General features: G+C 65.9%; 206 protein-coding genes, 1 tRNA gene and 2 pseudogenes (1 of these 209 running past the window's edge). 132 read left to right on the top strand and 77 right to left on the bottom strand.

Annotated elements, in window-relative coordinates:
* From ACAG21_RS16750 to ACAG21_RS16740, 3 genes are all read left to right on the top strand, one after another.
* A partial coding sequence (locus ACAG21_RS16750; RefSeq protein ID WP_370497326.1) for an SDR family NAD(P)-dependent oxidoreductase occupies positions 1 to 1,265 on the top strand: 1,265 nt, incomplete at its 5' end.
* Positions 1,265 to 4,342 (top strand): type I polyketide synthase, encoded by a 3,078-nt coding sequence (locus ACAG21_RS16745; RefSeq protein WP_370497324.1) that lies wholly within the window; start codon positions 1,265 to 1,267, stop codon positions 4,340 to 4,342. The genes ACAG21_RS16750 and ACAG21_RS16745, both read left to right, overlap by 1 nt.
* Positions 4,343 to 4,487: 145 nt before the next feature.
* Positions 4,488 to 5,558, top strand: a complete 1,071-nt coding sequence (locus ACAG21_RS16740; protein ID WP_370497322.1) for a type III polyketide synthase — start codon at positions 4,488 to 4,490, stop codon at positions 5,556 to 5,558.
* On the opposite strand, the gene ACAG21_RS16735 is transcribed toward ACAG21_RS16740, so the two are convergent.
* From ACAG21_RS16735 to ACAG21_RS16725, 3 genes are all read right to left on the bottom strand, one after another.
* Positions 5,541 to 6,848 carry a cytochrome P450 gene (locus ACAG21_RS16735; RefSeq protein ID WP_370497320.1) on the bottom strand — a complete coding sequence of 436 codons (1,308 nt, stop codon included), beginning with the start codon at positions 6,846 to 6,848 and terminating at the stop codon, positions 5,541 to 5,543. The two genes, ACAG21_RS16740 and ACAG21_RS16735, sit on opposite strands and share 18 nt — an antisense overlap.
* A gap of 114 nt (positions 6,849 to 6,962) precedes the next feature.
* On the bottom strand, positions 6,963 to 8,744 hold the full coding sequence (locus tag ACAG21_RS16730; protein ID WP_370497319.1) for an ABC-F family ATP-binding cassette domain-containing protein: 1,782 nt from the start codon (positions 8,742 to 8,744) through the stop codon (positions 6,963 to 6,965).
* Between the two features lie 37 nt (positions 8,745 to 8,781).
* Complete coding sequence (locus tag ACAG21_RS16725; protein WP_370497318.1) at positions 8,782 to 9,141, bottom strand: YbaB/EbfC family nucleoid-associated protein; 360 nt, start codon at positions 9,139 to 9,141, stop codon at positions 8,782 to 8,784.
* Between the two features lie 237 nt (positions 9,142 to 9,378).
* Between ACAG21_RS16725 and ACAG21_RS16720 the strand changes: the two genes are divergently transcribed.
* Genes ACAG21_RS16720 through ACAG21_RS16705 form a run of 4 tightly spaced genes read left to right on the top strand, consistent with a single transcriptional unit; the run spans position 9,379 to position 11,977 of the window.
* A complete protein-coding gene (locus tag ACAG21_RS16720; RefSeq protein WP_370497316.1) occupies positions 9,379 to 10,629 on the top strand; it encodes an EspA/EspE family type VII secretion system effector in 1,251 nt (416 codons plus the stop codon).
* Between the two features lie 24 nt (positions 10,630 to 10,653).
* A complete protein-coding gene (locus ACAG21_RS16715; RefSeq protein ID WP_370497314.1) occupies positions 10,654 to 11,013 on the top strand; it encodes a type VII secretion target in 360 nt (119 codons plus the stop codon).
* Positions 11,014 to 11,045: 32 nt separating this feature from the next.
* A complete protein-coding gene (locus tag ACAG21_RS16710) occupies positions 11,046 to 11,597 on the top strand; it encodes a YbaB/EbfC family DNA-binding protein (RefSeq protein ID WP_370497313.1) in 552 nt (183 codons plus the stop codon).
* Positions 11,598 to 11,656: 59 nt separating this feature from the next.
* Complete coding sequence (locus ACAG21_RS16705; protein ID WP_370497311.1) at positions 11,657 to 11,977, top strand: hypothetical protein; 321 nt, start codon at positions 11,657 to 11,659, stop codon at positions 11,975 to 11,977.
* A 6-nt stretch (positions 11,978 to 11,983) separates the two neighbouring features.
* Here ACAG21_RS16705 and ACAG21_RS16700 read toward each other — a convergent pair whose 3' ends face one another.
* Both ACAG21_RS16700 and ACAG21_RS16695 read right to left on the bottom strand, forming a co-directional pair.
* Complete coding sequence (locus tag ACAG21_RS16700; protein ID WP_370497309.1) at positions 11,984 to 13,879, bottom strand: hypothetical protein; 1,896 nt, start codon at positions 13,877 to 13,879, stop codon at positions 11,984 to 11,986.
* Between the two features lie 223 nt (positions 13,880 to 14,102).
* Positions 14,103 to 16,412, bottom strand: coding sequence for a hypothetical protein (locus tag ACAG21_RS16695; protein WP_370497308.1), 2,310 nt, complete (start codon positions 16,410 to 16,412; stop codon positions 14,103 to 14,105).
* A gap of 319 nt (positions 16,413 to 16,731) precedes the next feature.
* Between ACAG21_RS16695 and ACAG21_RS16690 the strand changes: the two genes are divergently transcribed.
* Positions 16,732 to 19,698: an acyl-CoA synthetase gene (locus ACAG21_RS16690; RefSeq protein WP_370497368.1), complete on the top strand. Its 2,967-nt coding sequence runs from the start codon at positions 16,732 to 16,734 to the stop codon at positions 19,696 to 19,698.
* Positions 19,691 to 19,918: a Trm112 family protein gene (locus ACAG21_RS16685; protein ID WP_370497307.1), complete on the top strand. Its 228-nt coding sequence runs from the start codon at positions 19,691 to 19,693 to the stop codon at positions 19,916 to 19,918. Before ACAG21_RS16690 ends, ACAG21_RS16685 begins: the two co-directional genes overlap by 8 nt.
* Here ACAG21_RS16685 and ACAG21_RS16680 read toward each other — a convergent pair.
* The 4 genes from ACAG21_RS16680 to ACAG21_RS16665 form a co-directional block, all read right to left on the bottom strand.
* Positions 19,884 to 20,507, bottom strand: a complete 624-nt coding sequence (locus tag ACAG21_RS16680) for a TetR family transcriptional regulator (RefSeq protein WP_370497305.1) — start codon at positions 20,505 to 20,507, stop codon at positions 19,884 to 19,886. The genes ACAG21_RS16685 and ACAG21_RS16680 overlap by 35 nt on opposite strands.
* Before the next feature lies 1 nt (position 20,508).
* A complete protein-coding gene (locus tag ACAG21_RS16675; RefSeq protein ID WP_370497303.1) occupies positions 20,509 to 21,327 on the bottom strand; it encodes an ABC transporter permease in 819 nt (272 codons plus the stop codon).
* Positions 21,261 to 22,025, bottom strand: a complete 765-nt coding sequence (locus ACAG21_RS16670) for an ABC transporter ATP-binding protein (RefSeq protein ID WP_370497301.1) — start codon at positions 22,023 to 22,025, stop codon at positions 21,261 to 21,263. Before ACAG21_RS16670 ends, ACAG21_RS16675 begins: the two co-directional genes overlap by 67 nt.
* Before the next feature lie 117 nt (positions 22,026 to 22,142).
* Positions 22,143 to 23,411 (bottom strand): ammonium transporter, encoded by a 1,269-nt coding sequence (locus ACAG21_RS16665; protein ID WP_370497299.1) that lies wholly within the window; start codon positions 23,409 to 23,411, stop codon positions 22,143 to 22,145.
* 68 nt (positions 23,412 to 23,479) lie between these two features.
* Here ACAG21_RS16665 and ACAG21_RS16660 point away from each other — a divergent pair, with 68 nt between their 5' ends.
* The 14 genes from ACAG21_RS16660 to xerD all read left to right on the top strand — a co-directional run bounded on the left by ACAG21_RS16660 (position 23,480) and on the right by xerD (position 38,437).
* On the top strand, positions 23,480 to 24,091 hold the full coding sequence (locus tag ACAG21_RS16660) for a DNA-3-methyladenine glycosylase (protein WP_370497298.1): 612 nt from the start codon (positions 23,480 to 23,482) through the stop codon (positions 24,089 to 24,091).
* An 802-nt stretch (positions 24,092 to 24,893) separates the two neighbouring features.
* Entirely contained in the window at positions 24,894 to 26,174 is a 1,281-nt protein-coding gene (gene tyrS / locus ACAG21_RS16655) for a tyrosine--tRNA ligase (RefSeq protein WP_370497366.1), read from the top strand.
* 454 nt (positions 26,175 to 26,628) lie between these two features.
* Positions 26,629 to 27,003 carry a DUF732 domain-containing protein gene (locus tag ACAG21_RS16650; protein ID WP_370497296.1) on the top strand — a complete coding sequence of 125 codons (375 nt, stop codon included), beginning with the start codon at positions 26,629 to 26,631 and terminating at the stop codon, positions 27,001 to 27,003.
* A 68-nt stretch (positions 27,004 to 27,071) separates the two neighbouring features.
* Positions 27,072 to 27,896 (top strand): tetratricopeptide repeat protein, encoded by an 825-nt coding sequence (locus tag ACAG21_RS16645; RefSeq protein ID WP_370497295.1) that lies wholly within the window; start codon positions 27,072 to 27,074, stop codon positions 27,894 to 27,896.
* Between the two features lie 19 nt (positions 27,897 to 27,915).
* Entirely contained in the window at positions 27,916 to 28,941 is a 1,026-nt protein-coding gene (locus ACAG21_RS16640; protein ID WP_370497293.1) for an HAD-IIA family hydrolase, read from the top strand.
* A 23-nt stretch (positions 28,942 to 28,964) separates the two neighbouring features.
* A complete protein-coding gene (locus ACAG21_RS16635) occupies positions 28,965 to 29,150 on the top strand; it encodes a hypothetical protein (protein ID WP_096287257.1) in 186 nt (61 codons plus the stop codon).
* 9 nt (positions 29,151 to 29,159) lie between these two features.
* Positions 29,160 to 29,969, top strand: a complete 810-nt coding sequence (locus ACAG21_RS16630; RefSeq protein WP_370497292.1) for a TlyA family RNA methyltransferase — start codon at positions 29,160 to 29,162, stop codon at positions 29,967 to 29,969.
* Positions 29,966 to 30,889, top strand: a complete 924-nt coding sequence (locus ACAG21_RS16625; RefSeq protein ID WP_370497290.1) for an NAD kinase — start codon at positions 29,966 to 29,968, stop codon at positions 30,887 to 30,889. Before ACAG21_RS16630 ends, ACAG21_RS16625 begins: the two co-directional genes overlap by 4 nt.
* 24 nt (positions 30,890 to 30,913) lie before the next feature.
* Complete coding sequence (gene recN / locus ACAG21_RS16620) at positions 30,914 to 32,659, top strand: DNA repair protein RecN (protein WP_370497289.1); 1,746 nt, start codon at positions 30,914 to 30,916, stop codon at positions 32,657 to 32,659.
* Between the two features lie 181 nt (positions 32,660 to 32,840).
* Positions 32,841 to 34,022 carry a putative cytokinetic ring protein SteA gene (gene steA, locus ACAG21_RS16615; RefSeq protein WP_370497288.1) on the top strand — a complete coding sequence of 394 codons (1,182 nt, stop codon included), beginning with the start codon at positions 32,841 to 32,843 and terminating at the stop codon, positions 34,020 to 34,022.
* Between the two features lie 22 nt (positions 34,023 to 34,044).
* Positions 34,045 to 34,989 (top strand): copper transporter, encoded by a 945-nt coding sequence (locus ACAG21_RS16610; RefSeq protein WP_370497286.1) that lies wholly within the window; start codon positions 34,045 to 34,047, stop codon positions 34,987 to 34,989.
* A 136-nt stretch (positions 34,990 to 35,125) separates the two neighbouring features.
* Entirely contained in the window at positions 35,126 to 36,877 is a 1,752-nt protein-coding gene (locus tag ACAG21_RS16605) for a CTP synthase (protein WP_370497283.1), read from the top strand.
* Positions 36,870 to 37,496, top strand: a complete 627-nt coding sequence (locus tag ACAG21_RS16600; RefSeq protein WP_370497281.1) for an NUDIX domain-containing protein — start codon at positions 36,870 to 36,872, stop codon at positions 37,494 to 37,496. Before ACAG21_RS16605 ends, ACAG21_RS16600 begins: the two co-directional genes overlap by 8 nt.
* A complete protein-coding gene (xerD, locus tag ACAG21_RS16595; protein ID WP_370497279.1) occupies positions 37,493 to 38,437 on the top strand; it encodes a site-specific tyrosine recombinase XerD in 945 nt (314 codons plus the stop codon). The genes ACAG21_RS16600 and xerD overlap by 4 nt, the downstream gene beginning before the upstream one ends.
* An 8-nt stretch (positions 38,438 to 38,445) precedes the next feature.
* On the opposite strand, the gene ACAG21_RS16590 is transcribed toward xerD, so the two are convergent.
* A complete protein-coding gene (locus ACAG21_RS16590) occupies positions 38,446 to 39,198 on the bottom strand; it encodes an O-methyltransferase (RefSeq protein ID WP_370497278.1) in 753 nt (250 codons plus the stop codon).
* 106 nt (positions 39,199 to 39,304) lie between these two features.
* On the opposite strand from ACAG21_RS16590, the gene ACAG21_RS16585 reads away from it, so the two are divergent.
* From ACAG21_RS16585 to der, 7 genes are all read left to right on the top strand, one after another.
* Entirely contained in the window at positions 39,305 to 41,209 is a 1,905-nt protein-coding gene (locus ACAG21_RS16585) for an AMP-binding protein (protein WP_370497276.1), read from the top strand.
* A gap of 199 nt (positions 41,210 to 41,408) precedes the next feature.
* Positions 41,409 to 42,272: a ParA family protein gene (locus tag ACAG21_RS16580; protein WP_370497274.1), complete on the top strand. Its 864-nt coding sequence runs from the start codon at positions 41,409 to 41,411 to the stop codon at positions 42,270 to 42,272.
* Positions 42,269 to 43,084: a segregation/condensation protein A gene (locus tag ACAG21_RS16575; RefSeq protein ID WP_370497273.1), complete on the top strand. Its 816-nt coding sequence runs from the start codon at positions 42,269 to 42,271 to the stop codon at positions 43,082 to 43,084. The genes ACAG21_RS16580 and ACAG21_RS16575 overlap by 4 nt, the downstream gene beginning before the upstream one ends.
* 2 nt (positions 43,085 to 43,086) lie before the next feature.
* A complete protein-coding gene (gene scpB, locus ACAG21_RS16570) occupies positions 43,087 to 43,791 on the top strand; it encodes an SMC-Scp complex subunit ScpB (protein WP_370497271.1) in 705 nt (234 codons plus the stop codon).
* Positions 43,791 to 44,534 (top strand): pseudouridine synthase, encoded by a 744-nt coding sequence (locus ACAG21_RS16565; RefSeq protein ID WP_370497269.1) that lies wholly within the window; start codon positions 43,791 to 43,793, stop codon positions 44,532 to 44,534. Before scpB ends, ACAG21_RS16565 begins: the two co-directional genes overlap by 1 nt.
* Positions 44,535 to 44,581: 47 nt before the next feature.
* A complete protein-coding gene (gene cmk / locus ACAG21_RS16560; protein WP_370497268.1) occupies positions 44,582 to 45,268 on the top strand; it encodes a (d)CMP kinase in 687 nt (228 codons plus the stop codon).
* Entirely contained in the window at positions 45,265 to 46,665 is a 1,401-nt protein-coding gene (gene der, locus ACAG21_RS16555; protein WP_370497267.1) for a ribosome biogenesis GTPase Der, read from the top strand. Before cmk ends, der begins: the two co-directional genes overlap by 4 nt.
* Before the next feature lie 35 nt (positions 46,666 to 46,700).
* Here der and ACAG21_RS16550 read toward each other — a convergent pair whose 3' ends face one another.
* Entirely contained in the window at positions 46,701 to 47,636 is a 936-nt protein-coding gene (locus tag ACAG21_RS16550; protein WP_370497265.1) for an SDR family NAD(P)-dependent oxidoreductase, read from the bottom strand.
* 113 nt (positions 47,637 to 47,749) lie between these two features.
* Between ACAG21_RS16550 and ACAG21_RS16545 the strand changes: the two genes are divergently transcribed.
* From ACAG21_RS16545 to ACAG21_RS16525, 5 genes are all read left to right on the top strand, one after another.
* A complete protein-coding gene (locus ACAG21_RS16545) occupies positions 47,750 to 48,595 on the top strand; it encodes a helix-turn-helix transcriptional regulator (RefSeq protein WP_370497264.1) in 846 nt (281 codons plus the stop codon).
* Between the two features lie 129 nt (positions 48,596 to 48,724).
* A complete protein-coding gene (locus ACAG21_RS16540; protein WP_370497262.1) occupies positions 48,725 to 49,504 on the top strand; it encodes an SDR family NAD(P)-dependent oxidoreductase in 780 nt (259 codons plus the stop codon).
* 16 nt (positions 49,505 to 49,520) lie between these two features.
* Positions 49,521 to 50,345 (top strand): cyclase family protein, encoded by an 825-nt coding sequence (locus ACAG21_RS16535; protein ID WP_370497260.1) that lies wholly within the window; start codon positions 49,521 to 49,523, stop codon positions 50,343 to 50,345.
* Between the two features lies 1 nt (position 50,346).
* Positions 50,347 to 51,147 carry an IclR family transcriptional regulator gene (locus tag ACAG21_RS16530; RefSeq protein WP_370497258.1) on the top strand — a complete coding sequence of 267 codons (801 nt, stop codon included), beginning with the start codon at positions 50,347 to 50,349 and terminating at the stop codon, positions 51,145 to 51,147.
* Between the two features lie 60 nt (positions 51,148 to 51,207).
* A tRNA-Pro gene (locus ACAG21_RS16525) sits at positions 51,208 to 51,281 on the top strand.
* Between the two features lie 83 nt (positions 51,282 to 51,364).
* Here the strand turns inward: ACAG21_RS16525 and ACAG21_RS16520 are convergent.
* On the bottom strand, positions 51,365 to 52,564 hold the full coding sequence (locus ACAG21_RS16520; RefSeq protein ID WP_370497256.1) for a tyrosine-type recombinase/integrase: 1,200 nt from the start codon (positions 52,562 to 52,564) through the stop codon (positions 51,365 to 51,367).
* Between the two features lie 158 nt (positions 52,565 to 52,722).
* On the opposite strand from ACAG21_RS16520, the gene ACAG21_RS16515 reads away from it, so the two are divergent.
* From ACAG21_RS16515 to ACAG21_RS16465, 11 genes are all read left to right on the top strand, one after another.
* On the top strand, positions 52,723 to 52,920 hold the full coding sequence (locus ACAG21_RS16515; RefSeq protein ID WP_370497254.1) for a helix-turn-helix transcriptional regulator: 198 nt from the start codon (positions 52,723 to 52,725) through the stop codon (positions 52,918 to 52,920).
* Between the two features lie 1,133 nt (positions 52,921 to 54,053).
* On the top strand, positions 54,054 to 54,245 hold the full coding sequence (locus tag ACAG21_RS16510; RefSeq protein WP_370497252.1) for a hypothetical protein: 192 nt from the start codon (positions 54,054 to 54,056) through the stop codon (positions 54,243 to 54,245).
* On the top strand, positions 54,242 to 54,610 hold the full coding sequence (locus ACAG21_RS16505; RefSeq protein WP_370497250.1) for a hypothetical protein: 369 nt from the start codon (positions 54,242 to 54,244) through the stop codon (positions 54,608 to 54,610). The genes ACAG21_RS16510 and ACAG21_RS16505 overlap by 4 nt, the downstream gene beginning before the upstream one ends.
* Entirely contained in the window at positions 54,610 to 54,996 is a 387-nt protein-coding gene (locus tag ACAG21_RS16500) for a helix-turn-helix domain-containing protein (RefSeq protein WP_370497248.1), read from the top strand. Before ACAG21_RS16505 ends, ACAG21_RS16500 begins: the two co-directional genes overlap by 1 nt.
* A gap of 11 nt (positions 54,997 to 55,007) precedes the next feature.
* Positions 55,008 to 55,628 carry a hypothetical protein gene (locus tag ACAG21_RS16495; protein WP_370497247.1) on the top strand — a complete coding sequence of 207 codons (621 nt, stop codon included), beginning with the start codon at positions 55,008 to 55,010 and terminating at the stop codon, positions 55,626 to 55,628.
* Complete coding sequence (locus ACAG21_RS16490) at positions 55,594 to 55,977, top strand: capsid cement protein (RefSeq protein ID WP_370497245.1); 384 nt, start codon at positions 55,594 to 55,596, stop codon at positions 55,975 to 55,977. Before ACAG21_RS16495 ends, ACAG21_RS16490 begins: the two co-directional genes overlap by 35 nt.
* A gap of 13 nt (positions 55,978 to 55,990) precedes the next feature.
* The gene (locus ACAG21_RS16485) at positions 55,991 to 56,869 is read left to right on the top strand and encodes a major capsid protein (protein ID WP_370497243.1); all 879 of its coding nucleotides are present in this window, start codon (positions 55,991 to 55,993) and stop codon (positions 56,867 to 56,869) included.
* A 19-nt stretch (positions 56,870 to 56,888) separates the two neighbouring features.
* The gene (locus tag ACAG21_RS16480; RefSeq protein WP_370497241.1) at positions 56,889 to 57,368 is read left to right on the top strand and encodes a hypothetical protein; all 480 of its coding nucleotides are present in this window, start codon (positions 56,889 to 56,891) and stop codon (positions 57,366 to 57,368) included.
* A 164-nt stretch (positions 57,369 to 57,532) separates the two neighbouring features.
* Positions 57,533 to 58,195 (top strand): hypothetical protein, encoded by a 663-nt coding sequence (locus tag ACAG21_RS16475; protein ID WP_370497239.1) that lies wholly within the window; start codon positions 57,533 to 57,535, stop codon positions 58,193 to 58,195.
* Positions 58,192 to 58,419, top strand: coding sequence for a hypothetical protein (locus ACAG21_RS16470; RefSeq protein WP_370497238.1), 228 nt, complete (start codon positions 58,192 to 58,194; stop codon positions 58,417 to 58,419). The genes ACAG21_RS16475 and ACAG21_RS16470 overlap by 4 nt, the downstream gene beginning before the upstream one ends.
* On the top strand, positions 58,420 to 58,803 hold the full coding sequence (locus ACAG21_RS16465) for a hypothetical protein (protein ID WP_370497236.1): 384 nt from the start codon (positions 58,420 to 58,422) through the stop codon (positions 58,801 to 58,803).
* 233 nt (positions 58,804 to 59,036) lie between these two features.
* Here the strand turns inward: ACAG21_RS16465 and ACAG21_RS16460 are convergent, their stop codons facing one another.
* From ACAG21_RS16460 to ACAG21_RS16445, 4 genes are all read right to left on the bottom strand, one after another.
* Complete coding sequence (locus tag ACAG21_RS16460) at positions 59,037 to 59,978, bottom strand: hypothetical protein (RefSeq protein ID WP_370497234.1); 942 nt, start codon at positions 59,976 to 59,978, stop codon at positions 59,037 to 59,039.
* 114 nt (positions 59,979 to 60,092) lie between these two features.
* The gene (locus ACAG21_RS16455; RefSeq protein ID WP_370497364.1) at positions 60,093 to 61,151 is read right to left on the bottom strand and encodes a serine protease; all 1,059 of its coding nucleotides are present in this window, start codon (positions 61,149 to 61,151) and stop codon (positions 60,093 to 60,095) included.
* 536 nt (positions 61,152 to 61,687) lie between these two features.
* Positions 61,688 to 62,041, bottom strand: a complete 354-nt coding sequence (locus ACAG21_RS16450) for a DoxX family protein (protein ID WP_370497232.1) — start codon at positions 62,039 to 62,041, stop codon at positions 61,688 to 61,690.
* Between the two features lie 147 nt (positions 62,042 to 62,188).
* Complete coding sequence (locus ACAG21_RS16445; RefSeq protein WP_370497230.1) at positions 62,189 to 63,808, bottom strand: APC family permease; 1,620 nt, start codon at positions 63,806 to 63,808, stop codon at positions 62,189 to 62,191.
* A 211-nt stretch (positions 63,809 to 64,019) separates the two neighbouring features.
* Here ACAG21_RS16445 and ACAG21_RS16440 point away from each other — a divergent pair, with 211 nt between their 5' ends.
* Positions 64,020 to 65,036, top strand: a complete 1,017-nt coding sequence (locus tag ACAG21_RS16440; RefSeq protein WP_370497228.1) for an acyl-ACP desaturase — start codon at positions 64,020 to 64,022, stop codon at positions 65,034 to 65,036.
* A gap of 139 nt (positions 65,037 to 65,175) precedes the next feature.
* Positions 65,176 to 65,475: a protein UsfY gene (usfY, locus tag ACAG21_RS16435; RefSeq protein ID WP_370497227.1), complete on the top strand. Its 300-nt coding sequence runs from the start codon at positions 65,176 to 65,178 to the stop codon at positions 65,473 to 65,475.
* Here usfY and hypB read toward each other — a convergent pair.
* Both hypB and ACAG21_RS16425 read right to left on the bottom strand, forming a co-directional pair.
* Entirely contained in the window at positions 65,469 to 66,284 is an 816-nt protein-coding gene (hypB, locus tag ACAG21_RS16430; RefSeq protein ID WP_370497225.1) for a hydrogenase nickel incorporation protein HypB, read from the bottom strand. The two genes, usfY and hypB, sit on opposite strands and share 7 nt — an antisense overlap.
* Before the next feature lie 12 nt (positions 66,285 to 66,296).
* Positions 66,297 to 66,638, bottom strand: coding sequence for a hydrogenase maturation nickel metallochaperone HypA (locus ACAG21_RS16425; RefSeq protein WP_370497223.1), 342 nt, complete (start codon positions 66,636 to 66,638; stop codon positions 66,297 to 66,299).
* Between the two features lie 206 nt (positions 66,639 to 66,844).
* Here ACAG21_RS16425 and hypF point away from each other — a divergent pair, with 206 nt between their 5' ends.
* Genes hypF through hypE form a run of 4 tightly spaced genes read left to right on the top strand, consistent with a single transcriptional unit; the run spans position 66,845 to position 71,532 of the window.
* Positions 66,845 to 69,094: a carbamoyltransferase HypF gene (gene hypF / locus ACAG21_RS16420; RefSeq protein ID WP_370497221.1), complete on the top strand. Its 2,250-nt coding sequence runs from the start codon at positions 66,845 to 66,847 to the stop codon at positions 69,092 to 69,094.
* Positions 69,095 to 69,096: 2 nt separating this feature from the next.
* Entirely contained in the window at positions 69,097 to 69,372 is a 276-nt protein-coding gene (locus ACAG21_RS16415; RefSeq protein ID WP_370497219.1) for a HypC/HybG/HupF family hydrogenase formation chaperone, read from the top strand.
* Positions 69,369 to 70,472 carry a hydrogenase formation protein HypD gene (gene hypD / locus ACAG21_RS16410; protein WP_370497218.1) on the top strand — a complete coding sequence of 368 codons (1,104 nt, stop codon included), beginning with the start codon at positions 69,369 to 69,371 and terminating at the stop codon, positions 70,470 to 70,472. The genes ACAG21_RS16415 and hypD overlap by 4 nt, the downstream gene beginning before the upstream one ends.
* Positions 70,465 to 71,532, top strand: a complete 1,068-nt coding sequence (hypE, locus tag ACAG21_RS16405) for a hydrogenase expression/formation protein HypE (protein ID WP_370497216.1) — start codon at positions 70,465 to 70,467, stop codon at positions 71,530 to 71,532. Before hypD ends, hypE begins: the two co-directional genes overlap by 8 nt.
* Positions 71,533 to 71,587: 55 nt before the next feature.
* Here the strand turns inward: hypE and tkt are convergent, their stop codons facing one another.
* Positions 71,588 to 73,654, bottom strand: coding sequence for a transketolase (tkt, locus tag ACAG21_RS16400; protein WP_370497214.1), 2,067 nt, complete (start codon positions 73,652 to 73,654; stop codon positions 71,588 to 71,590).
* Complete coding sequence (gene rpe, locus ACAG21_RS16395) at positions 73,651 to 74,337, bottom strand: ribulose-phosphate 3-epimerase (RefSeq protein WP_370497213.1); 687 nt, start codon at positions 74,335 to 74,337, stop codon at positions 73,651 to 73,653. Before rpe ends, tkt begins: the two co-directional genes overlap by 4 nt.
* A 157-nt stretch (positions 74,338 to 74,494) precedes the next feature.
* On the opposite strand from rpe, the gene ACAG21_RS16390 reads away from it, so the two are divergent.
* A complete protein-coding gene (locus ACAG21_RS16390; RefSeq protein WP_370497212.1) occupies positions 74,495 to 75,175 on the top strand; it encodes a response regulator in 681 nt (226 codons plus the stop codon).
* Entirely contained in the window at positions 75,172 to 76,386 is a 1,215-nt protein-coding gene (locus tag ACAG21_RS16385) for a GAF domain-containing protein (protein WP_370497211.1), read from the top strand. Before ACAG21_RS16390 ends, ACAG21_RS16385 begins: the two co-directional genes overlap by 4 nt.
* On the opposite strand, the gene ACAG21_RS16380 is transcribed toward ACAG21_RS16385, so the two are convergent.
* Positions 76,374 to 77,372, bottom strand: coding sequence for a class I fructose-bisphosphate aldolase (locus ACAG21_RS16380; protein WP_370497209.1), 999 nt, complete (start codon positions 77,370 to 77,372; stop codon positions 76,374 to 76,376). The two genes, ACAG21_RS16385 and ACAG21_RS16380, sit on opposite strands and share 13 nt — an antisense overlap.
* Positions 77,373 to 77,541: 169 nt before the next feature.
* Here ACAG21_RS16380 and ACAG21_RS16375 point away from each other — a divergent pair, with 169 nt between their 5' ends.
* From ACAG21_RS16375 to ACAG21_RS16360, 4 genes are read left to right on the top strand one after another with little or no spacing between them, the layout of a single operon-like run.
* A complete protein-coding gene (locus tag ACAG21_RS16375) occupies positions 77,542 to 78,972 on the top strand; it encodes a form I ribulose bisphosphate carboxylase large subunit (protein WP_370497208.1) in 1,431 nt (476 codons plus the stop codon).
* A gap of 10 nt (positions 78,973 to 78,982) precedes the next feature.
* The gene (locus tag ACAG21_RS16370) at positions 78,983 to 79,408 is read left to right on the top strand and encodes a ribulose bisphosphate carboxylase small subunit (RefSeq protein WP_370497206.1); all 426 of its coding nucleotides are present in this window, start codon (positions 78,983 to 78,985) and stop codon (positions 79,406 to 79,408) included.
* A complete protein-coding gene (gene cbbX, locus ACAG21_RS16365; RefSeq protein ID WP_370497204.1) occupies positions 79,405 to 80,355 on the top strand; it encodes a CbbX protein in 951 nt (316 codons plus the stop codon). The genes ACAG21_RS16370 and cbbX overlap by 4 nt, the downstream gene beginning before the upstream one ends.
* Entirely contained in the window at positions 80,352 to 81,254 is a 903-nt protein-coding gene (locus ACAG21_RS16360; RefSeq protein ID WP_370497203.1) for a LysR family transcriptional regulator, read from the top strand. Before cbbX ends, ACAG21_RS16360 begins: the two co-directional genes overlap by 4 nt.
* An 18-nt stretch (positions 81,255 to 81,272) precedes the next feature.
* On the opposite strand, the gene ACAG21_RS16355 is transcribed toward ACAG21_RS16360, so the two are convergent.
* Positions 81,273 to 82,334 (bottom strand): AraC family transcriptional regulator, encoded by a 1,062-nt coding sequence (locus tag ACAG21_RS16355; protein ID WP_370497201.1) that lies wholly within the window; start codon positions 82,332 to 82,334, stop codon positions 81,273 to 81,275.
* Positions 82,335 to 82,590: 256 nt separating this feature from the next.
* Here ACAG21_RS16355 and ACAG21_RS16350 point away from each other — a divergent pair, with 256 nt between their 5' ends.
* From ACAG21_RS16350 to ACAG21_RS16295, 12 genes are all read left to right on the top strand, one after another.
* Positions 82,591 to 83,157 carry a DUF1641 domain-containing protein gene (locus ACAG21_RS16350; RefSeq protein ID WP_370497199.1) on the top strand — a complete coding sequence of 189 codons (567 nt, stop codon included), beginning with the start codon at positions 82,591 to 82,593 and terminating at the stop codon, positions 83,155 to 83,157.
* A 68-nt stretch (positions 83,158 to 83,225) separates the two neighbouring features.
* The gene (locus tag ACAG21_RS16345) at positions 83,226 to 84,197 is read left to right on the top strand and encodes a hydrogenase (RefSeq protein WP_370497198.1); all 972 of its coding nucleotides are present in this window, start codon (positions 83,226 to 83,228) and stop codon (positions 84,195 to 84,197) included.
* Positions 84,198 to 84,251: 54 nt separating this feature from the next.
* A complete protein-coding gene (locus tag ACAG21_RS16340; RefSeq protein WP_370497196.1) occupies positions 84,252 to 85,859 on the top strand; it encodes a nickel-dependent hydrogenase large subunit in 1,608 nt (535 codons plus the stop codon).
* A gap of 77 nt (positions 85,860 to 85,936) precedes the next feature.
* On the top strand, positions 85,937 to 86,710 hold the full coding sequence (locus ACAG21_RS16335) for a hydrogenase maturation protease (protein ID WP_370497362.1): 774 nt from the start codon (positions 85,937 to 85,939) through the stop codon (positions 86,708 to 86,710).
* 5 nt (positions 86,711 to 86,715) lie between these two features.
* Entirely contained in the window at positions 86,716 to 86,982 is a 267-nt protein-coding gene (locus ACAG21_RS16330; protein WP_342927545.1) for a hypothetical protein, read from the top strand.
* Positions 86,983 to 86,987: 5 nt separating this feature from the next.
* On the top strand, positions 86,988 to 88,247 hold the full coding sequence (locus tag ACAG21_RS16325) for a hypothetical protein (protein WP_370497194.1): 1,260 nt from the start codon (positions 86,988 to 86,990) through the stop codon (positions 88,245 to 88,247).
* 2 nt (positions 88,248 to 88,249) lie between these two features.
* The gene (locus ACAG21_RS16320; RefSeq protein ID WP_370497360.1) at positions 88,250 to 89,128 is read left to right on the top strand and encodes a NifU family protein; all 879 of its coding nucleotides are present in this window, start codon (positions 88,250 to 88,252) and stop codon (positions 89,126 to 89,128) included.
* Positions 89,125 to 90,303: an NHL repeat-containing protein gene (locus ACAG21_RS16315; protein WP_370497192.1), complete on the top strand. Its 1,179-nt coding sequence runs from the start codon at positions 89,125 to 89,127 to the stop codon at positions 90,301 to 90,303. Before ACAG21_RS16320 ends, ACAG21_RS16315 begins: the two co-directional genes overlap by 4 nt.
* Positions 90,300 to 91,145, top strand: a complete 846-nt coding sequence (locus ACAG21_RS16310) for a hypothetical protein (RefSeq protein ID WP_370497190.1) — start codon at positions 90,300 to 90,302, stop codon at positions 91,143 to 91,145. The genes ACAG21_RS16315 and ACAG21_RS16310 overlap by 4 nt, the downstream gene beginning before the upstream one ends.
* Before the next feature lie 98 nt (positions 91,146 to 91,243).
* Positions 91,244 to 91,381 carry a hypothetical protein gene (locus tag ACAG21_RS16305; protein ID WP_370497189.1) on the top strand — a complete coding sequence of 46 codons (138 nt, stop codon included), beginning with the start codon at positions 91,244 to 91,246 and terminating at the stop codon, positions 91,379 to 91,381.
* 3 nt (positions 91,382 to 91,384) lie between these two features.
* A complete protein-coding gene (gene nuoL / locus ACAG21_RS16300) occupies positions 91,385 to 93,277 on the top strand; it encodes an NADH-quinone oxidoreductase subunit L (protein WP_370497187.1) in 1,893 nt (630 codons plus the stop codon).
* Positions 93,274 to 94,773 (top strand): NADH-quinone oxidoreductase subunit M, encoded by a 1,500-nt coding sequence (locus ACAG21_RS16295; RefSeq protein WP_370497186.1) that lies wholly within the window; start codon positions 93,274 to 93,276, stop codon positions 94,771 to 94,773. The genes nuoL and ACAG21_RS16295 overlap by 4 nt, the downstream gene beginning before the upstream one ends.
* Here the strand turns inward: ACAG21_RS16295 and ACAG21_RS16290 are convergent.
* The 4 genes and pseudogenes from ACAG21_RS16290 to ACAG21_RS16275 all read right to left on the bottom strand — a co-directional run bounded on the left by ACAG21_RS16290 (position 94,770) and on the right by ACAG21_RS16275 (position 99,013).
* The gene (locus ACAG21_RS16290) at positions 94,770 to 95,657 is read right to left on the bottom strand and encodes a phosphoribulokinase (protein WP_370497184.1); all 888 of its coding nucleotides are present in this window, start codon (positions 95,655 to 95,657) and stop codon (positions 94,770 to 94,772) included. The two genes, ACAG21_RS16295 and ACAG21_RS16290, sit on opposite strands and share 4 nt — an antisense overlap.
* 32 nt (positions 95,658 to 95,689) lie before the next feature.
* Positions 95,690 to 96,763: a class 1 fructose-bisphosphatase gene (locus tag ACAG21_RS16285; RefSeq protein ID WP_370497183.1), complete on the bottom strand. Its 1,074-nt coding sequence runs from the start codon at positions 96,761 to 96,763 to the stop codon at positions 95,690 to 95,692.
* Between the two features lie 146 nt (positions 96,764 to 96,909).
* Positions 96,910 to 97,689, bottom strand: a pseudogene (locus ACAG21_RS16280) (HAD-IIA family hydrolase); the annotation flags it as partial.
* Between the two features lie 193 nt (positions 97,690 to 97,882).
* On the bottom strand, positions 97,883 to 99,013 hold the full coding sequence (locus ACAG21_RS16275; protein WP_370497181.1) for a HoxN/HupN/NixA family nickel/cobalt transporter: 1,131 nt from the start codon (positions 99,011 to 99,013) through the stop codon (positions 97,883 to 97,885).
* 270 nt (positions 99,014 to 99,283) lie between these two features.
* Here ACAG21_RS16275 and ACAG21_RS16270 point away from each other — a divergent pair, with 270 nt between their 5' ends.
* A complete protein-coding gene (locus tag ACAG21_RS16270; protein WP_370497180.1) occupies positions 99,284 to 99,703 on the top strand; it encodes a BlaI/MecI/CopY family transcriptional regulator in 420 nt (139 codons plus the stop codon).
* Between the two features lie 47 nt (positions 99,704 to 99,750).
* Here ACAG21_RS16270 and ACAG21_RS16265 read toward each other — a convergent pair whose 3' ends face one another.
* Both ACAG21_RS16265 and phoU read right to left on the bottom strand, forming a co-directional pair.
* Positions 99,751 to 100,959: a glycoside hydrolase family 76 protein gene (locus tag ACAG21_RS16265; RefSeq protein WP_370497178.1), complete on the bottom strand. Its 1,209-nt coding sequence runs from the start codon at positions 100,957 to 100,959 to the stop codon at positions 99,751 to 99,753.
* 266 nt (positions 100,960 to 101,225) lie between these two features.
* Positions 101,226 to 101,873 (bottom strand): phosphate signaling complex protein PhoU, encoded by a 648-nt coding sequence (gene phoU / locus ACAG21_RS16260; protein ID WP_370497176.1) that lies wholly within the window; start codon positions 101,871 to 101,873, stop codon positions 101,226 to 101,228.
* Positions 101,874 to 102,025: 152 nt separating this feature from the next.
* On the opposite strand from phoU, the gene ACAG21_RS16255 reads away from it, so the two are divergent.
* On the top strand, positions 102,026 to 102,322 hold the full coding sequence (locus tag ACAG21_RS16255) for a DUF3349 domain-containing protein (protein WP_370497358.1): 297 nt from the start codon (positions 102,026 to 102,028) through the stop codon (positions 102,320 to 102,322).
* Positions 102,323 to 102,377: 55 nt separating this feature from the next.
* On the opposite strand, the gene ACAG21_RS16250 is transcribed toward ACAG21_RS16255, so the two are convergent.
* Both ACAG21_RS16250 and ACAG21_RS16245 read right to left on the bottom strand, forming a co-directional pair.
* Positions 102,378 to 102,518 carry a hypothetical protein gene (locus ACAG21_RS16250; RefSeq protein WP_370497174.1) on the bottom strand — a complete coding sequence of 47 codons (141 nt, stop codon included), beginning with the start codon at positions 102,516 to 102,518 and terminating at the stop codon, positions 102,378 to 102,380.
* 333 nt (positions 102,519 to 102,851) lie between these two features.
* Positions 102,852 to 103,220, bottom strand: coding sequence for a DUF732 domain-containing protein (locus tag ACAG21_RS16245; RefSeq protein WP_370497172.1), 369 nt, complete (start codon positions 103,218 to 103,220; stop codon positions 102,852 to 102,854).
* 814 nt (positions 103,221 to 104,034) lie between these two features.
* On the opposite strand from ACAG21_RS16245, the gene ACAG21_RS16240 reads away from it, so the two are divergent.
* Positions 104,035 to 105,507, top strand: coding sequence for a biotin carboxylase (locus ACAG21_RS16240; RefSeq protein WP_370497171.1), 1,473 nt, complete (start codon positions 104,035 to 104,037; stop codon positions 105,505 to 105,507).
* Complete coding sequence (locus ACAG21_RS16235) at positions 105,504 to 106,685, top strand: serine hydrolase domain-containing protein (protein WP_370497170.1); 1,182 nt, start codon at positions 105,504 to 105,506, stop codon at positions 106,683 to 106,685. The genes ACAG21_RS16240 and ACAG21_RS16235 overlap by 4 nt, the downstream gene beginning before the upstream one ends.
* Positions 106,686 to 106,696: 11 nt before the next feature.
* On the opposite strand, the gene ACAG21_RS16230 is transcribed toward ACAG21_RS16235, so the two are convergent.
* The 3 genes from ACAG21_RS16230 to ACAG21_RS16220 all read right to left on the bottom strand — a co-directional run bounded on the left by ACAG21_RS16230 (position 106,697) and on the right by ACAG21_RS16220 (position 108,785).
* A complete protein-coding gene (locus ACAG21_RS16230; RefSeq protein ID WP_370497169.1) occupies positions 106,697 to 107,098 on the bottom strand; it encodes a hypothetical protein in 402 nt (133 codons plus the stop codon).
* A 392-nt stretch (positions 107,099 to 107,490) separates the two neighbouring features.
* Complete coding sequence (locus ACAG21_RS16225) at positions 107,491 to 108,150, bottom strand: enoyl-CoA hydratase/isomerase family protein (protein WP_370497167.1); 660 nt, start codon at positions 108,148 to 108,150, stop codon at positions 107,491 to 107,493.
* On the bottom strand, positions 108,147 to 108,785 hold the full coding sequence (locus ACAG21_RS16220; RefSeq protein WP_370497357.1) for a TetR/AcrR family transcriptional regulator: 639 nt from the start codon (positions 108,783 to 108,785) through the stop codon (positions 108,147 to 108,149). The genes ACAG21_RS16225 and ACAG21_RS16220 overlap by 4 nt, the downstream gene beginning before the upstream one ends.
* A 154-nt stretch (positions 108,786 to 108,939) precedes the next feature.
* On the opposite strand from ACAG21_RS16220, the gene ACAG21_RS16215 reads away from it, so the two are divergent.
* The 3 genes from ACAG21_RS16215 to ACAG21_RS16205 all read left to right on the top strand — a co-directional run bounded on the left by ACAG21_RS16215 (position 108,940) and on the right by ACAG21_RS16205 (position 112,515).
* Positions 108,940 to 109,239, top strand: a complete 300-nt coding sequence (locus ACAG21_RS16215; protein ID WP_370497165.1) for a hypothetical protein — start codon at positions 108,940 to 108,942, stop codon at positions 109,237 to 109,239.
* Positions 109,240 to 109,317: 78 nt separating this feature from the next.
* Entirely contained in the window at positions 109,318 to 110,079 is a 762-nt protein-coding gene (locus ACAG21_RS16210) for an SDR family NAD(P)-dependent oxidoreductase (RefSeq protein ID WP_370497164.1), read from the top strand.
* Between the two features lie 159 nt (positions 110,080 to 110,238).
* On the top strand, positions 110,239 to 112,515 hold the full coding sequence (locus ACAG21_RS16205) for a SpoIIE family protein phosphatase (protein ID WP_370497162.1): 2,277 nt from the start codon (positions 110,239 to 110,241) through the stop codon (positions 112,513 to 112,515).
* A gap of 13 nt (positions 112,516 to 112,528) precedes the next feature.
* Here ACAG21_RS16205 and ACAG21_RS16200 read toward each other — a convergent pair whose 3' ends face one another.
* Positions 112,529 to 113,179: a heme oxygenase (biliverdin-producing) gene (locus ACAG21_RS16200; protein ID WP_370497160.1), complete on the bottom strand. Its 651-nt coding sequence runs from the start codon at positions 113,177 to 113,179 to the stop codon at positions 112,529 to 112,531.
* A 145-nt stretch (positions 113,180 to 113,324) separates the two neighbouring features.
* On the opposite strand from ACAG21_RS16200, the gene ACAG21_RS16195 reads away from it, so the two are divergent.
* Together ACAG21_RS16195 and ACAG21_RS16190 are read left to right on the top strand one after the other, a co-directional pair.
* Positions 113,325 to 113,600 carry a hypothetical protein gene (locus ACAG21_RS16195; protein ID WP_370497159.1) on the top strand — a complete coding sequence of 92 codons (276 nt, stop codon included), beginning with the start codon at positions 113,325 to 113,327 and terminating at the stop codon, positions 113,598 to 113,600.
* Between the two features lie 57 nt (positions 113,601 to 113,657).
* Positions 113,658 to 114,398, top strand: a complete 741-nt coding sequence (locus ACAG21_RS16190; protein ID WP_370497157.1) for an SDR family NAD(P)-dependent oxidoreductase — start codon at positions 113,658 to 113,660, stop codon at positions 114,396 to 114,398.
* Between the two features lie 32 nt (positions 114,399 to 114,430).
* On the opposite strand, the gene ACAG21_RS16185 is transcribed toward ACAG21_RS16190, so the two are convergent.
* Positions 114,431 to 115,474, bottom strand: coding sequence for a GGDEF domain-containing protein (locus tag ACAG21_RS16185; RefSeq protein ID WP_370497355.1), 1,044 nt, complete (start codon positions 115,472 to 115,474; stop codon positions 114,431 to 114,433).
* Positions 115,475 to 115,775: 301 nt separating this feature from the next.
* On the opposite strand from ACAG21_RS16185, the gene ACAG21_RS16180 reads away from it, so the two are divergent.
* From ACAG21_RS16180 to ACAG21_RS16165, 4 genes are all read left to right on the top strand, one after another.
* Positions 115,776 to 115,997: a hypothetical protein gene (locus ACAG21_RS16180; protein ID WP_370497155.1), complete on the top strand. Its 222-nt coding sequence runs from the start codon at positions 115,776 to 115,778 to the stop codon at positions 115,995 to 115,997.
* A gap of 212 nt (positions 115,998 to 116,209) precedes the next feature.
* Positions 116,210 to 117,670, top strand: coding sequence for an MFS transporter (locus ACAG21_RS16175; RefSeq protein ID WP_370497154.1), 1,461 nt, complete (start codon positions 116,210 to 116,212; stop codon positions 117,668 to 117,670).
* A gap of 34 nt (positions 117,671 to 117,704) precedes the next feature.
* Positions 117,705 to 119,390: a hypothetical protein gene (locus tag ACAG21_RS16170; protein ID WP_370497153.1), complete on the top strand. Its 1,686-nt coding sequence runs from the start codon at positions 117,705 to 117,707 to the stop codon at positions 119,388 to 119,390.
* Between the two features lie 21 nt (positions 119,391 to 119,411).
* On the top strand, positions 119,412 to 120,440 hold the full coding sequence (locus tag ACAG21_RS16165; protein WP_370497151.1) for an epoxyqueuosine reductase: 1,029 nt from the start codon (positions 119,412 to 119,414) through the stop codon (positions 120,438 to 120,440).
* On the opposite strand, the gene ACAG21_RS16160 is transcribed toward ACAG21_RS16165, so the two are convergent.
* Positions 120,437 to 121,126: a DUF899 domain-containing protein gene (locus tag ACAG21_RS16160; RefSeq protein WP_370497149.1), complete on the bottom strand. Its 690-nt coding sequence runs from the start codon at positions 121,124 to 121,126 to the stop codon at positions 120,437 to 120,439. The two genes, ACAG21_RS16165 and ACAG21_RS16160, sit on opposite strands and share 4 nt — an antisense overlap.
* Before the next feature lie 211 nt (positions 121,127 to 121,337).
* Between ACAG21_RS16160 and ACAG21_RS16155 the strand changes: the two genes are divergently transcribed.
* On the top strand, positions 121,338 to 122,105 hold the full coding sequence (locus ACAG21_RS16155; protein WP_370497147.1) for a class I SAM-dependent methyltransferase: 768 nt from the start codon (positions 121,338 to 121,340) through the stop codon (positions 122,103 to 122,105).
* A gap of 101 nt (positions 122,106 to 122,206) precedes the next feature.
* Positions 122,207 to 122,473 (top strand): hypothetical protein, encoded by a 267-nt coding sequence (locus tag ACAG21_RS16150; protein WP_370497146.1) that lies wholly within the window; start codon positions 122,207 to 122,209, stop codon positions 122,471 to 122,473.
* A gap of 30 nt (positions 122,474 to 122,503) precedes the next feature.
* Here the strand turns inward: ACAG21_RS16150 and ACAG21_RS16145 are convergent, their stop codons facing one another.
* Entirely contained in the window at positions 122,504 to 123,160 is a 657-nt protein-coding gene (locus ACAG21_RS16145) for a C39 family peptidase (RefSeq protein WP_370497144.1), read from the bottom strand.
* A gap of 160 nt (positions 123,161 to 123,320) precedes the next feature.
* Here ACAG21_RS16145 and ACAG21_RS16140 point away from each other — a divergent pair.
* From ACAG21_RS16140 to ACAG21_RS16125, 4 genes and pseudogenes are all read left to right on the top strand, one after another.
* A pseudogene (locus ACAG21_RS16140) lies at positions 123,321 to 123,503 on the top strand (molybdate ABC transporter permease subunit); the annotation flags it as partial.
* Positions 123,500 to 124,315 carry a sulfate ABC transporter permease subunit CysW gene (cysW, locus tag ACAG21_RS16135; protein ID WP_370497142.1) on the top strand — a complete coding sequence of 272 codons (816 nt, stop codon included), beginning with the start codon at positions 123,500 to 123,502 and terminating at the stop codon, positions 124,313 to 124,315. The pseudogene ACAG21_RS16140 and the gene cysW, both read left to right, overlap by 4 nt.
* Before the next feature lie 173 nt (positions 124,316 to 124,488).
* Positions 124,489 to 126,666, top strand: a complete 2,178-nt coding sequence (locus tag ACAG21_RS16130; RefSeq protein WP_370497141.1) for a glutamine synthetase III — start codon at positions 124,489 to 124,491, stop codon at positions 126,664 to 126,666.
* A 161-nt stretch (positions 126,667 to 126,827) separates the two neighbouring features.
* A complete protein-coding gene (locus tag ACAG21_RS16125; RefSeq protein ID WP_370497139.1) occupies positions 126,828 to 127,952 on the top strand; it encodes a hypothetical protein in 1,125 nt (374 codons plus the stop codon).
* Here ACAG21_RS16125 and ACAG21_RS16120 read toward each other — a convergent pair whose 3' ends face one another.
* The 3 genes from ACAG21_RS16120 to ACAG21_RS16110 all read right to left on the bottom strand — a co-directional run bounded on the left by ACAG21_RS16120 (position 127,953) and on the right by ACAG21_RS16110 (position 134,224).
* Positions 127,953 to 129,635, bottom strand: a complete 1,683-nt coding sequence (locus ACAG21_RS16120) for a serine/threonine-protein kinase (protein ID WP_370497138.1) — start codon at positions 129,633 to 129,635, stop codon at positions 127,953 to 127,955.
* Positions 129,636 to 129,878: 243 nt separating this feature from the next.
* Positions 129,879 to 133,121: an MFS transporter gene (locus ACAG21_RS16115; protein WP_370497137.1), complete on the bottom strand. Its 3,243-nt coding sequence runs from the start codon at positions 133,119 to 133,121 to the stop codon at positions 129,879 to 129,881.
* Positions 133,122 to 133,153: 32 nt separating this feature from the next.
* Entirely contained in the window at positions 133,154 to 134,224 is a 1,071-nt protein-coding gene (locus ACAG21_RS16110; RefSeq protein ID WP_370497136.1) for an FHA domain-containing protein, read from the bottom strand.
* Between the two features lie 654 nt (positions 134,225 to 134,878).
* On the opposite strand from ACAG21_RS16110, the gene ACAG21_RS16105 reads away from it, so the two are divergent.
* The gene (locus tag ACAG21_RS16105) at positions 134,879 to 136,651 is read left to right on the top strand and encodes a cyclic nucleotide-binding and patatin-like phospholipase domain-containing protein (RefSeq protein ID WP_370497135.1); all 1,773 of its coding nucleotides are present in this window, start codon (positions 134,879 to 134,881) and stop codon (positions 136,649 to 136,651) included.
* On the opposite strand, the gene ACAG21_RS16100 is transcribed toward ACAG21_RS16105, so the two are convergent.
* Positions 136,630 to 137,031, bottom strand: coding sequence for a response regulator transcription factor (locus ACAG21_RS16100; protein WP_370497133.1), 402 nt, complete (start codon positions 137,029 to 137,031; stop codon positions 136,630 to 136,632). The two genes, ACAG21_RS16105 and ACAG21_RS16100, sit on opposite strands and share 22 nt — an antisense overlap.
* 44 nt (positions 137,032 to 137,075) lie before the next feature.
* The gene (locus ACAG21_RS16095; RefSeq protein ID WP_370497132.1) at positions 137,076 to 138,296 is read right to left on the bottom strand and encodes a sensor histidine kinase; all 1,221 of its coding nucleotides are present in this window, start codon (positions 138,294 to 138,296) and stop codon (positions 137,076 to 137,078) included.
* A gap of 359 nt (positions 138,297 to 138,655) precedes the next feature.
* Between ACAG21_RS16095 and ACAG21_RS16090 the strand changes: the two genes are divergently transcribed.
* Positions 138,656 to 140,077, top strand: a complete 1,422-nt coding sequence (locus tag ACAG21_RS16090; protein ID WP_370497131.1) for an adenylate/guanylate cyclase domain-containing protein — start codon at positions 138,656 to 138,658, stop codon at positions 140,075 to 140,077.
* Positions 140,078 to 140,080: 3 nt separating this feature from the next.
* Here ACAG21_RS16090 and ACAG21_RS16085 read toward each other — a convergent pair whose 3' ends face one another.
* Positions 140,081 to 141,874 carry a protein kinase gene (locus ACAG21_RS16085; RefSeq protein WP_370497353.1) on the bottom strand — a complete coding sequence of 598 codons (1,794 nt, stop codon included), beginning with the start codon at positions 141,872 to 141,874 and terminating at the stop codon, positions 140,081 to 140,083.
* A 129-nt stretch (positions 141,875 to 142,003) separates the two neighbouring features.
* Positions 142,004 to 142,345, bottom strand: a complete 342-nt coding sequence (locus tag ACAG21_RS16080; RefSeq protein ID WP_370497130.1) for a hypothetical protein — start codon at positions 142,343 to 142,345, stop codon at positions 142,004 to 142,006.
* 358 nt (positions 142,346 to 142,703) lie between these two features.
* Here ACAG21_RS16080 and ACAG21_RS16075 point away from each other — a divergent pair, with 358 nt between their 5' ends.
* A complete protein-coding gene (locus ACAG21_RS16075; protein WP_370497128.1) occupies positions 142,704 to 143,189 on the top strand; it encodes a polyketide cyclase in 486 nt (161 codons plus the stop codon).
* A 16-nt stretch (positions 143,190 to 143,205) separates the two neighbouring features.
* On the opposite strand, the gene ACAG21_RS16070 is transcribed toward ACAG21_RS16075, so the two are convergent.
* The 4 genes from ACAG21_RS16070 to ACAG21_RS16055 form a co-directional block, all read right to left on the bottom strand.
* A complete protein-coding gene (locus tag ACAG21_RS16070; RefSeq protein WP_370497352.1) occupies positions 143,206 to 143,925 on the bottom strand; it encodes a pyrimidine reductase family protein in 720 nt (239 codons plus the stop codon).
* Positions 143,926 to 143,960: 35 nt separating this feature from the next.
* Positions 143,961 to 144,401 carry a flavin reductase family protein gene (locus ACAG21_RS16065; protein ID WP_370497350.1) on the bottom strand — a complete coding sequence of 147 codons (441 nt, stop codon included), beginning with the start codon at positions 144,399 to 144,401 and terminating at the stop codon, positions 143,961 to 143,963.
* Between the two features lie 145 nt (positions 144,402 to 144,546).
* Entirely contained in the window at positions 144,547 to 145,635 is a 1,089-nt protein-coding gene (locus tag ACAG21_RS16060) for a putative zinc-binding metallopeptidase (protein WP_370497126.1), read from the bottom strand.
* A gap of 69 nt (positions 145,636 to 145,704) precedes the next feature.
* The gene (locus ACAG21_RS16055) at positions 145,705 to 146,829 is read right to left on the bottom strand and encodes an FAD-dependent oxidoreductase (RefSeq protein ID WP_370497125.1); all 1,125 of its coding nucleotides are present in this window, start codon (positions 146,827 to 146,829) and stop codon (positions 145,705 to 145,707) included.
* A gap of 351 nt (positions 146,830 to 147,180) precedes the next feature.
* Here ACAG21_RS16055 and ACAG21_RS16050 point away from each other — a divergent pair, with 351 nt between their 5' ends.
* Together ACAG21_RS16050 and ACAG21_RS16045 are read left to right on the top strand one after the other, a co-directional pair.
* Positions 147,181 to 147,630 (top strand): DUF1003 domain-containing protein, encoded by a 450-nt coding sequence (locus tag ACAG21_RS16050; RefSeq protein WP_370497124.1) that lies wholly within the window; start codon positions 147,181 to 147,183, stop codon positions 147,628 to 147,630.
* 78 nt (positions 147,631 to 147,708) lie between these two features.
* Entirely contained in the window at positions 147,709 to 148,539 is an 831-nt protein-coding gene (locus ACAG21_RS16045; RefSeq protein WP_370497348.1) for a hypothetical protein, read from the top strand.
* Positions 148,540 to 148,586: 47 nt separating this feature from the next.
* On the opposite strand, the gene car is transcribed toward ACAG21_RS16045, so the two are convergent.
* The 3 genes from car to ACAG21_RS16030 all read right to left on the bottom strand — a co-directional run bounded on the left by car (position 148,587) and on the right by ACAG21_RS16030 (position 154,460).
* Positions 148,587 to 152,096 carry a carboxylic acid reductase gene (gene car / locus ACAG21_RS16040; protein WP_370497346.1) on the bottom strand — a complete coding sequence of 1,170 codons (3,510 nt, stop codon included), beginning with the start codon at positions 152,094 to 152,096 and terminating at the stop codon, positions 148,587 to 148,589.
* A 131-nt stretch (positions 152,097 to 152,227) separates the two neighbouring features.
* Positions 152,228 to 153,373, bottom strand: coding sequence for an alkene reductase (locus ACAG21_RS16035; protein ID WP_370497122.1), 1,146 nt, complete (start codon positions 153,371 to 153,373; stop codon positions 152,228 to 152,230).
* A 166-nt stretch (positions 153,374 to 153,539) separates the two neighbouring features.
* Positions 153,540 to 154,460, bottom strand: coding sequence for a TIGR03619 family F420-dependent LLM class oxidoreductase (locus tag ACAG21_RS16030; protein ID WP_370497121.1), 921 nt, complete (start codon positions 154,458 to 154,460; stop codon positions 153,540 to 153,542).
* A 209-nt stretch (positions 154,461 to 154,669) separates the two neighbouring features.
* On the opposite strand from ACAG21_RS16030, the gene ACAG21_RS16025 reads away from it, so the two are divergent.
* The gene (locus ACAG21_RS16025; protein WP_370497344.1) at positions 154,670 to 155,281 is read left to right on the top strand and encodes a PadR family transcriptional regulator; all 612 of its coding nucleotides are present in this window, start codon (positions 154,670 to 154,672) and stop codon (positions 155,279 to 155,281) included.
* Here the strand turns inward: ACAG21_RS16025 and ACAG21_RS16020 are convergent.
* Entirely contained in the window at positions 155,278 to 156,981 is a 1,704-nt protein-coding gene (locus ACAG21_RS16020; protein WP_370497120.1) for a 3-ketosteroid-delta-1-dehydrogenase, read from the bottom strand. The genes ACAG21_RS16025 and ACAG21_RS16020 overlap by 4 nt on opposite strands.
* A gap of 101 nt (positions 156,982 to 157,082) precedes the next feature.
* On the opposite strand from ACAG21_RS16020, the gene ACAG21_RS16015 reads away from it, so the two are divergent.
* Entirely contained in the window at positions 157,083 to 158,204 is a 1,122-nt protein-coding gene (locus tag ACAG21_RS16015) for a Rieske 2Fe-2S domain-containing protein (RefSeq protein ID WP_370497119.1), read from the top strand.
* On the top strand, positions 158,204 to 158,557 hold the full coding sequence (locus tag ACAG21_RS16010; RefSeq protein ID WP_370497118.1) for a ferredoxin: 354 nt from the start codon (positions 158,204 to 158,206) through the stop codon (positions 158,555 to 158,557). The genes ACAG21_RS16015 and ACAG21_RS16010 overlap by 1 nt, the downstream gene beginning before the upstream one ends.
* On the opposite strand, the gene ACAG21_RS16005 is transcribed toward ACAG21_RS16010, so the two are convergent.
* The 5 genes from ACAG21_RS16005 to ACAG21_RS15985 all read right to left on the bottom strand — a co-directional run bounded on the left by ACAG21_RS16005 (position 158,472) and on the right by ACAG21_RS15985 (position 164,114).
* The gene (locus ACAG21_RS16005) at positions 158,472 to 159,302 is read right to left on the bottom strand and encodes an SDR family NAD(P)-dependent oxidoreductase (protein WP_370497116.1); all 831 of its coding nucleotides are present in this window, start codon (positions 159,300 to 159,302) and stop codon (positions 158,472 to 158,474) included. The two genes, ACAG21_RS16010 and ACAG21_RS16005, sit on opposite strands and share 86 nt — an antisense overlap.
* Positions 159,299 to 160,144 (bottom strand): IclR family transcriptional regulator, encoded by an 846-nt coding sequence (locus tag ACAG21_RS16000; RefSeq protein WP_370497114.1) that lies wholly within the window; start codon positions 160,142 to 160,144, stop codon positions 159,299 to 159,301. Before ACAG21_RS16000 ends, ACAG21_RS16005 begins: the two co-directional genes overlap by 4 nt.
* A 215-nt stretch (positions 160,145 to 160,359) precedes the next feature.
* Positions 160,360 to 161,823, bottom strand: coding sequence for an FAD-dependent oxidoreductase (locus ACAG21_RS15995; protein ID WP_370497112.1), 1,464 nt, complete (start codon positions 161,821 to 161,823; stop codon positions 160,360 to 160,362).
* A gap of 187 nt (positions 161,824 to 162,010) precedes the next feature.
* Positions 162,011 to 162,919 (bottom strand): biphenyl-2,3-diol 1,2-dioxygenase, encoded by a 909-nt coding sequence (gene bphC, locus ACAG21_RS15990; RefSeq protein WP_370497111.1) that lies wholly within the window; start codon positions 162,917 to 162,919, stop codon positions 162,011 to 162,013.
* Between the two features lie 10 nt (positions 162,920 to 162,929).
* Positions 162,930 to 164,114 (bottom strand): acyl-CoA dehydrogenase family protein, encoded by a 1,185-nt coding sequence (locus ACAG21_RS15985; protein ID WP_370497110.1) that lies wholly within the window; start codon positions 164,112 to 164,114, stop codon positions 162,930 to 162,932.
* A 139-nt stretch (positions 164,115 to 164,253) separates the two neighbouring features.
* Between ACAG21_RS15985 and ACAG21_RS15980 the strand changes: the two genes are divergently transcribed.
* The 4 genes from ACAG21_RS15980 to ACAG21_RS15965 are packed head-to-tail and all read left to right on the top strand — an operon-like array spanning position 164,254 to position 167,804.
* Positions 164,254 to 165,861 (top strand): flavin-containing monooxygenase, encoded by a 1,608-nt coding sequence (locus ACAG21_RS15980; RefSeq protein ID WP_370497109.1) that lies wholly within the window; start codon positions 164,254 to 164,256, stop codon positions 165,859 to 165,861.
* Entirely contained in the window at positions 165,858 to 166,661 is an 804-nt protein-coding gene (locus tag ACAG21_RS15975; protein ID WP_370497108.1) for a mycofactocin-coupled SDR family oxidoreductase, read from the top strand. Before ACAG21_RS15980 ends, ACAG21_RS15975 begins: the two co-directional genes overlap by 4 nt.
* The gene (locus ACAG21_RS15970) at positions 166,658 to 167,308 is read left to right on the top strand and encodes an SDR family oxidoreductase (protein ID WP_370497107.1); all 651 of its coding nucleotides are present in this window, start codon (positions 166,658 to 166,660) and stop codon (positions 167,306 to 167,308) included. Before ACAG21_RS15975 ends, ACAG21_RS15970 begins: the two co-directional genes overlap by 4 nt.
* A 10-nt stretch (positions 167,309 to 167,318) precedes the next feature.
* Positions 167,319 to 167,804 carry a nuclear transport factor 2 family protein gene (locus ACAG21_RS15965; protein WP_370497105.1) on the top strand — a complete coding sequence of 162 codons (486 nt, stop codon included), beginning with the start codon at positions 167,319 to 167,321 and terminating at the stop codon, positions 167,802 to 167,804.
* Positions 167,805 to 167,831: 27 nt separating this feature from the next.
* Here ACAG21_RS15965 and ACAG21_RS15960 read toward each other — a convergent pair whose 3' ends face one another.
* From ACAG21_RS15960 to ACAG21_RS15950, 3 genes are all read right to left on the bottom strand, one after another.
* The gene (locus tag ACAG21_RS15960; protein ID WP_370497101.1) at positions 167,832 to 168,692 is read right to left on the bottom strand and encodes an alpha/beta fold hydrolase; all 861 of its coding nucleotides are present in this window, start codon (positions 168,690 to 168,692) and stop codon (positions 167,832 to 167,834) included.
* A 149-nt stretch (positions 168,693 to 168,841) separates the two neighbouring features.
* A complete protein-coding gene (locus ACAG21_RS15955) occupies positions 168,842 to 169,282 on the bottom strand; it encodes a nuclear transport factor 2 family protein (RefSeq protein WP_370497100.1) in 441 nt (146 codons plus the stop codon).
* Positions 169,283 to 169,336: 54 nt separating this feature from the next.
* Entirely contained in the window at positions 169,337 to 169,519 is a 183-nt protein-coding gene (locus ACAG21_RS15950) for a hypothetical protein (RefSeq protein ID WP_370497099.1), read from the bottom strand.
* Between the two features lie 185 nt (positions 169,520 to 169,704).
* Here ACAG21_RS15950 and ACAG21_RS15945 point away from each other — a divergent pair, with 185 nt between their 5' ends.
* The 3 genes from ACAG21_RS15945 to ACAG21_RS15935 all read left to right on the top strand — a co-directional run bounded on the left by ACAG21_RS15945 (position 169,705) and on the right by ACAG21_RS15935 (position 173,040).
* Complete coding sequence (locus tag ACAG21_RS15945; RefSeq protein ID WP_370497097.1) at positions 169,705 to 170,130, top strand: PPOX class F420-dependent oxidoreductase; 426 nt, start codon at positions 169,705 to 169,707, stop codon at positions 170,128 to 170,130.
* Between the two features lie 50 nt (positions 170,131 to 170,180).
* A complete protein-coding gene (locus ACAG21_RS15940) occupies positions 170,181 to 172,415 on the top strand; it encodes a molybdopterin-dependent oxidoreductase (protein ID WP_370497096.1) in 2,235 nt (744 codons plus the stop codon).
* A 118-nt stretch (positions 172,416 to 172,533) separates the two neighbouring features.
* The gene (locus tag ACAG21_RS15935) at positions 172,534 to 173,040 is read left to right on the top strand and encodes an isoprenylcysteine carboxyl methyltransferase family protein (protein ID WP_370497095.1); all 507 of its coding nucleotides are present in this window, start codon (positions 172,534 to 172,536) and stop codon (positions 173,038 to 173,040) included.
* A 4-nt stretch (positions 173,041 to 173,044) separates the two neighbouring features.
* Here the strand turns inward: ACAG21_RS15935 and ACAG21_RS15930 are convergent, their stop codons facing one another.
* Positions 173,045 to 173,890: an SDR family NAD(P)-dependent oxidoreductase gene (locus ACAG21_RS15930; protein ID WP_370497094.1), complete on the bottom strand. Its 846-nt coding sequence runs from the start codon at positions 173,888 to 173,890 to the stop codon at positions 173,045 to 173,047.
* Between the two features lie 185 nt (positions 173,891 to 174,075).
* On the opposite strand from ACAG21_RS15930, the gene ACAG21_RS15925 reads away from it, so the two are divergent.
* Entirely contained in the window at positions 174,076 to 175,083 is a 1,008-nt protein-coding gene (locus ACAG21_RS15925) for an alpha/beta hydrolase (RefSeq protein WP_370497093.1), read from the top strand.
* Positions 175,084 to 175,117: 34 nt separating this feature from the next.
* On the opposite strand, the gene ACAG21_RS15920 is transcribed toward ACAG21_RS15925, so the two are convergent.
* The gene (locus ACAG21_RS15920) at positions 175,118 to 175,357 is read right to left on the bottom strand and encodes a hypothetical protein (RefSeq protein WP_370497342.1); all 240 of its coding nucleotides are present in this window, start codon (positions 175,355 to 175,357) and stop codon (positions 175,118 to 175,120) included.
* Between the two features lie 84 nt (positions 175,358 to 175,441).
* On the opposite strand from ACAG21_RS15920, the gene ACAG21_RS15915 reads away from it, so the two are divergent.
* Positions 175,442 to 178,150: an FHA domain-containing protein gene (locus tag ACAG21_RS15915; RefSeq protein WP_370497092.1), complete on the top strand. Its 2,709-nt coding sequence runs from the start codon at positions 175,442 to 175,444 to the stop codon at positions 178,148 to 178,150.
* A 31-nt stretch (positions 178,151 to 178,181) separates the two neighbouring features.
* On the opposite strand, the gene ACAG21_RS15910 is transcribed toward ACAG21_RS15915, so the two are convergent.
* Positions 178,182 to 178,346, bottom strand: a complete 165-nt coding sequence (locus ACAG21_RS15910; protein WP_342927614.1) for a hypothetical protein — start codon at positions 178,344 to 178,346, stop codon at positions 178,182 to 178,184.
* Between the two features lie 231 nt (positions 178,347 to 178,577).
* On the opposite strand from ACAG21_RS15910, the gene ACAG21_RS15905 reads away from it, so the two are divergent.
* The 9 genes from ACAG21_RS15905 to fadD1 are packed head-to-tail and all read left to right on the top strand — an operon-like array spanning position 178,578 to position 186,871.
* On the top strand, positions 178,578 to 179,756 hold the full coding sequence (locus ACAG21_RS15905; RefSeq protein ID WP_370497091.1) for an acyl-CoA dehydrogenase family protein: 1,179 nt from the start codon (positions 178,578 to 178,580) through the stop codon (positions 179,754 to 179,756).
* 3 nt (positions 179,757 to 179,759) lie between these two features.
* The gene (locus ACAG21_RS15900; RefSeq protein ID WP_370497089.1) at positions 179,760 to 180,881 is read left to right on the top strand and encodes an acyl-CoA dehydrogenase family protein; all 1,122 of its coding nucleotides are present in this window, start codon (positions 179,760 to 179,762) and stop codon (positions 180,879 to 180,881) included.
* Positions 180,874 to 181,374, top strand: a complete 501-nt coding sequence (locus tag ACAG21_RS15895; RefSeq protein WP_370497088.1) for a MaoC family dehydratase — start codon at positions 180,874 to 180,876, stop codon at positions 181,372 to 181,374. The genes ACAG21_RS15900 and ACAG21_RS15895 overlap by 8 nt, the downstream gene beginning before the upstream one ends.
* Positions 181,375 to 181,381: 7 nt before the next feature.
* Positions 181,382 to 181,822: an acyl dehydratase gene (locus tag ACAG21_RS15890; RefSeq protein ID WP_370497087.1), complete on the top strand. Its 441-nt coding sequence runs from the start codon at positions 181,382 to 181,384 to the stop codon at positions 181,820 to 181,822.
* Positions 181,819 to 183,021, top strand: a complete 1,203-nt coding sequence (locus tag ACAG21_RS15885) for a thiolase family protein (protein WP_370497086.1) — start codon at positions 181,819 to 181,821, stop codon at positions 183,019 to 183,021. The genes ACAG21_RS15890 and ACAG21_RS15885 overlap by 4 nt, the downstream gene beginning before the upstream one ends.
* Before the next feature lie 49 nt (positions 183,022 to 183,070).
* Positions 183,071 to 183,436, top strand: coding sequence for a Zn-ribbon domain-containing OB-fold protein (locus ACAG21_RS15880; RefSeq protein WP_370497340.1), 366 nt, complete (start codon positions 183,071 to 183,073; stop codon positions 183,434 to 183,436).
* A gap of 26 nt (positions 183,437 to 183,462) precedes the next feature.
* Positions 183,463 to 183,663 (top strand): hypothetical protein, encoded by a 201-nt coding sequence (locus tag ACAG21_RS15875; protein WP_370497085.1) that lies wholly within the window; start codon positions 183,463 to 183,465, stop codon positions 183,661 to 183,663.
* Positions 183,660 to 185,264, top strand: coding sequence for a flavin-containing monooxygenase (locus tag ACAG21_RS15870; protein WP_370497084.1), 1,605 nt, complete (start codon positions 183,660 to 183,662; stop codon positions 185,262 to 185,264). The genes ACAG21_RS15875 and ACAG21_RS15870 overlap by 4 nt, the downstream gene beginning before the upstream one ends.
* 2 nt (positions 185,265 to 185,266) lie before the next feature.
* On the top strand, positions 185,267 to 186,871 hold the full coding sequence (gene fadD1, locus ACAG21_RS15865; RefSeq protein ID WP_370497083.1) for a fatty-acid--CoA ligase FadD1: 1,605 nt from the start codon (positions 185,267 to 185,269) through the stop codon (positions 186,869 to 186,871).
* A gap of 1 nt (position 186,872) precedes the next feature.
* Here fadD1 and ACAG21_RS15860 read toward each other — a convergent pair whose 3' ends face one another.
* Entirely contained in the window at positions 186,873 to 187,718 is an 846-nt protein-coding gene (locus ACAG21_RS15860; protein ID WP_370497082.1) for a DMT family transporter, read from the bottom strand.
* 96 nt (positions 187,719 to 187,814) lie between these two features.
* Between ACAG21_RS15860 and ACAG21_RS15855 the strand changes: the two genes are divergently transcribed.
* The gene (locus ACAG21_RS15855; protein ID WP_370497081.1) at positions 187,815 to 188,555 is read left to right on the top strand and encodes an SDR family oxidoreductase; all 741 of its coding nucleotides are present in this window, start codon (positions 187,815 to 187,817) and stop codon (positions 188,553 to 188,555) included.
* On the opposite strand, the gene ACAG21_RS15850 is transcribed toward ACAG21_RS15855, so the two are convergent.
* A complete protein-coding gene (locus tag ACAG21_RS15850) occupies positions 188,552 to 189,451 on the bottom strand; it encodes an alpha/beta fold hydrolase (RefSeq protein WP_370497080.1) in 900 nt (299 codons plus the stop codon). The two genes, ACAG21_RS15855 and ACAG21_RS15850, sit on opposite strands and share 4 nt — an antisense overlap.
* A gap of 40 nt (positions 189,452 to 189,491) precedes the next feature.
* Entirely contained in the window at positions 189,492 to 190,016 is a 525-nt protein-coding gene (locus ACAG21_RS15845) for a hypothetical protein (protein ID WP_370497078.1), read from the bottom strand.
* A 383-nt stretch (positions 190,017 to 190,399) separates the two neighbouring features.
* On the opposite strand from ACAG21_RS15845, the gene ACAG21_RS15840 reads away from it, so the two are divergent.
* Genes ACAG21_RS15840 through ACAG21_RS15825 form a run of 4 tightly spaced genes read left to right on the top strand, consistent with a single transcriptional unit; the run spans position 190,400 to position 194,458 of the window.
* Positions 190,400 to 190,711, top strand: a complete 312-nt coding sequence (locus ACAG21_RS15840; RefSeq protein WP_370497077.1) for a hypothetical protein — start codon at positions 190,400 to 190,402, stop codon at positions 190,709 to 190,711.
* Between the two features lie 48 nt (positions 190,712 to 190,759).
* Entirely contained in the window at positions 190,760 to 192,382 is a 1,623-nt protein-coding gene (locus ACAG21_RS15835) for a class I adenylate-forming enzyme family protein (protein WP_370497076.1), read from the top strand.
* Positions 192,369 to 193,142: a class II aldolase/adducin family protein gene (locus ACAG21_RS15830; protein ID WP_370497075.1), complete on the top strand. Its 774-nt coding sequence runs from the start codon at positions 192,369 to 192,371 to the stop codon at positions 193,140 to 193,142. Before ACAG21_RS15835 ends, ACAG21_RS15830 begins: the two co-directional genes overlap by 14 nt.
* Before the next feature lie 47 nt (positions 193,143 to 193,189).
* A complete protein-coding gene (locus tag ACAG21_RS15825) occupies positions 193,190 to 194,458 on the top strand; it encodes an amidohydrolase family protein (protein ID WP_370497074.1) in 1,269 nt (422 codons plus the stop codon).
* Between the two features lie 4 nt (positions 194,459 to 194,462).
* Here ACAG21_RS15825 and ACAG21_RS15820 read toward each other — a convergent pair whose 3' ends face one another.
* Positions 194,463 to 194,813 carry a hypothetical protein gene (locus ACAG21_RS15820; protein WP_370497073.1) on the bottom strand — a complete coding sequence of 117 codons (351 nt, stop codon included), beginning with the start codon at positions 194,811 to 194,813 and terminating at the stop codon, positions 194,463 to 194,465.
* A 210-nt stretch (positions 194,814 to 195,023) separates the two neighbouring features.
* On the opposite strand from ACAG21_RS15820, the gene ACAG21_RS15815 reads away from it, so the two are divergent.
* Together ACAG21_RS15815 and ACAG21_RS15810 are read left to right on the top strand one after the other, a co-directional pair.
* Positions 195,024 to 195,842, top strand: coding sequence for a class I SAM-dependent methyltransferase (locus tag ACAG21_RS15815; protein ID WP_370497072.1), 819 nt, complete (start codon positions 195,024 to 195,026; stop codon positions 195,840 to 195,842).
* Between the two features lie 181 nt (positions 195,843 to 196,023).
* Complete coding sequence (locus ACAG21_RS15810; RefSeq protein WP_370497071.1) at positions 196,024 to 196,248, top strand: hypothetical protein; 225 nt, start codon at positions 196,024 to 196,026, stop codon at positions 196,246 to 196,248.
* A gap of 12 nt (positions 196,249 to 196,260) precedes the next feature.
* On the opposite strand, the gene ACAG21_RS15805 is transcribed toward ACAG21_RS15810, so the two are convergent.
* Entirely contained in the window at positions 196,261 to 197,280 is a 1,020-nt protein-coding gene (locus ACAG21_RS15805; RefSeq protein WP_370497070.1) for a nitronate monooxygenase, read from the bottom strand.
* 94 nt (positions 197,281 to 197,374) lie between these two features.
* Between ACAG21_RS15805 and ACAG21_RS15800 the strand changes: the two genes are divergently transcribed.
* The 3 genes from ACAG21_RS15800 to ACAG21_RS15790 are packed head-to-tail and all read left to right on the top strand — an operon-like array spanning position 197,375 to position 201,233.
* Positions 197,375 to 198,988, top strand: coding sequence for an arylsulfatase (locus ACAG21_RS15800; RefSeq protein ID WP_370497069.1), 1,614 nt, complete (start codon positions 197,375 to 197,377; stop codon positions 198,986 to 198,988).
* Positions 198,989 to 199,021: 33 nt separating this feature from the next.
* Positions 199,022 to 200,233, top strand: coding sequence for an FAD-dependent oxidoreductase (locus ACAG21_RS15795; protein WP_370497068.1), 1,212 nt, complete (start codon positions 199,022 to 199,024; stop codon positions 200,231 to 200,233).
* A 10-nt stretch (positions 200,234 to 200,243) separates the two neighbouring features.
* On the top strand, positions 200,244 to 201,233 hold the full coding sequence (locus tag ACAG21_RS15790) for a Gfo/Idh/MocA family protein (protein WP_370497067.1): 990 nt from the start codon (positions 200,244 to 200,246) through the stop codon (positions 201,231 to 201,233).
* A gap of 3 nt (positions 201,234 to 201,236) precedes the next feature.
* On the opposite strand, the gene ACAG21_RS15785 is transcribed toward ACAG21_RS15790, so the two are convergent.
* Complete coding sequence (locus ACAG21_RS15785) at positions 201,237 to 202,061, bottom strand: sugar phosphate isomerase/epimerase family protein (protein WP_370497066.1); 825 nt, start codon at positions 202,059 to 202,061, stop codon at positions 201,237 to 201,239.
* Entirely contained in the window at positions 202,058 to 202,633 is a 576-nt protein-coding gene (locus tag ACAG21_RS15780; RefSeq protein WP_370497065.1) for a preprotein translocase subunit SecD, read from the bottom strand. Before ACAG21_RS15780 ends, ACAG21_RS15785 begins: the two co-directional genes overlap by 4 nt.
* 180 nt (positions 202,634 to 202,813) lie before the next feature.
* Here ACAG21_RS15780 and ACAG21_RS15775 point away from each other — a divergent pair, with 180 nt between their 5' ends.
* The 7 genes from ACAG21_RS15775 to ACAG21_RS15745 all read left to right on the top strand — a co-directional run bounded on the left by ACAG21_RS15775 (position 202,814) and on the right by ACAG21_RS15745 (position 211,225).
* On the top strand, positions 202,814 to 203,521 hold the full coding sequence (locus ACAG21_RS15775; RefSeq protein WP_370497064.1) for a TetR/AcrR family transcriptional regulator: 708 nt from the start codon (positions 202,814 to 202,816) through the stop codon (positions 203,519 to 203,521).
* Between the two features lie 268 nt (positions 203,522 to 203,789).
* Positions 203,790 to 204,992, top strand: a complete 1,203-nt coding sequence (locus tag ACAG21_RS15770; protein WP_370497063.1) for a cytochrome P450 — start codon at positions 203,790 to 203,792, stop codon at positions 204,990 to 204,992.
* Positions 204,992 to 205,828, top strand: coding sequence for a mycofactocin-coupled SDR family oxidoreductase (locus ACAG21_RS15765; protein WP_370497061.1), 837 nt, complete (start codon positions 204,992 to 204,994; stop codon positions 205,826 to 205,828). Before ACAG21_RS15770 ends, ACAG21_RS15765 begins: the two co-directional genes overlap by 1 nt.
* Before the next feature lie 38 nt (positions 205,829 to 205,866).
* On the top strand, positions 205,867 to 206,835 hold the full coding sequence (locus ACAG21_RS15760) for an enoyl-CoA hydratase/isomerase family protein (protein ID WP_370497060.1): 969 nt from the start codon (positions 205,867 to 205,869) through the stop codon (positions 206,833 to 206,835).
* Between the two features lie 19 nt (positions 206,836 to 206,854).
* Positions 206,855 to 209,200 (top strand): CaiB/BaiF CoA transferase family protein, encoded by a 2,346-nt coding sequence (locus tag ACAG21_RS15755; RefSeq protein WP_370497059.1) that lies wholly within the window; start codon positions 206,855 to 206,857, stop codon positions 209,198 to 209,200.
* Positions 209,197 to 209,961: an SDR family NAD(P)-dependent oxidoreductase gene (locus ACAG21_RS15750; protein WP_370497058.1), complete on the top strand. Its 765-nt coding sequence runs from the start codon at positions 209,197 to 209,199 to the stop codon at positions 209,959 to 209,961. The genes ACAG21_RS15755 and ACAG21_RS15750 overlap by 4 nt, the downstream gene beginning before the upstream one ends.
* 4 nt (positions 209,962 to 209,965) lie before the next feature.
* The gene (locus tag ACAG21_RS15745; RefSeq protein WP_370497057.1) at positions 209,966 to 211,225 is read left to right on the top strand and encodes a hypothetical protein; all 1,260 of its coding nucleotides are present in this window, start codon (positions 209,966 to 209,968) and stop codon (positions 211,223 to 211,225) included.
* Here the strand turns inward: ACAG21_RS15745 and ACAG21_RS15740 are convergent.
* From ACAG21_RS15740 to ACAG21_RS15710, 7 genes are all read right to left on the bottom strand, one after another.
* Positions 211,222 to 212,583, bottom strand: coding sequence for an HNH endonuclease signature motif containing protein (locus tag ACAG21_RS15740; RefSeq protein WP_370497056.1), 1,362 nt, complete (start codon positions 212,581 to 212,583; stop codon positions 211,222 to 211,224). The genes ACAG21_RS15745 and ACAG21_RS15740 overlap by 4 nt on opposite strands.
* Before the next feature lie 186 nt (positions 212,584 to 212,769).
* Entirely contained in the window at positions 212,770 to 213,876 is a 1,107-nt protein-coding gene (locus ACAG21_RS15735; RefSeq protein WP_370497055.1) for a M24 family metallopeptidase, read from the bottom strand.
* Positions 213,866 to 215,101: a M24 family metallopeptidase gene (locus ACAG21_RS15730; protein WP_370497054.1), complete on the bottom strand. Its 1,236-nt coding sequence runs from the start codon at positions 215,099 to 215,101 to the stop codon at positions 213,866 to 213,868. The genes ACAG21_RS15735 and ACAG21_RS15730 overlap by 11 nt, the downstream gene beginning before the upstream one ends.
* Positions 215,098 to 216,270 (bottom strand): amidohydrolase family protein, encoded by a 1,173-nt coding sequence (locus ACAG21_RS15725; RefSeq protein ID WP_370497339.1) that lies wholly within the window; start codon positions 216,268 to 216,270, stop codon positions 215,098 to 215,100. The genes ACAG21_RS15730 and ACAG21_RS15725 overlap by 4 nt, the downstream gene beginning before the upstream one ends.
* A gap of 36 nt (positions 216,271 to 216,306) precedes the next feature.
* A complete protein-coding gene (locus ACAG21_RS15720) occupies positions 216,307 to 217,254 on the bottom strand; it encodes an SDR family oxidoreductase (protein ID WP_370497053.1) in 948 nt (315 codons plus the stop codon).
* Entirely contained in the window at positions 217,248 to 218,477 is a 1,230-nt protein-coding gene (locus ACAG21_RS15715) for a cytochrome P450 (protein WP_370497052.1), read from the bottom strand. Before ACAG21_RS15715 ends, ACAG21_RS15720 begins: the two co-directional genes overlap by 7 nt.
* A 25-nt stretch (positions 218,478 to 218,502) precedes the next feature.
* Positions 218,503 to 219,109, bottom strand: the 3' portion of a protein-coding gene (locus ACAG21_RS15710; RefSeq protein ID WP_370497050.1) for a TetR/AcrR family transcriptional regulator. It continues 71 nt past the right edge of the window; the window shows 607 of its 678 coding nt (coding positions 72-678); the start codon falls outside the window, past its right edge; the stop codon is at positions 218,503 to 218,505.

Genomic DNA, 219,109 nt, shown 5'->3' with positions numbered 1-219,109 from the left:
ACGGGGTGGCCCATGTCGTGTTGGCCAGCCGCACCGGGGCCGATGGCCAGGGCGTGCCGGAGTTGGTGGATCGACTCACAGCAGCCGGGGCACAGGTGTCGGTGGTCGCCTGTGACGTCGCGGATCGGGATGCGTTGTCCGGGCTGCTTGCTGGACTGCCCACCGAATATCCGCTCAAGGGCGTGTTCCATGCTGCCGGGGTGCTCGATGACGGGCTGATCGCGTCGCTGACACCGGGTCGAGTGGACACGGTGTTGCGGGCCAAGGTGGACGGCGCGTGGAACTTGCACGAGCTCACCCGCGACATGGATCTGTCGGCGTTTGTGATGTTCTCCTCGATGGCCGGCATCGTGGGCTCCCCGGGCCAGGGCAACTACGCCGCGGCCAACAGCTTCCTCGACGAATTGGCGACCTACCGGCGAGCGCACGGTCTGGCGGGATTGTCGATCGCCTGGGGACTATGGGAGCAGGCCAGCGGCATGACCCAACACCTCAGCGAGCGCGACAAAGCACGGATGAGCCGGGCCGGGTTGGCGCCGCTGTCCACCCCGCATGCGCTGCAGCTGTTTGACGAGGCCATGCTCGCCGACCGTCCGCTGCTGGTGGCCGCCCGCATCGACTCTGCCGGGTTGGGCGCGGGCGGTGCCGTCCCGCCGGTGCTGCGTGACCTGGTCAGGCGGCCGGGTCGACGACTGATCAGCGATGCCGACGCAGCGGTGTCGACGTCGGGTCTGGCCGCCCGTTTGCAGGGACTCAGTCCCGAGCAGCGTCACCATCAGTTGGTGGAACTGGTGTGCACCAACGCCGCCACCGTGCTGGGCAGGTCCAACGCCGACATCGAGGCTCAGCTGCCGTTCCAGGACCTCGGGTTCGACTCGCTGACGGCGGTGGAACTGCGTAACCGCATCAAAATGGCTACCGGACTTACCCTTTCACCGAGCCTGATCTTCGACTACCCCACACCCGCGGCGCTCGCCGAACACATCGACGAACAACTCAGTTCGGTGACCACGAGCGCGCCCGCGGCCGCCCCGGACCAACTGGCGCGTTTCAACGACATCGCCCGCGAACTGCAAACACTGGTCAACCAACCCAATTGGACGCCGGACGAAAAAACCCGCTTGGCCGCCCGCATCCAGGCGATCGCGAGCGAGCTGGCATCCCCACCACCGCTGACCAGCGAATCACACGTCATCGACGATGACATCACCACCGCCACCGAACGTGAACTCTTCGCGATCCTCGATGACGATCTCAGCCCCTGATGTCACCCACTGACGTCGCAGTCATCGGCCTCGCCTGCAGGTTGCCCGGTGCCACCACCCCGCGGGACCTGTGGCAGCTCGTTCGCGACGGGTTGGAGGAGAACCGGCTTCCCGGCGACATCGCCGAATTCGACGCCGACTTCTTCAGTCTGTCGCCCCGCGAGGCCAGCGCGATGGATCCGCGTCAGCGGGTCGCCCTCGAGCTGGCCTGGGAACTGTTCGAAGACGCCTTCCTGGTACCGGAAACCCTGCGCGGCGAACAGGTTTCCATCTACCTCGGGGCGATGACCGACGACTACGCCGTGCTGACGCTTCGCGACGGCGCGGACAACCTCGACCATTACTCGTTCGGCGGGGTCGCGCGGGCGATGATCGCCAACCGGATCTCCTATGCGCTCGGCTTGCAGGGGACCAGCATGATCGTCGATTCCGGTCAGTCGTCCTCGCTGGTCGCGGTGCACCTGGCCTGCGAAAGCCTGCGCGCGGGTGAGTCAGCGCTGGCGATAGCCGGCGGCATCCACCTCAACCTGGCCGACGAAACCGCAATGCTCGAAACGGAATTCGGCGCGATGTCGACATCCGGCCACACCTACGCCTTCGACGGACGCGCGGATGGCTACGTGCGGTCCCAGGGTGCCGGCATGGTCCTGTTGAAGCCGCTGGCCGCCGCGCTCCGGGACGGAAACAGAATTCGCGCTGTCATCCGCGCCAGTGCGGTCGGTAATGCCGGCCATCGCTCCGCCGGCCAGACCGTGCCGTCGGTTGCCGGGCAATCCGACGTCATTCGGCGGGCGCTCGTCCGGGCCGGCCTGAGCTCCGACGACATCGACTATGTCGAGGCGCACGGCACCGGAACGGAAGTCGGTGATCCGGTCGAGGTGCGGGCACTGGGTGAGATCTTCGCCGAGCGTCACCAGAACCCGGTTCGTGTCGGCTCGGTGAAGACCAACATCGGCCACACCGGCAGTGCCGCCGGAATCGCGGGCCTGCTCAAAGCAGTTCTGGCCGTCGAAAACGCGGTGATTCCGCCAAGTCTCAACTACGACCCAACCGCTGTCGGCAACGACCTGAAAGGCTATGGGCTGCAGGTTAATACCGGGTTGACACCGTGGCCGATCGGGGACCGGCCGCGGCGGGCCGGTGTGTCGTCGTTCGGAATGGGCGGGACGAATGCGCATGTGATCGTCGAGCAGGCGCCCGCGCAGCCGGAAAGTGTTGTCGCCGAACCGCAACAAGTGACCCCGTCGCCCTGGGTCCTGTCGGCGCGTTCGGAGCAAGCCTTGATCAACCAGGCCGGACGGTTGGCCGCCCACCTCGCCTCCGACGACGCCGCGACCGTGACGGATGTGGCGTGGTCGCTGGCCACCACGCGGTCGGTCTTCGAACACCGGGCGGTGCTGGTGGGCAGCGATCGGACAGCGCTCACCGCGGGCTTGACACGGTTGGCCACCGGAGCCCCGGCCGCGGTCACCGGCCGTGCTCGACCAGCCGTCAAGAACGCGTTCGTGTTTCCCGGCCAAGGTTCGCAATGGTTGGGGATGGGCCAGCAGCTCTACGACCGCTTTCCGGTCTTCGCCCGGGCATTCGACGAGGCCCTCGACGCGTTAAATGTCCGGCTGCGTTCGGGTTTGCGCGACGTGATCTGGGGGGTCGACGCAGAGTTGCTGGCGAATACCGAATATGCGCAGCCGGCACTGTTCGCCATCGAGGTGGCCGTGGCGAAATTGCTGCAAAGTTGGGGAATCGAGCCCGATCTGGTGATGGGTCATTCGGTGGGGGAGATCACCGCTGCGCACATCGCCGGCGTGCTCACGCTCGACGACGCCGCACGCCTCGTCGCGGCCCGGGGCCGCTTAATGTCGGCGTTGCCGGCCGGCGGCGTGATGATCGCAGTGGCCGCCGGCGAGGACATCGTAAGCCCGTTGCTCGCCGACGGCGTGGCGATCGCGGCCGTCAATGCGCAGAACTCCGTTGTGCTTTCGGGCGCCGAAGCCCCCGTGGCCGCCATGGCCGACCGGTTGGCACAGCAGGGGGCACGGGTGCATCGCCTCGCGGTGTCGCATGCCTTTCATTCGGCGCTGATGGAGCCCATGATCGACGAATTCTCTCGGCTGATAGCTGACGTCAAAGCCGACGAACCACGGATTGACCTGGTGTCCAACGTGACTGGTGAGTTGGCCGGCGCCGACTACGGAACGGCAGAATACTGGGTCGAACACGTACGCCGTCCGGTACGCTTCGTCGACGGCGTCCGGTTGGCGGAAGCGCTGGGGGCCAACGCTTTTGTCGAGGTGGGCCCTGCCGCCGGCCTCAGTGCGGCGGTCGAGCAGTCGCTGAACACCGAGCATGCCGCCGCGGTTGCCACGCTGGTCAAGGAGCGGCCCGAAATCGACGCGCTCATGAGCGCGGCCGGGCAACTCTTCGTCAACGGCGCGGCGGTCGACTGGCCGTCGATCGTGGCCGGACTGGGTGGCCGGCGTATCGAGTTACCGACGTACGGCTTTGCCCGGCAACGGTTTTGGTTGGGATCGAACCGGGACGCACCGGCGCCGCTGATCGACCGGGCGGCGGGTCTGGCCGAGGAGTTGCGAGCAATGGCCCCCGAGGACCAGCACCGGCAGCTGGTGGAACTGGTACGCGCGCACGCGGCAACGGTGCTGGGGCACTCGAGCGGTCGCGACATCGACGCCGAACGCGCTTTTTCCGACATAGGCTTTGAATCGCTGTCCGGCGTCGAACTCCGCAACCGTCTGAAAGCCGCAACCGGGTTGGCTTTGTCGCGCACGCTGATCTTCGATTTCCCCACCCCGTCGGCGTTGGCCGATCAGCTGCGTCGGCAACTGCTGCACGACGAATGCGAAACGTCCGACGACGAGAAGACGTGGGCGGCGCTGAGAAAAATTCCGCTGGGCGAACTTCGGCGAACCGGATTGCTCGACAAGCTCTTGCTGCTCGCGGGCGACTCGGAAACGCCGCGTGCCGATCTCGAAGTCGACGATGGCGTCATCGACTCGTTGAGCGCCGATGCGTTGATCGCTATGGCTTTGGAGTCCAATAAAGTCGATGATGTGGAATGACGAAATCCCTGCTGGCGAGCCTGATTCCGGGCGACCCCCTGCGGTTGTATCCGACACATGTTGAATAGCCGTATCTTTGCGGCCCTGAACCAGACCGCATAAGCTTTCGTGCAATGGGGGGAATCGTTTTAGGTAGAGGTTAGGTATGAGCGTCATCGCAGGTGTGTTCGGTGCAGTGCCACCGCACAGCTACAGCCAGGGCGAGATTACCGACCAATTCGTCAAATTCCCGGTCTTGCAGGAACACGAAGCGATCGTCCGGCGTCTGCATGCCGGCGCGAAGGTCAACAGCCGCCACCTCGTACTGCCTCTCGAGCAATATCTGTCCTTGACCGATTTCACCGAAACGAACGAAATCTTCATCGAAAACGCCGTCGACCTCGGCTGCGAGGCGCTGCTGGGTGCTCTCGACGAGGCGGGACTGCAACCCCAAGACGTCGACATGATCGCCACCACGACCGTCACCGGCGTCGCGGTGCCGTCACTGGACGCTCGCATCGCCGGGCGGATCGGCCTGCGCCCGGATGTGCGCCGGATTCCGCTGTTCGGCCTGGGTTGCGCCGGCGGCGCGGCAGGGGTGGCGTTCCTGCACAACTACCTGAAGGGTGCGCCGGACGGCGTCGCGGTCCTGGTGTCCGTCGAGCTCTGCTCGCTGACGTTTCCGACGGTCAAGCCGACCGTATCGGGGCTGGTCTCGACCGCGATGTTCGGCGACGGCGCGGCAGCCGTCGTGGCGGTCGGCGATCGTCGCGCCGACCAAGACCGGCAACTACGTGCCAGCGGCCCCGACATCGTCGATTCCCGCAGTCGCCTGTACCCGGAATCACTGCACATCATGGCGTGGAACGTCGGCCCCGCTGGGCTGCAGCCCGTGTTCTCCCCAGAGCTCGCCACGATCATCGAGCGCCACCTGGCCGGCGACGTCGACCGATTCCTCAGCCGGCACAGCCTGACCCGGGCCGAAATCGAGGCGTGGGTGGCCCATCCCGGTGGCCCCAAGGTGATCGACGCGATCGGCAAGAGCCTTGAGCTGCCCCCCGAGGCACTCGAGTTGACCTGGCGCTCACTGGGCGAGATCGCCAACCTTTCGTCGGCGTCGGTGCTGCACGTCCTGCGCGACACCATCGCCAAGCCGCCGACCAGCGGCAGCCCGGGCCTGATCGTCGCGATGGGACCCGGATTCTCCTCCGAGCTCGTGCTACTGCGCTGGCACTGAATCGGCGATTTCGACGACCAGCCCCGGGGTAGGACTGAGCGCGGCGAGGTTGGCCGCACGAATTCGCTGAGCGGGCAGCCGCAGCGTCGTTCGGGTCACTAGCCGGGCCAGCATCACCGTCATCTCGGTCGTCGCCATCACGGCGCCGATGCAGCGGTGCAGCCCGCCGCTGAACGGAATGAACTCATGCGGCGCGGGCTTGCGGTAATCCGGCGCGTCCGGGTCCCAGCGGCCCGGGCGAAACGCGCGCGGCTCCGGCCACACCTCGGGCAGCCGGTGGGTGACATAGGCGCTGAAGATCAGCAATCGGCCGGCGCGGATGCGGTGTCCGTCGAAGCTGAGGTCGCGCATCACCCGGCGGGCGGAGATCACGCCGGGGGAGTACAGCCGAAGCGTCTCCTGCACGACGCCGTGCAGATAGGTCAGCGCGTCGAGGTTGGCAGCGGTGGGCGGCTCGTCGCCGAGCACCCGCCGGGCCTCGGCGGCGGCGGTATCCCAGGCGCCCGGCAGAGTCAGCAGCGTGTAGATCGCCCAGGCCAGCGCACCGCTCGTGGTCTCGTAACCGGCGGTGATCAGCGAAATGATCGAGTCGCGAATCTCGTTGTTGCTCAACGCATATCCCTCGTCACCGCGACCGTTGATCAACATGGTCAACATGTGGTCGTCGGGTCTGGGCGTGGTGCGGGCGTCGGCGATCAGGCTGTCGATGAAGTCGTTGAGGCGCTCGCGGGCAGCCATCGCGCGGCGCCATCCGCGGGAGTTGAGACGCCGCTGCAGCACCACGACTTGCGGCAGTTGGTGCGTCAGATCCAGAAGCGGCTGGAGTTGATCACCGAGGAAGTCGGAGTGCGCCGCCAGGCGTGCGCCGAACAGGCTCTCGGCGGTGCTGCGCCGCACCGCGGAGCGGCACCGCTGGTAGATGTCCAGCCGTTGCCCCGGCCGCCAGCCGTCGATCACCGCGTCGATATTGGAGACCATGGTCTGCACGTAATCCTGGATCTGCCGGTGGCGCAGCCCCGGGGCCACAACGCTGCGGCGACGGCGGTGATCGTCACCGTCGCTGACGATCAGCGCGGTGGGCCCGTCGACCCAAGCGAGGCTCTCGAACGTCTGCGCCCAGCTGAACGCGTCGGCGTTGGCAAACACGAACTTGTTCGCCTCGGGGCCGAGCAGATAGGTGTAGCCGTGCCCGCCGACGCCGGAATTGATCACCGGGCCCCGCAGCCGGTACAGCGCGAGCAAGCCTTCGCCGGGAGGGTAGCGAACCGGTCCGTGCGGTTGCTTCGTCATGGTTTTCTCCCGACCCGGCTTGCGGCCGAACATCCGATTGTAGTGCCTCCAGACGCGGATTGACTTGGGCTGCTGGATACGCTGCGCAAGCGGCAACGGCCTACGGCCAGTTGATCATTCGAGCACTTCCGAGAGTTCGAGCCAGCGGCTCTCCAACGTGGTGACCTCGTCTTCCAGGCCGCGCAGCTCGCCGGTTAGCCGGGAGATCCCGACGTGGTCGGACTGGTCGTGGTTGGCGAGTTCGACGTGTTTGGCCGCGATCCGCTCGGCCAGCCGGGCGAGCTGGCGATCCAGCGAGGCGAGCTCCTTCTCGGCGGCGCGACGCTGCGCGCCGGACATCGCCTCGGATTCGGGTGTCGCGGGCGCCGGTGGCGCACCACCGGTCGACCGGGCGGCCAGGCGCAGGTACTCGTCGACGCCGCCCGGCAGGTGCCGCAGGCGGCCGTCGAGAATCGCGTACTGCTGGTCGGTGATGCGCTCCAGCAGATAGCGGTCGTGCGAGACGACGATCAGGGTGCCCGGCCAGGAGTCGAGCAGATCCTCGGTGGCGGTCAGCATGTCGGTGTCGACGTCGTTGGTCGGCTCGTCGAGTAGCAGGACATTCGGCTCGGACAGCAACGTGAGCATCAGTTGCAGTCGACGCCGCTGTCCGCCGGACAGCTCGCCGACGCGCGCCGAGAGCTGGCCGCGCCCGAACCCGAGCCGCTCCAGCAGCTGGGTGGGGGTTACCTCGCGGCCCTCGACCTCGTAGCCACCGCGCAGACCGGTCAAGACGTCGGCGATCCGGTCGTCGGCGTACTGGTTCAGCAGGTCGCCCTGTTGGTCGAGCACCGAGAGCGCAACGGTCTTGCCGCGCTTGACCCGCCCGGTGTCCGGCGTGACCGTGCCGGCGATCAACCCCAACAGCGTCGACTTGCCCGCGCCGTTGGCGCCGATGATGCCGGTCCGTTCACCCGGGCCGATGCGCCATTCGACGTCACGCAGCACCGGACGCCCTTGAAAGGGCGGGAACGAGACCGACACGTCCAGCAGATCGATCACGTCCTTGCCGAGCCGGGCGGTCGCGAGCTTGGCCAACTCGACGGTGTTGCGCAGCGGCGGTACGTCGGCGATCAGCTGGTTGGCGGCATCGATGCGGAATTTCGGCTTGGAGGTCCGTGCCGGCGGACCGCGGCGCAGCCAGGCCAGCTCCTTGCGCATCAGGTTCTGCCGCTTGGCCTCCACCGCGGCGGCCTGCCGGTCCCGTTCGACGCGCTGCAGCACGTACGCCGCGTAGCCGCCCTCGAAGGGTTCGACGATTCCGTCGTGCACCTCCCAGGTCGTGGTGGCGACCTCGTCGAGAAACCAGCGGTCGTGCGTCACGAGCAGCAGCCCGCCGGTGTTGCGCGCCCAGCGCTGTTGGAGGTGGCCGGCCAGCCAGGTGATGCCCTCGATGTCGAGGTGATTGGTGGGCTCGTCGAGGGCGATGACGTCCCACTCACCGATCAGCAGCTCGGCCAGCTGCACTCGCCGCCGCTGTCCACCGCTGAGCGTGGAAATCGTTGCATCCCAATCGATATCGGCGACCAGCCCACCGACCACGTCGCGGATGCGCGGATCGCCGGCCCACTGGTGTTCGGGCGTCTCGCCCACCAGCGCCCAGCCGACGGTGTGTTCGGGGTCCAGCGCGTCGGCCTGGCTCAGCGCGCCGACGCGCAATCCGCTGCGCTGGGTGACCCGCCCGGAATTGGGCGTCAGCTGACCGCTCAGCAGGCGAAGCAGGCTGGACTTGCCGTCGCCGTTGCGACCGACGATGCCGATGCGCGCGCCGTCATTGACTCCGAGCGAGATCGAATCGAAGACCACTTGAGTCGGGTATTCCAGGTGAACGGCCTCGGCCCCCAGTAGGTGCGCCACCGGGCCGACGCTAGCAAGGCGGGCCTGGACGCCGCGGCTAAGGCTGCTGCTGAAGATCCCCGAGCTGCTGCTGGAGCGCACCGACGACCGCCGCGACGGTGTCCTGGAGCTGCTGCTCTTCGTCGTCGGCGGTCACGACGGTGGCCGCCTGCGCCTTATGCAGGGCCTCGTTGAGGCGCTGCTGAACCGCTTCGGCGCCCATGCGCAGCAGCCCGGGTTCGATCTGCAGGCCAGTGAGCCAGCGATCCCCGTTGACGGTCACCGTTACGGTCTCGGTTTCGTCTGTGGCAGTGAAGGTTCCGGTGCTCGTGCGAAACGCATCATCCTCGAAGGCCGAGACGAACCGCTGCAAATGCTGCAGCGCTTCGGTCACCTGCGGGTCGGTCTGGCCGGTCATCGGAAGTCCTTACTCGCGGCACGCTTTTGCGGAGCATACCGATTGTGTTCTCGGCCGGGCCGATCGTCGGTGTACAACGCTTTAATGCTGGGTGACCGAACAACGTTTCGCGCCCGGACCGCAGCGGCGGCGCTGTTAAGCTGACGCCCCACATGCCGTCACGCAATCGGCACCGAGCGTATGCCGACCAGAACGTGCTCGTTGACAGATCCGGCTGGTGTAAAGGGGCTGTGTCGAATGGTGAACTGGGCTAGCTTAACCAGTCTGGTTTTGAAGCTCACGGCTAACTCCGCGGGCGCCTGGAAGAGTTACGCCCTGGATGGCGATATCGCCAATATGAGCATCAGTGTCGGCACGACATTTCAGTTGGTTCTCCAGGAGGGATTGAAGGCGCTCCCCGGTGACAGCATCAAAGATATGCTCGAACTGAAGCCGACCCTCTACCTCGAGAACGCCGTCGCGCTGGTCAGCCTGTTGGAATGGTTCAACGGGTTCGGTAAACCCGACAAGGGGACAGTGCTGACGGACGCGGCGAAACCGAATTTCGATGCGGCACTGGCTAACTTGAAACTCGCGGCGCCTGATGAACTGCGCTGGTCCGGGAAGGCATCGCTCGCGTACGGGCAGTTGATCCACGAGTTGCAAGAGTGCATAAAAGCGGTGCAGTCGACCGACAAGGACTTCCAAAGCTATGTGAAATCCGAGGCCGAGCTGGTTTTCAATGTGCGACAGCAATTCGGATATACAAAAGCTGCACTCGCCGCTTGTATTCCGGTGGCCTGGGCGATCTATTTTTATGCCTTGGCGGCAGCCTCCGCTGAAAACATCCTTTGGATTCCCCCGCTTACTCCTCAGATCGTTGCTCTGCAAACTACCAAGAGGTGGCAGATTGCGTTCATCGTGGCCGCCCTCGGCGCCCTCGGGGTCGAGACGGGAATCCACATTGACAAGGTCGCGTCGAACGCTGCCGCCATGCAGGCCGCCGTGCCGGCGAAGTATGACGCGGCTCGCGGCGCCTTGACCATGCCGAATCCGTCGAATGCCGCCGGAGTCCGTCACGCGGTGCCGGCATCCGGCGGGGGATCGATCGCTCCCGAGTTCCGCGCTGCCGGCGGCACCATCGCGGGCACCCCGTCGGGGCGACACTCCGTGGCGACCGACACGAGGGCCCACGGAGATCTCCCGGCAAGGGAGCATGCGCTACCGGAAGCGCCGGCCGCAGTGTCGAGCCAGGCCGCTGCGGCCGGTACCGCGCCGGCGTTCACGTCGCCCGTCGTCTCCCACCCGGCACCAACCGCGGTGTCACGGCCCACCAGCCACCGCAAAGAGACTGGGGCCGCGCCGGTCACCGGCACGGAGTCCGGGCTCGGGGTTGAGGTCGCCGATGTGGGAGCGGCTGCGGGTACAGCGGGTGCCGAGCGCGCGCCGATCGACCCCGCGGCGGACACCGCCGTGCAGGCACCGGATGCAAGCGCGGCCAGTCGTTAGAGAACTAAACCTATTGTGAGACAGGTGTTTTCGTTCGAGGAGACCAGCGCTGTGGAAAATGTGATAGTCGATCCGGCCTACATCGACAAGCTGCGCGACTCCCTGGCCGCCGTCCGTACCAGCGTTGACGCGGCCTTCGGGGCACCGCGATCTGTGACAGGCGGATACCCCGACAAACTCCTGGACAGCCACGGGCTTACCGCCCGCGCGGGCGCCAACGCCATGATGGCAGCGCTGGATGGGAACCGCGCAGCCGTGCAGGCGCGCTTCGCCGAATGCCTGACGGCGTGCGACCAAGCGCTGCAGGCGGCCAAGGCGATGTACGCGGGCACCGATGGGGCGCAGCGTGATGTCCTCGACCATCAGCTGGATGCCGGCAACTGACCGAGGTACCCGACTTCAAGAAAGAGAATGCGATGCCCCGAGACGACGACGGCCAGGACGACGTTTCCGCTCTTGTTTTCTTCGATACCCACCAGTCCGGTGCTGACGACGACAGGACCGCGGACAGGCAGGCCCTGACTTTCGCCGCCGGCGGCGATGTCGATGCGCCCTCGGCGGTCGATGCATTGCGATCTCAGGGGACGACGAGTCAACCCGTGGACGCGGCGCAGGAAGACGACGAAGGGTCCGGCTTCCTGGCCAAGGTGACCAACCCCCCCGGAACGGTCTCGATCACCGCACTGCCGGACGGCAGCGTCGTCCAGATCGAACTTTCTCCGAAGGTGACGAGCATGACCGAAGCAGCGCTCGTCGACGAAATACTCGCCATGGCCGAGCTGGCCCGGCAAAAGGGACTGGCCGGCCAGCAGGCGTTTCTCGTCGACGCCGTGCGGTCACTGGGATTGGGTCCTGGCGACGGAGTGGACGACGAACTCATCGTAGGGGCCGCGGAATTGCCGACACCGGAACAGGCCGAGGCGGCACAGGCGCACGTCTTCGCGAGCCGCTACGCCACTACCGACTGATCGTTGGACACGGCGTTTCAGCCCCTCCGCGCTGTCAACACTGCAGACGAGGAGAGGACATGACGATGGTCTATCCCGGCGACGGCCACGAGGCCGAATCCGTCCCCCAGCCATGGCCCGCCGAACAAGCATTCCGCGCCGGTGCACGCGCGGAGCAAGCGTTCCTACGGGCCAGAGCGGCGCAGCGGTCCGCGGCCATCAGCTTGGATGACTCAGCAGCCAGCCAGGACCGAACGGCCAAGGCCTTCGAAGCCGTGGCCGAACGCGAGCGCTGCGACCGCCAGCGTGACCGATATCTGGCCTACGCGGCCCGACACCGCGAGTTCGCGCAGGAGGATCGCGAGATGGCCTACCGGCTGCGCCGGAGTGCTGCCGACTGACGTGACTTACTTCGTGCCGTCGGAGGCCGGCGGCACCGGTGGAGGTGCGACGGGTTCGGCCTTGCGCGGGCGACGTCCGATGACACCTTCGGTCCACGGTCGTTCCTCGGTGTAGATGGCCGGATCGTCAGGCTGCACGCGCTTGGCTTTGGCGCCGCCTTGGTCCTGCGGGGGCATCGCGGGCATCGGCGGCGTGCCACCGATCTTGGCGCCATGAGCTCCCGCGCCGGAGTCCGACGCCGAGCCGGGCACGCGAGGCGCGACCTCCGAGACGGGCGCGGGCCGCGGGCCTCCCTGAGGTAGGCCCGGCCCCTGCACCGGAGCATGCACCGGGGGCGCCAGCGGATGTTCCACTCGCGTCGGCGGGGCGGCGCTGGCGCCGGCAACCGGGATGTTGATCCCGCCGCCCATCGTTCCGCCTGCCCCGTGTGTCACGTTGGGTACATGCCCGCCCGCGGGCAGCGGTGGCACCCACGGCACACCCGGCTTGGTGCCACCTGGGGGTACCGGGGGCGTCTTGGCGGCCATCCCTTTTGCCATGTTCGCGAATTGGCTTACCGTGCCCATCAGTTTCGACGCCGACGGGACCTTCGGCGTGCCGGCGCCCACCGACTTGGCCAGGGCAGCTTGCTGGGCGCCGATGGATTTGGCGAACGCCTGCTGCTGCTCCTTGGCCTTCTCCTGCGCCTCGTCCGCCATGTCGTGCGCGTGTTGTCGTGCCTTGCGCGCCTCTTCCAGTGCTTCTTGTCGCGCCTTGCGGGCCTCTTCTTCTGAATCCTGCCGTGCTTTACGCGCCTCTTCTCGAGCCTTCTCCGCCTCTTCCTTCTGCGCTTTCAGCATCGCTTGCATCGGCTGCATCGCCCGTTGCTGTTGCTTCTCCGCTAGTTCTTCCGCCTTCTGCTCGGGCGTCTTGAAGAGGTCCGCGTCGGCGCGGTCCGGTGGCATCGAAAGGTTGATGAGCGACCACGGCAATCCGGCCTGTTTGCGGTATTCGGCCCGCACGTCCTCGGACATTTTCTGCAGCCGCTTATAGGCCTCGTAGTCCCGGCTGGAGATCCTTTTCGCCAGCAGTTTGTTGTGTAGCGGTTCTACCTGTGCAGAAGTGGGGTGTTGAACGACGGCGACACAATGTGCTGACGCGAGCGCCCGCGCCTGTTGGCCGAGTAACGCGCAGTTTGCTGCCATCTGGTTCAGCCAGATCCGGTGCTGCTCGAACTGCTTCTCGACCTGGGTAACGGCCGTGCCGCGCCATGATTCGAACGGTCGGAACCGAATCGCGGCGTCGCGCAATTTCCCTTCGTACATGCTCCAGCTGTCGGCAAATCGGAACAATGCCGTCGCGCGCGCATCGCCGGCGTTGATTTGTTGCGCCGCGTCCCGTACCCGAAGAAATACGTTATCCGACTGCGCCACCAACGATTTCGATCCGTCGCCGATCCATGACGGGCTGGCGGGCGGCGGGACGAACGAGCCGACAGCGTCGGGTTGGAGTTGATACGTGGACGGGTGTCTCAGCGCGGCCGAGAAAGCCGGCACGGCGGACGCCACTTTGTTCGCGGCGTCCGCGTCGACCCCTTCGTATTTCTTGGCGGCTTCGACCAGCAACTGGGCCAGACGCCGCCACCGCTCTTCGCCCGCCTTGAGGGCCATCGCCACGTTGTCGGCGGATCGCTGCAGCACCGTGGCTGCATTCCGGACCATCGCCAGCTCGCACGGAGCCTTGGGCTGTTCATCGGGCCATTGCGGCATGGCTTCGGCCAGCTCCTTGGCCCTGGTGATCAACTCTTGCGGCTCGACACTCAGCGTCGATTGTGGACGTTCCGGCGGCTTGACAACACTCGGGACGCGCGGTTGCTGGACGCTGATCGGCGGCAGTCCGCGTGACGGGGGTGGGAGTTTCACCATCGCAATCCTGTTCTGCTGCTACCCATCCGGTAAGCACACGGGGGCGTCGCTATGAGCCGATCCGCATTACGGCCGGGCTGATTTGTCTGCCCGAGACAAACCCAACCTCTGGGAGCCTAAACGACAATTGGCTTTTCGTCGTGAGATCACCGCACTTTCGGCGATGAGTCAATCCTGTAGTCGCACTGGCGAATTGATTGAACAGGCGATGTAGAGAAAGTTAATCACGGGCAGCCGAGGATTCGTCATAAAGGCCGGCGGTGCGGCGGCGATAAGCCGGGTCGTTGAGTGCGGCGTCGTGGAGCGAGGCGAGGTGTTTCCAATACAGCCAGTCCGCTATCGCGCTGCGCCGGGTGTCCGGGTCGACCCGGCGGTGCGCCACCTGAAGCGCAAGCTGCTCGGCCTGAGATGCGTAGGCGTGAAACGCCCGCAGGTGTGCGTCCTCTCGGCCGGTGTAGGTGCTGAACATCGGTTCCATCACTTCGAACCACAGCATTCCTTCGTCTTCGGCCGGCGGGGTGACGTCCGCGGGCGCGGGCGGCAACCGGTCGCGCAAGCTCTCGTCGGGGACCGCCGCCAGCCATTCGGCCGCCTGCGGATCGACCACCTCCAACCGGGAGCGGCCGATCATCACCCCGCTGTCCGGGATGTCGTCGGGCTGCAGCGCGAACTTCTCCACGCCGGGTGCGGAATCGGCTAACTGCTCCTCGGTGGCGATGACCGCCCGCAGCTCGTATCCGTGGTGCTGGGCCCAGCCCTGCACCGCGATCACCGGGTAGGTCGCCCAGCTCGCCCGGTCGGCGACCGGAACCCCGTCGTCAGCACTGGCCAGGTAAACCGGATCGGGCAATCGCACCCCGTCGGGGATGTAGGCGATGCCATAACTATTGGCCAACACAATCGCGCCTTCGGTCGTCACCGCGGTCACCCAGAAGAAGCCGAAATCGCCCTCGTCGTCGCTGCCCGGCACGTTCAGCGCGGCGGCGATGCGCCGGGCCAGCAGCAAGGGATCGACTCCGTCACGGCGCGATGCGTCCGCGGTGGCTGCCTCGGCGACGGCATCGCGTTCGGCCCGCGCCGGTGATACCGGGATCGAGGCCATTACGGCGTCCCGCGTGCGGGGCGCTGGTGGCGTGGCGGCTGACGCGCTTGCCGGCTTGGATCCCGAGTCCGAGGCCGGGTCGGTGGCGACGGGGGAGGTGCCGGGCGATGCCGGTGGCGACGGCACGGTCGTCGGCGGGGTGGGGGCCGGGGGGCCGGTTGCACCGCCACCGGGATCCGGGGCCGCCGACGTTGGTGGGGTATGCGGGATCGCCGGTGCCGGTGGACCGTGCGGGGTTGCGGGAGTCAGCGGAGACGCCGGCGCCGCCGGACTCAATGGGGTGTGCGCGGCGGGCGGCGCGACCGGCATCGGGCGGGCCGGTTGGTCGTGGGCCGGCGGGGGCGCCAGCGGCGGGTGGTGCGCCGGCGCCGAGTGCGCCGTCGCAGGTCGCAGGGGTGCGATCGGCGGCTTGGGTGACCCCGCGAGTGACTGCGGGATTCCGCGGCCCCCTGCGCCGGCACCTGCTTGCGAAACCGAAAACAGGCCTCGACCACTCCCGCCTCGGGGCGGGCTCGACGCCGGCCGATCCTTTTGCGCTGCCGGATCCGGCGCGGTACGCGGATCGCCCGGTGGTTTGGAACCATCGGCTGTTGCCGGGCCCGGGCCGTTTTGGATGCCCGGTTCCGACTCGTCCGGTGTGCCGGGAGCATTACCTGTTCCCGGTCCATCCACCGTTTCTGGACCATCGTCGGCGCCCGGGCCTTCGTCGGCGCCCGGGCCGCCCGGAATCGCCTGATCACCCGGGTTTTGCGGGTCGCCGGACGCGTCCTGATCGGCGGATACGTCGCCCGCATCGGTCGACGTATCCACCGATGCGGGTTTTATCGCACCGGCTGCCGCGTCCGGGTCGGCGGGAGCGTCCCACGCCCCGGAGTCGAGGCCATTGCCCGGCTCCGGATCGGCCGGGCCTGCCCACGGTCCCGGACTGAAGGCATCCTCCGGCGCTTCCGAAGTCGGCGGCGCTGCGCCGCCGGCGAAGCCTGGGTCCGGCACACTGCTACCGGAGGCCGCGGAGTGCGGAAGCTGCTCCGGCGCTGGAGGTGGTGCCGACGACAATTGCGGACCGCCGCCCGGCTCCGGTGCCCGGGCTGCCGAATACGCGGAGCTGGGCGGCGGCGTCGCGGACTTGTCCTTCGCGCCGGTGAATTGGGACCGGTTCAGCTGGTCGCCCAGTTTCTGGTCAGTTTCGGCGTACCTGCGAGCGGCGGCAGCGATTTTGGATCCCGTCGCCGTGATGGCGGCTTGGGCGGCGGGTAACCCTTCAGTCACCGGGGCCTCGATCATCGGCATGGTCACGTTGATCGCTTCCGACACCGCATCCGACCCGGTCGCGGCCAACGGCGGCGGCGGCTCCGGCAGGGTCTGACTTCGCAATGTGGCGCCGGCGAGCTCGAGATGGAAGGGGTCGACGATCAGGTGTTCAGGCATCGCCCAAACTCCTTGCGTGGCGACGCATTCGATACCCCCGGACGCACTACATCGGTTGCAACACGATCGCGAACCGGCCCACGACAACGAGCAAACACAACGCCGGGCCGTCGGGAGCCTAACAGTTACCCGACCTGCGGCTTGAGATGTTTCGACGGCGTTGGCCTGGCGGGCGTACACCCGTAACCATGCACCCTCGCGCGCGGCCGCTGACATGGCCGCGAGAGCAAACAGCCTGACCAGAACCGCTAAGGACAGCGATGTGCCATGATGTCTCAGCTGTCGAGAGTGGGGAGCAGCGGTGGATCTGAACTTGTCGATGATCACGCGGCCGGTGGAACGACTGGTCGCGACGGCCCAGAACGGCCTGGAGGTCTTGCGGCTGGGGGGCCTCGAGACCGGCACCGTTGCGTCGCCGTCGCAGATCGTCGAGAGCGTGCCGATGTACAAGCTCCGGCGCTACTTTCCGCCCGACAACCGCCCCGGCCAGCGTCCGGTCGGCCCGCCGGTGCTGATGGTGCACCCGATGATGATGTCGGCGGACATGTGGGACGTGACCCGCGAAGACGGTGCGGTCGGAATCCTGCACTCGCACGGGCTGGACTGCTGGGTCATCGACTTCGGTTCACCCGACAAGGTCGAGGGCGGCATGCGCCGCAATCTGGCCGACCACATCGTCGCGCTCAGCCAGGCGATCGACACGGTCCGCGAGGCGACCGGCGCCGATGTGCATCTGGTCGGGTATTCGCAGGGCGGGATGTGGTGCTATCAGGTCGCCGCCTACCGTCGTTCGAAAGCGCTGGCCAGCATCGTCACCTTCGGCTCGCCGGTGGACACCCTGGCCGCGTTGCCGATGGGCATCCCGGCAAACTTCGCCCCACCCGTCGCCAACTTCATGGCCGACCACGTCTTCAGCCGCCTGGCCATCCCGGGCTGGATGGCCCGCGCCGGCTTCCAGATGCTGGATCCGCTGAAGACGGCCAAGGCTCGCGTCGACTTCGTGCGTCAGCTGCACGACCGCGAGGCGCTACTGCCTCGCGAACAACAGCGCCGGTTCCTCGAGCGCGAGGGTTGGATCGCCTGGTCCGGTCCGGCGATCTCCGAGCTGCTCAAACAATTCATCGCACACAACCGAATGATGACCGGCGGGTTCGCCGTCAACGGGCAGATGGTCACGCTCACCGACATCACCTGCCCGGTGCTGGCCTTCGTCGGCGAGGTCGATGACATCGGCCAGCCGGCGTCGGTGCGCGGCATCCGACGCGCCGCGCCCGACGCCGAGGTCTACGAAGCCCGCATCCGCACCGGTCATTTCGGCCTGGTCGTCGGATCCAAAGCGGCAGAACAGGGTTGGCCCACCGTCGCCGCGTGGATCGAGTGGCTCACCACCGGCGGCGACAAGCCCGACAACATCGACTTGATGGCCGATCAGCCCGAAGAGCACACCGACAGCGGCGTCGCGCTGAGTTCGCGGCTCACCCATGGCATCGGCGAGGCGTCGGAAGCGGCGATCGAGCTGGTGCGCGGCGCCACCGGTGCGGTGGTCGCGGCCAACAAATCCATGCGGACACTGGCCGTCGAGACCGCGCGTACGCTGCCCCGGCTGGCCCGCCTAGGGCAGATCAACGACCACACCCGAATCTCGTTGGGCCGCATCATCACCGAGCAGGCCCGCAACGCGCCGCGGGGCGAGTTCCTGCTGTTCGACGGTCGTGTGCACACCTACGAGGCGGTCGACCGCCGCATCAACAATGTTGTCCGCGGCCTCATTCGGGTCGGCGTCCGGCAGGGCGACCGGGTCGGCGTGCTGATGGAGACACGTCCCAGTGCGTTGGTCGCGATCGCCGCATTGTCCCGGCTCGGCGCCGTCGCGGTGGTGATGCGCCCCGACGCCGACCTGACCGCATCCGTGCGGCTCGGGCGGGTCAGCGAGATCATGACCGACCCCACCAACCTCGAGGCCTTACGCGATTGGCCGGGCCAGGTGTTGGTGCTCGGCGGTGGTGAGGCGCGCGACCTGCATCTGCCCGAGGACGGCAACGTCATTGACATGGAGCAGATCGACCCGGATGCGGTCGAGCTCCCCGCCTGGTATCGGCCCAACCCGGGATTGGCCCGGGATCTGGCGTTCATCGCATTCAGCGCGGTCGGCGGCGAGTTGGTGGCCAAGCAGATCACCAACTACCGGTGGGCGGTGTCGGCGTTCGGAACCGCTTCGGCGGCGGGCCTGGACCGCCGCGACACCGTGTACTGCCTGACGCCGCTGCACCACGAGTCCGCCCTGCTGGTTGCCCTGGGCGGCGCGGTCGTCGGCGGCACCCGCATCGCGTTGTCGCGCGGGCTGAACTCCGACCGGTTCGTCCATGAGATACGGCAGTATGGGGTCACCGTCGTGTCCTACACCTGGGCGATGCTGCGTGACATCGTCGACGACCCCGCCTTCGTGCTGCACGGCAATCATCCCGTCCGGCTGTTCATCGGCTCGGGTATGCCGACCGGACTATGGGAACGGGTCGTCGACGCATTCGCGCCCGCGCACGTCGTCGAGTTCTTCGCCACCACCGACGGACAGGCGGTGCTGGCCAACGTGTCCGGCGCCAAGGTCGGCTGTAAGGGTCGGCCGCTGCCCGGTGCCGGGCGCGCAGAACTCGCAGCCTACGACGCCGAACACGACCTGATCCTGGAAGACGAGCGAGGCTTCGTCCAGGTTGCCGACGTCAACCAGGTCGGGGTGCTGCTCGCGGCTTCCAACGGGCCGATCGATCCGACGGCGTCGGTCAAGCGCGGGGTTTTCGCGCCCGCCGACACGTGGATCTCCACCGAGTACCTGTTCCGCCGCGACGAGGACGGTGACTTCTGGCTGATGGGCCGGCGCGGCTCGGTGGTGCACACCGCGCGCGGGCTCGTCTATCCCGAGCCGGTCACCGACGCGCTCGGCCAGATCAACGGCGTGGACCTCGCGGTGACCTACAACGTGCCGTTCGGCAACCTGGAGGTGGCGGTGTCGGCGCTGACATTGTTGCCCGGAGCCACCATCACCGCGGCGGATCTAACCGAAGCTTTCGCCGACATGCCGGTCGGCCTGGGACCCGACATCGTTTGTGTGGTGCCGGAGATGACGCTGAGCGCGACCTACCGTCCCACCGTCAGCGCCCTGCGGGCGGCCGGGATTCCCAAATCCGGGCGACATGCCTGGTATTTCGACACCGCCAGCTCGCAGTACCGCCGGTTGACTCCGGCGATACGGGCCGAATTGGCCGCGACGTATCGAGGTGACGATGCTTGACCAGACCCTGCTGAGCATTCTGGTGTGCCCGCAGGACCGCGGCCCGCTGCAGCTTGTGTCCCAAGAAGACGGCGACGAGCTGCTCTACAACCCGCGGCTGCGCCGTGCCTACCGCATCGAGGACGGCATCCCGGTGCTGTTGATCGACGAGGCGCGCGACGTCGACGAGGACGAGCACGCCCGTCTCATGGCGCGGAGTAGTCCGGCAAGTCCCCAGTGAGGTAACGCTGCAGGTTGGGCGCGATCGTGCGGGCGATCTGTTCGGCCGGCAGCGATGCGAACGGCTCGAGTTGAAATATGTAGCGCGCCATTACCACTCCCACCAGCTGAGACGCGACGAACTGGACGCGGATGACGCCGCTGCCCGGCGGATCGTCGACGCGCGAACCCACTTCGACCGCGATGATGTCCTGGATGAAGGTGCGGAACAGGTTGACCTCCGCGCCGGCCAGGATCGACCGCAGCACCGCGATGAACCCGGTGCCCAGCTCGGAATCCCACAGCGGCAACAACATCGACGGCAGCCGGTAGCCGATCTCCTCGATCGGCACCTCGCGCAACGGGCCGATGATGTCCATCGGGTCGATCGGCATGTGGACGGCCGCGGCGAACAGCTTTTCCTTGGTGCCAAAATAGTGATGCACGAGTGCCGAATCGACACCCGCCGCAGCGGCCACCGCGCGAATCGACGTGTTGCGAATACCCTTGCTGGCAAACAACTCTCGGGCGCTGGCCAGGATGCGATCGCGGGTATCGGAATTGCCGGCCGGACGCCCGGGTCGTCTGCGCCCGGTCTTGGCAGCCGTCACGTTATGGCGTCCGTCGCCGCAGTGTCGCCGCGGCCAGGCACAGCGCCGCGAACGCCGAACCCGCCACCACGACGATGTCGCGCAGCGCGATGCCGGTCAGTTCGGTATGCGAATTGACCTGTTGCAGAGCTTCCAGCGCGTAGCTGGCCGGCATGACATTGCTGATCCATTGCAGCCAGTCTGGCATCAGCGCTCGCGGGACGATGATGCCGGCCAGCAGCAGCTGCGGCACCATCACCAGCGGGATGAACTGCACGGCCTGAAACTCGGTGCGGGCGAACGCACTACACAGCAAGCCCAGGCCGACACCCAGCACAGCGTTGACGATCGCGATCACGAACACCCACACCCAGCTGCCCAAGGTGTCAAAGCCGAGGAACCAGAACGACACGGTGCACGCCACCGTCGCCTGCGCCGCCGCGGCGATCGAGAAGGCGGTTCCGTAGGCGATCAGCAGGTCCAGCCGGCGCAGGGGAGTGGTCAGGATGCGCTCCAGCGTCCCCGAGGCCCGTTCGCGTTGCATGGTGATCGCGGTGATGATGAACATCACGAACAACGGGAAAAGGCCCAGCAGGATCAGACAGGCATTGTTGAACGGCGCCGGCGTGCCGGGCGGGTGGTGGGCATTGCGAAACATGAAGTACATCAACGTGATAACCAGAACCGGCACTGCGAGGATCATCGCGACACTGCGGTGATCGGCGGCCAGCTGACGCAGTATCCGTGTCGTGGTGGCGGTGTATCCCTTGAGCCCTATCCGGCTTCGCGCATGATGTTGCGCTTGATGATGGACAGAAACGCGTCCTCCAGTGACGTGCATCCGGTGTCCTCTCGTAGTTGGGTCGGCGTGGTGTGGGCGAGCAAGTTCCCGTCGCGCATCAGCAATAGGTCTTTGCAGCGATCGGCCTCGTCCATCACGTGACTCGAGACCAGCAGGGTGGTGCCCGCACGAGCGAGGTCGTTGAACTGCTCCCAGAGGTCGGCGCGCAGCACCGGGTCGAGGCCGACCGTGGGCTCATCGAGCACCAGCAGCTCGGGCTGGCACACCAGGGCGCAGGCCAGCGACACCCGGGTGCGCTGGCCACCGGAGAGGTTGGCGCAAAACGCGCTCCGGTGATCGGTCAGCCCGACCCGCTCGATCGCGCCGTCGGCGGCCTGGCCGTCGAAGCCGTAGAGCGACGCGAAGTAGCGAACGTTGTCGGCCACGCGCAGGTCGTTGTAGATGGTCGGGTCTTGTGGCAGATAGCCGACGCGGCGGCGCAACTCGGCGGAGCCGGCGGGTTTGCCGAGCACGGTCACCGTTCCCGCCGTCACGATCTGCGTGCCGACGATGCTTCGGATCAGCGTGGTCTTGCCGCAGCCGGACGGGCCGAGTAGGCCGGTGATGCTGCCCTTCCCGATCTGCACCGAAAAGTCGTGCAGAGCTGGGCGTTTGCCGCGGATCACGCGGAGATGGTCAATGTCGACCGCGACATCGCTGCCGGCGGAGATTAATTCATCACGAGATGAAATCATCATGTGATGAATATCGTCCTCGCGGTGAGGCTTGTCAAGGGGTGGTCGGACACCGCGAGACTGCACCTACCGACGGACGTACCCGCTAGATGCGTCGGTAGGTGCAGTCTCGACGAGGAGTCAGCTGGGGGCGCCGGGGCGGCGCAACGGCAGATGACCGTGCACGCCTTCGGCGTAGGCGGTCTCGGCGTGCTGGGTGAAGTCGACGCCGGTCGTCTCTTCCTCGGGGCTGAGCCGGAAGCCCATCAGCCGCTCGATCACCTTCGCGAGGACGAACGTCACCGCGAACGCATAGACCGCGACGACGACGATCGCCAGCGTCTGCTTGCCGAGCTGGCCGAAGCCACCCCCGTAGAACAGGCCCTGCGGGCCTGACGTCATGACGGCCGTGGCCAGCAGCCCGATCAGGAAGACCCCGACTACGCCGCCGACGAAGTGCACACCGACGACGTCGAGCGAATCGTCATAGTTGAAGCGCAGTTTCGCCGTCACCGCGAACGCGCAGACGACGCCGGCGGCCAGGCCGACGGCCGTGGCGCCGAGCGTGTTGACGGTGCCGCACGACGGGGTGATCGCGACGAGGCCCGCCACCACACCGGACGCCGCGCCGAACGTCGTAGGCCTGCCGTCGCGGATCTGCTCGACCGTCAGCCAGCCCAGCATGCCGAGGCAGCCCGCGACGAGCGTGTTGAGGAAGATGGCTGCTGCGGTCCCGTTGGCGGCCAACGCGGAACCGGCGTTGAACCCGAACCAGCCGAACCACAGCAGTCCGACACCGACGAAGAGCAGCGGTAGATTGTGCGGCCGCATGGCGTCTTTCTTGAAGCCGATGCGGGGCCCGAGCACCAGCGCCAGGGCCAGCGCCGAGGAACCCGAGACGATCTCGACGACCAGGCCACCCGCATAGTCCAGCACGCCGAGCTTGCCCAGCCAGCCGCCGGGTCCCCATACCCAGTGCGCGACAACCGAATACACGACAATCGCCCAGATCGGGACGAAGACCATCCAGGCGGCGAAGCGGGCGCGGTCGGCGATCGCGCCACTGACCAAGGCCGCCGTGATGATCGCGAAGGTCAGTTGGAACGTCGCATAGAGCAATTCGGGAACCGTGCCGTGCAGGCTGTCGGGCGTGATGCCGAGCATCCCGAGATGACTGAGGTTGCCGAGGAACCCGCCGGCGCCGTCCTCGGAGAACGCGAGCGTGTAGCCGACCAGCAGCCAGGCGACCGTGACAAGCGGAATCGAGACGAAGCTCATCATCATCATGTTGAGCACCCCGGTGGTGCGGACCATCCCGCCGTAGAAGATCGCCAGGCCGGGGGTCATCAACAGAACCAGTGCGGTACTGGCCAGCAGCCACGCGGTGGCAGCGGGGTCGATTGCATGCATTGTTTGGGCTCCTTCGCCACGCGGCAACCGGGAGTTTGCCATGTTCTGGCTCTCGGTAGGTTCGGTGGGTGGGTGCACGCAAGCTGGTAGTCGACCCGGTCGCGGCCGCGCACCGGCTACTCGGCGCCACCCTCACCGGCCGGGGCGTGCGCGCGATCGTCGTCGAGGTGGAGGCCTATGGCGGGGTTCCCGACGGCCCGTGGCCGGACGCGGCGGCGCACTCCTACCGGGGGCCCAGCGGCCGCAATGCCGTGATGTTCGGGCCGCCGGGACGGCTGTACACCTACCTCAGTCACGGGATCCACACCTGCGCCAACGTCTCGTGCGGACCCGACGGCACGGCCGCCGCGGTGCTGCTGCGCGCCGCCGTGATCGAGGACGGTATCGACATCGCCCAGGGCCGCCGCGGCGAGGCGATCCGTACCACCGCGCTGGCCCGGGGCCCCGGTAATCTGTGCGCGGCGCTGGGAATTACAATGTCCGACAACGGAATTGACCTTTTCGATCCGGGCAGCCCGGTATCGCTGGCGTTGAACCCGACCGATGGTGCGGTGGCCGGCCCCCGGGTGGGCGTCAGCCAGGCCGCCGACCGGCCGTGGCGGCTGTGGCTTGCCGGTCGACCGGAAGTCTCCGCGTACCGGCGAAGTCCGCGGGCACCTGCCCCGGGCGCCAGCGACTAGCCCAGGCATGCGGTAGCTCTCATCAGCAGCTGAGAAGTTGTCGGCTGCAACAAGCCGATCGCTCAGAATTACATCCGTGCCCGAGCTGTACGCCGGTCGAAACCGAAATTACAGGTTAAATCCCCCGAAGAGTCGCGGCCACGATACGGTAGGGCACTGTGAAGTGTGAGGTGTATGGGTGCGAGAGCGACGCCTTTTGGCCTCCGCATCGTTTGACCGAACCTCGCGGGTGGGAGTTGCCGACTGAGGTCGGGATCTGCAACGTTCACCGCGACCAGCTTTTGCAGCCGGACACTAGATGGCGTTTCCATCACGACATCAACGGCGGTCGCGAGTTGCGAGTGGGGTTTTACCAGAGCGATCTAAATGAGTTCGAGGTGCTAGACGGCCCCACGGAAGCGATCGGGTACGGCGTCGGCCATGAGGTAAGTCACCCTGAGGACGATGGAATATATTTTCCTGTCACGGTGCGTCGCCGCGGCCGAGAAACTCAAGAGACGATCACTCTCGTCATGACACCAGAGCGGCTAAGAATCTTCGCTGAATTTCTTGGAGCGGTGGCTGGGCTTGGAGACCAGTCGACCAGCCCTGACCAGGCGTAGCAAACAGTTGCGTCGTTGAATCGGATAGCGCCTCTACCTGTGCTTCTGCGGAACTGACATAGAACATCTATCGAGTAGTCTTCGCCTCGCGAAGACAGTGACGTCTTTGCAAGTCAAGGGACCGGCCATGTCGAAAGTTTCGGGGACCTCTCGCGCGCGAAGCGGAGCCACACGTCAAGGCGCGTGGGTGCACTGCGAAAATCAACCATATGATTCTTCACGAGCTGAGTTGGCGCGAGCTGATCGCCCAGGCCACTGACCTTGATGCGCTGGCCGGTGAAATGCGGCGCGGGCCATTGACGGTGTATGCAGGGTTCGACCCCACAGCGCCCAGCTTGCATGCGGGCCATCTGGTGCCGCTTCTAACACTGCGCCGGTTTCAGCGGGCAGGAAACCGGCCCATCGTCCTCGCGGGTGGCGCTACCGGGATGATCGGGGACCCGCGTGATGTGGGTGAACGCGGCCTCAACGATGCCGACGTTGTCGCCGATTGGACGGAGCGGATTCGGGGTCAGTTGGAACGTTTCGTCGACTTTGACGACTCAGCCACAGGCGCGATCGTGGAAGACAATCTTAAGTGGACAAGCAAGATGTCGGCGATCGAGTTCCTGCGGGACCTCGGCAGGCATTTCTCAGTCAACGTGATGCTGGATCGCGACACCATCCGGCGGCGGCTCGAGGGCGACGGGATCTCTTACACCGAGTTCAGTTATATGCTGCTGCAGGCCAACGACTATGCCGAATTAAATGCGCGCCATGGCTGCGCACTGCAGATCGGCGGTTCCGATCAGTGGGGCAACATCATCGCAGGCGTTCGTCTCGTCCGCCAGAAGTTCAGTAGGACGGTGCATGCGCTGACGGTTCCCTTGGTGACGTCAACCGATGGTACTAAGTTTGGAAAATCGACCGGCGGCGGCAACCTGTGGTTGGACCCACACCTGACTAGTCCATATGCCTGGTATCAGTACTTCGTCAACACTGCCGATGCGGACGTGATTCGCTACCTGCAGTGGTTCACTTTCGTGTCCGCGGAAGAGCTAAAAGAGCTTAGAAACGCCACGGCCCACCAGCCGGAGAAGCGTCTCGCTCAACGGCGATTGGCGAGAGAGATTACAACTCTGGTGCATGGAAACGGCGCAACCGTGGCGGTCGAACACGCTAGCCGTGCCCTCTTCGGACAGGGGGACTTAGACCGCCTTGACGAGGCAACATTGACGGCGGCGCTGCGTGAGGCTCCGCACGCCAGCCTTGCCGAGGTCAAGCCGGACGGCGTTTACACGATCGTCGACCTGCTGGTGGCCAGCGGCCTGTCGGCCAGCAAGGGCGCCGCACGACGCACGATCGGTGAGGGCGGCGTTTCGGTCAACAACGTTCGGATCGACAGCGACGAATGGTCGCCGCAGGACTCGGATTTCCTCCACGGCCGGTGGCTGGTGCTGCGTCGGGGAAAGCGCAACATCGCCGGCATCGAGAAGGTCTAGAAGAAAGTATTCAGCGGAGATCTCGTCAATCGGAGGGGAAGCCGATATGAGAGGAGGGGAGCCTCGTTTGAAAGGAGCGACGAGATCCCCGCTGTGAGAACTAGTTTTCCTGCAGTGAGCGATCCCGGGTATCCCTCAACCGGTTGAATCGCGGGTGGAAATACCGTGTCCACCATTCGGGGGACACCAGCGTCTGGCGCGGCGGCGCTGACGATCTCAAATCGCTTGGGCGACAACGGATTCGGTGTATTGATCTGACCGTCCGTCGGTGGTGGGCGATCGGCGGCGCAACATATTGCACCCGAGGTTGTCAAGACGTCCGGAGCAAAACGCGGTGGTATACAAACCTTTACCTGGCCGTGCCCTAAACGTGACACTCGTTGGCCACTGTAGTCACAGTGAATTTGCGCAGCCACCACACCATCGACGAGAGCGAGAGATGACGGCGCAATCAATGACGTACCAGTGGACCTTGCGGGCCGGCGCAGAAATCAAGGCCTTCGCGTTTATGGTCTTGACCGCGGCTTTGATTGTCGCGGCGGCATCGATGGCTGCCCCCATTCGCGCTGACATCGCGGGCAACGCCTTCCTGTCCAGGCTGACCAATGCCGGTATTGCCGTCACCGCGCCGGCCGCCGCACTGGCACAGGGGCAGTCGGTCTGCCCGATGCTGGTCGAGCCGGGCCGGTCGTTCGATTCGGTCGTCTCGGAAGTGTCCAGCGGCAACGGCATGACCGAGAAAAATGCGGGCATCTTCACGATCATCGCGATCGCGACCTTCTGTCCTTCGATGATCGCGCCGTTGGTTCCGGACCGATTCAAGGCGTAGCAAGACCCACACCGGGGTGCCCGTATCCTTTTCGAGGAGACCGGGAGCAATCGAGGTGAACGACACGAGTGGGCGACGACAGACAGCGTCACAACGGCGAACGACGCCCGCGCACGGGGTCTGGCGGCGCACCGAAGCCGCGCACGGCGCGTGATGTTCCGTGGTCCGGACCGGGCCGCGCTCGCGCAGCCCAGCCGCGGAACACTCCGGAGGACCGCGATCGCCCGGCGGACAACGGGCCTCCGATACCGCCCGACGTGGACCCCAAACAACTGGCTCCCGAAATCCGCGGCGAACTGAGCACCTTGGACCGCGCCACCGCCGATGCGGTGGCACGCCACCTGGTCGCCGCCGGTGAGCTGATGGACGAAGACCCCGAAGCCGCCCTGAACCATGCCCGTGCCGCGCGCGCCAGGTCCAGCAGGATCGCCGCCATCCGCGAAGCGGTCGGCATCGCCGCATACCGCAACGGCGACTGGGCCCAGGCGCTGTCCGAACTGCGTGCCGCCCGCCGAATGGGCAGTAAGTCCTCGTTGTTGGCGTTGATCGCGGATTGTGAACGCGGCCTTGGCCGTCCGGAGCGGGCGATCGAACTGGCCCGCGGGGACGAGGCGGCCCAGCTGTCCGGCGACGACGCCGACGAGTTGCGCATCGTGATCGCAGGCGCCCGTTCCGATCTCGGCCAACTCGAACAGGCGCTGACCCTGTTGTCCACGCCGCAACTGGACCCGAGCCGTTCCGGCACGACGGCCGCCCGGCTGTTCTACGCCTACGCCGACACCCTGCTGGCACTCGGCCGCAATGACGAAGCCCTGCAATGGTTTTTGCACTCCGCAGCCGCCGACGTCGACGGCGTGACCGACGCCGAAGACCGGGTCAGCGAGCTGGGCTGACGATGCTGGGTTCGATCAAATGAAAAGCATTGCGCAGGAATATGATTGCCTGCTCATCGATCTGGATGGAACCGTGTTCCGTGGCCACAGCGCCACCGAAGGTGCGGTGCAGACGCTCGACGAGGTAACCAGCCGCAAGCTGTTCGTCACCAACAACGCATCCCGTAGCGCCGACGAAGTAGCGACCCACCTGCGTGACCTCGGGTTCACCGCCAGCGGCGACGACGTCGTCACCAGCGCCCAGAGTGCCGCACGCCTGCTTTCCGGTGAGCTGCCGCCGGATTCGCCCGTGCTGATCGTCGGTACCGACTCGCTGGCCAACGAGATCTCCGCGGTCGGGCTGCGTCCGGTGCGCCGCTTCGACGACAACCCGGTCGCGGTCGTCCAAGGACTGTCGATGACGATCGGCTGGCCCGACCTGGCCGAGGCCGCACTCGCCATTCGGGCCGGCGCGCTGTGGGTGGCGGCCAATATCGACGCCACGCTGCCCACCGAGCGCGGGCTGCTGCCCGGCAACGGATCTCTGGTGGCCGCGCTGCGGGCGGCGACCGGGGCCGAACCCAAGGTGGCCGGAAAGCCCGCCCCGACACTGCTCGACGATGCTGTCGCCCGCGGCGACTACCGCGCGCCGTTGGTGATCGGCGACCGCCTCGACACCGACATCGAGGGCGCCAATGCCGCGAGGTTGCCCAGCCTGATGGTGCTGACCGGGGTGAGCAGCGCGCGCGACGCGGTGTACGCAAGCGCCGAGCAGCGCCCCACCTACATCGGCCACGACCTGCGGGCCCTGCACCAGGACAGCGACCTGCTGGCGGTCGGGCCGCAGCCCGGCTGGGCGATCGACGTCGCCGACGGTGCGGTGACGGTCACCGGCACGGACGCGGTGGACGACGACGGGGACGGGCTGTCGATCGTGCGGGCCGTCGCCAGCGCGGTGTGGGGCGGCGATTACTCCGATTTCCAGGGGCGGCCGGCGCGCATCCGGCCCGGCGACGACCGGGCCCGCGACGCGCTCGAGCGCTGGTCTCTCGTGCATGGGGACTAGCGGATGACTACCGTAGAACCGCAATGAATATCGATCCCGAACAGATTCGCGCCGACATCGACAACCTGCTGGCGCAGCTGCCCGACCTGGCCGACCCGGAAAACCGGGAGACCGGGCCGTCCCTCGCCGAGCTCGAAGACATCGCACGCCGGCTATCGCAGGCCCATGACGTGCTGCTGGCCGCGCTGGAGTCGGCGGAGAAGGGCTGAGGTGCGGGCATGGCACGCCGCGCCCGCGTTGACGCCGAGCTGGTGCGTCGCGGACTTGCGCGATCTCGTCAGCAGGCCGCCGAGTTGATCGGCGCCGGCAAGGTCAGCATCGACGGCATGCCCGCGGTCAAGCCCGGCACCGCCGTCGCGGCGACCGCGGCCCTGACCGTCGCCGACGACGGCGAGCGCCGATGGGTGTCGCGCGGCGCACACAAGCTGATCGGTGCGCTCGACGCGTTCGAGATCCCGGTCGCGGGCCGTCGCTGCCTGGACGCCGGCGCCTCGACCGGCGGCTTCACCGAGGTCCTGCTGGATCGTGGCGCCGCCGAGGTGGTGGCCGCCGATGTGGGTTACGGCCAGCTGGCCTGGTCGCTGCGCTCTGACTCGCGGGTGATCGTCGTCGAGCGGACCAATGTGCGCGACCTGTCGCCCGAGGCGATCGGCGGGCGTGTCGACCTCGTGGTGGCTGACCTGTCGTTTATCTCGCTGTCCACCGTGTTGCCCGCGCTGGCTGGTTGCACCAACCCCGGCGCGGATATCGTTCCCATGGTGAAGCCGCAGTTTGAGGTCGGGAAGGGCCAGGTCGGTGCCGGCGGGGTCGTCCATGACCCCGCGATGCGCGCCGACTCGGTGCTGGCCGTCGCGGGACGTGCCGGCCAGCTGGGCTGGCACACCGTCGACGTCACGGCCAGTCCGCTACCGGGACCATCGGGCAATGTCGAATATTTCCTGTGGTTGCGCGCCGACACCGAGCGGGCGCTGACCGCCGACGGGCTTGTCGACGCGGTGCGGCGCGCGGTAGCGCAGGGCCCGCAATGACCGCCGAACGCACCATCCTGCTGGTCGTGCACACCGGACGCGAGGAAGCCACCGAGACCGCGCAGCGCGTTCAGAAAGTGTTGAGCGACAACGGAATTGCGCTTCGCGTATTGTCGGCCGAGGCCGTCGATCGGGGGCCGCTGCCACTGTCTCCCGACGACGTACGGGCGATGGGCGTCGAAATCGAGGTGGTCGACGCCGAGCCCGACGCAGCCGAGGGCTGCGAGTTGGTGCTGGTGCTCGGCGGCGACGGAACCTTCCTGCGCGCGGCGGAATTCGCGCGAAACGCGGGCATTCCGGTGCTGGGCGTCAACCTCGGGCGGATCGGCTTTCTCGCCGAGGCCGAAGCCGAAGCCATCGACCGGGTGCTCGAACATGTGGTCGCGCAGGACTACCGGGTGGAGGAGCGCCTGACGCTCGACATCGCGGTACGGCATCGCGGGAAGGTGATCGACCAGGGCTGGGCGCTCAACGAGGCCAGCCTGGAGAAGGGTCCGCGGTTGGGCGTACTCGGCGTGGTCGTCGAAATCGAGGGCCGGCCGGTGTCGACCTTCGGTTGCGACGGCGTCCTGGTGTCGACGCCGACCGGGTCGACCGCCTACGCCTTCTCCGCCGGCGGCCCGGTGCTGTGGCCGGACCTCGAGGCAATCCTGGTGGTGCCCAACAACGCTCACGCACTGTTCGGGCGGCCGATGGTCACCAGCCCGGAGGCCACGATCGCGATCGAGATCGAGGCAAGCGGCAACGACGCCCTGGTGTTCTGCGACGGCCGTCGCGAAATGGTGCTCCCCGCAGGAGGCCGGCTCGAGGTGAAACGCTGTGGCACCGCGGTGAAATGGGCGCGGTTGGACAGCGCGCCGTTCACCGACCGACTGGTGCGCAAATTCCGCCTGCCCGTGACCGGTTGGCGCGGAAAGTAACGGCGCCGTAGCGGTGCTGATGCAATGCTGACCGAAATCCGCATCGAGTCATTGGGTGCGATCAGCTCTGCCGTCGGGGAGTTCGACCGCGGCCTGACCGTACTGACCGGTGAGACCGGCACCGGCAAGACCATGGTGGTGACGGGACTCCACCTGCTCGGCGGCGCCCGTGCCGACGCCAACCGGGTGCGTTCGGGTGCCGAACGCGCGGTCGTCGAAGGACGGTTCACCACAACCGATCTCGATGACACTGTGATCGCGCAGCTGGACGAGATGCTGGATGCGTCCGGCGGGGAGCGCGACGAGGACGGCAGCGTGATCGCGTTGCGCTCGGTCAGCCGTGACGGGCCATCGCGTGCATACCTCGGCGGTCGCAGCGTGCCGGCGAAATCGTTGGGGGACTTCACGACCGGGCTGCTGACCCTGCACGGCCAGAACGACCAGCTGCGGTTGATGCGGCCCGAGGAGCAACGCGGCGCGCTGGACCGGTTCGCGAAGGCCGGCACCGCGCTGGAGCGTTACCGCAAAGTGCGCGACGCCTGGCTCACGGCGCGGCGCGACCTGTTCGACCGGCGCAACCGCATGCGCGAGCTTGCGCTGGAGGCCGACCGGCTGAGCTTCGCGCTCAACGAGATCGATGCCGTGGACCCGCAGCCCGGCGAGGACGACGCCCTGGTTGCCGACATCGTGCGACTGTCCGAGCTGGACACTTTGCGCGAGGCCGCGGCCACCGCCCGCGAAGCGCTCTCGACCGAGGAGCTGTCGGGCGCCAGCGCGGCCGACACTCTCGGACGGGCAAGGGCCGCACTGGAATCCACCGACGACGCCAAGCTGCACGCGTTGGCCGAGCAGGTGCGCGAGGCGCAGACCGTGGTCGCCGACGCGGCCCAGGAACTCGGCGGCTACCTGGAAGAGCTGCCGGTCGATGCCAGCGCCCTGGAATCCAAGCTGGCCCGCCAAGCCGAGTTGCGCACATTGACCCGCAAGTACGCCGCGGACGTCGACGGCGTGCTGGCCTGGGCGGCCGAATCCCGCGACCGGCTGGCCCAACTCGACGTGTCCGAGGAAGGGCTGGCGGCGCTGGAACGCCGAGCCGACGAGCTCGCGGGCGAATTGGCAGAGGCCGCAATCGATCTCAGTAAGGCCCGGCGCAAGGCGGCGAAGAAGCTGGCCAAGGAGGTGACCGCCGAGCTGTCCGGGCTGGCGATGGCCGATGCCGAATTCACCATCGAGGTGTGCACCGACATCGCTACCGAGAAGGACGACCCGGCCGCCCTGATGCTCCCGTCCGGCGAGCTGGCCCGCGCCGGTGGCGACGGCATCGACCAGGTCGAGTTCGGCTTCGCCGCGCACCGCGGCATGACGGTGCTGCCGCTGGCCAAGAGCGCCTCGGGCGGTGAGCTGTCCCGGGTGATGTTGGCGTTGGAAGTGGTGCTGGCCGCATCGGCGGCGGGCACCACGATGGTGTTCGACGAGGTCGACGCCGGGGTCGGTGGCCGGGCGGCTGTCCAGATCGGGCGGCGGCTGGCACGGCTGGCACGTACTCACCAGGTCATCGTGGTGACCCACCTGCCGCAGGTCGCGGCCTACGCCGACGTGCACCTGGTGGTGCATCCGGCCGGGCCGCGGGGGACCAGTGTGGTGCGGCGGGTCACCGACGACGAGCGGGTCGCCGAGCTGGCGCGGATGCTGGCCGGTCTCGGCGAATCCGACAGCGGCCGCGCGCACGCCCGGGAGCTGCTCGCCGGCGCCCAAAACGACGAGATCTGACCGTCGTCGCCCCGCGCACGTCGACTCGGGGTGGGAATTGGCACCCATTCATCCCGACTAGTCGACGGCCGAGACCAGACCGAAATCCGCCTGTTACGGATGTGACTCTAGATAACTTCTGGGGCTAATGTTACGGCGCGCCTCCACCCCTGGGCCGCCGATCGCGGACAGAATCGCCCCCATGAAGATGTCAGGGCTGCTAACACGTAATGCTTCCCGGCCGGGTCTGACCGGCACCGCACGGGTGGACCGCAACATCGACCGCCTGCTGCGCCGGGTCTGCCCGGGAGACATCGTGGTTCTCGACGTCCTGGACCTGGACCGCATCACCGCCGAGGCGCTGGTCGAGGCCGACATTGCCGCCGTCGTCAACGCCTCGCCGTCGGTCTCCGGCCGCTACCCGAACATGGGGCCGGAGGTGCTGGTCAACAACGGCGTCACGCTGATCGACGAGACCGGGCCGGACATCTTCAAGAAGGTCAAGGACGGCGCCAAGATCCGGCTGTATGAAGGCGGGGTGTACGCCGGCGAGCGTCGGCTGATCCGCGGCACCGAGCGCACCGACCACGACATCGCCGACCTGATGCGCGAGGCCAAGAGTGGCCTGGCCGCCCACCTGGAGGCGTTCGCCGGCAACACAATTGAGTTCATCAAGAGCGAGAGTCCGCTGCTGATCGACGGCATCGGTATTCCCGACGTCGACATCGACCTGCGCCGCCGCCACGTGGTGATCGTCGCCGATGAGGACAGTGCCGCCGACGACCTACGCTCGCTGAAGCCGTTCATCAAGGAGTACCAGCCGGTCCTGATCGGCGTGGGCAGCGGCGCCGACGTGCTGCGCAAGGCGGGCTATCGGCCGCAGCTGATCGTCGGCGACCCGGAGCAGATCAGCACCGAAGCACTCAAGTGCGGCGCCCACGTCGTGCTGCCGGCCGATGCCGACGGCCACGCGCCCGGGCTGGAGCGCATCCAGGACCTCGGCGTCGGGGCGATGACCTTCCCCGCCGCGGGTTCGGCCGTCGACCTGGCCCTGCTGCTGGCCGACCACCACGGCGCGGCGCTGCTGGTGACGGCCGGCCACACCGCCAACATCGAGACGTTCTTCGACCGGACGCGCACCCAGAGCAACCCGTCGACGTTTTTGACCAGGCTTCGGGTCGGGGAAAAGGTGGTCGACGCGAAGGCCGTCGCCACCCTTTACCGCAACCACATCTCGGGCGGCGCCATCGCGCTGCTGGCGCTGACGATGCTGATCGCCGTCATCGTCGCGCTGTGGGTATCGCGCACCGACGGCGTGGTGTTGCACTGGGCCACCGACTACTGGAATCACTTCTCCCTGTGGATTCAGCACCTGATCACGTAGTCCGATCTAAGGGAGTGCGCTCATGATCTCGCTACGCCAACATGCCTTGTCGCTGGCCGCGGTCTTCCTCGCGTTGGCCGTCGGCGTCGTCCTGGGCTCGGGCTTTTTGTCCGACAGCCTGCTCTCCAGCCTGCGTAACGAGAAGCGCGACCTCTACTCGCAGATCAACGGTCTCAACGACCAGAAGAATGTCCTCAATGAAAAGCTCAGCGCGGCAAACAATTTCGACAACCAGCTGATGGGCCGGATCGTACACGACGGGCTGGCCGGCAAATCCGTCGTCGTCTTCCGAACTCCGGACGCCAAGGACGACGACGTTGCCGCGGTCGCGAAGGTCGTCGGCCAGGCCGGCGGCACCGTCACGGGGACAGTGGCACTGACCCAAGAGTTCGTCGACGCCAACTCGGCCGAGAAACTGCGGACCGTGGTGAACTCGTCGGTGCTGCCCGCCGGCCAGCAACTCAGCACCAAACTCGTCGACCAGGGATCCCAAGCCGGTGACCTGTTGGGTATCGCCCTGCTGATCAACGCCAACCCGGCGGTCCCGCCGGTAGATGACACGCAGCGCGACACCGTGCTGGCGGCGCTGCGCGAGACCGGGTTCGTCACGTATCAGCCCAGCGACCACATGGCAGCGGCCAACGCCGCGCTGATCGTCACCGGTGGCGCGCTGCCGCAAGACGCCGGGAACCAGGGAGTCAGCGTGGCCCGCTTCGCCGCGGCGCTGGCGCCGCACGGCTCGGGCACGCTGCTGGCCGGGCGGGACGGATCGTCGACGGGCGGTGCCGCGGTCGCGGTGGCACGCGCCGACACCGGCATCAACTCCGCGATCAGCACCGTCGACGATGTCGAGGCCGCGCCGGGTCGGATCACCGCGATCCTCGGGCTGCACGACCTGCTCAATGGTGGCCATGTCGGCCAGTACGGCACCGGCCACGGCGCCACCTCGATCACCGTCGCGCAGTAGCTGCTGTCCGGTTGCCGGGCGTGTTAGCCGCGAGCTGGGGTCGCTGGTGTTAGGGTGGATTTCCGTGGGTCGGCAGGCCCAGCTTCTTAAAAGCTAGACGAAAACGACGCCCTGCCCGTCTTCACGGAGGTCGCCTGTGCGTAAGCACCCGCAAACCGCCACCAAGCATCTCTTCGTCAGCGGTGGGGTTGCTTCCTCGCTCGGCAAGGGGTTGACCGCGAGTAGCCTTGGCCAGCTACTGACCGCTCGCGGACTGCATGTGACGATGCAAAAGCTCGACCCGTATCTCAATGTGGACCCGGGCACGATGAACCCGTTCCAGCACGGCGAGGTCTTCGTCACCGAGGACGGAGCCGAGACCGACCTCGACGTCGGCCACTATGAGCGGTTCCTCGATCGCAACCTGTCCGGATCGGCGAATGTCACTACCGGGCAAGTGTATTCAACCGTCATCGCCAAGGAGCGGCGCGGCGAATACCTCGGCGACACCGTCCAGGTGATCCCGCACATCACCGACGAGATCAAACGGCGCATCCTGGCGATGGCCGAACCCGACGACAACGGGCGCCGCCCGGATGTCGTCATCACCGAGATCGGCGGCACGGTCGGCGACATCGAATCGCAGCCCTTCCTCGAGGCGGCCCGTCAGGTCCGCCATGACGTCGGCCGCGAGAACGTCTTCTTCCTACACGTGTCGCTGGTGCCCTACCTGGCGCCGTCCGGCGAACTCAAGACCAAGCCGACGCAGCACTCGGTGGCCGCGCTGCGCAGCATCGGTATCACCCCGGACGCGCTGATCCTGCGCAGCGACCGTCCCGTTCCCGAACCGCTGAAGAACAAGATCGCGCTGATGTGTGACGTCGACATCGACGGCGTCATCTCCACCCCCGACGCGCCATCGATCTACGACATCCCCAAGGTGCTGCACCGCGAGGAGCTCGACGCCTACGTGGTGCGCCGGCTCAACCTGCCGTTCCGCGACGTCGACTGGACCGAATGGGACGACCTGCTCCGCCGGGTGCACGAGCCGCATGAAACCGTCCGAATTGCCTTGGTGGGCAAGTACGTTGACCTCTCCGATGCGTACCTCTCGGTGGCCGAGGCGTTGCGGGCCGGCGGCTTCAAACATCACGCCAAGGTCGAGATGGTCTGGGTGCCCTCCGACGACTGCGAGAGCGCCGCGGGGGCGGCCTCCGCGCTGGCCGATGTGCACGGCGTGCTGATCCCCGGCGGATTCGGCATCCGCGGCATCGAGGGCAAGATCGGCGCCATCCGGCATGCGCGGGCGCGCGGTTTGCCGGTTTTCGGGCTGTGCCTCGGGTTGCAGTGCATCGTGATCGAAGCCGCCCGCTCGGTCGGCCTGACCGAGGCCAACTCGGCCGAATTCGAACCGTCCACACCGGATCCCGTGATTTCGACGATGGCCGATCAGGAGCACATCGTGGCGGGCGAAGCCGACCTCGGCGGCACCATGCGCTTGGGGGCATACCCCGCGGTGCTCGAGGCGGATTCGATTGTGGCGCAGGCATATGGGTCTACCCACGTGTCCGAGCGGCACCGGCACCGCTACGAGGTGAACAATGCCTACCGCGACAAGATCGCCGAAAGCGGTCTGCGATTCTCCGGCACCTCGCCCGACGGCCACCTGGTGGAGTTCGTCGAATACCCGTCGGACATTCACCCGTTCGTCGTCGGCACTCAGGCCCATCCCGAACTGAAGAGCCGGCCCACCCGGCCGCACCCGCTGTTCGTCGCATTCGTCGGCGCGGCCATCGACTACAAAGAAGGTGAGCTGCTTCCGGTGGAGATCCCCGAGCACACGTCCAACGGCAACCAGCATCGAGACAGCGCCGAGCGGTCGATACCCGAACCCGCCACCCGTGGCTGACCACGTCTTCGAGACGGCGTCGAGCGAAACGCTCTACACCGGAAAGATTTTCACGCTGCGCCGCGACGAGGTGCGGATGCCCGGCGGCAACACCGCGGCGCGCGAGGTCGTGGAGCACTACGGCGCCGTCGCCGTCGTGCCGATGCGCGACGACCACAGCATCGCGATGGTGTATCAGTACCGGCACACCTTCGGCCGGCGCCTGTGGGAGCTGCCGGCGGGCCTGCTCGACGCCGAGGGTGAAGCACCGCACCTCACCGCCGCACGCGAACTCGAGGAGGAAGTCGGTCTGCACGCCGACTCCTGGCACGTTCTCGTCGACATCGACACCGCGCCCGGATACAGCGACGAATCGGTGCGGGTCTTCCTGGCCACCGGCCTCAGCGAAATCGGCCGTCCCGAAGCGCACGACGAAGAAGCCGACATGCAGATGCGCTGGGTCCCGATCGACGAGGCGCTGCGGCTGGTCTTCAGCGGTGAGATCGTCAATTCCATTGCCGTGGCCGGGATTCTGGCCGCACACGCCGTGACGACCGGGCTGGCCCAGCCGCGTGGGGTGGACGTCCCGTGGCCGGACAAGCCCACGACATTCGCCGCCCGAAAAGCGGCCGCGCAATGACGACCGCGCTGATGCTCGAGTCGCAAATGCAGGGCTACCTCGACCACCTGACGATCGAGCGGGGAGTAGCGGCCAATACGCTCAGCTCTTACCGGCGCGACCTGCGCCGCTATTCAAAGCACTTGGAAGACCGTGGAATTCACGATCTGGCCAAGGTCGGTGAGGACGACGTCAGCGAATTCCTGGTCGCACTGCGCCGCGGTGACCCCGATTCCGGGGCGGTGGGCTTGTCGGCGGTGTCGGCCGCGCGGGCATTGATCGCGGTGCGCGGATTGCATCGCTTCGCCGCCGCCGAGGGGCTGGCCGAACTGGACGTGGCGCGCGCGGTGCGACCCCCGACCCCGGGCCGTCGGCTGCCCAAAAGCCTGACCATCGACGAGGTGCTGGCGCTGCTGGAAGGCGCGGGCGGGGAGAGCCCGTCCGACGGTCCGCTCACGCTGCGCAACCGGGCGCTGCTGGAGCTGTTGTACTCCACCGGATCACGCATCTCCGAAGCCGTCGGACTCGACGTCGACGACATCGACACCCAGGCCAGATCGGTGCTGTTGCACGGTAAGGGCGGTAAGCAGCGGCTGGTGCCGATCGGGCGGCCCGCCGTGCAGGCGCTGGATGCTTACCTGGTGCGTGGCCGCTCGGAGCTGGCCCGCCGGGGCCGCGGCACGGCCGCGATATTCCTCAACGCCCGCGGCGGACGGCTGTCGCGGCAAAGCGCCTGGCAGGTGTTGCAGGACGCCGCCGAGCGCGCCGGGATCACCTCGGGGGTGTCGCCGCACATGCTGCGGCACTCGTTCGCCACGCATCTGCTGGAGGGCGGGGCCGACGTGCGCGTCGTGCAGGAGCTGCTCGGCCACGCCTCGGTGACGACCACGCAGATCTACACGTTGGTCACCGTGCACGCGCTGCGCGAAGTGTGGGCCGGAGCCCACCCGCGCGCGACGTAATCGTCATTTCAGCGCAGGTACTCGGACTCCAGCACCAGGTCGGACACCATCGACTGGTATTCCAGGTGGGCCTTGTGCTCGACGGTGTTCCACAACTTGCCCTGCTGCTGCCGCATGTACTCGCGATACTTCGGTGCGCCGGGCACCCGGACGTTGTCGGCGACCGCGATCGAGCCCTTATGCAGCCAGCCCCGGTCCATGATGCTCAGCAGATCAGCAAGGTAGGCGTTCTTGTCGTGGTCGAGGAACAGGAAATCGAGTGCGCCAGAAGCGAATCCGTGCTCACCGGCAAGTGCGTCGAGCGTGCGCCCGCCGTCACCGATGGTGCCGACGACGCACGTCACCCGATCGGCGACACCGGCGTGCGCCCAGATCCGCCGGGCGTTGGCGGCGTTAGCCTCGGCGAGCTCGACGGAAAACACTCTGGCGTTCGGCGCGGCCCGGGCGATTCGCAGCGCGCCGTAGCCGCAGTAGGTGCCCAACTCCAGCGCGAGCGCGGGGCTGGCCCGGCGCACGGCCGCGTCGAGCAGCAGGCCCTTCTCGTCGCCGACATTGATCAGCATCGACTTCTCGTAGGCGAATTTGTCGATGGTGGCCAGCACGTCGTCGATATCGCCGGCGCGGGCGTTGGCGACGACGTAGTCGACCGCGGCCGCCTCGCGTCCGTCGCCGATCTGGCCCGTCGTCGTGATGTTGCGAGCTCCGGCGGCCATCCGCCATACCGACCACCGCAGCAGCGGTATCCGTCGTTTGAGGTCCATAGTGCCCACCATAGGCATGGTGACCCAGCGGTGGTGGTCAACAGTTGCGTCCCCGCGGTCCCGGCTATACCGTCCGGCCATCGATGGCGGTCGGCAGAGGAGCCAGATGAACGGTTATCGCGAGCTTCACCAGTTCAGCCTCGACGAGCCGAGGGCATTCTGGGCGCAGGCCGCGCAGGCGGTGACATGGACCCAAGCGCCGCGCCAGATCCTCGACGACAGCCGACCGCCTTTTTATCGCTGGTTTCCCGACGCGGAACTCAACACCTGCGTCAACGCACTCGACCGACACGTCGATGCCGGCCGCGGCGGCACGCCGGCGCTGATTTACGACTCACCCGTGACAGCGACGAAGCGCTCCCTCTCCTATGCCGAATTACTCGATCTCACAGCGCGTTTCGCTGGCGTGCTGCGCAACTTGGGGGTGACCAAAGGCGACCGCGTGGTCATCTACATGCCGATGATCCCGGAAACGGTGGTCGCTATGCTGGCGTGCGCCCGAATCGGTGCGGTGCATTCCGTGGTGTTCGGTGGATTCGCCGCCCACGAGTTGGCCACTCGCATCGATGACGCTCGTCCTGTCGTGATCGTCTCGGCGTCGTGCGGCATCGAACCGACCCGGCTCGTCGAGTACAAGCCCATGCTCGACGCCGCGATCGCCGCCAGCGCGCATCCGCCGCAGCACTGCGTGATCGTGCAGCGCGACCGGCTGCGCTGCAGCATCGTCGACGGACGTGACAAAGACTGGCAGGACCTGATGCGCACCGCCGAGCCGGTGCTGGCAGTCGCGGTGGCCGCAACGGATCCGCTGTACATCCTTTACACCTCGGGTACGACCGGCAGGCCCAAAGGTGTGGTGCGGGACAACGGTGGTCACGCGGTCGCGCTGCTGTGGAGCATGCGCCACATTTACGACGTCAACCCCGGCGACGTCTTCTGGGCGGCGTCGGACGTCGGCTGGGTGGTCGGGCACTCCTACATCGTGTACGGACCACTGTTCGCGGGCGCCACCACGGTGCTCTACGAGGGAAAGCCGGTGGGCACGCCCGACCCGGGTGCTTTCTGGCGTGTGATCACCGAGCATGAGGTGAAGGTTTTCTTCACCGCGCCGACCGCGATGCGCGCGATCCGCAGGGACGATCCCGACGGCACCTGGCTGCAGCTCTATGACCGCGCGCATCTGGAATCGGTGTTCCTCGCCGGTGAGCGGCTCGACCCCGACACTTACTCATGGGTGTCCGACAAAGTCGGCGTTCGAGTTATCGACCACTGGTGGCAGACCGAGACTGGTTGGGCGATCGCAGCCAATCCGATTGGCGCACAACCATTGCCGATCAAACCTGGTTCGCCGGGCGTGCCGATGCCGGGTTACGAAGTCGCGATCCTCAATCCCGACGGGGCGGCCTGCTCGCCTGGTGAGGAGGGCGCCATATGCCTGGGTCTGCCGCTGCCGCCCGGTACCTTCCCGACGCTTTGGGAGGATGACGCGCGCTACGAAGCCTCGTACTTGTGCGAGCATCCCGGCTATTACCTGACCGGCGACGGCGGATATGTCGACCAGGACGGTTATCTGTTCGTCATGGGCCGCATCGACGATGTCATCAACGTGGCCGGTCACCGACTTTCCACCGGCGCAATAGAAGCGGTGCTGGCGTCACACCCCGCCGTGGCCGAAGTGGCGGTTATCGCCGTCGCCGACGACATCAAGGGCCAGATCCCGCCCGGGTTCGTCGTCCTGCAGGCCGGGGCGGCGGGGGACGGGCTCGCCGACGAGCTGGTGGCGCTGGTTCGCGACGAGATCGGGGCGCTGGCGTGTCTGAAGCGGGTCGACATCGTTTCGGCGTTGCCGAAGACGCGCTCCGGCAAGATTCTCCGCAAGGCGATGCGCCGCATCGCGCACGGCCACGACGATGAGATGCCGTCCACCATCGAGGACCCCGAGGTGCTGCATGCTCTGCGGCCCGTGTTGACACTGGAGCCAGGTGCGCGGGAGTCGCTGGAACCGGCGTGACCACCCGGACCGGCCGCCGGTGATGCGCATCGCACTTCGACTGGTGCTCGTGTGACTGGTGTTAAGCATGCGAATTCAACGGTGCCGCGCCCGCGATATCCGCGCATATTCGCTGGTAAAACACCCTGCGGGTCGCCGGGTTTACCGGGGCCTACCCGTTAGACTTTCCGACGATGTTCACCTTCGCAACACCCCGGGCATGACCGACCAGCCTGACGGCGGCGTCGAGCTTGGCCTCACTGGGCGCCCGCCGCGGGCGATCCCGGAACCGCAGCCGCGCACCTCGCACGGCCCGGCCAAGGTGATTGCGATGTGCAACCAGAAGGGTGGCGTCGGGAAAACCACGTCGACGATCAACCTGGGCGCCGCGCTCGCGGAGTATGGCCGCCGGGTGTTGCTGGTGGACATGGATCCGCAGGGCGCGCTGTCCGCGGGCCTCGGTGTCCCGCATTACGAGCTGGAAAAGACCATTCACAACGTGCTGGTCGAGCCGCGGGTGTCGATCGAAGACGTGCTGCTGTCCACCCGGGTCAAGTACCTGGACCTGGTGCCCAGCAACATCGACCTGTCGGCCGCCGAGATTCAGCTGGTCAACGAGGTGGGTCGGGAGCAGACACTGGGCCGGGCGCTGCATCCGGTGCTGGACCGCTACGACTATGTCCTGATCGACTGCCAGCCGTCGCTGGGCCTGCTCACCGTCAACGCGCTGGCCTGCTCCGACGGCGTCGTCATTCCGACCGAATGCGAGTACTTCTCGCTGCGCGGCCTGGCGCTGCTCACCGATACCGTGGACAAGGTGCGCGACCGGCTCAACCCGAAGCTCGAGATCAGCGGCATCCTGCTGACCCGCTACGACCCGCGCACGGTCAACGCCCGCGAGGTGATGGCCCGTGTCGTCGAGCGCTTCGGTGATCTGGTGTTCGACACCGTGATCACCCGGACCGTGCGTTTCCCGGAGACCAGTGTGGCGGGCGAACCGATCACCACCTGGGCGCCGAAGTCGGCGGGCGCGATCGCATATCGCGCATTGGCCCGCGAGTTCATTGACCGATTCGGCGCGTGAACGACACAGCCAATGGTGAGGCGGCAGCGCAGAACGGCTCCTCCACCGGTTTCCAAGTCCGCCTCACCAACTTCGAGGGACCGTTCGATCTGCTGCTGCAGCTGATCTTCGCGCATCGTCTCGACGTGACCGAGGTGGCGCTGCATCAGGTCACCGACGACTTCATTGCCTACACCCGCGAGATCGGTGCCCAGCTGGACCTGGAGGAGACCACCGCGTTCCTCGTGGTCGCCGCGACCCTGCTGGATCTCAAGGCCGCGCGGCTGCTGCCGGCCGGGCAGATCGACGACGAGGAAGACCTCGCCCTGCTCGAGGTGCGCGACCTGCTGTTCGCCCGGTTGCTGCAGTACCGCGCGTTCAAGCACGTCGCGGAGATGTTCGCCGAGCTGGAAGCCACCGCGCTGCGCAGCTACCCGCGCGCGGTGTCGCTGGAGGACCGGTTCACCGAACTGCTGCCGGAAGTGATGATCGGGGTCGACGCCGAGCGTTTCGCCCAGATCGCCGCGGTCGCGTTCAGCCCGCGGCCGGCGCCGACGGTCGCGATCGGCCACCTGCACGAGGTCAAGGTCTCGGTGCCCGAGCAGGCCCAGAAACTACTGTCGATGCTCGAAGCCCGGGGCGCTGACCAATGGGCGACGTTCTCCGAGTTGGTCGCCGACTGTGAGGTGCCGATCGAGGTGGTCGGACGCTTCCTGGCGCTGCTCGAGCTGTATCGGTCCCGGGCGGTAGCATTCGAGCAGTCGGAGCCGCTTGGCGTGCTCCAGATTTCGTGGACCGGGGAGCGCCCGACCACCGAAATACGGGACGAATAACTATGACTGAAAACTTGCCCGACCTCGATCTCGGCCCGGGTATCGAAGGCATCCCCGACATCGCCGAAGCAGCGCCGCTGGACGACGAGGAGCTGCGCGGCGTGCTGGAGGCACTGTTGCTGGTGGTGGACACCCCGGTAGCCGAGGAGGCGCTGGGCGCCGCCACCGGGCAACCCGTCTATCGGATAGCCGCGAAGCTGCAGCTCATGGCCGAGGAGCTCGCACACCGCGACAGCGGCATCGATCTGCGTAAGACCGGCGAGGGGTGGCGGATGTACACCCGCGCCAAGTACGCGCCCTACGTCGAGAAGCTGCTGCTGGACGGCGCGCGCTCGAAGCTCACCCGGGCCGCGCTGGAGACCCTGGCCGTCGTGGCCTACCGCCAGCCTGTGACGCGTGCGCGGGTCAGCGCGGTGCGCGGTGTCAACGTCGACGCCGTCATCCGAACCCTGTTGGCGCGCGGCCTGATCACCGAAGCCGGCGTTGACGAGGACAGCGGCGCGGCCACCTTCGCGACCACCGAGCTGTTCCTGGAGCGCCTCGGGCTGGAGTCGCTGACCGACCTGCCCGATATCGCACCGCTGCTTCCCGACGTCGACACGATCGAGGACTTGAGCGAATCCCTGGACAGCGAGCCACGTTTCATCAAACTGTCGGGTGGTCAGACGCCCGAACAATCGCTGTCGTTCGACGTGGACCAGGATTGATGGCCGAAGACCAGGGGATCCGGCTGCAAAAAGTGTTGTCCCAGGCCGGAATTGCGTCGCGCCGGGCCGCCGAGAAGTTGATCATCGACGGCCGCGTCGAAGTGGACGGGCAGGTGGTGACCGAGCTGGGCACCCGCGTCGATCCCGATGCCTCGGTGATCCGCGTGGACGGTGCGAGGATCGCCCTGGACGAATCGCAGGTGTATCTGGCGCTGAACAAGCCGCGCGGGATGCACTCGACGATGTCCGACGATCGTGGCCGGCCGTGCATCGGTGACCTGGTCGAGCGGCGAGTGCGCGGCAACAAGAAGCTCTTTCACGTGGGACGGCTGGACGCCGACACCGAGGGCCTGATCCTGCTGACCAACGACGGCGAGCTGGCGCACCGATTGATGCACCCTTCCCATGAAGTCCCGAAGACGTATCTGGCGACCGTCGCCGGAACGGTACCGCGCGGGCTGGGCAAGCAATTGCGGGCCGGTATCGAGTTGGAGGACGGCCCGGCGCGTGTCGATGACTTCGCGGTGGTGGACGCCATTCCGGGAAAGACATTGGTGCGCTTGACCTTGCACGAAGGGCGGAATCGGATTGTGCGCCGGATGCTGGCGGCGGTGGGTTTCCCGGTGGAGGCGCTGGTACGCACCGAGATCGGTGGGATCGCGCTCGGCAAGCAGCGCCCGGGCAGCATCCGGGCATTGAGCCAGAGCGAGATCGGCCAACTGTATAAAGCGGTGGGGCTGTGAGCGGAACGAACGCAGTGAGCGACGGGAGTGAAGCGAACCATCGATCTGTGACGGGCGGCTTCGTGGTGGCGATCGACGGCCCGGCCGGAACCGGAAAGTCCTCGGTCTCAAAGGGATTGGCGGAAGCGCTGAAGGCGCGTTACCTGGACACCGGCGGGATGTACCGGATGGTGACGCTGGCCGTGTTGCGCGCCGGGATCGACCCGGCTGACGCCGACGCGGTTGCACGGGCCGCAGAGACGGTGCGAATGTCAGTCGACTACCACCCCGAGGGCGATCGTTATTTCCTTGACGGAGAGGATGTCTCGGCCGAGATCCGTGGTGACCTGGTGACCGGTGCGGTGTCGGCCGTGTCGTCGGTTGCCGCCGTTCGGGCCCGGCTGGTCGCCCTGCAGCGCGAAATGGCCCAGGGGCCGGGCAATGTCGTCGTCGAGGGGCGCGACATCGGGACGGTGGTGTTGCCGGACGCGCCGGTGAAGATCTTTTTGACCGCATCGGCCGAGACCCGCGCCCGTCGGCGCAATGACCAGAACGTCGCCGCGGGTTTGGCCGACGATTACGACGGGGTCCTGGCCGATGTGCGCCGCCGGGATCATTTGGACTCTACCCGCGCGCTGTCGCCGTTGCGACCGGCGGCGGACGCGGTGATCGTCGACACCAGCGACATGACCGAAGCGCAAGTGATCGATCATCTGCTGGAGTTGGTCAAACAGCGAAGCGAGGCAGTGCGGTGAGCCAGGACGGCACGTGGTCCGACGAAAGTGATTGGGAAGTCGTCGATTCCGATTCGGGAGACTTCGACGAGCCCGGTCCCGCGCCGGTGGTGGCCATCGTCGGGCGGCCCAACGTCGGCAAGTCGACGTTGGTCAACCGGATCCTGGGCCGGCGCGAAGCGGTGGTGCAGGACATTCCCGGCGTGACCCGCGATCGGGTCTCCTATGACGCGTTGTGGACCGGTCGCCGGTTCGTCGTGCAGGACACCGGCGGGTGGGAGCCCGACGCCAAGGGCCTGCAGCAACTGGTGGCCGAACAGGCGTCGGTGGCGATGCGTACCGCCGATGCGATCATCCTGGTGGTCGACGCCACGGTCGGGGCCACCAGCGCCGACGAGGCCGCCGCCCGAATCCTGCAGCGGTCCGGCAAGCCGGTTTTCCTGGCCGCCAACAAGGTTGACAGCGAGAAGGTCGAATCCGACGCGGCCGCATTGTGGTCGCTGGGTCTCGGCGAGCCGCACGCGGTCAGCGCAATCCACGGCCGTGGTGTGGCCGATCTGCTCGACGAGGTGCTGGCGAAGCTGCCCCAGGTCTCCGAGGCGGCACCCGCGCCCGGCGGCCCGCGGCGGGTGGCGCTGGTCGGCAAGCCCAATGTCGGCAAGAGCTCGCTGCTGAACAAGCTGGCCGGCGACGAGCGCTCGGTCGTGCACGATGTCGCGGGCACCACGGTCGATCCGGTGGACTCACTGATCGAATTGGGCGGCAAGCTCTGGCGTTTCGTCGACACCGCGGGGTTGCGTCGCAAGGTTGGTCAGGCCAGTGGGCACGAGTTCTACGCGTCGGTGCGCACTCACTCGGCCATCGATTCCGCCGAGGTGGTGCTCGTGCTGATCGATGCGTCGCAGCCGCTGACCGAGCAGGACCAGCGCGTGCTGAGCATGGTGATCGAGGCCGGCCGGGCGCTGGTGCTGGCCTTCAACAAATGGGATCTGGTCGACGAGGATCGCCGCGAGCTGCTGGACCGCGAGATCGACCGTGAGCTGGCGCAGCTGCAGTGGGCGGAGCGGGTCAACATCTCCGCCAAGACGGGACGGGCCGTGCAGAAGCTGGTGCCGGCGATGGAGACCGCGCTGGCGTCGTGGGACGCCCGGATCGCGACCGGGCCGCTGAACACCTGGCTCAAGGAAGTCGTCGCGGCCACGCCGCCGCCGGTGCGCGGCGGCAAGCAGCCCCGCATCCTGTTCGCCACCCAGGCCGCCGCCCGGCCGCCGACGTTCGTCCTGTTCACCACGGGTTTTCTGGAAGCCGGCTACCGGCGCTTTCTGGAGCGGCGGCTGCGTGAGGCGTTCGGGTTCGCCGGCAGCCCGATCCGCATCAATGTGCGGGTCCGCGAAAAGCGATCCGCCAAGCGCCGCTGACTTTCCTCTTCGTCGGGTGTGCGTCCAGGGCGCACTCAGCGAGCCGCAGCGAGAAGCTCGGCCGTCGCCTCCCAGAGCCGTGCCTCGCGAAGCGGATCAATCGCAATCGGCTTCACCTCTCGCTCTTCGTCTTTCAGGACGAAGGCGCCGTCGCGCAGATGCGCCCAGCGCTGATCGAGGACGATCGACGCGAGCAAGGGCCCGGAGCGCACCGGTGACGAGACACCGGGAATTTTCTCCAGCAGACGCCCGATTCGTTGCAGGGCGGGACCGTTCGCTCTGCTCAGACCGGTGCCCGGCATGAATCCCGGTTCGAAGACGATCACGTTGACGCCATGGGGGGCGCGGCGCTGCAATTCGTGTGCGTAGTACATCAGCGCCAGCTTGGAATCGGAGTAGGCGGTCCAGGACAGCTCGGACGTCGCCGGCGCGCTCCTGGCGGTGGGCTGGGCCAGCTCGATCGGATCACGCCAACGCGCCGGGGGCACGTGGAGGATCCGGCGAAAGATGTTCTGGTGGTAGGTGTTCGAGCCCAGGAGCACGACGCGGGCTGGAGCCGTCAATGAGCCGAGCAGATCGCCGATCAGTTGCGCGTGCGCGAGGTAATTCACCGCGAAGGTGAGTTCATAGCCATCCGCCGAAGCGGTATGCGTGTCGGCGACGGTGAGGCCCGCGTTGGCGACCAGTGCGTGCAGCGGGCGCACCGCGCCGGCATCCAGCAGCTCCTTGGCCTGCTGACCCGCGGCGCGCACGTCGGCCAACCTAGAGAGGTCGCAACCGATTTCGTACACCGTTGCGCCGGCCGCCCGGGCCTCGTCGGCCACCTCGGCCAAGGCCTGGCCCGGCCTGCCGAGCAGCAGCAGGTCGGGGCGTTGGGATGCAGGCCGATTCGCGAGCGCCAGCGTCGTGGACCTGCCCAGTCCGCCGGTCGGCCCGGTGATCAATACGGTTCCGGAAGCGATCGAAGTCATGGCCCGAGTGTTGGTCGATGTCGCAGTCTTAGGGAGCAGTCTGGCTGTCGTAGGACTGCCAGTGCCACCACAAAACCTTTCCCCGGCTAACCCCTGTCGCGCACAGTAGAGGAGTGCAGACGTGGGAATTCGGCCGCCGGGTGCGCCAGTGGCGCGACCGCGTCACACCCGCGGCCGTGGGTGTGCCCGTCGGCGGGCGCCGTCGCGCCGCGGGGCTGCGTCGCGAAGAGCTTGCCGGGCTTGCCGGAATCTCAGTCGACTACCTGACCAGGTTGGAACAGGGTCGGGCAACCTCGCCCTCGGTCCAGGTCGTCGAGGCACTGGTCCGTGCGTTGCGCGTCTCGGACGCCGAGCGTGATCTGCTGTTCCGGCTGGCGGGGCATGTTGCTCCAGGACGCGACGTCGTCTCGTCGCGCATTTCGCCGAGCGTCCAACGCATGCTCGACCGGTTGGCGAACAATCCGGTGGCCGTCTACGACGCCACCTGGACCCTGCTGATCGCCAACGCACCGTATGACGCGCTGATGGGCCCGACAACCAATTTGCGGGGGCTCGAGCGCAATGGTCTGTGGCGCAACCTGATTGGCCCCGGTACCCGCGCTGTGCAGACGTCTGAAGAGCGTGCCGCATTGCAGGCCGGGCTGGTCGCCGACCTACGTGTGACGGCGTCGCGCTATCCCGCCGATCAACGGTTGAAGCAGTTGATCCGCGAGCTGGCCGCCCAAAGCCCCCGGTTCGTCGAGCTCTGGGACGCGGAATCCCCGGAACTCCATCACGACGTCGGGCGTCGAAAAGTCATCGACCACCCCGACATCGGGCGCATCGTCCTGGACTGCGACACGCTCGTCGTCGCAGGAGATGACCTGCGCATCATGATCTTTACCGCCGAACCCGACACCGAGGACGCCGAGCGCCTCGGTCTGGCCATCGTGCTGGGCATGCAGACATTCGCGGAGTAAGGCACCGTTTCCCGCAATGCAGGCGATGTGAGCTATATCTTGGGAGTTCTGTGTTGACTTTCATCGCGGCGCGTCCCTAATCTCTCGTATAACGGGTGGATAATCCCGTACTGCAGGAGTTGAGGTGAGATGAAAAGCGCGGCGCGGTTCAGCGTGCAGGACAAGTCGATACTCATCACCGGCGCGACCGGCTCCTTAGGCAGCGCGGCGACCCGGGCCCTGGCCGACGCGGGGGCGCGGCTGACGCTGACCGGAGGCAACACCGATCGCCTGGCCGAGCTCGCTGCTGAGACGGGCCGGCACGACCTGGCGGTGGTGATCCGACGCCCGGACACTCCGGCCGACGCGCAGGCCATGGTCGACGCGGCCGTCGCCAAGCATGGCCGGCTCGACGGCGTCCTGGTGGCCTCGGGCATGAACCACGTCGAGCCCATCACCGAGATGGACGTCGACGACTTCGACGCCGTGATGAAGGCCAATGCGCGCGGCGCCTGGCTGGTGTGCCAGGCGGCGGGACGGGTGCTGCTGCGCCAGGGCGGGGGAGGCAGCGTCGTGTTGGTCTCGTCGGTGCGTGGCAGCCTCGGTCATCCGGCCGGCTACAGCGCCTACTGCCCCTCCAAAGCAGCGACCGATCTGCTGGCCAAGTCGTTGGCCGCGGAGTGGGGCCCACAAGGGATTCGGGTAAACGCCTTGGCGCCAACGGTGTTTCGCTCTGAGTTGACCGAGTGGATGTATGCCGACGACGAGAAGGGGCGCCAGACCCGTGAGGCGATGTTCGCCCGAATCCCGTTGCGCCGCTTCGCCGAACCGGAAGACTTCGTCGGCGCGCTGATCTATCTGCTCAGCGACGCGTCGAGCTTCTACACCGGCCAGGTGATGTACCTGGACGGCGGCTACACCGCATGCTGATACGAAAGGAACCGTCGTGACCATGACCTGGCCGCTTGGCGAAGCCGAATCGAAGCTGGAGTTCTACGATCTGTCGCACCCGTGGGGGCATGGTGTGCCGGCGTGGCCGTACTTCGAGGACGTCAAGATCGAACGATTGCACAACATGGCCAGAAGCCGCGTCGTCACCCAAAAGATCACCACGGTAATGCATTCCGGCACGCACATCGACGCGCCGGGCCACGTGATCGAAGGCACGCCGCTGCTCGACGAGATCCCGCTGAGCGCGTTCTTCGGTACGGGCGTCGTCGTGTCGATCCCCAAGAAGAAGTGGGAGGTCGTCACCGCCGAGGACCTGGAGAAGGCCACGCCGGAGATCCGGCCCGGTGACATCGTCATCGTCAACACCGGCTGGCACCATACCTACGCCGACAGCGCCGAGTACTACGCCTACTCGCCGGGGTTTTACAAGGAAGCCGGGGAGTGGTTCGCGGCCAGGGGTGTCAAGGCCGTCGGCACGGACACCCAAGCGCTCGACCATCCGATGGCCACCGCGATCGCCCCGCACGGACCCGCCGAGCACACCGGTGGCCTATTGCCTTGGGCGGTAAAGGAATACGAACAACACACCGGCCGCAAGGTGCTCGACGACTTCCCGGAATGGGAGCCCTGCCATCGCGCGATTCTGTCCAAGGGCATCTACGGCTTCGAGAACGTGGGCGGCGACCTGGACAAGGTCACCGGAAAACGCGTCACCTTCGCGGCGTTCCCGTGGCGCTGGGTCGGCGGCGACGGCTGTATCGTGCGGCTGGTGGCGATCATCGACCCCACCGGTAGCTACCGCATCGAGACCGGAGCCTGACATGAGCGTCGACGCAGAAGAGGCCCGCGGCAGCGGAATTCAGGTTATCGCGCGCGCTGCTGAGATGCTGCGGCTGCTGCAGGCACATCCCGGCGGGCTGAACCAGGCCGAGATCGGCGAGCGGCTGGGCATGGCGCGCTCGACCGTGAGCCGGATCCTCAATGCGCTCGACGACGAAGGTCTGGTGGCCGCGCCTGCGGCGCGGGGTCGTTATCGGCTGGGGCCCGAGATCGCCCGCATGGCCACCACCGTGCGCCGCAGCGTCGTGTTCGACGTGCATCCATTCATCGAGGAGCTGTCCCGGGAACTGGAGGAGACCGTCGACCTGTCGATCCTGGACGGCGACCGTGCGACGTTCGTCGATCAGGTGGTCTCGCCGCACCGGCTGCGCGCGATCAGCGCGGTGGGCGAGTCGTTTCCGCTGCACTGCTGCGCCAACGGCAAGGCGCTGCTGGCCAATCTGTCGGCCGAGGAGCAAGCCCGTGCGCTGCCGAGTCGGCTCGCCAAGCTGACCGCGAACACGATCACGACGCCGGCGGCGTTGCGCAAGGAGCTGGAACGCGTCAAAACCGAAGGCGTGGCGTATGACCGCGAAGAGCAGAGCGAAGGGATCTGCGCGGTGGGCGCGGTATTGAAGAACGTGGGCGACGAAATGGTCGCGGTGAGCGTGCCCGTACCGTCGCAGCGGTTCTACCGCCGCGAATCCGAGCTCGCCCAGGCGCTGCGGGACTGGGTCGAAAAGGTCGACGCCTGGTTCGCCAAAACCGGCGACCACGAGACTCGCAGGTCAGCCGGGCAATAGCGGTCTGGCGCCTCGGCTGCGGTAGGCTTTCGACCTGCTGCCGGTGGACTCATCGGCACACGGGCTGTGGCGCAGTTTGGTAGCGCACTTGACTGGGGGTCAAGTGGTCGCAGGTTCAAATCCTGTCAGCCCGACGCAGGTCAGAGGCGCTTTCCGACTTTTCGGGAGGTGCCTCTTTCCGTCTCGTACCCCAACCCGTACCCCAACCACGTCGCGTTCACGACTGTTCGCCCACGTTCGCGAGCCCGAGGCGGCCAGCCAGCGCGTCGACAGCGGCTCGCGCGGTGTCGTCGCTTGTATGGCCGTAGACATCACCGGTGATTGCGATCGACGAGTGCCCGAGCAGATCGGCAACCGCCTTGATGTGCACACCGGACTCGAGCCACGCAACCGCTGCCGAGTGGCGCAACGTGTGTACGCCGACGTCTGCCACCCCTGCTGTCCGGGCGGCGACCTCGATCACCCGTAGCAGGTTGCGCGGGTCGACGGGCCCGCCGAACTCGGTGGTGAACACTAGACCGCTGTCCTGCCATTGGTTCGCCGCGCGAAGGCGATCGGCGGCCTGGGCCGCCTTGTGCTTACGCAGCATGGCAATCACCGCGGGAGATAGCGGCACCGTCCGACGTGATCGCGCGGTCTTGGGCTCGCTGATGACCAGCCGTCCGGCGACCCGGCTGATCGTTGCCGCGACGCGTAGGACGCCGGCGTCGAGGTCAACCTTGTCCCATCGCAAGGCCAGTGCCTCGCCCTTGCGTAGTCCTGTCGAGGCGATGAGCACGAGCGCAGCGTGATAGCGCGACTCTGCGGCCGCCTTGAGGACAAGCGTTACCGCTTCGGCGTCGAGGTGGCGCGCCTCCTGCCGTTCCACGCCCGGTCGACGCACCTGCGCCGCTGGGTTGCGCGCCAGAAGCCCATCGCGCACGGCGCCGTCGAGTGCGGAGCGCAGCACGGTGTACGTCTGTCGGATCGTTGAATCGGACAACGCTCGCACCGGCTCGGCGTTCTCGCCCCGGCCTGGCTTGGTCTTGGTGCGCATCTTCAGTACCAACGACTCGATGTCCGACGGCCTCAGCTTGTCCAGAGTGATCGCACCGAACGGTCCGGGCTCGAGGTGCCGCCGGGACAGCATCTCGTACAGCGTCCGTGTCGAGGCCGCGCGGTCGGATGCTGCCAGCGTGGTCTGACGCCAGTGTGCGAGCCAGTCGCCGACCGACCGACTCGCGTCCTTCACTGGTGCCCCGGCGTCGAGGCGCTCGCGCGCCTTTTTCATCTCGGCGCGTGCGGCCTTGGCGGTCGCTCCGTACAGTGAAACCCTTTTGACTTGGCCGGTGCCGGTGTCGGTGTAGGTGAGGCGGGCCTCCCATCGCCCGTTTGTCCGCTGCCGTACGGTGCCTTCGCCATTCGCTCGCTTGGCCATTCTGCTACGCCTCCCAAATTCGTTGGTAGACAACGCAACAAAGGAATGATTGAGCGTGCAACTTTGCCGTGCAATTTGTCTTTTCGCGTGTCTATAGTGCGCCACAGTACCGCGCGGCTATGTGCGTACATGAACAAACGAGGAGCTTGAGGGACAAAATGAACACCGACTCAGACCGACTGCTGCTGCCCTACCCCGAGGCGATGGCCGCGCTCGGCGGGATCAGCCGCACAACGCTATGGGAGCTGGTCAGTAGCGGCGAGCTAGTGCGGGTCAAGATCGGGGCACGGGGTTTTATCACGGCGAAATCCATTGCGGGATACGTCGATCGGCTCACCGCAGCCGCCACGGCATGACTGCCGAGCGAGGCCGAGGCAAAGGGCCGCCCAATGAAAACCGGGCCCCCACACAGGGAGACCCGGCCGACGTCAGCGATACCACCACCAACGCCGCAAATCCTATCGATGCCCGCCGACAGCGCAGGCACGGCTGCGGCGCCGAGCTTCTCGAGCAACTGCGTCGCCGGTACGAGGCCGCGCGCCGCTTGCCGCCGCTCGCCTGTGGCCGACGCGATCCGGTGCGGGCGGCTGAGCTCGCACAGCGCGGAGGCCGGCAATGACATGGACCAAGCTCTCCGACGACTATTCCGACGATTGTTGGGAGCTTTCCGACGCTGCCTATCGGCTTCACACAGAGGGGCTCACGTGGTCTAACCGGAAGCTCCTCGACGGCAGGTTGCCCAAGGATGACGTTCGGCGGTGGGCGAAGCGGCCCGAGGCTGCCGATGAATTGGTGGCGTGTGGGTGGTGGGAGGACCACGGCGATGAGTACCAGATCGTCCATCACGCGTGCTATCAGCGGACCCGCGAGCAGGTGCTCGCGCAGCAGGAGCGGAGCCGTGGAAACGGGCAGAGAGGCGGTCGGCCAGCGGGACCGCCTCGCGAGCGATCACCCCGAAAACCCAGACAGGTAACCCAGAAGGAAACCCAGACGGGAACCCAGGTGGGTTGTCAGACCGGGAAAGCGTCGAACGGAAAACCCAGACAGGAACCCACGCAGGTAACCCAGTTGCCAACCCAGAGGGACGGGACAGGTCACCTAAGTAACCACTCACCAAACGCAAGGCTTAGGACCAGGGGTGAGTTACCTAAGTCGGGTACGTCACTAGCGGCGACGGCCAAGAGTGGCTACGACGGCAACGGCTGGCCGGAGTGGCATGGGCAGGGGTCGGACCCGTTCGAGGAGCACGCGTGAGCGCCCGGCACGCCCACGTCATCGTTCGGGCCTACGGCGACACCGGGGCGCTCGATTGCCCGTGCCCGACGTGCGGAGCCGCTGCCGGCGAGTACTGCACCCGCACCGACGACACCGGCTCGCGCCGCTTCCGCCGCGTGCCGTGCTGCCGGCGATGTCCACCCTCGAGCCACGCAGACGACGAGGAGCCGCCCCCGCCGGCTCGGTCGTTCTCTGAGCCGCTGCGAGGCGAGACATGAGGCTCAACGCGCTACCCGGTGTGCGGGCCACCGTCGCGCCACTGCCCGGGCAGGCCCGCCCAATCCGGCTCACCCTCGGCCCGTTCGTTTTCGGCCTCGAGCAGACCGAGGCGCTCGAGCTCGCCGACCGGCTCGTCGATGCCGTCGAGGCAATCCGCAACCACCCCAACGGAAGGACCACACGATGACCGATGAGACCGCCGGCCGGCTCGCGGAGGCGCGCCGCGACTACTGCGCGGCGATGTACGTCGTTGCGCAGATCACCGGTGACCGCGAGCTCGTGAACGAGGCGGTTCGCCGGCTGGCTGCCTACGGCGGGCCCGGCTGCGTGACAGAGATGCTCACCCGCGCCCTGCATCTGATCGTCGAGAAAACCGATCTTGTCGACCTCGAGCCGGTCGTCGTCGCGATGCGGGATTACATGGGCCGCTTGCTGACCCAGGTCGGCGCGGAGCGGCTCAACCCCGGCGACGCTGGCCAACTTGACCCCGCGAAGCTCGACGTCGCGCTGCGGCGGCTCCTCGGCGGCGACGAGGGCGACGGTGCACTGTGATGCGCCGCGGTGTGGTGCTCGACGTGTCGGAGGCGGCGGTGCTGGCCGACACGATCGAGGATTTGTGCCGGCGGACGGGTCGCCAGCCGTCGGGCCGGCTTGGTCCGATCGTGGCGAAATTGCGCAAAGTTGTTGCAAACACTGACGGTTTACCCCCCAAAAGCGTCAGTTTTGTTGGTATTGAGGCGGATTCAAGTTCACACTGCGCCTATGACCTGTGCACCAGCGCCGAGGCAGCGCGAATCTTGCGCATCTCGGCTCACGGTGTGCGCGACCTCCGCCGGCGCGGCGTCCTGGCCGGGCACTACACCGGCACCCGCTGGCTCTACCCGCTCCGCGTCGTCGAGGCCCGCGCCGAACGCCAGGCCGCCCGCCGAGCTGGCTAAGGCTGGCCGCCGTGGCTGACGTGCGGACGGTGCGCGACGTCGAGATCCTCAAGGTCGGCACGTGGGACGGCGCTAACGGCACGTTCACGATCACCCGCGAGGACCTCGAGTCGGCAGTCGAGTTCGCACGCGCCGGCGTTCTGCGCCCCGCGCCGTTGAAGATCGGCCACGATGACCCGCGGTTCGACGGCGGGCCGGCACTCGGGCATCTTGACAATCTCCGCATCACTGGCGATACGCTGCTCGCTGAATTCGTGAATGTGCCTGTCGGCCTGGCGAACCTGCTCCCGCACGCATACCGAGACCGCAGCATCGAGGGCGTTTTCGACTACCGCGACGGCACCGGCCGCACCTGGCGATTCATCGTGACGGCGTGCGCCCTGCTTGGCGAGCGCGCGCCGGCCGTGCACACGCTCAAGCAACTCGGCGAGCTCTACGGCGTCGACGTCGCCGCGGCCGCATCGGGCCGCCGCGTGGTCGTGGCCGCAGCCACGTTTCGCCCCGAGGACCTCGAGGCGCGCCGCCGGCGCGCTCCGGCAGGTGGCCGCCGCCCGACGGCAGCGAGCCACCCGAATGACGACGTTAGGAGTTTGACGAATGTCGACAACCATCGCCAACCCGTCGGTGTATGACCCCGGCGCCGATATCACCGCCGAGGCGACGGCTGCGGTGACTGCTCGCCGGTTTCTCGCCGTGTCCGGTAATCGCACCGGCGGCGGCAACATCGCGGTTGCGCCGGCCGCCGCTGGTGTCCGCGCGTGCGGGGTGGCCGGCAATGACGCAGCGATCGGCGAGCTTGTTCGCTTGGTGCGGGGCAACTCGCGCGTCGTGAAGGTGACCGCCTCGGGTGCGATCGCCGCCGGCGCCGAGGTCCAAGTCGGCGCCGGCGGCACGGCGACCACGCTCGCCGCCGGTGTCGCGGTCGGCTACGCGATGACCGGCGCGGCCGACGCCACCGACGCTGAAATAAGCCTGTACTGAGAGGACTTGACCGATGGTTAACGCGCTTATCCCCGAACTGAATGGCCGCCGGCTCACCGTCGACGTCGCCCTCAAGGAGCCGTCACGCATCCGCGATCAGATCGCGAAACTCGCCGACGACCAGATATTGCTACCCAAGGTGTTTCGCCCGTTCGGCGCCCAAATCCAGGGCGGCGGCCTGCTCTACAGCGTGATCGCGGCGAGCGACTTTTTCACCAGCGACGTCGAACGCAGGTCACCTGGCAGCGAATACCGCGTCGTCGAAGGAGTTTCGCCAACCCCCGAGCTCGCCCTCGTCGAGGACTGGGGCGGCAAGTTCCAAGTCGAGGACGAGCGGCGCACCCGCAACGACATCTCCTACATCGACCAGCAGACGACGCAACTGGCGAATACGATCGCGCGCAAGTTGGACACCCGCGCCGTCGCCGCGCTCGAGGCAGCCAACGTTGCCACCGTCGCGGTGTCGAGCCCTTGGGACAGCTTGACGTTCGTTGGGCCGGATGCCAACTTGACGCCGGGACCCGACCGGCCGACGAGCCACTTCGCCCAGGCCCAGGAGCTCGCCGACCTCGAGGAGCTCGGCGTCGTGCATGACACGCTGCTCGTGCACCCGAGCCAGGCTCGGGCGCTGCGTGAGGCATACGCCGAGAACCTCGGCGCCATGCTCGATTCCGTGGGGCTCAAGATGTTCTCCAACCCGCGCATCCCGGCTGGCACCGCCTACGTGTGTCAGGGCGCGATGGTGGGGAGCGTCGGATTTGAGGCCCCGCTCACCGTCGACGTGTACGACGACCGCTCCACCCGCTCGACGTGGGTGCAGGCTTACGCCGTGCCCGCGTTCGCCGTCGACCGCCCCTACGCGGCCAAGAGAATCACCGGTCTGGCCGCCTAACCCCGAGGGAGACAACGCGATGGCACTCACACTGGAATTTGACGACGCCGAAGCCGCGGTGCTGCTCGACCGCCTCGGCCTACCCGAGGACACCTCCGACACCGGGTTGGTCCTCGACACCCTCAAGGATGCGCTGCGCGGCGCTCCGCTGATGGCTGACACGCCGCCGTCTCAGATCGCCGCCGCTGCAAAGAAACACGATCTCGAGGTGATGGACACCCAGACACTCGCCGCGCTGCGCCACGACGCCGCCGAGGGCCGGAAGATCGCTGCCGCCGCCAAGCAGCAGAAGATCGAGGCCGCCGTCGACGACGCCGTGAGCAAGGGCAAGATCACCGCGGCCCGCAAAGGTCACTGGGTCACCCTGGCGACGCACGACGAGAAGATGCTCGAGGTGCTCGCAGCGGTGCCCAACGAGACCGCGGTTCCGATGACCGAGCTCGGCCACAGCCTCGAGCCTGTCGATGCCGGCGCCGACAAGCCGGCTTGGTTCTACTGATCGTCGTCGCTCGCGGTTCCCTGGTAGGCCGCACAAGCGCGACCGCGGCGCCGGCCACAATTGCCTCCTGCGGCCGGCGCCGCACCACAGAACCCGCGGACGTCACCACGACCCTTTTTACTGGCAGCAGTAGAAAGGATGCGGACGGCTGGCGCATCTGGCACGTGAACCTCGGCGATGACCCGCCGACACTGCGGGCACCGTACGGCGAGGCACCAATCGTCACCGGCCCCACCGTGGACGCGGAGTGCTGTATGCACGCCGGCCACCAACCACCCGAACCCGACTGCGCCTGCGGCATTTACGCTATCGCCAACGTCATCGACGCCCTCTACCGGCTTCGTGTCATCACCGCCAATATCGCGACCGGAACCACAAGCCTGTTCCGCCCTACCCGCGTCGCGGCCGGCACCATTCCCGTACTCGCCCGCGTCCACCTGACCCGTGTGCGCTGGACAGACCGCGCGGTGGCCTGGTCCGAGCTGCGGTGCACCTCACCCGAGATGCGCGCCGCCACAGCGCGTATCGAGCGGCTGTACGTCGCCGACGAGCTCATCGCCTACGACCACGCCCGCCGCCTGGCCGACCGGCTCAGCGCAACGCTTGGCGTGCCCGCCGTCGTCGGCTACCCCACGTACACGCTCGACGATTGGGAGCAACGCCCCGACTGGTACCGCCGCGGCGGCCCCGAGGGGCTGCTCGACGGCGAATACGAGCCCCTTGTCGGCGGCGACCGGCCGCACCCGCCCGTCCCGTTCCGCGCAGCGGTACCAGCGCGCGGGGAAACCGTGCCGGGCCGATACGCCGGGCAGTGGGACGGCCGATGACCGCCGATTACGAGGCATACAGACGAACCCGCGAGGAGCGCCACCGCCAGGTCGTAACGCAGCAACTCGGGCAGATTCCCCGCGAACTCGGCCGGTGCACCTGCAACACACCGTCATTCGATGCCGCCGACCACGCGACCGGGTGCGCGCTGTCACTGTCGCCGCCGCTATCGAGCAACCCCACCCGACCGGCGACGCGCCGCCTACCCGAGGAGATGTTCTGATTGCCCAACACTTCACACCGCAAACCGCGGCCCGGCAGCACCGCCCGCGGCCTCGGCCACGACCACCAACAACACCGCTCCCGACTGCTGCTGCGCCACGTCGACGGCACAGCCTGCTACTGGTGCGCCGCCAAGATGTACCGCGACCCGAAACGCAACTGGGACGGCCGGCCACTGCACGCCGACCACAGCCGCAGCCGCTCGGTCTACGGCGTCGGCAACACCACCGCTGACCGACTGCTCCACGCCACATGCAACGAGCGACGCGGGGACGGCAGCCGAGACGACCAACGGCCAGCATTGACGGGCCAAAGCCCTGACAACGGCCGCGACCCCGACCTCGGTGAACTCACTTACTTCGACTGGCCTGACCTGGCACGATAACCCCGATTTTCTTAAGGGGGCGGGTACCCCAGACCGCCGCGGTGGTCAGAATTATTTTTTTGAGTCGGTCAGATTTATTGACCAGACGGCGCCAGGCCCATCGAAAGCGGTACTGCGGGCAATCGCCGGAGCGAGCTTGGGCAAGCTCCTGCTCCGGCGACCATATAAGGCATTTCGCGATCGAGATCGGTGCCGCAAGCCGGGGCTAGGGGGCAAAGCCGCTTGGCCGAAGGCTAACGCGTTGGCGTCTGAGCTGGTGCGGGTGATTGCCCTGGTGTCGGGGTGGTTGGCTTCGTGGGCGTCTTGTTGCTGCTCAGCCACTGATGCAGGACTTCGTTCGGGGTCTTCTGCCAAGGCGACCTTGGGACATCGACGACCACCCTCCCGGTGATTTCTTTGGTCCGCAGGATGTGCATCTTGTGCTCACCGTCCATGTACTTTGTCCATTCACCGTCGGACGATAGGACATACGCGGGTTGAACGTTTGCTGCACCCATGCTGATCCGCTCTTGCGGCATCCAAACGCCAAGAAAGCCGATCATGATGAATAGCGGTGCGAATAACAAGATTACGGCGAACCCTATAGCACTTCCTTGGACTAACTTCTGGCGGGCTTCAACCGGTGGCCGAAAGACCGCGAACGCGATCGCGAGCAATATTGCGAGCACGACTATGGCAAGAAAAATAGCTCCAATGATTACAAAATGGAGAAGCGGCATTGCGTAAAAGTCGATTAACAAAACGAGAGTAATCCCTATAAACGCATTCACGACACGTTGGCGCGTACGGGGTTTTAGCCCATTCGTGAATACGCGGAGAAAGGCGAGGATAGATATCAGCGTGATTACTGCGCACGCGAGTGGCAGGAGAGTGCCAAGCACAAGCGCGGTGACATTCAGGGTCTGCACGAGGGATCGAAGCGTTTCCGTGTCCCCGTGCGCCACGATCATCAGCTGCAAACACGCGAAAAGGATGGGGATTACGCCGAGGAACCAATAGAGGGCGGTGCGATCTTGTTTCTGGCTGGTTGTGGGATCGGTTTGGGCGCGGGCGGCGCGCTCCTGCTGGGCCTTCTGGAGCGCGCCGCCGATCGCGGTCAAGATATTTTCGACTCCCCGCACGATTTCGGGGTTGGGCTGATTGGGCCGCTGCGGGGGCGGTGGAACGTTCGCCACGAGCATCTAACGTAACGGCTGGTTCACGGCGGATCTGCCAAACACGCCGAGAACGCATAGTCCAATGTGGGGCTGTCGCGTTGCGCTCGCGCTACTCCATTGCGGTGATACCTGTTACTGCTGTTCCGGCGGCGGCGGATCTTCGCTTTCCTGGCCGGGGTCTTCGGGGACCGCTCTGATTTCGAGCTGTTTAGGCTCACGCTCGGTCTTGATGATTCCTCCGAACCCCATGTCATCGAGGGCGCGGATCACTTCGCTCGACGGAATGCCGCGGTAGAAGGGCGGGCTCTCGGGGCCCGAGTCAGTTGATATGGCTTCGGCTGAATCCTCGACCACCAGCCCAATCACGCGCCCGTCGCCGGCGACGATTGGGCCGCCGCTGTTTCCGGGTCGCGTTATCGCAGAGAACAGAAATATCCTGTCGCGATTGGGAATTGTCTCGGTTTCCGGGTTAACGACTTCGCCGCGCTGCACTGCGTATTCGGTGGACCGAGTCACATTGACGACCTGGCCCTGTTGCACGCTGATTGCCATCTCGGCCGTCATAGGAACTCTCGGGTAGCCGAACACAAAGACATCGTCAGCCCAGCGCGGCTCGCGGAACACCATGCCGGGCAGCCGGGGGAACGCCGGTGCATTGTCCGGTAAGCGCGCCTCAATAACCGCGACGTCGAGCGTTCGGTGTGCGCGCATCTGGACCGGCTGGCTGATCATCTGAGCCCCGGCCGGGGCCGTAGCCGGATGCACCTCGATGTCGCCGCCTGCGGATGTCAGTCCCATCACGACATGTCTATTAGTTATGATGTGGCGCTCGTCGATGATGAGGCCGGTTCCCCAATGCTCGCCGGGGTTGCCTTCGGCGTCGGTGCCGGCGATGAGCACCGTAACCGCGTTGTAGCTCGGGATGATGATCTCGGCGCCGAGCACTTCAGATAGCCATAAATTGCCCTCACTCTGTGGTGAATCGAACCCCTGAGACACATACTGCTGACCCATGAGAGGGAGGCGTGGGTGCCAACCAGCTGCCATGAGGAGACCTGCCCGCTCCATTGCTCCAAGGATGCGATTGAGCTCAGTGGCGTTGCCCGACAAACCACGCTTGCTTAAGTAGTTGGAGAAGTCAGCGACGCACCAAAGCTCGATTGTGTTCGGCCGCAGCGTCTTGCCGATGATTCTTGCAGTCTGGGGATCGTGGAACGGGTGGAAGAACCCGTAGGCCCACTGCGCGACGAGTAGCCGCCACTCGGTCGAATTCGCGGTTACCCTGACGGTCTCCGGCGCGGCCTCCTCTGGGATGCTGCCCTGACCATCGCCCACGCGGCCGACGCTATTCCTATACGGACACCGGGCAATCGTCGACACGCCGAATCGGCGAGTTGCCCTACCCCAACGCGTACCCCAACCGTCGAGGAATTGCTCAGGTTCGCGGATGTTCACCCATGTACCGAAAACGCGCTGAACTGCACAATCTGGCAGCCGACAAACATCCGCTGACACCCTTCGGGTATCTGGGGGTCAAGTGGTCGCAGGTTCAAATCCTGTCAGCCCGACCAGGAACATAGGCCCTGAGCTGGCCTTTTTCATTTGGCCGATTGCACAGACGTTCGGCAGCATCGAAAATTCAGCGGCGGTGTGTCAGTCCCGTTGCTAGACATGTGAGGTCAAGCAAATCCTCTCTCACGCGAGCTGGGTTGCGTCCCGTGTGAGTCTCACGAATGCGTCGTAAGTCGCAGCCCCAACTCGACGGCGGCCAGAACGCCGAGCAAGGCCGCCGGCGCTACGTTCTTGACGTCCTGGACGCGGAGATGGGCGATCACTGCGCCGACGAAGTAGAGGACGACACCGACTGCGGCGGCCACACCGATGGGCCACCACAAGAATCCGACGATTAAGCCGACAGCGCCTGCGATCTCCGCAGCCGCCAACAGCGGCAGCGCTCGTGGCGGCACGCCCACGGTGGACATCTGCTCCATGATGGGGGCGGCTTTCGCAAGCTTGGCGCCCGCTGAGCCGACCAGGGCGATGACGAGCAGGATGGCAAGGACGATGAGGGCGATGTGCATAAGATCTCCGATTCGCATCAAGCCGCGGTCGACGGCGAGTCAGTAATCGGACCGTAGTCCACTTAGGTCGTGATGTCTAACTGAGGTGCGCTCGATCATGATTTGTTCCTTGAGGCACTGTCTCGCCATCCCAGTGAGTGGCCCGGATCAGGGGCCGGCCGATTGAGCGACGTCCGCGCCGGCATCGGCCGCGCTGCTGCCATACGTCATGGTCCGGCCGCGGAAGAAGTCCGGGGCTATCGCCCACCAGATCACCATCAGGATCGATCCCAGCACCAGCGCGCCGATGCCGACCGCCGCGACGGCGCCCACTCCGAGGATCGTGATGTTGTGGCCGTTGTCGTCGGTCAGCCACTCGGGTCTGGCGTACTGGTTGAGCCCGTAGATCAGCACGATCAGTAGGGTCATGCCGCCCAGCAACGGGACGATGCCGCGCGTTACGAGATTTCGCACCGACCTGGTAAGGGTGCGGCGGTAGTACCACGCGCACGCAAAACCGGTGAGCCCGTAATAGAACGCGATCATCAACCCCACCGAGCCGATCAGCGCGGCAAGCAGATTCGTGCTGATGAGCGTGAAAAGAACGTAGAAGACGACCGACACCACGCCGACCGCGACGGTGGAGGTGGTCGGCGTGAGGTAACGATCGTGCGTCTTCGCGAACGACGCCGGTAGCGCCTTGAACACCCCCATCGACAGGGTGGTGCGCGCAGTCTTCAAGATCGTCGTCTGCGTCGACGCCAGGGCAGACGTCAGGATCGACGTCCCCAGCGCCAACATTGCGATCTTTCCTGGGATGCCGTTGCCGAACAGTACTGGACCGATGGACGCGAAGGCGTCCTTCGAGTTGCGGGGATTACCCAGCCCGATGCCCTGGGTCCCGACACCAGCGAACGCGATGGCCGACACGGTCACCACCGTGTAGGTCCCCAGCAGCAGGAGAGCCGAGATGATGGCGGCACGGCCAGGCGTGCGGCTGGGGTCGTCAGATTCCTCGTTGCATGCCACCGCGGTGTCCCAGCCCCAGTACATGAAGATGGCCATCAGGGCTGCTGGGGCGATGGTGTTCCCGAAATCAAGACCACCCGGCCAGAACCAGGACAGCGACGGATGCAGCGAAAACCCTTGGATGTCAAGGGTATACGTCTTGACCAGTGCGACCATCGAGAAGACGAGCAGCACCACGATTTGAAAGGCCAGCAGCGCGTTGAGCAATCTGGCCGAGACCTGGATTCCGCGGTAGCAGACATAGGTCATCGCCACGATCCAGAAGACACCGACGACCGTCGGCCACAACCTGCTGCTGGACACGTCCGCGAGCGAAACCCAGCCCAGGTCCGCGGCGAATCTGAACGAATAAGCCGCGGAGATCTCGGCCAGATTGGCCATCACAATCACTTCTGCGGCGATGATGCCCCAGCCGCCCAGCCATCCGACGATGGGACCGAATGCCCGCGTCGCCCAGGTGAACGTGGTACCGCAATCCGGCTCGGCTTTGTTGAGTTCCTGGTAGGCGATGGCGATCAAGTACATCGGGATGAATGAAATGAGAACGACGGCTGGGGCTTTGACGCCACAGAGCTGCGCGCCGCCACTGGCCACGATCAGACCCAGTGTCGCGGCGAGGCTGTAGGCCGGCGCCATGGACGCCAACCCCACCACCACGCTGGAAAGCAGGCCGAGTGCACCGCCCCTGAGGCCCTTGCCCTCGACGGTCGCGGCTGCGGTGCCGCTCTCCGGACCGGTCATGACCTCACCTTTGCTCATCGCACCGCTCTGCGCCCATCTTGCCCCGGCGCGGCCATGAGTCTGAACTCGGCGCCGAAAGTGACTGCGCCAGTGGCCGTCTGGTCACTCGTTACGCCGGCTCGGGTCGTAAAAGGACTTTGGACCCTATTTCCCTCCATCCCGCGTGTGCCATCTTAATGTAACCGCACGACACATATACATCATGTAGACAGATAACTGAGGGGATTCCGTGTCCAAGGACCTGACTAACGTGCAGCTACTCCGCGAACTCGAACCGGTGGTTGAGCAGCTATTCAACCGCCACCTGTCGATGTTCAAGGAATGGAATCCGCACGACTACGTGCCCTGGTCGGATGGCAGAAATTTCTATGCGCTGGACGGCCAAGATTGGGAGCCTGGACAGACCCGGCTCCCCGACGTAGCCCAGGTGGCGATTGTCCAAAACCTGCTGACCGAGGACAATTTACCGTCCTATCACCGTGAAATCGCGATGAACTTCAGCATGGACGGCCCCTGGGGGCAATGGGTGAATCGGTGGACCGCGGAAGAGGCCCGGCACAGCACGGCGCTGCGCGATTACCTGGTGGTCACCCGCGCGGTCGACCCGGTAGAGCTGGAAAAGCTCCGCCTCGAGCAAATGACGCGAGGTTTCAGCCCCGGCCAGAATCGGCAGGGCGATATGTTTGCTGAGAGCCTGTTTGATTCCGTCATGTATGTCTCGTTTCAAGAATTGGCCACCCGCGTCTCGCACCGCAACACGGGCAAAGTCAGCAATGACCCGATCGCAGAGCAGCTGATGGCCAGGGTGTCGCACGACGAGAACCTGCACATGATCTTCTACCGGGATGTCAGCGCCGCGGGTCTAGACATCGCGCCCAATCAAGCGATGAAATCGGTGCACCGAATCCTGCGCAACTTCAAGATGCCCGGGTTCACGGTCCCGGAGTTTCGGCGCAAGGCGGTAATTATCGCCGTCGGCGGTGTCTACGACCCGCGCATCCATCTCAATGAAGTGGTCATGCCCGTGCTCAAGAAGTGGCGCATCTTCGAACGGGAAGACTTCTCCGGTGAGGCCGCATGGATGCGCGACGACCTCGCCGCGCTGGTCAAGGAACTCGAAGAAGCCTCCGACAAATTCGACGAATCCAAGCAGCGCTATCTGGAGCGCGAGGCGCGTAAGACCGAGAAGATCACCGCCAGCAAAGTGCTCCAAACGAAGGGAACGCTGACGCTCAGCGGGCACTGAGAATGCGCGCTGGTCGCGTGCCGACGGGCTCTGGGTTAACTGACGCCATAAGCAGAATCACGTCGCCGACCACCCGAATGGGGGACGGCCGATCGAGCCATCGCTACTAGCTTCGTCTCAGCTCTACCGAGGAGAAGCCATGAGCGACACCGCAGATCCGACCGATCATTTCCGCACGACGTGTCCGCATGCCGGCGAATTCTTCATCGACCGACTGTGTTGGCCGGGACTGATCGCGATCGTGCTGGGAGTCGCTTCGCTGGTTGGTGGCGTGGCCGCCGCAGCGTATGGGCACCAGGATTGGACGCTGACGCTGGTCACGGTCGCAGTACCGGTGATCGTCGCCGGCCTGGTTTGGCTTGCGCTGGAACATCGTCGGGTGTTGAAGATTGAAAGTCGTTGGCTCTCCCTGTATTCCGTTGGGCGCCCGAGCTACTGATCCGCCGTCTCACGGATAGGACGGTCAGCCGTGACGGCGTCATTCGCGGAGCAGAACTGCCGCAACCAGTTAAACCACGTCGTCATGCCGTCGCCGGCGCGCGCACTGATCGGAAGTATCTCCGCGGTCGGATTAACTTGCCGAATGTGGTCGACGTAGGTCGCGATGTCGACGTCGAGGTGGGGGGCCAGGTCGATCTTGTTGAGCAGCACGACATCCACCGACCGAAACATCACCGGGTATTTCAGTGGTTTGTCTTCACCCTCGGTGATCGAGTAGACCATTGCCTTGGCGTGCTCGCCGACGTCGAATTCGGCCGGGCAGACGAGATTGCCGACGTTTTCGATGATGACCAGGTCCAGTGCCGGCAGCTCGAGCCCCTGCAGTGCTCGGCTGACCATTGGGGCGTCCAGATGGCACTCACCGCCAAAGCCATTGCTGGTGTTGAGCAGTGATATCTGGGCACCCCGGCCGTCGAGCTTCGCGGCGTCGAGGTCGGTGGCGATGTCGCCTTCGATCACCCCGAGGGACAATTCGGCGGCGAGTGCGTCCAGGGTGGCGGCCAGCACCGTGGTCTTTCCCGATCCAGGCGAACTCATCAAGTTCAAGGCGCGGATGCCGTTGGTCTCGAAGGCGTGGCGGTTGATGGCGGCGCGGCTGTCGTTTTCGGCGAAGATGGACTCGAGTACCTCGATGCGCTGTGAGCCGGACGCATATCCGCTGTGGTCGCCGTGCTCGTGCTGGTGGCCCTCGCGATCGTGGTCATGGCTGTGTACCGTGCCGTCGTCGTGACGGTGAAATCTACCCACGCACTTGCCCTTTCATGACAGTTCGACCGACGTGACCAGAAACTCGTTGCCACTGAGCACGTCAACGTCCGTGCTCGCGCAACTGGGACAGCAGACCGAGAACCGAGACTGGATCCGCGACTGTTGTGTGCAGGTGTGGCACAGTACCTCGGCGGGAACGAGGTCGAGTTCCAGTTCGGCATCGACCATGTTGTCATCGAGGTGCTGACACACCAACGACCAACAGAATTCCAGCGAATCGGGCACCACCTGACGTAGCGCACCGACTTGGACTCGGACGATATCGACGTGACGACCCGCCGCATGGGGCTTGACCACACCAGCGATGGCCCTACACAACGACAGTTCGTGCACTACACCATGCTGCCTTGCAGGGGACAACGCTGTCGCGAAAATAAACTGCGGAAAAACGCAGACTTTGTGTGCGAAATTGTGATTGTCGACACATCGGGGCCCGGTCTAGCCTGGGCGTGACCGCCCGTGCCGCCAGCCCATAGGCGCGGGGGTCCTTGCTGCTCAGGAGGTTGGTGGTGGGCAGTCAGCGTGGCGCGCTAGCGAGCGTGCGATTGCGCCTCCATATTGCCGGCGTCGTTCAAGGCGTGGGATTCCGCCCCGCGGTCGCGCGTATCGCCGCACGTCACGGCCTGGCGGGGTGTGTGTACAACGATTCCGGCTCGGTGCACTGCGAGTTCGAGGGCACACCCGATGCCGTCCAGGCAGCCGTCTCGGCGATCAGCGTCGACCGCCCGCCGATGTCTCGCATCGATTCCATCGAGACCATCGCACTGCCTCCGAATGGCGAATCCGAGTTCCGCATCGTCGACAGCCGGACCGTCGCTGACCGACGCACGCTGGTGCCTCCGGACATCGCCGTTTGCGCCGACTGCCTGCGCGAACTCCGCGACCCCGCCGACCGTCGTTACGGCCACCCGTTCATCACGTGCACCAACTGCGGCCCGCGCTACACGGTGATCACCGACCTGCCCTACGACCGGCCCGCGACCACCATGGCGCATTTTCCGATGTGCGCCACCTGTTCGGCCGAGTACCGAGATCCCGCCGACCGACGGTTCCACGCGCAAACTATCGCCTGCCCCGACTGCGGACCGACGCTGTCTTGGCGCGGTCCCGGTGGCGGCCTCGAACCGCTAGCCGCCGCCGCGCACGCGCTCGAGAACGGCCTGATCGTCGCCATCAAGGGCATCGGCGGGTTCCATCTGGCCTGCCGAGCCGACAATGCCGCGACGGTCGCAGATCTGCGGCGCCGAAAAGGCAGGCCTGCCAAGCCGTTCGCGGTGATGGTAGCGGATATTAGTGCAGCGCAACGCATTTGCAACATTAAGGCCGCGTCGGCTGAACTGCTGCAGTCGCATGCGGCGCCGATAGTCTTGCTGGCCGCCCGTGACGACTCGATGCTCGCCGGCGTGGCGCCTGGCCTGTCCGAACTCGGCGTGATGCTGGCCTACTCGCCCGTTCACCATCTGCTCTTCGATCGTCTGGGGCCGGTGCCGCTGGTGATGACGTCGGCCAACGACGGGGGCTCTCCGATCGTCTTCCGCGATGGCGACCTGACTTGGATCGACGGGCTGGCGGATGCCGTGCTCACCCACGACCGGCCCATCCATGTGCCGTGCGAGGATTCGGTTCTCACGGTCGACGACGACGGCGCCGTGGTGCCGATCCGACGATCCCGCGGCTACGCGCCGCTTCCCGTATCGGTACCCGCTGCGGCCGATGCTCCCGTCGTCCTGGCAACCGGGGGGGACCTCAAGACGACGTTTTGTCTGTTGTCCTCCGACGGAAACGCGCACTTGTCATCGCACCTGGGCGACATGGCCGACCCGCGGACCCAGACATGTTTCGAGTCGGCATTCGACCACCTGGCGTTCATGACCGACCGGCATGCCACGCTCATCGCGTGTGATCTGCATCCGTCGTATGCCACCACAAGATGGGCGCAACGGCAGGACCAGCCGGTCGTGCAGGTGCAACATCACCACGCCCACGCGGTATCTCTGCTGGCCGAGCACGGCCGGCTCGACTCCCCGATGCTCGCGGTCGCATTCGACGGCACCGGCTACGGCACCGACGGCACCATCTGGGGCGGTGAACTCCTGATGGTCAGCGACCCGGCCGCCTGCACCCGGGTCGGACACCTCAAGGCCTTCACTTTGCCCGGCGGCGACGGGGCCGTGCGTCAGCCGGCCCGCATCGCGCTGGACCTGCTGTACCGAGCCGGGATCGAGTGGGCGCCGGACCTCCCGGCGGTCGCGAGTCTCAGTGCGCAGGCACGTTACGTCCTCGCCCAACAGCTTCCGCTTGGCGTCGGATGCGTCGAGACCAGCAGCATGGGCCGCCTGTTCGACGCGGTCGCCAGCCTGCTCGGCGTGTGCCAGGAGGTGAGCTATGAGGGGCAGGCGGCTGTCGAACTCGAGCACCTGGCGCGCCGCGGCCGACCGGCACCGTTGGACTTCGAGGTGACCGACGGTGTGTTGGACCCGATGCCGTTGATCACCGAGTTGGTGCGGGGTTGGCGCGCCGGCATGCCGCCGGCCGATCTCGCCGCCGGGTTCCACGCCGCCGTCATCCGAGCCACGGCGAAGGCGGTCGGTCAGACGGCCGGCGCCCTCGGCACCGTCGGGTTGACCGGCGGTGTATTCGTCAACCGTGTGCTGCGCGACGGTCTGCGTAATGAATTGGCCGGCAACGGTTTCGAGGTACTGACTCATGCGGTATTGCCGTGCAACGACGGCGGACTTGCGCTAGGTCAGGCCGTGATCGCGGCACGGCAGCAAGAAAGGGCGGCATAGTTATGTGTCTCGGAATTCCCGGAAAGGTCATCGACACCTGGGACGAGGCGGGGACGCGGATGTGCACCGTCGACTTCGGCGGCACCACCAAAACCGTGTGCCTCGCCTACCTTCCGGACATGCAGATCGGGGAATACACAATCGTCCATGCCGGATTCGCCATCACCCGACTCGACGAGGCGTCGGCAAATGAAACGCTGCGAATGTTCCAGGACCTCGGCGTGCTGGATGAGGAACTGGCCGGGGACGAAGGCCAGGGTAGGAGGGAGCCGGCATGAAATACCTCGATGAATTCCGTGATCCAGCGGCCGCGCGCACTTTGGTCGCCAACATCAAGAGGCGCGTCACCAAGACCTGGACCATCATGGAAGTCTGTGGCGGGCAGACGCATTCGATCATTCGCAACGGCATTGACCAATTGTTGGACGGTGCGGTGGAATTCATTCATGGACCGGGATGCCCGGTCTGTGTCACGCCGCTGGAGATGATCGACCGTGCCCTGGAGATCGCGGCCCGCGATGACGTGATCTTCTGCTCCTTCGGCGACATGCTGCGGGTACCGGGCAGCAGTCAGGATCTGTTCGGTGTACGTGCTCGGGGTGGCGACGTCCGAATCGTGTACTCGCCCTTGGACGCCACTCGGGTGGCGGCGGACAATCCCGACAAGCAGGTGGTGTTCTTCGGTGTCGGCTTCGAGACCACCGCGCCGGCCAACGCGATGGCAGTTGTGCACGCCAAGCGACTCGGCCTGACGAACTTCTCCATGCTGGTCTCACATGTGCTGGTGCCCCCGGCCATGACGGCGATCTTGAGCTCGCCGACCAACCGGGTCGAGGCCTTTCTGGCGGCCGGACACGTCTGCACGGTGATGGGCACCGGCGAATATGGGCCGCTGGTCGATGATTTCCGGGTTCCCATCGTGGTGACCGGTTTCGAGCCGCTCGACTTGCTCGAAGGCGTTCGGCAAGCTGTCGACCTGCTCGAGGCGGGCACCCCGCAGCTGCGCAACGCCTATCCGCGCGCGGTGACCGCCGCCGGAAACGCGGTCGCGCAACAGACCCTCGCGGATGTGTTCGCGGTGACGGATCGACAATGGCGCGGCATTGGCCTGATCCCGAAGTCCGGGTGGACGCTGTCGTCACGCTACGCGGAGTTCGACGCCGAATTGAAGTTCGGTGTCGGGCATCTGCGGGTGGCCGAATCGGCGGAATGTCACAGTGGGGAAGTGTTGCAGGGCCTGTTAAAACCCAACGAATGTCCGGCTTTTGGAACGTCGTGCACGCCGCGCACGCCGCTGGGTGCGACCATGGTGTCCAGCGAAGGCGCCTGCGCCGCCTACTACCAATTCCGGCGGTTGGAAGCCACTGCTCATGCCTGAGTCGCACGTCGCCACCGATCCGGCCGACTGGGTGTGTCCGCTGCCGTTGCGCGAGACGAAACGTATTGTGTTGGGCCACGGTGGTGGCGGTGTGCTGTCCGAGGAATTGATCGAGAATCTATTTCTGCCCGCGTTCGGCGCCGCGGCCGGTGCGGCCCGTGATTCCGCACTGGTTGACGTCGCGGGTGGACGGATCGCGCTGACCACCGATTCATATGTGGTGCAACCGCTTTTCTTTCCGGGTGGCAACATCGGCGACCTGGCGGTCAACGGCACCGTCAACGACTTGGCTTGCAGTGGAGCCCAGCCGCTCGCGCTGACCGCCGGGTTCATCCTCGAGGAGGGGCTCGAGCTGGACGTGCTCGGCGCGGTCGCCGAAACCATGGGCAGGGCGGCCGCCAGCGCCGGGGTCGGCATCGTCACCGGCGACACCAAAGTGGTTGCCCGGGGCGGTGCGGACCAGCTTTTCGTCAACACCGCAGGGGTAGGTGTCGTGCCGGCGGGGGTCCATGTCGGGCCGGAGAGGGCCCGCGTCGGCGACCACATCATCGTGTCGGGCAACGTGGGCGAACACGGCGTCGCCATCATGAGCGTGCGGGAGGGCATCGACTTCGGCACCGTCGTCACGACCGACAGCGCACCGCTGCACCGACTGGTTGCGGCCATGCTCGCCACCGCCGGTGCCGGTGTGCACGCGCTACGCGACCCTACCCGTGGTGGCCTCGTTGCTGCGGTCGTCGAGATCGCTCGCGCTGCCTCGGTCGGTATCGAACTCGATCAGGCGGCAATCCCGGTCCCCGATACGGTTTCGTCGGCATGCTCGTTCCTCGGACTGGACCCGCTACAGGTGGCCAACGAGGGAAAGATGGTGGCGTTCATCGACCCTGCGCACAGTGAGGCAGTGCTGGATGCCATCCGGTCGCGTCCCGAGGGCGCCAACGCCGCGATCATCGGCCGAGTTGTCGCCGAACATCCCGGCATGGTGGTGGGCAGGACGCCATTTGGCACCACTCAGGTCATCGAACGTCAACTGGGCGAGCAACTTCCACGCATCTGTTAGGACCGGGCCGCCCGGAGATCTCGACGTCGAAGATGACCGCCACCAGTGCCACGAGTCATCCGGATGCCGCGGCGATGCTGCGCAGCGCGGCGTCGAAGACCGCCGCCGGGGTCAGGCCCAGATGCGCTGCCACCTCGGGACCCGGCCCGCTCTCGCCGAAGCGGTCGATGCCGATCACCGTGTCCGCCGGCCGCGCCAGAGCTCGCCAGCCGCTGCTCACGCCGGCTTCGATCCACACGACCGGCAGATCGGGCAGTGCGGTGCCGTCGGCCTGCAGCGCGGCGGCGATGCGTTCGCGCCACATCACCGAGATGACGATCGCCGATATCCCGTGCTCGCTGAGCAATTCGGCGGCATCGAGTGCCAAGGCGACCTCCGAGCCGCTGGCCGCCAAGATCACATGAGCGGTATCGGCTACCGGCCGCACCACCCGCATGCCGTAGTGGCGGATGTCGTCCAGCCCGGCAGCGCCGAGGACCGGCAGATCCTGCCGGCTCAACACCAAAGCGGTAGGGCCGTCGGTGTTATCCGCCGCCAGTTGCCACGCCAACGCCGTCTCGGCTGCGTCGGCCGGACGCAGCACCGTCAGCCCCGGAATCAGTCGAAGCGACTCCAGCTGTTCAACCGGCTGATGGGTGGGACCATCCTCGCCGACATGCACTGAATCATGCGTAAACACATACACCACAGGCAATTTCATCAATGCCGAGAGCCGCAGAGCCGGACGCAGATAGTCGGCGAACACCAGAAAGGTGCTGCCGAAGGGGCGCAGCCCACCGTGCAGGGCGATGCCGTTCATCACCGCCGCCATCGCGTGCTCGCGAATACCGAAATGAATCGTGCGGCCGCTGTAGTCCTCCGGTGTGATGTCACCACCGGGGATCGCGGTGTTGGTCGAGGCGGCCAGATCGGCGGATCCGCCGACCAACCCCGGGTAGACGGCGGCCAATGCTGCCAGTGCCGCACCGGATGCCTTGCGCGTGGCTGACTTTCCACCGGAGGCCAGGCCGTCGGCCAGCGACGTGAGCACCGACAGGTCTTCGGCGGCGGGAACCGTGTCGAGCGGGAAGTCCGCTGACAGCTGCGGACGGTCAACCTGCCACGCCGCATGCATCTGAGCCCACCGCGCATGCGCCGTGCTGCCCCGCGCAGCCACCACGGCGGCGGTCGCGCTGACCGCGAGCGGCACGTGGAAATGCTCGTCGGGCCAGTCCAAGCGGGAGCGCATGGCATGGAGCACTTCCGATCCCAACGGGCTCCCATGTGCTTTCGAAGTGCCTTCGACGCCGGGCGCCCCAAACCCGATGATCGTGCCCACCCGGATGAAGGTGGGCCGGCCGTCTGTCCGAACCGCCTCGGTCAACGCGTGGTCGAGCGCGGCCACGTCGTTCCCGTCGGGGACGCTGAGCACTCGCCAGCCGTAGGCGCTGAACCGGCCCTCGACGTCGTCGGTGCAACTTTGTGAGGCCGATCCGTCGATGGTGACGTCGTTGTCGTCGAAGATCACAATCAGCTTGCCGAGCCGGAGGCGCCCCGCCAGTGATGCGGCCTCGTGGCTGATGCCTTCCATCAAGTCGCCGTCGCCGGCGAGCACCCAAGTGCGGTGGTCGACGACGGTGTGTTCATCGGTATTGCATCGTGCGGCCAGCATCCGTTCGGCCAACGCCATGCCGACCGCGTTGGCAAGCCCTTGTCCCAATGGGCCCGTGGTGGTTTCGACGCCGGCGGTATGACCGTACTCGGGGTGCCCGGGAGTCAGCGAGCCCAGCTGCCGGAACTTCCGCAGTTGCTCGACCGGCATGTCGTAGCCGAACACGTGCAGCAGGGAATAGAGCAGCATCGAGCCGTGGCCGGCGGACAGCACGAAGCGGTCGCGGTCGGGCCAGCGGGGATCGGCGGGGTCGTGACGCAGGTGGCGCGACCACAACGTCCAGGCGATCGCGCTGGCACCCAACGGTAGACCCGGATGTCCGCTGCCGGCGGCCTGCACGCCGTCAGCGGCCATGAACCGCAGCGTGTTGATGGCTAGCCGGTCCAATTCGTCTGTGCCAGTGGAGGGTTCGGTCACGCTGGGGGCCAGCGTGGTTCCTGGTGTGCCGGTCGTTCTGGGTGTGATGGTCACGGTGCCACCAGCCTTCCGTTGGTCTCGCGGGCGGCCGCGCGAAGTGCGCTCGCCGCCTCGGTCATGTTCGGTCCGGCGAACAGCGCCGAACCGGCACAGAACACGTCGGCTCCGGCCGCTGCGGCAGCGGCGATGGTGCCCGGTCCGATACCGCCGTCCACCTCGAGCTCGATATCCAGTCCGCGGCGGTCGATTTCGGCTCTGGCGGCCGCGATCTTGGATTCCATGCTGGTCAAATAGCGTTGGCCGCCGAACCCGGGGTTGACCGTCATGATCAGCAGCAGGTCGGTGACGTCGAGTACATCGAGGACCGCGCCCAGCGGGGTGGCCGGGTTAAGGGCGACGCCGGCGCGGGCGCCAAGACCGCGGATGCTCGTCAGGGTGCGGTGCAGGTGCCGACACGCCTCGGCATGCACGATCACGATTTCACAACCGGCTTCGATTACCCAGCGCGGCAGCATCGGGTCGGGATCCTCGACCATGAGGTGCGCCTCGAAACCCATTGTGACTCGGTCGCGGCAGGCCGCGATCACGTCCGGACCGAAGGTCAGATTGGGGACGAACCGTCCGTCCATGACATCCCACTGAATCCGGTCCACACCGGCGCGCTCGATGTCTGCGACGTCGCGGCCCAGTTCGGCGAAGTCCGCCGTCAGCACGGACGCGACCAATGTTGGTGTCACCAAAGCGATTCCTCCCTGCAACTCGTTGCCAGCACGTTAGGGCGCAATGCGGGAACGCTGAATCCCCCAACGCGGGGGAATCCGGGGTGACATTGTCACCGGTGAAATCCGGCAAAAGGAGATGACGGCATCGGCATTCGGCAATTATCGTGTTCGCATGACGGCGGTTACTGCAGTGCCTATTACGGGTCCCGTTCGGGTCGTATTGGTTGACGACCATGAAATGGTTATCGAGGGCCTTAAGGCGATGCTCGCCTCTTTCCGGAACCGCGTGCGGGTCGTCGGTGAGGCGGTGGGCGCCGAAAATGCACTCAAGGTCGTCGAGAGCCTGCAACCCGACATTGTGCTCTGCGATGTCAGAATGCAGGGCGCCAGCGGCCTCGACCTGTGCCGTGCCATCCGCGAACGCAATCCCGCGAGCAAGGTGATCCTGCTGTCGGTCTACGAGGACGAGCAGTACTTGTTCCAGGCCCTGCGGGTCGGGGCGTCCGGCTATCTGCTGAAGGGCATCAACAGCGACGAGCTGGTGCGGCAGCTGGAGTATGTCCAGAGCGGTTCGACTGCCATCGACGCGGGCCTGGCCGCGCGGGCCGCCGACACCGCGGCACGACTGCAACGCGACGAATTCTGGCCGGGCGCGCGACAGGGCCTGAGTCAGCGGGAAAGCGAAATCCTGTCGTTCGTCGTGGCCGGCCTGTCGAATCGCGGCATAGCAGGCAAACTCGTCATCGGCGACGAGACGGTCAAGAGTCACCTGCGCTCCATTTATCGCAAGCTGGGCGTCAACGACCGCACCGCGGCGGTGGCCGTCGCGCTGCGCGAGGGGATCTACCAGTGACGGGATCGGTGCGGGGTCTGGTGGACGCTGACCGCGAGGTCGCACTGCTGCTCGACATCGTGGCCGCCACCGGCAGCGGTCCGGCGATCGAGCCGGTAGCGGCGGCGGTTGCGCGACTCATCACCGCGGCCACGGCATCCGACGTGTGCTTCGTGCACGTCCTCGATGATTCCGGCGGGTCGCTGACCCTGGCCGGCGCAACACCACCTTTTGACGAATGCGTCGGCCAGGTTCAGCTGCGACTTGGCGAAGGAGTCTCGGGGTGGGTGGCGCAACACCGTGAACCCGTTGTCATCACCAGCCGCAAAGACGAAGACCCTCGCTATGTGCCGATCGCGGCGTTACGCGGCTCAGACTTCACTTCGATGGCATCGGTGCCGATGGAGACGGGACCGGGCCGGCTCGTGGGCGTCCTCAATGTGCACACGGTGGCCCGCCGGGAGTTCACCGACCGCGACATCGAGCTGTTGCTGGCGATCGGGCGGTTGACCGCCGGCGCGTTCGACCAGGCGCGGGTGCACCGGCAGTTGGCCGCGCGGGAACGGGTGCACGGCAGTTTCGCCGAACAGGTGATCGCCGCGCAGGAATCCGAACGCAGGCGGTTGGCCGGCGATATTCACGACGGGATCTCTCAGCGGTTGGTGAGCCTGAGTTACCGGCTCGACGCGGCCGCCCATGCCGTCGAGACCGACGACCACGCCGAGGCCACTGAGCAGCTCGAAAAGGCCCGTGATCTGGTCGATCTCACGCTGGCAGAAGCCCGTTCGGCGATCGGCGGGCTCCGACCACCCGTGCTGGACGACCTGGGTCTGGCCGGCGGTCTGGCCAGCCTGGTATCGACGATCCCGGAGGTAGACCTCGACCTGGAGTTGGCCGATGAACGGTTGCCCGAACATGTCGAGGTGGCCCTGTACCGGATCGCGCAGGAATGCTTGCAGAACGTCGTGAAGCACTCCCGCGCGATGACCGCCACGGTTCGCTTTGCTGTCGAGGCAGGCGTAGCCCGACTGGAGGTTGCCGACGACGGGGTCGGCATCGCCGGATTCGATCCGTCCGCCCGCCCGCCCACTAGCTACGGCATGCTGTCGATGACAGAACGTTCCGAGCTGGTGGGCGGGCGGCTGGCCGTGCACTCGACGCCCGGATCGGGTACCACCGTCACGGTGACGGTCCCGCTGGATGGCGCGGGCATCACAGATCAGGCCGGTTGAAGCTCGTCTCGCAGGCGCACCGCGGAGGCGTTGGCCGACACATGACCGAAGAGCGCTTCCTGCGCCGCGCTGACCTTTGTTTCATCACCGCGCCACGCCGCCAGTGCCGGTGACACCAAGGCCCTGCCGAAGGAAAAGGTCAACGGCCAGGGTGTGCGATGGGCCTGCAGCGCCGTCAGGTTGCGGGTGGCACGCGTCGGCGACTGTCCTCCGGACAGAAACGCCACACCGGCGAGGTCGGCCGGCCAGGCACGCAGCACCGAAACCGTGGCCGCGGCGACCTCTTCCGCCGTGGCTTGGGTGGGGTGGTCTTCGCCTTCGATCACCATGTTGGGTTTGAGCACGATGCCGGCCAGGTCCACGCGTAGCAGGCCCAGCTGCTGGCGCACCGCCGCATGCACCTCGGCGGTCACTTCGGCGCAACGGGCGATGCTGTGGTCGCCGGTCATCAGCACCTCGGGTTCGACGATCGGCACGATGCCCGCTTCCTGGCAGGCCGCCGCATAGCGGGCCAGCGCGTTGGCGTTGCATGCGATGGCGCCCCAGCTGGGGGTGCTTTCGGTGATGCTGAACACGGCCCGCCACTTGGCGAACGCGGCGCCCATTTCCGCATACCGGGCCAGTCGGGCCGGGAGTCCGTCCAGCCCCTCAGTCACCATTTCACCCGGCAAACCCGGGCAGGGCTTCGCGCCCGCGTCGACTTTGATGCCGGGCAGCATGCCGAGTTCGCGGACCCGTTGCGGAAACGGCCGCCCATCGCTGAAGACCTGGCCCAGCGTTTCGTCGCAGAAGATGATGCCCGAGACGCCATCCGAGAGGCCGGGCGTGCTGGCCAGGATTTCGCGGTAGTTCCGCCGGCTGTCCGAGGTCGCGGTGACGCCCGCCTGCTCGAGACGGGCCGACATCGTCGTAATGCTCTCGTCAGCGGCAAGGATGCCCTTGCCGGGCGACGTCATGGCCTGGGCGATCTTCCTGCACGTGCTCATCAATGCTTCCTGTCTCTTGGGGTGCGCACACGGTAAGAGCAGTGCCGATAAGGCGGCGTCACCCGAATGGTGGAAACAATGGGGGTCGCCCAATACTTAACTATTCAGCTAAGTATCAGCCGCCTATTATCGATGGACAGGTTGATTATTCGCTGACACGATTCGAGCCATGACCGACAGATGGAACGCGGGAGTGATCCCGTACGCAGAGATGGGCTACTGGCAGCCGGATTACCAGCCGAAGGACACCGACGTCCTGTGCGCCTTTCGGATCACCCCACAGGAGGGGGTCCCTCCGGAGGAGGCGGGCGCCGCCGTCGCCGGTGAATCGAGCACCGCGACGTGGACGGTGGTCTGGACGGACCGGCTCACCACCTTCGAGCACTACCAAGCCAAGTGCTATCGCGTCGACGCGGTGCCCAACGCACCGGGGCAGTGGATCGCGTGGATCGCCTACGACCTCGACCTGTTCGAGGAGGGCTCCATTGCCAACCTGACCAGTTCCATCATCGGCAATGTGTTCGGGTTCAAACCGCTCAAGGCGCTGCGCCTGGAAGACATGCGGATCCCTACCCACTACGTCAAAACCTTCCAGGGCCCCGCACACGGCATCGTGATGGAACGCGAACACCTCGGCAAGTTCGGCCGACCGCTGCTGGGCGCCACCACCAAACCCAAGCTCGGCCTCTCCGCGCGCAACTACGGCCGCGTCGTCTACGAGGCACTGCGCGGCGGACTGGACTTCACCAAGGACGACGAGAACATCAACTCCCAGCCATTCATGCGATGGCGAGACCGCTTCCTGTTCTGCATGGAAGCCGTCAACCGGGCGCAGGCCGCCACCGGAGAGATCAAGGGGCACTACCTCAACGTCACCGCCGGGACGATGGAGGAGATGTACGAGCGGGCGAACTTCGCCGCCGAGCTCGGGTCGGTGATCGTGATGATCGATCTGACGATCGGTTACACCGCGATCCAATCCATGGCCAAATGGGCCCGCGACAACAGCGTCATCCTGCATCTGCACCGCGCCGGGCACGGCACCTACACGCGGCAGAAGTCACACGGCGTCAGCTTCCGGGTCATCTCGAAGTGGATGCGGCTGGCCGGGGTCGACCACATCCACGCCGGAACGGTGGTCGGGAAACTCGAGGGTGACCCCAACACCACGGCCGGGTTCTACGACACACTGCGCCTCGACCACGTCGAAGCCGACCCGGTCAAGGGCCTGTTCTTCGACCAGGAGTGGGCGTCCATGCCAGGCGTCATGCCGGTCGCTTCCGGCGGCATCCACGCCGGTCAGATGCACCAGCTGATCCACTACCTGGGCGAGGACGTGGTGCTGCAGTTCGGCGGAGGCACGATCGGGCACCCGATGGGAATCGCCGCCGGGGCCGAGGCCAACCGGGTCGCATTGGAGGCCATGATCAAGGCCCGCAATGAGGGCCGCGACTACTACAAGGAAGGCCCCGACATCCTGAAGAAGGCCGCCTCTCGCAACCGCGCGCTGGACACCGCGCTGGCCACCTGGGGCGACATCACCTTCAACTACGAATCCACCGACACCCCCGACGTCGTCGCGACGCCGACCCGGGTTTAAGGAACCACACATGCGCATCACCCAGGGCACCTTCTCCTACCTGCCCGATTTCACTGACGAGGAGATCACCGCCCAGATCGATTACGCCCTCGACCACGGCTGGCCGCTGTCGGTGGAGTTCACCGACGACCCGCATCCGCGCAACATCTACTGGGAAATGTGGGGGCTTCCGATGTTCGACCTCAAGGACGCGGCCGGGGTGCTGCTCGAGGTCAACGCGTGTCGGGCGGCAAACCCGAACAGCTACATCCGGCTTAACGCGTACGACGCGAGTTTGGGCCGGCAGACGACGGCGCTGTCGTTCATCGTCAACCGGCCCGCCGAGGAGCCCGGCTTCCGGCTGGACCGCGCCGAGCGGGCCAACCGGCAGATCGGCTACAGCACCTTCGCTTACGCCACCGAGCGGCCGAGCGGGCAGAGGTATGAGACGTCATGACCGCGTTCGGCTACCGGCCGGCTCTCGCCGAGCCGGAAGCGGAGCCGACGCCGGAGACCCTGGACCCGGACGCCGTCGTCGACCTGGCGGCGGCCCGGGCTAACTCGGGTGTCGATGAGGTGCTGTCGGGGCTGGACCGCGAGCTGGTCGGCCTGGAGCCGGTGAAGACCCGCATCGCCGAGATCGCGGCGCTGCTGCTGGTCGACCGCATGCGGGAACGTTTCGGTGTGCAGGCAGCCCAGCCGACCCTGCACATGTGCTTCACCGGCAATCCCGGCACCGGCAAGACGACGGTGGCAACGCGGATGGCCGACCTGCTGCACCGGCTTGGCTACCTGCGCCGCGGCCATCTGGTCAGCGTCACCCGCGACGACCTGGTGGGGGAGTACGTCGGGCACACGGCACCCAAGACCAAGGACGTCATCAAACGCGCGATGGGCGGCGTGCTGTTCATCGACGAGGCCTACTACCTCTACAAGGTCGAAAACGAGCGTGACTACGGCGGCGAAGCCATCGAGATCCTGTTGCAGGTGATGGAGAACAACCGGGACGACCTGGTGGTGATCCTGGCCGGCTACGCCGACAAAATGGACCAATTCTTCTCGGCCAACCCCGGAATGCAGAGTCGCATCGCCCACCACATCACGTTCCCGGACTACACCGTCGGCGAACTCGAGGACATCGCGGGCCTGATGATCGCCGGCTTGGGCTACCGGTTCTCCGAGGAGGCCCGCGGCGTGCTGCATAGATACCTCCAGCTACGTCGCGACCAGCCATGGTTCGCCAACGCGCGCAGCGTACGCAACGCGCTGGAGCGGGCCCGGCTGCGGCATGCGCGCCGGCTTCTTGCCGACGCCGACACGCCGGTCGGCCTGGCCGAGCTGACCACGATCGAAGCGGTAGATCTATTGGCCAGCCGGGTGTTCGAGACGCGGGAGACGGCATGACAACAAATGCGCGCCTGCGGGCGCTGGTCGAGGTGGCTGATACCGGGTCGGTGCGCGGGGCCGCCGAACGCCTGGTGGTCACCGAGTCGTCGATCTCGTCGGCGTTGCGGGCTTTGAGCAGCGACATCGGCATCACGCTGGTCGATCGGCACGGTCGGGGAGTGCGGTTGACGCCGGCGGGTCTGCGTTATGTGGAGTACGCGCGCCGCATCCTTGGCCTACACGACGAGGCGATTCTGGCCGCGCGCGGCGAGGCGGATCCGGAGAACGGCTCGATCCGGCTGGCCGCGGTGACATCGGCGGGGGAGTTGCTGATCCCGGCGGCGCTGGCGTCGTTTCGCGCGCAACATCCGGGGGTGGTCCTGCACGTCGAGGTGGCCGCGCGCAGCGCGCTGTGGCCGATGCTGTCGCGGCACGAAGTCGACCTGGTGTTCGCGGGTCGGCCGCCCGAGGAGTTGCGCAAGAAAGTCCGGGTCCGCGCGATCAGCCCGAACACGCTGATCGTCGTCGGGTGCCCGGAGTTGGCCGACGGCTTCGCGGCGGGGACGGCCACCTGGCTGTTGCGCGAGCAGGGTTCCGGCACCCGCTCGACGCTGATGACGTTGCTCGAGGAGCTCGATGTCGCGCCGCCACAGCTGGTGCTCGGCTCGCACGGTGCGGTGGTGGCGGCGGCCGTTGCGGGGCTGGGCGTCGCGCTGGTGTCGCGGCAGGCGGTGCAGCGCGAACTCGACTCCGGCACGCTCGTGGAGCTACCCGTGCCGGGTACTCCGATCAAACGGCCCTGGCATGTCGTCAGCCAACCCACGCCGCCCATGGCCACCGAGTTGCTCATCGAGCACCTGGTCTCCCATCCCGAGCTCGGCTGGCGTCAGGTGAGCGCGGTGCCTCGCGCGTCGTAGCAACGACCCGGCGAGGGATCAACGCCGCAGCGTATCGGAGGGCGCCTCGCCCCACCGCTTGCGGTATTCCACGGCAAAACTCCCGAGATGGTTGAAGCCCCATCGCTCGGCGACAGCCGTGACGGTGATCCCGTCGGAGGGCATCGCGTCCATGAGCTCCTCGTGGACGCGCTCCAGCCGCCGCTCGCGAACGTAGGTCATCGGCGTCATGTTCAGTTCGTCGCGAAAGCCCTGCTGGATCGAGCGGACACTCATATGGACCACTCTGGCGAGATCGTCCATGGTGATGCGCTCGGCGAGATGGTCGTCGATGAAGTTCATGGCGTCATGGACGACGGCCCGGCGTGGATCTGGCTGAGCCGGCTGGAGAAACTCTTCGTGATAGTTGGACGGCTGCAGCTGCAACAGGGTGCTCATCACCAGTTCCTCGATCGCACCGATGCCCTGGCCCCGCTGGATCAGCGACCCGGGGTGGAACACTTCGCTGTGGATGAGCTGAACCGCGGTATGCCAACGCATGGCGGCCTCGCTGGCGAGGTCGAATTCGGGTTCGAACTCCAATGGCCGTGTCAGGGTTCGGCCCAGGAGCCGGGTGAGGTGGGCGGCCATGGCGCGCTGCTCGATCCGGATCAGCAACTGCGGGGAGTCGTGGTCGAACTGGATCCGCAGCGCTTCGCCCGGGCTGGTCACTACCGCGCGGATGGTGTTGGCTTCGAAGTTGCGGCCGCGGTGGTCGACCATTGCACGTCCGTTCATGGGCATGTGCACACCGAAGTACTGGCCGAGCACCGGAATGTCGACCGTGGCCGCGACATGCACGTCGAGGTACAGCATGCTGACGTTGCGCAGCCGCACGCCGTGCATGGTCGCAGCAAACCCCGCGGCGTCATCGGGGCCCACCTGCAACGACAACGGCGCCAACGCCTTGCCCATCAATCGCGTGGCTTCGGCCGGGTTCTCGGTGTAGAAGATCTCGTTGTCAGCCAGGGCCGGTGGGACGCCTCGCGAACGGACCTTGCGCCGCACCGGGTTCGCGGTGCGGCGGACGTCGATATAGCCCAGACGGGTTAGCCGCGACACCGCGTAGCGCCTGCTTGTAGCAGCATGGACACACCGTCGAATCGTGAAGCGCTTACTAAACAATCGGTGACAATCATGCAAGTCTCCCGGCAACTGAGCGCGCACCAGCGCGCTTAACTTTTCGCAATCCTGACAGCTGCTGCGCGAAAGCGATAGGCAGAACGCCAACCGGCCGCTAGTTTGTGATCGGGACCACAGCTCGCTGTGGTCCTCGCGAAATCGGGGAACAGCCCACCCGATCCGTCCAGGAGGTGCCATGTCGGCAAACGGTCAGGTCGCCACTCTGTCGCCGTACGACCAGTTGCGCGAACGGCTCGACGACCCGACCGTCGCGGCGGCGCTCAACAGCCTGCTCGACCACGCCGATCTGTTGGCGATCCTGCTGACCGGCCTCGACGGCTTCGTGCGTCGCGGTGACGAGATCAGTGAGACGTTGGCCTCGAGTGTCGGCGAACTGCGCGCGGGAGCGCGCAGCGCCTCGATGGCCGGCCTGCCCGGCTTTGGCGGTGTGGCATCCGACGCAGGGTCGGTCGAGCTGTCGGCGCTCGCCACAAGTTTGTCGGAACTGGCGTCGTCGCTGGTGACTGCCGCGCCGGCGCTGACCAAGATCCTGCGGTCGCCGCTCGTCGATCCGCAGGCCGTCGATGTGCTGGCAGAGGTGGGCCAGGCCCTCGTCGTGGGGAAAGCGGCCGCCACGGCGGATCCCGGGGGCCCGAAAGGGTTGTTCGGGCTGTGGCGGGTCAGCAAGGACAAAGACGTCAACCGGGGCTTGGGTTTCCTGGTACAGGTAGCGCGAGCATTCGGCAGGCGTCTCCCGCAGTAAAACGGACTTCAGCCCACGATTCAGCAATGCGGCCGCGACCTCGGCCGCCATTTCGGAAGGAGTTTCCAATGGCTTCTGTTTTATGGTTTCAAGGCGGCGCATGTAGTGGGAACACAATGTCCTTTCTTAATGCCGAGGAGCCAAATGTTGTCGACTTGATCGTCGATTTCGGGCTGGACCTCTTATGGCATCCCTCATTGGGGCTCGAACTCGGAAAGAATGCGCAGAAGGTCTTCTGGGATTGCGTCAATGGTGAGCGGCCGCTGGACATATTCGTGTTCGAGGGCACGGTCATCGAGGCGCCAAACGGCACCGGCCGCATGGACATGTTCGCGGATCGTGCGATGAAGGACTGGGTCACCGACCTGGCCGCGGCCGCGCAGATCGTCGTGGCGATCGGTGACTGTGCATGTTTCGGCGGCATCCCGGCCATGGAGCCCAACCCGTCGGCGTCGACCGGCCTGCAATTCCACAAGCGCGACAAGGGCGGATTCCTGGGCCCCGACTTCCGATCCAAGATGGGCCTGCCCGTGATCAACATCCCCGGTTGCCCCGCACACCCCGACTGGATCACCCAGATCCTCGTCGCGTTGGCCACCGGTCGAGCCGGCGACATCACCCTCGACGAACTACACCGGCCCGAGACGTTCTTCAAGACGTTCACCCAGACCGGTTGCACGCGAGTGCAATTCTTTGAGTACAAGCAATCGACGACGTCGTTCGGAGAGGGCACCCGCACCGGCTGCCTGTTCTACGAGTTCGGTTGCCGCGGCCCGATGACCCACTCACCCTGCAACCGGATCCTGTGGAACCGCCAGTCGTCGAAGACACGAGCCGGTATGCCGTGCCTGGGTTGCACCGAACCGGAATTCCCGCACTTTGATCTCGCGCCAGGGACCGTGTTCAAGACTCAGAAGGTCAGCGGCATGATCCCGAGGGAAGTGCCGGAGGGATCGGATCACCTGACCTATATGGCGCACGCTGCGGCCGCCCGCATCGCCGCACCGCAATGGTCCAAAGAAGACATGTTCGTGGTCTGACGACCCCGCACGCCCACAGCCCCGGTAGTGCTAGATATCTCAGGAGGATTATTCATGACTGCGCTCGACCTCTATGTCAGCCCATTGGGCCGCGTCGAGGGAGACCTCGACGTTCGCGTCACCGTTGAGGACGGCGTCGTCACGTCGGCCTGGACCGAGGCCGCGATGTTCCGGGGCTTCGAAATCATCCTGCGCGGCAAGGACCCGCAGGCCGGCCTCATTGTGTGTCCGCGCATCTGCGGCATCTGCGGCGGCAGCCACCTCTACAAATCGGCGTACGCGTTGGACACCGCGTGGCGAACGCACATGCCGCCCAACGCCACGCTGGTGCGCAATATCTGTCAGGCCTGCGAAACACTGCAGTCCATCCCGCGCTACTTCTACGCGCTGTTCGCGATCGACCTGACCAACAAGAACTACGGGAAGTCCAAGCTCTACGACGAAGCGGTGCGTCGGTTCGCCCCCTACGTCGGTACGAGTTACCAACCGGGCGTGGTGCTTTCGGCAAAGCCGGTCGAGGTGTACGCGATCTTCGGCGGGCAGTGGCCGCACTCGAGCTTCATGGTGCCCGGCGGGGTGATGTGCGCGCCGACGCTGTCCGACGTCACCCGCTCGATCGCTATCCTCGAGCACTGGAAGGACAACTGGCTCGAAGCACGCTGGCTGGGGTGCACCATAGACCGCTGGCTGGAGAACAAGACCTGGGAAGACGTACTGGCCTGGGTGGACGAGAACGAATCCCAATACAACAGCGACTGCGGCTTTTTCATCCGCTACTGCCTGGACGTGGGCCTGGACAAGTACGGCGCCGGCGTCGGCAACTACATCGCCACTGGCACCTACTTCGACCCGTCGTTATATGAGCATCCGACGATCGACGGGCGCAATGCCGCGCTGATCGGCCGTTCCGGGGTGTACGCGAAGGGTCAGTGGTATGAGTTCGACCAGGCCAACGTTCGCGAGGACGTTACGCACTCGTTCTACGAGGGCAGCCGCGCGCTGCATCCCTTCGAAGGTGAGACCATTCCGATCGACCCCGAGCAGGGCCGCAAAGACGGCAAGTACAGCTGGGCCAAGTCGCCGCGGTACGCCGTAGGCAACCTGGGCAATATCCCACTGGAAGCCGGCCCCTTGGCTCGTCGGATGGCGGCCGGTGGTCCGAATGCCGCCGCACACCAGGACAACGACCCGCTCTTCGTGGACATGTACAACAAGATCGGACCCAGCGTCATGGTCCGCCAGTTGGCTCGCATGCATGAGGGCCCCAAGTACTACAAGTGGACCCGCGAGTGGCTCGACCAGCTCAACCTCAAGGAAAGCTTCTATTCCAAGCCTATCGAGCACGCCGAGGGCATGGGGTTCGGATCGACCGAAGCCGCACGCGGTTCGCTTTCAGACTGGATTGTGCTCGAGGACAACAAGATTAAGAACTATCAAGTTGTGACCCCCACCGCGTGGAACATCGGTCCGCGAGACAGTGGACAGGTGCTCGGCCCGATCGAGAGCGCGTTGGTCGGTTCGCCGATCGTGGACCCCGAAGACCCGGTGGAACTCGGCCACGTCGCGCGCAGCTTCGACTCCTGCCTGGTGTGCACCGTGCACGCCTATGACGGCAAGACGGGTAAAGAGTTGTCCCGGTTCGTGATCAACGGGATGGTGTGATCCTGACTGCTCACGACTGCGGCTTGGGACCTGCCGACGACACGGACGACCTCGCGCCCCCGGGGTGTGCGGTGTTGGTGGTCGGTTGCGGCAATCTGTTGCGCGGTGACGATGGTGTCGGACCCGTTCTGATCCGCCACCTTTGGGAACGCGGCATGCCCGAGGGTGCACGTCTGGTCGACGGCGGTACCGCGGGAATGGATGTGGCGTTCCAGATGCGCGGTGCCGAGCGGGTGGTCATCGTCGACGCAGCGGCGACGGGTTCGGCGCCCGGCACCATTTTCAAGGTGCCCGGAGCGGAGTTGGCGGACCTGCCGCCACTGCAAGGCCTGCATAGCCACTCGTTCCGCTGGGACCACGCCATCGCGTTTGCCCGTTGGGCGCTCGGTGAGCAGTGCCCAACCGACATCACCGTCTATCTCGTCGAGGTGGAAGCCGTGGAGCTCGGCGCGGATCTGTCCGCACCAGTGCAGGCGGCGATGGAGCTGGTCATCGGCCGGATCGAGGCCGACCATCTGGCAGTGCTGCGGCCGGCCGCCGCTGCGGAGACCACCGTCGAATTCACCGCCGATGGCTACCTGCGCCTGGATGCGGCTTTGGCGGCCAGCCGATTTCCCGCCGACGCGGTCGCCGCCGTCATCCGCGACGGCGACCTGTGGCTGATCCCGTTGCGCGGTCCGCGCAGCGGAGGACTGCTGTTGAAGCAACGCAACCCCGCGGGTGATCGATCGCTGCTCATCCGCGAAGTGCTCGCTGACCGCGCAATTTCGGGCATCGCTGGTGCATTCTGGGACGATGCAACCAAGTCGCTGCGCGTCCCGTTGCAGGGCCGCCGGGAGTCGCCGGGGTGATTCTGATGGCTGAGCGGCCGACGGACGGGGGAGGGCCGGAACGCCCGCCGACGGTGGTGCGCGCCGACAGCTCGGCCGACGAAGCCCTGGACGTGCAAACCGTCGTCGTCGAGGAATGCGGCCGCTGGTTCGTCGAGATCATCGTGGTGTTCGCCGACGGTGTGGTGCGAAAGCGGATCGACGGCCACTCCACGAAGCGCCGCGCCGAGTTGTCGGCCAACTTGATCAAACGTGCCGCCGAACGCAATATCCGAGGACCGCTCAATGGGTGAACGCCATGACCACTACCGCTGAAGCCGCGCCCGCCACCACGTTGGCGGTCAGACCGCAGGCGCTCGGCGCGTTTCCGCTGCCGCTGGGGTATCTGCTGATCCCCGCGGGACCCGAGCACGACGCGGTGCGCACGGCGCTGTTGGAAGGAAACGAACCGGCCGCCTGGCCCGACGGGTTGCGGGCACTGCAGCTTGCCCATTCCGGTGATGTCGAGGCGGCGTTGGGCCAGCTGACCGCCGACGATCCCGTGACCCGATACAACCGGTTCGTGCTGGCACCCGACGGGGTCGACACCGACACGCTGCGCGCCGACCTAGGCGAATTCGGCATCCTCGTCGACCTGGTGCTGTTCACGATCGGCGAGCGCGACACAGCGCCCGAAGTCGACGGCGCCACCGGCGAACTTGCCGCCGTGGCGTTGGCTGCGCACGCCAGTCACGCTGTCGCACAAGGTGATCCATCGGCAGCCATCGCTCTGCTGGAACGTGCCGCCGAGGCCGCAGCCGAAGTATCGTCGTGCCTTGAAGGGGTGCTGGTGGGAGCGGCCGGATCGATCTGTCGCGATTTAGATGAGGCTTCGGCAGGGCAGGCTCAGCCGCGCCTGGAACGGGCGCTGCGTCTGCTCGACGGCGCCGACGGACTGCGCATCGCGCGCGCGGAATTACATCTCAGCGTCGCGGCGCTGATACACGAACGCGCCCAAGGCAACCCGGGCCTGTTAGCCCGGGCGATACCGCATTACCACGCCGCGCTGCAGCTGGTGCTGCGCGAGGAGGCGCCGCTGCTGTGGGCATCGGCGCACGCCAACCTGGCGACCGCCTACCTGACGATGCCGATGGTGGAGGCCTCCGGCCAGCTGCGTCTCGGGGTGGCCGCGCAATCGCTGCGTTCCGCACTGAAGGTCTACACACCCGAGCGGTACCCCGACCAATGGGCGAGCGTCCAGCTCAATCTTGCTAATTCGCTGGTGTACACGCCATCCAAACACCAGGCCGACAACCTCGTCGAGGCGGTGCAACTGTACGAAGCCGTGCTCGCGGCCCGCGGCCGCGACACTGACCCGCTGGGCAGGGCCCGGGTGCTGGCCAACCAGGGCAACGCCCTGGCCCACCTCGGGATGTTCGACCAGGCCAAGGCCAAGCTCTACGAGGCGCGGTTCCTCTTCGAGGAGCAGCAGGACCACGATTCGGTGCGTGCGGTTCGCGGCGTGCTCGACGAGATCGCCAGGCAGAGCGCGCTGTTGCGTTCCGAGGACATCACATGACGATGGTTGCCAAGGTGTCGGGGCCCGGGGTCGAAGAACTGGCCAAGCGGGTCGACGACGCGGTCGCGGCGTTGGCCGGTCTCGACCAGAAGGCGCGCGCCGTGGCCGAAGAACTCAAGTCCGCGCTGGAGGCCGTGCACCGGGAGGGACTGGTCACCATCGTGCGCCGCATGCGTGCCGACGATGCCACACGTGCGGTGCTCTTCGAGCTGGTCGACGATCCGGTGGTGCATCTGCTGCTGTCGCTGCACCAGATCGTTCGACCTGACCCGCTCACCCATGCCGGCCGGGTGCTGGAATCGGTGCGACCCCAGCTGCAGAGCCACGGAGGCGACGTTACCCTGGTCCGGGTCCAAGACGGCACCGCCTATGTGCGACTGGAAGGAGCCTGCAACGGGTGCTCCATGTCGTCGGTCACCTTGCGCACCCTCGTCGAAGACGCGTTAGTGCAGGAGGTGCCCTCGATCTCGGCCGTCGAGGTGCTGCCCAACGAGCCCTCGCCCACCCTGATCCCGATCGAAGCCCTCCGTATCGGTCCAGCCTCCAGCCGCGAGGGGTGGGCCATGGTCGGTCCCGCCGCGGGACTGGTCGACGGTGCGCTGACCGCGTGTAGCCTGACAGCCGATTCCGGAGAGCGGGCCGAGGTGATCGTCGTCAGCGTCGAGCACCGGTTATCCGCATACCGCAACGAATGTGCGCATGAGGCAATGCCGTTGGACAACGCGATCCTCGACGCGAATAACGGCACCCTGACCTGCCCGTGGCACGGCTTCTGCTACGACGCGTCCTCGGGCGAATGCCTGAGTGCACCTGGGGCGCAACTCGAACAGCTGCCGCTGCGCGTCGACAACGGAGACGTCTGGGTCCGAGTGCGCGGATGAGCCGCTATACGGTCCGGCGCAACATCACCGCGCTACCCCCGCGGGTCGACCCGGTGGCCGAACTCGACCTCACCGACGGGTGGTCGCCCGACGTCTGGTTGGGCGCACCGGCCCCCGGCGGCCTGGCGCTGCCACCGGCGAAACCCACTATGGCGTGGATGTATTCGCCACGCGGGGTGTTCCTGGGGGATGAACATCTGGTGGTTGCCGACTCCGGAAACCATCGAGTTCTGCTGTGGCACGGGATACCGACAAGCGATGAGCAGCCGGCCGATGTGGTACTTGGTCAGCCGGACGGCTCGACGGAAGGACGCGCGGCGGGCGGACGCGGACCCGAACGCGGAATGAACCTGCCCACCGGGGTTCTGGTGCATGACGGACGACTCATCGCCGCCGACGCATGGCATCACCGCATTCTGATCTGGGATGAAGTACCGCGACGCAGTGACGTCGCACCCGACATCGTGCTGGGACAGCCCGATGCGTCCTCGGTGGACCCCAACGCCGGCGCCGACTGCTGGGCCGGGTCCTTTTATTGGCCGTTCGGCCTCGCGGTGATCGGTGAGGCGTTCTGGGTCGCCGATACCGGCAATCGTCGTGTGCTCGGTTGGCGCAAGGGAATTCCCGACCCCGGTCAACCCGCCGATGTGGTGCTCGGCCAGCCGAGTGCCGCGCACCGGGAGGAGAACCGTGGCGAAGATGCGGGCCCCGCGAGCTTCCGCTGGCCACACGACATCGCAGGGCACGGCGATCTCCTGCTTGTCGCCGATGCCGGCAATCACCGCATCCTCGGCTGGTCGCCTCCGCCCGACGTCGACGGTTCCGCCGACATCTTGGTTGGCCAGCCGGATTTCAGCAGTGCGCAGGAATGGCCATACGGTCCGCACACGGGTGACCGGTTCCGGTTTCCCTATGCGATCGGTTTAGCGGGGGACCGGTTGGCGGTGGCCGATACCGCCAACAACCGAATCCTGTTGTGGGACAGCATTCCTGCCGACGGCCGCCCAGCTGATTACGTATTGGCTCAACCGCACTTCGGCGTCAACGGCGAGAACCGCTGGACGTCGGTTCAGCGGGACACCTTGTGTTGGCCGTACGGGCTGTCGCTATATGGGAACCGTTTGGCGGTTGCGGACTCGGGAAACAATCGGGTCGTGATCTGGCGGCGGCGATGAGACCGCGCATCGTCCAGACCGACGAGCAGATCGGGTTCTACTGGGTCACATCGGCGGGGACGCGCACCTCGCTTCCGCGGCTGGTGGCCGACGACGACGAGGCCGATCGGCTGGTGGCCACACACCTGGAAGCACTGGACGACTCGTTGATTCTCGCGGCCGAGTGGTTCGGCGAAATACTGGGCGGGGGACGAAGTCCCGCCGATGCCGCCGAGCGCGAACGCCTGGTTGAGCTGCACCAGACATTGGACCGGTTGTGTCTCGAGTACGCGGCGGCCACCGATCTCGCAGGGGTCAATCCCGACCTGCGCGCTGGAAAGATCATCGGAACCACCGCACTGTTCTCCATCCGCGCCCGGCAGTCGCTCGGCCTGCTGGGGCCGGCGCCACTCGACGGGCAGCTTGACGAACCCACCCTCGGGGTGGTGGGCGGCTTCGGGGAGATGCAGCAAGTCGATCCGAGCCGGCCGTGGCTGGGTGGCCGGTGGGTGGTGAGAACCGAAGCAGGACAAAGATTTCCGCTCACGTTGTCGATGTTGATGTTCGACAGCTCGGGTGTGAATAAGGACGGAGCGCGCCGGGAGCACCTGGATGCGCTCAGATCGGTGGTCGCGGCATCACGGGTCGCCGGGGCTGATCCACTGGCCGTCACCTGTGCCGTCGATTGGCTGCTCTACGACTGGCTGATGGCCCACCGCGAGGGACCCGACAGTGCCGAGATCGTCTTTCCCAAAGGGTACGAGGGTGATGCCGGCGTCGTGGTGGCGGCCGCCGCCACCTCGGTGGCGGCGCGGGCGACCTTCGACCCGGGGTTGGCGGGCGTGGGCGCGCTGCGACACTGAAAGGTACTGCGAAACCACCTGACGCATCCCCCGATTCGGTGATCAGCGGACCGGCCGGACTGCGCAAGCTACGAGCTGTGGATCCCCATCTTCTCATCATGGTTCTCGTAGTGGTCGCAGTAGCGGTGGTGTGCGAGGTCGCGGTCTCGTTGACCGCCACGATGGTTTCGGGCCGCGACGATCACCGCGCCGACCCTGGCGTCGACACGGACGACGTCAAAATGCTCGGGCATTGACACATGGCGCCGCTCATATGGTTGGTGATCGCGTTGCCATTGACCGGTGCGGCGATCATGCTGCTCGGCGGCATGCGCACCGATGCCTGGGGGCACCTACTTGGCTGCGCCACCGTGCTGATGTCGTTCGGCTGGGGGCTATGGCTTTTCGCCGACATGGTGCAGCGCGCCGCGCCAGATCGCGTGCTGCACGAGACATTGTTCACCTGGGTGCCGATGGGCACGCTCAATGTCGACTTCGGTCTGCAACTGGACGCTTTGAGCGTGTGTTTCGTCCTGCTGGTCACCAGTGTCGGCGCGTTGATCCACCTGTATTCGATCGGCTATATGCGCGACGACCCGGCGCGACGCCGATTCTTCGGCTACCTGAACCTGTTCGTGGCAGCGATGCTGATGTTGGTGACGGCCGACAACTATCTCGGACTCTACTTGGGCTGGGAGGGTGTCGGTTTAGCGTCGTACCTACTCATCGGATTCTGGTCGGATAGACCGGCCGCGGCGACCGCGGCCAAGAAGGCCTTCATCGTCAACCGGGTCGGTGACGTGGGGCTGGCACTGGCGATGGTGATGATGTTCGCCAACCTCGGGAACCTTTCCTATGCAGGGGTATTCGGCCAGGTGTCGTCGGCGTCGCAGCACACCCTCACCCTGATCGGCTTGGCCTTGCTGCTGGCCGCCTGTGGCAAGTCCGCACAGGTTCCATTGCAGTCGTGGCTCGGCGACGCGATGGAGGGCCCGACTCCGGTCAGTGCGCTGATCCACGCAGCGACCATGGTTACCGCCGGCGTGTATGTGATCGTGCGCTCGGCTCCCGTGTTCGATGCGGCCCCCGTCGCCCGCACTGCGGTGGTGATTGTCGGAGCGGTCACACTACTGTTCGGTGCGATCGTCGGCTGCGCCAAGGACGACATCAAGAAAGCCCTGGCGGCCTCGACCATGTCGCAGATCGGCTACATGGTGCTGGCCGCCGGTCTGGGACCGGCGGGCTATGCCGTGGCGATCATGCACCTACTCACGCATGGCTTCTTCAAGGCCGGGCTGTTCTTGGGCGCCGGATCGGTGATGCACGCCATGAATGACGAGACCGATATGCGCCGCTACGGCGGCTTGCGCAGGGCGATGCCGATCACCTTCGCCACCTTCGGGCTCGGTTATCTGGCGATTATCGGCGCCCCGCCCCTGGCCGGGTTCTTCTCCAAGGACGCGATCATCGAAACCGCCTTCGCGGCGGGCGGTGTCCGTGGTGCCGTGCTGGGCACGGTCACGCTGCTCGGCGCCGGACTGACGGCGTTCTACATGACCCGGGTCATGGTGATGACGTTTTTCGGCCAACCTCGCTGGCGCCCGGACGCCCACCCCCATGAATCACCCGTCATCATGACCGTACCCATGCTGGTGCTGGCCCTGGGCTCACTCGGTGCCGGGGCGATGCTTGCCGTCGGCGGAACCCTGCAACGTTGGCTGCAACCGGTGACCGACGCGAACCACTCGGCCGCCTTGTCGCCGCCCGAGCCCGACTGGGCGCTCACGGGTATCACCTTGACCATCGTCGCTTTCGGCGTCGCCATCGGCTATCGCAGCTACGGCACTCGCCCAGTGCGGGCCACCGCCTCGGAGTGGGTGTCGATATTGGTCATCGCGGCTCGCCGCGACCTATTTGCCGACAGCGTGAACGAGGCCGCGTTCATGCGGCCCGGCCAACGCCTTTCGCGGAACCTGGTCGACGTGGAACGCGGGCGAATCGACGCCGCGGTCGAAGGCATCGCGCGCCTCGTCGGTGGTGGCTCAACACAGATCCGCAGGGCCCAGACTGGATTCGCGCGCTCGTATGCGCTGGCGATCTTCCTCGGAGCCACCATGCTGCTGTTGAGCATGGTGGTGGGGAAGCTGTCGTGAGTCAGTTTCCATTGTTGAGTGCCTTATGGCTGACGCCTCTGGCGGGAGCGTTTCTGGTCGTGTCGATGCCGGCCAACCGGCCGACGGTGGTCAAGTACGCCGCTGTCGGCGTCTGCACCGGCGTTCTGGTGATCGCCGGCACGTTGGCCGTTCTCTTCGATCCGGCGGCACCCCAATACCAGTTCGTCGAAAGCCATTCATGGATCAGCTCTTTCGGGGCCGGATACATCGTCGGGGTGGATGGCGTCGCCTTGGTGCTGGTGATCTTGACGACGGTGCTGATGCCGTTCCTACTGATCGCCGGGTGGAATGACACCGAACAACCGCGCGGTTATCTGGCGCTGATGCTGGTGGTCGAGTCGATGATGCTCGTCTCGCTGCTAGCGCTGGACGTCCTGCTCTTCTTTGTCTTCTTCGAAGCGATGCTGATCCCCATGTTTTTCTTGATCGGCCGTTACGGGGGCCCGGGCGCCCCTCGTGCCGCGCTGAAGTTCTTGCTGTACAGCCTGTTTGGTGGATTGCTGATGCTGGCCGCGCTGATCGGATTGAACCTGGCGATGGGCGGAACCTTCGATTTCCGCGCCATGGTGGCCGCGGTGACCTCCGGCGCGAATGCATCCCGTCCCGCGGTCATGAACCTTGTCTTTCTCGGCTTCATGTTCGCCTTCGCCGTCAAAGCACCGCTGTGGCCGCTGCACACCTGGTTGCCGGGGGTAGCCACCGAAGCATCGCCGGTGACCGCTGTGTTGATGATGGCCGTCGTCGATAAGATCGGTACCTTCGGGATGCTCCGCTACTGTCTAAACCTATTTCCCGACAGCACAATCCTGTTTCGGCCGTTGGTTGTGACGCTCGCGGTTGCCGCGATCATCTATGGCGCCTTGGTCGCCATCGGGCAGAGCGACATCATGAGCGTGATCGCCTATACGTCGATCAGCCATTTCGGCTTCATCGTCCTCGGTATTTTCGTGATGACCGACCAGGGTCAATCCGGCGCGACGCTGTACATGGTCAACCACGGCGTGGCGACCGCTGCATTGTTTCTGACTGCCGGATTTCTGGTGTCGCGTAAGGGCACCCGCCTTATCGCGGAGTATGGCGGAATACAGCAGGTCGCTCCGGTACTGGCCGGAACGTTCCTGATCGCCGGCCTGGCTTCGCTGGCCTTGCCCGGGCTGGCACCCTTCGTCAGCGAGTTTCTGGTGTTGGTCGGCACATTCGCCCGGTACCCGGCGTTTGCGGTGGTGGCCGCGACCGCGCTGGTGCTTTCCGCGATTTATGTCCTTTGGCTATACCAACGGCTGATGACCGGTCCCAAGCGGCAAGAAGACGTTGCGCTGCGTGATTTGCGGCCCCGTGAACTGGCCGTCGTCGTTCCATTGCTGGTGCTGCTCGTCATCCTGGGTATGTATCCGAAACCCGCTCTGGATGTCATCAATCCGGCGATCGCCCACGCCGGGATCGATGCGGTGGCGCCACCACCGAGGCGTGGTTAGTGCGCCGCCGACAGCTGTGCTTTGCGTAGTTCCAGCAGTCGCAGCACCATCGGTGTGAAGATCAGCTGCATGGCCAGATCCATCTTGCCGCCAGGACACACAATGGTGTTCGGGCGCGACATGAACGAATCATGCAGCATGGCAAGCAGATACGGAAAGTCGATGCCGTGCGGGTCGCGGAATCGGATAATCAGCATCGATTCATCGGCGGTCGGTATCGATCGGGCGATGAAGGGGTTGGACGTGTCGACGACCGGCACCCGCTGGAAATTGACATCGGTGTGCGAGAACTGGGTGCACATGTAGTTCAGATAGTCGGGCATGCGTCGCAGAATGGTGTCGGTCACCGCTTCGGAGGTGTATCCGCGAGTCACTTTGTCGCGGTGTAACTTCTGGATCCATTCGAGGTTGATCACCGGCACCACGCCGATCCGCAGGTCGGCATGCGCGGCGACGTTCACCTCGTCGGTGACGATCGCGCCGTGTAGCCCTTCGTAGAACAGCATGTCCGTGTCCTCGGGAATCTCCTCCCACGGCGTGAAGGTACCCGGTTCCTGTCCATAGGGTTCGGCCTCTTTTTCGTCATGCAGGTAACGCCGCACCTTGCCGGTACCCGTCTCGCCGTAGGTCTCGAAGAGGCTTTGCAGCTCGTCGAACAGGTTGGCCTCCGGTCCGAAATGGCTGAAGGAGTGATCGCCGCGGGCGTGAGCATCGGCGATCGCCGCCTTCATCGCGACTCGGTCGTATCGGTGAAAGCTGTCGCCCTCGACAAACGCGACATTGATGCCTTCACGGCGGAAGATCTGATCGAAAGTCCGCATGACGGAGGTCGTCCCCGCCCCAGAGGATCCGGTAACCGAAATGATCGGGTGCAGACGCGACATGTGTTGCCTCCAAAGATGAGTGGGCGATTGGGCTAACCAACAACGCTGCGGTACAGACCACGGACCCCGTATAGCGGCGACGTGGAGGGCCGTACGTAGTCCTGGCGGTGGTAGTCCTCGATCAGCTTGACCTCATCGGCCGCTCCGAATATCAACGGGACACGCTGATGCAGGCTGGTCGGGATGACGTCGAGGAGGCGTCGACGGCCGGTGCTGGCCGCCCCGCCCGCCTGCTCGACCAGGAACGCGATCGGGCTGGCTTCGTACAGCAGCCGAAGGCGTCCCGGCTTTTCCGGGTCCTTGGTGTCACGCGGGTACAGGAATACACCGCCGCGGCTCAGGATCCGGTGCGTCTCGGCGACGAGCGACGCGACCCACCGCATGTTGAAGTCCTTGCCACGTGGACCGGTCCGGCCGGCCAGGCACTCGTCGATGTATCGCTGGACCGCGGGCTCCCAGAACCGCCTGTTCGAGGCATTGATGGCGAATTCGCGGGTAGCATTCGGGATTTGGATCGACGGGCGGGTCAGGACGAATTCTCCGAGCGTGGGATCCAACGTGAAGGCGTGTACGCCGGTACCGACGGTCAGCACCAGCATGGTCGACGGGCCGTAGATCGCGTAGCCGGCACACACTTGCTGTGAGCCGGGCTGTAGGAAGTCCTCGAGCGACGGGTCCGCACCCGGACTGGCCGCACGCAGAATCGAAAAGATGCTTCCCACTGAGACATTGACGTCGATATTCGACGAGCCGTCGAGCGGGTCGAACACCAGCAAGTACTTGCCGCGCGGATATTGCGCGGGCAGTAGATACGGATCGGCCAGCTCCTCGGAGGCCATTCCCGCCACCTGGCCACCCCACTCGTTGGCGCGCAAGAAGTAGTCGTTGGCCAGTAGGTCGAGCTTTTGCTGCTCCTCACCCTGGACGTTCACCACATTGGCAGCACCCAAGACACCGCCGAGCTCGCCCTGCGCCACCCGGGTCGAGATGGCTTTGCAGGCAAGGGCGACATCGAGGATCAGCGAGTTCAGTTCGCCACTGGCTTCGGGGTGGCGGCGGCGCTCCTCGATCAGGAACTTGACCAGCGTGGTGTGACGGGTGAGCATGCGCGGGACCTCCGGCGGGCAGCAAGATACCTACCCATGGTCGGAGCGGCGAGACGTTGGTTCATCCCCCGCTCGGGTGGTCGGGCGGGGGCACGCGGGCGCCGACCGGTGACCTACCTGCGGTGATAGCTGAGACTTGCCGGGTCGTCGTGGTGGATTCCGCGCAGGTCCGCGGCGATGTACGTCGGCTGCTGCGCCGGCTGCGCACGGATCGCGTCCGCCGCGCTACTCACCCCGCTGAGCACCAACAGGCTGGGCAGCCCGGCGGAGTTCGCACCGGCGATGTCGGTGTCGAGCCGATCCCCGACCATCAACGGCCGTTGAAAGTGGCCGCGGGATAGCGCTTCCCGGAAGATGAAGCCGTGCGGCTTGCCGACCACTCGCGGTTGCGCACCGGTCGCCGCACGCAGCGCCGCCACCAGAGAACCGTTTCCGGGCACCAGGCCACGCTCGGTCGGCACGGTGAGGTCGGGGTTGGTTGCGACCCACGGTGTCCCGGCGCCAATCGCCAGGGCCGCCTCGGCGAGATCACGCCAACCGATGTCTGGAGAGAATCCCTGCACCACCGCATCCGGGCCGTCGGTCCATCGCCGAACAGGCTGTAGGCCGGCCTCGTTGACCTCGGCCGACAGTGCGTCCGAGCCGATGACCAGCACCCGCGAACCCGGGGCCAATTCCGCACCGAGCAGCAGTGCCGCGCACCGGCCGCTGGTGACGACGTCATGCGGGCTCGCGTCAAATCCTAACTCGCACAGGTGTTGTGCGACCTCGGCCGCGCTGCGTGATGCGTTGTTGGTCAAGAAGAGCTTGCGGGTTGTGGTCAGCGAAAGCGCTTCAGGGACGCCGTCGACCGCACGTGTTCCGCGAAACAGCGTGCCGTCGAGATCGAGCAGCAAGCAGTCGTGCAACGTCGCAAGCGAGACCACCGTCGTCACGTCCGAATCGAAGATCTCACGGGTCTCTCTTTCCGCAGATTGGGCCGCCCCGAAAGGCGCGGCCGGGCGTTGGCGATACCCTACGGCCGATCGTTACGTGGTAATCACCCCTGGATGGGGGAGGCGAAAGAGTAACCGCTGGAACGCATATCGCCCGTGATGGGAAGCGGATACCCCGGTGAATCTAGGTCGTGCTGTCGGAGGGGGCGGTCCACTTCTCTTCGATGCGGCCGTAGCGCCAGACGAGCAGCGCCGTGGCCCAGGTGGCTACGAAGAGGGCGACGACGACGAAGCCGGCGGTGTTGAGGTCGAGACCGGTGAGCCAGTCCCAGAAGGGGCCCCGCCATCCCAGTTGTTCGGTGAACAGGTTGAGTAGTTCGATGCTGCCGATCACCCACGCCACGACGACGGACAGTCCGGTGATCGTGATGTTGTAGTAGATCTTGCGCACCGGGTTGGAGAACGCCCAGCCGTAGGCGAAGTTCATGAACGAGCCGTCGATGGTGTCCAGCAGGCACATGCCGGCCGCGAACAACACTGGCAGACACAGGATCGCGTACCAGGGCAGCCCGGCCGCGGCGCTGGTCCCGGCCAGCACGAGCAGGGCGACCTCGGTGGCGGTGTCGAAACCGAGGCCGAACAGCAGGCCGATGGGGTACATGTGCCACGAGTTGGTGATCGAACGCGTCAATCTGCCGAGGAAGCGGTTGAGAAATCCGCGCTGGTTCAGTTGCCGTTCCAGCTCGGCGGCATCGGTGTGCGGGTCGTATTGGCCGCGGCGCAATCGCAGAAATACCCGCAGGATTCCGATCAGCACGATTGCGTTGAGGATCGCGATCAGGTACAGGAACACGCCCGAGACGCTGGTGCCGATCAGACCGGTGTAGTGATGCAGTGCCGACGAGTCGTTCTGGACCGGCCCGACGATCGCCTTGGTCCCGATAGCCAGCAGCATCGCCAGTGTGAACACCACGGTGGAGTGGCCCAGTGAGAAGAAGAACCCGACGGCCAGGGGACGCTGGCCGTCGCTCATCAGCTTGCGGGTGGTGTTGTCGATGGCGGCGATGTGGTCGGCGTCGAAGGCGTGCCGCAGACCGAGCGCGTAGGCAGTCAGCCCGACGCCGATGCCAAAGGCCTTGCCGCCCACGCTTAGTCGTGCCGGCTCAACGATCAGCAGCAGAGTGAACCAGCCGATGAGATGCAGCGCCACGATCACCGCGACCATGACTGAAATGCGCCGCCACTCCGGCGGCGTTAATGCGGTCTGCCATCCAAAGCGCAGCGAGCGTTTCCGTTCACCGACACCATCAACCACGACGCGGCTCCTTTGGCGCGGCTTGCAACCCCATGCAAAAGGTAGTGCCGACGATGAATTAGTTGCAAGTGATTTGCAGGACATTCCTGAGCAAGTTTGCGACCGACAATCAACCGTTTCGCACATCGACCCGCGCGTCCGGTCGCTTCGGGATCGCCGAAGGTCGCAGATACCCCGTACGTCCACCCGATGGGTGAGGCCTCGTGAACGCGGTCGTCGCTACCGTGGGCTCGGTTAGAACCGGAACTGATCCGGGGCAGGAGTGTCGTCATGCCCGACCGGAGGCTGGGTCCGCTCGAACGCTGCGTGATGGAGCGGCTATGGAGCGATCCGGGGCCGCAGACCGTACGTGAGATACACCTCGCGGTTTCTACGAGGCGCAATCTCGCGTACACCACGGTGATGACGGTCCTGCGGCGACTCGCTGAGAAAGGCCTCGTCGTCCAATACCGCAACGATCGTGCCTACCGATACGTCGCGGCGCACGGCCTCGACGAATTGGTCGCCGAGTTGATGCTCGGTGCGCTGGCCGAGATCGCCGATTCGACGGGCCGCCGCGCCGCGTTGTCGCACTTCGTCGATAGCGTCGGGGCAGACAACGTGCTCCTTCTTCAGCAGGCGCTCGAAAAGTTGGAGACCGAGTCCAACGTCGGCGCGACTGAGTCGGCACCGCGAACTCGAAGCCAGTGAGTGAGCGCATGTCGCGCCTCGGCGCGCCGCTCGGAGCCGGCGCGGGCTCAGTGCCCGGCGGCGGTGAGCTGGTAATCCGCCTCGAGCAGCATCCACGCGCTCAGCTGTATGGAGAGATCGCGGCTCGGGTTCGGCGGGGACGCATGCGACGAGTCGGCGAACTGGGTAAAGGTTTCCAGGCCCGCCGGCGCGGTGACCGGGCGGTTCCAATGCGCACCGAACAGTGGCAGCCCGTCCACTTCGGCGCGGTTGTCCCAGGCGGCCCGGGCGGAGGCGTGTACGAGCTGCGCGGCGGTGGTGTCGCCCAGGGCCAGCGCGGTCTGGGCGAGATAGCGGGCAAGGATGCCCATGAACAGCCCGGAGTCGTTCCCGGCGCACCCGGCGATCACCCCCCCGTCGGCGAGCCTGTTCGCGGTACCGGCGACGAGCGCCGCCGCGCGGTCACGGTGGATCGAATCGTTTGTCCGCAGGGCTAATTCGGTCTCCAACCCGATGGCCACGCCCTGACAGTAGGTCAGCAGGGAGCGGTCCATCCGCCCGCTGGGTTCGTGCACGCCGTCGAAGATGAGGCCGCTTGCGCTGTCGCGCAGCCGGGAGTTCAGGTAGTCGGCGAGCCGTTCTGCCCGGGACAGGTTGCCCAGGCGCGCCATCGCGATGCCGGTCGGACCGATTCCGGAGGTGCTGTAGTAATCGTGGCCGATCTTCCACGGCACCGCGCCGACGGCCGGATTCCAGCCGTCGAGCAGCGCGGTTCGCAGCTTCGGAATGGCGTCGTCGAACCGGACGCCGAGCAGCCTGTCGGCGCGTTCGAGCGCCAGCACCAGCCACGACATGTCGTCGCAGTACGAGTTGGTCCAGGTGGCGAGATTGCGGGTGTGAATGCCGTGCGCGATGGCACCGATGCGGTCGATGCGCTCGGGGGTGCGTGCGCGGTACGCGGCATCGACGGCGCAGTCCAGCAGGTGTGCCTGCCACCAATAACACCAACGGAACAACAACAATTGGTCGAACAGGGACGACGGCCAGTGCAGCGTGCCCAGTTGCAGCCCCGACTGCCACCAGAGCGTGTGCACGTGCCGTTCCATGACCGCCCGCTCCGCGAGGTCCGCGCGCGCCGCGGGCCCGACCGGGCCGGGGGACGACTTCTGCATGATCGCCGACGCTTGCGTCGGCTGGTTCACCGCGGTCAGCGCGACGGCGCCCGCGACAGCGAACAACAATCCGCGTCGGCTGATCCCGCTGTTCGGTCGATCCATCCGCTCGAGCTCCCCTTTGCTGAACAACGATCGGCGGCCGGAAACCGTGCACTCGATTTTATTCTGACATCGACGAGATCCTGAAGGACCAGCAAGCCGGGCGCGTCCGAACATGAGTGGGCGAACGGCAGCCCAGGGCAATGTATGCGGGTCGATGCCATCAGGTGGCACGTACTTTAGTCCGGCTACCACCTACCGTGCGGCGAGTGTCGGTACTCGAAATTGGCTGTTGCACAACCCGATTCGAGTAGGGTAAGGCGAAGCAATCATTCCACGGGGGCTTCACCGGTTGCCTGAAATATGACACGACGTCCGATTTCGACGGCGTGGTCGGCGAAACGCTCGTAAAAGCGGCCTAACAGCGTGACATCAACAGCGGTCGAGACACCGTGCGGCCAGTCTTTCTCTTTGAGGACTGTGAATAGGTGTTGGTGCAGCCGGTTCATCTCCTCGTCATCACGGCTGATCTGCGCGGCCTGCTCCGGATCGCGTGAGAGGACGACATCTCGTGCGCTTCGGCCCAAATCCACTGCAATCCGTCCCATCTCGGCGAAGTCGCCAGCCACTTCTTCAGGTAACGCGCGGTCTGGGTGGCGGCGGCGTGCGATCCTGCCGACGTGTAGCGCCAAGCCTCCCATTCGTTCGGCATCCGCGACGCTCTGCATGGACCCAACCACGGTTCGCAGATCGCTTGCGACCGGCGCTTGTAGAGCCAGCAACGCAAATGCAGCATCCTCGGCCGCACTGCGCATCTGGACGAGGCGCGCGTGGCTTGCGATCACACCTTCGGCCATCGTCAGGTCTGCCTGTAGTAGCGCGTGAGTCGCCCCCTCCATCGCCTCACCCGCCAGGCCGCACATCTCGCTCAGTGTTGCGGTGAGCGAATCGAGCTGCTGGTGGAACGCGGTGCGCATGTTGCAACCTTAAGCGGACCAGTACAAACGGTGGCCCCGTTGGACAAACTGTTAACAGGCCGTTTCTGATGGGTGAAAGGGGTTCCCCGCTTGTGGTGGGACCAGCAAGGGTTGTTAACCCAGGGAGTCGAAGAGCGGGGGAGTCGATGTCGCTGTCGGAAGTAGTAATGCGGGTTGTGGGTTTCCTGCGCGCCGGCTACCCCGAAGGTATTCCGACGCGCGACTACGTGCCGCTACTCGCCCTGCTTCGTCGCCGCCTTTCCGACGACGATGTCATCGCTGTCGCCGCTGCGGTGATCTCTCGCAACAATCAGTCGGTGGACATCACAGACGTGCGAGTCGCAATCACCAAGCTGACTGACGAGATGCCGTCGCCCGAAGACACCGAGCGGGTCAAGCGGCGATTGGCCGCAGTCGGTTGGCCAGTCGAAGACGAGGCCGAGCGCTAATCTCCGACGAATACGGCTGGGGCACAGATCGTTTCGGTGGCCACCGGTAGGTGCGTCAGCCGCTGTCGATCAGACCTTCGATGGCCTCGGTGCCAAAGTCATTGTTGATGCGCAGTTCTGGGTTGTGCTCGGGCTCGCCCTTGTCGCGTTTGCCCTGCGTGTTGAGGAGGCAGAAACCGTTTCCGGGTGCGGCCACGTTGTACGCGGAGCTGATCTTGCTTGCGGCCGGGGTAGGAATTGATGCCCAGCATCAGATGTATGCGGTCGACGGCCCTGAACTGGTTGTTCGCCGCATCCGCCCGTGCCGAGCACATCGAGGGGCCGGCGGCCGGGATGCGAAAACCCCACCCGTCCAGCAAATGTAACCACACAGCTGCGACCACGGTTGTCGGTTATGTGATACTCGTTGGCGCCTGCCGGGCGCTGCGGCCGCCATCGCGAACCATGGCACGGCACAGGGTATTTCGGGGGATGGCAACCCTGCCCACGACAAGCAGCGAGTATGAAATCTGTTGTGCTGCAACACTAACTAAGGGATTTGGCCTTGATGGCTGGGGCAGTAGACCGTCACTGATGCCGTGACGAATTTGACCGCGGTGCGGGTAACGCGATCGGGCACCAGGTGTAAGGACGGACTGCCCGCGTAGGTCGTATTCGTTTCCTCGTCGACGACGGACTGAAACGAGGCGCCGCTATCGAGTTCGCCACAGATTTCGCGGGCCCGGTAGACCAGCCCGGGCACGTTGTCGATGACGGGAATCTGTAGCTGCGCGAGCGTCGCCACGAACTGATCTTCCTGCGCGTCGGCGCCCGCCGCGCCGGCACACGCGATCGCGACGGACAGCATCGCCGGGACGCTGACCAGAGCGCCTGCAACCCTGGTGATGTGGATGCGCACGGCACGTTTCCCGCTTCGTCGGTGTCACCTGCTCGGCGTCTCATTAGATCGACACCAACCGGTAACAATGGAGGCAACCAACGCCTGCAATGATGGAAATCGTAACTGGCTGCAACCGTGAATCACCACTCGGCTTTCGCGCGCACTCGCAGATGAGGGGAGGGGCGCGACGGTCGCGCACGGGTACGACCGAATCGAATCGTGGCGAGATGGCGCCGTCTGGCGCGACGGCTATCGGCAGGCGGGCAATACCTGCGCTGGTAGTGGTGATCGCAGCCCTGATCAGCTTGAGTGTGGCCGTTGTGACGAGCGGGCCGATGCACCAGGCTGCCGTCGGGATGCCGGACGGGGCCCGTTCGGCAAACGTTTCCGCACGTGGCGCGCGCGGCGTGCTGCTCAGGGGACGGATCAGCCCGGCTCCCCTGGGGGACATCACACCGGATCCGCCGCCAGGCATCCCGGCGCCGACGGCAAAGCCGCTCGAGCCGCCGGTGGCGTCGCCGCCGCCGCGAGCACAACAGCCGCAGGCCCCTAAGCCGCAACCACAGGCACCCCCACCCCAGGAGCAAGGACCCGCGCCGGCACCTGAGGCGCCTCCGCCGCCGCTTCCACCTCCGCCGCCGCCACCTCCGCCGTCGCCGCGCCCGCCGGGGGGCCATGTCCAGCTCTCGCCCTGAGGCACACGACGCCTGCAACCCGGATGCTCCGAGACGCTGCGCACGGCCAGTGGCAAGGGCACACTTGTGGGCATGCAGATACCTGAGTTCGCCGTGTTGACCGAAGACGCTCGAGCCGCGACGTCACCGCGGCAGGCGTGATCGTGGCGCCGGAGCCCGAGCGTCGCGTGCTGAACGGTCTGTCGGACATACGCGCGTTCTTCCACACGAACAAGGTGCCGCTGTACTTCATCTCGCCGACGCCGTTCAATCTGCTCGGCGTTGACCGCTGGATACGAAACTTCTTCTACCTCACCTACTTTGACTCTTTCGAGGGCACCCACTCGCGCGTGTTCGTGCCCCGGCGGCGCGATCGCCGTGACTTCGACTCGATGGACGAGGTGTGCAGCCACCTGCTGTCGGATCCCGAAACACTCGAGTTTGTCGCGGGCAAAGGCCCCGGTGGCAAGTGCTGCTTTGTGATGCTGAACGAGGAGATCCAGGCCCTCGCCCGGTCCGCGAGTCTCGAGGTGATGCATCCGCCGATCGAGCTGCGCCAGCGCCTGGGCTCGAAGATCGTCATGACCCGCCTGGCCAACGAGGCGGGTATCCCCAGCGTCCCGAACGTGATCGGGCGCGCCGGCTCCTACGACGAATTGCAGGCGCTGGCACAAAGCGCCGGATTGGGAGACGACCTCGTCATCTCGATCGCGTATGGCAACGCCGGCAGCGGGACGTTCTTCGTGCGCGGTCAGCGCGACTGGGACGAGCACGCGGGTGAGCTCTCCTCGCAGCAAGAACTCAAGGTGATGAAGCGCATCCGCAACGTGGAGGTCTGCCTCGAGGGTGCCGTGACCCGGCACGGCACCGTGGTCGGACCCGCGATGACGAGTCTCGTCGGGTATTCCGAGCTCACCCCCAGCCGGGGCAGCTGGTGTGGCAATGACATCTGGCGCGAGGTGTTGCCGCCCGCCCAGACCCACGCCGCGCGAGAAATGGTGGCAAAGCTGGGCGACGTCATGCGCCGCGAGGGCTACCTCGGCTATTTCGAGGTGGATCTGCTGCACGACCTCGACTCCGACGAGCTGTACCTCGGCGAGGTGAATCCGCGTCTGTCCGGCGCCAGCCCGATGACGAACTTGACCACCGAGGCCTACGCCGACATGCCGCTGTTTCTCTTTCACCTGCTCGAGTACATGGACGTGGAGTACGAGTTAGACATCGACGAGATCAACGCGCGCTGGGAGCGCGGCTATGGCGAAGACGAAGTCTGGGGCCAGGTGATCATCACGGAGACGTCCCCGGATATCGAAATCTTCACCGCGACGCCACGCACCGGGGTATGGCGCATCGACGACGACGGTCGGGTCTCCTTTTCGCGTACCGCCAACGACTGGGCGACGCTGCTCGACGGCTCCGAGGCCTTTTACATGCGTGTAGCGGCGCCCGGCGACTTGCGGTCCGAGGGCGCCCAACTCGGCGTCCTCGTCACTCGCTCACACCTGCAGACCGACGACTATCAGCTCAGCGAGCGCTGCCAGCGCTGGGTCAAGGGGATGAAGGCGAAGTTCGTCTCGACGCCCCTGACACCGGCCGCGCCGATCGTCTCGCGGCTCGTCGCACGAGCGTGAGCCGCCCGGCCGGTATCTCGCTGGACAACTGGCTGTCGCCGCCGTATGCGCATTGGTCGTTCCAGCACATCGAGGATTTCGTCCCGACCGCGGTGATCCCGCGCGGGAACGGTCCGGTCGCGGCGTTGCCCGCGGCCGGCGCCCCGATCGCCGAGATCCCGGTGATCAGCACCGAAGGGACGACCACCACCGTGGGCGCGGTGATGACCGGCACAGCTACCGACGGGTGGGCCGTCGCCCACCGCGGGTCGATCGTGGCCGAGGAGTACCTCGACGGCATGGGTGCCGAGACCCGGCACCTGCTGTTCTCGGTGAGCAAGTCGCTGGTGGGTGCGGTGGTAGGCGTGTTGCACGGCGCCGGCGCGATCGATCTTGACGCGCAGGTCACGAAATACGTTCCCGCTCTGGATAATTGCGGTTACTCCGGTGCGACGGTGCGCCACCTGCTGGACATGCGGTCGGGTATCGCGTTCTCGGACAACTACCTTCATCCGACCGCGGAGATCCACGTTCTCGACCAGGCGATGGGATGGGCGCCGACGAGCAACTCCGACGTCCCGTCCACGCTGCGCGACTTCCTGTTGACCCTGCAGCAGAAGTCGGCACACGGCGGCCCGTTCGAATATCGCTCGTGCGAAACCGACGTACTGGGCTGGATCTGCGAGGTGGCCGGCGCCCAGCGGATGCCCGGGCTGATGTCGGAGCTGGTGTGGAGCCGGATCGGCGCCCAACGCGATGCCACCATCGCCGTCGACACGGCCGGGACCGGATTCTTCGACGGCGGCATCAACGCCTGTCTGACCGACATGATCCGATTCGGGTCGCTGTTCTTGCACGACGGTGTCTCGTTGACCGGGCGGCAAGTGGTCCCGGCCGCTTGGATCGCCGACACTGTCGACGGCGGTCCGGACTCGCGTGAAGCGTTTGCCGCCAGCCCCGACGACACCCAGATGCCCGGCGGCATGTACCGCAACCAAGTGTGGTTTCCCTACCCGGGCAACAACATTGTGTTGTGCCAGGGGATGTGTGGCCAGATGATCTACGTCAACCGGGACGCCGAGCTGGTCGCCGTCAAGTTATCCACCCAGCCGGACGCGGGAGATCCGCAGATGCTGTGGGACACGCTGCACGCATTCGACGCTGTGGCAAGGGAACTGGCGGGAATCACAACCGAGTAGCAGTCACCGCGTCATTGATTCGGCTGGTAGACCGTCGGTGGTCCGAAGCCCGGGCCGGTAAGGCAGCTGGGGCCGTTTTGTTTGGTGCAATCCAAGATCTGACCCGGAGGTGGGGTCGGCGGCGTCGTCGTCGCGGTGCGCTGAAAAGTGAAATCGAGGCCGGTCGCGCTGCCGGCAACGGTGCAGGAGCGGTAGGCGGGGACGGTCATCAGTGGGTATTTCGGCCACGATGGATCGGTGGGAACCTCGACTTGCCAGCGCCCGTCGGTTACCACCCCGCAGCCCGTGTCGTACCCACCCGGCGGCTTCGGGCCGATCATCACGTACATGCCGAGGACGTCTCTTTGAGCAGACCCCGCCACGGTGAGTTTCCCGTTCTTCAATGGACCGAACGTCAGACCGCTATCGGGCACTTTCGCCAAAGTGGTCGTCGTTGGCGCGGTTGCGGGGTTTGTCAACGACGGCGGTTGTTTGTCGCTGCTGAGCAAATTGATCGACGGCGGGATCGCGGTGACAACGGCCGCGCACAGCGCAAAGAGTCCCGTAATCTTCGCCGCCCTCGCCACGGAGTCGCCCGCGCCGTTTCCGCCGTGTCTGCCGATTCCAAACATCGCTCTACCTCCAAACGAGAGCTCCTGGTGCACAACGACATCGGGTACGCGCCCCGGCCCGTGCGCACATAATGCTCTTGCTCTTGGCATGTACTTTCGGTGGGAGAATTGTCCTGCCGGATCGTGCGCGGCCGCACGAGTAGTTCACTACTCCATTACCGGGTTTGCGTCTGGCGTGACATGCGGCGGTGTTGCTAGTCGCCCACCGAACGCAGGGCCGCCGTGACCGGGGCGTACATCGTGGTTTTGATGGCTCCGAGGGTGCCGCGGTCTTTGCCGAGTAGTGGCTGCAGCCGCCTGACGGCGGCACTGACCAATTCTTCGTCCGGGGCGGTCTCGTCGACGAGACCGGCGGCCTGCGCATCGGGGCCGGTAAATCGGTGGCCGGTCGTCATGGCCGTAACCGCCGTCTGCGGCGACAGTTTGGCCTGCACCAGTGCCGCCATGCCCTTGGTGAAGGGGATCTTGATGTCGACTTCGGGAAAGCAGTAGTAGCCGCGGTCCGATCGCATCACGCGGTAGTCGTGTGCGATGGCCAGCATGGCGCCCGCGCCGAAGGCGTGGCCGTTGACCGCTGCGACCGTGGGCCGCGGAAAGTTGAGGACGCGAGCAAGCAGACCTTGCACCGCTTCGATGTACCAATCACCGCGGCTGTTGTTCGCGGACAGCCAATCCAGGTCGAGACCGTTGGAGTAGAACTTGCCGGTGCCCACGGTAACCAGAGCGTCGGCGTTGTTCTCGATGTCCGTCAGGTGAGAGTTGACGGTGTCCAGCCATTCGGGTGAGAAACGGTTTTCGTCTTCTCCCAACGTCAAGATCGCGATGGACCCTTCGCGTTGCACCGTCACGGTCATGGTGTACTCCCTTGTTTCTTCTTGGTGGATGTCTTGACCGGGGGTGTCAGCGTCAGCACCGCACGCACGGCGACGTCGAGCCGTTGCAACGCCGCGCTGTCGGGCGGCTCCTGGCCGCGAATCACCAGGGCAGTCGGCAATTCGACAACGCAGGCGCGAATGGCGGCTACCGCGCAGCGGTCGCGTCTGTTCCACATGCGTTCGCTGAGCTCGATGAGCAAACCGCCCAGCTCGTGATCGAGCCGACGCAAATCGTCGGCCAACTCGCCGGGTAAGTCACCGGATTCGAAGAGGTCGTCCCGGTGCACCGCGAGCAGGAATCGGGCCGAGACGGGATCTTGATGGAAGAAGGTCGCCGGACACCGGGCGGCGGCGACCACCGCGTCCACCACCGGCTCCCGCGAGGTGCCGGACGACAGTGCTTGCCCAACCGCCGCACGTTGGACGCAGAGATATCTCTTCGCGGCGCGCAGCCACACGTGGCCCAGCAATCCTGCGCGGGATCCGAATGCGTGATAGATCGCCCCATTCGACATCGACGTTGCGTCCGAAAGAGCGCGAATGGTGACGGCACGAGGTCCGGATTCTGCGGCCAGGCGCTCGGCCATATCCATCAACTGGGACAGATCGAGCACCCGGGGGCGAGGCATGGCGACACCATAACAGAGCGGATGCTCTGTTATGGGTGTGGGCGGCGGTGTGAACGTGAAGTGTCCCCGCGGTGACGGTTCGGCATGACGTCTGGCGATTCGACGCGCCGCGGTGCGCGGTGCAGGCTATGAATTTACGGTGAGCACCCACCATGTGAACCTGACCCAGCAGGAAAGCGCGTTGATCGGCGAGAGTCATCCCGAGGCTCTCAAGCGGATGGACGAGCAGGCGCTGAGGGAATTGCAGAGCCGGCTCAGGCAGGCGCGGGAGAAGAACTTCAGCTTGTTGCGACGTCAGGGTGCGGCTCGGGTGGAGGCCGAAGGCGCCCGCGGCGCCGCGCAGCCGGCGAACGAAAAACGCGGCGAAAAGGTGGAGATCTTCGACGAGGCGCTGGCTCGGGTGAGTGAGCGCCTGGCTGCCCTCGGCGACGCCGAATAGCGGTAGCGCCGGCCCGGGAAGGCCGGCAGCAGCGGGCGCGTTGAAACGCAAAACGCTGCGCTGCCTTAGGAGACCTCGATGGGATTGCTCGACCAGAAAACCGCCGTCGTTACCGGTGCCAATTCGGGTATCGGTCTGGCCACCGCCGAGCGGTTCATCGCCGAGGGTGCCGACCGGGTGTTCATCACGGGCCGGCGGCAAGCCGAATTAGACTCCGCGGCAATGCAATTAGGCTCCCGCGCAATCGCCGTGTGCGGCGACGTCGGAAAGCCCGAGGACCTCGACCGTCTCTACGCCGAGGTCGAGGAGGCCGGCAGCGGTCTGGACATCCTGATGGCCAACGCCGGCGCCACCAAGGTCTCCCGACTGGGTGAGATCACCGATGACGATCTCGACACCCTGCTGACGACGAACGTCAAAGGCGTCGTCTACACGGTCCAAAAGGCGCTGCCGCTGCTCAACGATAACGCGTCGATCATTTTGACCGGGTCCACCACCGCCGACCGCGGCCGCCCGGGGCTCAGCATCTACGCCGCCACCAAGGCGGCCGTACGGTCGTTTGCCCGCACCTGGGCCAGCGAACTCGCCGACCGCAACATTCGGGTCAATGTCCTGGTCGCCGGCTCCACCGCTACCCCGGGCAGCGACGCACTGGCGGCTCAAACCAACCCGAACGCGTCGGTCGAAGAGTTTCGCGCCGGCCGTGTCGCCACGATCCCGTTGGGACGCTTCGCCGACCCCGTCGAAATCGCCCATGCCGCGGTGTTTCTCGCCAGCGATCTGTCGAGCTTTACCACCGGGTCGACGCTGACCGCGGACGGCGGATTCAACCAGGTCTGAATGGGCTGGCGGTTCAGTTTCGGCAGCGGCTGGCTGATCACGACGTTAGTTTCGCTAACCTGGTTGAAGACGGTCGGGCCGTCGCCCTCACTCGCCGAACGGTGTAAGGATGCTTTTGCGGGAAATCGCGTGCTCAAACAGACCTTGAGCATGTAAGCCGTGGCCTACGGGGCTCGGATTCCGCGACTGGCAGGGGAGGGCCAGCAGATCGACGATCTCGTTCCGGTCGGAACACCCATCGACCTCGAAAACTGCGCTCGCGAGCCGATCCACATCCCGGGCAGTATCCAGCCGCGTGGGGTGCTCGCGGTGGTCCGCGAGCCCGCCTTCGAGGTGCGTCAGGTGAGTGCCAATGTCGCCGAGTTGCTCGGTCGTCCCGCCGACGCCGTCCTCGGCCGGCATCTGTCGGTAATGGTCGGCCACCAACAGGCCGCCCGCATCGAGCAGGTGGCCTCTAGCTACGGCAGCTTGCGCCAGCACAACCCGCTCGAGTGCATGATCGACGTGGCCGGTGAACCACGAGCATTCGACGTTATCCTGCATCGCGAGCCGGGCGGGGTGCTCTTGGTGGAGCTCGAGATCGCCTACGGCGAGCGGCCGTTCTCCTTCCCGAACACCTATCAGGCCGTGCGCGGTGCGGTGGAGGAATTGAACCGGGCCGCTACGCTGGCCGAGCTCTACGCCACCGCCGCGCGGGCCGTCCGCAGTCTGACCGGCTTCGACCGAGTGATGGTGTACCGCTACGACGAGGAATACAACGGCGAGGTCGTTGCCGAAGCGAAACGCGACGACCTCAATTCCTTTCTGGGACTTCACTATCCGTCGACCGACATCCCGGCGCAGGCACGCGCGCTCTACGAGAAGAACTGGATTCGGCTCATCTCCGACGTCGACTACACGCCGACGCCGCTGCTGCCGAGTATCGACCCGGAGAGCGGCACGCCGCTGGACCTTACCTATGCGACGTTGCGCAGCGTCTCGCCCATCCACGTTGAGTACCTGCAGAACATGGGCGTGCACGCGTCGATGTCGATCTCGCTGTTGCGCCAGGGGCGGCTGTGGGGGCTTATCGCCTGCCACCACTACGCCGGTGCTCATCTGCCACCGTTCGGCACCCGGGCGGCGGCGGAGTTCCTCGGCTCGACCCTGTCGTTGCGACTCGTCGACCGGTTCGAGGACGAACAGCTGCACCAGCGGCTGGCCGCCCAAGCGGTGCTGGCCAAGCTGACCGCCGCCACGCTCGACGATCGCGAATCGCTGACGGCGGCCATGCTCGGGGCGCCCGACCTGCTCGACTTGGTACCCGCGGAAGGTGTCGTGGTCAACATCCAGGGCGATCACCAGACCCGAGGCTCGGTTCCGCCGCCGCAGGTGGTGGCCGCGGTCATCGACTGGGCGCGCGGGGCCGACGACGAGATCGCCGGCAGCGAATGGCTGTCGGGCGAGCTGCCCGACCTCGACCTCGACCCGCAGTCGGCCGCCGGCGCGCTCGTGATCAACCTGCCTGACGGCCAATACGCCGTCTGGTTCCGCCGCGAGGTGCTGCGCTCGGTCGACTGGGGCGGCGACCCGCACAACAAGACGATCGCGGTCGGGGAGGGCGACGGCGTGCGGCTCAGCCCGCGCAAGTCATTCGACCGATGGCGCGAGATCGTCCATCAACGCAGCGAACCGTGGACGCCCAGCGAGTGCGAGTCCGCTGAGTCGTTGCGACGCCACCTGGTGGAGTCGCTGTACCGTCGCACGCGTGGCGCGCTGCGCATGGCCGAGATGGTGCAGCGCAGCCTGCTGCCCGAGTCGATACCCGAGCTCGAAAGTTGGTGGCTATCAGCGTATTACGAGCCAGCTGCGGGTGGTAACGTGGGCGGCGACTGGTACGACGCATTCGAGCTGCGCGACGGCCGCTTGATTCTGCTGATCGGCGACGTCGCCGGCCACGGCATCACCGCGGCCGGCACGATGGCACAGTTGCGCAACGCGTTGCGGGCGCAACTGTTCGCCGGTGCGACACCGGCCGAGGCGCTCACCCAGCTGAACGAATTCTGTGTGCACATGCTGCCCGGTGCGTTCGCCACGGTCATCGCCGTGCGGGTCGACCTCGGCTCAGGCCTGGTGCAGGCCGCCTGTGCGGGCCACCTGATCCCTTACCTGACCAGCCCGGCGACAGTCCTTGCGCCGATCGAACTTTCGCCGCCGATCGGCATCCGCGGCGTGACGTACGCACCGAGCGAATTCACCGTCGAGCCCGGCAACGGGTTGGTCATGTACTCCGACGGCCTGGTGGAACGCCGCGGTGAGGTGATCGACGAAGGTCTGGACCGTCTCGCCCAGACCTTGAACCGCGCGGGCGATGCCCCGGCATCCAGAATCTGGACCGCGATGGACTCGGGCAATATCGACGACGACGTCACAATCGTCGCCCTCCGGCGCCCCTGACCTCTCGCGGTGACTACTGCTGATAGGCCGGCAGGTTGTCCGACAGTTCGTCGAACACCGCCTGATTGAGGCCGAACGCGACCTTGACCTCGTCGACCGCACGACGAACCGCGTCGGGCCCGAGGCGCAGCGCATCAAGGCGAGCCCGATAGCGGTCTTTGAAAGGCTTGGGCCGCATCGGGAATCGGTACATTGCCAGCCCGGCACCCCCGAGCGAAAACGTGCGGTCAAGAATCTTGCCGATGGCCTGGCCGCCGGAGAGGTCCCCGAGATAGCGGGTGTAGTGGTGGGCTACCAGCGCTCCGCCCCACGACGCTGCCTCGATTCGGTCGCGGTAGGCCTGTGCGGCAGGTGATTCGATCTCGTTGCCGCCGTTGGGATTCCAGTGTTCGAGGTCTGCCTCGATGGCCGGCAGGCGCTCCAACATCGGGTCGTATACCGCTGCCACCATCGGATCATCGCGCCGGCTGCGGACGGCATCCTCCAAGGCCGCATAAACCACGCGCAGCCTAAGCAGGTAATCGGCGTAGCCGTGATTGTTGACCCGGCCCGCCAGCAACTCCGTCACGAACGGCGACTGCTCCGCCCGGGCGTGCTCTTCGGCCGAGCCTTCCTTCATCGCGACGGAAAGCGGCCGGCCCGTCTCGGCGACGCTCACCGGCATTGCGTGCTCTCCTCGATGTAGCCCGCCCAATTCATCGTCTTGGATGCTACCGAGCCACCACCGGCGGCGGGTGGCTGATCTTTGTTGGCCGAGGTGTGTCTCGCACGTGACCTGACCGCGACTGCGGCAATGGACGCTCGTCACCATGGCGGTTCTGGTGCTGGTCGGTGCGCTGGCGGCGGCGACATGCGTCGGCTATTACCTGGGCCGGCGCGCGAGCTCGTCGTCGCCGACCTGGAGACAGCGCACCAGTCGGGTCGCGATAGGCAGGCTCGCGCTGAGTTTCGTGGTGCTGGTGGCTGCCCGGCGCATCCGGCGGACGCATCGTCCATTCCGTCCTGTAGACCTGAAATCGGTTGAGCCGGTGGAATTTCTGCGCTGGGGTGGTGCCCTGGTCCTGCGGCGCGCAAGGCTGGTCTGACGGGGCTGGGTGCCCCTGGTGGGACGGGCCACCGCGAGAGTTGATTTGCTAGTCACTATGACAACACTGCAGGGCAAGGTCGCGTTCGTCACCGGCGCATCGTCGGGCCTGGGCGCCGAAACAGCCAAGCTCCTTTCCCGTCAGGGCGCAACGATCTTCGGCATAGCCCGCGATAACGCACGCTTGGCCGAGGTTTTCGCCGACATCGAAGGTGGTTGCTACGCATCGGTGGACGTCGGCTCGGCGCAGGCCTGCAAGGACGCCGTCGCGAAGTGCGTGCGCGAGTTCGGCGGTCTCGACGTCCTGATCAACATCGCCGGCAAGCACCGGATGCGCCGAACGGAGTCGATGACCGACGACGACTGGACAGAGGACCTCGCGGTCAATCTGAACGGCCCGTTCTATCTGTGCCGGGCCGCGCTGCCTCAGCTGCTGGAAAGGGGCGGCAACATCGTCAACGTCGCGTCCATTGCCGGTGTCGAAGGGCAGGCCTATTCGGCCGGCTACTGCGCGGCCAAGCATGGTCTCGTCGGGCTGACCCGGGCATTGGCGGTCGAATACACCGCGGACCGGTTGCGCGTCAACGCGGTGTGCCCGGGCGGCATGCTGACCCCGCAAATCGAGCAGTTCAGTGCACCTGAAAATCCGAACTATGACCTGATCATGCGGACGGCCTCGCCACGCGGCATGATGGCGCCCCTCGACGTCGCGAATGTGATCGCGTTCCTGGCCAGCGACGCCGCGGCGGCCGTTCATGGCGCCGTCTACCGGGTCGACAATGGCAAGGGCGCCGGGTAGCTGAGCTGAATCCCGCTCGGGGCCAAGCAAAGTCAGCGCCGGATCAGGCCTGTTCGGCCCGGCGCCCGCGAGTTCGCGTTGGACTTCTTCTCTTCGTACATCAACTCGTCGGCCTGGGTCAGCAGCTCATCCACGGAGGTGGTGGGCCCGTCAGCGGACGCGCGCACCAGGCCGACGCTGGCCGAAAGCAGATAGGGCCGCCCGCTCGTCTCGTTGAAGGCCCGAAATGCCTGGGCCACCCGGTCCCGCAGCGTCGAGGCGTCGCTCGCGTTCTCGGTGACCATGATGCAGAACTCGTCACCGCCCAACCGGGCGAGGATGTCGGACTCGCACAGTGTTCCGCCCAGCACGTCGGCGACGTCTTTGATCAGCATGTCGCCGACCTCGTGGCCGTGTTCGTCGTTGACTCGTTTGAGCCCGTCGACGTCGAGGAACGCGAGCACGCTGTCGTGGCCGAGGTAGTGCGCCCCGCGGAGCATTTGCTCGGCCAACAGGTAGAAACCACGACGGTTGGTGAGTCCGGTCATTTCGTCGGTCACCGAGAGCTGACGAATCTCCTCGTTGGCCTGCTCGAGCGCGGCGGTGCGCTCGCGTACCCGCTGTTCCAGTTCGGAGTAGACCCGGATGTTCTCCATGGCGATCGAGGTCGAATCGGCCAGGGCCTGCAGTAGGCGGACCTCTTGCTCGGTCGGCTGATGTACTTCGGCCCAGTAGTTACCGATCGCGCCGATCGGGTCGCGCCGGCGGATCGGAACCATCACCAGGCTCTTGACGAACGTGGGGCGGTAGAGGTCGTGCGGGATGCGCGAGTCGAGGTAGATGTCCGGGATGATCGCCGGATCGTGATTGAGCATCGCCCATCCGCTGATGCACGAGGTCATCGGAAAGCGCAGGCCCTTCCACAGTGGGCCGATCGCGTTCTCTTCGGCGTAAAAGCACTTGCCGTTATCGCGCAGTACCAATGTGGCGCCGTCACAGCTGGTGAGTTCGCGCGCCGATGACGAGACGAGCCGCTGGATGTCGGCCTGGCTGCGAGCCAACGACAGGTCCTGGACGGCCTGCAACAGGCGCTCCATGCCTTCGAGATACTCGGCATCGCCAAATCGGTGCGCTGGCAAAGCGGTTGGCGGCGGTCCGGGCAGGAACAAAGGTTCCATGCCCACCTCCGAGCGAAAAGGCCGTAGCTGCCCCCACGGCTCCCCAAGCGGTCGCCAACACTAACATTCACCGGTCGTCTCGCCGCGCAATTCCGCCAATAATATGCGCTCCCGGACCGGTCCGTGCACTAATGGCGGCCACTTTGGTGTCGCAAAAGGGCCAGATAAGTTGTCGGCCTTTGTACAGGCATTGGATATGTCAACCCGGTAGCGTGCCCCCATGGCTTTCACAGTGACCTGGGCAGATGGCACCGAAATCACCTACGGTGACGAACTCCATTTCGACACCGACGGCGCGGTGCTCAAGATCGGGCCTTCCACGGGCAAGTGGACGTGGTACTTCTCCTCCCACCAGTGGGCCCGCATCGAGCATGACGATCCGCACACCTCGCTGCGACCCGAATTTCCGCCGGTGGTCACCCACGCCCGCCCTTCGGCCTGAGCCAGACCTGCCCGCGGGCAGGCGCATACCCCGAGCCGGGACGATCGGCATGAACTGACCCGGCTGGTAGGGTCCGCCAGGATGCCAGGCTGCGCGCGGCCCATCCGTTTTGGCATTTCTCCCTCGCGGGCAACTGATCCGAGAGCTGGATTTTCCGCGGCTTGCGACGCGCGGTGGCGGGTATCTCTCTATCCACCGAGAACGGAGACAGGATGAGCCCAGGCGCGCAAACGAAAACCATCACGACGCACGTTCCGGCGCGACTGGACCGGCTGCCGTGGTCGCGGTTTCACTGGCGCGTCGTGGTGGGCCTCGGCGGGGTATGGATCCTCGATGGGCTCGAGGTCACGATGGTGGGCAACGTCTCGGCCCGGCTCACCGAGAAGGGCAGCGGCATCGAGCTCAACCCGGCGCAGATCGGCTACGCGGCGGCGATCTACATCACCGGCGCATGCTTGGGCGCCTTGTTCTTCGGCCATCTGACCGACCGGTTCGGACGCCGCAACCTGTTCATCCTGACCCTGGCGGTCTACCTTGTCTCCACGGTCGCGACCGCATTCGCATTCGCGCCGTGGTACTTCTTCATCACCCGCTTTTTCACGGGCGCCGGCATCGGCGGCGAATACGCGGCGATCAACTCGGCGATCGACGAGTTGATTCCGGCCCGGGTGCGCGGCCGCGTCGACCTGATCATCAACGGCACCTATTGGCTGGGTTCGGCCGCCGGTGCCGCCGGCGCCCTGCTCCTGCTGGACACGTCGAACTTCCCCGCCAACGTCGGTTGGCGACTTGCCTTCGGCATCGGAGCCATCTTCGGCATCTTCGTCCTGCTGGTCCGGCGCAATATTCCGGAAAGCCCCCGCTGGCTGTTCATTCATGGGCGCGACGAGGAAGCCGAGCAGATCGTCGGCGAGATCGAACAAGACGTGCAGCGCGAAACCGGAAAGCCGCTGCCCGAACCGGACGGCGAGCCGCTGAGAATCCGTCAGCGCCACGCGATTTCGTTCATAGAGATCGCCCGGGTCGCGTTCAAGCTCTATCCCAAGCGCGCGGTCCTGGGACTGGCGCTGTTCATCGGCCAAGCGTTCCTGTACAACGGCGTCACGTTCAACCTGGGCACGCTGTTGAGCGGGTTCTACGGCGTTGGATCCGGCACCGTGCCGGTGTTCTTCATCTTGTGGGCGATGAGCAATTTCCTCGGCCCGTTGATTCTCGGGCGGCTGTTCGACACCATCGGCCGCAAACCGATGATCACCGGCACCTACATCGGCTCCGCGGTACTCGCGGTCGTCCTCGGAGTGCTGTTCGTGGATCAGGTCGGCGGGGTCTGGACCTTCATCGTCGCGCTGTCGGCGGCGTTCTTCCTGGCCTCCGCGGGCGCGAGCGCGGCCTACCTGACCGTCAGCGAGATCTTCCCGATGGAGACCCGGGCGCTGGCGATCGCGTTCTTCTACGCGGTGGGCACCGCGATCGGCGGCATCACCGGTCCGGTGCTGTTCGGGGAGCTGATCAACTCGGGTGATCGAGGCCAGGTGCTGTGGTCGTTCCTGATCGGGGCGATCGTGATGGCGGTCGCGGGGTTGGTCGAGCTATGGCTCGGGATCGCCGCCGAACAGCGCGCCCTGGAAGACCTGGCGTTGCCGCTGACGGTGGCCGACGCCGAGCACCAATAAGAAGCGACGACGGCGGCGCGGCCGCGTCGGGGCTATGGTCGGCGACGTGACGGTCCCGCGCGTCGATGTCGATTCCTACTACGACCTGGGCTCCTACCACCGGGCCGTCGATACGCCCTCGGCTGAGGCTCAGGTGTGGTTCAACCGCGGCATGGTGTGGGCCTATGCGTTCAACCATGAAGAGGCAGTGCGGTGCTTCGACTGGGCGCTCGCGTTGGACCCGGACCTTGCGATCGCGCGATGGGGCATCGCATACTCGGTCGGCCCGAACTACAACAAGGCCTGGGACGCATTCGATCCGGTCGATCTGGCCGCGTCGCTGGCCCGGGCTCGCGCGGAGCTCCAGCTGGCCGCCGCGGGCCGTGCCACCGCCGCCGAGCGCGGCCTGATCGACGCCCTGGCCGCTCGCTTTCCGACCCGCGATATCGCCGACACCGCGGCGCTGGCCGACGGGAACTCCGCGTACGCCGACTCGATGTCGAGGTTGGCATCGGCCTTCCCCGACGATATCGACATCGCGGCCCTGGCGGCCGATGCGCTGGTCAACGTGACGGCCTGGGCGCTATGGGATACCCGCACCGGTGAGCCGGCGTCAGGGTCGCGGGTGCGGGAGGCCAAAGACATTCTGGAGACCGCCCTGTCGACCCCTGCCGGCCGCGCCCATCCGGGCATTCTGCACCTCTACCTGCACACGATGGAGCTATCCGCCCATCCCGAGAAGGCGCTGCCCGCGGCCGATCTGTTGCGGGGTCTGGCACCCGACGCCGGTCATCTCGAACACATGCCCACTCATATCGACGTACTGTGCGGCGACTACCGCAACGCGGTGGTGTCCAACCTTTCGGCAGTGCGCGCCGATCGCAAATACCTCGAACGCGAAGGCGCACTGAACTTCTACTCGGCCTACCGTGCCCACGACCTGCACTTCGTGGTGTACGCGGCGATGTTCTCCGGGCAGTCGGCCGTCGCGCTGCAGGCCGCCGACGAGATCGCCCGGCAGCTCACCCCGGAGGTGCTGTCGATCGCATCCCCTCCCATGGCGGACTGGCTGGAAGCCTTTGTGCCGCTTCGGGTCCACGTTTTGATCCGGTTTGGCCGTTGGGAGGATTTGATAGCCGAGCCACTGCCCGCTGACCAGGATTTGTACTGCACCACGGCGGCCACCGTGTACTACGGCCGCGGCGTCGCGTATGCGGCCACCGGTCGACTGTCGCAGGCAGATTCCGCGCGGGCAGCCTTCACCGATGCCTACGCCCGCATCCCTGCCTCACGGTATCTGTTCAACAACACCAGTCGTGACATTCTCGCGGTCGCCGCCGCGATGCTCGACGGTGAAATCGCTTACCGGAAACGGCAATTCGATTCGGCATTCGCGCACCTGCGCCGCGCGGTGGAACTCGACGACGCCCTGCCCTACGACGAGCCATGGGGCTGGATGCAGCCGACCCGCCACGCCCTTGGCGCGTTGCTGCTGGAGCAAGGTCACGTGGAAGAAGCGGCCAGCGTGTACGCCGCCGATCTTGGTCTGGACCCCTCCGTGCGCCGATGCTGCCAACATCCGGGCAACGTGTGGAGCCTGCACGGGTATCACGAGTGCCTGCGACGCCTCGGTCGCGCCGCTGAAGCGGCGATCATCGAGCAGCAACTGATCTTGGCGCGTGCCCACGCCGACGTCCCGATTACCGCGTCCTGTGCCTGCAGGGGAGCCGCTAACTTCTGAGTATTGTGTACTATACCCAGCATGAGTGAGAAACTTCCGGCTCGACTGGCGGAGCATCCCACCGTGCGAAAAGTGCGATCGCGCCAATTACGGAAACCTGAAGTGATCGATGCGGATTGGCTGCGCGAGCTGTGCCTGGAGGCCGGCGTCGACGACGTGGCTTTCGCCAGCGTCGACAACCCCGACCTGGCCTCGGAGGTCGAGCACGTCGAGGCCGCGCTGCCCGGCACCAGAAGCTACATCTCGCTGGTGGTCAAGATGAACCGCGACAACATCCGCTCGACGGCGCGCAGCGTCGCCAACCAGGAGTTTCACCGCAGCGGCGAGCTGCTCAACGAGGCCGCCTATCGCATCGTGCGTCGGCTGCAGGACGCCGGCCACCGGGTGCTGAACCCGTCGGCGACCTTTCCGATGGAGATGGACAACTACCCGGGGCGGATCTGGGTGGTGGCGCACAAACCCGTCGCCGTCGCTGCCGGACTCGGCGTAATGGGCATCCACCGCAACGTGATTCACCCCAAGTTCGGCAATTTCATCTTGCTGGGCACGATCCTGGTGGACACCCCGATCAGCAGCTACGGCGAGCCGTTGGACTACAGCCCGTGCCTGGAATGCAAGCTGTGTGTCGCGGCGTGCCCGGTCGGCGCGATCGGCAAGGATGGCAGTTTCGATTGGCTGGCGTGTTCGACCCACAACTACCGCGAGTTCATGGGCGGTTTCACCGATTGGGTGCAGACCGTTGCCGACAGCACGGACGGGGCCGATTTTCGTTCGCGGGTAACCGATTCCGAGAACGCGTCGATGTGGCAGAGCCTGTCGTTCAAACCCAACTACAAGGCGGCCTACTGCCTGGCGGTATGCCCGGCCGGTGAGGACGTGATCGAGCCCTACCTGGACAATCGCAAGAGCTTCATGGACCTGGTGCTAAAACCGTTGCAGGACAAGAAGGAAACGCTCTACGTGCTGCCTAACTCGAAAGCGAAGGAATACGCGCAACGCCGCTATCCACACAAGCAGGTGAAGGTCGTCGACAGCGGGCGGCGCGGCTAAGAAGAACCGTAGGCGCGGGCGATGTCGGGGGAGTCCAGCCAGCCCGAGTAGGTGGGCCGCGACGGCCAACCCTCCGGCGAATCGAGCCATTCCTCCTGGCGGCCCCACGGCAAGAGGTCGATCAGCGCGAAGGAATGGCTGAGTTGTTCGGTGCCCCGCCCATTCGTGTGCCAGGTGCGATACACGGTGTCGCCGTCACGCAGGAACACGTTTACCCCGAACCCCCCGCCCGGCGGCGCGTCCATGTCGGCGCCGAAGGTGCTCTGCGACGACGAGTACCACTGCATCCGGTTGCCGACCCGCTGTTTGTAGGCGAGCGCCTCCTCGATCCGGCCGTTGGTGACGATGACGAACCGGGCGTCGTAGTTGTCCAGGAATTCGAGCCGAGTGAACTGCGACGTGAAACCGGTGCACCCGCTGCACTGCCATTGCGCGCCGTCCGACCACATGTGGTGGTAGGTGATGAGCTGCGAGCGGCCATCGAACACGTCGGCCAAACGGACCCGCCCGTCGGCGCCGATCAGGGTGTAGTCGGGCAACTCGACCATGGGCAAACGGCGCCGCTGCGCAGCGATCGCATCCAGTTCACGGGTAGCGGCCTTCTCGCGTTTGCGCAGTTCATCGAGCTCGGCGCGCCAGGTCCGGGCATCGACGATGGGCGGTAGCGCGGTGTGGTTCGGGGACATGGGATCCACCTTTGCTCTCGTTGCTTCTCGGCTCAAAGGTCTGACCGATCGTCCACCCCGAATTCATCGGCCAGCGCCGACGAGCGCAAAAAGCGCTGCTCACAGCTGAGAACTCGCTTTGAATATGGTTTGTGACGCGCGCGTTCGGGTATCTATGTGCAAACTTTAGATGTCACGCGGGGGGACCCTGGGTCCGGAAAGGCGACGCAACATGACTCAGGGGTTGACCCCGAACGTCGACGACGTGCAGGCACGGTACGACTTGTCGGACGACTTCTTCCGCCTGTTCCTCGATCGCACTCAGACCTACAGTTGTGCGTACTTCGAGCGTGAGGACATGACGCTGGAAGAGGCCCAAATCGCCAAGATCGATCTGGCACTGGCCGAGCTGGATCTGCAGCCCGGCATGACGCTGCTCGACATCTCCTGCGGCTGGGGCACCACGATGCGCCGGGCAATCGAGCAGTACGACGTCAACGTCGTCGGCCTGACAAAGTCCAGCGATCAGGCCGCGCACGTCCAGAAAATGTTCGACGAGATGGACACCGAGCGCAGCAAGTGGGTGCTGCTGCAGGGCTGGGAGGAGTTCACCGAGCCCGTCGACCGGATCGTGTCCATCGGGGCGTTCGAGCAGGGCCGCCACGACCGCTACGACGATTTCTTCGAAATGGCCTACACCGTCCTGCCCGACGACGGTGTCATGTTCTTGCACACGATCACCGGCCTGCCCTCAATCGACCCCGTCGAGCTGCACGCGGCTGGGGCGGGTTTCACCCTGACTCTGCGCGAGCCGCTGCAGCCGCATTACGTCAGAACTCTCGACCTGTGGGCCGAGGCGCTCGAGGCGCATCGTGCCGAAGCCATCGAAATGCAGTCCGAAGAGGTCTACGAGCGATACCTGCACTACCTGACCGGCCGGGCCAACGCGTTTCGCACCGGCCAGATCGACGTCAACCAGGTGACCCTCGAGAAGAACTGATCGCCCGGGCGGATCCTTCAGACAACGACACGGCCAACGAGACGATAACGATTCGCACATCGCCCTGGCACGGCGTCAACGCCGGTGGGAGGGTGGTGCCCGTGAGTGTTCATGTCAACGAGCTGGCGCATGGCTCGCGCACGCAATGGATGGACAGACCACCACAACGGTGTGCACGTGGTCACTGGCTGTTGCCGGGACACATGATCGTGGCAACCGTGCCGTGCTCTTGCGGCCGGCATATCTGCTGGGAATGCGAGTGCGGTGCGGCCACCTATGGGCCCGCGCTGGCCGAGTCATGCAGCCTCGCCCACGGTCGGCGCGGATCCGCGGTGATCGCGTCGGACTCGATGAAAAGCCTGTCCTGAAACACCTTTAGCGTCCCTGGCCACAACGGGTCACAACCGGGTCACCACCGCCGAGTTGTGATTGGGCGCCCATGCCCGTTCGAATGTGGCGAGTGGTATCTGCTCGTCGCGGCCGCTATCGATGCCGCTGTCGTTGAGGTGCACCACGCCGGCCTTGGTGTCGATGCCGGTGACAACCACAAAGTGGTTCCCGATGTCGCGATTGCCGGGCTGGTTCCAGATGGTCTCGGCGTTGACAAGCGCGATCACCTTGCGCTTGTCAGCTAGATTTTGTTGCAAGGCAGCGATATTGGTCTGGATGTTGTCGGCCCTGACCCAGTAGTGCCAGAGCAGCGGCGGCAGATCCCTGATGTCGGTGTTGCCCCGTGGATCCCATATCGGCTTGGAACCCGTTGCCCCCGAAGTATTTTCGGCGACTGCGGTGATCTGCCACTCGGTGGGCTGGCGACCCGTGAGCTCGCCGACTACGTCTGCGACCGCGACTTCGCCGCAGTCCGAGGAGTGTTGCCGACGCCAATGGGGCGCGGCAGCCGCCGGGTCGCCGTACATGCCCGCCTCGTGGTCGGCGTCCGGCGCGGGCGGGCCCGGGGTGGCGTGGGCAGCGGTGGCCCAGGCGGCCGATGTCGCCGCGGCGGTTGCCCATAAGAGAGCGGCCGTGGCGACTCTCGTCGTCAGGGTGCGGGCCATCGGCGTCCTTTTCTCGACAGTGGCGGTGCGTAACGGTATCGGGAAAGGCGCTGCGGGTCGCCCTTTCCGGAGCATTAAACTCCGAAGTCGGCCCAGATCGCGGGCGAACACGCCGAAATGTTGCCGGCATGAGACCGCGCCGATCCGCGGCTACCACCCCGGCGGTGCCGTACCGGGCAAGACCGAAGTCTCGTCGCAGTGGATCCGTTCGCTGATCGAAAACGACGACCGCACCGGGGCCGCCGCAATGTCCATTGTGCTGCTGTCGATTTCGTTCACCGTGCTGGTGCTGCTGCGCATCGTGGGCGGGCGCACCGCCAAACGCGAGGAAAAGGCGGCATGACGCCGTCGTTGGCCCGCTACGTCACCCGATCCGTGACGCTGGCCTACATCGGCGTAATGCTGATCGTCCCGGTGTCGATCATCCTGTGGCGGACCTTCCGGCCGGGGCTCGACCAGTTCTACGCGTGGATCACCACACCGGCCGCGATCTCGGCGCTGCACCTGTCGCTGCTTGTCGTGGCCATCGTGGTGCCGCTGAACGTGGTCTTTGGTGTGCTCACCTCGTTGCTGCTGGCGCGCAGCCGGTTTCGCGGACGCGGTGTCCTCCAGGCGGTCGTCGACCTGCCCTTCGCGGTGTGGCCCATCATCGTGGGGGTGGCGCTGATCCTGCTGTGGGGATCGGCCGGGGCGCTGGGGTTTGTCGAAAACGACCTCGGCATCAAAATTATCTTCGGCCTGCCCGGGCTGGTGCTGGTCAGCATCTTCGTGACCTTGCCGTTCGTGGTACGCGAGGTCCAACCGGTGTTGCAGGAGGTGGGAACCGAGCAGGAGCAGGCGGCAGCAACCCTGGGTTCGGGTCCGTGGCAGACGTTTTGGCGGATCACTTTGCCGACCATTCGGTGGGGCCTGATTTACGGAACCGTGCTGACCACCGCGCGCACCCTTGGTGAGTTCGGCGGGGTCATCATGGTGTCGTCCAACTTGCCGGGGGAGTCGCAGACGTTGACGCTGCTGGTCAACGACCGCTACGCCCGCGGGGCCGAGTACGGCGCCTACGCGTTGTCCACGCTGATGATGGGCGTTGCGGTGTTGTTCCTGATCGTCAAGACGACGCTGCTGGTGCGCCGCAAACGCGCCAGGGCCGCGGCCTGATCCGACATAGGAAGCCCCGCCTGCTCGGGTAGGCGACACGAGTCGCAAATTCGAAACCGATGAAGCGTGCCGTTGACGCGTGCGTAACAAGTTCGGCATCGAAGGTTCCTAAGGTGGGGCGGTCCACCTTCCGCACGTGAAGAACGTGGACCCCCTCAGCGATAGGAACTCCATTGAGCGGAAACGCAGTGCGCCTGCAGGCGATCAACAACGTCGAGGCATTCGTCCCCCCGGCCATCAGCTTCGTCGCCGGCGAGACTCCCGGCGAGGTCTTCGGCTCCAACGTCTTCACCAAGGCCGAAATGCAGGCACGGCTGCCCAAGTCGGTCTACAAGTCCGTGGTGGCGACCATCGAGAAGGGCGCCAAACTCGACCCGGCTGTCGCCGACACGGTCGCGGTGGCCATGAAGGACTGGGCGCTGGAGAAGGGCGCCACCCACTACGCCCACGTGTTCTATCCGATGACCGGCCTGACCGCCGAGAAGCACGACAGCTTCCTCGAACCGGTTTCCGATGGGCAGACACTGGCCGAGTTCGCGGGCAAGACCCTGATCCAGGGCGAGCCCGACGCCTCGAGTTTCCCGTCCGGCGGTTTGCGCAGCACGTTCGAGGCACGCGGCTACACCGGCTGGGACGTGACCAGTCCCGCGTACGTGCTGGAGAACCCGAACGGCAACACGCTCTGCATCCCAACGGTTTTTGTGTCGATGACCGGCGAGGCGCTGGACTACAAGACGCCACTGCTGCGCAGCCAGCAGGCCATGGGCATCCACGCCGAGCGAATCCTGACCCTGTTCGGTCACAAGGAACTCAATAAGGTGGTGTCCTTCTGCGGCCCGGAGCAGGAGTACTTCCTGGTCGACCGGCACTTCTTCCTGGCTCGGCCGGACCTGATCAACGCCGGTCGCACGGTGTTCGGCGCCAAGCCGCCGAAGGGTCAGGAGTTCGACGACCACTACTTCGGTGCGGTGCCCGAGCGTGTTCTCGGCTTCATGATGGACACCGAGCGGGAGCTGTTCAAGCTCGGCATCCCGGCCAAGACCCGCCACAACGAGGTGGCCCCCGGCCAGTTCGAGATCGCGCCGATGTTCGAGCGGGCCAATATCGCCTCGGACCACCAGCAGCTGCTGATGACGGTTTTCAAAACGATCGCCAAGAAGCACGGCATGGAATGCCTGTTCCACGAGAAGCCGTTCGCCGGCGTCAACGGATCGGGCAAGCACGTCAACTTCTCAATGGGCAATTCCGAGCTGGGGTCGCTGCTGGTCCCGGGCGACACCCCGCATGAGAACGCCCAATTCCTGGTGTTCTGTGCCGCCGTGATCCGGGCCGTGCACAAGTTCTCCGGGCTGCTTCGGGTGTCCGTCGCATCCGCGACGAACGACCACCGATTGGGTGCCAACGAGGCGCCGCCCGCGATCATCTCGATCTTCCTGGGCGAACAGCTTGCCGACGTGTTCGACCAGATCGCCAAGGGCGCGGCCACCTCGTCAAAGGGTAAGGGCACCATGATCATTGGTGTCGATACGCTGCCTCATCTGCCGACCGATGCCGGTGACCGTAACCGGACCAGCCCGTTCGCCTTCACCGGCAACCGTTTCGAGTTCCGGGCGCCGGGGTCCGGGCAGACGGTGGCGGTGCCGTTGATCGTGCTGAACACGATCATGGCGGACTCGCTGGACTACATGGCCACCATCCTTGAGCAGAACGTCGCCGACGGCGAAGACTTCGACCAGGCGGTGCAGAAGCTGCTCACGGAGATCATCACCGAGCACGGCGCGGTGGTGTTCAACGGGGACGGCTACTCGGAGAACTGGCAGATCGAAGCGGCCGAGCGTGGCCTGCCGAACTTGAAGACCACCCTGGACGCCATTCCGGAGCTGATCAAGCCGGACGCGATCGAGCTGTTCTCGAAATACGGGGTGTTCAACGAACGCGAATTGCACAGCCGCTACGAGGTCCGGTTGGAGCAGTACGCGTTGACGATCGGGGTCGAGGCAAAGCTGGCGCTGGAGATCGGGACCACGATCATCATGCCCGCCGCCATCCGCTACCAGACCGAGCTCGCGCAGAACGTCGCGACGCTGAAGAAGGCCGGTGTGGCGGCCAGCACCGCGGCCCTGGAAGCGGTTTCGGCCCCGCTGGCCGATCTCTCCGCCGCGCTGACGACCTTGCAGGCGGCCCTGTCCGATCACTCGGCGGATTCGGCTCTTGCCGAAGCCACACATGCCCAAGAAGCGCTACTGCCGGCGATGGAGGCGGTGCGTTCCGCGGCCGACACGCTGGAAGGTGTTGTCGCCGACGACTTGTGGCCGTTGCCTACCTACCAGGAGATGCTCTACATCCTCTAGAGCCGTCGTCGGGCGTGGGGGTCGACCGCGCGCTCGCGGAGCTTGGTAATCCGCGGCTCCCACGCCCGGCGACTCGACATCGCGCGAAACGCCCCGCTACACGTGCCGCACCCGACGCGTTAAGTTCTGAAGGGACGAAAGTCGCCGGGTCAGGGGAGAGCATGGGGCCATTCGATGACCGCCGGCGCCGTGCCGCCGAACTGGAGGCGTATCAGGCGCTCTGGAACCTGTGGCGGTCCGCGCGGCGAGCCGACATCGAGAACTGGGAGTCGGCGTGCCGGATGCTCGAAAATTACTACACCGTCGGCAAAGCCCGAGACAACGCCGAAATCTGTGAAATGCGGATCCACTACCTGCAGATCGCTGAACCGTTGCCCCGGCTGGCGGACTTCGTGCAGCCGCCGGCCTACCACCGGGTGCCCGACGCCGAGCGGTTGCTGGGGCAGGCCCGCTATCAATATCAGCTGGCCCGCCGGCGGCATCCGGTGCGCGAACAGCAGCGGTTGAAAGAACTCGAAACGACCAAATCGCTCTATGCGGCGGTGCGCGCCGCCGAGGCGAGAGCCAAGGCAGCGGAGCTGGCGCGCCGGCGTGAATGGCAGCAGAGCTGCTGGCCTAAAGGCGTTGTGCTGGAAAGCGACGTCTACGACCTCGATGGCGTGGCCGCGCAGGTGGATCGGCAGAACGCAAAAATCGAGTCCCAGATCGCCGCCCTGACCGATCTGCTGCGAACTGGATTGCGACAGCTGCCCGACGCGCTGACGCCGGCCCCGGCCGAGTTGGCGGCTCACGTCGAAGCGGCGCTGGCGGCGATGCCGTTGCCGCGCGTCATCACCCCCAGGCCCGTCGCCGAGTATGACGCGGCCACAGGACAATTGGTCGTCGAATACGAACTACCCACCGTGGCTGTCGTCCCGGCGGCCAAGGCGTACCGGTATGTCAAGAGCCGCGACACGGTTGTCGAGACGGCACGGCCGGCGGGGCAGGTAAAAGCGTTGTACGCCAGCACTATTGCGCAGCTGGCGTTGCTGGCTTTGGCGACCGTGTTCGCCCTCGACGGCGAGCGCCGGTTCCGGGTGGTGATCTTCAGCGGTGTCGTCGAAACGACTGACCCGAACACCGATCAACCGGTCCGCCCGTGCTTGATCAGTGCGCGGGTCGACGCTGACACGTTCGCTGGGATCGATCTGCACGACGTCGACCCGTCCGTGTGCCTGAAACGGCTGAACGCAACGGTGTCGCCGAATCCGACAGAGCTGGCGCCGGCGCCGCCGTTGGCGGAGTGATCAGCTGTAGTTGTCCCACCAGGTGTGCAGGTCCTCGATGGTGGCCGGGTCTCCCGAGACGTCGCTGAGCATCAGTTTTTCGTCGTAAGTCCAGACCACGTTCGGGTGGTTGTTGTAAGTCCCGCACGCGAGCATGCCCGCAGTCTCGGTGGGACCTTGGTCGTAGTGCCAGTTGGCGGGTGACCGCGACTCTCCGCGACATTTCACCAGGCTGACGTTGGCGACGTCATCGGTGAAAGCCTGCTTGAGGCTGGCGGCATTCGGAAAGAGTCCGTAGGTGGCGTGCGTCGGGCCGCCGGGGTTGGTGTTTTGCCCGCATGACACCAGGGCCACCGCCGTTACCCATACGCTGCCCGACTCGGGAGTGGCCGGTGTGCAGACGCCAGCAGGGTAGCCGGACGGAAGTAGGTTCAGCAGTCGGTCCAGGTCATTGCTGGGAGCTGCGGCGGATGCCGGCGCGGTTTTCGCCGCGCCTGTCTTTGAATGCTGCTGGGCAGAGGGTTTCAGCAACAGCCAGGTGCCGACCGCGGCAACGGCCACGAGGACAACGGCGCCAGCCGCGGCCAGGATCGGCCAGCGACTGCGCTTACCTCGCGTCGCCGGCTGATCCGTGTCGGCGGCGGGCGCCGCGATTTCGGGGGTGGGTGGCCCGGCGGTGGGTGGCGCATCGCCGGCGTTTGTCAGCGGCGGCGCTGCGCTGTCCGGCTGCGTCTCGGGTCCGAAGGAGAGCGGGTTGTACCGCGTGTGCGGGGAGCTCGACGATTCGGCCGCCGCGGTCGGCTGGGTGTCTTGTGGCTTCGCCGAGGTTTCGCTGCGCCGCAGAATGGTTGCGGCGCGGTCGCGTTCCGGCCGGGAAAGGGCGTCGTGTGCGGCGTCTGCCAGATCGCCGGCGGTGGCGTAGCGTTCGATCGGGTTCTTGGCCATACCGCCCGCGATCACCGCGTCGAATGCCTGGTCCACGCCCAAGCCTTGAGCGCTGGGCAGGGGGATGGGCTCCATCATGTGCGAGGTGACCAGCACGCCGGTGCTGTCGGCGGGATAGGGCGGCGCCCCGGTCAGGCACTCGAACAGCACACAGGCCAGCGCGTAGACGTCGGCCCGGGGAGTCACCTCGTCGCTCGAAAAGCGTTCGGGTGCCATGTATTTCCAGGTCCCCACCGCGGTGCCCAGTTGGGTGAGCTTCTCGTCGGTTTTGGCGCTGGCGATACCGAAGTCGACGAGGTAGGCGAAGTCGTTGCGGGTGATCAGGATGTTCTGCGGTTTGACGTCGCGGTGTGTGACCCCGGCGGCGTGTGCGGCGTCCAACGCCGCGGCGATCTGATGGACGATGGCTACCGCGCGAGGCGGAGTCAGCGGCCCGTCCCGCTCGAGCAGGCTGCCCAGATCGATGCCCTCGATCAGGCGCATCTCCAAATAGAGTTGCCCGTCGATTTCGCCGTAGTCGTGAATGGGCACCACGTGGGGCTCCAGCAAACGGCCGGTGATGCGGGCCTCGCGCTCCATCCGCTTGCGAAAAACCGGATCCTGGCTGTAGGCAAGCGACATCAGCTTCAGCGCCACCGTCCACTGTTTGACGGTGTGCTCGGCCTCGTAGACCTCACCCATGCCGCCGCGGCCCAGCAGCCGTTTGAGATGGTAGGGGCCGAACATCGTTCCCAACCGCGAGCCCTGCGCGCCGCTCATCGCTGACTCCTATTCACGGTCTGGCAACCATGCCATAAGCGCCGACCAATATCACCGCTCGAAAACTACAACATCACGGTGGCAAATGCGCGATCGTGCCACCCGCACCGCTGGCCGGGCCACCTTCATTCGTGCGCACCCCGGCGGGCCGATGCGAATGGTTGGCGAACTCCAGGCAACGCAGTGGTTCGCGGTCGGCAAGTGTATGTGCAATTCCTTGTGCTGCAGCATATTTCGGTGCTATCACCGATGTGCGAGAGCAATAATCTGGGGCAACACCTCGCGGGCCGCGGCCCGGCCGGCTTCGCGGGCCGCGTCGATCTGATGGAACTCCAGCAACCCGACACCGCGGGTGTCGGGTCGGATCACCACGTCGGCTTGAGCCAGCGTCGCGGCGGCGGCCAGCCCGCTGCCCATCATCATCGTGCGAATGAGGGTTTCGCCGATGCCGGGAACACGTGGGGGACCAGCGAATTCGCTCCTGGGCACCGTCGCGTCGCCACCAAAACCGACCGCGACCGCGACCAGGGGGCCCTCGGTGCCCGACAGCGACGACACGGGAAGGTTGTCGAGCACCCCTCCGTCGACGTGCAGCGTGCCGCCATAGACGTAGGGCGGGAAGATGCCCGGCAGACGCAGCGAACACCCCACCGCGTCGGCAACCGGGCCCCGACGATGCACGACGGTGCGCCGGCCCAGCAGGTCGACGCTGACGCACCGGAACTCCTTGGGCAATTCCTCGACCAGTCGTTCGCCGTAGGCGCGACGCAGCAGCGCCGGAATGCGCCGTCCGCGTGTCAATCCCCTGATCGGCACGGTGTAGTCGCGGATCGGATTGGTGCGGATGAAGTACTCGTACACGTAGGCGTCGACGCCCGCCGCATCCAAGCCGCTGGCCGCCAGCGCCGCGACGATCGCGCCCATGCTGGTGCCGGCGAATCGGTCGACGACGACCCCGGCGGCTTCCAGCTCCTCGAGCACGCCGAGATGAGCGAAGGCCCGCGCGCCCCCGCCGCCCAGGACCAAACCGATCGATCGCCCGACGATGCGCGCGGCCAGCGGCCGCAGGTCTTCGGCCGAACCGGCGGTGTGCAACGTCAGTACCGACCGCGGCGTGATCAGTTCTTCCCAGGCGCGCCGGTGCTCCCGGCTGGCAGGCGGACCGGCCAATAGCAGGTCTGCGCCGATTGCGCGCTCGGGCAGCGGATCGGCCGGGGGCTCCGGATTTCCGGAGACCAGCACGATCCGATCGGCAACGCGCAGGCAGAAGTCTCGCCATTCCGCGTCGTCGGCCTGCGCCTGCAGCACCACCTTGTCCGCGGCCCGCTCGGCCCGCTCCAGCCCCTCGCGGTCGACGCGGCCCGGCCGCACCGCGCGGACGTAACCCGATAGCAGGTGCACAAGCTCGTGGGCCACCATCGTCACCGGCGCATCGGCGTCGACGCCGACAATCGCGACCACCACATCGCATGTGGCCAGGTTCGCCGTGGTCGGCGGTGGCAACTGGTGCAGCCGGGTGGCCAGCGAGCGCACTAACGCGCCGAGCATGCCGACATCGGCGATCTTGTCGAACTGCGCCTTGGTGAGCCGTACCAGGGTGGTGTCGCGCACGGCCCGGATGGACGCGGACCGTGGTGTGCCGGTGAGCAGCCCGAGCTCGCCGATCACGTCGCCGCGCCCCAGTTCCCGGATCACAACACCCTGCTGCAGCGCTTGAACGCGGCCGTTGCGCACCACGTACAGGGAATCGGCCGTATCGCCTTCGTGGAACAGATACGAGCCCGCCGTGAGTTCGATCTCCTCGGCGCTGTGTCGGAGATCGGCGAGAGCGTCCGCGTCCAGGCCGGCGAACAGCGGCAAATTCTCCAGGAGGTCGTCTGTGCGATCGACCGCAAGCACCTGTTCGTGCCGCGCCACAGCCGTTGCGCGCGAACGTGGTTCGAATCGCGGTGGCGGTACGGCAACGACGGCGGCGTCCGCGGCCTGTTGACCGGTGCGGCCGAGGAACAGCGCCCCGATGGCTACCGCGACGAAACAGATGGCCGCCATCACCCAGCCGCGGCGCAGCGCGTCGGCGGCCTCACCGCGTGCCGGCGTCCCGATCAGCACGACCAGTAACGCGATTCCGATCACCGCGCCCAGTTGGCGGCAGCTGCTGACCACCGCCGACGCGGTCGCGTAGCTGCCGCCCTTGGGGACCCGGGCCAGGGCGGCGCTGCCGAGCAGCGGCAGCGTGGCGCCGACGCCGAGCCCCTGCAGCAGCTGGCCCGGCAACCACTCGCGCAGGAAGTTCGGATGCGTCCCGACGCGCTGGACGTACCAGACCAGGCTGCCGGCCCAGATCAGCGCCCCGACGAAGATGATCGCGCGGTGTCCGCGCCGGTCGGCGATCTTGCCGAGCCTGGCCGCGACGACGGCCGCAACGAGCGCCGCGGGGGCGACCGCGAGGCCCGTCTTGAGCAGGTTGTATCCCCACACGTAGTTCAGGAACAGCACGTGCGTCAGCAGGTAGCCGTAGAAGCCCGCGCCCGCGACGATGGTCAGGGCGTTGCCCGCGACGAAGGACTGGACGCGCAGGTAGGCGGGCTCGATCAGCGGCGACGGGTGGTGCCGGGAGCTGATCACGAACCCGACCAGGGCCAGGGCCGCGGCCACGAATGACCCGATCGTGCCGGTGCTGGACCAGCCCCAGTCCGGGCCCTTGATCAAGCCGAGGGTCAGCAAGCCGAGCGCGGCCGCGAGCAGCACCGCCCCGCGCAGATCGGGCAGCCGTCGTTGTCCGGGCGAACGGCTCTCCACCAGCTCGCGTCGGGCCACCACCACCGCGACGACGCCGAGGGGCACGTTCACTAAAAACGCCCAGCGCCAATCGGACACCTGCACGATCGCCCCGCCGATCGGCGGACCGAGGCCCGACGCGATGGCCGCCGCGGCGCCCCACAACCCCACGCCGTGGGCGCGGCGCGCGACCTCGAACCCCTCGACGACCAGGGCGAGGGACGCCGGCACCAGCAGCGCCGCCCCGACGCCCTGCAGAATCCGGTACGCGACCAATTGCTCGACGGTGGCGGCCAGCGCGCACAGCCACGAGGCCCCCGTGAACAGCACGACGCCCCAGATGAACATCCGCTTGCGCCCGAGCAAGTCGGCGAGTTTGCCCGCCGCCACCAGGAACGCCGCAAACACGATGTTGTACGCGTTGAGCACCCAGGACAGGCTGCCGATGGGGTAGCTGGGGAAGGACTGCTGGATGTTCGGGAAAGCGACGTTGACGATCGTCGAATCGAGGAACGCGAGAAAGGCCCCGAACGCCGCTACCAACAACACCGCCGTCGACGACGGCTGGCGGCGCACGCTGAGCGTGCCCGTGCCCGGACGGTTGTCCCGACGCGTCGCGGCCGTATTGTGTTCGGCCGCACCGTTATCCGTTGTCGTCGCGCCGGCGGCTTTGGATTGGCCCTGCGCACGGGACGTTCCGAGATCCATGATTGACCCCTGGGGTGGAGCCGGCGGGCGGCTCAGTCGGCTTTTCGGATGGGCATTTCCGCGGTGGATTCAGGACCACCGCCCTGATCCCCCGCAGCGTTTCTCCCCGGAAGAGTCGTCGACCCGCTGGCCTGCCCGCGGCCGAGGACGGGAAATACCGTCTCCTTCCCGCTTCGGCCCTTGAGTTCGACTTCTTCGCCTTCTCCCCAGGTGAAGTGACTCTCGACCGTGCGGCGCACTCCGCTGGTCACCATCACCGACGCGCGTCCTTGTCGTCCGGCAAGCCCGGCCAACCGGAATGCCACATTGGTCGAATCGCCGATCACCGCCTCTACCGACCTCGTCATCGCCGCCAGCGCGACCCGGCCGACCACCACGCCCCAACCCATGCGGATCGGCGAGCCGTCCGGGCTGCGCAACGGCAGCCGTGGTCCCAGCTCACCGACCAGCCGGTTCGCGGCGAGCGAGAAATCGATCGCGCGCTCGGCGGCATCCGGGAACCGGTTCGCCTCCCAGATCGCGAATATCGCGTCGCCGGCGTAGTGGTTCAGCGTGCCGTGATGGGCGTGCAGCACACCGCCGACCTCGTGCCACAGCGTGTGCAGGCTCTGCGCGATGACCTCTTCTTCGGTCACTTCGGAGATCGTTGAGTAGTTGATGATGTCGCCGACCACCATCACCATGGCGGCCTGGCTGATTCGGGTCCGGGTTAGGCCGGGGGCCACCCCGGCGTCGACGGCGGTGAATCGCTGCGAGCGGAAGATCAGTGCCACATCGGCGATCCGGATCTCGTCACCGGGCTGGATCGGCCGCGGAACGGCGCGTTCCAATCGCATCCCGTTGAGCAGTGTGCCGTTGGTGCTGGTGTCGATCACGAAAGCCTGATCGGCGACCGCGTCCAAGCGGATTTCGAGATGAGTCCGGGAAATCTCGGGATCGCGGATCACGAGCTTGCGTGACTCGCTGATTCCGGCGCACTCGCGACCGATGAACAACTGATCGATGATCGGCACGCTGTGCTCGGTGCCGCCGTCGCGCAATTCGAGGTAGGCCAGCGGGGTGCCGGGCGGCGGGCCCGGCATCCCCATAGACGACGTCATCATTGCCTCGCTGCTCGCCGGGTCAGGCCGCTCACCTGAAAGTCGGTTAGTGCCAATGCTCCTCCGCAGTCACGACGTCGCTGCGGTCTCATGACACGCCGTCATCAGCCGGGGTAGGGCGCCAGTTCGCCAATGGTCACCCATGAACTGCCTTTCCCGGTGATGAGACTCGCCGCGACCACGTCGACTCGCTGGTCCTTCGAACTCACGGCTGTCCTTCGTGCCGGTGATTGGTGACGGTGCGGACATTACCGGAAACCAACCCGGGGAGTTTGGAAATCTAGAAATGGCCTACAGAAGCGAAATTATGGGTAAATCGCCGGTTAATCAAGGATGACGTTTGCTCGCGCTCGATTTGAACCTTCACACATTCGGTTCCGGGCGCCGGGTTGGATTCTGTCCCAGAAGGATTCGAGCGCGCGGCGGTCGCCGCAGTATTGGCGCCGAATACTCGTTGCGTCCGCCGCGCTGACGGCGGCCAACGGTTCGCCCGAGAGCTGGCGGAATTTCGAAAGGCGCGTCGGCCGGCGGATAAGCTCCTGACCGACACCTCAATCCTTTTGGAGCTTCGGGGAGGAAGAGCATGCGTGCAGAAATCCCGTTTGCGGTCACCTGGGCCGTCCGTTCGCCCGGCTCCATCGACGTATCGGTCATTAGATGAGTACTAGGCGGCAGTGGCGAGTCGCCGACGCGCGAAAGGCGCTGCGGAATGTTCCGATACTCGCCGACATCGACGCCAAACAACTCAATGACCTGGCGAGCGCCGTGGACCGGCTGCATATCCCGGCTTATGAATGGCTCTTTCGGTTGGGTGAGCCATCCGACGCCATATATGTCATCGATTCCGGACGGTTCGCGGCCGTCGGTGCCGATGGGCAGGTCATCCGGGAGATGGCGTCCGGCGACTCCATCGGGGACCTCGGTGTGATTTCCGGATCTGTTCGTTCGGCGGGAGTCCAGGCGCTTCGTGACGGCGTGGTCTGGCGGATTGCCGGTGAGACCTTCAGCGACGTACTTAGCAACGCTCCGCAACTGCAGCTGGCGATGGTCAAGGCGATGGCCGGGATGCTGCGAGACTCCCGGTCCGCGAATGTCTCTTCGGCGCCGCGCGTCATCGGCATCGTCTCGACCGGATATACCGCGGCAGCACCTTTCGTGGATGCGATCGCGACGCGCCTGGGCGGATACGGGTCGATCGCCGTGGTCGCGCCGCCCCCGGAGAAAACCGCTGAGGTCACGGCCCACGCCGAACTCGTCGAGGCGTTCGCCGAAATCCTCGACCGCGCCGAACGCGGCCACGATTGGGTGTTGGTGGTGGCCGACGGGAACTCGGGCGAGTTGTGGCAGCGATACGTTGTCGCGCAAAGCGATCGGCTCGTGATGCTGGTCGACCAAGCCCAGCCGCCGGACGGGCTCGATCGGCTCAATGCCCAGGGGCCGGTCCACCTGATCGCGCTGACCGAGCCGGATACCAGTTGGTGGGATCTGCTGGACCCGGTGTCGCACCATCGCGGCGACGACGACGGAATTGCCGCGGTGGCTCGCAGGATCGCCGGCCGGTCCTACGGACTCGTGCTGGCCGGTGGCGGCGCTCGGGGACTCGCACACTTCGGCGTCTACGAAGAACTCACCCGGGCCGGCATCGTCATCGACCGCTTTGGCGGCACGAGTGCCGGTGCCATCGCCGCTGCGGCCTTCGCGCAGGGGATGACCGCGGACGAGGCGACGGACGCGGCTTACCGCTTTGTCGGAAACACCAGCCCGCTCGGCGATTACACCGTCCCCGCGATCGCGCTGACCCGCGGGACCCGCATCGAGCGTCTGCTCGAGGAGTTCTTCGGCGGCAGCGTGATCGAGCATCTGCCGAAGGGATTTTTCTCGGTCTCGGCGGACATGATCACCGGTGAACAGATCGTCCATCGCCGGGGATCGCTGACGCTCGCGGTGCGCGCGTCGATCTCGATTCCGGGTCTCATTCCGCCGGTGCAGCACGGCGAGCGCCTGCTGATCGATGGGGGACTGCTGAACAACCTTCCCGCCGATGTGATGTGCGCCGACTGCGACGGTGAAGTCATCTGTGTCGACTTGCGGCGAAAGTTTTCGCCGTCCAAGGGCTTTGGATTGCTGCCCGCAATCGTTCAGCCGCCCGGATTTGTCCGGCGCCTACTCACCGGGACAGACATCGCCCTGCCGCCGCTGCAAGAAACGCTGCTGCGCACCGTCGACCTGGCGGCCTCCACCGGCGACCTGCGCGCGCTGCCCCGAATCGCGGCGATCATCGAACCGGATATCTCAACGATCGGTCCGTTGGACTTCAAGAAGATCGATGCCGCCGTGGAGGCCGGACGGCTCGCCACCCGGGCCGTCCTGGAGGCGCAGCCACACCTGGTTGGCGCCAACGTCAGCCCTCAAGTCGCCAACATGATCTGACGCAGCGCCGAGAAGTCCAGTGGCTTGGTGAAATAGCCGTGGGCGCCGAGCGCGGCCGCACGCTGGGTGTAGTTCGGGCTGTCGTACGCGGTCGCGAGGTAGATGCGGACGTGCGGCCACTTGTCTCGGACGTGTTCGAGTAATTCCAGGCCGTTCATCTCCGGCATCTCGATGTCACTGAAGATCAGGATGACGTCGGGGTCGACCATCTCGAGCACCTCGAGGGCCGCGCGCCCGGTGTCGGCGAACTGCATGATGACCTGCCCGGAGCGCAGCTCACGGCGAAACCGCTGCCGAAACAGCGTCACGACGTCGGCTTCGTCGTCGACGACGAGCACGTGCGTCGCCTTGACGGCGACCGCGGTGTCGGTTCCGCTCATCGGCTTTTCCCTCTCGGCGTGAAATGCATTGGGCGTCAAGCGCTCTAGGCGGGTGTGGCAGCCTTGGCGGCCACCGCCTCCAGCGGCAGTTTTACGACGAACCGGGCACCGGCGCCGGGCACATTGCTCGCGGAAAGCTCGCCGTGATGCCGGTTGTCGACGATGTTTTTGCTGATGGAAAGACCAAGGCCGGTGCCCCCGCTGCGGTACTTGGTGGTGAAGAAGGGCTCGAAGATGCGCGGCAGGGTCTCGGGGTCGACACCCGGCCCGTTGTCCGTCACCACGACGGTCGTCCATTGGTCTTCGTGCCGCACCGTGATGTGCACCTCGCCGACCCGGTCGGCGTCGGTCGACGCGGCTTCGAGCCCGTTCATGACGAGGTTGATCATCACCTGCACGAGGTCACCCTCGAAGCCGCGCACGATCGGGTCGTCGTCATCCAGGCTGATTTGAATCGCGCAACGCGCGCCCTGGTGGCTGGCCCGCCACGAATGCTCGGCGAGCCCGGCGCTCTGCTCGACGATCGTGTTCAGATGACACGGCTGTGCGTCGCCGGCATGCGATCGGCCGACTTGGAGCATCGTCGCCATCACCGCGAGGGCCCGGTCGGCGTGGTGAACGATTTTGGTGGTATTGGCTCCGATGTCTGAGACCAACTCTTCGCCGTCCTCGGTGACGATGTCGCGAAGCTCGTCGCAGAGCTCGAGGTTCAACTCGGCGAAATTCTTGACGAAGTTCAACGGGTTCTTCGTCTCGTGCGCGACGCCGGCGGTCAGTGTTCCCATCGCGGCGAGCTTGGCCTGTTCGACCAGGCTCTGGCGCAGCTCGCGTTCGGCTAGTTGACTGGAATCTAGCGAGCTCAGTAGGTAATTGAAGGACGCTGCGGTCCGGCCGAATTCGTCGTCGCTGTACACCGGCAGCCCGTACCGCATCGTCAGCGGCTCCCAGTCATCGGCGCCCACACTGGCCGCGATTTCGCGTTGTGCCGCCATCAGGCGGGTCGAGACCACGTGCAAACGGTGGCGCACCACCCGGCTGACGATCAGATAGTTCAACAGGCCGATCAGCAGCCCGGCCGTGATGCTGGTGAAGACGGGTTCGGGGCGAAACGCTTCGTGACGATCAATTCCCAGCCCGAGAAGGGAGATTCGACCGGCCACGGCGACGAGCACCCCGAAGCCGATCATCGCCATGGCGAGGTTCCAGAAGACCCTGCTTGTCGGCCAAGGCCGCCGAACGTTCGGGGGATCGCTGTCTTGTTCCACGCTGCCTCATCGGTGTTCGTATGTATGCGCAGTGTAGGGACATGGTCGGCGCCGATGCGAGGCAACGACGAGAAAGATGCCGGCCCGAATTCCGTTGCGGCAGACAATCACCGAACGCCCGCGAGGGCGAAGACTGAATGTAACCTTGCGTTCAACCGCGAGATAGCTTCTGACGGCCGGGAATCGCACTCGGTGCGGGTACGTGTCGGTTACGATACGCGAGAGCTTCAGCCGACGCGGGCAACGCGATGAAGGTGCACACTGCATTACCGCCTGGTGAACAAACACCAAACCAACACGTTGGCAACGTAATTGAGGCGTAGATGATTGGGGCCGCTGCGCCAGAGACTGAGCAGCCGGTGCGGCTTCTGGTCGTCGATGACGAGGAAGACGTCGGGGCGCTGTTCAAGGGCCGCTTCCGCAAGGAGTTGCAGCGCGGAGAGTACGACCTGATCTTCACCACGGATCCGGTGCACGCCTTGAAGCTGGTGGCTGCGAGCCCGGATCTCGAGGTCTTGATCACCGACTTGAATATGCCGCAGATGAACGGCCTCGAATTGCTCACCGAGGTGACAAAGCTGCGCCGCCCGCTCAAAACCATCGTGCTTACCGCCTACAACGACCTGGAGAATGTGCGCGCGGCAATGATGCGGGGGGCCTTCGACTTTCAAGTCAAGCCCCTTGATGTAGCCGACCTGCGGACCACGATCTCCAAGGCCGTCACGATTGTCCGCGAACTGCAAGCCGGCGAGGACGCGCGGCGACAGGCGAAGGAACTGACCGAACAGAAGCGCCGCGTCGAGGAGATCTTCGGCCGCTATGTCTCCGAAGAGGTCAAGGCGCGACTACTGGCGCGCCCGGAAGGAAACCTCAGCAGTGAGCGACTCACCCTCACGGTGCTGATGGCCGACATTCGCGGGTTCACCGCCTTGTCCGAGGTGCTACCGCCAGAGCAGGTGGTCCAGGTACTCAACGGCTTCCTCGAGCGCGCGACCGACGTCATGTTCCGCCGCAACGGCACGATCAACGAAATCCTGGGCGACGGCCTGCTCGTCTTCTTCGGCGCACCCATCACCGACGACAACGCCGCCGAGCACGCGGTCGTCGCCGCACTCGAATTGCAGCTCGCGATGCACGATCTCAACGCCGGCCATCGCGAACAGGGGCTACCGGAGCTGGCGCTGGGGATCGGCGTGCATACCGGCGAGGTCGTGGTCGGCACCATCGGCTCGCGCCGCCGGCAGAAGTACACCGCCATCGGCAGGACGGTCAACCTGGTCGCCCGCATCGAGGCACACACCGTCGGCGGCCAGGTTCTGGTCTCCGATTGGACATATCGCGAGATCAGCGGGATCGCAAGCACGTTGGGCTCCTTCCAGATCCGCGCGAAGGGCTTCAAGGATCCGGTGACCGTCCACGATGTCCGAGGCCTGGCCGGTGAGTACGACCTGCGGCTGCCCAGCACCGACCGGGTTCTGAGCAGTCTCGCGGTGCCGAAACCGATTGGCATGGCGATCATCAAGGACAAGATCATCGGCGAACAACATGCCGCCGAGGTGATCGCCGGCGGCGAGGAAGCGCTTCGCATTCGCACCGCAGTGACGGTCTGTCCTTTCGACGACCTCGCGCTCGAGGTGGCCGGCCAGCAGGCGTTCGTCAAGGTGATCGAATGCGATAGGCAAGAAGGGGTTTGCGACCTCCTCGCCGTGTACACCTCGGTGCCGGCTGACGTGCGCCAAGCGCTGTCGCCACTCAACGGCGCCGACCCGGTCCGTTCCTGACGCTCACCCGAGCAGCTTGGTCAGCCAGGTCGCGTCTTGGTAGTTGATCGACTTGTTGCCGTCCCAGACGAACGGTGTCCCAGAGGCATTGAACCCGGCCAGCGTCGTGTCTCCGGCGTCGGCCTTGGTCTTGGCCGTGGCCATGTCGTCGCCGGATTTGATGCAGTTGATCACGTCGGCGTCGACACCGACGGTCTTGGCCAATTGCGCCAGCTCGCCGTCGGTTCGGTCTTCGGGTGCGCCTTCTTGGGGCTGGAAGGCGCTGGCGAATATCCCCGAGTAGAAGTTCATGTAGAGCTTCGGGTCGTTCTGGGCCGCCACGCAGTACGTGGCCGCCACCGCGCGAGTGGAGTAGTTCTTGCTGTGCGACTTGTCGTCGAGGAAGCTCAGCAGGTGATAGCGCACCGCGAGTTTCTGGTTGTTCACCGCGGTTTCGATATCGCCCGCGTTGGACCGGATGAAGCTGCCGCAGGGCGGGCACATGGGTTCGTTGAAGATGTCGATCGTGACCGGCGCCGCCGGGCTGCCCACCAACACACCGTCGTCGAGTACCCGGAGCTCCACCCCGTTGGCTGTCGTCGGCGGTTTGGACGAGGACGGTCCCGACGACCGCCAGGGCTGGGCGACCACGAGAACGGCAGCCACCAGCGCTACGACGACGACGCCCGCCAGGCCGACCCACAGCCACGCTTTGCCGGCGCGCCGGGGCGCCGGCGGCTGGGCCCACGCCGTGCCGACACTGGAGGGATCGCCCCAGCCGGGCGCGCCGGGCCATCCCGTCGGCTGTGGGATCGCTCCACTGGGCGGAGCGGGCATCCCGGTCGCCGACGGCGGCCAACCCGGGCTCTGGTTCGCCATGGCGGGTGGCGTGGACGCAAAACCCAGCGGCGCCTGATTCGCGTACGCGGGCGGTAGTTCGGCGACTTGGCTGCGTTGCAAAATATCGGACGCCCGGTCCTGATCCGGCGTGGCCAGCGCGGCATACGCGGCGGCCGACAGATCGCCGCAGGTGGGGTAGCGGTCCAGCGGATCTTTGGCCATGCCGCGCGCGATGACCTGGTCGAAGGCCGCGGGGATGCCCGGCCGGGCGGCGCTGGGCCGCGGGATCGACTGGTGCAGATGCGCGCTCATCACACTGACCTGATCGCCCTGGTACGGCGGAGACCCGGTCAGGCACTCGTAGAGGACGCAGGTCAGGGCGTAGATGTCGGCCCGGTAGGTGACGTCGGAGTCGCTGAACCGTTCCGGGGCCATGTACTTGAAGGTGCCCACCGTGGTGCCGAACTGGGTCAGTTTCTCGTCGGAAGTGGCGCTGGCGATTCCGAAGTCCACCAGATAGGCGAAGTCGTCCCCGCTGACCAGGATGTTCTCCGGTTTGACGTCGCGATGCGTGATGCCGGCCGCGTGGGCGGCGTCGAGCGCGCAGCCGATCTGGCGCACGATCGCCACCGCCCGCGGCGGTTTCAGCGGCCCGTACCGGCTCAAGATGGTGGCGACATCGCGACCGTCGATCAGGCGCATGTCCACATAGAGTTGGCCGTCGATCTCACCGAAGTCGTGAATCGGCACGACGTGGGGCTCCTGCAGCCGTCCCGCGGTGCGGGCCTCGCGTTGCATCCGGGCGCGAAAGACCGGATCGCTGGACAGCGTCTGGGACATCAGCTTCAGCGCGACGACCCGTTCACGGACGGTGTCCTCGGCCTCGTAGACGTCGCCCATCCCGCCGCGACCCACCAGCCGTCGCAGTAGATACGGCCCGAACTGCGAGCCCTCCCGCGAACCCGCGGTGTCACCCATCGCCGACTCCTCTTTGCCAGGCATCAGGCTAATAGTTTGGGCCAGTCGCAGGCACGGTGAATAGAGAGAATGCCAGCAAATTCGATAGCGTGCGGTCGCGCGGCCGACAGCGCTTTCAGCAGCCGAGCATCAGCGGCGTTCCTCGTCACCGGTCCGGCGTTCGCTGAGGCCCTCCCTGGATAACGCCCGCAGAAACCCATATGCGTGAATCCCGGCCTTACCGGGATTCTTGACGATCCATTCGTTGATTTTCCCCAGCGCCGCGGCCAAGTGGTCGCGTTTGATCCGCACCAAGTAGGTCATGCGGTCGTCGTCGGGGTCGTCGCTGGAGTCGGCAACCGCGACGGGATTCTTGAACGCGTACGCAATGCCATGAACGGAATCGTGGTTGAGTGCCCAGCGAAGTTCGTTGGGCCGCAGCCGGTTCACCGCGATGTTGCGGTAGCCGTCATCGTCGTCTGAGTTGCTCACTTGGCCGATGGTCCTCCTCGGGAACCGCGCGAAAGTGGACGACGGGGCGCGCAAGGTGATGTCGCACAGGCAATTCGACGATCGTTTGAACGTGTGTCACCGCAGCGAAACCGGGCGCATGCCCCGGACTGGCCCGTCGCAGGCCGAGACGGGGAATAGGCCCGGACATGCATTCGGGAATCGCGCCGCCACATCAATCCACCGTGACACAGCACCGTCGCCGGCGCCATCGCAGCAGCACAGCTGGGGCGTTGCGGGACCGCGAGGCAACCGTTGCGGGGCATCCGCTTTCGGACATCGACGGGCGTGAGCGTCGTAAAGTGACCTCCCGACCCATCAACGTTGGCTGGGAGGACGCATGACCGAACGCATTGAGATTCAGCGCACCATTGCGGCGCCGGCGCCCGACATCTTCAGGCTGCTGTGCGACCCGCAAGGTCATGTCGCGATCGACTCCACGGGAATGCTGCAGGACGCCGACGGCGATCCGGTGACGGCGGCCGGCGAGAGCTTCGTCGTGCACATGGACCGCGAGGCGCTCAACGACTACCCGCAGCTCGGCAAGTACGACGTCACCGTCGAGATCACCGAGTTCGACCGGGACCGGCTGATTTCGTGGACGGTCCTCGGTCAGCTCCGCCCTCAGATCGGCCACATCTACGGCTTCCGGCTCGAGCCGACCGAGGACGCGGCGGGCACCGTGGTCACCTCGTTCTACGACTGGTCGAACATCGACCCGAAGTGGCGGGAAGCCGGGATTTTCCCGGTGATCTCCGAGGGCGCGCTGCGGGCGACGCTAGGCATTCTCGACCGCACGGTGCGACGGGGATATCCGCGGTCCTGACCCTCGGCGACCGCGGTCAGCGGCGATACTTCAAAAACAGGTAGTCGTCGTGCGCCAGTGCGTGCTCGAGCCGCAATGCGGCGGGCAGCGGTAATCGTGACGGCTGACGTCGGTGACCCAGCGGTTGGCTCGCGGCGAGCTTGGGGGCCAGCGTGACACAGATCTCCACGACCAGGTCGGCGTCCACGAGTTCGTCCAGCAGTGTCGGTCCGCCCTCGCACAGCACCCGGGACAGCCCGTGCGCGCGCAACAGCGCGATCGCGCGTGCGACATCGACGGTGTCCTCGCCGGCCACCAAGACGCCGCATCGTTGATCGCTGCTGTGGTTGTGCCGCTCCGCGGATTTCGCACAAGTCACCAACAGCGGCGGGTGGCTCGGATCACTGACGAGCCGGGTCGGGAGCTGACCCGTTTGACTGATCACGGCGATCGGGGGCGGCTTGCTCCTGCCTTCGCGCTGCCGCTCGGCTTGTTGACTGTCGCTGAGCTGCACCGGACCGTAGTTCTCAGCCCGCGCGGTGGCGGCGCCGACCAGCACCACGTCGGCGAATCCCCGCAGGATCTTCAGGAGCTGTTGGTCGGTTGGGCCCGACAGCGGGCCGGCGCGACCGCCGAATACGGCGGCACCGTCGGCGCTGTAGATCATGTTGACGCGCACCCCGTCCGGGGGCTCGGCATAGAACGACGCGAGTTCGGCGATGTCGCTGACGGTGCCCACCCGGGGCGAATCGTGCACCGTGTCGGCCTGCTTGTGGTGCTGCTCGGATGCCGTCATGCCTCGTGGCCCGGGTCCAGCGAGCGGACATCGTCAAAGGACACCCATTGCTCCTGTTCGGTCGGCGGGTCGCCATCCAACGGTTCCAGCAGATGCCCGACGTGATCGCCGAGCGAAAAGCGATCAATGATCTTGCCGACGAACCAGGCGGCCGCGTCGTCGAGGATGGGTAGCTCCGCTGGACCGCGGTGCCAGCGGCAGCGGTTGAATTTGTTGGTCTCGTCGCCCGTCTGGCTGCCGAACAGTTCGACCAGGTCGATGTGTTCGATATCGAAGACGTGTACTGCCAGATGGGTGGCCTCGGCGGCCACGCGGAAGGTGTGGTTTTGCGAGGACAAGCCGACCAGGAACCGAGGCGGACGGATGCTGGCCTGGCACGCGAAGCCCACCAGGCAGCCGGCCGTCGCCCCGTTGGACTGTGTCGTTACCACGAACATCGGGTAGTTGAGCAGCGCCACCAACTTCTCAAACGCAGTAACCCCCGGCTCGCCCACCCGCTCTCTATTCCCATTCGGTGCGGTTTGAAATCACATCGACTCCAATGGTCGTCAGTGGCACGGTCCGGCTGCCCCATTCGGCCGATCAGAGGGTATTCGACGGTCCTGTGTAGCCGGTGGGAGCCACCTGACGAATCACCTTGTGTACGAAGCCCAATTTGCGGATCACCGGCGGCGGGATTTCAAAGGGGTACAACGGCGCCTTGCCCATCGCGGTGTTGATGCGATTGAAGAACAGCGCGAGCCACTGCCAGTCATAGAGCAGCTGCTCGATGGGCGCCTCGGCATAGGAGGCGAGCGGAACGATGTCGCGGGGAACGGCGACGCTCGCGCGGTCGGCGACCAGAATCAAACCGGCCTCGCGCACCGTGTTGATCGTGTCGGTGATGTGCAGATAGTGCGCAAAGCATTCCGCGAAGTCCTCCCACGGATGCATCGTCGCGTATTCCGAAATGAACGACTCTTCCCAGCTCTCGGGCGCACCGAATTGGTAGTGGCGAGCGATCGCGGCTTGGTAATCGGCGCGTTCATCGCCGAACAGCTCCCGGCATTCGTCCAGATAGCGCACGCCGGGGCCGGTTTCGACCAACAGATTCTGGTAGTAGTGACCAACCTCGTGCCGGAAATGCCCCAACATGGTGCGATACGGCTCGCCGAGGTGCACCCGCAGCGATTCCCGGTAAGCGTCCAGGGATTCCGTCAGGTCGATGGTGATCACCCCACCGGCATGGCCGATCACGATTTTCTGCCCCGAGCTGTAGCTGGACAGCAGGTCGAAGGCGAGGCCACCATCGGCCCGCCAGAACGGATCCACCGGTAGTGCGAGGTCTAGCAACTGATAGATGAGCCGGCGCAGGTCGACCGCGGTGGACACCAGCTTCTCGAGCGCAATCGTGTCGTCGGCGGCCGGTTCCCGCCGGATCGCAGAATCTGGCAGGCATCGTCCGCGGCTGGCATGATCCGGCTGTTCGGCGGGCACCAGCCAATTGCAGCCCAGGTCGGCTGCTTTCGTACACTGAATCCACTGGCTACCGTCCACGACCGCGGCACCGGATGAGGTCGCCACCATGGCCATCGACGGCGCGTGAAACCCCAACGCGGCCTGGCAATTCGGGCAGCGGTGAGATTCGAACGTCACGAACCCGTGGCACACCGGGCAGGCGAATGCGCGCACGCGATCATCGTGGCATAGAACCGGGTCGAACAGCACCCACCGAGGTCAGACGTTCACGGGCGCAGGCGATTACCGCAGCGGGTCGTTCGCCCGCACCCCGCGGTACATGCCCCAGCGGACGAGGCCCGGCATCACCACCCGCTGGACCGACCAGGCGGGCAACCGGAACGCGTGGCCGGTGGGCAGGAAGACCTCCAGCCCGTCGGCCTGGATCCCCACCAGCGAGCCCCACCGTCGTCCCGGTGTTCGATAGGTGCGCAGCCGTCGACCGGTGAACTCGGCACGGATGTTGTGCGCTACCAACGAATCTCCGCGGTTACGCGCCGAGCTGCGCAGGGGGTCGCTGGCCGCGACGTCTCCGACGGCGAACACACCGCGATGGCCGGGCACCTCCAGTTCGGGTGACACCCGAACGAAACCGTGTTCGTCGAGCAGTTCGGGCGGCAGCCAGTCGGTGTTGGGTTGGACCTTGCCGATGGCCCAGAGCACCGCGTCTGCGGTGGCCGGCGGTTGTCCGGTGGTCCAGCTGACGGGTTCGCTGGTGATCTCGTGGCCGGCGCCGTTCGGGATCACCGCGCGGTGGCCGGGGTGCACGCCCACGCCCAGTGCACTGAGTCGGGCGCAGATCCGTTCCCAGGTCCGCGGGTGATACCCGAGGAGTGCGGCCTCGCCGGGGAAGTACAGGTCAATTCGCTTGCCCGGCCAGGTGGTCGCCATGTTGACCGCGCTGCTGACCGCCGCCGCGCCGCCGCCGACGACAATGACGGAGCTCGCTGCGGCCAGCCGGTGGTGCGCGGCGTGCAGCCCGGCGCCGATCTCGGCGGCCGATTCCATGGCTGGTTGGCGCCAGAAGCCGTTCGTCACCCCGGTGGAGATCACCAGCGCGTCGAACTCCTCGGCGATCGTCGCGCCGTCACCGCCGCGGCCGAACACCGTTCGGGACACCAGGTCCAGTCCGGTCAGTGTGGCCTGCACCGTGCGCACGCGATCCAAACCGCGAAACCGGTCGAACGGAATCCAGTAGTCGCGTGCCCAGTCGCCGGGTCGGGAGATCCGGACGCCGAGTTCCTGGCCACTTACCAGCGCGGGCTTGGCCGATATTCCGACGACGTCGGTGTGCTTGGCCAGCCGGATCGCGGTCAACAGGCCCACGTCGCCCAGCCCCGCCACGACGACGCGCTTGCGCGCCGCCATTACGGCGTATCCATTTCTGCTGCAGGGGATTTCCGTGAGATGTAACGCGCGCGGTCACCGGCACTGGAATCCATGCGGGCCTCCTCGCCCTGAAAACGCCCGGCTGCCTCGACCACCGGCCAGAACCGGCAAACTGTAACACGTTCTACCCGGACGCCCAGGGTGAGAGCTCAGCCGCAAACGTAGGCGACAACTCGCTCGTCGTCACCGCCAAGGCGGCCTGCGGTCACCGTCGTGGCCGTTGTGCCGCTCGTCGGCCACTAGCATTAGCCAGCGGCACGTCCATCCGCCGGAGCGGCTCAGCGGACACCGAACGCGCATATCACCGCGGCAGAAAGGAACCCGCTTCCCATGACGACACAAGCCGACGGCCATCGACACAGCCCCCAATTGATTCCGCGCCGGCTGCTGCGCGGTGGGCAGATCCATCACCCCGCCGTCCTCGAGGAAGCCAAGCGGCGCAGCGACAATGTCCAGTTGCGACTGGCGGACCGGATCACGGCATTTGCCGGATCGATGAACTTCGTCTGGCTGCACGCGGCCTTGTTCGGCGTGTGGATGGTGTTTGTCGAACCAAGTCCATGGCCGACGCTGACCCTGGTCGTATCGCTCGAGGCGATTTTCCTGTCGACGTTCGTGATGATCGGCCAGAACCGTCAGGCGGCTTTCCAACAGGCCAGGGCCGACCACGACTTCCAGACCCAGGAGTTGGAGCTGAAGACCAACACCGAACTCACACGTGAGATTCACCTGCTCACCGAGGAACTGCATCGGCGGTTCATCGGGGCATCGCGGCAGTGACCTTCGCTCAAGCGAAAGGCATTGGCACAGTGGATGGTCGCTCGCGTGGGGGTTGACGTGGCGGAATTGCACGAGGCGATGCGCCCGCGGTTGCGTGCCGCCTTGCGGATGGTGGCGCGGGCATCCGCACCTCGTCCCGCCGCGGCCAAGCGGGCGGCCAAGGATTTGGGGCGCCCGCTGGGACCGGCCGTTGCCGCCGAAATCCGCTGGGCCTTCACCCCGCCCCGGACCTGGTTGATGGGTGTGGTGGCGAACCTGGTCTTCGCGGTGGGGTGGTTGGCGGTGCAGCCGCTGACGCTGGGCCGCCACCAGGACTGGGTGGTTCTGGTCGGCACTTATTTCTCGTCGTGGATCCTCGCCGACGTCACCACAACGAATCTGCTTGGCTCAGACCACTATCGGGTCGTCCAGGCCGTGTCCGACGGCGTGCCGTTCTGGCGCGTGCTGGTGATAAAGAACCTGGCCCTGCTGGTAATCGTCGGGTTGCCGACGTTGGCGACGGCGGTGGTGCTCACGCTGTGGCTGGAAACCCCGCAGCGCCTGGGCATCACGATCCCGACGGTCGCGGTGCCCATCGTGTCCTGGCTCGGGGTGGGCAACTTCTTCTCGGTGCTGCACCCCGTCGGCGTCGCGCCGCTGACCCGGCGCTGGCGGCAGCGCGCCGACCATCGCCGCACCCGCGGCTGGATCCTTGCGCTGACGCTGCCCTACGCGCTGTATTACGTCGCCGACCCGATGAACGGGGTAGAGCATCGGCTGCTCTGGACAAAGGTGCCCGCGCTGATCTGGCCGGTGTTCGGCCGCGATACGAAAAGCTTCGTGCACCTGGGCATTGCGCTGACGGTCTGGGTGGCCGGAACCATTGCGGCGACGCTCTGGGTGCGCACGCGGGGACTGCGGATCCAGTGATTCGTTAAGCGACTTTGTCGGTGACCTCCGGCAACAGGGCGCGGGTCTCAGCCGATCAAGGACAGCTGCCGCAAGTCGTCGGCGTACTTGTCGATCAACTCCGCCGAGATATGCGGGATGTCCTTGTCGGGTCCGATGTTGGCGGCACGCACCGCGGCGTGGAACACGGCGGTGGGTGCGGCCGCGCCCCGGATTGCCTTCTCGGGTTTTCCGAACGCGTGCAGCAGTGGCAGGACCGACTGCTGACGTTGCCGCTCGGGCAAACCCGTCAGCGCGGTATGGAACCGGTTGAGCCATTCGTCGTAGTCGGCGATGCGCTGGATCCGGTGTCCGGCTCGAATCAGCCAGTCCACGAACACATCCAGCGAGACACCGTCGTCGTACGGGTTCATGACGTCGAACGAACGGTATTCTTCGGTGACCCGCGAGCCGATCGTGGTGATCGCCTCGGCGATGAAGTCGACCGGCAGGCCGTCGTAGTGGGCCCGCGCCCGGCTGCCGACGCCGTCACGTTCGTAAAACGAATGCGGCGCAATGCCCGTCACCAGGAGGCTGAAGATCAGCCGGGTAAACATGTCGGGCACGTTGAGCTGGCCGCGGTATCGGGTATGGGCGAGGATCATGTCGGAGCGGAACACCGCGACCGGCAGGCCGCACAGCTCGTTGGCCTCCCTTAGCAACACCTCGCCGGCCCACTTGCTGTTGGCGTACCCGTTCGCGTAGTCGTCGTTGAGCGGACGGGTGGGGCTCACCTGCCGGATGTCACCGTCCTCCTGGAACTGGCCGGGGGGCACCGCCATTGCGACCGCGATGGTGGACAGGTAGGTGACGGGCTTGATCCGGGTGGTGATCGCCAGCCGGATAAGTTCCGCGGTCCCAACGACATTGGGCCCAAATAGCTGGTCGTACGGCAGTACGTGGTTGACCAGTGCGGCCGGATGCACGATCAGATCGACGGTGTCGGCCAGGTGTTGCCAGGTTGCGGGGTCCAGACCCAGGTTGTGGTCGGCGATATCGCCCGCGAGCACCTCGAGATGCGTGGCGGCAAGCTCGCGGAACCGACTCAGCAGCTCGGGATCGCCGCTGTCGAAGACCTTTTCCAAGCGAGCCCGGGCGTCAGCGACGTCGCGGCCACGCACGATCGTGATCAGCTTGCCGCCCCGTTCGGCAAGACGCTTCAGCCACTCCAGGGTTAGAAATCGTCCCAGCCAACCGTTAGCTCCGGTCAGCAGCACCGTCTCCGCCGCACCGGTGGCGTGCGGCAAAGACGTTGCAGTGGACAATGTTTGGGCGTCGACGAACTTGTCCAACGTCAGCTCGGCGGCCGAAATAGCAGTGGCACCTTGCCCGTGAACGGTGCTGAAGGTCGGCCGTCGGATACCGGCTCCGCGCTGGGCCTCGATGTAGTCGGCGACCTTCGCGATGGTGTTGGCCGGGCTGGTGATCACCGCGACGGGGACCTCGACGCGGAAGATCTCACCCAGTAGGTGCGAGAAGGTCAACGCGGACAAGGAATCTCCGCCGAGGTCGATGAAGTGCGCTTCGGGGCTGGCGTCAGTGGTGCCGAGCAGGGCGCGGCAGGCTCCGGCCAGCGTCTGGACCACCGGCCGGTCGGCCGCGTTCTCGCGCAGTACCCGGATCTCGTCGACCTGTGCGGCCGCGATGTCGGTGTAGAGCCGCTCGAGCTGTTCGCCGTAGCGTTCCTTGAGCCGGGGGCGCAGCTGCTTGCCCAAGCCGGAGAGCAACCCGTTCTCCGCGGTGAACGGTTTAGTTTCCAGAATGAAGTCGACGGGCAGCTCGTAGGACTGCAACTGGGCGGACGCCGCGGTCTGCCGAAGGGATTGGTGCACAGCAGTTTTCAAAGCTAGGCTGTTGCCGTATTCGGCGATCGCTTCGGGAGTGGGCACGATCACTGCCAACAGGCTGGGTCGTTCGCTGTTGCCGTACACGAAGATCTGTCGCACCAGTGGCGCCCCGGCGTAGATGGACTCCAGGTTCGTCACCGCGACGAACTCGCCCTGAGCAAGCTTGAGCACGTTGTTGCGACGATCGACGTAGACCAGCCGGTCGGGTCCGACCTCGGCCATCACGTCGCCGGTCTGGTAAAAGCCGTCCTCGTCGAAAACCTGGGCGGTGATTTCCGGGCGCTTGTAGTAGCCCGGCGTCATCATGTCGGTCTTGACGAGCAATTCCCCACGTGGATAAGGCCGGTCGGTCAGGAAGTAACCGAGCTCCGGGACATCGATCAGCTTGTAGTCGATGACCTGCTTGCGGCTGATCACACCATCCCGGGTGAGGATTCCGGTCTCGGTCAGACCGTAGCCGTCCACGATGTGCGCGCCGAGCACCCCGTCCAGGAAGGCCTTCATCTCTGTGGCCAGCGGTGCACTCCCGACGAAACCGCCCAGAACCCGGCCGCCCAGCACGTTCTCGCGCATCTCGGTCGCGGCATCCCGCTCCGCGGTGGCGGGATCTGCCCCCTCGGCGATCCCGCGGTCGACCGCGCCGCGGTAGTGCTGGTAGAGCATCTCCACCACCCGGGGAACAACACCGAGTTCGGTGGGCCGCACCAGTGCCCAGTCTTCGAACAGCGTCGAGAGATCGGACTCGGGGACGAAGTAGTTCGTGCCACCGGCGAGAAAGGCCGACGCCAGAGGCAGCCGGCCGCCCAGGTGATTCAGGGGCATGAAATTCACGTCGAAGACGGGCAGGCCGGATGCGAGGAACGAGCCCGATGTCCACACCTTGGTGACCGTTGCCTCGGTGTACATGGCGCCCTTGGGCGTTCCGGTGCTGCCGGAGGTGTACATGATCATTGCCAGGCGGTCGTCACCGGTGTCGGTGTTGGGTGCGATCGCAGGCAATTGGCTGCCCCGCTCGACCACATCGTCGATCGTGGTGACGACGACTCGGGTGGCCGAGCCCTGCAAGCGCACCCGGGTATGTTCGAAGTTCTCCCGCTGCTCGTCGACGCCGCCGTGATAGTCGAAGACGATCAGCTGCCGCAGCGAGGCGCTGGTCAGCACGGATTCTCCTGCCAGGTCCAGGTATTCGGCGCTGACCGCGACGATCGTCGGTTCGCATTCCTCGATGATCGGGCGCAGCCTTGCCGCCGAGGCGTTGTGCTGCAGCGGCACGGTCACCAAGCCGAGGTAGGCGCAAACCATGTCGATGACCAGATAGTCAGCGCTGGCGAATCCGATCGTCGCCACGACATCGCCTGGCCCTACCGGGTTCTCGGGGTCGTTGCGCCAGGCGCTGGCGATCGCGCGCACCCGGTCCCACAGTTGGCGGTAGCTGATGGTCTCGAAGCGCGGTTGCAGGCGTATCGACATGCGGCCGTTGACGTCGGTCACCAATGCGCGAGCGCGTTCCCCAACCGCGGGACGATCGGCGTAGCCCTCGACGATGGTCTCGAAGACCTCGGTGAGCCTTAGGCCCGGCGCGCAGGCCGCCTCGACTACCTCGGGAAGCGGCACCGCCGCCCGGAATTGCGGGTCGGTGTCGAACAATTCAGCCACCCGGCGGGCCAGGCGCTTGTCTCGGTCATCATCCATCTCGGTCAAGGTTGTGTCGTGCTGCGATCCGCTCGTCATGGCGTGTCCTTCCGTCATATCTCTTCTTCGAAGCCGGCCACCGCCCGGACGATCGGGGGCTTACGCCCGCTGAGTGTGAGCTTGGTTACGCGTCACGACATCGATGGGTAATCGGTATAGCCCGACGCGCCGCCGGTGTAGAGGAATTCCATGCGGGGCTCGTTGAGCGGTGCACCGTAGGTCCATCGACGCACTAGATCCGGATTCGCCAGAAACGCATTGTCGATGGTGACCGCGTCTGCCGTACCGGTCGTAACGACGTCGACGGCTCGCTCACGGGTGGTCGTCGTCTGGAATCTGCGATTGAGCAGCAGGCGGTCTGGCCAGCGGCGACGCAGCCACGAGTAGATCGGCCGTTCGGGTGGGACTCGTGCGTGCAGATATGCCAACCCCAGTTCGCGGGCGTGCTTGGCGAGGATCAGGTGCGCCTCGAGGTCCGGTTCGTGAATATCGTTCTCCGGATTGCCCGGCGAGATACGCAGCCCCAGCCGGTCGGGACCGATCGCGTCGGCGACCGCGGCGACGACCTCGCTCGGAAGCCGCGCCCGATCCGGGGCGGATCCGCCGTAGGCGTCGCGTCGATAGTTCGCGTCGTAAGTGAGAAATTGACTCAACAGGTAGCCGTTGGCGGCGTCGATCTCGACACCGTCGGCGCCGGCAGCGCGGGCACGGCACGCTGCGGACACGAAATCAGAAACGATGCAACCTATTTCGTGAGCAGTAAGTTCGTGCGGTACGACGAAAGCTCTTTTGCCGACGGCGGTGTGCACCGTGCCGTTGGGCCGGATCTCCGACGGCGCCACTGGCCGCCGACCGCCCAGGATGTCAGGATGCGAGATCCGGCCAGAGTGCATGATTTGCACCACAATTCGGCCGCCCGCCGCGTGGACCGCCTCGGCGATGCGCGCCCATCCGTCTTGTTGCGCGTCGGTGTGCAAACCGGGCTGGTTGGGGTACGCCTGCCCCCGCGCCGAGGTGAAGGTGCCTTCGGAGATGATCAGACCCGAACTCGCCCGCTGCGCATAGTAATCGGCCATCAGCCGGGTGGGTACTCCGTCGTCGGCGGCGCGGGTGCGGGTGATGGGCGCCATCAGAATCCGGTTCGGTGCGTACAACGCGCCCAATTGGACTGGGGCCAGCAAAGGATGACCAGGACACAGCAGCCGCGTGGGTAGTGCGCATGCGGCCGCGCGCGACGAGTAGAGACGTTGCGTTCGGCCGGCAAATCTTCGGGCCACGGTTGTCCGCACCTTTCATCGGGGGAGTTGACCGCCGCGACTCCGGACCTGCGAACTGCCTCGTTGACCGCGCGGACACCTCCATGTTGTCGGTGCGATACCGTCGCCGCTAGGACACGTGTCCTACCGCGTGCGAGGCGTGGACTCCCACAACGAGCGAACCCAGCTAACGGACGTTCGGCTTGATCTCCTCGATCACCCACTGGGCGTAGTCGAGATATTCCTCGACGCCGCGCACCGCCGGAACGGGAACGGCGCTGACCGTCACGCCCTGCTCGGCAAACCAGTTCAGCCTGTCGATGAGCTGTGCGGCACTCATACCCGGCCGGTCGCGAATCCCTTTGCGGACAACATGCCCTTCGCCGACCCGATTGGTGCCCATCCCGTGCATTACGTCGAACGGCCGACCGTCGTAGCACGGCTGGGATTTGATGTAGTCCACCTTCTCGGCAATGTGCTCGGGCGGCGTCAGAAACGCCCACCAACCGCAGGCGTGCCGGGCCGCCCTGCGCAGGGCCGCGTCGGCGTCACCGCCGATCCAGATCGGAAGGTGGGGTTTCTGGACGGGTTTCGGCTCGAACACGACGTTGTCGAAGGATACGTAGCGACCCTCGAATTGCGGTGTGTCACTGGTCCACAATTCGACGATCGCGGCGAGGTATTCGTCGGCGATGCGGCCCCGCTCGTGAAAAGGCACCCCGAGCAGTTCGAATTCCCTTGCCAGCCAACCGACTCCGAAGGTCACCATGATCCGGCCCCCACTCATCCAGTCGGCGGTGGCCAGCGCTTTGGCCAGGACGATCGGATGCTGCAGCGGCAACACCGTGACACAGGAATTGATCGCGATGCGTTCGGTGGCACCGGCGACATGGGCTTGGGCGACCGTCGAGTGTAGATAGTGCGGCCCGGACAGGTCGACATGCTCGACCGGAATGACGAGGTGTTCCGGGAAAGCGATCATGTCGTAGCCCCAGCGGTCGGCGCATTTGGCCATCCGGGTCTGATCGGGCCCGGTGACCTCTGGTTCCCAGGACTGAATCGTGGCCTTGAGGCGGAGCATATGCGGAAGAGGGAAGACGAATTTCACGCGGGAACTCCTTCTCGAATGCGGCGGACAACGAAATCAAAACGCACCCGGCCGCCGTCGTCACCCAAAACCGGCCAGCTAGCGTGTCCCGGCCAGCGGTCAGTGTCGCGCGATCGCGGGTACGGGGTTGTTAACCTTGCGACGTGGCGCAGACCAGCGAAGAGCCGGTGAAAGGGTCGCTTGCGGCGACCAGCTGGGCCTTGCTGGGCATGCTCTCCTACGAAGAGGAAGTGTCGGGCTACGACCTGAAGAAGTGGATCGACTGGAGTGTCGACCTCTACTACTGGAGCCCCTCGTACAGCCAGATCTACACCGAGCTGAAGAAGCTGGAGGGCCTGGGCCTGGCGACGTCTCGCGTCGAGCACGACGAGGGCACCCGCAGCCGGCGGCTCTACAAGATCACCAAGGCCGGAATGGCCGCGGTCACCGAGTGGGCCACTGACGCACCGGTGGACCCGCCGGTGCTCAAACACAGCGTGCTGATGCGGATGACGTTGGGGCATTTGAGCAACCCGACCCGGCTCAAGGAGCTGCTGCAGGACTACGTCGAGTACACCGAGGCCTGCTATCGCAAGGCGGTCGAGGATGCCGAGGGCGCCGAAGCCGAACCCGCTTGGGCCTACTCGGTGATCGCATTGCGCTGGGCGGCCAAGTACTACGCCGCCGAGCGCGAGTTCGCGCTGGAGATGATGAAGGACATCGACGAGGCCGACCGCATATTGCAGACGGCGCCGAAGGGTAGTTCGGGCAAACCGCGGACCACGCCAGGTTCCTGGCGCGAGGTCGAAAAGCAGGTGCAGGCCAAGCGCGACGCCGATTAGTCGGCGCCGGCCGCGTCCCGCGCGGCGATGTAGCCGTAGACGAGTCCCTGCGCGATGGTGGCACCCGCACCCGGATACGTTGTGCCGAACGCGTTGGCAGCGGTGTTGCCGATTGCGTAGAGCCCGTCGATCACGGCGCCGTCCTCACGCACCACCCGCGCTCGGTGGTCGGCTTTCAATCCACCACAGGTGCCCAGGTCGCTGAGCACCATGCGAACGGCATAGAACGGGCCTTTGGTCAACGCGCGCAGGTTGGGGTTGGGCGAGATCGTCGGGTCGCCGTAATAGCGGTCGTAGGCACTGCGGCCCCGGCCGAAGTCGGGATCGACACCGGCGGCGGCGTCTTCGTTGAAGCGGTTGACCGTCGTGGTGAACTCCGGAACCGGCACGCCGATCCGGACCCCGAGTTGGGCGAAGTCGCCGGCGCGGACGGCGATGCCGGCGTCGTACCACTTCTGCGGTATGCGCATCCGTGGAAAGAGTTGGGCGCCAAACACATAGCTGTTGCGGTATTGCTGGTCGAAAACGATCCACATCGATTCCACCGGACTGCCCGCGCGTTCCAGCTCCAGCAGCCGTTGGCCGAAGGTCATGTAATCGGATGACTCGTTGGCGAAGCGGTGCCCGTGCTGGTTGACGATCAGGCTGCCCGGTAGCGACCGCTCGGCCAGCATCACAGCGGGTGCCTCGCCGGGCAGCGGCGCGATGGCGGGGAACCACCACGCCTGGTCCATCAGATCGATGCCAGCGCCGAGTTCCTGCCCGGCGCGGATCCCGTCGCCGGTGTTGGCCGCGGCCCCCAGGCTCAGGTTGGCGCCCAACGATTCCGACTGGAATTTCCAGCGCATGTCCATGCTGTGGTCGAAACCGCCGGTGGCCAGCACGACACCGCGCCGGGCCGTGATCGACACCTCACGGCCGCCGTGCACCACGACCGCGCCCCGGACCCGGTGCCCGTCGACGTCGAGACGCAACAGGCTGGTGCCGGTCCATACCGGGATGCCGGCGCGCAACATCCCCGCGAACATGCCCGCCGCCAGGCCCTGACCGCCCGCGGCGTAGCGCCGGCCCAGCATCAGACCGCCCACTCCTTGCGCAATTCGCTTGGAGAACGTCGGAATTCCCTTGCGCGGCACTCGTGCCACCAGATTCATCCAACGGTAGTCGGCGCCCGTCGTCGGTACCGGAACGCTTGCCTCCATCAAGCCGGGCTCCAACCGGGTGCGGTAGGCACCGAGCAGTGCGGTGTCGAACGGGTGGCACTCGCAGGTGCGCCCCGCGGCGCGGCCGCCTGGCTCTTCGGGGTGGTAATCGGAGTAGTCGCGGGCCCAGAAGAAGCGCAGCGAAGTGGTGCGTCGCAGCATCTCGACCGTCGCGGACACCTGCGTCAAGAATCCCCTCGACCGTTGCGCGGGCGCCGAACCCGCCACCACCGCATCCAGGTAGGTTGCGGCGTCGGCCTGCGTATCGTTCGCGCCGGCCTCGGCCAGGACCGGGCTTCCGGGCAGCCACAGCGCGCCGCCGGAGCGGGCAGTCGAGCCGCCGACATGCGACGCCTTCTCCACGACCAGCACCGACAGCCCCAGTTCGTGGCCGGCCAGCGCGGCGGCCATCCCGGTGCCCGAGCCCACGACCAGTAAGTCGACGCTGGTGTCGGCCACGGGAATTCCGGCGGGGATCGTCGTGCTGTGTGCTGTCACGCCGAGAACGGTATGTCGCGGTGACCAAGCAGCGGAATAGTCGTCCTGATGAGTGGAACGCCAAGCCCGGATGAGGCTATTCGCGGAGTTGAATCGTGCCTATGCATGACACCGACGAAATTCGGCTCATTGAGGCCCAGGCCGCACCGACGCGGTTTGCCCGCGGCTGGCATTGTCTGGGGTTGATCAGAGATTTCGGTGACGGCAAGCCACATGCGATCAACGCGTTCGGCCAGAAGCTTGTCGTCTTCCGAAGCGGGGACGGCAAAATCAACGTCCTGGACAGCTACTGCCGGCACATGGGCGGCGACCTGTCCCAGGGCGAGGTGAAGGGCGACGAGATCGCCTGCCCGTTCCACGACTGGCGCTGGGGCGGCGACGGGCGATGCAAGAAGGTGCCCTATGCCCGGCGCGCACCCAAACTGGCCCGCACGGCGACCTGGATGACGCTGGAGCAGGACGGCATGCTGTTCGTCTGGAACGATCCGGAACGTAAACCACCGCCGCCGGAGGTGACGATCCCGCGCATCGAGGGAGCCACCAGCGACGAATGGACCGACTGGCACTGGTACACCACGGTCGTGGCTACCAGCAACTGCCGCGAAATCATCGACAACGTCGTTGATATGGCGCATTTCTACTACATCCACGGTGCATTGCCGACCTACTTCAAGAACATCTTCGAGGGTCACGTCGCGACGCAGTACATGAACGGCGAGGGCCGCCCCGACATGGGTGGCACCGAAGGCGCACGGATGCTGGGCAACACGTCGGTGGCGTCGTATTACGGTCCGTCCTTCATGATCGACGACCTGACCTACCACTACGAATATGGTGACGCGCAATCCGTGCTGATCAATTGTCACTATCCGATCGACTCGAATTCCTTTGTGCTGCAATACGGCATCATCGTCAAGAAGTCGGAAGCGCTGCCCGGAGACCCGGTTCAAACCGCAATTCAGCTCGGCGATTACGTCAAGCTGGGTTTCGAACAGGACGTCGAGATCTGGCGGCACAAGGCGCGCATCGACAATCCGCTCCTGGTCGAGGAGGACGGCCCGGTCTATCAGCTGCGGCGCTGGTACGAGCAGTTCTACGTCGACGTCGCCGATGTCGAGCCGGACATGGTGGACCGCTTCGAATTCGAGCTCGACACCACTCGGCCGTACGAGGCGTGGATGAAAGAGGTCGAGGCGAACATGGCCGCTCAGGGTTCGGTGTGATGGCATTGAATTCGCCTGTGCGGACCGATAATCGGCTCGACGAGATGCCGATGCTGCCCGTGGCATGCGATAACTGCGGCGCGCAGGTGCTGGTCCGCAAGAGCACCTGGAATCAGACCAGCGTGCAGTGGAACGCCGATGCGACGCGGCGCTGCGCGCAGCGAGCCGAAGCGCAGAAGGTGTCGGCGTACGCCAATCGCGGGGTGTTCCTGGTGTGTTCGGCGCTGCGCGAGTCGATCCTCGATGCGGTGCGCCAGGGGGAGTTGGCTATCGTCGACGAGATGGAGGGCTCTGCGCCGCAAGAACATTCGCTCGATCTACCATCGCCGCCCCGACATACTCCGGTTCGGTAAGCAGGTAGAAGCGTCCTTCGGCGGCCTGTCCGAAGATCGCCGCCGCGGCCGCCTCCGCATCCATCGCCGCCGCCTTGACGTCCAGCATCGCCGCGCGTTGCGCCTCGGCAACGCCACCGTCGCCGTGCGAGTCGACACCGCCGGCCGACTCGAAGATGTTGGATTTCACCGCGCCCGGCAGCACCACCTGCACGTGAATGTGGTGGCTGTGCCCGGCCGACTCCACATCGAGATAAAGGCACTCGGTCAACGCCAGCACCGCGTGCTTGCTCACGATGTAGGGCGCCTGCAACGCAATTGCCCCCACCGCACCGACCGAGGACAGATTCCACACCCAGGCGGTCTCGTCGGTGGCCATCATCTTCGGCAGAAAGGCTCGCAAGCCGTGGAATACGCCGCTGATGTTGATGTCGACGACCCGCTGCCAGTTCGCCACCGGTGTGTCCCACAGATAGCCGAACTGTTCCACGCCGGCGTTGTTGACCAGCAGCCGGACGGCCCCGATATCGCGGTAGGTGCGCTCAGCGAGCTCCTGCACCGCATCCGGGTCGCGCACGTCGCACACCACGTCAACCGCGGACCCGCCTGTCGCGCAGAGCTGTTCGCGCAGGACGGCGACGGCCTCGGCGTCGATGTCGGCGAGTACCACCGTCATCCCCAGCGTGACCGCGTGTCGGGCCAGTCCCGCGCCGACACCCGAGCCGGCTCCGGTGATGACCGCGACGCCGCCCGCGAACGGATTCACGCGTACTGCAACGCGGGTGCGGGACTGCGACGCTGGGGGAGCAGCGGGCGCAGCGGCTGCAGGGTGGGCGCCACCCTTGGGTGGCCAAGTGGACCGTCCTCGGCATTGCGCCAGATGCCCATCGCCGTCATGCGTACCAGCGCGGTGAGTCGCTGATCGAACATCATCCGGCTCATCGGGCCGCATACCGACACCGCGGCCTGAACGTCCTGGCCTTCGCCGATAGGCGCTGCGACACAACCGAATCCAAGCAATGACTCCTCGCGTTCGAACGCCACGCCATGTGCGCGCACCTTGGCCAATTCGGCGGCCAGCTGCGAACTGGTGGAGATCGAGTACTTGGTCTTGCGGACCTGAAGATCGACCCGCGCGTCCTGGTCGCAGTAGGCCAGGATTGCCTTTCCGACGGCGGTGCAATGTGCGGGCTGTCGGCCGCCGACCCGGGTGGGGATCGCGTCGGCCATCCGGTCACCGACCTTGTCGAGGTACACCACGTCGGGCCCGTCCAGCACCGCCAGATGTGCGACCAGCCCGGTGGCGCGGTGCAATTCGCCCAGCAGCGGCCCGGCCGCTCGCACCAGCCGGTCCTGGTGCACGGCCAGCGACCCGAGTTCCACCAGGCGCATCCCTAGCTCGTAGTCGCGGCCGCTGCGGCGCAGCCAGCGCAGCTGGACCAGCCGTTCGAGCATCCGGTGCGCCGAGGAACGCGGCAGCCCGGTGCGCCGCACGAGCTGGGCCAGCGTCAGGCGACCCGGCCCGTCAAACGCATCGAGGACCAGCGAAATGCGATCGATCACGGCCGTGGGGGTGGTTGCGTCGAGGGGCTTCAGCGTCCCGGCCATCGATCCTCCATGGGCTGCGATCTATCTGGCTGCCATATTCCTATTAGGAATATATATCTACCACATGCGTGTGGCCGCTGTCACACACGACGCGACACGGATCGTGTTGTGAGTGCACTCAGGGCGGGATTTGGGCCGAAAAGCCGCCCTGGACGCAGACTCGAAGCCGTGAGCGCACACTCGAACGCCGACGGCGCCCGCGTAGTAAGAGCTGCTCAGCCCTTGGCTGCCGATCGTCCGGCGCGCCGGCCATAGAAGCTGCCATCACCGAGAGAGACACCGCTGGCATAACCCCAGGCGGCCAGCCCAGCAGTCGAACGGCCCGCGGCGAAGAGCCCCGGAATCGGCTCGCCGCTGACGTGCAGCACCTCGGCGTCCAGCGTGGTGGCCAGCCCGCCCAGCGTGAAGCCGCCGGTGTTCTCGCGCAGGTCGATCGCGCCGACCGGGCTGCCGATCGGCCTGATCCACTCCGGCTTCTTGTGCAGCAGCGGATCCTCACCGCGCGCGGCGCCCTCGTTGTAGGCGGCGACGGTCGCCTGTAACGAACCGGGGGCCAGGCCGATGTCGCGCTCCAGGTCCGCCACGGTGTCGGCCACCCACGTCGCTTCCCGCAGCATGAACTTGGGCGACCACGACGCCATCGCCGCTTCCTGGGCGTCGTCGTCGATGATCAGGTAGGCCGTGTTGTCCTGGTGGTAGAGCGTGAGCTGCCCGACGCGGCCGGGATAGGTGTCCTCGGCGACGTAGCGCTGACCGCGGGCATTGACCAGGATCCCGCGCACCAGCTGCTGCGGGTCGATGAAGATCGCGACCTCGGTGGCATCCATGTGCGCCAGGTCGGCGCCGAGGGCCTGCGCCATCCGGATCGCCTGCCCGTCGTGCTGCTCGATCGACGCGGCCGGACGGCCGGCGATCCGCGGCGCATAGCGGGCCACCATCGCGTCGTTGTAGGCGAAGCTGCCGGTCGCGAGCACGACGCCGGTACGCGCCCGGATCGTCATCTCGGTACCGTACTGGCGGGCGCGGATGCCGACCACCCTGCCGTCGGATTCGACGATCAAACACCGCACCCGCATGTCGTACAGCGCGCGAGCGCCTGCCGCGGTGGCGGTTTCGACGAGCGGCTTCATCAGCATGTAGCCCGCGCTGGCTTCGCCCTGCTTCTTGTTCTGCATCTGCGGGACGTGGCCGCGGGGGGCGGGGGAGGCGATGGTGTTGAAGGGGTAGGAGTTTTCACCGCCGCTGTACATCAGGCCCTGATCGCCCATCGGCTCCCAGCCGGGCTCGGAGAAGAACTCCGCCTTGAACGGCACGCCACACCCGACCAGCCATTCGAAATGGGCGACGCTGCCGGCGCAGTAATCGGCAATGCGGTTTTCGTCGGCGCCCGGTCCCATCGCCACGTTGAGGAATGCTTGCATGTTTTCGACGGAATCGGAGAAGCCGCAGGCCTTTTGCAGCGGTGTCCCGCCGCCGAGGTAGATGAACCCGCCGGCCATCGCCGCCGCGCCGCCCCAGGAACCGGTGCGCTCCAGCACCAGGACGTCGGCGCCGGAGCGCGATGCCTCGACCGCGGCCGCGGCACCCGCGACGCCGTAGCCGGCGATGACGACGTCGGCCTCGTGATCCCACGCGGTGATCGACGACGCCGGGATCGGAGTGACGTCCAAATCATTCATCAGCGGTCGAAATCCCTTCTGTCACTTAGATCACCGCAGTGGTGGGTGCGACCTTTTGCCCGCCTCCGAGCGACAATTCGACTTCTTGTCAGGTGTGCTTTCGCGTTGTCGCTCGGAGGCGGGCACATCGTGGTCTGCTCGAACTCTGCGGCGGATGAGATATTGCCGGCCATCGACAGCACCGCGGTCACATCCGCATCGCTGCCGGCATTTCGCCGACCCACTGGTGACCCCAGTAGCTGTCGGCGGTGATTTCCTCTGCGGTGTAATAGTTTTCGTCGACCCGCATACCTGCGGTGCCGAACTCGATGTCCCAATCGCCCGGCGCCCGGACGTAGAAGGAGATCATCTTGTCGTTGGTGTGGCGGCCCAGCGTCGACGACAACTGGAAGCCCTCGGCGGTGACCCGATCCAACGCCTGGCCCACCGCATCGAGGGTGTCGACCTCGACCATGATGTGCACCAGGCGCGGGTCGCGCATGTGCGCGGCCGGCACGATCGCCAGGCTGTGGTGACGTTCGTTGATGCCGAGGAAGCGAACCCGCACGGGGCCATACTCTTTCGGCAACGGCACCCGGAACGCGCCGCGCGACCGGAAACCCAGCACCTCGGTGTAGAACTCGAACACCGCGGCCAGATCCGTGGCCGGCACCACGACATGGCCCATGCCCTGATCGCCGGTGACGAACCGCGCGCCGAACGGGGTGACGACCGGGCTGTGATCGAGCACCGCGCCGTGGAACACCTCGAGCGTGGTGCCGGCCGGGTCCTCGAAGGTGATCACCTCTTCGACCCGGCGGGCCTCGGCCTCCTCGACCGACAATTGTTTGAACGGCACGCCCGCCCCATCGAGCGTCGCCTTGACCCGCTGCAGCGCCGGGTGGTCACGGACCTCCCAGCCGATGGTGAGCACGCGATCGGTATCACCCGGCACCACGATCAACCGGGCGGCGCGCTCGTCCATCCGCAGATACAACGCGTCAGGATCAGGCCCGGAGCCTTCGGCGAAGCCCAGCACACCGAACGCGAAGCGGCGCCAGCGATCGATGTCGTTCGTCGAGATCGTAATGTAGCCAAGGCTTTTCAGATCCGTCATCGAAGGCTCCTCAGATCAACGCCCGCAGCGGGCCCTCGGGCGGCTCGACGCCCAGAGAACTCAGCGCCGCGGCGTGGTAAGTAGTGCCGGGGACGTGGATGGCGTGCATCTGGCCGACGTGGACGTCACGCCAGTACCGCTGCAGCGGTTTGTCCATCCGTGCCGCGTTACCGCCCGAGCGGGCGAAGATCTCGTCGACGGCCGACACCGCGCGCCAGACCGCGCGCACCTGCGTGCGGCGCCCGGCTGCGCGGTCGGCGAACGACACCTCCTTGCCCGCGGCGACCATATCGTAGATGCGGTCGGCGTTGGCCAGCAGCTCCTGGCGCGCGGCGTTGATGTCGGCCGCGGCCTCGCCGATCGCGTGCATGACGTACGGGTCGTCCTTGATCGCGGTGCCCGTGGCACCGACCCGCTCGCGCTGATAGTCCAGATGCGCGGCCAGCGCGCCCTCGGCGATACCGATCGTCGCGGCGGAGATGCCCAGCGGGAACATCGTCGACCACGGCATCAGATACAGCGGCTCGGTCATCCCGGCCTCGCGCTGGGCAGTGCCGTCCATGACCTTCGTCGCGTCCATGGTCCGGTAGCTCGGCACGAACGCGTCCTTGACTATCACGTCCTTGGAGCCGGTTCCCCGCAACCCCACCACATTCCACGAGTCCTCAACGATCTCGTAGTCCTTGCGCGGCAAGATCATGTGCAGCATCTGCGGCGGCATCAACGGAACGCCCTTCTCGTCACCGCGCATCGCACCCAAAATGATCCAGTCGCAATGGTCGGTGCCCGAGCTGAACTGCCAGCGGCCGTTGAAGATGTACCCGCCGTCGACCGGCTTCGCCACACCCTGCGGCGCATATGGCGAAGCCATCCAGGTGTCGACGTCGTCGGCCCAGATCTCGGCGGCGACCTTCGGGTCGGCGTAGGCCAACTGGTAGGGATGCACACCCACCACGCCGACGATCCAGCCCGCCGCCGGATCCAGCGCCGCGGTGGCCATCGCCGTCTCGGCGAATTCGCGGGGGTGGGCCTCGAAGCCTTGGTATTGCTTGGTCTGCAGCAGCCGGATCAGCCCGGCGCCCTTCATCAGCTTGACGGTGTCGTCGGTAAGCCGGCCGATTCGTTCAGCCTCGGCGGCCTGGTCGCGCAGTTGGTCCGCCATGGCCACCACCCGGTCGAGTACCCGGTCGCTCATATCGTTGTCCTTACGTGTGTGGGCTAAGTAATGGTCTACCGCAGTCCTCGCCCGTCCCAAAGGAAATCCCGATGAGCGGACGCAAATACGTGTCCGATGACCGGGAAGCCGGGCGCGAAGCGGCCAACCGGCCAATAGCGTGCTGCTCGTGACTGATCCTCTCGACGTGATCGTGGTGGGCGCCGGGTTCGCCGGCCTGTATGCCCTGCACAAGCTGCGCGCTCAGGGACTCTCGGTGCGGGTACTCGAGGCCGCTCCCGAGATCGGCGGAACGTGGTACTACAACCGGTATCCCGGCGCGCGCTGCGATGTCGAAAGCGTCGACTACTGCTACTCGTTCTCCGACGAACTCCAGCAGGAGTGGAACTGGACGGAAAAATACGCCACCCAGGCAGAGATCCTCGACTACCTGAACTGGGTCGCCGACAAACTCGACCTGCGTCGCGACATCGTTGTCGACACCCGCGTCGTCTCCGCGGTGCTCGACGAGACGACCCTGCGCTGGACGCTGAGTACCGACACCGGGTTGACGCTCTCGGCTCGGTTTTGTCTGATGGCGACGGGGCCCCTGTCGGCGGCGATGACCCCGAACTTTCCTGGGCTGGCCAGCTTTGCCGGCCAGATCCACCACACCGCGCACTGGCCGCGGGAACCCGTCGACTTCACCGGGAAACGGGTGGCGGTCATCGGTACCGGCTCCTCGGGCATTCAATCGATTCCGATCATCGCCGAGCAAGCCGCGCACCTGTACGTCTTCCAGCGCACTCCCAACTACAGCGTCCCGGCCGGTAATGCACCGCTGTCGGCCGCGGCGCTCAACCAGATCAAGGCCGGCTACGCGCAGCGGCGTGACTTGTCGTGGCGCAGCGCCGGTGGATCGCCGCACCTCACCGCCGCTAAACCCACGATGCAATTCAGCCCGGACGAGCGGCGCGCGGCATTCGAAAGACGTTGGCAGCTGGGCGGAGTCCTGTTCTCGAAGACCTTCCCGGACCAGCTGACCGATCTGGAAGCCAACGAGGAAGCGCGAAAATTCTACGAGCAGAAGGTTCGGGCGGTGATCGACGACCCGGCCGTCGCCGACCTGCTGATCCCCTCCGATCATCCGATCGGCACGAAGCGAATCTGCACCGACAGCAACTACTTTCAGACGTTCAACCGACCCAATGTCACGTTGATCAGTGTCCGTGACACACCGATCGAATCGATTGACCCGGCGGGCATCACCACCAGCAACGCGCATTACGACCTCGACATGATCGTGCTGGCAACGGGTTTCGACGCGATGACCGGGGCGCTGGGCAGCATCGACATCGTCGGGCGCGACGCTGCCACACTGCGCGAGGACTGGGCCCATGGGCCGCGTACCTATCTGGGGCTGGGCGTCGACGGTTTTCCCAATCTGTTCCTGATATCGGGCCCGGGAGCTCCCGCCGTGCTCGCGAACATGGTGCTGCACGCCGAGGCGCAAGTGGATTGGATCGCCCAGGCGATCGGCTTCCTCGACAGCCACGACTGCGCCGCCATCGAGGCCACCGTGGACGCCGTGGACGCCTGGGGCGCCGAATGCGCACGACGCGCCGAGACGACGTTGTTCACCAAGGCAAACTCTTGGTACATGGGCGCCAACGTGCCCGGAAAGCCCAGGGGATTTATGCTATTCGTGGGCGGATTCGCCACCTATAACGACATCTGCGCCGACGTGGCCGACGCCGGCTACCGCGGGTTCGATCTAATCAAACGATGACTGGATTACTCGACAAGGTCGTCGTGGTCACCGGCGCCGGCAAAGGTACCGGGCGGGTGCACTGTGAGCGCTTCGCCGACGAGGGTGCCGACGTGATCGCCCTCGACGTCACTACCCTCGCCGACGAGTTAGCCGGCACCGCAACCGAAGTCGAAAGTCGCGGCCGGCGCTGCGTCACGGGTTTCGCCGACGTGAGCGATCTGGCAGCCGTGACAGCAGCGATCGACAGCGGTGTCGCCGCGCTGGGCCGGCTGGACGTCATCATCGCCAACGCCGGCGTCCACCTCCCGGGCGCTCCGTCCTGGGAACTCGACCCGCAGGTCTGGCAGCGCACGCTGGACATCAACCTGTCCGGGGCCTGGCACACCGTGCGGGCCGGTGTGCCGCACATCGGCGCCAACGGCGGATCCGTCGTGCTGATCAGCTCCACCAACGGTCTTCGCGGGACCGCGAACACCGCGCACTACACGGCCAGCAAGCACGCGATCGTCGGGTTGGCCCGCACGCTGGCCAACGAATTGGGACCGCGCGGCATCCGGGTCAACACCGTGCATCCCGGCCCGGTCGCGACGCCGATGGTGCTCAACGAGGCGATGTACCGCAAGCTGCGGCCCGATCTGGCCAAGCCGACGGCGGCCGACGCGGCCGAGGTACTGCAGGCGCGCAACCTGTTGCCGGTCCCGTGGGTCGAGCCCGTCGACATCGCCAACGCCGTCGTGTTCCTGGCATCGGATCAGGGCCGCTACATCACCGGCACCCAGCTTGTCGTCGACGCCGGCCTGACCCAGAAGACGACATGACCCTGACGGCCGAAGGGCGTCTCAACGGGAAAGTTGCGCTGATCACCGGCGCGGCACGGGGGATAGGTCGCGCCCAGGCCCTGCGGTTCGCGCAGGAGGACGCCGACATCGTGGCACTGGATGTGTGCGGGCCCCGCGGCATGGCGGTGGACCTGGACGAAAGCGCCTGGCGCACCATGCTCGACGTCAACCTCACCGGAGTCTGGCACACCTGCCGGGCCGCGGCGCCGCATCTGATCGCGCGCGGTGTCGGCTCGATGGTCCTGACGAGTTCGATCGCCGGGCTGCGCGGCCTGCTCGGCGTCCCCCATTACACCGCCGCTAAGCACGGCGTAGTCGGGCTGATGCGCAGTCTGGCCAATGAGCTTGCGCCACATAACATTCGGGTCAACTGCATCAACCCGACCAACGTCGACACACCAATGATCCAGAATGACGCCGTCGGCAGCGCGTTTCGACCCGACTTGGCGCGGCCGCCGAGTCGGTCGGAATTCGCCGAGGCCGCGGCGGCGGCGATGAATATGCTTTCGGTGCCGTGGATCGACCCGGTCGATGTCGCCAACGCCGCGCTGTTTCTGGCTTCCGACGAGGCGCGCTACATCACCGCGATCGTCCTGCCCGTCGACGCGGGCGCCACCCAGCGATGAGGAGACGACGATGACCGACGTGGCGGAACTGCTGGCCCGGTTGCGACGGCTGGAGGACGACCGCGACATCAGGCAATTGATCGCGTCCTACGGACCCGCGGTCGACGCCGGTGATCCGGATGCCAGCGCGCGGCTGTGGGCGACCGACGGCGTGTACGACGTCGACGGGTGGCGGATGCAAGGACGTGCCGATGTGCACGCGATGATCAGCTCGCCAGCTCACCAGAAATTGGTGCAGAAGGGATGCTCGCATTTCCTCGGGCCGTGCGTCGTCACGGTCACCGGCGACGAGGCGGTGGCGGTGTGCGAGTCCCTGGTGCTGGTCCGCGACGGGTCTGAAAAAGGGTCCTACCGGGTGTGGCGCGCCACCGCGCACCATTTCGCGCTGCGCCGCATCGACGAGCAGTGGCAGATCACCACCCGCACCAGCCGGGTGCTCGACGGCAATCCCGACGCCCACGCGTTGCTGCTGAAAGGCCTTGCGGGAGCGCCTTAATCGGACGGCAACCCCTCGCGATCGCCGCTAACGGGACAGGAAGGCCAGGACCGTACTTTCGAAGGCCGCCTTGGCTTCGATCATGGCCCAGTGACCGGAGTTCGGGAAGATGTGCAGCTCGGCGTTGGGAATGGTGCGCATCGGGATCAGCGCCATGTCGGGTGGGCTCACCCGATCGTCGCGGCCCCAGGTCAGCAGCGTGGGCGCGGCCAGCTTATGCATCGTCGCCCACGGGAAGGGCCGGTCCGAGGCAGCCATCGCGGAGTTCATCGCGGAGAAGGCCGCCTTGCCGTACATCCGGCGCGCGGCGTCCAGCGTGACGGGATCGGTGGCCAGTTGCCAACGCTCCTCGATGAGTTCGTCGGTGACCAGGGCCTGGTCGTACACCATCGACTTCAGCCAGTCGACAAGACGCTGCCGGGTGGGGTCCTCGACGAACTCCTGCAGCAGCCGGATGCCCTCGCTCGGGCTGGGACTGAAGATGTTGGTGCCGATGCCGCCGATGGTCACCAGCCGGTCGACGCGGTCCGGGTTACCGATGGCGAAGTTGATGCCGACGCCGCCACCCATCGAGTTGCCGACGATGTGCGCCTTCTCGACTCCGAGCGTGTCCAGGAACGGCGACACCACGCCGAATGCCGTAACCATCGGATGGCCGCCCAAGTCGTCGGTGACCCCGAAGCCGGGGAATTCCAGGATCAGGCAGCGAAAGTGCTCGGCGAACGTGGGCAGGATCACGCGGAAGTTGCGCCAGCCGGTGACCCCCGGGCCGGACCCGTGCAGGAACAGCAGCGCGGGACCGGAATCCGGGCCGCAGTCGTAGTAGCGCAAAGCGCCCTTCGGGGTGGTGATTTCACGCAGGTCATGCTCGACGGAGGTATTGGACACGCATGCCACCCTGCCATGTCGGGCCGGAGCCCATGATCGGGCGTTCCACTGATCGGTCACCGCGTCGAGTGTGCACTGACGGCGTTGAGTGCGCGCTCAGGGCGACCCCGACGCACACTGCGCGACGAAAACGGCTGTGCGCCAAGGACTCACGACGGCCTGGCCATCACGGAACCGGCGGCTGCCCAATCCGTCGACACCTTGCGGTGCTTGATCAGCCAGCTGCCGCCGTCGGGCACCAAGACATCGCGATAGCGGCCGAAATGGTCGAGCCCGATGTGGGTGACCACGGTGAAGTAGCTCGACACTCGAGCCTCGTCGGGGGTCAACGAGGTGAACGAGATGTTGGCGACGTTGTGCCGAACGACCGGCTTGACGTCCGCCTCGACGGCGAGCTTGCCGGTGACACCGCCGAGGAATGCGACGATCTCGGATCGGCCACGCAGAGGTTGAGCACCACGAATCTCGAGAACGCCGTCGACGCAGAAGGTCTCGGCAAGCCCGTCGAGTCGGCCCGCGTCACCCGACCAGTTGTATCGGGCGAGCGTGTCACGGATCTCCTCGCGGGCTACCAGCTCCCACATCTGCATCCCCGTGACTCCTCACCCGACCGCAGGTACTCCACAGCACCTTAGTCAGGTGGCCTACTGGACGATGCGAGGCTGGAAGCGGTGCAGCGGCTTGGGCATGACGCCGTTCAAGTCAAAAACGGCTATCATGGCCCGCAATAGGGCGGGGGACCAGTCGTCGAGCGGGTGCGCGTCTATCCGGGCGAGCACTTCACGTCGAAGGTACTCGATGTTCATCGGGGGCTGCTGATCGGTCATGGCCGCGCCTCCGGCTCCTCGCTCCTGGGCAGGTCGTTCGGTCGTACATGACGCTAGGGCGGATGCCTCGTCGATGTATAGGTAACTTGTCAGATTCAAATGTCTCTCAAGGAATAGCGTCGCCGGTTACACGCTGCGGCGTCCTGAGCGGGAATGAATCGTGTCGCGAGGCCGTAGAACAACGCATGGAACTCAACGACGCCGCGCGAAATCTCATCGGCAAGGGTGTCGACGCCACCCTGGTCACCATCAATCCCGACGGCAGCCCCCAGGTCAGCCTGGTCTGGGTCGCCTTGCAGTCCACGCCGGACGGCGACGAACTCGTCAGCGCCCACCTCGCTGACTACAAGAAGCTGCGCAACATCCGCAAGGACCCGCGGGTGGCGGTGACGATCGTGGCGATAGACGACCAGGGCATCCGGCCCCGGCCATACCTGTCAATCGCCGGGACGGCGCGGATTGTCGAGGGCGGCGCCCCGGAATTGCTGAGGGAACTCGACGCGCAGCTGGGGAGTCCGGATGTGCAGTTCCCGCCGGACGACGCTCCGCCGGGATATCTCAACCGCATCCGCATCGAGAAGGTCGGCGGCATGGGGCCCTGGGTGTCCTGAGCCGGACTTTGCCACTTCCGCTACCCGGAGTATCGCAATACAGTGAGTGCATGAAACCGGGAGCTGACGGCAAACATATTCGGACCTGTCCGCTGTGTGAAGCCATGTGCGGCTTGGAGATTGAAGTCGAAGCGGGCGTAGTGACGGGCATTCGCGGCAACCGTGACGACGTGTGGAGCCGCGGACATCTCTGCCCGAAGGGCGTGTCGCTGGGCGCGGTGCATCACGATCCGGATCGCGTTCGCAGCCCGATGATCAAGGTCGACGGGGCCTGGCAGGAGGTCAGCTGGGACGCGGCGTTTCGGCGCTGCACCGAGCTGCTGACGCCGGTGATCGAGAAGTACGGGATCGGTGCGGTCACCGCCTACACCGGCAACCCGCTGGCACATTCGTTTTCGCTGGCCCGCTACGCCGGCGTCCTGATGGGCATGTCCGGGATACCGGTCACGTATTCGCCGGGGACGGTCGATCAATGGCCGAAGAATCTGTCGTCACACCTGATGTACGGCCTCTGGTGGAACTTTCCCGTGCCCGACATCGAGCGCACCGACCTGTTGGTCATCATGGGCGCTAACCCCGCCGCGTCGCAGGGTTCACTGCTGGCCGCACCCGATGTGATGGGCCTGATCGACGGAATCCGCCAACGCGGCAAGGTGATCGTGATCGATCCGGTGCGTACGCAGACCGCCGCGCATGCCGACGAGTGGCTGCCGATCGTGCCCGGCACCGACGCGGCACTGCTGCTGGCGGTCGCGCACACGCTCTTTGCCGAGGACCTGGTGAATCCCGGCCCGCATGTCGATGGTGTCGACACGATGCGCGAAGTTGCCGCGAAATGGCCGCCCGAGCGGGTCAGCGATGTCACCGGCATCGACGTCGACACCATCCGGCGGCTGGCGCGCGAAATCGCCGGTGCCGAGAAATCCGTGGTGTATGGCCGAATTGGCTTGTGCAACCAGGAATTTGGCAGTCTAGCCAGCTGGATGGTCGACGTGATCAACATCTTGACCGGCCATTTCGACACGCCCGGCGGCGCGATGTTCCCCAAGCCTGCGGCCTGGTCGATCACCACGCAGCCGCTGCCAGGCCTGGAGGGCGGCCTGCCGGAATTCGGCCGCTGGCACACCCGGGTGCGCGGCGCCAAGGAGGTGCTCGGGCAGGCCCCGGTGTCCTGCATGACCGAGGAAATCGCCACACCGGGCGAGGGGCAACTCAAGGCGCTGATCACCGTCGCGGGCAACCCGGTGTTGTCCACGCCCGGCGGCGACAAGCTCGACGAAGTGCTGCCGATGCTGGAAGCGATGATCTCCATCGACCTCTGGGTCAACGAGACGACGCGGCACGCCGACGTGATCCTGCCCGGGCTGTCACCGCTCGAGCAGCCCCATCACGACGACCTGATCCTGCTTTTCGCGATCCACAGCATCGCGAATTACTCGGCACCGGTGTTCGATCCCGGTGATCGCCCGCACGAATGGGAGATCCTGATACGGCTGACCGGGCTGTGCACCGGCACACCGGCCGAGGACGTCGACGTCGCCGCGATCGACGACGGCTTCTTCGATTACCTGGCGTTCACGCGAGGGCTCGACGGCGCTGAGATCCGTAAGCTGTATCAGCACGGCGGCCCCGAGCGGATGCTGGACCTCACGCTGCGTACCGGTCCCTTCGGGGACCAGTACGGCAAGAATCCGGGCGGGCTGACGCTGGATCTGCTCAAGGCCAATCCGAACGGCATCGACTTCGGACCGATGGTGCCGCAGCTCCCCGAGATCCTGGGCACCCCGGACAAGAAGATCCGGCTGGCTCCGCAGTACCTGCTCGACGACCTGCCCCGGCTCCAAGCGCGCATGCAGCGCCCGTCCGAGCCGTTGGTCCTGGTCAGCCGCCGGCATCTGCGCTCGAACAACACCTGGCTGCACAACGTGCCCGCGCTGATGAAGGGCAAGGACAGGTGCACGCTGCTGATCCACCCCGACGACGCGGCGCGCTGCGGCGTGTCCGACAACGACGTCGTCACGGTGAAATCGGAGGCAGGCGAGATCAAAGTGCCCGTCGAGATCACCGATGCGATCAAACCCGGTGTCGTATCGATGCCGCACGGTTGGGGACACGGCAAGCCGGGCACGCGCATGTCGGTCGCCAACAGCTCACCGGGCGCCAACACCAATGCGCTCTCAATACCGACGTTTGTCGACGAGCCGTCCGGTAACGGCGCGCTCAACGGGATACCGGTGACCGTCCTCGAGGACCAAGCTCGCTTCGAGGCCACCCCGACCGGCTGACAAACCCGCCGCCACAGCGTGCGCCCGGTGAGCTGGTTGCCGCTCGCGCTATTTGCTGAACCGTGGAATGCGGATCCTCGTTGCTCTAGGCAGAACGCCAGGGGAAGGGGGAGACGCCATGTATTACTACCTGTTGTTCATCGCACTGATCGGCGTTGAACGCCTGATCGGGCTGGTCTTCGCACACCGAAACGCGAAGTGGTCAATCGCCCACGGCGGCAAGGAACTCGGCCTCGACCATTTCCCGGCGATGGTCAGCCTGCACGCGTTGCTGCTGGTGTCATGTGTGGTGGAAGTCTGGGCGCTCGGACGCCCATTCGTGCCCTGGCTGGGATGGCCGATGCTCACCGTCGTCGCGCTCAGCTGTGTGGTCCGCTGGCGCTGCGCCGCGGCGCTGGGGAGGCACTGGAATCCGCGGCTGATTGTGATCCCGGGAGCGCCGCTGGTTCGGCGTGGTCCGTATCGATGGGTGCGTCATCCCGACTACATCGCCGTCGTCGCGGAGGTCGTCGCGCTGCCGCTGATCCATTCGGCCTGGCTGACGGCGATCGTCTTCAGCATTGCCAACGCGGCGCTGCTCAACGTGCGAATCCGTCTGGAGAACGCGGCGTTGACCTACGTCTGAGCGATCAGGGCGCGATGGGCCGGTTCGTCCACTCCCGGTCGGGCCGCCGCGACGAACGGAACCATCCGCCCGCCGCGCCGGTGCCCCCGTCGGTGGGGATGGTGTGGCCGGTGACGAAGTCCGACAGATCCGAGGCCAGGAACAGGATCACGCGGGCCTGGTCCGCAGGCAGCCCCATCCGTCCGGCCGGAACCCACTGCGGCCACTGCGCCTGCTCCTCGGCGGACAACCACTGCGAGTAGGGCACCTGGAGCGACTCGGTGACATCGGGGCCAATCGCGTTGACGCGCACACCATCACGGCCCACCTGAACCGCGAGGCTGCGGGTGAAATGGATGACGGCCGCCTTGAACGCGGCGTAAACCGGGTCCTCAGGGTAGCCGCGCAGCCCTTCAACCGAGGAGACGTTGACGATCGACCCGCGACGTTGACGCATCATCGCCGGCAGAAAAGCGTGGGTGACCAGGAAGACGTGGTGCAGGTTGATCCGGTAGAGCTCGTCCCACAGTTGCGGATCGGTGTCGACGAAATTGCCGGGGTGACGCAGCCAATGCCCGACATTGTTCACCAGCACATCGATCCGGCCGAACCGATCGAGCACCGATCGAGCCAGGGCGGCAACCTGATCGGCGTCGCGGACGTCGGCGACGATCGGCACCGCCACCCCGCCCGACGCCGAGATCTCGACGGCGGTCTGCTCCGCGAGCGTGGCGTCGATATCGGCAATCACGACCTGGGCACCGTGGCGGGCGAACAGCTGCGCCGTGGCCGCACCGATGCCGCCACCGCCGCCGGTTACCACGGCCACCCGATCGCTTAGCAGCGCACCGGCGTCGGTTGCCTGTTCCATGCTCATATCTTCGAGCATTCGCGAAATTCATCGGCATCGAGGCCAGCGCCGGCGCACAAGGCAACCTCCGGATACCCGCATTCAGTACCCGCAAACGGTGACGAACGCAGCAATTTACGACGGTTTAGCTGCGGTTATTGCCCGTCGGTGTGGGTATTCTGCGACTTCTTAGGAGTGGTCAATAAATGGTTACCCAACCGATTAAGCGGCACTTTCACCATCGTCGCAGTCCGCAATCGATCGCCGTCTCGTTGGCCAGTCGAGTGCTCGTGAAGAATGCAGTCCGAGCTTGGGCGCTGCAGCCGAATCTGCATTGGCCCTTGGGGCATATCGACGCACTGGTGGGTTTGCTGCCTCATCGCTGCGGGGCGACGGTGCAAACGGTGCGCCTTGACCAGTGCAACGCCGAATGGGTTCGCGCCCCCGGCGTATCCCCGACGCGGGCCATCCTCTACCTGCACGGCGGCGCCTTCCTCACCTGTGGGGTCAACACGCACCGGGCGCTGGTAACTCGGTTGTCGGAGGCGGCCGATGCCGGCGTGCTGATCGTCGGATACCGAAAGCTTCCGTCGCACCAGATCGCCGACGCGATCGACGACGGCCTCTGCGGACTGCGTTGGCTGCAGCAGCACGGCTACGACGCCGATCGGGTGGTCGTTGCCGGCGACTCGGCGGGCGGATATCTCGCTTTTATGACAACACTGGCTGCGATCCGCACGCAGCTCGCTACGCCGGCGGGGGTCGCCACCGTGTCGCCCTTCACGGATGCGAATCCGGAGCGAAAACTCAAGCACCGCAACGCCCGCAGATGCTCGATGTTCACCGCCGGGGCGTTGTCGATCTTTTCGCGCTATCTGGGCGAAGTCCAGCTCCCGGACGGCCCGGGTAGCTCCGCGGGTCATGTCGTCTCGCCCGTCGACGCCGATCTGTCAGCACTACCGCCGGTGGCCATTCATGCGGGCGCCGACGAATTGCTGCTGGTCGACGCCGAGCTCATGGCGGAACGCTTGGAAGCCAACGGAATTCGCTGCGATCTGCACGTCTGGGACGGCCAGATCCATGACTTTCCGCTGGCGGCCGATGTGCTGCCCGAGGGGAGGCGGGCCATCCGCTACCTCGGGGATTTCGTCAAGGAAGTCACGGCCGGATCTTGGCGCCGACGCAGCGGGCACGTCACCGCCGCCGCGGGATAGTGCGGTTCGTACCGAAATCGGCGGTGCCGCAAGGCTAGTCGGATTCCTCGAAGTCCGAGTCGTCGAGGACCGTCTGCTGTTGCTCGTGCCAATCGGAATCCGTTGCCTCCAAGGGCACATCGGCTTCGTCGGGCCAGGCCGCGTTCGGCGCAGACTCGTCGGTCGTGCGTTGTTGCTCAATGGCGTCGGCAACGGGCACGTCGTCGGGGAACTCACCGTTCTCGTGCATGCGCGTCGGGTTACCCGGGCCGCCACCACCCAAACCCGGCTGCATTCTCACCTGGCCAGAGCAGCAAACGGACACCGACGGCAACGCGTATCGGCCACCAGTCCCCGATTTGGCCCCGACGCCGATACAGTGGGGCTCGTGAGCCGAGCAGCCCCACCTGTGCTGACCGTGCGGTACGAGGGATCCGAGCGGACCTTTGCACCCGGCAACGATGTGGTCATCGGGCGTGACTTGCGGGCGGACGTCCGCGTTGCGCATCCGTTGATTTCCCGGATACACCTGGTGCTGCGCTTCGATCAGGGCCGGTGGATCGCCATTGACAACGGCAGCCTTAACGGTTTGTACGTCAACAATCGCCGGGTCCCTGCCGTCGACATCCAGGACGGCCAGCGGGTCAACATCGGCAACCCGGATGGGCCGACGGTGACCTTCGAGGTCGGACGGCATCAAGGTGTGGCGGGAACACCCCCGCTGACGACGTCGATCCCCATCGTCAACCCGGTAACCGGGTCGGCGGATCCGCGGCTGGCTCAAGGGCGTCCACCGACCGGCTCGGTGTCGCAGGGCCTGCCACCGCAGCCACCGGCGAGCCCGTCCCGGCCGTTGCCGACGTATCCGACGCCGCCGCCGCAATCCGGCACGCCGTCAGGCCCCCTTCCGACATACCCGACCGGTGTGCAACCGAGCGGGCCCGCGCAGCAGCATCACCCGACCGGCACACAACCGGCGGGCCCCGCCAGCGGACCGATGTCGTCGCCGCACATCTACCGGCCGCAGCCGGCGCAGGCTCCGCCGACCGCGCGCGTCGACCCTCCGACCGCCTTGACGAGCCGCGTCGGTGGCGGCGACGGCTCGAACCTGGCGACGTCGATGATGAAGATTCTGCGGCCGGGCAAGGCGGGCGTGGACACGCCGGGCGCGATCAAGATCGGTCGTGCCAACGACAACGACATCGTCATTCCCGAGGTCCTGGCCTCGCGCCACCACGCGACGTTGATCCCGACGCCGACCGGCACCGAGATCCATGACAACCGCAGCATCAACGGCACCTTCGTCAATGGTCAGCGTGTCGACTCCGCGGTGCTCAAGGACGGCGACGTCGTCACGATCGGCAACATCGACCTGGTGTTCGCCGGCGGCACGCTGGCCCGCCGGGACGCCGACACCGCCGCGCAGACCCGCCTCGGCGGTCTGGACGTGCGCGGGGTGACCTGGACGATCGAAAACAACAAGACACTGCTCGACGACATCTCGTTGGGCGCCAGTCCCGGAACGCTCACCGCGGTGATCGGTCCGTCCGGCGCGGGCAAGTCAACCTTTGCCCGGCTGGTGGCCGGCTACACCCACCCCACCAACGGCACGGTCGCGTTCGAGGGTCACAACGTTCACGCCGAATACGCCTCACTGCGCAGCAGGATCGGGATGGTGCCGCAGGACGACGTGGTGCACGGTCAGCTGACTGTCGAGCAGGCACTTGGATATGCCGCCGAGCTCCGGCTGCCACCCGATACCACCAAGGCCGACCGTGAGCAGGTCGTCGCCCGGGTCCTCGAGGAGCTGGAGATGACCCAGCACCTGCACACCCGCGTCGACAAGCTGTCCGGCGGACAGCGCAAGCGCGCCTCGGTGGCCCTCGAGCTGCTGACCGGGCCGTCGCTGCTGATCCTCGACGAGCCGACGTCCGGTCTGGACCCGGCGCTGGACCGTCAGGTCATGACGATGCTGCGACAGTTGGCCGACGCCGGACGCGTGGTGCTGGTCGTCACCCACTCGCTGACCTACCTCGACGTCTGCGACCAGGTGCTGCTGCTGGCTCCCGGCGGAAAGACGGCGTTCTGCGGGCCGCCGTCTCAGATAGGTCCGTCCATGGGGACGACGAACTGGGCCGACATTTTCAGTTCGGTCGCCGGTGACCCCGACGCGGCCAAGGCGAACTACCTGGCGCGCACCGGGCCGCCGCCGCCACCGCCGCCGGCGGAGAAGCCGGCCGAGATCGGCGATCCGTCGCACACGAGTCTGCTGCGGCAGTTCTCCACGATCGCGCGCCGCCAGATCCGGCTGATCGTCTCGGACCGGGGTTACTTCCTGTTCCTCGCCCTGCTGCCGTTCATCATGGGTTCGCTGTCCATGTCGGTGCCGGGCAATGTCGGTTTCGGCATCCCGAATCCGATGGGCGACGCGCCCACCGAGCCGGGCCAGATCCTGGTGCTGCTCAACGTCGGCGCGGTGTTCATGGGGACCGCGCTGACGATCCGAGATCTGATCGGCGAGCGCGCCATCTTTCTCCGAGAACAGGCGGTCGGCCTGTCCACCAGCGCCTATTTGTTGGCGAAAGTGTGCGTCTACACCGTCTTCGCGATCGTGCAGTCGGGCATCGTCACCATCATCACGCTGCTGGGCAAGGGCGGACCGACCCGCGGCGCCGCGGCCCTGGGCGTGGCTCCGCTGGAGCTTTTCGTCGACGTCGCGGCGACCACCGTCGCCTCGGCGATGCTCGGGCTGATGTTGTCGTCCCTGGCGAAATCCAACGACCAGATCATGCCGCTGTTGGTGGTCGCGGTGATGTCGCAGCTGGTGTTCTCCGGCGGCATGATTCCGGTCACGGGCCGTATCGGGCTCGACCAGATGTCGTGGGCCACCCCGGCCCGTTGGGGATTTGCGGCATCGGCGTCCACCATCGACCTGACCAAACTGGAACCCGGTCCTCAGGTCCCGAAGGACGCACTGTGGCACCACAATGCCGGCACATGGTGGTTCAACTTCGCCATGCTGATCGCGATCAGCATTTTCTACTTGGGCTTCGTGCGCTGGAAGATTCGCCTCAAGGGCGGGCGCTGAACCACGCGGGTCCGGCGGCGCCGGTGACTGGCTAGGCTCCCTTGCGGACTGTCTGCTCGGACGCGGCGTGCATCCGATCCGACAGCCGAAGGAGATCGTGTTCGCCTATTCCCTGGGGCAGGGTGTACGCCAGCCGACGCAACTCGACGGCATAGTCGCGCAACTCCTGGCGCAGGCGCGTCTCAATAGTCGGCATGACTGCTCCCGATCTTCGATCCGTCAATTTCAAGATCATCCCAGCCCGGCCCTATTTCTGCGCTGCGGCCGACGGGTTTTAACGGGAGCTTGACAGCGTATTTACAGAACGACCGTCCCGGTGAACGGGTGATCACAGGTCCGGGCCCGGCCGGGCGTAACGTCAGTGCGAAATGGCGGGCGAAATCTTGCGCCGGCGTTACGCTGACGCGGCCATACGAAAGGGGCCGGAATGGATTTCGAACTCGACGCCGGCCAATACGCATGGCTGTGCGAGGTTCGGGAATTCCTTTCCGAGAACGTCACCCCGGAATTACGGGCCGAACTGAGCGAACACGATCTCGAATTCCCCAATGGCGAGGTGGCCCGTTTTCGCCGCAAGATCGGCGCGAAGGGCTGGTTCGGACTGAACTGGCCGCGCGAGTACGGCGGTCTTGGGTTAAGCGCGGTGCATCAACACTTGCTGATGAGCGAATTCGAATACGCCGGCGTGCCCGGCCCCGACCTCACGGTCACCTCGGTGGCCCCGATGATCATGCGACACGGCACCGAGCAGAACAAGACCGAATGGCTTCCGCTGATTGCCAAGGGCGAAATGATCTGTGCCGTAGGCTATTCCGAGGCTGAGGCCGGCACCGACCTAGCGAGCCTGCGGACCCGCGCGACGCGTGATGGCCAGCATTGGGTGATCAACGGCAGCAAGATCTGGAACAGCGGGGCGCAGCGCGCCACCCACGAGTGGCTCTGTGTGCGCACCGATCCGGCCAGTGTGCGCCATCGCGGGATTTCGGTCATCATCGTGCCGATCGATAGCCCCGGGATTTCGATCCGCCCGCTCTACGCATGGTCGGGTTACCGCACCAACGAGGTCCATTTCGAAGACGTGCGAGTCCCCGTCAGTAATCTGATCGGAGAAATCAACCGCGGCTGGACCTACATCACCGGCGCGCTCGATCTCGAGCGCGCCGCACTGACCAACGCGGGCGATCTGCGTCGTGCGGTCGACGAGTTACGCGACCTGGCCCGCAGCCCGCGACGCGACGGCTCGGTGCCCGCCGACGATGCCGGCCTGCGGCGTCGACTGGCGCAGGCCGAGGCCGACGTCGAGGTGGCGACGTTGATGGGTTACGAGGCCTCCTCGATCCTGGACAGCGGCGTGATCCCCACGGTGGAGGTCAGCGTCGAGAAGATCTTCACCAGCGAACTGCGGCAGCGCATCGCCGAACTGGCGCTCGATCTCCTGGGCCCCGACGGATTGCTGGCCCACCGCAGCGAAAGCGCGCCGCGGGCAGGCACATTCGAGCGACTGTACCGAGCCGCTCCGCTGATGCGCTTCGGTGGCGGCACCAACGAGGTGCTCCGCGACGTGATCGCCCAGCGTGGCCATGGAATGCCTTCCTATGGGCGGTGAGGCGTGAAAGCGGTCCCCACCGCCCAACAGCGCGACTTCGCCGCGTCGGTGCGCGCCCTGCTCGCCGCGCAGTGCCCGGCGAGTCTGGTGCGTGCGCTGGCTGAACCCGGCGCCGATCGAAGTATCCCGGCGCTGTGGAAGGCCTTGGCCGACGCCGGTGTGTTCGGGCTCGCCGTCGCCGAGGAGTACGGCGGGTCGGGTGGCTCGCTCGACGACCTTGCCGTGTTCTCTACCGAGGCCGGACGCGCGCTGTGCCCGACGGCAGTGCACAGCACCATCACGACAGCGCTCGTGATCGACCACCTCGGCTCGCCGGAGGCCAAGACCACGTGGCTGCCGCGACTGGCAGGCGGGACGGCCCGCGGCGCGACGGCATTGTGGAATGTCCGTGACGCCTCCGATGTCTCGCCGGTGCTGCATGCGCGTTCAGACTCATCCGGATGGCGGCTGAACGGGATGGCCGACTATGTCGCCGACGCCGACATCGCCGACCTGATCGTGGTGTCAGCCGCGGCAGGCGAGCGCACGCTGGTGTTCGCCGTTGACGCCCGGGCGACCGGGGTGAACATGCATCCACTGGCCATGGCGGGTGGGTATCGGGGGTTCGCGGTCCGGTTCGACGATGTGGCGGTCGGTGCCGAAGAGCTGCTCGCCGGCATCACACCGGATCGAACCGCGTTGCGCCGCTTGGCCAATGCGGCGGTGTCGCTGGGATCACTTGACCTGGTCGGGGTCGGTCACGCGGTGCTGGACCGCACCGTCGAGTACACCAAACTGCGTCATCAGTTCGGCCGTCCGATCGCCTCCTTCCAAGCGGCGCAGCATCTGATCGCCAACATGCACATTGCCGTGGCCGCCGCACGATTGGCCGCGCATTCCGCCGTCTTCTGGATCGCGCGAGGACAGTCGGCGACCCGGCAAACCGCGATTGCGCGCATGCATGCCGCGACGGCGGCCCGGCTCGTCACGCTCGATGCGCATCAACTGCATGGCGGGATCGGTTATGTGACCGAAACCGATCTGCACTTGTGGACCGAACGGGCAAGGCTCGGTTCAACTCTCGGCGGCGGGGCAGATGTCGCCGCGGCCTGGCTGGAGGACACATTGGAGGAAATCGGTGAGTGAGGACACCCTGATCGATGCCGAGTCGGCGTCGCGCGTGGGTACCGTCGCCGCGACCGCGGCCGGCGAAGTGAATCGACGCGATTGGCAGCGCTGGGCGGCTGCGGTCGGTGACCACAATCCGCTGTACTTCGATCCGGACTATGCCCGCGCCAACGGGTTTCGCGACATCTTCTGCCCGCCGCTGTATCTGCAGTACGCGGTACTCGGCGTAGCGCGCCTCGATTCGTTGCGGCCCGACGGATCCTCGGGTGCGGTTTCGGGCAGTCTGGCGTTTCCGCGGGCGCCCAAACGGATGGCCGGTGGGGAGAGCTTCACCTTTCATCTGCCGGCCTATCACCGCGACGAGGTCGAAATGGTGCGCACCATCGAGTCCATCGTCGAAAAGCATGGCCGCTCCGGCAAATTCGTTCTGGTCACCTGGCACACGGTGTACCACAACCAGCACCGTGAGCTGGTCGCTGAAGCCTCGACGTCGATGATCGCCCGACCCTAGGAATGTGATGACTGGACAGGTGTATTACGACGACGTCGGCATCGGCGAGCAGATTCCCACGCTGACCGTCACCACCGACGAGACCCAGCTGTTCTTCTTCAGCGCCGCCACCTACAACGGTCACCGCATCCACTACGACAAACAGTGGGCCCGCGACGTGGAGGGTTACGACGACGTGTTGGTGCACGGCCCACTACAGGCGGCGCTGCTGGCCCGCGCGCTCGGCGACTGGATCGGCGGTCGCGGTCGTCTGGTCTGCTTTTCGGTGCAAAACCGGGCCACGGCGTCGCCCGGCCAACCGCTGACGTTCGGCGCAGTCGTCACCGGCAAGCGCCTGACCCACGGCGCCGGGCTGGTGGATCTCGAGATCAGCGGCCGCCGCGACGACACGGTCCTGATGCCCGGAACCGCGACGGTCGAACTGCCGCTGCGCGGAACGCCGTCGTGACCGGATTGCGGGGCGAGGCGGCGATCGTCGGTATTGCGGAGTTGCCGGCGCAGCGTCGTCCGGCCGGGCCGGCGCTGTTCACCCTCGACCAGTACGCGCTGCTGGCGAAGATGGCGGTCGAGGATGCCGGCGTCGATCCGGTGCACATCAACGGTCTGCTGACCCACGGCGTGGCGGAATCGACGATGTTCGCCCCGGCGACGCTGTGCGAATACCTGGGCTTGCCCATGGATTTCGGCGAACGTGTCGACCTGGGCGGGGCGACGTCCGCCGGGATGATCTGGCGGGCTGCCGCCGCGATCGAACTGGGCATCTGCGAGGCGGTGCTTGCCGTGGTGCCCGGGTCCGCGGCGGTGCCCCAATCCGAAAAACGCCCGACGCCGGCGCCGAATTGGTTTGGGGCATCGTCGAATAACTATGGGTCACCGCAGGCCGAGTTCGAAATTCCGTACGGCAACCTGGGCCAGAACGCACCTTACGCGCAGATCGCGCAGCGCTACGCCGCGGAGTTCGGTTATGACCCCGCAGCGGTCGCCAAGATCGCGGTGGACCAGCGCACCAACGCCTGTGCGCATCCTGGCGCGATTTTCCACGGCACCCCGATCACCGTCGACGACGTGCTTGCCAGCCCGATGATCGCCGATCCGATCCACATGCTCGAAACGGTGATGCGCGTGCACGGGGGAGTGGGCGTCTTGCTTGCCAATGCCGACGTCGCCCGCCGCAGCCGTCATCGCCCGGTGTGGATCAAGGGTTTTGGCGAGCACATCGCGTTCAAGACGCCGACCTACGCGCAGGACCTGCTGCACACCCCGATCGCGCGGGCCGCCGACAAGGCATTTGCGATGTCCGGGCTGGCCCGATCCGATGTCGATATCGCCTCCATCTACGACTGCTACACGATTACGGTGCTGATGAGCCTGGAGGATGCCGGCTTCTGCGCCAAGGGCGATGGCATGTCCTGGGTCGCCGGGCACGACCTGACCTACCGCGGTGACTTTCCGCTCAACACCGCCGGCGGTCAGCTGTCGTTCGGTCAGGCCGGCATGGCCGGCGGCATGCATCACGTCGTCGACGGGGCGCGCCAGGTCATGGGACGAGCCGGCGACGCCCAGGTGCCGGACTGTCACACCGCGTTCGTGACCGGCAACGGCGGCATCATGAGCGAGCAGGTCGCGCTGATCATGCGGGGGGACTGACGCCTTGAGTACCGAACCCCGCCCGGTTCCCGAGCCCACCCCGGTATCGATGCCCTTCTGGGATGGCCTGGCCCAACACCGAATCGTGGTGCAGTACTCGCCCTCGCTGCACCGCTACGTGTTCTATCCGCGCACGCTGGCCCCCGCAACGTTGGCCGACGATCTGGAATGGCGCGAAATCGATGGTGCGGGAACGCTGTACACCTTCACGGTTGCTCGCAGACCCACCGCCCCGCCCTGGGCGGATGCTGTGCCGCAATTGCTGGCCGTCGTGCAGTGGGATGCCGGACCGCGGATCAGCACCGAATTGGTCGACATCGACCCCAGTGACATCCGGATCGGTATGCGGGTGGAGCCGGTGTTCTACGATCTGCCCGAGGCCGGCATCACCCTGTTGCGATATCGGCCCGCGTGACCTCAACGGTGAGGTGCCAGGTGCAGATGGACGATGTCGTACAGGCGATGCTCGACCAGTTGAACGCGGGGTTCCCGCGGGTTGAGACCATGACCGGTGCGCAGGCGCGCGCCTCGGTGGGCTTCATGACCATTTCATCCTTCGGGCCCGCCACCTCGGTGCAGGACCTGGTCTTCGCCGACCTGCGCGGACTCTTGCACCCCGCATACCGAGGCGGCTCGACATGACCGAGGTAAGCGACGTCATCGTGATCGGCGCCGGGTTCGCCGGGCTCTACGCCGTGCACCGGCTCGCCGTGTCGGGCCTGTCGATGATCGGCCTCGAGGCGGCCCCCGATGTGGGCGGCACCTGGTACTGGAATCGCTATCCGGGAGCGCGATGCGACGTCGAAAGCGTGGACTATTCCTACTCTTTCGATGACGAGCTGCAGAGGAGCTGGCAGTGGAGTGAGCGCTTCGCAGCGCAGCCAGAGATCCTGGCCTACCTGCGTCACGTCGCCGACCGCTTCGACCTGCGTCGCCATTATCGATTCGGTGTCGACGTGGTCGATGCCGCCTTCGATCGGGGCCGTTGGAACGTGCAGACCGCGACGGGCCAAACCTATGCGGCTCAATTTCTGGTGTGCGCAACCGGCTGCTTATCGGCGGTGAATCGACCCAATATCGCAGGCGTTGAAGACTTTTCGGGCGAGGTGTATTTTACGGCCGCGTGGCCGCGCGACGATCCCGATCTGCGCGACAAGCTAGTCGGGCTGATTGGCACGGGATCATCCGGAATCCAGGTGGCACCGATCATTGCCGCCCAAGCCCGAAACCTTGTCGTGTTTCAGCGGTCGCCGAACTACACGATTCCAATGCCCAACCGGCCGTGGTCAATCGAGGAACAACGAGAGATCCAGGAACAGTATCCCGAGCGTCGCCGGGTCTCGGCGTATGCAGCGGCGGGCACACCGCACGGCACCTACCCTAAGAACGCCGTCGATACCGAGCCCGGGGAGCAAGCCGAGGCGTTGTGGAAGCGCTGGCGCGAAGGTGGCGTTCTGTTCGCCAAGACCTTCCCCGACCAGACCAGTGACCTGGCCGCCAACGACGTCGCCCGGCGGTTCGCCGAGGAGCGGATCCGGGAAATCGTCACCGATCCCGCCGTCGCAACCGATCTCATCCCGGTCGACCATCCGATCGGAACCAAACGGATCTGTACGGACAGCGGGTACTACGCCATGTTCAACCGCGACAACGTGCAGCTGGTGAACCTGCGCCGCGAGCCCATCCGGGAGGTCACCCCGCACGGGGTGCGTACCAGCGCAGCGACCTATCCGCTCGATGTGCTGATCTTCGCCACCGGCTTCGACGCCATGACGGGGGCGTTGACCCGAATCAACCCCTGCGGACCCCGAGGCGAGCGACTGCGGGACATCTGGCATGACGGACCGCTGACCTTCCTCGGTCTGATGGTGCCCGGGCTGCCGAATCTGTTCACGATCAGCGGGCCGGGGAGTCCGTCGGTGCTGGCGAACATGGTGCTGCACGCCGAGGTTCAGGTCGACTGGGTCATCGACCTGATTCGAGCGGCGCGACGACAGGGGGTGAGCGAGATCGAGCCGCGGCTGGACGCGGCCCGGGCGTGGACCGATCAGGTGGCGCAGGCCGCCGGGCGGACGCTGTTTCCCAGGGCCGCGTCGTCGTGGTACCTGGGTGCCAACATCGAAGGCAAGAAGCGCACCTTCATGCCGTACATCGGAGGGTTCGGTACCTACCGGCGCCACTGCGACGATGTGGCCCAACGCAATTACGCCGGGTTGGTGTTGACAACGAGATCGGGGAAGTGACCGTGCCGGAGACGGTTCAGCAACTGTTGCGGCTGCGCAGGCACGACGACACCCCTGCGATCGCACACGGCGAGGCGACCTGGACTTGGCGCGAGCACCTTGCCGAGGCCGAGGCCGAGGCGGCGGCGGTGATTACCCTCGCCGACCCGGATCGCCCATTGCATGTTGGTGCCGCACTGGGCAATTCACCGGCGATGCTGCGCGCGATGGCCGCCGCCGCGCTGGGTGGCTACGTGCTGTGCGGGCTCAACACCACCCGTCGCGGGCCTGCGTTGTTGTCCGATATCCAGCGTTGCGACTGCCAGATTCTGCTGGTCGACGACGAGCACCTACCGTTGTTGGACGTCTTGGATCTCAAGGGAATTCAGGTTCTGAATGTGGGATCGGTGCGCTACGCCGAAGCGGTCGCCGCGGCGCCACCCATGACGCCGCACCGCGAGGTCGCCGCCGCCGACACGTTCATGATGATCTTCACCTCCGGAACCAGCGGCAATCCCAAGGCCGTGCGGTTCGCACACGGTATGGCGATCATGTGCGGCGCCAGCCTGGTCTTTCAGTACGACGTCACCGCGGCCGATGTCTGTTATCTGGCGATGCCGCTGTTCCACTCCAACGGCGTTGCCGCCGGCTGGGCCGTCGCCATCGGCAGCGGGGCGCTGATGGTCCCCGCCAAGTTTTCGCCGTCGCGGTTCATCGAGGACGTCCGCCGCTACGGCGTGACCTACCTGAATTACGTCGGCAAGCCGCTTGCTCTGATCCTTTCCACTCCGCAGCGTCCCGACGACGCCGACACGACACTGCGCATGGCCTTCGGCAACGAGGCAACCGATCGCGATATCACGGAATTCGCACGGCGTTTCGGTTGCCGAGTGGTCGACAGCTTCGGGTCCAGCGAGTTCGCGGTGATCGTGGTGCGCGAGGACGGCACCCCGCCCGGCTCGATCGGCAAGCCGTATCCCGGGGTCAGCATCTACAACCCCACAACCTTAACGGAGTGCGCGGTCGCCCAGTTCGACGAACAGGGCGCGCTGATCAACTTCGACGACGCCGTCGGCGAGCTCGTCAACACCACGGGAGCGGGTCCGTTCGTCGGCTACTACAACGATCCGGACGCCACCGCCGAGCGGATGCGACACGGCATGTACTGGTCGGGCGATTTGGCCTATCGCGATGCCGACGGCTTCATCTACCTCGCCGGCCGCACCGCCGACTGGATGCGGGTGGATGGGGAGAACCTCGCGGCGGCGCCGATCGAACGGATCCTGGCACGACTGCCGCAGGTCAGCCAGGTCGCGGTGTATGCCGTACCCGACGAGCAAGTCGGCGACCAGGTAATGGCGGCGTTGGTGCTTCGCCGCGGGATGGACTTGCGGCCAAGCGATCTCGAGGATTTTCTGTCCACCCAGAGCGATCTCTCCCCGAAGGCCTGGCCACGCTACGTGCGCATCAACGACGACCTTCCGGCGACCGCGACCAACAAGATCCTCAAGCGCGAGCTCATCGCCGCCGGCATCGACGCCGAGGGCGGAGTGCTGCTGACCCGGGAACCGCGCGGCACGGCGTATACGGTTGCAGCACAGCATGTTTCAGAGGCCACGCCGTCCTAGCTCACTCCGCGGAGCTGGGCGCCTCGCCGAATCGGGCCAGGACCAGCGTACCGCCCACGGCCACAACGAATCCCAAGATGACCAGCCACCCCCAACCGGGCCGCGCGGTGTCACCCAGCCACAGCACGCCGACCAGTGCGGGCGCGATGGTTTCACCGACGACCATCGCTGCGACTGTGGTGGTGACCGATCCGCGTTGTAGGGCGGAGGTGAACAACAGGAATCCCGCGGCGCCGCCTGCGGCCGCGGCATACAGCGCCGGGTTGGTGTAGAAGGCGGCCTTGGTCGGATCGATCTCGTCGATGAGGCGCACTCCGATTTCGACGACGCCGAATCCGCTTCCGGCGCCGAGGCCGAGCACGAGTGCGCGTTCACGGTCGGGCAACCGGCCGGCGACGGCGCCGACGAGGAAGATGGCGGCGACCACGACGATCAACGCCAAGCCGAGTCCGGCTGGGCCATGCCGGAAGTGGCCCGGCCCGGCGGCACAAGCCAGCGCGAAGAGGCTCGCGCAAACCACACCCACGGCGGTCCACTCGGCCTTGGACAGCCGTGCCGAGAGCACCCACGCCGACACGATGCCGGTGACCGCGATCGACGCGGCCAGCGCCGCGGCGACGACGTATATCGGCACCAGCCGAAGCGCCGCGACCTGCAGCAGGAAACCGAGGCCGTCCAGGCCAATGCCCACGATGTAGCGCCACTGCCGCAGGGCGCGCAGCAGCAGCATCGCGTCGACACCGGATTTGCCGCCGGATTCCACCGACCGCGCCGCGACAGCCTGCAGTACCGAGGCGGTGCCGTAACACACCGAACAGCCCAGAGCCAGGAGGAACCCGATCAGCATTGACCGACAGTAGCCGAGCCGGAGTTCGTGGGCAGGGCCCGCGGCGCAGGACGACAATGGCACCGTGGGGCATTCATCGGCGCGAAGGGGATAGCGATGACGGGTATCGAAGGCAAGGTCGTGGCCGTCACCGGGGCGAGCAGCGGGATCGGCGAGGCGACCGCGCGTCTGCTCGCCGGACGCGGCGCGCGCCTGGTCCTGGGAGCCCGTCGCGTCGAGCGCCTTGACGAAATCGCAGGCGAGCTAGGCGATCACGGAGGACAGGCCGTCAGTTGCCGGGTCGACGTCGCCCGTCGGGAGGATCTCGAGCGGCTCGTCGGTACCGCCGTCGACCGGTTCGGTCGCCTCGACGTATTGGTGAGCAACGCCGGAATCAGCAAGATCGGGCCGATCTCCGAGCTGGACGTCGACGGCTGGGCGGCAATGATCGACGTCAACCTTCGCGGGGTGCTGCACGGATTCGCCGCGGCACTCCCGGTGTTTCGCCGGCAGGGCCGCGGACACTTCGTGACGACGGTCTCGACGGCCGGGCTGAAGATCGTGCCGACCATGGCGGTGTACGCGGCGACCAAGAACGCGGTGCGCACGGTGATGGAAGGTCTGCGCCAAGAGTCGACCGATGGCGTGGTCCGTACGACGTCGATATCGCCGGGTTTCGTTGACACTGAACTCGACAAGTCGATCGACGACGTCGCGTTGCGCGAGCAGATCCGGCGCGCGATGAACGACGTCGGTATTCCGCCGGACGCGGTCGCACGGGCCATCGCGTTCGCCGTCGAGCAGCCCGACGAAGTGGAGGTCGGGGACATCACCATCCGGCCCACGGTCCAGGGCTAGCGGTGTCGGCTCACGAACCGTTCGACCGCATCGGCGATCTCTTGGGGCTTGTCTTCCTGTAGGAAGTGCTTTGCCGGCAACAGGATTGAATCGGTGGCGCCCGCGGCTCGTTGCGCTTGGATCCCCCAGCGCCGCCAGGGGAGCATCCTGTCGCGCGCGCCCCATACGACTTGCACGGGGTACGGTCCGTCCCGGACGGCGTCGAGATAGCGCTTTTCCTTCGCGGCGGTCAGCTCGAAGCCGCGCATGATCTTCAGGAATGCGCGCCCACCGTCGTCGCCGAATAGCAGGGGCACCCAACACGCGATCTCCGCGGCGGGAACATGGCGGCTGACCGCGACGAGTCGCATCAGCGCCAAGAACGCCCCCGGGATACGCAGGGAGGCCAGCCATGCCTTGCCGATGCCCGGATGTGCGAAGGGTTCCATCGGCCATGGACGGTGGAACGACTCCACTTCGATGATCGTGTTCAGCAACGTCATCGACAGCACCCGATCGGGTACCGCGTTGGCCACCTCGAATCCGATGGGGCCGCCGATGTCGTGCAGCAGCAGGTGAAAGCGGTCGAGCCCCAATTCGTCGATCGCCGACAGCAGCCATCGACCCAGCCCCGTCCAGGTGTAATCGGCATCAACGGGCCGTTCGGCGAGTCCGAGCCCGGGCAGGTCGATCGCGATGCCGCGCAAACCGGTTCCGGCCAGGGCCGGAACGACTTTGCGATACAAGTACGCCGAGGACGGAACCCCGTGGACGCACACCACGGCGGGGGCATCCGGGGGGCCTTCGTCCAAGACGAACGACTTGATGCCGCCGGCGGAGAAGAACCGGCCCGATGACCGGTACCGTTCAAGCAGCCGGATTGTCTGAGCGGCGCCCATGCTGACTTGAAACGCCATGCCGTGCGAAAAGCTTCCGTTCGTCGGCCGGCCGCGGCCCCTAGCCGGACGGAGGTGTCCGGCCCGCAGGCCGGCAGAGCGGCGCGAGGTAGTACAACACCAGAGCCGTGACCGCGCCATAGCCCAGATGTGGAATCAGGTCGCTGATCCAGTCGACCGCACTCCAGGTGAGCGGATTGGTAACCCCGAGAACGGTCATCGGTCCGTTCGTGCCGACCAGAGCGAGGGCCGACGCGACCAGCATGGCGACCACGAGTCGGGGTCGCCAGCCCAAGGCATACGCCAGCCCGAGAACCATGCCCATTCCGATCCCCGCGGCATATCCGGTGAGCGCTGCGAGCCCCGAGATTCGGTTGGCGAGCACGTCGCCGCTGCCGGGAACGGTGAGACCGAACAACCTCGCCATGGCGTCGACGGTCCGTTCGGGGGTGCTACTCGTCGGACGGCCGCGCACCGCGATATCGAGGTAGGTGATGACATTGAGTGTGGTGGTGCCCGCCGCACCGGCGGCCGCGCCGCACAGTAGGCCCGGCACCAGTCTTTTGCCTTGCAGTGCCGACCACACCCCGGCAATGATAGGCGCGGCTTGGGCCGCATTACGGCTCTACACATTCCGCCGCGGAAAAACTAGAATTCGACACGTGCGTAAACGCACGGGTAGGACGTTAGCCGCGGCATCCGGCGCGGCGATGCTCTTGGTGGGCTTTGGCGGTGTCGGTGTGGGGTCCGCGCCGCCCAGCAGCGCGGACCCCACCCCAACGCCCGGGCCCTGCTGCTGGGCCAGTGACGCATCGCAGCCGATGGGCCTGTGGATTCAACCCGAAAACGGCGGCGCCAGCTGCATCGTCGGCCTGAACTGTGGGCGCATCAACCCGAACCGGCCTCCACCGGTGACCAACCCTCCGCGTCTTTCCCAGTAACAGGACGCACGGGCCTAGAATGGCCGTCGTGGGGAATCACGCGGGCAAGACGGTAGCCGCACTGTTCGGCGGTGCGGCCGTACTTGCGGTGGCGTTCGGCGGCATTGGTTCGGCTGACGAGTCGCCGAACAGCACTGCCGTTGCGTCGTCCAGCGTGGTTCCCGCGCCTCCCGGGGAGGGCGGGGGCGCGCTGCGGGTCAAACCCGCCGGCGGTGGTGGCGGCTGCATCAGTGGCCTGAACTGTGGGCCGATCAATCCCGACCGGCCCCCGCCTCCGAAGCGCCCCCCGCGTCTCGTGCACGGTCCGGGAGATCCCCTTCCGTTGCCGCGGAATCCGTAGCGGCCAGCCCGCCATCCGGATCCCGCATAGGTTTCCTATCATTTGGTGATGAGCGCCGGTGAGCTGAACGCCGTGGGCTCGCCGGCATTCACCGACGACGACCCGGCCCGGTTCCGCGCGGCCGGATGGTGGTCCGATTCGACACTGTCGGACGCGGTGCGGCGCAACGCCGAGCGATTACCGGACCGTCTCGCTTATTCCGACGAACCCGGCACCTCGCTGACATGGCGCGAATTCGACTCTGCGGCAGATAATTTGGCGTCCCAGCTAACCGGTATCGGCATTGTCCGCGGCGACCGAATCGCGGTGTGGCACGGGGACGGCGGCGCGATACACGTGCTGTTCGTTGCGGTCGAGCGCTGTGGCGGCGTGGTCGTCGGCATCGGTGCGCGCGCCGGCATCCGTGAGGTTGGCGCGCTGCTGCGCAACGCGGCACCGAAGGTCCTGATCAGCGACCCTAGGCACAGCGATGACGCGGCCCGGGCCATCACAGAGTCGTCGGTGTCCCTGCTGATCCTGGCCGAGGATGCCGGAGCACCGCGCCTGGCCAGCGAAGTGCGCCCGCAGGCGGTCGCCGCCGAATCTCAACTCGGCCCCGACGAGGTCTTCCTGATCAACTCGACCTCGGGGACCACCGGCCTGCCCAAGTGTGTCGTGCATACGCAGAATCGGTGGCATTACTTTCACCAGAAGGCCGTCGCCAATGGGCTGTTGACGTCCGACGACGTGTTCCTGCCAGTCATCCCCATGCCTTTCGGCTTCGGAATATGGACCAGCCACACCACTCCCATCTACCTCGGTGCCACTGCGGTGATTCTGGGGCGCTTCGCCGCGCACGCGGCGTGTGAAGCGATAGCCCGGCACAAAGTGTCCGTATTGTGTTGTGTGAGTTCGCAATTGACGATGCTGATGGCCGACCGCGCGTCCAGGGATTACGACCTGAGTTCGCTGCGTGTCGTTTTCACCGGCGGTGAGGCGATTCCGTACCGGCCTGCGGTCGAATTCGAAAAGCTCACCGGCGCCAAGATCCTGCAGTTCTATGGCTCGAACGAGACCGGTCTACTCAGTGCGACAACGCTGGACGATCCGCTGGAACGTCGCCTGCGCACCGGCGGCCGGATCGTCCCCGAAATGGCGGTCCGGCTCTTCGACGGGGATCAAGACGTCACCGCGACGGGACGGGGTCAGCCGGCGTGCCGAGGCCCGGCGACCAGCCTCGGCTATCTCGGAGGTACCGACCACGACAAGCTGTTCACTCGCGACGGCTGGATGCTGATGGGCGATATTTGCGAGGTCGACGACGACGGCTACCTGACCGTCACCGGCCGGACGTCCGACTTCATCCTGCGGGCCGGCAAGAACATCAGCGCCTCACAGGTCGAGGACGCCGTGCTGACTCACCCCGCAATCGCGCTGGCCGCGGCGGTGGCGATGCCGGATCCGGTCTTCGGCGAAAAGGTCTGTCTTTATGCCGAACTCGCCGACTCCTCAACCCTCGACCTGCCCGCACTCGTCGACCACCTACTGGCGCTGGGGGTTTCCAAGGAATTGCTGCCCGAGCGCCTCATCGTCGTCGACGAAATACCCCGGTCGTCCGGCGGAAAGATCGCCAAAGGCGAGCTCCGCCAAGATATTCGAGCAAGGTTGGAGGCCGAGAATGAACACGCCTAATCCACGACGAGGTGGCCTGCAGGTGTGGGCGCCGTCGGTGGTGCCCCCGATCGGCGTCGATCTGTCCAACGAGCAGGCGCTCGCCGTCGCCTTCCGGCATCTGGCCGGCATCGGGTTCGCCGAGAACATGGCCGGACACATCACCTGGCAGCTCGACGGGCAATCCGACATGTTGGTCAATCCGTGGGGACTGTGGTGGCAGGAACTCACCGCATCCGATATCTGCCTGGTAGACACCGATGCTCACGTGGTCCGTGGTCGGTGGGACGTCACCCCGGCCATCCACATTCATACCGAGCTGCACCGGGTACGCGAGGACGCCAGGGTGGTCATTCACAATCACCCGTACTACGTCTGTGTGCTCGCGGCGTTGGGCAGGCTGCCCGAGCTGGTGCACCAGACCGGCGCACTGTTCCTGGATGACCTGTGCCTGGTCGGCGAATACGACGGTGAAATCGACAGCCCCCACCGGGCAGCCGACCTGGCGGCGCGCATCGGCGGCGCCAACCTCACGATTCTGGCCAACCACGGCGTCATCGCGACGGGTCGGAACCTGCCCGAGGCGGTGTACCGGGCGGCGTCGATCGAGCGGGTGTGCAAGCTGGCCTACGACGTCATGCTCACCGGCAGGGAGCCGGTCGCGATGAATTGGTCGGACATGGCGGGCATGCAGCGGTCCCTGATCGAGCGCGCCGCCGACGTGTATTGGGCGGGCGCGGCGCGGATGACGATCAAAGCGGATCCCGATGTACTCAGCTGAGCCCGGCAGGCGTCACCGCCCGCCGACGCGAAAGGAGATTGCCGGCCATGAAATCAATTGACGAGCTGGCCGCCAATCTGAGTTTCACGACGGCCAAGACCGGCGACGAGCGGTCGGTCACGTTTCTGCCGGATCCGCCGCGTTCACCGCGCCGCTACACGGTGATCTCGGTCGACGACCACATCGTGGAACCCCCCGATACCTTCACCGGCCGGCTGCCCCGAAAGTTCGCCGACCGTGCGCCGCGGGTCGTCGACACCGCCAACGGTGGACAGACCTGGGTTTACGACAATCAGGAGCTGCCCAACGTCGGGTTCAACGCCGTGGTCGGCCGCCCGGTGGCCGAGTACGGCTTCGAGCCGGTCCGATTCGATGAAATGCGAAGGGGCGCATGGGATATCCATGAGCGCGTCAAGGACATGGATCTCAACGGCATCTACGCGTCGCTGAACTTTCCGTCGTTCCTGCCCGGCTTCGCCGGCCAGCGGTTGCAGCAGGTGACCAAGGATCGCGATCTGGCGCTGGCCGCGGTGCGGGCCTGGAACGATTGGCACCTCGAGGTGTGGGCCGGGTCATATCCCGAACGGATCATTCCCTGCCAGCTGCCCTGGCTGCTGGACCCCGAGCTGGGTGCGGAGATGATCCGCGAGAACGCCGCGCGCGGCTTCCATGCGGTGACGTTCAGCGAGAACCCCGCCATGCTCGGGTTCCCCAGTATCCATTCAGGACACTGGGATCCGATCATGGCCGCATGCGCCGAAACCGGAACCGTGGTGAATCTGCATATCGGATCGTCGGGTTCTTCGCCGTCGACCACCGAGGACGCTCCGCCGGATGTAGCGGGTGTGCTGTTCTTCGCCTACGCCATCTCGGCGGCCGTGGACTGGTTGTACTCCGGATTGCCGAGCAGGTTCCCGGATCTCAAGATCTGTCTGTCCGAGGGCGGAATCGGCTGGGTGGCAGGGCTGCTCGATCGCCTCGATCACATGCTCAGCTACCACGCCATGTACGGCACTTGGCAGGCGCTGGGGGAGAAGCTCACTCCCGCAGAGGTTTTCACCCGCAACTTCTGGTTCTGCGCGGTCGAGGACAAATCGTCGTTCGTACAGCGCGACCGAATCGGTATGGACAACATCATGCTCGAAGCCGACTACCCGCACTGTGACTCCACCTGGCCGCATACGCAACAAACCATCCGCGAGGAGATCGGCGATCTGCCCCCGGACGCGATTCGCAAGTTCACCTGGGAGAACGCGTCGCGCTTGTACCAACATCCGGTGCCGGCAGCCGTCCAGCAGGATCCGGACGCGTTCTGAGCGCTCACTTGGCACTCTTCGGGCAAGGGCAGTCACCGGAGTCCGCCTTGAAGCCGGCCACGGTTTCGCTCCGTCCCGCGGTGCGCACGGAGCGCGAGGGTGCGGTGGGTAGCGGCTTGTCCGTCAGCGGTGCGGAAGTCCCCGCGGCCAGCGCCACCGCTGACGACGACCCTGAACTGGCTTCCAGACACGACGGCGTCACGACCCAGTCCATGAATTGCCAAACCGCGGCAACCAGGGTCAGCAGCAGCAACACCGTCGCGACCGCGTGGGCCACCAGGTAGTAGCAGTATCCGGTTGAGGTTGGTGGTGAACCGTCGCCAGCGGCAACCATTTTGAACGTCACCTGTCGCATCGAAGGCCCCTTTCTCGGCCTGGCGGTGTCACCCGCCACAACCGTTGCTCGACAGTTCTTCGGAGCACACGGTCGATCGGATGGGCAAACGTGAATTCGAGGCACCTGCAGCACCGTGACCAGTTTGTTCGACGGATCCGGTACTTCGGGGGTGGCCATCGCGGCCCGAATGCGCTTCGCTGTCGGTAGGCGCTAACCCAGGAGGGGACTGTGACGACGGGCAAAGTTGATTTCAGCTCGGTCCGCTGGGGCTCGGTGGAGTGGACGAACCTCGTGACGCTGTATCTGCGTGCTCACGAAAGTCGCTCTCGGCATCCGATTCTGGGTGACCATGTCGCGGCCGAGGCCGTCGACCGGATCGACTACGACTTCAAACGCATACACCGGAACTCGTTGCCGGCGTCCAATCAGTACCTGGTCGCGCTGCGGGCCAAGCAGCTCGACGAGTGGTGCGCCGATTTCCTTTCGCACCACCCCGACGCGGTCGTCTTGCACCTGGGCTGTGGCCTCGACGGACGGTCCTTGCGTCTCGACGTACCGCCGGCCGTGCGGTGGTTCGACCTCGACCAGCCGAGCGTCATCGAGCTTCGCCGGCGGCTCTACGACGAAACCGAGCGCTACAAGATGATCGGATCGTCGGTCACCGAGTTGAATTGGCTCGATCAAATCCCCACCGGCCACCCGACGCTCGTCGTCGCCGAGGGCCTGCTGATGTACCTGGACGAGAATTCCGTGCGCGCACTGTTTGCGCGCGTGCTCGACCGATTCGCTTGCGGGGAACTGCAATTCGACACCCTTTCGGCCCTGGCGCCATTGCTCTCGAAAATGCTCACCCGGGGCATCATCAAGTGGGGGATCGGCAACGCGCGGGACATCGAAACGTGGGATCCAAGGCTGCGATTGGTCGAACAGACACCGGCACAGGCCGGCTACGAGAAGATCGACAGCACCGTCGTGCGGTGGATATACCGATTCTTCAACGCCTCGCCGTTCGGCCCCTATGACACGCTGAACCGGTTTAGCTTCTAGGGCTCCGGCAACCTCACGGCTGGTTGCCCGACACGTCCGGGTCCGCGCCGCGACCACAGTGATAAGCCGCGAAGTCCGCGCAAACCTCGGCATTGCGTGGACGATTGCCAGTCGGTAACGTCGATACTCAGCAAACTCTGGCGTCGGGATCCAGGGGGTGGGCGCGAGCGGGAGGCATTCTGTGAAGAAATTGATCGCTGCAGGTATATTGGCCTTTTCGGCGACGATGACCGCCGGGGTGGCCGTCAGCAACGCCGATGAGATCCTCGTCGAAGGCAACTATGCGACAGAGGCTGGGTGCATGGCGGACGGGCCGCATGTCGAGGTCGTCCATCCCGGCACCTGGACTCACTTTTCCTGTGTCCAGCATTCCGATGGTCTTTGGTACCTCTACCTGAGCAACTAGGTCCGGCGGCTATCACAGATTGGTGGCAAGCCGGCGCAGAATGTCCGCGGTGGGTTCGGCGGTGGCATGCCGGTACCCCGTACCTGCCCACAGGTGGACGTAGTCGGGCTTGCCCGCCGCCGCGGCGGCTTTGCGCAGCGGACTGGTCAGGTAGTGGATTGCGGGGTAGCCGAACGGAGCGTGATCCTCGTGGTCGTCGATGAACGTATTGCGCAGTCCGCGGGCGGGGCGGCCGGTGAAGGCATGGGTCACCACCGTTTCGGTCCGAGCGGGATCGGTCAGGGCGGCCTGGTGGGTTGCCGACGCACCGCTTTCGGTGGCACGCAGCAGAGCGGTGCCGACGACCGCCGCGGCGGCCCCGGCCCGGATCACGTCGGCCACCGCATCGGGTGTCGCCAGTCCACCGGCGGCCAGCACCGGCAGCGACACCGTGGCGGTGACCTGTTTGACCAGGTCCACGATCGGGACCGGCTGCACTGGTCGCAGTGGTGTCAGGGTGCCGGAATGCCCGCCGGCGACGGCGGCCTGTAACGCCAGCATGTCCACGCCGGCATCCCGGGCTTGCAGCGCCTCCTGCGCCGTCGTCACCGTTTGGACCACCACGGTTTTCGCATGCTGCAGCGCGGCGATCACGTTGCGTGGCGGGATCCCGAACGTGAACGACACCATCGGCACCGGGTCATCGAGCAGCAGCGCAATCTTCTCGTCGAACTGATCGGTGTCCTCGACGGGGTCAGCAGGCAGGTCGAGGCCGAACTGCTCGGCCTCCTTCTGGATGATCGCTGCGTAAGCCCGGTAGCGGTCCGGGTCGACCGGGACCGGGTTGGGTGCAAACAGGTTGATGCCGAACGGGATTCCCTCGGCACGCACACTCTTGAGCTCGGCTTCGACGGCCTGCACCGTCTTATAGCCCGCGGCGAGCATGCCCAGCCCGCCCGCCCCGGTGGCCGCCGACACCATCGCCGGCGTGGTCGGGCCGCCCGACATCGGCGCGGCAACCAGAGGAATCGACATCTCGAACTGTGCCAACATGGGGCGCCCCTCCGGGTTAGGTATTTTCCCGAATCGAGCCTAGTCAGTGCTCGAACGTTCCATTCGGGTGCCGGACCTGACAGGATGCTTCACCGTGAAGCGGCCTAACTTTTTGGTGATCCTGGCAGACGACCTCGGGTTTTCCGACATCGGTGCGTTCGGCAGCGAAATCGAAACGCCCAACCTCGACCGTCTCGCGCACGCGGGCATCAGGCTCACCGATTTCCATTCGGCGCCGGCCTGCTCGCCGACCCGAGCGATGCTGATGACCGGAACCGACCACCACGTCGCCGGTATCGGCACGATGCTCGAAGTCGCGATTCCCGGATTTCAGGGCGCGCCCGGCTACGAGGGCTACCTCAACGACCGGGTCGTCGCACTCCCGGAACTGTTGCGCGACGCCGGCTATTTCACCTTGATGTCGGGCAAATGGCATCTGGGCCACACGATTGAAAGATCGCCGTGGGCACGGGGTTTCGAGCGTTCGTTCGCGCTGCTACCAGCGGGCGCCAGCCACTACGGCGGCGCAGCCGGTCGCGGATTCTCGCCGGTACCAACGCTATACACCGAAGACGACCAGTTCGTCACGGTGGGCGAAGACTTCTACTCGTCGGACTCCTACACCGACACCTTGCTCGGCTACTTCCGCGACCGCGCAGCCGATGACGACCGGCCGTTCTTCGCGTACCTGCCGTTTCAGGCGCCGCATTGGCCGCTGCAGGCGCCCGACGAGTCCGTTGCCAAATACCGCGGCCGTTACGACGCGGGCCCGGACGCGTTGCGTGAGGAGCGGTTGGCGGCGCTCAAGCGTCTCGGCCTGTGTGCGCCCGACGTCGAGCCGCACCCGGTCGTCGCCGACGGCGCACCGGAGTGGGCCGACATGACGGAGGAGGCTCGCGCGATTTCGGCCCGTTCCATGGAGGTCTACGCCGGCATGGTGGACCGAATGGACTGGAACATCGGCCGGGTGATCGACTACCTGGCCGAGACCGGCGAGCTGGACAACACCGTCGTGATGTTCATGTCCGACAACGGGGCCGAGGGCGCGATCGTCGAGGCGATGCCCCTGCGCGGACCCCAGATCGTCGCGCAGATCGAAAAGAATTGCGACAACAGCCTGGAGAACCTGGGCCGGCCGACGTCGTTCATCTGGTACGGACCCCGCTGGGCACAGGCTGCCACGGCGCCGTCGCGGTTGCACAAGGCCTTCACCACAGAGGGCGGTATCCGGGTGGTGGGTTTCGTCACCTGGCCGGGTTTCGCGCGCCAGGACGCGATCGGTACCGCGTTCGCGACCGTCATGGACATCACGCCCACCGTGCTGGAACTGGCCGGTGTCGAACATCCCGGCACCTCCTACCGCGGACGCGACGTCGAGCCGATGCTCGGCCGCTCACTGGTGCCGTATCTGTCGTGCGACGCCGAGGCGGTCCACCCGGGTGAGACCGGCACCGGCTGGGAATTGTTCGGCCGCCGCGCGATCCGTCAAGGCGACTGGAAAGCCCTCTATCTGCCCCCGCCATACGGGCCGGGCACCTGGCAGCTCTATGACCTCTCCCGCGACCGGGGTGAGATCCACGACCTGGCGGCCACCCATCCCGACAAGCTCGCCGAGCTGCTGGCGCTGTGGGATCGCTATGTCGAGGAAAACGGCGTACTCACGGAGCCGATTTCGGTGTACGACGTCGACCCGCAATTGCTTGGCTAACGGCGTTGTGCAGCAACGGATCTGGGGGAACCGATGACTGAAACGACAACCTGCGCCGTGATCGGCGGTGGCCCGGCCGGAATGGTACTCGGGCTGCTGCTGGCCCGGGCCGGTGTCGAGGTCACGCTGCTGGAAAAGCACGGTGACTTTCTCCGCGACTTTCGCGGGGACACGGTGCATCCGACCACATTGCGTCTGCTGGACGAACTGGGCCTGTGGGAACGCTTCGCCGCCATACCGCACAGCGAGGTGCACAGCGCGAAGTTCGAATCGGACGGGCGGTCGGTGACCTATGTCGACTTCAGTCGGCTGCGCCAACCCCACCCTTTTGTCGCAATGGTGCCGCAGTGGGATCTGCTCAACCTGCTCGCCGAAGTCGCCCAAGAGGAACCGACCTTCACGCTGCGGATGAATACCGAGGCGACCGACCTGCTGCGCGAGGGAGCCACGGTCACCGGCGTGCGTTACGAAGGCCCGGACGGGCCCGGTGAGTTGAAGGCGGAGTTGACCGTCGCGTGCGACGGCCGGTGGTCGATGGCACGCCGTGCGGCCGGCCTGCGGAGCCGTGAGTACCCAGTGAACTTCGACGTGTGGTGGTTCAAGTTGCCGCGCGACGGCGATCAGGAGTTCTCGTTTTTGCCGCGGGTGGGCCCGGGCAAGGCTCTCGGGGTGATTCCGCGGGAGGGCTACAACCAGATCGCTTACATCGGGGCCAAAGGCACCGATACGCAACTGCGGGCGAAAGGCATCGAGGCGTTTCGCGACGACGTCTGCGCGCTCTTGCCGGAATCGGCCGCCGCGGTGGCGACACTGAAGTCGATGGACGAGATCAAGCACCTCGATGTCCGGGTCGATCGCCTGCTCCGCTGGCACACCGGCGGACTGTTGTGCATCGGTGACGCCGCACACGCGATGTCACCGCTTGGCGGTGTCGGCATCAACCTCGCGGTCCAGGATGCCGTGGCGGCCGCGACCATCTTGGCCGAGCCGCTGCGCCGCCACCGCGTCACCGATCGGGACCTGGCGGCCGTGCGCCGTCGCCGGCTGTTTCCCACCGCGGTAACCCAAGGCGTGCAGCGGTTCCTACAGCGCGGACTCGGGCCGCTGCTGCGTGGCGCGGACCCGACCCCGCCGGCGGCCGTCCTGGGCGTAATCCAGCGACTGCCGTGGCTGTCCTTGATCCCCGCCTATTTCATCGGTGTCGGGGTCAGGCCCGAGCGCGCCCCGGCCTTCGCCCGGCGGTAGCGTCGGGCCCATGGCTGAACTCCTGCGCATCGGCATCTTGGGCGCTGCCCGGATCGCGCCGATGGCGCTGATCAATCCCGCCAAGAACAACCCTGAGGTCGTGGTCGCCGCGGTGGCCGCACGCGACGGCGCGCGCGCTCGCGCGTTTGCCGCCAAGCACGGCATCGCCCGGGTGCACGATGACTACGAGTTGCTGATCGCCGATCCGGATCTCGACGCGATCTACAATCCGCTGCCAAACGGGTTGCACGGCAAGTGGACCCGTACCGCGCTGGCCGCAGGTAAACACGTGCTATGTGAAAAGCCGTTCACCGCCAACGCCGCCGAGGCCCGCGAGATCGCCGGGTTGGCCGCGCAATCGGATCGAGTGGTGATGGAAGCCTTCCATTATCGCTACCATCCGCAGACCCTGCGCGCCGAGGAGATCATCGCTTCGGGAGAACTGGGCAAGCTCACGCACGTGGAAGCCACGCTCTGTTTCCCGCTGCCGAAGTTCTCCGACATTCGGTACAACTACGCCCTGGCCGGCGGTGCGACGATGGATGCCGGCTGCTACCCGGTCCACATGGTTCGTACGTTCGGTGGTTCGACCCCGGAAGTCGTTTCGGCGCAAGCCAAGCTGCATAATCCCCAGATCGACCGGGCGATGACGGCCGAGCTACGATTCGCCGGCGGACACACCGGCCGGGTCCGGTGCTCGATGTGGTCGCGGCGCCTTTTCGATATCAGCGCCAAAGTGATCGGCGAACGCGGCCAGCTCCATCTGCTCAATCCCGCGATGCCGCAGATGTTCCATCGCCTCTCGGTTCGAACCGCCGACGACAATCGGGTGGAAAGCTTTCCGCGCCGCGCCTCTTACGCCTACCAACTCGATGCTTTCGCCGCAGCGGTGCTTCGCGGCGAGCCTGTGAAAACCACCGCGCAGGACGCGATCGAGAACATGACCGTCATCGACAACATCTATCGTGCGGCGGGTCTGCCGCTTCGGGAGCCGAGCTGAAGGTCAAGCCTGGCGGTCGATTTCGGCCAGCAGCCGGTGTGCCGCCTCGACGCATGGGCGTACCCGGTCGATCGGGCTGACCCCGGCCAACGCCAATGACCTTCTGGGCACTTCGATTTCGAGCACGATATCGGACGCAAGCACGGACAGAAGGTCGATGAGCGGGAGTTCGCCTTCGCCGGGGACCATGCGCTCGAACATGGCTTCCTCCATGTAGTTGTCCAAGCGGGGCTGCAGCGTGGTGTCGTTGAGTTGGGCGTAACCGATGTATTCGGGGTCGACGGCCGCCAGATCGGCTGCGCTGGACCCGGAGCGCACCAGATGCATTGTGTCGATCAGCAATCGAAAGTCCGGTCGGCCGACGTATTCTCGTGCGGCCAGTGCGGTGGGCAGATCACCCACGGTCAGCCCGGGAACCGGCTCGACGACGGTCTGGATGCTGCGCTCGGCGGCGAGTTCGGTCAAAGCCGCGAACTGGTCGAAGGTGCGGTTGAGATCGGGATCCAGACTGACGACGTTGATTCGGGGTACACCCAGTTCGGCCAATACATCGAGATCTGCACTGAACAACTGAGTTTCGGTGTCCGGCAGCACCAGGAAGCCATCGCCCAGCGAGGCGGCCACGCCACGTTGCTGCATCCTCGCGATTACGTCGCGTCGTAGCCCCGCGTCGTCCTTGAGGGAATAGGGCGGATAGCCGAGCGGCACCAGGGGTGCGCCCCGCACCACCACGGAGATGTAGCGACAGCCCAGATCCGCTGCGAGATCAACGAACTCGATTGGCGGAAGGCCGAATCCATTGAGAAAGCCGATAGCCAGTTCGGTCATGCCGGACGGGCCGCCAATTGCGCCAACTGGGCGGCCGCCGGAGCCGTCTGAATCGTCAGCGCGATCTGGCCGGAGCTGACCTGATCCTCGATCATCGGCGCCTCCAGGACCAGATCATCGCGGATGAAGGCGATGTGGGCATGCAGATGCGCCGCGGTAAATGCCGCCCATGCCGTCTCCGACGCCGGGTCCATCGTCAGAATCACTTGAAAGAAGTCCGCCGTCAGCGGTTTGGGTGCGTCCACGTGAGTCAGCCCGAGTCGCATCGTTTCCGGTCCCAACGTGTACCGCGTGGTCCGGGCGAGGTCGCAGGTGACCAGGACGCCCTCCGGCGGTGCCGGGGCCGCCGGATTGATCGCGGGGCACTTCTCCGGCGAGGTCGGCTGCGATTTCTCGACCGGCCGCACCGGCAACGGCGCGATCCGTGCCATCGGCGGCACGGGTGGGGGCGCCGACGCCGCGGTGCTGCTCGACGTGGCGGGTGCGACCGCATGCTGTGCCGAATGGCAGCCGCACGCCAGCGCGCCGAGCAGGATGGCGATGGTCAGCCGAACGGTCGTCGTAGCGGGCATCGACCTCCAGCAAAGTAGGTCGAGCGCCCGTTGTCGCCCACTACTGCAGAATTCGCGTGAATCGTGATGACACCGTTGCACTCGCGACGTGCGCTTTACGGACACTACGAACATAGAGTATGGTCGTGCTGCACGTCAGCGAAAGTTCACTCTAGATCCTTGCCACGAAAGCCTGTGTTCATGGCTCGATATCCGTCTGCGGCGGCAACGAGACGAAAGCCCAACCCCGCGGAGCGCCGCCGCGATCTGTGCGATGCGGCGATCGAGTTGCTGGCTGCCGACGGGGCCAAGGGCCTGAGCCATCTGAAGGTCGACCGCAAGGCCGCCGTTCCCGACGGCACTACCTCCTTCTACTTCCGGACCCGGTCCGCACTGCTGCGCGCGGTTGCCGAACGGCTGGCCGAGCTCGATCTGGAACGGCTGCAGTCGATCGCCGACAGCGCCGGTAGCACGGGAGACAATCCCACGCCCTCGTTGTTGTCGCAGGTCGTGATTCAGGCCGGCACCGAGCCGCAGCTGTCGTGGACCAAGGCCCGTTACGAGCTGACAATGCAGGCCGCCCGGGATCCCGCGATGGCCGCGATCCTGCAGCGAGCCACGGACGCGTTCACCAAGCTGCACCGCGAGATACTCGTGCAGCTGATGCCGCATGGGGCCGAACTGGAATCAGCGGTGATCGAGGATCTGAGCAACGTCACCCTGACGTTCATCAACGGTCTGCTGATGCGCGCCGCGCATGGCGACCGGATTGTCGATACCCCCGAGCAGCTCGACGCGATCCTGACGGCCATCGCGACCGGAATCCTCAAGAGCCCGCACCGGGGCGCCCTCACCGACGCCGCCGATGTGCACCCGGGGCGCGGCCGCCGGGCCGCCGCCTCCGGCTGACCGCCGGCAGACGCACGACGCCGGTTTTCGTGCGTTTTGGGTCTTGCCACAGCATCCGCTATATGGTTCTCTACGAGAATAGAGTGAACCGACGTTCACGGGCCGTCGGTGAGCCCGCTATCAGCCGAGCCCGTGCGTTTGTCGAAACAAACGCATTTAAGCGGAGTGTACAAATTGCCCGACCCGGATCCGGCGCTGACTCGCTGCCGGCTACGGCGACGTCTCAGGCATGTCGCTCCCCGAAATCGAAAGCGCTAGGAGGGATTTCGTGACGGCCAGCACCGAGAGCCATGTCAGCTTTGATCCGTACGATGTCGAGCTGATTGCCGACCCGTATCCGATGTTTAAGCGCTTGCGTGACGAGGCGCCGCTCTACTACAACTCCGAATACGACTTTTACGCGCTGAGCCGATTCGCCGATGTCAACAAGGGCATCATCGATCACGGCACCTACAGCTCTGCGCGGGGCGTAATCATGGAGCTGATCAAGGCCAACCTCGAGATCCCATCGGGGATGCTGATCTTCGAAGACCCGCCGATCCACGACGTGCACCGCAAGTTGCTGTCGCGGATGTTCACGCCGCGCAAGATCGCGGCGCTGGAGCCGATGATCCGCGACTTCTGCGCGCAGTCGCTGGATCCGTTGGTGGGTTCGGGCCGATTCGATTTCGTCACCGACCTGGGCGCGATCATGCCGATGAAGGTCATCAGCGCTCTGCTCGGTATTCCCGAAGAGGATCAGGAATACATCCGCGATCGCGGAAACGCGCAACTACGCACCGAGCCGGGCAAGCCGATGAGCGCCGCCGAGCACGGCTTGTCGGTGGGCGAGCAATTCGAGGCCTACATCGACTGGCGTGCCGACAACCCGTCCGACGACATCATGACCGAGCTGCTCAACGTGGAGTTCGTCGACGAGACCGGGACCACGCGGCGGCTGCGCCGTGAGGAGATTCTCGTCTATCTCAACGTGGTGGCCGGAGCGGGCAACGAGACGACGACCCGTCTGATCGGTTGGGCCGGAAAGGTTCTCGCGGAGCACCCAGACCAGCGCCGTGAACTCGTCGAAAATCCCGCGCTGATCCCGCAGGCGATCGAGGAGCTGCTGCGCTTCGAGCCGCCGGCGCCGCACATGGCGCGGTATGTGACCCGCGACGTCAGCCTCTACGACCAAACGGTGCCGCAAGGCAGCGTGATGCTGATGCTGATCGGTGCCGCCTGCCGCGACGAGCGCCAGTTCGGCCCCGATGCAGGCGAATTCAACATCCATCGCGCGCCCCGGCCTCACCTCACGTTCAGTGTCGGTGCGCACTTCTGCCTGGGCTCGGCACTGGCCCGGCTGGAAGGCCGGGTCGCCCTGGAGGAAATCCTCAAGCGCTTCCCGGAGTGGGAACCCGATATGGCCAGCGCCACGCTCAGCCCGACCTCGTCGGTGCGGGGCTGGGAGACCCTGCCGACATTGGTGCCCTGATGGCCGGCCGCGTCGAGGGCAAAGTCGCCTTCATCAGCGGCGCCGCCCGCGGGCAGGGCCGTAGCCACGCGGTGCGCCTGGCGCAGGAGGGCGCCGACATCATCGCGATCGACGTCTGCGGACCGATCGACAACCTGGCCTACCCGCATTCGACTCCTGAGGATCTCGTCGAAACCGCCGATCTGGTCAAGAACCTCGATCGGCGCATCGTGACCGCTCAGGTCGATGTCCGTGACTACGAGGGTCTCAAGGCCGCCGTGGACAGCGGCGTGGAACAACTCGGCCGCCTCGACATCGTCGTCGCCAACGCTGGTATCGGAACCTTCGGCAACAAGCTCCACAAGATCCGCGAGGAGATCTGGCGCGACATGATCGACGTCAACTTGTCCGGGGTATGGCACACCGTCAAAGTCGCCGTGCCGCATATCCTTGGCGGTGAGCGCGGCGGTTCGATCGTGCTGACCGGTTCGGTCGGATCGCACAAGGCGCTGGCCCACACCGGCCACTACATCGCTGCCAAGCACGGCGTCATCGGCCTGATGCGGGCATTTGCCGTCGAGTTGGGCCAACACAACATCAGGGTCAACTCGGTACACCCCAGCCAGGTCAACACGCCGATGACGATGAACGAGGTGACCTACAAGCTGTTCCGGCCGGATCTGGAAAACCCGGGACCGGACGACTTCGCACCGTTTTCGCAAATGATGCACACGATGCCGGTGCCCTGGGTGGAGGCCCGCGACATCAGCAACGCCGTCCTGTTCCTCGCCTCTGACGAATCACGTTATGTCACAGGCGTTTCGCTGCCCGTGGACGCGGGCGCGTTACTCAAGTAAGCACTATTCGATTAAGCACGACGAAGTGGAGATATCTCATGCCGGAATTCGACTACGAAAAGCTGAAGAAACAAGCCGAGCAGTACATCAAGTTCGAGAAGGACAAGAAGAACCGGATCGCCTACATCACCTTTGACCGGCCGGAGGCGCAGAATGCCACCAGCCTGGGCATGCGGCAGAACTACGCCGACCTGATCCACAAGTGCAATGTCGACGACGACGTCAAGGTCGTCGTAATCCGCGGTGAGGGAGAGGATTTCGGCAGTGGAGGGGACCTGCCCGAGCAACGGCCGATGCTGGAGAACCCCGGCCTGCCGCTGCACCACGAGCTCGCGATCAACGATGACGACGTCAAGTACCCGCCGGGTGGGTCGTACCGGTACCTGTCTACTGTGACCGACTTCTACGCCAAGGCGCGTGCCGGTAACCGGCCGCTGCAGGAGCTTCGGAAGATCAGCATCATCGAGGCCAAGGGCTACTGCTACGGCTGGCACTTCTACCAGGCCGGTGACGCCGACCTGGTGATCTCCTCCGACGATGCCCTGTTCGGCCACCCGGCGTTCCGCTATGTCGGCTGGGGGCCCCGGCTGTGGTGGTGGGCCGAGACGATGGGACTGCGAAAGTTCTCCGAGATGCTTTTCACCGGACGGCCGTTCAGCGCCAAGGAAATGTACGAATGCGGCTTCGTCAACAGCGTGGTGCCGCGCGAGAAGCTGGAAGCCGAGACCCTCAAGTACGCAATGGCATGTTCACGGTCGCGTCCCACCGACACGGTCGCGGTGCAGAAGACATTCCTCGAGCTCTACAAGCAACACAAGGGTGAATACTTCGGCAGCCTGCTGACCGGCATGGTCGAGGGCATGTTGCCAATGATCAAAAACGACGCGGAAGAAGTCGACCTCACTGGTGGCACCTTCGAAAAGGGCCTCAACAACGTGGTCAAGGACAACGACATGAACTTCCCCCCGGAGTGGCGCCTGAGCCGCTCGGGACGCGCGAAGCCCTGACGGCCTTGGGAGAGCTCGCATGTCGGCGCTAACCGGTTTCAGGGTCGTCGAGCTGGCGTCGTCGGTCGCGGGGGAGTACTGCGGAAAACTGCTGGCCGACTTCGGCACCGAGGTGATCAAGGTCGAGGCGCCCGGGTGTGGCAGTTCCACCCGGGCGTTTTCTCCCATCCTGGGCGACGCTCCGGGGCCCGATAGCAGTGCCTTGTTCGCCTACCTCAACACGAACAAGAGCTCGGTCGAGCTGGACGTTCGCGACCCGCGGCTGCACGCGTTGATCGCCGGTGCCGACGCGGTGATCGACGACGGCGCGACCAGCGTGGCCGCCCGGAACCCGGGCGTGATTTTCTGCTCGATCACTCCGTTCGGCCAGAATGCCGCACCGGAGTATGCAAACGCGAAGAGCATCAACGTATTCCACGCCAGCGGGTGGGGATACCACACTCCCAGTCATCCGGACGCCAGCAGGCCACCGCTGCAAGGACCAGGTCGGTTCATGGCCGACTACGAAGCCGGACTCGAGGCGGCACTCTGCGTGGCCGCAACGCTGTTCGGGCGGCTGCACCACGGGCGGGGTGAGGCCATCGACATCTCCCAGCATGCCGTGCTGGTCTCGCGCGCCGATTGCATTCTGGGCCGCCTGATCACCGGCGAAGTCCCCGCCCTGGGCACCCGCGACGACTACGACCAGCAGGGCCCGGCGTCGTTCTTTGCCTGCGCCGATGGCTTCGTCTACCTGTACATGACCAGCGGCGCGCACTGGCTCGGCGTCAAAAAGCTGATGGGACAGCCCGAATGGCTCGACGAATTCGAAGACGACTGGCTCGAGTTCTCGGTCACCGCGGAGAAGGTCAAGGCATTCCAGCAGGGCTTCGCGGAGTGGGTCCGCGAACTGCCCAAGGCGACGGCAGCCGACGAAGCTCAGCGCATGGGTGTGCCACTCGTTGCGGTCAACGACGCCGCCGATCTGCACGAGTCGCCGCAGTACCGGCACCGCGGCTTTTTTCGCAACGTCACCCATCCTGTCCTGGGCGACGCCGCCTACCCCACGGTGCCGTATCTTCTCAGTGAATCGCCAGCTGAAATCACTTCGGCCGCACCGACTCTCGGCCAGCACACGTCGGCGATCTTGAGCAGCCTCGATGCGGCGCGCACACCGGCCACCGTGCGAGTACCGCAACTCAAGGCGCCGAAGACACCGCGAGGGGGGCCATTGGAAGGGGTGCGCGTCGTCGAACTCACCAAGGTATGGGCGGGTCCCTACGCCGGCAAGCTGCTGGCGATGCTGGGCGCCGAGGTCATCAAGGTGGAAACCTCGGCCTTGCCCGAGGAGATGCGCGCCTATGGCGGCACCGACATCAACTACGCACCGTTCTTCCTGAGCATCAACCCCGAGATCCTCAGCGTGGACCTGGATATCAAGTCGGCCGAGGGCATGGCGCGACTGCGTGAATTGATCGCGCGCAGTGACATCGTCATCAACAACCTGCGCCCGGGCGCGATGGAGCGCCAGGGTCTGGGCTATCCGGAGCTCGCCGAGATCAAGCCGGACATCATCTCGGTCTCGATCAAAATGTGGGGCAACGACGGGCCCCTCGGTCACCAGACCGGCTACGCGCCGTGCTTCGCCGCCCTGGCCGGACTCGCGCCGCTGGTCGGGTACCCGGGTGGGCCCCCGCTCGGCACGAGTATGCGGTACGGGGATTCCACGGTCGGGGCGGCGGCCGCCTACGCCGCCGTCGTCGCTCTGGTGCACCGCGAGCTCAGCGGCACAGGGCAATTCGTCGATATCTCGGCGGTCGAAACGCTCTCCTCGATGATCGGGGACTGCCTGCTCGAACAAAGCCTCACCGGTCGACGCCTCGGACCGGATGGTAACCGTCACCCGGATATGTGTCCGCATGGCTGTTATCCCTGCGCGGATGGCGCCTGGATCAGCGTGGCCGTAGCAGCCGACGACGAATGGCGCCGGCTGTGCGACGTGCTCGGTGCCCACGCGCTGGCCGATCCCCGCTACGCCACATCGGACGGCCGACGCAGACATGTCGACGCGCTCGATCGTGACATCGCGGAGCTGACCCGCGTTTTCGATGCCGACACCCTCGCGCATCGACTGCGGACCGCGGGAGTGCCGGCCACCAAGAGCGCTACCGCGATCGACGTGATCGGCGATCAGCAACTCTGGGAACGCGAATTGTATCGCTTCGTCTCCGATCACCGCGAAGGCCAGCGCCCGATCCTAGGACCGGCATGGCGGATGGCGCGCGACCCGGCGCGCATCAAGCGAGGCGCGCCCGACCTGGGCGAGGACACCGACTACGTGCTCCGCGAAATACTGGCTGGGGCAACGACGTTGGGCGGGTTATGACCGGAACACTGACACAGACCGCGGCACTGGTTACCGGTGCCAGCAGCGGCATCGGCGAAGCGACCGCTAAAGCGCTGGCAGCCGAGGGCGCCGCAGTGGCGCTGCTCGCACGCCGGGCCGAGCGGCTGGCCGACCTGAAAGCCGAGATCGAATCGTCCGGCGGTACCGCGCTGGTCGTGCCGGCCGACGTCACCGATGCCGAACAAGTGACGGCCGCCGTGCGGCGAACCGTCGCCGAGTTGGGACGCCTGGACATCCTGGTGAACAATGCCGGTCTGATGCAGTCCGCACCCGCAACCGAGGCGCCATTGCAGGACTGGGACCAGATGGTGTCGGTCAACATACAGGGCGTCCTGTACGCCACCAAAGCAGCACTGCCCCATCTGATCGGGGCGGCTGCCGATGCGCCACGCGGCGTGGCCGACCTGGTCACCATCAGTTCGACCGCGGGCTGGGTTGCCCGCCCCAACACCGCGGTCTATTCGTTGACCAAGTTCGGCGTCAATGCGTTCAGCGAGGGGCTGCGCCAAGAGGTACTCGGCCAGCGCGTCCGGGTCGGAGTCGTCGGTCCCGGCACGGTCGATACCGAGATCTTCAGCCATCTGGCCGAAAACTCGCGGGAGGCGGTCGAACGCCAAACCGCCGGCATGGTCAAGCTGCGGCCCGAGGACATCGCCGACGCGGTGCTGTTCATGGTGACCCGCGACCGCCGGGTGGCGGTCAACCAGATGTTGGTCCGCGCCGCAGAACAGACCTGGTAATCGGGTGGATTCGCGGTGGGTCACCGGTGACCAGTCCGGGTTGACGTTTCCCGCCGACCCCGCGGCGCTGCGCGACGGCGGAGCCCGGTTTCTCACCGACGCGTTCCGGGTTTCCGGTGTGCTCACCGATGGGAATGTGGTCGCCGCTGTCCCGGCCTTCACCGAGATAGGCGGGGGCAGCACGGGCCGCAAGGTGATGCTGTCGGTCGAATATGCCGACGAGGCAACCGGTTTGCACACCGACCTCTTCGTGAAGTTCTCGCGCGATTTCGCCGACCCGATCCGCGATCGCGGCAAGACGCAGATGGAGCCGGAGGTGCGGTTCGCCTCGCTCTCGCGAACTCCGGGCTTTCCGATCGCGGTGCCCAGCGCACTCTTCGGGGACTATCACCGCGACAGCGGAACCGGAATACTGATCACCGAGCGAATCATGTTCGGCGGCAACGGGATCGAGCCGCAGTATCACAAGTGCCTCGACTACGAAATGCCTGAACCCTTGGCGCACTATCGAGCGCTGCTCACCGCGCTGGCCCGGCTGGCCGGAGCCCATCGGGCCGGTCGACTACCCGCTGAGCAGTTTCCACTTGATGTGCAGGCCGCGACGGTGGGTGAGCGAGCGCCACTGTCCATCGACAAGCTGCAACGGCGGCTGGAGCAGCTGGCCGAACTCGCCGACACTCAGCCCGGGCTATTGCCCGCGAATGTTCGCTCGCCGGAATTCCTGGCACGGCTGCGCGACGACGTGCCGCGGATCGCTCGTCACGAGCGGGCGGTCAGTGGCCAATTGGCCGATGACGGAGACTATGTCGCACTGTGCCATTGGAACGCCAACATCGACAATGCCTGGTTTTGGCGCGACGCCGACGGCACGCTGCACTGCGGTCTGATGGACTGGGGATGCGTCAGCCAAATGAACCTGGGCATGGCAATCTGGGGCGCCTTGTCCGCAGCGGAGACCGAGCTGTGGACCGACCATCTCGACGAACTGCTGCAGCTGTTCGTGACCGAGGTCGCGGGTTGCGGCGGTCCCGGGCTGGACCCGGAACGGCTTCGTCGGCACACCTTGCTCTATGCGGCGTCGATGGGAATCGCGTGGTTGCTGGACGTTCCGGCCCTGATTCGCAAGCGATTCGGAGCCGATGCGCCCGAGAGCCGGAGGGACCCGCGAATCAGGGATGACGAAAGCCTGCGCGCGCCGTTGCAGATGCTGTGCAACCTGCTAAGCGCCTGGGAGCGGTATCGGGTAGGGGAGTTGCTGAGCTAAGGCGCATCGTCATTGCGGTCCATCAGCAGCTTCTCGGGGTGATGGAACGTATTGACGCGTGGCTGGCCATGATCGAGGTGCGGCGGCGGAATCCATTCGGTCTCACCCCGGGAGTTCTTGCGGGTGGTCCATCCGCCGGGTTGCAGTAGGCGGTGTTGGGGGCCGCAGGCGAAGGTCAAGTCGTCGACGTCGGTGGTGTGGCACGTCACCCAATCGGTGACGTGATGCACTTCGCAGTAATACCCGGGGACGGTGCAGCCCGGCGCCGAGCACCCGCGATCCTTGGCGTACAGGACAATTCGTTGCGCTGGCGACGCCAGTCGTTTGGTGCTATACAACGCTAAGGCTTTGCCCTTATCGAAGATTGCCAAGTAATGACGCGCATGACGCGCCAACCGGATCACGTCGCTCATCGGGAGGATGGTGCCACCGCCGGTGAGGCCGCGCCCGGCGGCGACCTCCAGCTCGGCCAGTGTCGTAGTGACGATGATCGAGGTAGGTAGCCCGTTGTGCTGTCCTAGCTCCCCCGAGGCGAGCAAACCTCTCAGCGCCGCGTTGAGCGCGTCGTGTTGGCGTTGGGCGGCATTGCGGGAATCGCGCTCGATCGACTGCTCGCTGGGACTTCCATCCACACAGGGGCTTTCATCGTCGGGACTACACATGCCCGGAGCGCCCAGCTTGGCCCAGACTGCTTCCAGCGTGGCGCGTGCCTCCGGAGTCAACCAGCCGTGCAACTCCGACATACCATCGCAACCCTGATTGCCGAGCCTTAATCCGCGACGACGTGACCGGTCCTCGTCGGAATAGATCCCATCGGGGTTGAGGCAATCCGCCATGATGGCGGCCAGGTCCGCAAGTTGTTCGGGCCGAAAATGGGTGCCCTCGAAAGCCAGTTTGGCTTCGGCCTGCTCGCGGGTGCCGGCATCGATCCAGCCGGGCAGCTGGTGATAGAACTTTCGGATCGCGGCCACCTGCCCCGACCCCAGCATGCCCTTGCGCTGCTCGGTGGCGGTCGCCGCCAAGACCGGCGGAATCGGTTCACCGGTTATTCCGCACCGCGGCCCTAGATCGGCGGCCTCGCGGATACGCCGGGCCGCCTCGGCGCGGCTGATCAACGTTGCTTCGGCAATCGCATGCGAGAGTTTGCCGCCGATTTCCTGCGGAGTGGCCTGGCGGGCCAGGCCATTGATCAGTGGGTGCTCAACCGCCGGCAGTCGACGCCGTATCTTCTCGCACCGCAACAACAACGCCAATTGCTCACGGGTGAGTAGCGCATCGCAGTCTTGCGCCATCAATTCGTCCAAGGCGCTGTCGATGGTGTCGAAGGCCGCCGACAATGCCTCCCGATCGATACTCACAACTCAAATGCTACGAAGACCCACCGACAATAATCGGCAGATTGTTACCACTGAAACAGCTGTGGCCCAAGGGATTACGAGACCCAACTCTCAAACCACGACTGCTGTCGCGCCGGAACACCAGCAGCCACCAGCAAGAGCTGTGGCCCAAGAGATCCAGGAGCTTGGTGGGGAACTGCGCGCGACCTACACCGACGACGGACTGTGCGTCAGCACGTCGACGCCGGCCTCGGTGATGTGAACGGTGTCGCGCCGGAACACCGCGCCGATGCCTTGCTCCCACACATAACCGGTGATCGCCAGGACCATGCCGGCCTCGAGGTGGTCGTCTTCCCCGGCGGCCACCAGCGTCTCGGATACCACTGGGGGATCGAAACCCAGACCCAACCCATGCGCGATCGGCATCGGCGGTATCGGCTCGCCGGCCGCCTCGTAAGCGGCCAGCAGATCACGAATGGACACGCCCGGACGACAAGCGGCAAGCATGTTGTCGTACAACGTATTCGACCGCTCGAACAGCACACGAGCAGCAAAGTCGCCCACCGGCCAGGTGCGGCCTACCTCGGCGACATAGCCGTTTGCCAGGGCTCCGGCGGCGAACGCGACGAGGTCGCCCGGCCGCACCGAAGCCTGACCACGATGCCACGGCCTTTCCCGCGAGGTCACCCACGCGGCGTCCTGGGTAGCCGGCGTGGAGACCCCGCCCGCGGCCATCGCCTCCATCATCACCCCGGCCAGCGTCTGCTCCGAGACACCCGGCGCCAATTGACTTACGGCAGTGGCGAGTCCGTGCTCGGCGATCCGCAGTGCGCTACCCATCGCCGCGATCTCAGCGGCTGTCTTGATACGCCGCGCGGCGCGCATCGCGGGCTCGGCATCGACGAGTTCCGCATTCGGGAACGCATCGGGCAGCAACGCGGCGAAAGTCGGTGTGATCGCGTCGGTTCCGACCCGCCGCGCGGCCTCGGCCCCGTCGATCTTCTTGAGCACGTCGATGAGCGTCATCGGGTTCCAGGCCAGCCCGTACAGGTGATCGTGGTCGATCTCCTCGGGCACCCCCTCGTCGTCGGTGCTGTTGAGGTAGATGTCTCCGGTGGCGCGCACCAGTACGCACATCGGGCCGAACGGCCGCGTCCCGGCGATCCAAAGCTGCGGCGCGCCCGTCACATAGCGGATGTTGGCCTGCCGCCCGAGCACCAGGATGTCGAGACCGTGCTTGTCCATCTCGGCCAGGGCCCGATCCCGGCGAGCGATGCGCAATGCCCGGTTGTCGGGCAGAACCTCAGTCGCCATAGGGCGTATAGGGGTAGTCGGTAATCGGCGCGTAGCCGTCCTCGGTGATCACCACGATCTCCTCACTGCGATAGCCTCCTGTTCCGTCCTCCCACATGACGGGTTCGAGAACCAGAACCATGCCCGGCGGAAAGACGAAGTTGTCGTCGAATTCCTCGCCGAGATCCGTTCCGATCATCGGCGCTTCGGCCGGGTAGGTGCCGATGCCGTGGCCCAGATAGAAGTGCGGCAGCCAGGGTTTGCGGCCCCCGTTGGCCGCGATCGCGGCGCGCGCCAAATCGCCCGAGGTCGCGCCGGCTTTGGTCACCGCGAGCACCGCATCAAGGACGGCTCGCCATTGCCGGAACTGATCCTGCTGCGCACGGCTAGGTTCCTGACCCACCACCCACGTGCGGCCGAAGTCGGAGCAATAGCCGTGGTAAGTGATGCTGATATCGGTCCACAACACATCGCCGGCAGCCAGTTCGCGGTCGGTCGGCAGTAGCGGCAGCGCCAGATCGCCGTGAGTGGTCCAGACACCTTCTGACCGGGAACTCGGCATCACCTGCCAGATGGCCTCGAGCATGTTGGTGGTCGCCCCGAGCTCGAACGCGCGCCGCACGAAGGTGGCCGAGAGATCGATCTGCCGCACACCCGGCACCAGCGCCTTCTGCACGTCGACAATGGCTTCTTCGGTGATGCGGGCCGCCCGGCGCAGACAGGACAGCTCGTCGCGGGTCTTCACCAATTGTGCGGTGCCGATCACGATCGCGGCATCCGTCGGCGGCCCAGCGGGGAACATTTGAGCAGCCGCTCGTCGCATTGCTCCGGTGAGCTCGTCGACGGCGATGCGTGCTCCCGGCGGGATCAAACCAGCCAACTGTCGCGCGAATTCCGCTACGCCGTGGTCGAATTCGAGGTAGGCGGGGCCGTGCAGATGGTCGTCGGGCACCGGCGGCTCCGCCGACGATCCGCTGCGCAACGGCATGAACAGGTGCGGATACTCGTCGTCGGCGAGCACCACCGCGACCGGGCGCTCCACATGCGAGAGACCGGCGTCCAGCAGCGGCCAGCTGGCTCCCGTCGCGTAACCGACGTAGCCGTTCATCAGCAGGATCAGCGCGTCGACGCCGTGCTCGGCCATCGCGGAGCGCAATCGGGCTCCGATCTCTGTGCGCATGCGGGCCCAGTCCGGCTCGTCGGGCGCGTCGAGCACCGAGCGTCGGGCAGGCAGTGTTTTCGTCATGCTGAGATCCCCAGGAATTTCTTGATGTTGCCGCCGACGACGCGTACGGCGTCCTCGGGTCCCACGGCATCGACCACCGCGGCCAGCGAGCGCTCCGAATAGCCGAAAGTGCTTTCGTTGTGCGGATAGTCGGACGACCACATCACCTTGTCGATTCCGATCTCGTCGATCTGGCGCAGACCAAGGCCGTCAACCATGAACGAGGCACACATGTGCGTGTCCCAGTAGTAGCGGATGTCGTGCTCGGGCTGATGTCGCAGCATGTGCCGATAGGAGGCCAGCACGTGCTCGGCGTCTTGCAGAGCGGTTGGTACCCAGGCTATTCCACCTTCGAACCAGCCGATGCGCAGCCGGCGGTGCCGGTCCAGAATGCCGCCGAAGATGTACTTGGAGAACATCTCCCGAAACGAATCGATGTTGACCATCATGGCCACCGCGACGCTGTTGACCTCGCTGGGAAACTTCGGCTGACTCTCGCCGATGTGATGCGTGATGGGCAGGCCGGCTTCCTCGATCTCGTCCCAGACCCCACTCATCGCCGTGCTGGAGTAGTCGATGGGCTGCCCATTTTCGTCGTTACCCGGGCTGATCGGCATCAGAAATGTCTTCAGCCCCAAGGATTTCAGTTCTGTCAGGGTGCGACGGGCGCCACGCGGATCCCACCAATTGATCAGCCCGACCCCATAGCAATGGCCATGCGAGCGCTCCTGGACCCCGGCGATGTGTTCGTTGTAGACGCGGAAGATGCGCTCGCGAATCTCGTGGTTCGGGTGGTGGAACAGCGCCAGCACCGCGTTGGGAAAGGCCAGTTCCTTGTCGACACCGTCCTCGGCGAGCTCACGAATCCGGGCTTCGACGTTGTTGGTGGCCGCGCCGGCGAGGTCGTCGTATTGCATCAGCACCGCGCTGAAATCGCCCACCACCATGGACTGTCCGGGCTGGCCGAGCAGATACGCGCCATCCTCGTACCAGATCCGCGGCGCCTGATCCTTCAGGTCGTCGGGAAAGTGTTCGTAGAAGATGTCGTCGGCCACCGAGATGTGGTTGTCGGCGGAGAACACCTCGGTGCCGGCCGGCAGGCCGGTGTTGAATTCTGCGGCCCGGCCGTGCCGGTGCTTGGGCGCGCCGATGATGCCGTCGGGGTAGAGGGTGTGGGCTGGGCTGGACATCATCGTCCCTTCATTGAGATCAGTTCTCGTTACGGATCAGTCCGGGTAGCGCACGCCGGTGAGTTCTTCGGAGAGCTGCCAGAGTTGCTCCATCTCGATGTCACTACGTGCGGGCCGCGGAACGCCGGCGAATGTGACTCCGCCCCCAGCGGTTTCGTAGCAGCCGCGCGGTCCGTAATAGCGGCCGCCTTCGGCATCCGGCGAGACCGCCGCGTATAGGGTCGGCTTGATCCCCTCGTCGATGTCCAGCCACATGAAAGGCAGTAAGCGCCAGGTTAATTGGGTGAGTCGGGCCCGCAGGGTCGGTTTGTCCCGTCCGTAGGAGGCGCCGCTGAGCAGATTGGTCTTGCTCAGTCCCGGGTGTGCGGCATTGGACATGACGCCCCACCCACCCTGGCCGCTGCGCCGGTTCAGTTCGATCGCGAACATCAGCTGTGCCAGCTTGGCGATACCGTAGGAGACCATCGGTTTGTAGCCGTGCCGGGCGTTGGGGTCGTCGAAGGCCAGTTTCGGTTGGGTGGCGGCGATGCTGCTGACCGTCACGACGCGCGACGACGTCGCGGCGCGCAGCAGCGGCAGCAAGTGCGCGGTGAGGGCGAAGTGACCCAAGTGGTTGGCGCCGAACTGCAACTCGAAGCCGTCGCTGGTGTGCTGCAGCTGCGGCGGGGTCATGACGCCGGCGTTGTTGATCAAGACGTCGACCGGCCGCCCTTCGGCCGTCAGCTCTTCTCCCAGTGCCGCAACACTTTCCAGTGATGCCAGATCCAATAGCTTGATGCTGAGTTTCGCGGCAGGGAACTCGCGGCGTATCTGCGCGATCGCGGTCTCGCCCTTGAGGTTGTTGCGGATGGCCATCACGACGTCGGCGTCCGCGGCCGCCAACCGCTTTGCGAGTCCGAATCCCAGACCGCTGTTGGCCCCGGTGACGACCGCACGCTTGCCGGCCAGATCCGGCATCGTCAGCGTCAGGTCCGGCTTCACCATGTCACAGGAAGCTCGTAGACGCCGTAGGCCAACGTGTCGTGCTTGAACGGCAGCTGCTCCACCGGAACGGCCAGCCGCAGGGTCGGTATCCGGCGCAGCAGCGTGGGCAGCGTGATCTGTAATTCCATGCGGGCCAACTGCTGTCCCACGCACTGGTGGCGGCCATAACCGAATCCGACGTGTGCACCCTGGTCGCGGGTCAGGTCCAGCCGGTCGGCATCGGGGAACTGGCGGTCGTCCCAGTTCGCCGGTGCGATATCGAGAATGATGCCTTCGCCCGCGCGGATCGTCTCACCACCGACTTCGATGTCCTCGATGGCGATGCGACGTTGACCGGTTTGGATGATGCTCAGATACCGCATCAGCTCCTCGACCGCATTGGCGATCGCCTTCGGATCGTCGGTTTCGACCAGGAGCTGCCGCTGATCCGGATGCTCAAGCAGGGCCGCGACACTCAGGCTGATCATGTTCGCGGTGGTCTCGTGGCCCGCGATCAGCACGCCGACCGCCAGTTGAGTGGCTTCACGCACGCTGATCTCGTCGGCATTGACCCGCTCCGCCAGATCGGACACCAGATCCTCCGACGGGCTTTCCATCTTGACCCGAATCAGCTTGGCGAGGTATTTCGCCAACGACGCAGCACCCTGGGCCGTGTCCTCTTCGGTCGCGTAGCGCCCGGTGCCTCGGTGAGCTTGTTCCTGGAAGAAATCGGCGTCCTCGTAGGGCACGCCCAACATCTCGCTGATGACCAACGTCGGGACGGGCAGCGCCAGTGTGCTCACGATGTCGCCGGGGTTGGGGCCGGCGAGCAACGCGTCGATGCGCTCGTCGGCGATCTTCTGTACCGCGGGACGCAGCCCTTCGACTCGCTTGAAGGTAAAGGGTTTTGACAGCATCCGGCGATAGCGCGTGTGTTCCTCGGCGTCGGAGGTGAACACCGAGCGCGGGCGTTTATGCACCGTCGCCAGCATTCCCTCGTTCCAGTGCGGATAGCCCGGCAGCCGGTCGTCGACGCTGGTGCGCGAATCGGTGAACAGCGAGCGGATCGCGTCGTAGCCATGAATCAGCCAGGGTGTGCTGCCGTCCCAAATCCGCACCCGGCTGAGCTGCTTGGTTGCGTTGAGCGCCAACGATTCCGGGGGAGGGGCGAAGGGGCAGCTCGCGTCCCGCGTCATCGGGAAGTTCGGGATGTCGGTGGCTGGATCAGTTGAGACGTCGGTCATCGTGCTCCTCGTATTCGGTGGTCGGTCAGTCGCCCGCTGCACTCACGTGAACCGGCGCGCGCCACAACCCGACGATCGCGTCGATCAATCCCTCAGCGGCGACCGGCCAACTCGAACGCGATCGCGGCCCGTGCTCGGCCAGTGCGCCTTCGTGCTCGGCGCAGGTGTGCATCAGCAGATTTCGGACCATGACGATCCGTTCGGATCGCACTCGCCTAGGCAGGTCGGGCAGGCAACGGTTGATGCCGTCGATGGTCCGTACCAGCCGCGGCGACATCAGGGCGTCTTTGGTGACGACATGGCGGTAGGTCGGGTCGGCCATCGCCTGAGCGGCAAACCGCGCATACCAACTCGGGGTACCCAGCGCGGCCAAATGATCGGTGAGTGGCCGAACCAAGATGCTCACCCAGTCGCGCAGCTCAGTGGAATCGCCGATGTCGTCCAGCATCTGGGCGCGGAGTTGTTCGATCGGTTCGCGGTGCTTGCTTTCGATCGCGCGCAACAGTTCGGTCCGGGTCCCGAAGTGGTAGCAAGCGGCGGCGTTGTTGCCCTGCCCGGCCGCTTCGCTGATCTGCCGATTGGACACGGCATACATTCCGCGCTCGGCGAACAACCATTCGGCGGCGGTCAAG

Origin of the sequence: Mycobacterium sp. pR1184 (assembly GCF_041287235.1) — a bacterium.
Classification (GTDB): Bacteria; Actinomycetota; Actinomycetes; order Mycobacteriales; family Mycobacteriaceae; genus Mycobacterium.
This window is presented reverse-complemented; position numbering and strand designations above follow the sequence as displayed.

What these genes read in the sequence shown, in the direction of transcription:
- ACAG21_RS16745 (WP_370497324.1), top strand. Translation starts at nt 1,265, where the DNA reads ATGTCACCCACTGACGTCGCAGTCATCGGCCTCGCCTGCAGGTTGCCC.
- ACAG21_RS16740 (WP_370497322.1), top strand. Translation starts at nt 4,488, where the DNA reads ATGAGCGTCATCGCAGGTGTGTTCGGTGCAGTGCCACCGCACAGCTAC.
- ACAG21_RS16735 (WP_370497320.1), bottom strand. Translation starts at nt 6,848, where the DNA reads ATGACGAAGCAACCGCACGGACCGGTTCGCTACCCTCCCGGCGAAGGC.
- ACAG21_RS16725 (WP_370497318.1), bottom strand. Translation starts at nt 9,141, where the DNA reads ATGACCGGCCAGACCGACCCGCAGGTGACCGAAGCGCTGCAGCATTTG.
- ACAG21_RS16720 (WP_370497316.1), top strand. Translation starts at nt 9,379, where the DNA reads ATGGTGAACTGGGCTAGCTTAACCAGTCTGGTTTTGAAGCTCACGGCT.
- ACAG21_RS16710 (WP_370497313.1), top strand. Translation starts at nt 11,046, where the DNA reads ATGCCCCGAGACGACGACGGCCAGGACGACGTTTCCGCTCTTGTTTTC.
- ACAG21_RS16705 (WP_370497311.1), top strand. Translation starts at nt 11,657, where the DNA reads ATGACGATGGTCTATCCCGGCGACGGCCACGAGGCCGAATCCGTCCCC.
- ACAG21_RS16695 (WP_370497308.1), bottom strand. Translation starts at nt 16,412, where the DNA reads ATGCCTGAACACCTGATCGTCGACCCCTTCCATCTCGAGCTCGCCGGC.
- ACAG21_RS16690 (WP_370497368.1), top strand. Translation starts at nt 16,732, where the DNA reads ATGATCACGCGGCCGGTGGAACGACTGGTCGCGACGGCCCAGAACGGC.
- ACAG21_RS16685 (WP_370497307.1), top strand. Translation starts at nt 19,691, where the DNA reads ATGCTTGACCAGACCCTGCTGAGCATTCTGGTGTGCCCGCAGGACCGC.
- ACAG21_RS16675 (WP_370497303.1), bottom strand. Translation starts at nt 21,327, where the DNA reads ATGCACGTCACTGGAGGACGCGTTTCTGTCCATCATCAAGCGCAACAT.
- ACAG21_RS16670 (WP_370497301.1), bottom strand. Translation starts at nt 22,025, where the DNA reads ATGATGATTTCATCTCGTGATGAATTAATCTCCGCCGGCAGCGATGTC.
- ACAG21_RS16665 (WP_370497299.1), bottom strand. Translation starts at nt 23,411, where the DNA reads ATGCATGCAATCGACCCCGCTGCCACCGCGTGGCTGCTGGCCAGTACC.
- ACAG21_RS16650 (WP_370497296.1), top strand. Translation starts at nt 26,629, where the DNA reads ATGACGTACCAGTGGACCTTGCGGGCCGGCGCAGAAATCAAGGCCTTC.
- ACAG21_RS16640 (WP_370497293.1), top strand. Translation starts at nt 27,916, where the DNA reads ATGAAAAGCATTGCGCAGGAATATGATTGCCTGCTCATCGATCTGGAT.
- ACAG21_RS16635 (WP_096287257.1), top strand. Translation starts at nt 28,965, where the DNA reads ATGAATATCGATCCCGAACAGATTCGCGCCGACATCGACAACCTGCTG.
- ACAG21_RS16630 (WP_370497292.1), top strand. Translation starts at nt 29,160, where the DNA reads ATGGCACGCCGCGCCCGCGTTGACGCCGAGCTGGTGCGTCGCGGACTT.
- ACAG21_RS16625 (WP_370497290.1), top strand. Translation starts at nt 29,966, where the DNA reads ATGACCGCCGAACGCACCATCCTGCTGGTCGTGCACACCGGACGCGAG.
- recN (WP_370497289.1), top strand. Translation starts at nt 30,914, where the DNA reads ATGCTGACCGAAATCCGCATCGAGTCATTGGGTGCGATCAGCTCTGCC.
- steA (WP_370497288.1), top strand. Translation starts at nt 32,841, where the DNA reads ATGAAGATGTCAGGGCTGCTAACACGTAATGCTTCCCGGCCGGGTCTG.
- ACAG21_RS16610 (WP_370497286.1), top strand. Translation starts at nt 34,045, where the DNA reads ATGATCTCGCTACGCCAACATGCCTTGTCGCTGGCCGCGGTCTTCCTC.
- xerD (WP_370497279.1), top strand. Translation starts at nt 37,493, where the DNA reads ATGACGACCGCGCTGATGCTCGAGTCGCAAATGCAGGGCTACCTCGAC.
- ACAG21_RS16590 (WP_370497278.1), bottom strand. Translation starts at nt 39,198, where the DNA reads ATGGACCTCAAACGACGGATACCGCTGCTGCGGTGGTCGGTATGGCGG.
- ACAG21_RS16585 (WP_370497276.1), top strand. Translation starts at nt 39,305, where the DNA reads ATGAACGGTTATCGCGAGCTTCACCAGTTCAGCCTCGACGAGCCGAGG.
- ACAG21_RS16580 (WP_370497274.1), top strand. Translation starts at nt 41,409, where the DNA reads ATGACCGACCAGCCTGACGGCGGCGTCGAGCTTGGCCTCACTGGGCGC.
- scpB (WP_370497271.1), top strand. Translation starts at nt 43,087, where the DNA reads ATGACTGAAAACTTGCCCGACCTCGATCTCGGCCCGGGTATCGAAGGC.
- ACAG21_RS16565 (WP_370497269.1), top strand. Translation starts at nt 43,791, where the DNA reads ATGGCCGAAGACCAGGGGATCCGGCTGCAAAAAGTGTTGTCCCAGGCC.
- ACAG21_RS16550 (WP_370497265.1), bottom strand. Translation starts at nt 47,636, where the DNA reads ATGACTTCGATCGCTTCCGGAACCGTATTGATCACCGGGCCGACCGGC.
- ACAG21_RS16540 (WP_370497262.1), top strand. Translation starts at nt 48,725, where the DNA reads ATGAAAAGCGCGGCGCGGTTCAGCGTGCAGGACAAGTCGATACTCATC.
- ACAG21_RS16530 (WP_370497258.1), top strand. Translation starts at nt 50,347, where the DNA reads ATGAGCGTCGACGCAGAAGAGGCCCGCGGCAGCGGAATTCAGGTTATC.
- ACAG21_RS16520 (WP_370497256.1), bottom strand. Translation starts at nt 52,564, where the DNA reads ATGGCCAAGCGAGCGAATGGCGAAGGCACCGTACGGCAGCGGACAAAC.
- ACAG21_RS16515 (WP_370497254.1), top strand. Translation starts at nt 52,723, where the DNA reads ATGAACACCGACTCAGACCGACTGCTGCTGCCCTACCCCGAGGCGATG.
- ACAG21_RS16510 (WP_370497252.1), top strand. Translation starts at nt 54,054, where the DNA reads ATGAGGCTCAACGCGCTACCCGGTGTGCGGGCCACCGTCGCGCCACTG.
- ACAG21_RS16505 (WP_370497250.1), top strand. Translation starts at nt 54,242, where the DNA reads ATGACCGATGAGACCGCCGGCCGGCTCGCGGAGGCGCGCCGCGACTAC.
- ACAG21_RS16500 (WP_370497248.1), top strand. Translation starts at nt 54,610, where the DNA reads ATGCGCCGCGGTGTGGTGCTCGACGTGTCGGAGGCGGCGGTGCTGGCC.
- ACAG21_RS16490 (WP_370497245.1), top strand. Translation starts at nt 55,594, where the DNA reads ATGTCGACAACCATCGCCAACCCGTCGGTGTATGACCCCGGCGCCGAT.
- ACAG21_RS16485 (WP_370497243.1), top strand. Translation starts at nt 55,991, where the DNA reads ATGGTTAACGCGCTTATCCCCGAACTGAATGGCCGCCGGCTCACCGTC.
- ACAG21_RS16480 (WP_370497241.1), top strand. Translation starts at nt 56,889, where the DNA reads ATGGCACTCACACTGGAATTTGACGACGCCGAAGCCGCGGTGCTGCTC.
- ACAG21_RS16470 (WP_370497238.1), top strand. Translation starts at nt 58,192, where the DNA reads ATGACCGCCGATTACGAGGCATACAGACGAACCCGCGAGGAGCGCCAC.
- ACAG21_RS16450 (WP_370497232.1), bottom strand. Translation starts at nt 62,041, where the DNA reads ATGCACATCGCCCTCATCGTCCTTGCCATCCTGCTCGTCATCGCCCTG.
- ACAG21_RS16445 (WP_370497230.1), bottom strand. Translation starts at nt 63,808, where the DNA reads ATGAGCAAAGGTGAGGTCATGACCGGTCCGGAGAGCGGCACCGCAGCC.
- usfY (WP_370497227.1), top strand. Translation starts at nt 65,176, where the DNA reads ATGAGCGACACCGCAGATCCGACCGATCATTTCCGCACGACGTGTCCG.
- ACAG21_RS16415 (WP_370497219.1), top strand. Translation starts at nt 69,097, where the DNA reads ATGTGTCTCGGAATTCCCGGAAAGGTCATCGACACCTGGGACGAGGCG.
- hypD (WP_370497218.1), top strand. Translation starts at nt 69,369, where the DNA reads ATGAAATACCTCGATGAATTCCGTGATCCAGCGGCCGCGCGCACTTTG.
- hypE (WP_370497216.1), top strand. Translation starts at nt 70,465, where the DNA reads ATGCCTGAGTCGCACGTCGCCACCGATCCGGCCGACTGGGTGTGTCCG.
- ACAG21_RS16390 (WP_370497212.1), top strand. Translation starts at nt 74,495, where the DNA reads ATGACGGCGGTTACTGCAGTGCCTATTACGGGTCCCGTTCGGGTCGTA.
- ACAG21_RS16380 (WP_370497209.1), bottom strand. Translation starts at nt 77,372, where the DNA reads ATGAGCACGTGCAGGAAGATCGCCCAGGCCATGACGTCGCCCGGCAAG.
- ACAG21_RS16375 (WP_370497208.1), top strand. Translation starts at nt 77,542, where the DNA reads ATGACCGACAGATGGAACGCGGGAGTGATCCCGTACGCAGAGATGGGC.
- ACAG21_RS16370 (WP_370497206.1), top strand. Translation starts at nt 78,983, where the DNA reads ATGCGCATCACCCAGGGCACCTTCTCCTACCTGCCCGATTTCACTGAC.
- cbbX (WP_370497204.1), top strand. Translation starts at nt 79,405, where the DNA reads ATGACCGCGTTCGGCTACCGGCCGGCTCTCGCCGAGCCGGAAGCGGAG.
- ACAG21_RS16360 (WP_370497203.1), top strand. Translation starts at nt 80,352, where the DNA reads ATGACAACAAATGCGCGCCTGCGGGCGCTGGTCGAGGTGGCTGATACC.
- ACAG21_RS16350 (WP_370497199.1), top strand. Translation starts at nt 82,591, where the DNA reads ATGTCGGCAAACGGTCAGGTCGCCACTCTGTCGCCGTACGACCAGTTG.
- ACAG21_RS16345 (WP_370497198.1), top strand. Translation starts at nt 83,226, where the DNA reads ATGGCTTCTGTTTTATGGTTTCAAGGCGGCGCATGTAGTGGGAACACA.
- ACAG21_RS16340 (WP_370497196.1), top strand. Translation starts at nt 84,252, where the DNA reads ATGACTGCGCTCGACCTCTATGTCAGCCCATTGGGCCGCGTCGAGGGA.
- ACAG21_RS16330 (WP_342927545.1), top strand. Translation starts at nt 86,716, where the DNA reads ATGGCTGAGCGGCCGACGGACGGGGGAGGGCCGGAACGCCCGCCGACG.
- ACAG21_RS16325 (WP_370497194.1), top strand. Translation starts at nt 86,988, where the DNA reads ATGACCACTACCGCTGAAGCCGCGCCCGCCACCACGTTGGCGGTCAGA.
- ACAG21_RS16320 (WP_370497360.1), top strand. Translation starts at nt 88,250, where the DNA reads ATGGTTGCCAAGGTGTCGGGGCCCGGGGTCGAAGAACTGGCCAAGCGG.
- ACAG21_RS16315 (WP_370497192.1), top strand. Translation starts at nt 89,125, where the DNA reads ATGAGCCGCTATACGGTCCGGCGCAACATCACCGCGCTACCCCCGCGG.
- ACAG21_RS16310 (WP_370497190.1), top strand. Translation starts at nt 90,300, where the DNA reads ATGAGACCGCGCATCGTCCAGACCGACGAGCAGATCGGGTTCTACTGG.
- ACAG21_RS16305 (WP_370497189.1), top strand. Translation starts at nt 91,244, where the DNA reads ATGGTTCTCGTAGTGGTCGCAGTAGCGGTGGTGTGCGAGGTCGCGGTC.
- nuoL (WP_370497187.1), top strand. Translation starts at nt 91,385, where the DNA reads ATGGCGCCGCTCATATGGTTGGTGATCGCGTTGCCATTGACCGGTGCG.
- ACAG21_RS16290 (WP_370497184.1), bottom strand. Translation starts at nt 95,657, where the DNA reads ATGTCGCGTCTGCACCCGATCATTTCGGTTACCGGATCCTCTGGGGCG.
- ACAG21_RS16285 (WP_370497183.1), bottom strand. Translation starts at nt 96,763, where the DNA reads ATGCTCACCCGTCACACCACGCTGGTCAAGTTCCTGATCGAGGAGCGC.
- ACAG21_RS16270 (WP_370497180.1), top strand. Translation starts at nt 99,284, where the DNA reads ATGCCCGACCGGAGGCTGGGTCCGCTCGAACGCTGCGTGATGGAGCGG.
- ACAG21_RS16265 (WP_370497178.1), bottom strand. Translation starts at nt 100,959, where the DNA reads ATGGATCGACCGAACAGCGGGATCAGCCGACGCGGATTGTTGTTCGCT.
- phoU (WP_370497176.1), bottom strand. Translation starts at nt 101,873, where the DNA reads ATGCGCACCGCGTTCCACCAGCAGCTCGATTCGCTCACCGCAACACTG.
- ACAG21_RS16225 (WP_370497167.1), bottom strand. Translation starts at nt 108,150, where the DNA reads ATGACCGTGACGGTGCAACGCGAAGGGTCCATCGCGATCTTGACGTTG.
- ACAG21_RS16210 (WP_370497164.1), top strand. Translation starts at nt 109,318, where the DNA reads ATGGGATTGCTCGACCAGAAAACCGCCGTCGTTACCGGTGCCAATTCG.
- ACAG21_RS16200 (WP_370497160.1), bottom strand. Translation starts at nt 113,179, where the DNA reads ATGCCGGTGAGCGTCGCCGAGACGGGCCGGCCGCTTTCCGTCGCGATG.
- ACAG21_RS16195 (WP_370497159.1), top strand. Translation starts at nt 113,325, where the DNA reads ATGGCGGTTCTGGTGCTGGTCGGTGCGCTGGCGGCGGCGACATGCGTC.
- ACAG21_RS16190 (WP_370497157.1), top strand. Translation starts at nt 113,658, where the DNA reads ATGACAACACTGCAGGGCAAGGTCGCGTTCGTCACCGGCGCATCGTCG.
- ACAG21_RS16185 (WP_370497355.1), bottom strand. Translation starts at nt 115,474, where the DNA reads ATGGAGCGCCTGTTGCAGGCCGTCCAGGACCTGTCGTTGGCTCGCAGC.
- ACAG21_RS16180 (WP_370497155.1), top strand. Translation starts at nt 115,776, where the DNA reads ATGGCTTTCACAGTGACCTGGGCAGATGGCACCGAAATCACCTACGGT.
- ACAG21_RS16175 (WP_370497154.1), top strand. Translation starts at nt 116,210, where the DNA reads ATGAGCCCAGGCGCGCAAACGAAAACCATCACGACGCACGTTCCGGCG.
- ACAG21_RS16170 (WP_370497153.1), top strand. Translation starts at nt 117,705, where the DNA reads ATGGTCGGCGACGTGACGGTCCCGCGCGTCGATGTCGATTCCTACTAC.
- ACAG21_RS16165 (WP_370497151.1), top strand. Translation starts at nt 119,412, where the DNA reads ATGAGTGAGAAACTTCCGGCTCGACTGGCGGAGCATCCCACCGTGCGA.
- ACAG21_RS16160 (WP_370497149.1), bottom strand. Translation starts at nt 121,126, where the DNA reads ATGTCCCCGAACCACACCGCGCTACCGCCCATCGTCGATGCCCGGACC.
- ACAG21_RS16155 (WP_370497147.1), top strand. Translation starts at nt 121,338, where the DNA reads ATGACTCAGGGGTTGACCCCGAACGTCGACGACGTGCAGGCACGGTAC.
- ACAG21_RS16145 (WP_370497144.1), bottom strand. Translation starts at nt 123,160, where the DNA reads ATGGCCCGCACCCTGACGACGAGAGTCGCCACGGCCGCTCTCTTATGG.
- cysW (WP_370497142.1), top strand. Translation starts at nt 123,500, where the DNA reads ATGACGCCGTCGTTGGCCCGCTACGTCACCCGATCCGTGACGCTGGCC.
- ACAG21_RS16125 (WP_370497139.1), top strand. Translation starts at nt 126,828, where the DNA reads ATGGGGCCATTCGATGACCGCCGGCGCCGTGCCGCCGAACTGGAGGCG.
- ACAG21_RS16120 (WP_370497138.1), bottom strand. Translation starts at nt 129,635, where the DNA reads ATGAGCGGCGCGCAGGGCTCGCGGTTGGGAACGATGTTCGGCCCCTAC.
- ACAG21_RS16115 (WP_370497137.1), bottom strand. Translation starts at nt 133,121, where the DNA reads ATGGATCTCGGAACGTCCCGTGCGCAGGGCCAATCCAAAGCCGCCGGC.
- ACAG21_RS16110 (WP_370497136.1), bottom strand. Translation starts at nt 134,224, where the DNA reads ATGATGACGTCGTCTATGGGGATGCCGGGCCCGCCGCCCGGCACCCCG.
- ACAG21_RS16105 (WP_370497135.1), top strand. Translation starts at nt 134,879, where the DNA reads ATGAGTACTAGGCGGCAGTGGCGAGTCGCCGACGCGCGAAAGGCGCTG.
- ACAG21_RS16100 (WP_370497133.1), bottom strand. Translation starts at nt 137,031, where the DNA reads ATGAGCGGAACCGACACCGCGGTCGCCGTCAAGGCGACGCACGTGCTC.
- ACAG21_RS16085 (WP_370497353.1), bottom strand. Translation starts at nt 141,874, where the DNA reads ATGGGTGACACCGCGGGTTCGCGGGAGGGCTCGCAGTTCGGGCCGTAT.
- ACAG21_RS16075 (WP_370497128.1), top strand. Translation starts at nt 142,704, where the DNA reads ATGACCGAACGCATTGAGATTCAGCGCACCATTGCGGCGCCGGCGCCC.
- ACAG21_RS16065 (WP_370497350.1), bottom strand. Translation starts at nt 144,401, where the DNA reads ATGTTCGTGGTAACGACACAGTCCAACGGGGCGACGGCCGGCTGCCTG.
- ACAG21_RS16055 (WP_370497125.1), bottom strand. Translation starts at nt 146,829, where the DNA reads ATGGCGGCGCGCAAGCGCGTCGTCGTGGCGGGGCTGGGCGACGTGGGC.
- ACAG21_RS16050 (WP_370497124.1), top strand. Translation starts at nt 147,181, where the DNA reads ATGACGACACAAGCCGACGGCCATCGACACAGCCCCCAATTGATTCCG.
- ACAG21_RS16045 (WP_370497348.1), top strand. Translation starts at nt 147,709, where the DNA reads ATGCGCCCGCGGTTGCGTGCCGCCTTGCGGATGGTGGCGCGGGCATCC.
- car (WP_370497346.1), bottom strand. Translation starts at nt 152,096, where the DNA reads ATGGATGATGACCGAGACAAGCGCCTGGCCCGCCGGGTGGCTGAATTG.
- ACAG21_RS16025 (WP_370497344.1), top strand. Translation starts at nt 154,670, where the DNA reads ATGCTCTCCTACGAAGAGGAAGTGTCGGGCTACGACCTGAAGAAGTGG.
- ACAG21_RS16015 (WP_370497119.1), top strand. Translation starts at nt 157,083, where the DNA reads ATGCATGACACCGACGAAATTCGGCTCATTGAGGCCCAGGCCGCACCG.
- ACAG21_RS16010 (WP_370497118.1), top strand. Translation starts at nt 158,204, where the DNA reads ATGGCATTGAATTCGCCTGTGCGGACCGATAATCGGCTCGACGAGATG.
- ACAG21_RS16000 (WP_370497114.1), bottom strand. Translation starts at nt 160,144, where the DNA reads ATGGCCGGGACGCTGAAGCCCCTCGACGCAACCACCCCCACGGCCGTG.
- ACAG21_RS15995 (WP_370497112.1), bottom strand. Translation starts at nt 161,823, where the DNA reads ATGAATGATTTGGACGTCACTCCGATCCCGGCGTCGTCGATCACCGCG.
- bphC (WP_370497111.1), bottom strand. Translation starts at nt 162,919, where the DNA reads ATGACGGATCTGAAAAGCCTTGGCTACATTACGATCTCGACGAACGAC.
- ACAG21_RS15985 (WP_370497110.1), bottom strand. Translation starts at nt 164,114, where the DNA reads ATGAGCGACCGGGTACTCGACCGGGTGGTGGCCATGGCGGACCAACTG.
- ACAG21_RS15975 (WP_370497108.1), top strand. Translation starts at nt 165,858, where the DNA reads ATGACTGGATTACTCGACAAGGTCGTCGTGGTCACCGGCGCCGGCAAA.
- ACAG21_RS15970 (WP_370497107.1), top strand. Translation starts at nt 166,658, where the DNA reads ATGACCCTGACGGCCGAAGGGCGTCTCAACGGGAAAGTTGCGCTGATC.
- ACAG21_RS15965 (WP_370497105.1), top strand. Translation starts at nt 167,319, where the DNA reads ATGACCGACGTGGCGGAACTGCTGGCCCGGTTGCGACGGCTGGAGGAC.
- ACAG21_RS15955 (WP_370497100.1), bottom strand. Translation starts at nt 169,282, where the DNA reads ATGCAGATGTGGGAGCTGGTAGCCCGCGAGGAGATCCGTGACACGCTC.
- ACAG21_RS15950 (WP_370497099.1), bottom strand. Translation starts at nt 169,519, where the DNA reads ATGACCGATCAGCAGCCCCCGATGAACATCGAGTACCTTCGACGTGAA.
- ACAG21_RS15945 (WP_370497097.1), top strand. Translation starts at nt 169,705, where the DNA reads ATGGAACTCAACGACGCCGCGCGAAATCTCATCGGCAAGGGTGTCGAC.
- ACAG21_RS15940 (WP_370497096.1), top strand. Translation starts at nt 170,181, where the DNA reads ATGAAACCGGGAGCTGACGGCAAACATATTCGGACCTGTCCGCTGTGT.
- ACAG21_RS15935 (WP_370497095.1), top strand. Translation starts at nt 172,534, where the DNA reads ATGTATTACTACCTGTTGTTCATCGCACTGATCGGCGTTGAACGCCTG.
- ACAG21_RS15930 (WP_370497094.1), bottom strand. Translation starts at nt 173,890, where the DNA reads ATGGAACAGGCAACCGACGCCGGTGCGCTGCTAAGCGATCGGGTGGCC.
- ACAG21_RS15925 (WP_370497093.1), top strand. Translation starts at nt 174,076, where the DNA reads ATGGTTACCCAACCGATTAAGCGGCACTTTCACCATCGTCGCAGTCCG.
- ACAG21_RS15920 (WP_370497342.1), bottom strand. Translation starts at nt 175,357, where the DNA reads ATGCAGCCGGGTTTGGGTGGTGGCGGCCCGGGTAACCCGACGCGCATG.
- ACAG21_RS15910 (WP_342927614.1), bottom strand. Translation starts at nt 178,346, where the DNA reads ATGCCGACTATTGAGACGCGCCTGCGCCAGGAGTTGCGCGACTATGCC.
- ACAG21_RS15905 (WP_370497091.1), top strand. Translation starts at nt 178,578, where the DNA reads ATGGATTTCGAACTCGACGCCGGCCAATACGCATGGCTGTGCGAGGTT.
- ACAG21_RS15890 (WP_370497087.1), top strand. Translation starts at nt 181,382, where the DNA reads ATGACTGGACAGGTGTATTACGACGACGTCGGCATCGGCGAGCAGATT.
- ACAG21_RS15880 (WP_370497340.1), top strand. Translation starts at nt 183,071, where the DNA reads ATGCCCTTCTGGGATGGCCTGGCCCAACACCGAATCGTGGTGCAGTAC.
- ACAG21_RS15875 (WP_370497085.1), top strand. Translation starts at nt 183,463, where the DNA reads ATGGACGATGTCGTACAGGCGATGCTCGACCAGTTGAACGCGGGGTTC.
- ACAG21_RS15870 (WP_370497084.1), top strand. Translation starts at nt 183,660, where the DNA reads ATGACCGAGGTAAGCGACGTCATCGTGATCGGCGCCGGGTTCGCCGGG.
- ACAG21_RS15860 (WP_370497082.1), bottom strand. Translation starts at nt 187,718, where the DNA reads ATGCTGATCGGGTTCCTCCTGGCTCTGGGCTGTTCGGTGTGTTACGGC.
- ACAG21_RS15855 (WP_370497081.1), top strand. Translation starts at nt 187,815, where the DNA reads ATGACGGGTATCGAAGGCAAGGTCGTGGCCGTCACCGGGGCGAGCAGC.
- ACAG21_RS15850 (WP_370497080.1), bottom strand. Translation starts at nt 189,451, where the DNA reads ATGGCGTTTCAAGTCAGCATGGGCGCCGCTCAGACAATCCGGCTGCTT.
- ACAG21_RS15835 (WP_370497076.1), top strand. Translation starts at nt 190,760, where the DNA reads ATGAGCGCCGGTGAGCTGAACGCCGTGGGCTCGCCGGCATTCACCGAC.
- ACAG21_RS15830 (WP_370497075.1), top strand. Translation starts at nt 192,369, where the DNA reads ATGAACACGCCTAATCCACGACGAGGTGGCCTGCAGGTGTGGGCGCCG.
- ACAG21_RS15825 (WP_370497074.1), top strand. Translation starts at nt 193,190, where the DNA reads ATGAAATCAATTGACGAGCTGGCCGCCAATCTGAGTTTCACGACGGCC.
- ACAG21_RS15820 (WP_370497073.1), bottom strand. Translation starts at nt 194,813, where the DNA reads ATGCGACAGGTGACGTTCAAAATGGTTGCCGCTGGCGACGGTTCACCA.
- ACAG21_RS15805 (WP_370497070.1), bottom strand. Translation starts at nt 197,280, where the DNA reads ATGTTGGCACAGTTCGAGATGTCGATTCCTCTGGTTGCCGCGCCGATG.
- ACAG21_RS15795 (WP_370497068.1), top strand. Translation starts at nt 199,022, where the DNA reads ATGACTGAAACGACAACCTGCGCCGTGATCGGCGGTGGCCCGGCCGGA.
- ACAG21_RS15790 (WP_370497067.1), top strand. Translation starts at nt 200,244, where the DNA reads ATGGCTGAACTCCTGCGCATCGGCATCTTGGGCGCTGCCCGGATCGCG.
- ACAG21_RS15785 (WP_370497066.1), bottom strand. Translation starts at nt 202,061, where the DNA reads ATGACCGAACTGGCTATCGGCTTTCTCAATGGATTCGGCCTTCCGCCA.
- ACAG21_RS15780 (WP_370497065.1), bottom strand. Translation starts at nt 202,633, where the DNA reads ATGCCCGCTACGACGACCGTTCGGCTGACCATCGCCATCCTGCTCGGC.
- ACAG21_RS15775 (WP_370497064.1), top strand. Translation starts at nt 202,814, where the DNA reads ATGGCTCGATATCCGTCTGCGGCGGCAACGAGACGAAAGCCCAACCCC.
- ACAG21_RS15765 (WP_370497061.1), top strand. Translation starts at nt 204,992, where the DNA reads ATGGCCGGCCGCGTCGAGGGCAAAGTCGCCTTCATCAGCGGCGCCGCC.
- ACAG21_RS15760 (WP_370497060.1), top strand. Translation starts at nt 205,867, where the DNA reads ATGCCGGAATTCGACTACGAAAAGCTGAAGAAACAAGCCGAGCAGTAC.
- ACAG21_RS15755 (WP_370497059.1), top strand. Translation starts at nt 206,855, where the DNA reads ATGTCGGCGCTAACCGGTTTCAGGGTCGTCGAGCTGGCGTCGTCGGTC.
- ACAG21_RS15750 (WP_370497058.1), top strand. Translation starts at nt 209,197, where the DNA reads ATGACCGGAACACTGACACAGACCGCGGCACTGGTTACCGGTGCCAGC.
- ACAG21_RS15735 (WP_370497055.1), bottom strand. Translation starts at nt 213,876, where the DNA reads ATGGCGACTGAGGTTCTGCCCGACAACCGGGCATTGCGCATCGCTCGC.
- ACAG21_RS15730 (WP_370497054.1), bottom strand. Translation starts at nt 215,101, where the DNA reads ATGACGAAAACACTGCCTGCCCGACGCTCGGTGCTCGACGCGCCCGAC.
- ACAG21_RS15725 (WP_370497339.1), bottom strand. Translation starts at nt 216,270, where the DNA reads ATGTCCAGCCCAGCCCACACCCTCTACCCCGACGGCATCATCGGCGCG.
- ACAG21_RS15720 (WP_370497053.1), bottom strand. Translation starts at nt 217,254, where the DNA reads ATGGTGAAGCCGGACCTGACGCTGACGATGCCGGATCTGGCCGGCAAG.
- ACAG21_RS15715 (WP_370497052.1), bottom strand. Translation starts at nt 218,477, where the DNA reads ATGACCGACGTCTCAACTGATCCAGCCACCGACATCCCGAACTTCCCG.